The sequence below is a fragment of the Bacillus sp. ChL18 genome (assembly GCF_026241425.1).
GTDB classification, from domain to species: domain Bacteria; phylum Bacillota; class Bacilli; order Bacillales; family Bacillaceae; genus Bacillus; species Bacillus velezensis.
In genome coordinates, this window is sequence record NZ_JAPHWE010000002.1 from 748551 (window position 1) to 979236 (window position 230686).

Annotated in this window: 235 protein-coding genes, 1 other RNA gene, 5 pseudogenes and 2 riboswitches (2 of these 243 only partly in view); of the genes and pseudogenes, 180 read left to right on the forward strand and 61 right to left on the reverse strand. The window is 47.8% G+C overall.

The window, feature by feature from the left end:
- Both OQ477_RS14750 and OQ477_RS14755 read left to right on the forward strand, forming a co-directional pair.
- Window positions 1-239 carry the 3' end of a TIM barrel protein gene (locus OQ477_RS14750; RefSeq protein WP_265972966.1) on the forward strand. It extends 682 nt beyond the left edge of the window, so 239 of the gene's 921 nt are visible here — the last part of the coding sequence; its start codon lies off the left edge, out of view; the stop codon is at window positions 237-239.
- Window positions 214-1449: an MFS transporter gene (locus OQ477_RS14755; protein WP_088461686.1), complete on the forward strand. Its 1236-nt coding sequence runs from the start codon at window positions 214-216 to the stop codon at window positions 1447-1449. The genes OQ477_RS14750 and OQ477_RS14755 overlap by 26 nt, the downstream gene beginning before the upstream one ends.
- Window positions 1450-1492: 43 nt before the next feature.
- Here the strand turns inward: OQ477_RS14755 and OQ477_RS14760 are convergent, their stop codons facing one another.
- Window positions 1493-1954 (reverse strand): GNAT family N-acetyltransferase, encoded by a 462-nt coding sequence (locus tag OQ477_RS14760; protein ID WP_265972969.1) that lies wholly within the window; start codon window positions 1952-1954, stop codon window positions 1493-1495.
- A gap of 132 nt (window positions 1955-2086) precedes the next feature.
- Between OQ477_RS14760 and OQ477_RS14765 the strand changes: the two genes are divergently transcribed.
- A complete protein-coding gene (locus OQ477_RS14765; protein ID WP_265972971.1) occupies window positions 2087-3877 on the forward strand; it encodes a zinc ribbon domain-containing protein in 1791 nt (596 codons plus the stop codon).
- 41 nt (window positions 3878-3918) lie between these two features.
- Here OQ477_RS14765 and OQ477_RS14770 read toward each other — a convergent pair whose 3' ends face one another.
- Window positions 3919-4629, reverse strand: coding sequence for a zinc ribbon domain-containing protein (locus OQ477_RS14770; protein WP_265972973.1), 711 nt, complete (start codon window positions 4627-4629; stop codon window positions 3919-3921).
- Window positions 4630-5067: 438 nt separating this feature from the next.
- On the opposite strand from OQ477_RS14770, the gene OQ477_RS14775 reads away from it, so the two are divergent.
- Window positions 5068-5700, forward strand: coding sequence for an NAAT family transporter (locus tag OQ477_RS14775; RefSeq protein WP_007409973.1), 633 nt, complete (start codon window positions 5068-5070; stop codon window positions 5698-5700).
- Window positions 5701-5720: 20 nt separating this feature from the next.
- Here OQ477_RS14775 and OQ477_RS14780 read toward each other — a convergent pair whose 3' ends face one another.
- On the reverse strand, window positions 5721-6278 hold the full coding sequence (locus tag OQ477_RS14780) for a GbsR/MarR family transcriptional regulator (RefSeq protein ID WP_045208938.1): 558 nt from the start codon (window positions 6276-6278) through the stop codon (window positions 5721-5723).
- A 260-nt stretch (window positions 6279-6538) separates the two neighbouring features.
- Here OQ477_RS14780 and opuCA point away from each other — a divergent pair, with 260 nt between their 5' ends.
- The 4 genes from opuCA to opuCD are packed head-to-tail and all read left to right on the forward strand — an operon-like array spanning window position 6539 to window position 9975.
- Window positions 6539-7678, forward strand: a complete 1140-nt coding sequence (gene opuCA, locus OQ477_RS14785) for an osmoprotectant ABC transporter ATP-binding protein OpuCA (RefSeq protein WP_003151651.1) — start codon at window positions 6539-6541, stop codon at window positions 7676-7678.
- Window positions 7679-7698: 20 nt separating this feature from the next.
- Window positions 7699-8352 (forward strand): ABC transporter permease, encoded by a 654-nt coding sequence (locus tag OQ477_RS14790; protein WP_032876432.1) that lies wholly within the window; start codon window positions 7699-7701, stop codon window positions 8350-8352.
- Between the two features lie 37 nt (window positions 8353-8389).
- Window positions 8390-9283, forward strand: coding sequence for an osmoprotectant ABC transporter substrate-binding lipoprotein OpuCC (gene opuCC, locus OQ477_RS14795; RefSeq protein ID WP_087920808.1), 894 nt, complete (start codon window positions 8390-8392; stop codon window positions 9281-9283).
- A 17-nt stretch (window positions 9284-9300) separates the two neighbouring features.
- Window positions 9301-9975: a glycine betaine/carnitine/choline/choline sulfate ABC transporter permease OpuCD gene (gene opuCD / locus OQ477_RS14800; protein ID WP_003151658.1), complete on the forward strand. Its 675-nt coding sequence runs from the start codon at window positions 9301-9303 to the stop codon at window positions 9973-9975.
- Window positions 9976-10010: 35 nt separating this feature from the next.
- On the opposite strand, the gene OQ477_RS14805 is transcribed toward opuCD, so the two are convergent.
- Window positions 10011-10544, reverse strand: coding sequence for a GbsR/MarR family transcriptional regulator (locus OQ477_RS14805; protein WP_029325832.1), 534 nt, complete (start codon window positions 10542-10544; stop codon window positions 10011-10013).
- A gap of 285 nt (window positions 10545-10829) precedes the next feature.
- On the opposite strand from OQ477_RS14805, the gene OQ477_RS14810 reads away from it, so the two are divergent.
- The 9 genes from OQ477_RS14810 (at window position 10830) to OQ477_RS14850 (ending at window position 18674) form a co-directional block, all read left to right on the forward strand.
- Window positions 10830-11975 carry a betaine/proline/choline family ABC transporter ATP-binding protein gene (locus tag OQ477_RS14810; RefSeq protein ID WP_265972976.1) on the forward strand — a complete coding sequence of 382 codons (1146 nt, stop codon included), beginning with the start codon at window positions 10830-10832 and terminating at the stop codon, window positions 11973-11975.
- Between the two features lie 16 nt (window positions 11976-11991).
- Window positions 11992-12645: an ABC transporter permease gene (locus OQ477_RS14815; protein ID WP_265972978.1), complete on the forward strand. Its 654-nt coding sequence runs from the start codon at window positions 11992-11994 to the stop codon at window positions 12643-12645.
- A 14-nt stretch (window positions 12646-12659) separates the two neighbouring features.
- A complete protein-coding gene (locus OQ477_RS14820; protein WP_416346533.1) occupies window positions 12660-13577 on the forward strand; it encodes an osmoprotectant ABC transporter substrate-binding protein in 918 nt (305 codons plus the stop codon).
- A gap of 18 nt (window positions 13578-13595) precedes the next feature.
- A complete protein-coding gene (locus OQ477_RS14825) occupies window positions 13596-14273 on the forward strand; it encodes an ABC transporter permease (RefSeq protein WP_265972980.1) in 678 nt (225 codons plus the stop codon).
- 111 nt (window positions 14274-14384) lie between these two features.
- On the forward strand, window positions 14385-15098 hold the full coding sequence (locus OQ477_RS14830) for a lantibiotic protection ABC transporter ATP-binding protein (protein WP_265972982.1): 714 nt from the start codon (window positions 14385-14387) through the stop codon (window positions 15096-15098).
- Entirely contained in the window at window positions 15095-15829 is a 735-nt protein-coding gene (locus OQ477_RS14835) for a lantibiotic immunity ABC transporter MutE/EpiE family permease subunit (protein WP_265972984.1), read from the forward strand. Before OQ477_RS14830 ends, OQ477_RS14835 begins: the two co-directional genes overlap by 4 nt.
- Window positions 15826-16596, forward strand: coding sequence for a lantibiotic immunity ABC transporter MutG family permease subunit (locus OQ477_RS14840; RefSeq protein WP_265972986.1), 771 nt, complete (start codon window positions 15826-15828; stop codon window positions 16594-16596). The genes OQ477_RS14835 and OQ477_RS14840 overlap by 4 nt, the downstream gene beginning before the upstream one ends.
- A 21-nt stretch (window positions 16597-16617) precedes the next feature.
- The gene (locus tag OQ477_RS14845) at window positions 16618-17280 is read left to right on the forward strand and encodes a response regulator transcription factor (protein ID WP_007613820.1); all 663 of its coding nucleotides are present in this window, start codon (window positions 16618-16620) and stop codon (window positions 17278-17280) included.
- Window positions 17271-18674, forward strand: coding sequence for a sensor histidine kinase (locus OQ477_RS14850; protein ID WP_265972988.1), 1404 nt, complete (start codon window positions 17271-17273; stop codon window positions 18672-18674). Before OQ477_RS14845 ends, OQ477_RS14850 begins: the two co-directional genes overlap by 10 nt.
- 84 nt (window positions 18675-18758) lie before the next feature.
- Here the strand turns inward: OQ477_RS14850 and OQ477_RS14855 are convergent, their stop codons facing one another.
- The 3 genes from OQ477_RS14855 to OQ477_RS14865 form a co-directional block, all read right to left on the reverse strand.
- Window positions 18759-19076: a winged helix-turn-helix transcriptional regulator gene (locus OQ477_RS14855; RefSeq protein WP_007613812.1), complete on the reverse strand. Its 318-nt coding sequence runs from the start codon at window positions 19074-19076 to the stop codon at window positions 18759-18761.
- A gap of 81 nt (window positions 19077-19157) precedes the next feature.
- Entirely contained in the window at window positions 19158-19589 is a 432-nt protein-coding gene (locus OQ477_RS14860) for a helix-turn-helix domain-containing protein (RefSeq protein WP_003151674.1), read from the reverse strand.
- 24 nt (window positions 19590-19613) lie between these two features.
- A complete protein-coding gene (locus OQ477_RS14865; RefSeq protein ID WP_003151677.1) occupies window positions 19614-20024 on the reverse strand; it encodes a helix-turn-helix domain-containing protein in 411 nt (136 codons plus the stop codon).
- Window positions 20025-20219: 195 nt separating this feature from the next.
- Here OQ477_RS14865 and OQ477_RS14870 point away from each other — a divergent pair, with 195 nt between their 5' ends.
- From OQ477_RS14870 to OQ477_RS14905, 8 genes are all read left to right on the forward strand, one after another.
- Entirely contained in the window at window positions 20220-20405 is a 186-nt protein-coding gene (locus OQ477_RS14870) for a helix-turn-helix domain-containing protein (protein WP_265973229.1), read from the forward strand.
- 123 nt (window positions 20406-20528) lie between these two features.
- On the forward strand, window positions 20529-20759 hold the full coding sequence (gene secG / locus OQ477_RS14875) for a preprotein translocase subunit SecG (RefSeq protein ID WP_003151681.1): 231 nt from the start codon (window positions 20529-20531) through the stop codon (window positions 20757-20759).
- Between the two features lie 118 nt (window positions 20760-20877).
- Window positions 20878-21618, forward strand: coding sequence for an alpha/beta hydrolase (locus OQ477_RS14880; RefSeq protein ID WP_265972990.1), 741 nt, complete (start codon window positions 20878-20880; stop codon window positions 21616-21618).
- Window positions 21619-21636: 18 nt separating this feature from the next.
- Complete coding sequence (rnr, locus tag OQ477_RS14885; protein ID WP_265972992.1) at window positions 21637-23970, forward strand: ribonuclease R; 2334 nt, start codon at window positions 21637-21639, stop codon at window positions 23968-23970.
- A gap of 139 nt (window positions 23971-24109) precedes the next feature.
- The gene (gene smpB, locus OQ477_RS14890; RefSeq protein WP_003151688.1) at window positions 24110-24580 is read left to right on the forward strand and encodes an SsrA-binding protein; all 471 of its coding nucleotides are present in this window, start codon (window positions 24110-24112) and stop codon (window positions 24578-24580) included.
- A gap of 167 nt (window positions 24581-24747) precedes the next feature.
- Window positions 24748-25110: a transfer-messenger RNA gene (gene ssrA, locus OQ477_RS14895) on the forward strand.
- Between the two features lie 74 nt (window positions 25111-25184).
- Window positions 25185-25490, forward strand: a complete 306-nt coding sequence (locus OQ477_RS14900) for a barstar family protein (protein ID WP_265972995.1) — start codon at window positions 25185-25187, stop codon at window positions 25488-25490.
- Between the two features lie 114 nt (window positions 25491-25604).
- Window positions 25605-26399: an SDR family NAD(P)-dependent oxidoreductase gene (locus tag OQ477_RS14905; RefSeq protein ID WP_038459853.1), complete on the forward strand. Its 795-nt coding sequence runs from the start codon at window positions 25605-25607 to the stop codon at window positions 26397-26399.
- 38 nt (window positions 26400-26437) lie between these two features.
- Here OQ477_RS14905 and OQ477_RS14910 read toward each other — a convergent pair whose 3' ends face one another.
- A complete protein-coding gene (locus OQ477_RS14910; protein ID WP_265972998.1) occupies window positions 26438-27328 on the reverse strand; it encodes a LysR family transcriptional regulator in 891 nt (296 codons plus the stop codon).
- A 152-nt stretch (window positions 27329-27480) separates the two neighbouring features.
- On the opposite strand from OQ477_RS14910, the gene OQ477_RS14915 reads away from it, so the two are divergent.
- The 10 genes from OQ477_RS14915 to azoRB all read left to right on the forward strand — a co-directional run bounded on the left by OQ477_RS14915 (window position 27481) and on the right by azoRB (window position 35368).
- Window positions 27481-28017: a GNAT family N-acetyltransferase gene (locus OQ477_RS14915; RefSeq protein WP_265973000.1), complete on the forward strand. Its 537-nt coding sequence runs from the start codon at window positions 27481-27483 to the stop codon at window positions 28015-28017.
- The gene (locus OQ477_RS14920; RefSeq protein ID WP_265973001.1) at window positions 28017-28832 is read left to right on the forward strand and encodes an amino acid ABC transporter substrate-binding protein; all 816 of its coding nucleotides are present in this window, start codon (window positions 28017-28019) and stop codon (window positions 28830-28832) included. Before OQ477_RS14915 ends, OQ477_RS14920 begins: the two co-directional genes overlap by 1 nt.
- A 21-nt stretch (window positions 28833-28853) precedes the next feature.
- The gene (locus OQ477_RS14925) at window positions 28854-29666 is read left to right on the forward strand and encodes an amino acid ABC transporter substrate-binding protein (protein ID WP_265973002.1); all 813 of its coding nucleotides are present in this window, start codon (window positions 28854-28856) and stop codon (window positions 29664-29666) included.
- A 22-nt stretch (window positions 29667-29688) separates the two neighbouring features.
- Complete coding sequence (locus tag OQ477_RS14930; RefSeq protein ID WP_265973003.1) at window positions 29689-30411, forward strand: amino acid ABC transporter permease; 723 nt, start codon at window positions 29689-29691, stop codon at window positions 30409-30411.
- 15 nt (window positions 30412-30426) lie between these two features.
- Window positions 30427-31134: an amino acid ABC transporter permease gene (locus tag OQ477_RS14935; RefSeq protein ID WP_265973005.1), complete on the forward strand. Its 708-nt coding sequence runs from the start codon at window positions 30427-30429 to the stop codon at window positions 31132-31134.
- Window positions 31131-31910 (forward strand): amino acid ABC transporter ATP-binding protein, encoded by a 780-nt coding sequence (locus OQ477_RS14940; protein ID WP_007613788.1) that lies wholly within the window; start codon window positions 31131-31133, stop codon window positions 31908-31910. The genes OQ477_RS14935 and OQ477_RS14940 overlap by 4 nt, the downstream gene beginning before the upstream one ends.
- Window positions 31907-32914: an LLM class flavin-dependent oxidoreductase gene (locus OQ477_RS14945; protein WP_265973008.1), complete on the forward strand. Its 1008-nt coding sequence runs from the start codon at window positions 31907-31909 to the stop codon at window positions 32912-32914. Before OQ477_RS14940 ends, OQ477_RS14945 begins: the two co-directional genes overlap by 4 nt.
- Before the next feature lie 11 nt (window positions 32915-32925).
- Window positions 32926-33213, forward strand: coding sequence for a glutaredoxin family protein (locus OQ477_RS14950; protein ID WP_265973010.1), 288 nt, complete (start codon window positions 32926-32928; stop codon window positions 33211-33213).
- Window positions 33210-34538, forward strand: coding sequence for an LLM class flavin-dependent oxidoreductase (locus OQ477_RS14955; RefSeq protein WP_265973011.1), 1329 nt, complete (start codon window positions 33210-33212; stop codon window positions 34536-34538). The genes OQ477_RS14950 and OQ477_RS14955 overlap by 4 nt, the downstream gene beginning before the upstream one ends.
- 194 nt (window positions 34539-34732) lie before the next feature.
- The gene (gene azoRB, locus OQ477_RS14960; protein ID WP_003151719.1) at window positions 34733-35368 is read left to right on the forward strand and encodes an FMN-dependent NADH-azoreductase AzoRB; all 636 of its coding nucleotides are present in this window, start codon (window positions 34733-34735) and stop codon (window positions 35366-35368) included.
- A 43-nt stretch (window positions 35369-35411) separates the two neighbouring features.
- Here azoRB and OQ477_RS14965 read toward each other — a convergent pair whose 3' ends face one another.
- Entirely contained in the window at window positions 35412-36452 is a 1041-nt protein-coding gene (locus OQ477_RS14965; RefSeq protein ID WP_265973012.1) for an oxidoreductase, read from the reverse strand.
- 137 nt (window positions 36453-36589) lie between these two features.
- On the opposite strand from OQ477_RS14965, the gene csoR reads away from it, so the two are divergent.
- The 6 genes from csoR to OQ477_RS14995 all read left to right on the forward strand — a co-directional run bounded on the left by csoR (window position 36590) and on the right by OQ477_RS14995 (window position 43149).
- The gene (gene csoR / locus OQ477_RS14970; protein ID WP_013353610.1) at window positions 36590-36895 is read left to right on the forward strand and encodes a copper-sensing transcriptional repressor CsoR; all 306 of its coding nucleotides are present in this window, start codon (window positions 36590-36592) and stop codon (window positions 36893-36895) included.
- Between the two features lie 75 nt (window positions 36896-36970).
- Window positions 36971-37177, forward strand: a complete 207-nt coding sequence (gene copZ / locus OQ477_RS14975) for a copper chaperone CopZ (RefSeq protein ID WP_015240581.1) — start codon at window positions 36971-36973, stop codon at window positions 37175-37177.
- A gap of 83 nt (window positions 37178-37260) precedes the next feature.
- Window positions 37261-39690 carry a heavy metal translocating P-type ATPase gene (locus OQ477_RS14980; protein WP_265973013.1) on the forward strand — a complete coding sequence of 810 codons (2430 nt, stop codon included), beginning with the start codon at window positions 37261-37263 and terminating at the stop codon, window positions 39688-39690.
- A gap of 149 nt (window positions 39691-39839) precedes the next feature.
- A complete protein-coding gene (locus OQ477_RS14985) occupies window positions 39840-41951 on the forward strand; it encodes a heavy metal translocating P-type ATPase (protein ID WP_265973015.1) in 2112 nt (703 codons plus the stop codon).
- 117 nt (window positions 41952-42068) lie between these two features.
- Window positions 42069-42740, forward strand: coding sequence for a DsbA family protein (locus tag OQ477_RS14990; RefSeq protein ID WP_265973017.1), 672 nt, complete (start codon window positions 42069-42071; stop codon window positions 42738-42740).
- The gene (locus OQ477_RS14995; protein WP_014305812.1) at window positions 42730-43149 is read left to right on the forward strand and encodes a disulfide oxidoreductase; all 420 of its coding nucleotides are present in this window, start codon (window positions 42730-42732) and stop codon (window positions 43147-43149) included. Before OQ477_RS14990 ends, OQ477_RS14995 begins: the two co-directional genes overlap by 11 nt.
- 33 nt (window positions 43150-43182) lie before the next feature.
- Here OQ477_RS14995 and OQ477_RS15000 read toward each other — a convergent pair whose 3' ends face one another.
- Window positions 43183-43983 carry a zinc-dependent metalloprotease gene (locus tag OQ477_RS15000; protein WP_007613764.1) on the reverse strand — a complete coding sequence of 267 codons (801 nt, stop codon included), beginning with the start codon at window positions 43981-43983 and terminating at the stop codon, window positions 43183-43185.
- 222 nt (window positions 43984-44205) lie between these two features.
- On the opposite strand from OQ477_RS15000, the gene OQ477_RS15005 reads away from it, so the two are divergent.
- From OQ477_RS15005 to OQ477_RS15025, 5 genes are all read left to right on the forward strand, one after another.
- The gene (locus OQ477_RS15005; protein WP_007410017.1) at window positions 44206-44814 is read left to right on the forward strand and encodes a trimeric intracellular cation channel family protein; all 609 of its coding nucleotides are present in this window, start codon (window positions 44206-44208) and stop codon (window positions 44812-44814) included.
- A 171-nt stretch (window positions 44815-44985) separates the two neighbouring features.
- Window positions 44986-47301 (forward strand): RNA polymerase recycling motor HelD, encoded by a 2316-nt coding sequence (gene helD, locus OQ477_RS15010; RefSeq protein ID WP_265973020.1) that lies wholly within the window; start codon window positions 44986-44988, stop codon window positions 47299-47301.
- A 174-nt stretch (window positions 47302-47475) separates the two neighbouring features.
- Window positions 47476-49284, forward strand: a complete 1809-nt coding sequence (locus OQ477_RS15015) for an assimilatory sulfite reductase (NADPH) flavoprotein subunit (protein WP_265973021.1) — start codon at window positions 47476-47478, stop codon at window positions 49282-49284.
- Window positions 49285-49311: 27 nt separating this feature from the next.
- Window positions 49312-51027 (forward strand): assimilatory sulfite reductase (NADPH) hemoprotein subunit, encoded by a 1716-nt coding sequence (gene cysI, locus OQ477_RS15020; RefSeq protein WP_265973022.1) that lies wholly within the window; start codon window positions 49312-49314, stop codon window positions 51025-51027.
- A gap of 296 nt (window positions 51028-51323) precedes the next feature.
- Window positions 51324-53339, forward strand: a complete 2016-nt coding sequence (locus OQ477_RS15025; protein ID WP_265973024.1) for a Na+/H+ antiporter — start codon at window positions 51324-51326, stop codon at window positions 53337-53339.
- Between the two features lie 36 nt (window positions 53340-53375).
- On the opposite strand, the gene OQ477_RS15030 is transcribed toward OQ477_RS15025, so the two are convergent.
- On the reverse strand, window positions 53376-53861 hold the full coding sequence (locus OQ477_RS15030) for a hypothetical protein (RefSeq protein ID WP_007613741.1): 486 nt from the start codon (window positions 53859-53861) through the stop codon (window positions 53376-53378).
- A gap of 220 nt (window positions 53862-54081) precedes the next feature.
- Here OQ477_RS15030 and OQ477_RS15035 point away from each other — a divergent pair, with 220 nt between their 5' ends.
- Window positions 54082-54912: an aldo/keto reductase gene (locus OQ477_RS15035; RefSeq protein ID WP_007410023.1), complete on the forward strand. Its 831-nt coding sequence runs from the start codon at window positions 54082-54084 to the stop codon at window positions 54910-54912.
- Between the two features lie 32 nt (window positions 54913-54944).
- On the opposite strand, the gene OQ477_RS15040 is transcribed toward OQ477_RS15035, so the two are convergent.
- The 7 genes from OQ477_RS15040 to modA form a co-directional block, all read right to left on the reverse strand.
- Window positions 54945-56090, reverse strand: a complete 1146-nt coding sequence (locus OQ477_RS15040) for an ABC transporter permease (protein ID WP_265973027.1) — start codon at window positions 56088-56090, stop codon at window positions 54945-54947.
- A 1-nt stretch (window position 56091) separates the two neighbouring features.
- On the reverse strand, window positions 56092-57186 hold the full coding sequence (locus tag OQ477_RS15045) for an ABC transporter permease (protein ID WP_088461659.1): 1095 nt from the start codon (window positions 57184-57186) through the stop codon (window positions 56092-56094).
- 23 nt (window positions 57187-57209) lie between these two features.
- Window positions 57210-58145, reverse strand: a complete 936-nt coding sequence (locus OQ477_RS15050; protein ID WP_007613736.1) for an ABC transporter ATP-binding protein — start codon at window positions 58143-58145, stop codon at window positions 57210-57212.
- Window positions 58146-58264: 119 nt separating this feature from the next.
- Entirely contained in the window at window positions 58265-59368 is a 1104-nt protein-coding gene (locus OQ477_RS15055; RefSeq protein WP_265973230.1) for a sensor histidine kinase, read from the reverse strand.
- A gap of 5 nt (window positions 59369-59373) precedes the next feature.
- Complete coding sequence (locus tag OQ477_RS15060; protein ID WP_265973030.1) at window positions 59374-60021, reverse strand: response regulator transcription factor; 648 nt, start codon at window positions 60019-60021, stop codon at window positions 59374-59376.
- 94 nt (window positions 60022-60115) lie between these two features.
- Complete coding sequence (gene modB / locus OQ477_RS15065) at window positions 60116-60799, reverse strand: molybdate ABC transporter permease subunit (protein WP_265973032.1); 684 nt, start codon at window positions 60797-60799, stop codon at window positions 60116-60118.
- Window positions 60780-61538, reverse strand: a complete 759-nt coding sequence (gene modA, locus OQ477_RS15070; protein WP_416346535.1) for a molybdate ABC transporter substrate-binding protein — start codon at window positions 61536-61538, stop codon at window positions 60780-60782. Before modA ends, modB begins: the two co-directional genes overlap by 20 nt.
- 156 nt (window positions 61539-61694) lie before the next feature.
- Between modA and OQ477_RS15075 the strand changes: the two genes are divergently transcribed.
- On the forward strand, window positions 61695-62621 hold the full coding sequence (locus OQ477_RS15075) for a substrate-binding domain-containing protein (RefSeq protein WP_043020702.1): 927 nt from the start codon (window positions 61695-61697) through the stop codon (window positions 62619-62621).
- Between the two features lie 30 nt (window positions 62622-62651).
- Here OQ477_RS15075 and OQ477_RS15080 read toward each other — a convergent pair whose 3' ends face one another.
- A complete protein-coding gene (locus OQ477_RS15080; RefSeq protein WP_265973038.1) occupies window positions 62652-64508 on the reverse strand; it encodes an LTA synthase family protein in 1857 nt (618 codons plus the stop codon).
- A 42-nt stretch (window positions 64509-64550) separates the two neighbouring features.
- The gene (locus OQ477_RS15085) at window positions 64551-65033 is read right to left on the reverse strand and encodes a metal-dependent hydrolase (RefSeq protein WP_095060550.1); all 483 of its coding nucleotides are present in this window, start codon (window positions 65031-65033) and stop codon (window positions 64551-64553) included.
- 183 nt (window positions 65034-65216) lie between these two features.
- On the opposite strand from OQ477_RS15085, the gene sspJ reads away from it, so the two are divergent.
- Both sspJ and OQ477_RS15095 read left to right on the forward strand, forming a co-directional pair.
- Window positions 65217-65357 carry a small acid-soluble spore protein SspJ gene (gene sspJ, locus OQ477_RS15090; protein WP_007410034.1) on the forward strand — a complete coding sequence of 47 codons (141 nt, stop codon included), beginning with the start codon at window positions 65217-65219 and terminating at the stop codon, window positions 65355-65357.
- A gap of 122 nt (window positions 65358-65479) precedes the next feature.
- Window positions 65480-65660, forward strand: a riboswitch (Lysine riboswitch).
- Window positions 65661-65770: 110 nt separating this feature from the next.
- Window positions 65771-67183 (forward strand): amino acid permease, encoded by a 1413-nt coding sequence (locus OQ477_RS15095; protein ID WP_007613722.1) that lies wholly within the window; start codon window positions 65771-65773, stop codon window positions 67181-67183.
- 51 nt (window positions 67184-67234) lie between these two features.
- Here the strand turns inward: OQ477_RS15095 and OQ477_RS15100 are convergent, their stop codons facing one another.
- Both OQ477_RS15100 and OQ477_RS15105 read right to left on the reverse strand, forming a co-directional pair.
- Window positions 67235-68149 carry a class I SAM-dependent methyltransferase gene (locus OQ477_RS15100; protein ID WP_265973039.1) on the reverse strand — a complete coding sequence of 305 codons (915 nt, stop codon included), beginning with the start codon at window positions 68147-68149 and terminating at the stop codon, window positions 67235-67237.
- Between the two features lie 146 nt (window positions 68150-68295).
- Complete coding sequence (locus tag OQ477_RS15105; RefSeq protein ID WP_012118425.1) at window positions 68296-69234, reverse strand: iron-hydroxamate ABC transporter substrate-binding protein; 939 nt, start codon at window positions 69232-69234, stop codon at window positions 68296-68298.
- Window positions 69235-69487: 253 nt separating this feature from the next.
- On the opposite strand from OQ477_RS15105, the gene OQ477_RS15110 reads away from it, so the two are divergent.
- Genes OQ477_RS15110 through OQ477_RS15120 form a run of 3 tightly spaced genes read left to right on the forward strand, consistent with a single transcriptional unit; the run spans window position 69488 to window position 72357 of the window.
- Entirely contained in the window at window positions 69488-70525 is a 1038-nt protein-coding gene (locus OQ477_RS15110) for a FecCD family ABC transporter permease (RefSeq protein ID WP_029973587.1), read from the forward strand.
- Complete coding sequence (locus OQ477_RS15115; protein WP_265973040.1) at window positions 70525-71535, forward strand: FecCD family ABC transporter permease; 1011 nt, start codon at window positions 70525-70527, stop codon at window positions 71533-71535. The genes OQ477_RS15110 and OQ477_RS15115 overlap by 1 nt, the downstream gene beginning before the upstream one ends.
- A gap of 18 nt (window positions 71536-71553) precedes the next feature.
- On the forward strand, window positions 71554-72357 hold the full coding sequence (locus OQ477_RS15120; protein ID WP_007613715.1) for an ABC transporter ATP-binding protein: 804 nt from the start codon (window positions 71554-71556) through the stop codon (window positions 72355-72357).
- A gap of 37 nt (window positions 72358-72394) precedes the next feature.
- On the opposite strand, the gene OQ477_RS15125 is transcribed toward OQ477_RS15120, so the two are convergent.
- The 3 genes from OQ477_RS15125 to OQ477_RS15135 form a co-directional block, all read right to left on the reverse strand.
- Window positions 72395-72817 carry a regulatory YrvL family protein gene (locus tag OQ477_RS15125; protein ID WP_265973041.1) on the reverse strand — a complete coding sequence of 141 codons (423 nt, stop codon included), beginning with the start codon at window positions 72815-72817 and terminating at the stop codon, window positions 72395-72397.
- Window positions 72818-72883: 66 nt separating this feature from the next.
- Complete coding sequence (locus OQ477_RS15130; protein ID WP_007410043.1) at window positions 72884-74044, reverse strand: oxalate decarboxylase family bicupin; 1161 nt, start codon at window positions 74042-74044, stop codon at window positions 72884-72886.
- Window positions 74045-74161: 117 nt separating this feature from the next.
- Window positions 74162-74317, reverse strand: a complete 156-nt coding sequence (locus OQ477_RS15135) for a YvrJ family protein (protein ID WP_012118419.1) — start codon at window positions 74315-74317, stop codon at window positions 74162-74164.
- Window positions 74318-74559: 242 nt separating this feature from the next.
- Here OQ477_RS15135 and OQ477_RS15140 point away from each other — a divergent pair, with 242 nt between their 5' ends.
- The 5 genes from OQ477_RS15140 to OQ477_RS15160 all read left to right on the forward strand — a co-directional run bounded on the left by OQ477_RS15140 (window position 74560) and on the right by OQ477_RS15160 (window position 78902).
- The gene (locus OQ477_RS15140) at window positions 74560-75096 is read left to right on the forward strand and encodes a sigma-70 family RNA polymerase sigma factor (protein WP_265973231.1); all 537 of its coding nucleotides are present in this window, start codon (window positions 74560-74562) and stop codon (window positions 75094-75096) included.
- Entirely contained in the window at window positions 75093-75329 is a 237-nt protein-coding gene (gene rsoA / locus OQ477_RS15145) for a sigma-O factor regulator RsoA (protein WP_082998481.1), read from the forward strand. Before OQ477_RS15140 ends, rsoA begins: the two co-directional genes overlap by 4 nt.
- A gap of 172 nt (window positions 75330-75501) precedes the next feature.
- Window positions 75502-76221, forward strand: coding sequence for a response regulator transcription factor (locus tag OQ477_RS15150; RefSeq protein WP_003151779.1), 720 nt, complete (start codon window positions 75502-75504; stop codon window positions 76219-76221).
- The gene (locus tag OQ477_RS15155; protein ID WP_265973042.1) at window positions 76218-77960 is read left to right on the forward strand and encodes a sensor histidine kinase; all 1743 of its coding nucleotides are present in this window, start codon (window positions 76218-76220) and stop codon (window positions 77958-77960) included. The genes OQ477_RS15150 and OQ477_RS15155 overlap by 4 nt, the downstream gene beginning before the upstream one ends.
- Before the next feature lie 63 nt (window positions 77961-78023).
- Window positions 78024-78902, forward strand: coding sequence for an SMP-30/gluconolactonase/LRE family protein (locus OQ477_RS15160; RefSeq protein ID WP_017418936.1), 879 nt, complete (start codon window positions 78024-78026; stop codon window positions 78900-78902).
- Window positions 78903-78952: 50 nt separating this feature from the next.
- On the opposite strand, the gene OQ477_RS15165 is transcribed toward OQ477_RS15160, so the two are convergent.
- On the reverse strand, window positions 78953-79744 hold the full coding sequence (locus tag OQ477_RS15165) for an SDR family NAD(P)-dependent oxidoreductase (RefSeq protein WP_003151783.1): 792 nt from the start codon (window positions 79742-79744) through the stop codon (window positions 78953-78955).
- A 187-nt stretch (window positions 79745-79931) separates the two neighbouring features.
- Between OQ477_RS15165 and OQ477_RS15170 the strand changes: the two genes are divergently transcribed.
- From OQ477_RS15170 to OQ477_RS15220, 11 genes are all read left to right on the forward strand, one after another.
- Window positions 79932-80876 (forward strand): ABC transporter substrate-binding protein, encoded by a 945-nt coding sequence (locus tag OQ477_RS15170; RefSeq protein WP_265973044.1) that lies wholly within the window; start codon window positions 79932-79934, stop codon window positions 80874-80876.
- The gene (locus OQ477_RS15175; RefSeq protein ID WP_265973045.1) at window positions 80839-81885 is read left to right on the forward strand and encodes a FecCD family ABC transporter permease; all 1047 of its coding nucleotides are present in this window, start codon (window positions 80839-80841) and stop codon (window positions 81883-81885) included. Before OQ477_RS15170 ends, OQ477_RS15175 begins: the two co-directional genes overlap by 38 nt.
- The gene (locus tag OQ477_RS15180) at window positions 81882-83108 is read left to right on the forward strand and encodes an ATP-binding cassette domain-containing protein (protein ID WP_265973046.1); all 1227 of its coding nucleotides are present in this window, start codon (window positions 81882-81884) and stop codon (window positions 83106-83108) included. Before OQ477_RS15175 ends, OQ477_RS15180 begins: the two co-directional genes overlap by 4 nt.
- A complete protein-coding gene (locus OQ477_RS15185) occupies window positions 83105-83674 on the forward strand; it encodes a cob(I)yrinic acid a,c-diamide adenosyltransferase (protein WP_007613687.1) in 570 nt (189 codons plus the stop codon). Before OQ477_RS15180 ends, OQ477_RS15185 begins: the two co-directional genes overlap by 4 nt.
- A 164-nt stretch (window positions 83675-83838) precedes the next feature.
- Window positions 83839-85107 carry an MFS transporter gene (locus OQ477_RS15190; protein ID WP_007613685.1) on the forward strand — a complete coding sequence of 423 codons (1269 nt, stop codon included), beginning with the start codon at window positions 83839-83841 and terminating at the stop codon, window positions 85105-85107.
- A 166-nt stretch (window positions 85108-85273) separates the two neighbouring features.
- Window positions 85274-85654 (forward strand): protein liaI, encoded by a 381-nt coding sequence (locus tag OQ477_RS15195; protein WP_007410056.1) that lies wholly within the window; start codon window positions 85274-85276, stop codon window positions 85652-85654.
- A gap of 13 nt (window positions 85655-85667) precedes the next feature.
- Complete coding sequence (gene liaH, locus OQ477_RS15200) at window positions 85668-86345, forward strand: stress responsive protein LiaH (protein ID WP_007410057.1); 678 nt, start codon at window positions 85668-85670, stop codon at window positions 86343-86345.
- A 105-nt stretch (window positions 86346-86450) separates the two neighbouring features.
- Window positions 86451-87320, forward strand: a complete 870-nt coding sequence (locus OQ477_RS15205) for a DUF4097 domain-containing protein (protein WP_265973048.1) — start codon at window positions 86451-86453, stop codon at window positions 87318-87320.
- 26 nt (window positions 87321-87346) lie between these two features.
- Window positions 87347-88078, forward strand: coding sequence for a cell wall-active antibiotics response protein LiaF (liaF, locus tag OQ477_RS15210; protein WP_038459783.1), 732 nt, complete (start codon window positions 87347-87349; stop codon window positions 88076-88078).
- Complete coding sequence (liaS, locus tag OQ477_RS15215; protein WP_003151796.1) at window positions 88075-89157, forward strand: two-component system sensor histidine kinase LiaS; 1083 nt, start codon at window positions 88075-88077, stop codon at window positions 89155-89157. The genes liaF and liaS overlap by 4 nt, the downstream gene beginning before the upstream one ends.
- Window positions 89135-89767 (forward strand): response regulator transcription factor, encoded by a 633-nt coding sequence (locus tag OQ477_RS15220; RefSeq protein WP_265973051.1) that lies wholly within the window; start codon window positions 89135-89137, stop codon window positions 89765-89767. Before liaS ends, OQ477_RS15220 begins: the two co-directional genes overlap by 23 nt.
- Window positions 89768-89809: 42 nt before the next feature.
- On the opposite strand, the gene OQ477_RS15225 is transcribed toward OQ477_RS15220, so the two are convergent.
- From OQ477_RS15225 to OQ477_RS15235, 3 genes are read right to left on the reverse strand one after another with little or no spacing between them, the layout of a single operon-like run.
- Entirely contained in the window at window positions 89810-90922 is a 1113-nt protein-coding gene (locus tag OQ477_RS15225; RefSeq protein ID WP_265973053.1) for a Ger(x)C family spore germination protein, read from the reverse strand.
- Window positions 90919-92019: a spore germination protein gene (locus OQ477_RS15230; protein WP_265973054.1), complete on the reverse strand. Its 1101-nt coding sequence runs from the start codon at window positions 92017-92019 to the stop codon at window positions 90919-90921. Before OQ477_RS15230 ends, OQ477_RS15225 begins: the two co-directional genes overlap by 4 nt.
- Window positions 91994-93436, reverse strand: a complete 1443-nt coding sequence (locus OQ477_RS15235; protein WP_007613662.1) for a spore germination protein — start codon at window positions 93434-93436, stop codon at window positions 91994-91996. Before OQ477_RS15235 ends, OQ477_RS15230 begins: the two co-directional genes overlap by 26 nt.
- A 116-nt stretch (window positions 93437-93552) precedes the next feature.
- On the opposite strand from OQ477_RS15235, the gene OQ477_RS15240 reads away from it, so the two are divergent.
- Both OQ477_RS15240 and fumC read left to right on the forward strand, forming a co-directional pair.
- Window positions 93553-93738, forward strand: a complete 186-nt coding sequence (locus tag OQ477_RS15240) for a YvzF family protein (protein WP_003151806.1) — start codon at window positions 93553-93555, stop codon at window positions 93736-93738.
- 67 nt (window positions 93739-93805) lie between these two features.
- Window positions 93806-95191 carry a class II fumarate hydratase gene (fumC, locus tag OQ477_RS15245; protein ID WP_265973055.1) on the forward strand — a complete coding sequence of 462 codons (1386 nt, stop codon included), beginning with the start codon at window positions 93806-93808 and terminating at the stop codon, window positions 95189-95191.
- 36 nt (window positions 95192-95227) lie between these two features.
- Here the strand turns inward: fumC and OQ477_RS15250 are convergent, their stop codons facing one another.
- Window positions 95228-96103, reverse strand: a complete 876-nt coding sequence (locus OQ477_RS15250) for a TetR/AcrR family transcriptional regulator (RefSeq protein ID WP_017418948.1) — start codon at window positions 96101-96103, stop codon at window positions 95228-95230.
- 178 nt (window positions 96104-96281) lie between these two features.
- On the opposite strand from OQ477_RS15250, the gene spxO reads away from it, so the two are divergent.
- Window positions 96282-96446, forward strand: coding sequence for an anti-adapter protein SpxO (spxO, locus tag OQ477_RS15255; protein WP_007410067.1), 165 nt, complete (start codon window positions 96282-96284; stop codon window positions 96444-96446).
- Window positions 96447-96473: 27 nt separating this feature from the next.
- Here the strand turns inward: spxO and OQ477_RS15260 are convergent, their stop codons facing one another.
- Window positions 96474-97829 (reverse strand): sensor histidine kinase, encoded by a 1356-nt coding sequence (locus OQ477_RS15260; protein WP_032876591.1) that lies wholly within the window; start codon window positions 97827-97829, stop codon window positions 96474-96476.
- Complete coding sequence (locus OQ477_RS15265; protein WP_007613651.1) at window positions 97826-98503, reverse strand: response regulator transcription factor; 678 nt, start codon at window positions 98501-98503, stop codon at window positions 97826-97828. The genes OQ477_RS15260 and OQ477_RS15265 overlap by 4 nt, the downstream gene beginning before the upstream one ends.
- A 276-nt stretch (window positions 98504-98779) precedes the next feature.
- On the opposite strand from OQ477_RS15265, the gene OQ477_RS15270 reads away from it, so the two are divergent.
- Window positions 98780-100138, forward strand: coding sequence for a S1C family serine protease (locus OQ477_RS15270; protein ID WP_265973056.1), 1359 nt, complete (start codon window positions 98780-98782; stop codon window positions 100136-100138).
- Window positions 100139-100184: 46 nt separating this feature from the next.
- On the opposite strand, the gene OQ477_RS15275 is transcribed toward OQ477_RS15270, so the two are convergent.
- Window positions 100185-100649, reverse strand: coding sequence for a Dps family protein (locus tag OQ477_RS15275; RefSeq protein ID WP_007410071.1), 465 nt, complete (start codon window positions 100647-100649; stop codon window positions 100185-100187).
- An 89-nt stretch (window positions 100650-100738) separates the two neighbouring features.
- Window positions 100739-101570 (reverse strand): annotated as a pseudogene (locus tag OQ477_RS15280) (oxidoreductase).
- Between the two features lie 132 nt (window positions 101571-101702).
- Here OQ477_RS15280 and OQ477_RS15285 point away from each other — a divergent pair.
- The 4 genes and pseudogenes from OQ477_RS15285 (at window position 101703) to OQ477_RS15300 (ending at window position 105290) form a co-directional block, all read left to right on the forward strand.
- A complete protein-coding gene (locus OQ477_RS15285) occupies window positions 101703-103484 on the forward strand; it encodes a M3 family oligoendopeptidase (RefSeq protein WP_265973057.1) in 1782 nt (593 codons plus the stop codon).
- Window positions 103485-103602: 118 nt separating this feature from the next.
- Window positions 103603-104040, forward strand: coding sequence for a YusW family protein (locus OQ477_RS15290; RefSeq protein ID WP_101669747.1), 438 nt, complete (start codon window positions 103603-103605; stop codon window positions 104038-104040).
- A 155-nt stretch (window positions 104041-104195) separates the two neighbouring features.
- Window positions 104196-105020: an ABC transporter ATP-binding protein gene (locus OQ477_RS15295; protein WP_012118397.1), complete on the forward strand. Its 825-nt coding sequence runs from the start codon at window positions 104196-104198 to the stop codon at window positions 105018-105020.
- A gap of 2 nt (window positions 105021-105022) precedes the next feature.
- Window positions 105023-105290 (forward strand): annotated as a pseudogene (locus OQ477_RS15300) (YusU family protein).
- Between the two features lie 193 nt (window positions 105291-105483).
- On the opposite strand, the gene OQ477_RS15305 reads toward OQ477_RS15300, so the two are convergent.
- Complete coding sequence (locus OQ477_RS15305; RefSeq protein WP_265973059.1) at window positions 105484-106524, reverse strand: ketopantoate reductase family protein; 1041 nt, start codon at window positions 106522-106524, stop codon at window positions 105484-105486.
- A 13-nt stretch (window positions 106525-106537) separates the two neighbouring features.
- Window positions 106538-107284, reverse strand: coding sequence for an acetoacetate decarboxylase (locus OQ477_RS15310; RefSeq protein ID WP_007613633.1), 747 nt, complete (start codon window positions 107282-107284; stop codon window positions 106538-106540).
- Between the two features lie 140 nt (window positions 107285-107424).
- Between OQ477_RS15310 and OQ477_RS15315 the strand changes: the two genes are divergently transcribed.
- Both OQ477_RS15315 and OQ477_RS15320 read left to right on the forward strand, forming a co-directional pair.
- Window positions 107425-108312 (forward strand): LysR family transcriptional regulator, encoded by an 888-nt coding sequence (locus tag OQ477_RS15315; RefSeq protein WP_265973062.1) that lies wholly within the window; start codon window positions 107425-107427, stop codon window positions 108310-108312.
- 332 nt (window positions 108313-108644) lie between these two features.
- Window positions 108645-108746: pseudogene (locus tag OQ477_RS15320) on the forward strand (DUF2573 family protein); the annotation flags it as partial.
- 13 nt (window positions 108747-108759) lie between these two features.
- Here OQ477_RS15320 and OQ477_RS15325 read toward each other — a convergent pair.
- Window positions 108760-109635: a LysR family transcriptional regulator gene (locus OQ477_RS15325; protein WP_032876621.1), complete on the reverse strand. Its 876-nt coding sequence runs from the start codon at window positions 109633-109635 to the stop codon at window positions 108760-108762.
- Between the two features lie 132 nt (window positions 109636-109767).
- On the opposite strand from OQ477_RS15325, the gene OQ477_RS15330 reads away from it, so the two are divergent.
- Both OQ477_RS15330 and OQ477_RS15335 read left to right on the forward strand, forming a co-directional pair.
- Window positions 109768-110508 carry an SDR family NAD(P)-dependent oxidoreductase gene (locus tag OQ477_RS15330; protein ID WP_039253936.1) on the forward strand — a complete coding sequence of 247 codons (741 nt, stop codon included), beginning with the start codon at window positions 109768-109770 and terminating at the stop codon, window positions 110506-110508.
- A 17-nt stretch (window positions 110509-110525) separates the two neighbouring features.
- Window positions 110526-110906 (forward strand): tautomerase family protein, encoded by a 381-nt coding sequence (locus OQ477_RS15335; RefSeq protein WP_031378375.1) that lies wholly within the window; start codon window positions 110526-110528, stop codon window positions 110904-110906.
- Between the two features lie 34 nt (window positions 110907-110940).
- Here OQ477_RS15335 and OQ477_RS15340 read toward each other — a convergent pair whose 3' ends face one another.
- The 4 genes from OQ477_RS15340 to OQ477_RS15355 all read right to left on the reverse strand — a co-directional run bounded on the left by OQ477_RS15340 (window position 110941) and on the right by OQ477_RS15355 (window position 113758).
- A complete protein-coding gene (locus OQ477_RS15340; RefSeq protein ID WP_007410079.1) occupies window positions 110941-112536 on the reverse strand; it encodes an MDR family MFS transporter in 1596 nt (531 codons plus the stop codon).
- A 20-nt stretch (window positions 112537-112556) separates the two neighbouring features.
- A complete protein-coding gene (locus tag OQ477_RS15345) occupies window positions 112557-113018 on the reverse strand; it encodes a MarR family winged helix-turn-helix transcriptional regulator (RefSeq protein ID WP_032876626.1) in 462 nt (153 codons plus the stop codon).
- 138 nt (window positions 113019-113156) lie between these two features.
- On the reverse strand, window positions 113157-113489 hold the full coding sequence (locus OQ477_RS15350; RefSeq protein WP_003151830.1) for a spore coat protein: 333 nt from the start codon (window positions 113487-113489) through the stop codon (window positions 113157-113159).
- Between the two features lie 11 nt (window positions 113490-113500).
- Window positions 113501-113758: a hypothetical protein gene (locus OQ477_RS15355; RefSeq protein WP_012118389.1), complete on the reverse strand. Its 258-nt coding sequence runs from the start codon at window positions 113756-113758 to the stop codon at window positions 113501-113503.
- A gap of 88 nt (window positions 113759-113846) precedes the next feature.
- Between OQ477_RS15355 and OQ477_RS15360 the strand changes: the two genes are divergently transcribed.
- Complete coding sequence (locus OQ477_RS15360) at window positions 113847-114755, forward strand: proline dehydrogenase family protein (RefSeq protein ID WP_144664277.1); 909 nt, start codon at window positions 113847-113849, stop codon at window positions 114753-114755.
- A gap of 29 nt (window positions 114756-114784) precedes the next feature.
- Here the strand turns inward: OQ477_RS15360 and OQ477_RS15365 are convergent, their stop codons facing one another.
- Window positions 114785-114925: a YuzL family protein gene (locus tag OQ477_RS15365; RefSeq protein ID WP_003151836.1), complete on the reverse strand. Its 141-nt coding sequence runs from the start codon at window positions 114923-114925 to the stop codon at window positions 114785-114787.
- Between the two features lie 190 nt (window positions 114926-115115).
- Between OQ477_RS15365 and OQ477_RS15370 the strand changes: the two genes are divergently transcribed.
- The 19 genes from OQ477_RS15370 to sufB all read left to right on the forward strand — a co-directional run bounded on the left by OQ477_RS15370 (window position 115116) and on the right by sufB (window position 131899).
- Entirely contained in the window at window positions 115116-117485 is a 2370-nt protein-coding gene (locus tag OQ477_RS15370) for a 3-hydroxyacyl-CoA dehydrogenase/enoyl-CoA hydratase family protein (RefSeq protein WP_265973065.1), read from the forward strand.
- A gap of 10 nt (window positions 117486-117495) precedes the next feature.
- Window positions 117496-118671: an acetyl-CoA C-acetyltransferase gene (locus OQ477_RS15375; RefSeq protein WP_265973066.1), complete on the forward strand. Its 1176-nt coding sequence runs from the start codon at window positions 117496-117498 to the stop codon at window positions 118669-118671.
- Between the two features lie 19 nt (window positions 118672-118690).
- Window positions 118691-120475, forward strand: coding sequence for an acyl-CoA dehydrogenase family protein (locus OQ477_RS15380; protein WP_007613612.1), 1785 nt, complete (start codon window positions 118691-118693; stop codon window positions 120473-120475).
- 113 nt (window positions 120476-120588) lie between these two features.
- Window positions 120589-120945, forward strand: a complete 357-nt coding sequence (locus OQ477_RS15385) for an arsenate reductase family protein (RefSeq protein ID WP_265973069.1) — start codon at window positions 120589-120591, stop codon at window positions 120943-120945.
- A gap of 59 nt (window positions 120946-121004) precedes the next feature.
- Window positions 121005-121388 (forward strand): glycine cleavage system protein GcvH, encoded by a 384-nt coding sequence (gene gcvH / locus OQ477_RS15390; RefSeq protein WP_003151844.1) that lies wholly within the window; start codon window positions 121005-121007, stop codon window positions 121386-121388.
- Between the two features lie 54 nt (window positions 121389-121442).
- Window positions 121443-121679 carry a YusG family protein gene (locus tag OQ477_RS15395; protein WP_003151845.1) on the forward strand — a complete coding sequence of 79 codons (237 nt, stop codon included), beginning with the start codon at window positions 121443-121445 and terminating at the stop codon, window positions 121677-121679.
- 69 nt (window positions 121680-121748) lie between these two features.
- Window positions 121749-122114, forward strand: coding sequence for a toprim domain-containing protein (locus tag OQ477_RS15400; RefSeq protein ID WP_022553744.1), 366 nt, complete (start codon window positions 121749-121751; stop codon window positions 122112-122114).
- Between the two features lie 2 nt (window positions 122115-122116).
- A complete protein-coding gene (locus OQ477_RS15405; RefSeq protein ID WP_003151847.1) occupies window positions 122117-122437 on the forward strand; it encodes a thioredoxin family protein in 321 nt (106 codons plus the stop codon).
- 96 nt (window positions 122438-122533) lie between these two features.
- Window positions 122534-122884: an SCP2 sterol-binding domain-containing protein gene (locus OQ477_RS15410; RefSeq protein WP_007410085.1), complete on the forward strand. Its 351-nt coding sequence runs from the start codon at window positions 122534-122536 to the stop codon at window positions 122882-122884.
- Between the two features lie 110 nt (window positions 122885-122994).
- Window positions 122995-123101, forward strand: a riboswitch (SAM riboswitch).
- A gap of 105 nt (window positions 123102-123206) precedes the next feature.
- Window positions 123207-124232, forward strand: coding sequence for a methionine ABC transporter ATP-binding protein MetN (gene metN, locus OQ477_RS15415; protein WP_174737189.1), 1026 nt, complete (start codon window positions 123207-123209; stop codon window positions 124230-124232).
- On the forward strand, window positions 124225-124893 hold the full coding sequence (locus OQ477_RS15420; RefSeq protein WP_003151851.1) for a methionine ABC transporter permease: 669 nt from the start codon (window positions 124225-124227) through the stop codon (window positions 124891-124893). Before metN ends, OQ477_RS15420 begins: the two co-directional genes overlap by 8 nt.
- A gap of 13 nt (window positions 124894-124906) precedes the next feature.
- Entirely contained in the window at window positions 124907-125722 is an 816-nt protein-coding gene (gene metQ / locus OQ477_RS15425; RefSeq protein ID WP_032876641.1) for a methionine ABC transporter substrate-binding lipoprotein MetQ, read from the forward strand.
- Between the two features lie 92 nt (window positions 125723-125814).
- Window positions 125815-126192, forward strand: coding sequence for a carboxymuconolactone decarboxylase family protein (locus OQ477_RS15430; RefSeq protein ID WP_029973602.1), 378 nt, complete (start codon window positions 125815-125817; stop codon window positions 126190-126192).
- A gap of 192 nt (window positions 126193-126384) precedes the next feature.
- Window positions 126385-126537: a hypothetical protein gene (locus tag OQ477_RS15435; RefSeq protein WP_265973073.1), complete on the forward strand. Its 153-nt coding sequence runs from the start codon at window positions 126385-126387 to the stop codon at window positions 126535-126537.
- 175 nt (window positions 126538-126712) lie between these two features.
- On the forward strand, window positions 126713-127498 hold the full coding sequence (gene sufC, locus OQ477_RS15440) for a Fe-S cluster assembly ATPase SufC (protein WP_003327022.1): 786 nt from the start codon (window positions 126713-126715) through the stop codon (window positions 127496-127498).
- Window positions 127499-127515: 17 nt separating this feature from the next.
- The gene (sufD, locus tag OQ477_RS15445; protein ID WP_007613603.1) at window positions 127516-128829 is read left to right on the forward strand and encodes a Fe-S cluster assembly protein SufD; all 1314 of its coding nucleotides are present in this window, start codon (window positions 127516-127518) and stop codon (window positions 128827-128829) included.
- Window positions 128829-130049, forward strand: a complete 1221-nt coding sequence (sufS, locus tag OQ477_RS15450; RefSeq protein ID WP_265973083.1) for a cysteine desulfurase SufS — start codon at window positions 128829-128831, stop codon at window positions 130047-130049. Before sufD ends, sufS begins: the two co-directional genes overlap by 1 nt.
- On the forward strand, window positions 130039-130482 hold the full coding sequence (sufU, locus tag OQ477_RS15455) for a Fe-S cluster assembly sulfur transfer protein SufU (RefSeq protein WP_003151877.1): 444 nt from the start codon (window positions 130039-130041) through the stop codon (window positions 130480-130482). Before sufS ends, sufU begins: the two co-directional genes overlap by 11 nt.
- A 19-nt stretch (window positions 130483-130501) precedes the next feature.
- Window positions 130502-131899, forward strand: coding sequence for a Fe-S cluster assembly protein SufB (gene sufB, locus OQ477_RS15460; protein WP_007410090.1), 1398 nt, complete (start codon window positions 130502-130504; stop codon window positions 131897-131899).
- 35 nt (window positions 131900-131934) lie between these two features.
- Here sufB and csn read toward each other — a convergent pair whose 3' ends face one another.
- The gene (gene csn / locus OQ477_RS15465; protein WP_265973085.1) at window positions 131935-132771 is read right to left on the reverse strand and encodes a chitosanase; all 837 of its coding nucleotides are present in this window, start codon (window positions 132769-132771) and stop codon (window positions 131935-131937) included.
- A gap of 136 nt (window positions 132772-132907) precedes the next feature.
- Entirely contained in the window at window positions 132908-133369 is a 462-nt protein-coding gene (locus OQ477_RS15470; protein ID WP_265973086.1) for a DUF2691 family protein, read from the reverse strand.
- A gap of 77 nt (window positions 133370-133446) precedes the next feature.
- Here OQ477_RS15470 and OQ477_RS15475 point away from each other — a divergent pair, with 77 nt between their 5' ends.
- From OQ477_RS15475 to OQ477_RS15485, 3 genes are all read left to right on the forward strand, one after another.
- Entirely contained in the window at window positions 133447-134148 is a 702-nt protein-coding gene (locus OQ477_RS15475) for a class I SAM-dependent methyltransferase (RefSeq protein ID WP_265973087.1), read from the forward strand.
- 37 nt (window positions 134149-134185) lie between these two features.
- Window positions 134186-135301 (forward strand): NAD(P)/FAD-dependent oxidoreductase, encoded by a 1116-nt coding sequence (locus tag OQ477_RS15480; protein WP_265973088.1) that lies wholly within the window; start codon window positions 134186-134188, stop codon window positions 135299-135301.
- Between the two features lie 65 nt (window positions 135302-135366).
- Complete coding sequence (locus OQ477_RS15485; RefSeq protein ID WP_007410094.1) at window positions 135367-135741, forward strand: nucleotide excision repair endonuclease; 375 nt, start codon at window positions 135367-135369, stop codon at window positions 135739-135741.
- A 38-nt stretch (window positions 135742-135779) separates the two neighbouring features.
- Here OQ477_RS15485 and OQ477_RS15490 read toward each other — a convergent pair whose 3' ends face one another.
- Window positions 135780-136052 (reverse strand): DUF1648 domain-containing protein, encoded by a 273-nt coding sequence (locus tag OQ477_RS15490; RefSeq protein ID WP_007410095.1) that lies wholly within the window; start codon window positions 136050-136052, stop codon window positions 135780-135782.
- 316 nt (window positions 136053-136368) lie between these two features.
- Between OQ477_RS15490 and OQ477_RS15495 the strand changes: the two genes are divergently transcribed.
- From OQ477_RS15495 to OQ477_RS15515, 5 genes are all read left to right on the forward strand, one after another.
- A complete protein-coding gene (locus OQ477_RS15495; protein WP_029973609.1) occupies window positions 136369-137355 on the forward strand; it encodes an SIS domain-containing protein in 987 nt (328 codons plus the stop codon).
- Window positions 137356-137428: 73 nt separating this feature from the next.
- On the forward strand, window positions 137429-138694 hold the full coding sequence (locus OQ477_RS15500) for an ABC transporter substrate-binding protein (protein WP_265973232.1): 1266 nt from the start codon (window positions 137429-137431) through the stop codon (window positions 138692-138694).
- A 24-nt stretch (window positions 138695-138718) separates the two neighbouring features.
- Complete coding sequence (locus tag OQ477_RS15505; RefSeq protein ID WP_007613590.1) at window positions 138719-139609, forward strand: carbohydrate ABC transporter permease; 891 nt, start codon at window positions 138719-138721, stop codon at window positions 139607-139609.
- Between the two features lie 3 nt (window positions 139610-139612).
- The gene (locus tag OQ477_RS15510; RefSeq protein ID WP_265973092.1) at window positions 139613-140497 is read left to right on the forward strand and encodes a carbohydrate ABC transporter permease; all 885 of its coding nucleotides are present in this window, start codon (window positions 139613-139615) and stop codon (window positions 140495-140497) included.
- A gap of 13 nt (window positions 140498-140510) precedes the next feature.
- A complete protein-coding gene (locus tag OQ477_RS15515; RefSeq protein ID WP_007613586.1) occupies window positions 140511-141365 on the forward strand; it encodes a PfkB family carbohydrate kinase in 855 nt (284 codons plus the stop codon).
- Window positions 141366-141389: 24 nt separating this feature from the next.
- On the opposite strand, the gene OQ477_RS15520 is transcribed toward OQ477_RS15515, so the two are convergent.
- Window positions 141390-142118, reverse strand: coding sequence for a GntR family transcriptional regulator (locus tag OQ477_RS15520; RefSeq protein WP_265973095.1), 729 nt, complete (start codon window positions 142116-142118; stop codon window positions 141390-141392).
- A 155-nt stretch (window positions 142119-142273) separates the two neighbouring features.
- Between OQ477_RS15520 and OQ477_RS15525 the strand changes: the two genes are divergently transcribed.
- Window positions 142274-143380, forward strand: coding sequence for an ABC transporter ATP-binding protein (locus tag OQ477_RS15525; RefSeq protein ID WP_265973097.1), 1107 nt, complete (start codon window positions 142274-142276; stop codon window positions 143378-143380).
- Between the two features lie 49 nt (window positions 143381-143429).
- Here the strand turns inward: OQ477_RS15525 and OQ477_RS15530 are convergent, their stop codons facing one another.
- On the reverse strand, window positions 143430-144278 hold the full coding sequence (locus OQ477_RS15530; RefSeq protein WP_265973099.1) for an endonuclease I family protein: 849 nt from the start codon (window positions 144276-144278) through the stop codon (window positions 143430-143432).
- 199 nt (window positions 144279-144477) lie between these two features.
- Between OQ477_RS15530 and allC the strand changes: the two genes are divergently transcribed.
- From allC to OQ477_RS15560, 7 genes and pseudogenes are all read left to right on the forward strand, one after another.
- Window positions 144478-145719: an allantoate deiminase gene (gene allC, locus OQ477_RS15535; RefSeq protein ID WP_265973100.1), complete on the forward strand. Its 1242-nt coding sequence runs from the start codon at window positions 144478-144480 to the stop codon at window positions 145717-145719.
- A gap of 60 nt (window positions 145720-145779) precedes the next feature.
- The gene (locus OQ477_RS15540) at window positions 145780-146991 is read left to right on the forward strand and encodes a pyridoxal-phosphate-dependent aminotransferase family protein (RefSeq protein ID WP_410571876.1); all 1212 of its coding nucleotides are present in this window, start codon (window positions 145780-145782) and stop codon (window positions 146989-146991) included.
- Window positions 146992-147112: 121 nt separating this feature from the next.
- Window positions 147113-148309, forward strand: coding sequence for an MFS transporter (locus OQ477_RS15545; protein WP_015418151.1), 1197 nt, complete (start codon window positions 147113-147115; stop codon window positions 148307-148309).
- Window positions 148310-149295: 986 nt separating this feature from the next.
- Window positions 149296-149556: pseudogene (locus tag OQ477_RS21075) on the forward strand (hypothetical protein); the annotation flags it as partial.
- Entirely contained in the window at window positions 149511-150257 is a 747-nt protein-coding gene (locus OQ477_RS15550; protein WP_094247524.1) for a hypothetical protein, read from the forward strand. The pseudogene OQ477_RS21075 and the gene OQ477_RS15550, both read left to right, overlap by 46 nt.
- Window positions 150258-150667: 410 nt before the next feature.
- Window positions 150668-151261 carry a hypothetical protein gene (locus tag OQ477_RS15555; RefSeq protein WP_058906324.1) on the forward strand — a complete coding sequence of 198 codons (594 nt, stop codon included), beginning with the start codon at window positions 150668-150670 and terminating at the stop codon, window positions 151259-151261.
- A gap of 30 nt (window positions 151262-151291) precedes the next feature.
- A pseudogene (locus tag OQ477_RS15560) lies at window positions 151292-151693 on the forward strand (XkdF-like putative serine protease domain-containing protein); the annotation flags it as partial.
- A 172-nt stretch (window positions 151694-151865) separates the two neighbouring features.
- Here OQ477_RS15560 and OQ477_RS15565 read toward each other — a convergent pair.
- Window positions 151866-153461 carry a PucR family transcriptional regulator gene (locus OQ477_RS15565; protein WP_265973103.1) on the reverse strand — a complete coding sequence of 532 codons (1596 nt, stop codon included), beginning with the start codon at window positions 153459-153461 and terminating at the stop codon, window positions 151866-151868.
- Between the two features lie 179 nt (window positions 153462-153640).
- Between OQ477_RS15565 and OQ477_RS15570 the strand changes: the two genes are divergently transcribed.
- The 6 genes from OQ477_RS15570 to yunB all read left to right on the forward strand — a co-directional run bounded on the left by OQ477_RS15570 (window position 153641) and on the right by yunB (window position 159447).
- Window positions 153641-155005: an allantoinase gene (locus OQ477_RS15570; protein WP_265973105.1), complete on the forward strand. Its 1365-nt coding sequence runs from the start codon at window positions 153641-153643 to the stop codon at window positions 155003-155005.
- 72 nt (window positions 155006-155077) lie between these two features.
- Window positions 155078-155431, forward strand: coding sequence for a hypothetical protein (locus OQ477_RS15575; protein WP_007613566.1), 354 nt, complete (start codon window positions 155078-155080; stop codon window positions 155429-155431).
- Between the two features lie 26 nt (window positions 155432-155457).
- Window positions 155458-156309 (forward strand): DUF72 domain-containing protein, encoded by an 852-nt coding sequence (locus OQ477_RS15580; protein WP_007613564.1) that lies wholly within the window; start codon window positions 155458-155460, stop codon window positions 156307-156309.
- A 19-nt stretch (window positions 156310-156328) separates the two neighbouring features.
- Window positions 156329-157150 carry a sulfite exporter TauE/SafE family protein gene (locus OQ477_RS15585; protein ID WP_007613562.1) on the forward strand — a complete coding sequence of 274 codons (822 nt, stop codon included), beginning with the start codon at window positions 156329-156331 and terminating at the stop codon, window positions 157148-157150.
- Between the two features lie 17 nt (window positions 157151-157167).
- Entirely contained in the window at window positions 157168-158562 is a 1395-nt protein-coding gene (locus tag OQ477_RS15590; protein WP_265973106.1) for a bifunctional metallophosphatase/5'-nucleotidase, read from the forward strand.
- Between the two features lie 126 nt (window positions 158563-158688).
- The gene (yunB, locus tag OQ477_RS15595; RefSeq protein ID WP_032876717.1) at window positions 158689-159447 is read left to right on the forward strand and encodes a sporulation protein YunB; all 759 of its coding nucleotides are present in this window, start codon (window positions 158689-158691) and stop codon (window positions 159445-159447) included.
- 37 nt (window positions 159448-159484) lie between these two features.
- On the opposite strand, the gene lytH is transcribed toward yunB, so the two are convergent.
- Window positions 159485-160462 carry an L-Ala--D-Glu endopeptidase gene (gene lytH, locus OQ477_RS15600; protein WP_265973109.1) on the reverse strand — a complete coding sequence of 326 codons (978 nt, stop codon included), beginning with the start codon at window positions 160460-160462 and terminating at the stop codon, window positions 159485-159487.
- A gap of 202 nt (window positions 160463-160664) precedes the next feature.
- Here lytH and lipA point away from each other — a divergent pair, with 202 nt between their 5' ends.
- From lipA to OQ477_RS15620, 4 genes are all read left to right on the forward strand, one after another.
- A complete protein-coding gene (lipA, locus tag OQ477_RS15605; protein WP_003151923.1) occupies window positions 160665-161561 on the forward strand; it encodes a lipoyl synthase in 897 nt (298 codons plus the stop codon).
- Window positions 161562-161778: 217 nt separating this feature from the next.
- Window positions 161779-162054, forward strand: a complete 276-nt coding sequence (locus OQ477_RS15610; RefSeq protein WP_003151928.1) for a YutD family protein — start codon at window positions 161779-161781, stop codon at window positions 162052-162054.
- A 25-nt stretch (window positions 162055-162079) separates the two neighbouring features.
- Window positions 162080-162514, forward strand: coding sequence for a DUF86 domain-containing protein (locus OQ477_RS15615; RefSeq protein WP_265973111.1), 435 nt, complete (start codon window positions 162080-162082; stop codon window positions 162512-162514).
- A gap of 33 nt (window positions 162515-162547) precedes the next feature.
- Window positions 162548-163318, forward strand: a complete 771-nt coding sequence (locus OQ477_RS15620) for a TIGR01457 family HAD-type hydrolase (protein ID WP_105937358.1) — start codon at window positions 162548-162550, stop codon at window positions 163316-163318.
- Between the two features lie 27 nt (window positions 163319-163345).
- Here OQ477_RS15620 and OQ477_RS15625 read toward each other — a convergent pair whose 3' ends face one another.
- A complete protein-coding gene (locus tag OQ477_RS15625) occupies window positions 163346-163846 on the reverse strand; it encodes a phosphatidylglycerophosphatase A (protein WP_003151934.1) in 501 nt (166 codons plus the stop codon).
- Window positions 163847-164000: 154 nt separating this feature from the next.
- Here OQ477_RS15625 and yutH point away from each other — a divergent pair, with 154 nt between their 5' ends.
- The 5 genes from yutH (at window position 164001) to OQ477_RS15650 (ending at window position 170584) form a co-directional block, all read left to right on the forward strand.
- On the forward strand, window positions 164001-165017 hold the full coding sequence (gene yutH / locus OQ477_RS15630; RefSeq protein WP_007613555.1) for a spore coat putative kinase YutH: 1017 nt from the start codon (window positions 164001-164003) through the stop codon (window positions 165015-165017).
- A 201-nt stretch (window positions 165018-165218) separates the two neighbouring features.
- Window positions 165219-166520, forward strand: a complete 1302-nt coding sequence (locus tag OQ477_RS15635) for a homoserine dehydrogenase (RefSeq protein WP_007613551.1) — start codon at window positions 165219-165221, stop codon at window positions 166518-166520.
- Window positions 166520-167578 carry a threonine synthase gene (gene thrC, locus OQ477_RS15640; RefSeq protein ID WP_014721762.1) on the forward strand — a complete coding sequence of 353 codons (1059 nt, stop codon included), beginning with the start codon at window positions 166520-166522 and terminating at the stop codon, window positions 167576-167578. The genes OQ477_RS15635 and thrC overlap by 1 nt, the downstream gene beginning before the upstream one ends.
- Entirely contained in the window at window positions 167575-168504 is a 930-nt protein-coding gene (thrB, locus tag OQ477_RS15645; RefSeq protein ID WP_265973114.1) for a homoserine kinase, read from the forward strand. Before thrC ends, thrB begins: the two co-directional genes overlap by 4 nt.
- 103 nt (window positions 168505-168607) lie before the next feature.
- Window positions 168608-170584 (forward strand): alpha/beta hydrolase family protein, encoded by a 1977-nt coding sequence (locus OQ477_RS15650; RefSeq protein WP_265973116.1) that lies wholly within the window; start codon window positions 168608-168610, stop codon window positions 170582-170584.
- A gap of 40 nt (window positions 170585-170624) precedes the next feature.
- On the opposite strand, the gene OQ477_RS15655 is transcribed toward OQ477_RS15650, so the two are convergent.
- Entirely contained in the window at window positions 170625-170960 is a 336-nt protein-coding gene (locus OQ477_RS15655; protein WP_169510385.1) for a NifU family protein, read from the reverse strand.
- 79 nt (window positions 170961-171039) lie between these two features.
- Here OQ477_RS15655 and OQ477_RS15660 point away from each other — a divergent pair, with 79 nt between their 5' ends.
- On the forward strand, window positions 171040-171366 hold the full coding sequence (locus OQ477_RS15660; protein WP_045208782.1) for a YuzD family protein: 327 nt from the start codon (window positions 171040-171042) through the stop codon (window positions 171364-171366).
- Between the two features lie 37 nt (window positions 171367-171403).
- On the opposite strand, the gene OQ477_RS15665 is transcribed toward OQ477_RS15660, so the two are convergent.
- Complete coding sequence (locus tag OQ477_RS15665) at window positions 171404-172471, reverse strand: NAD(P)/FAD-dependent oxidoreductase (RefSeq protein ID WP_007613539.1); 1068 nt, start codon at window positions 172469-172471, stop codon at window positions 171404-171406.
- A gap of 266 nt (window positions 172472-172737) precedes the next feature.
- Between OQ477_RS15665 and OQ477_RS15670 the strand changes: the two genes are divergently transcribed.
- From OQ477_RS15670 to OQ477_RS15700, 7 genes are all read left to right on the forward strand, one after another.
- Complete coding sequence (locus tag OQ477_RS15670; RefSeq protein WP_007408721.1) at window positions 172738-172974, forward strand: YuzB family protein; 237 nt, start codon at window positions 172738-172740, stop codon at window positions 172972-172974.
- A 133-nt stretch (window positions 172975-173107) separates the two neighbouring features.
- Window positions 173108-174325 (forward strand): NupC/NupG family nucleoside CNT transporter, encoded by a 1218-nt coding sequence (locus tag OQ477_RS15675; protein WP_053574118.1) that lies wholly within the window; start codon window positions 173108-173110, stop codon window positions 174323-174325.
- A gap of 123 nt (window positions 174326-174448) precedes the next feature.
- The gene (dapF, locus tag OQ477_RS15680) at window positions 174449-175303 is read left to right on the forward strand and encodes a diaminopimelate epimerase (RefSeq protein WP_014418790.1); all 855 of its coding nucleotides are present in this window, start codon (window positions 174449-174451) and stop codon (window positions 175301-175303) included.
- Between the two features lie 76 nt (window positions 175304-175379).
- Window positions 175380-175742 carry a HesB/IscA family protein gene (locus OQ477_RS15685; RefSeq protein WP_265973119.1) on the forward strand — a complete coding sequence of 121 codons (363 nt, stop codon included), beginning with the start codon at window positions 175380-175382 and terminating at the stop codon, window positions 175740-175742.
- A gap of 581 nt (window positions 175743-176323) precedes the next feature.
- Window positions 176324-176977 carry a DUF3990 domain-containing protein gene (locus OQ477_RS15690; protein WP_265973120.1) on the forward strand — a complete coding sequence of 218 codons (654 nt, stop codon included), beginning with the start codon at window positions 176324-176326 and terminating at the stop codon, window positions 176975-176977.
- On the forward strand, window positions 176943-177143 hold the full coding sequence (locus OQ477_RS15695) for a hypothetical protein (protein ID WP_157773908.1): 201 nt from the start codon (window positions 176943-176945) through the stop codon (window positions 177141-177143). Before OQ477_RS15690 ends, OQ477_RS15695 begins: the two co-directional genes overlap by 35 nt.
- A 184-nt stretch (window positions 177144-177327) precedes the next feature.
- Window positions 177328-177693 carry a hypothetical protein gene (locus OQ477_RS15700; RefSeq protein ID WP_265973121.1) on the forward strand — a complete coding sequence of 122 codons (366 nt, stop codon included), beginning with the start codon at window positions 177328-177330 and terminating at the stop codon, window positions 177691-177693.
- A 217-nt stretch (window positions 177694-177910) separates the two neighbouring features.
- Here OQ477_RS15700 and OQ477_RS15705 read toward each other — a convergent pair whose 3' ends face one another.
- Complete coding sequence (locus OQ477_RS15705; RefSeq protein WP_088461309.1) at window positions 177911-178672, reverse strand: SDR family oxidoreductase; 762 nt, start codon at window positions 178670-178672, stop codon at window positions 177911-177913.
- Window positions 178673-179041: 369 nt separating this feature from the next.
- Between OQ477_RS15705 and OQ477_RS15710 the strand changes: the two genes are divergently transcribed.
- From OQ477_RS15710 to OQ477_RS15740, 7 genes are all read left to right on the forward strand, one after another.
- Window positions 179042-179587, forward strand: a complete 546-nt coding sequence (locus OQ477_RS15710) for a GNAT family N-acetyltransferase (protein WP_416346536.1) — start codon at window positions 179042-179044, stop codon at window positions 179585-179587.
- Between the two features lie 258 nt (window positions 179588-179845).
- On the forward strand, window positions 179846-180418 hold the full coding sequence (locus OQ477_RS15715; RefSeq protein ID WP_007613520.1) for a hypothetical protein: 573 nt from the start codon (window positions 179846-179848) through the stop codon (window positions 180416-180418).
- Between the two features lie 66 nt (window positions 180419-180484).
- Complete coding sequence (locus OQ477_RS15720) at window positions 180485-180820, forward strand: uberolysin/carnocyclin family circular bacteriocin (RefSeq protein WP_003151973.1); 336 nt, start codon at window positions 180485-180487, stop codon at window positions 180818-180820.
- Between the two features lie 82 nt (window positions 180821-180902).
- Window positions 180903-182558 carry a hypothetical protein gene (locus OQ477_RS15725; RefSeq protein ID WP_038459711.1) on the forward strand — a complete coding sequence of 552 codons (1656 nt, stop codon included), beginning with the start codon at window positions 180903-180905 and terminating at the stop codon, window positions 182556-182558.
- Window positions 182551-183255: an ABC transporter ATP-binding protein gene (locus tag OQ477_RS15730; protein WP_007613514.1), complete on the forward strand. Its 705-nt coding sequence runs from the start codon at window positions 182551-182553 to the stop codon at window positions 183253-183255. Before OQ477_RS15725 ends, OQ477_RS15730 begins: the two co-directional genes overlap by 8 nt.
- On the forward strand, window positions 183252-183779 hold the full coding sequence (locus OQ477_RS15735) for a stage II sporulation protein M (RefSeq protein ID WP_265973126.1): 528 nt from the start codon (window positions 183252-183254) through the stop codon (window positions 183777-183779). Before OQ477_RS15730 ends, OQ477_RS15735 begins: the two co-directional genes overlap by 4 nt.
- Before the next feature lie 16 nt (window positions 183780-183795).
- On the forward strand, window positions 183796-184017 hold the full coding sequence (locus OQ477_RS15740; RefSeq protein ID WP_003151978.1) for a DUF5970 family protein: 222 nt from the start codon (window positions 183796-183798) through the stop codon (window positions 184015-184017).
- A 61-nt stretch (window positions 184018-184078) separates the two neighbouring features.
- On the opposite strand, the gene guaC is transcribed toward OQ477_RS15740, so the two are convergent.
- Window positions 184079-185059 carry a GMP reductase gene (gene guaC, locus OQ477_RS15745; protein ID WP_265973127.1) on the reverse strand — a complete coding sequence of 327 codons (981 nt, stop codon included), beginning with the start codon at window positions 185057-185059 and terminating at the stop codon, window positions 184079-184081.
- A gap of 217 nt (window positions 185060-185276) precedes the next feature.
- Here guaC and OQ477_RS15750 point away from each other — a divergent pair, with 217 nt between their 5' ends.
- Complete coding sequence (locus tag OQ477_RS15750) at window positions 185277-185420, forward strand: hypothetical protein (RefSeq protein WP_170919549.1); 144 nt, start codon at window positions 185277-185279, stop codon at window positions 185418-185420.
- A gap of 40 nt (window positions 185421-185460) precedes the next feature.
- Here OQ477_RS15750 and yumC read toward each other — a convergent pair whose 3' ends face one another.
- The gene (gene yumC, locus OQ477_RS15755) at window positions 185461-186456 is read right to left on the reverse strand and encodes a ferredoxin--NADP reductase 2 (protein WP_007613496.1); all 996 of its coding nucleotides are present in this window, start codon (window positions 186454-186456) and stop codon (window positions 185461-185463) included.
- 311 nt (window positions 186457-186767) lie between these two features.
- Between yumC and OQ477_RS15760 the strand changes: the two genes are divergently transcribed.
- From OQ477_RS15760 to OQ477_RS15775, 4 genes are all read left to right on the forward strand, one after another.
- Window positions 186768-187988, forward strand: a complete 1221-nt coding sequence (locus tag OQ477_RS15760) for an NAD(P)/FAD-dependent oxidoreductase (protein ID WP_007408709.1) — start codon at window positions 186768-186770, stop codon at window positions 187986-187988.
- 173 nt (window positions 187989-188161) lie between these two features.
- Window positions 188162-188287, forward strand: a complete 126-nt coding sequence (locus tag OQ477_RS15765; protein ID WP_007408708.1) for a YuiA family protein — start codon at window positions 188162-188164, stop codon at window positions 188285-188287.
- A 68-nt stretch (window positions 188288-188355) separates the two neighbouring features.
- Window positions 188356-188676: a YuiB family protein gene (locus tag OQ477_RS15770; protein WP_224181084.1), complete on the forward strand. Its 321-nt coding sequence runs from the start codon at window positions 188356-188358 to the stop codon at window positions 188674-188676.
- A gap of 100 nt (window positions 188677-188776) precedes the next feature.
- A complete protein-coding gene (locus OQ477_RS15775) occupies window positions 188777-189418 on the forward strand; it encodes a 3D domain-containing protein (protein WP_015240498.1) in 642 nt (213 codons plus the stop codon).
- Between the two features lie 29 nt (window positions 189419-189447).
- On the opposite strand, the gene OQ477_RS15780 is transcribed toward OQ477_RS15775, so the two are convergent.
- Complete coding sequence (locus OQ477_RS15780) at window positions 189448-189924, reverse strand: divergent PAP2 family protein (RefSeq protein WP_014418782.1); 477 nt, start codon at window positions 189922-189924, stop codon at window positions 189448-189450.
- A 147-nt stretch (window positions 189925-190071) separates the two neighbouring features.
- Between OQ477_RS15780 and OQ477_RS15785 the strand changes: the two genes are divergently transcribed.
- Both OQ477_RS15785 and OQ477_RS15790 read left to right on the forward strand, forming a co-directional pair.
- The gene (locus OQ477_RS15785; protein ID WP_038459702.1) at window positions 190072-191562 is read left to right on the forward strand and encodes a leucyl aminopeptidase; all 1491 of its coding nucleotides are present in this window, start codon (window positions 190072-190074) and stop codon (window positions 191560-191562) included.
- Window positions 191563-191694: 132 nt separating this feature from the next.
- Entirely contained in the window at window positions 191695-193023 is a 1329-nt protein-coding gene (locus tag OQ477_RS15790) for a Na+/H+ antiporter NhaC family protein (protein ID WP_265973130.1), read from the forward strand.
- Between the two features lie 46 nt (window positions 193024-193069).
- On the opposite strand, the gene OQ477_RS15795 is transcribed toward OQ477_RS15790, so the two are convergent.
- Window positions 193070-193663, reverse strand: coding sequence for a biotin transporter BioY (locus OQ477_RS15795; protein ID WP_265973132.1), 594 nt, complete (start codon window positions 193661-193663; stop codon window positions 193070-193072).
- Between the two features lie 99 nt (window positions 193664-193762).
- Between OQ477_RS15795 and OQ477_RS15800 the strand changes: the two genes are divergently transcribed.
- From OQ477_RS15800 to OQ477_RS15835, 8 genes are all read left to right on the forward strand, one after another.
- Window positions 193763-194359 carry a sulfite oxidase-like oxidoreductase gene (locus OQ477_RS15800; RefSeq protein WP_012118333.1) on the forward strand — a complete coding sequence of 199 codons (597 nt, stop codon included), beginning with the start codon at window positions 193763-193765 and terminating at the stop codon, window positions 194357-194359.
- A gap of 175 nt (window positions 194360-194534) precedes the next feature.
- On the forward strand, window positions 194535-195404 hold the full coding sequence (locus tag OQ477_RS15805; RefSeq protein WP_265973134.1) for an alpha/beta hydrolase: 870 nt from the start codon (window positions 194535-194537) through the stop codon (window positions 195402-195404).
- Between the two features lie 135 nt (window positions 195405-195539).
- Window positions 195540-196325 carry a 2,3-dihydro-2,3-dihydroxybenzoate dehydrogenase gene (locus OQ477_RS15810; RefSeq protein WP_265973136.1) on the forward strand — a complete coding sequence of 262 codons (786 nt, stop codon included), beginning with the start codon at window positions 195540-195542 and terminating at the stop codon, window positions 196323-196325.
- A gap of 23 nt (window positions 196326-196348) precedes the next feature.
- Window positions 196349-197545 carry an isochorismate synthase DhbC gene (gene dhbC, locus OQ477_RS15815; RefSeq protein WP_265973137.1) on the forward strand — a complete coding sequence of 399 codons (1197 nt, stop codon included), beginning with the start codon at window positions 196349-196351 and terminating at the stop codon, window positions 197543-197545.
- 18 nt (window positions 197546-197563) lie between these two features.
- Window positions 197564-199189 carry a (2,3-dihydroxybenzoyl)adenylate synthase gene (locus OQ477_RS15820; protein WP_265973138.1) on the forward strand — a complete coding sequence of 542 codons (1626 nt, stop codon included), beginning with the start codon at window positions 197564-197566 and terminating at the stop codon, window positions 199187-199189.
- 18 nt (window positions 199190-199207) lie between these two features.
- Window positions 199208-200134: an isochorismatase gene (locus OQ477_RS15825; protein WP_265973139.1), complete on the forward strand. Its 927-nt coding sequence runs from the start codon at window positions 199208-199210 to the stop codon at window positions 200132-200134.
- A gap of 14 nt (window positions 200135-200148) precedes the next feature.
- Window positions 200149-207276 carry an amino acid adenylation domain-containing protein gene (locus OQ477_RS15830; RefSeq protein WP_265973140.1) on the forward strand — a complete coding sequence of 2376 codons (7128 nt, stop codon included), beginning with the start codon at window positions 200149-200151 and terminating at the stop codon, window positions 207274-207276.
- A 17-nt stretch (window positions 207277-207293) separates the two neighbouring features.
- A complete protein-coding gene (locus OQ477_RS15835) occupies window positions 207294-207509 on the forward strand; it encodes an MbtH family protein (RefSeq protein ID WP_265973141.1) in 216 nt (71 codons plus the stop codon).
- 44 nt (window positions 207510-207553) lie between these two features.
- Here OQ477_RS15835 and OQ477_RS15840 read toward each other — a convergent pair whose 3' ends face one another.
- The 3 genes from OQ477_RS15840 to OQ477_RS15850 all read right to left on the reverse strand — a co-directional run bounded on the left by OQ477_RS15840 (window position 207554) and on the right by OQ477_RS15850 (window position 210812).
- Window positions 207554-208231, reverse strand: coding sequence for a YukJ family protein (locus tag OQ477_RS15840; RefSeq protein WP_007613467.1), 678 nt, complete (start codon window positions 208229-208231; stop codon window positions 207554-207556).
- Window positions 208232-208348: 117 nt separating this feature from the next.
- Window positions 208349-209479, reverse strand: a complete 1131-nt coding sequence (ald, locus tag OQ477_RS15845; protein WP_265973142.1) for an alanine dehydrogenase — start codon at window positions 209477-209479, stop codon at window positions 208349-208351.
- A 103-nt stretch (window positions 209480-209582) separates the two neighbouring features.
- Window positions 209583-210812: a PucR family transcriptional regulator gene (locus tag OQ477_RS15850; RefSeq protein WP_014418775.1), complete on the reverse strand. Its 1230-nt coding sequence runs from the start codon at window positions 210810-210812 to the stop codon at window positions 209583-209585.
- A 315-nt stretch (window positions 210813-211127) separates the two neighbouring features.
- On the opposite strand from OQ477_RS15850, the gene OQ477_RS15855 reads away from it, so the two are divergent.
- The 16 genes from OQ477_RS15855 (at window position 211128) to OQ477_RS15930 (ending at window position 228825) form a co-directional block, all read left to right on the forward strand.
- On the forward strand, window positions 211128-211421 hold the full coding sequence (locus OQ477_RS15855; protein WP_015418116.1) for a WXG100 family type VII secretion target: 294 nt from the start codon (window positions 211128-211130) through the stop codon (window positions 211419-211421).
- A gap of 75 nt (window positions 211422-211496) precedes the next feature.
- The gene (locus tag OQ477_RS15860; RefSeq protein ID WP_007408690.1) at window positions 211497-211736 is read left to right on the forward strand and encodes an EsaB/YukD family protein; all 240 of its coding nucleotides are present in this window, start codon (window positions 211497-211499) and stop codon (window positions 211734-211736) included.
- 14 nt (window positions 211737-211750) lie between these two features.
- The gene (gene essB, locus OQ477_RS15865) at window positions 211751-213037 is read left to right on the forward strand and encodes a type VII secretion protein EssB (protein ID WP_044801957.1); all 1287 of its coding nucleotides are present in this window, start codon (window positions 211751-211753) and stop codon (window positions 213035-213037) included.
- A 54-nt stretch (window positions 213038-213091) separates the two neighbouring features.
- Entirely contained in the window at window positions 213092-217567 is a 4476-nt protein-coding gene (gene essC / locus OQ477_RS15870; protein WP_265973143.1) for a type VII secretion protein EssC, read from the forward strand.
- The gene (esaA, locus tag OQ477_RS15875) at window positions 217564-220689 is read left to right on the forward strand and encodes a type VII secretion protein EsaA (RefSeq protein WP_265973144.1); all 3126 of its coding nucleotides are present in this window, start codon (window positions 217564-217566) and stop codon (window positions 220687-220689) included. The genes essC and esaA overlap by 4 nt, the downstream gene beginning before the upstream one ends.
- A 7-nt stretch (window positions 220690-220696) precedes the next feature.
- Entirely contained in the window at window positions 220697-221170 is a 474-nt protein-coding gene (gene essA, locus OQ477_RS15880; protein WP_265973146.1) for a type VII secretion protein EssA, read from the forward strand.
- A gap of 60 nt (window positions 221171-221230) precedes the next feature.
- Window positions 221231-221962: a (S)-benzoin forming benzil reductase gene (locus OQ477_RS15885; RefSeq protein WP_265973148.1), complete on the forward strand. Its 732-nt coding sequence runs from the start codon at window positions 221231-221233 to the stop codon at window positions 221960-221962.
- Window positions 221963-222126: 164 nt separating this feature from the next.
- Entirely contained in the window at window positions 222127-222657 is a 531-nt protein-coding gene (locus OQ477_RS15890; protein WP_007613450.1) for an HD domain-containing protein, read from the forward strand.
- A 137-nt stretch (window positions 222658-222794) separates the two neighbouring features.
- On the forward strand, window positions 222795-223031 hold the full coding sequence (locus OQ477_RS15895) for a DUF2642 domain-containing protein (RefSeq protein WP_014418770.1): 237 nt from the start codon (window positions 222795-222797) through the stop codon (window positions 223029-223031).
- 135 nt (window positions 223032-223166) lie between these two features.
- Entirely contained in the window at window positions 223167-224273 is a 1107-nt protein-coding gene (locus tag OQ477_RS15900; RefSeq protein ID WP_014418769.1) for an AI-2E family transporter, read from the forward strand.
- Between the two features lie 61 nt (window positions 224274-224334).
- The gene (locus OQ477_RS15905) at window positions 224335-224556 is read left to right on the forward strand and encodes a spore germination protein (protein ID WP_014418768.1); all 222 of its coding nucleotides are present in this window, start codon (window positions 224335-224337) and stop codon (window positions 224554-224556) included.
- 71 nt (window positions 224557-224627) lie between these two features.
- Complete coding sequence (locus OQ477_RS15910) at window positions 224628-224876, forward strand: YueH family protein (RefSeq protein ID WP_003152028.1); 249 nt, start codon at window positions 224628-224630, stop codon at window positions 224874-224876.
- 65 nt (window positions 224877-224941) lie between these two features.
- Window positions 224942-225340, forward strand: coding sequence for a YueI family protein (locus OQ477_RS15915; protein WP_003152031.1), 399 nt, complete (start codon window positions 224942-224944; stop codon window positions 225338-225340).
- Window positions 225341-225436: 96 nt separating this feature from the next.
- Window positions 225437-225988, forward strand: a complete 552-nt coding sequence (locus OQ477_RS15920; RefSeq protein ID WP_003152033.1) for a cysteine hydrolase family protein — start codon at window positions 225437-225439, stop codon at window positions 225986-225988.
- Between the two features lie 17 nt (window positions 225989-226005).
- Window positions 226006-227472 (forward strand): nicotinate phosphoribosyltransferase, encoded by a 1467-nt coding sequence (locus OQ477_RS15925; RefSeq protein WP_014418767.1) that lies wholly within the window; start codon window positions 226006-226008, stop codon window positions 227470-227472.
- Between the two features lie 129 nt (window positions 227473-227601).
- Window positions 227602-228825 (forward strand): EAL and HDOD domain-containing protein, encoded by a 1224-nt coding sequence (locus OQ477_RS15930; RefSeq protein WP_032876792.1) that lies wholly within the window; start codon window positions 227602-227604, stop codon window positions 228823-228825.
- A 6-nt stretch (window positions 228826-228831) separates the two neighbouring features.
- Here the strand turns inward: OQ477_RS15930 and OQ477_RS15935 are convergent, their stop codons facing one another.
- On the reverse strand, window positions 228832-229173 hold the full coding sequence (locus tag OQ477_RS15935) for a hypothetical protein (RefSeq protein WP_265973154.1): 342 nt from the start codon (window positions 229171-229173) through the stop codon (window positions 228832-228834).
- 465 nt (window positions 229174-229638) lie between these two features.
- Between OQ477_RS15935 and degQ the strand changes: the two genes are divergently transcribed.
- Both degQ and OQ477_RS15945 read left to right on the forward strand, forming a co-directional pair.
- A complete protein-coding gene (gene degQ / locus OQ477_RS15940; RefSeq protein ID WP_003152043.1) occupies window positions 229639-229779 on the forward strand; it encodes a degradation enzyme regulation protein DegQ in 141 nt (46 codons plus the stop codon).
- A gap of 151 nt (window positions 229780-229930) precedes the next feature.
- On the forward strand, window positions 229931-230686 hold the 5' portion of the coding sequence (locus tag OQ477_RS15945; protein ID WP_265973234.1) for a polyprenyl synthetase family protein. 120 nt of this gene lie beyond the right edge of the window; only the first 756 of its 876 coding nucleotides appear in the window; it begins with the start codon at window positions 229931-229933; the stop codon falls past the right edge of the window.

A 230686-nucleotide genomic window follows, 5' to 3' on the forward strand; every position in this document is an offset into this window, starting at 1 on the left:
AGCTTGCGTTCCCGCATGGGGGCGTCCGCTGTTTTGAGGGCCGCCATCCGAGTGAAGGGACGATCGCTGAGGAGCTGCTGAGACGGGCTGCAGATACTTTGCAGGAGCTTTATCGGAATCAAGATACCGGCATTGTATTTGAGGTGATGGAAGAGGATTATACGGAAAGACGGGAATCATGGAGAACGCTGGAATGGTTCGGCGGTGTTTCTGATGACGAGGATCAAAAAAGGGTCTGATATGACATATCGAACACCGAACTATGCAAAGCTTTGGTGTGCACAGGTGTTTTCTTCAGCGGCGGATGGGGTCTGGCTCATTGCTCTGCCGCTGTTAGTGCTGGAATTGACCGGCAGCAAAATTCTTGTCGGCGTTATTTCTTTTATCGAACTCGTGCCGTTGACATTTGGCGTGCTGGCGGGACCGCTGATTGATTTATTCCGAAAAAAGTCGATCTTGTATTTGTGCAATACGGGCCGGGCCGTCATCATGATCCTCTTGGCGGTGCTCAGCGCGAACGATTTATTAACCGTGTGGATAGCCGGGGTGTGCGCCTTTTGTCTATCTCTGCAATCGATGCTGTTTGCGCCGGCGAAAGTCGCGATCATTCCGCTGCTCGTCCGTAAACAGCATCTTGATCAGGCGACATCTCTGATCAATACGAGTGACTTGATCGGACTCATCGTCGGAAAATTGATCAGCGGGATCATGATTGCGGCTATTCCGTTCGGGCTGCTGTTTGCCATAAACGGAACTGCTTTTTTTATCTCCGCGGCATTTATCGCGTTCATACGTATTTCAGAACAGCCCAATGAAAAAAGCAACGGAACTGAAGATGTAAAATCCGGTTACAGAATGCTGAAAGGAAATGCGGCATGGCTGACATCGGTCGGATACTTTTTCGTCGTAAATCTCGTCATTGCCGGCCTTATTTCAGTAATGGGGCCGATTCTTGCTGTGGAGCGTTTTCAGCAGAACTATTCTGTATGGTTTGCCGTCATGTATTCAATGTTTCAGGCGGGGATGCTTTTGGGCAATCTGGCCGTATTTTTCAAATGGAATACAAAACGCTTGAACCGGCTGTACCCGCGGACGTTAACGGCAGCGGGACTGCTCATTATGCTCCTGTTTTTTCCCCTTCATGGGTTTGAGTGCATCATTTTCCTGGTGCTTGGCATTATCATCTCGTATATTGATGTGCAAACGGTGCTGTATTTCCAAAAGACGGTTCCGGCTGCATATTTCGGAAGGGTCTTTGCACTGATTTTTTCCATTGTCAAAATGGGTGAACCGCTGTCGGCCGCTGTCTACACAGGGCTTCTGCTGTTGATGAATGCGGATTATATTTTTGCGGCTGTCGGACTGACCCTTACGATCGTTTTTGCTATTTTTTCAGTCAGACAAGGGAGTCAAAGAAATACAGAGAAACAAGCAGATCAATCCGTCTGAATGGTAAACGAAGGGGCGCCGATCTCAGCCGGCGCCCTTTTTATCATAAATCCAAATAAAGCCGTATCATATCCCGGCATTGAATGCCGTTTTCAAAAATGTCTTCATCATAATGCCTGATAAAAAAATCATGGTCGACAGCCTGAATGCGGAATCCGCATTTTTGATAGAGTGACAGCTGATGAATACTGGAATTTCCGGTGCCGATTTCAATCGTGTCAGCTCCCGATTGTCTCGCTTTTTCAATGGCATCTTGCACCAGCTGTTTTCCGAATCCCCTGTTCTGCAGCGATTCTTTTACCGCGATGTTTACGATTTCTATCGTTTTAGGCCTTGTTTGCAATAAAACGTAAACCCCTGCAAGCTCGTCTGACGTCCAAGCCGTATAGCATTCTCCTCTTACAAGATAATCATCGACAATCTCCCTCGACGGATCGGCCAGCAGCAATAGTTCATACAGCGCTTCATCCGGCTTCGCGGCTTTTCGGATACTCAGTTTTTGCATGTCCGTTTCTCCTCCTCCGTTATGATCGACAGCTATTTTTTCAAAATAACTCCAAAATCATTCTACTTTATTATAAAATATGAAACATAGGAAAAGTTATACAAGTTTTGCAGATTGAATAGGAGGAAAGTCATGTTTTTTTGTAAGTATTGCGGCCAGCAGAACAACGAAGAGGCGCATTTCTGTAAAGAATGCGGAAAACCGATCGGGAAAGGAAGCCGGCTGGAGCGGCAGGCGGCTGTAAGAACGGCTGAACCTGCTTCACAAATAAGAAAGCCGATCCCTAAAAAAACGCTCTTCATATGGGGCGGCATTGCCGCAGCGCTGATCTTATTGATTGCCGCATATAAAACCGGAGCCTGGCTGACATCTGAAAAAAGGCTCACAGATCAATTCGAACAGGCGGTTCATGACGGGGACACGAAAAAGCTCGCAGCCCTGCTCACTCCTTCAGACAAAAAACTGAAGCTGAATGAGACCAATGTCAAACCGCTCCTTGCATACGCAAAGAAACACGATGAACTGCTGGCATCGCTTCGCGGCAATTCATCAGAAAAAGATGCGGTATACGTCAAAAAAGAGGGTAAAACCCTTCTTTTGTTTGACCATTACGAATTGAAAGTCGATCCGGTTTATTTCCGCGTCACCAGCAATTATAAAGGCGCCGATCTTTATATCAACAGCGAGAAAACAGGTACGGTCAAAAAAGCCGATGAAACCCAAATCTTCGGTCCGTATGCACCCGGTGTCTACACGGCGGAAGCCAAGCTTAAAAATGAGACGGTTGACGTTGTCAAAAAGCAAGAGGCAGAGGCGGCCGGCAGCCGGAATGTTGAGTTTGACCTGCCGTTAGACGCCGAGGATGTGACGTTCACTCCGGCAGACAGCTTCAAAAGCGCGAAAGGCGATCTGCTGATAAACGGCAAGTCCGTCCATAAAGATCCGTTTGAATCCGTTACATACGGTCCGCTCTTAACTGACGGTTCCATGACAGCCGCCGTGGAGGCTGATTTTCCTTGGGGGAAAACAAAAACTGCCGATGTTCCGATCAACAGCACTGATATGGAATTAACGCTTATCCCGGATCAAGATACACAACAAACAATCATGGACACGATTGTCAAAACAACGAAGCAGTATACAAAAGCGATGGCAGACGGAAATACCGATCAGATGACCGAGGCTGGTTCCGCCTGGAAAGAGCAGACGAAAGAAGTGGTATCCGGCATGAAGAGTTCCGGCACCTTTTTGAAGGATCAGTATAAAGAGACAAGCTTTGATCTGGATTCATTTGCGATTTCTCAAGAGAACGGCCGCTGGCAAGTAACTGTTACGGGTAAAGAGCTTCATGAGTCTGCTTATTTCGACGGGAATACGAAGCCTGATATGGAAGAGGCTGAGCCGAGCTTTCATTATGTACTCTCATATGATACAAAACATAAAAAATGGGTTTTCGAAAAAGCTGACCCTGCCTCAGATTCTTCTGGGACAAATGTAAAAAAAATAAAAAACGACCAGCCGAAAACCTATACATCAGCATGGGCATCTTCCAAAGGAAACACAGCTTCAGGCAGCGTGACAAACGAGCAAGTCACATCGTTTATGACTGATTACCTGACAAATCAATCAAGCGCCGTCAGCCTTAACAATTTTGCCATCATGGCGGGCAATTTAGAAGAGGGGAGCCCATTGTATGCTGATCAGCAGAAACTAGTCAAAAAATTGCACAGCGAGGGGACGACCGAAGTATTTAATGAAGTGAATGTCAAAAGCTTTTCACAGAAAGGCTCTCATCTGACGATTCATACGTACGAGGAGTTTTATATTACGAAAGCCGGCGGCAGTCCGAAGCTCAGAACATACAATTGGACGTATGGCGGCGTTGTTAAAGACGGAAGAATTTATTTAACATCCATTCAATAAAAAAAACCCCCGCGCCAATCAGGCGGCGGGGGTTTCCGTTTTTAAAAGAAGAAATAATTCATGAGTTCTTTTATATAATGCTTGATCGTGAATTGAAACGTTACACAAATGATCAAATAGATGACGATAACAGAATAAATGATATCCGCCTTAGCCGTGAGCTGATGCTGATAGCTCGCCAGCATGAGCGGAGGCACGGCAAACGCCGCTCCTAAAAGACCGACAGCCAGAATGGTAAAGCAAACGGTTGTATGAAGCAGCATAAAAATGAGGGCAAGAAGCAAAATAGCTGTAAACGGAATCAAAAATGCTCCGAATCTGGACAGCGAATCTTTAAATGACACCTGCGCGGCGCCGGCCTTCAAAGCGATAAAAATCAAGAGATACAGGCAAAAAACGCATAATGCAAAGGTAAGCGCCGGTTTGATCACAACCGCGGTAAAACTGACGTCACGAAAGCCGTCTGATAAGAGAATATAAAACATAATCGGCGTCACCAGGCAGAAAAGCACCATGTTGATGATGCTGCTGACAAGCTGTTCGCCGCCTGTCGTTTTACATGTTTGGTACGGTCTCTTTAACACATCAAGCACGAATAAGGCAAATTGCTTTGAAGCTTGCTTAGCCGCGGCGCCGGCCTGAGCGGCCTGGCCCTGCGTTTGGCCTGCGCCTCCCTGCCCGGACTGGGGCGCCCCGCACTTTTCACAAAACTTTCCGCCATCAGTTTGATGGCCGCATTGAGAACAATACATTCTAAAACTCCTTTTACAAGTAATATAGGGATTTTGTTCAATATTTACATTATAAAAGAAAATAGGGCGGATGTAACGGAGTTTTCTAAAGATATACAAATCACTTTCTCTATGAATTGATAATAGAGAAAAAGTACCCATTATGGTAGAATTTTAATGAAGCTGATGGATATCATGTCTCTCGGCGCATTGATTCAGAGTAAAAAAGGAAATTAACGCATGCTAAAAAAATTGAAAATGCTTTATCGGCTGTTGAAATTCGGAAAAGGCTTATGGAGATAACAAACAGAAAAAACCGTCCTTACAAGGACGGTTTTTTTCTGTTTCCGGATCGTCCGGCTGAGGTTATAAAAAGCAGACCCCGGGGTAAAAACCATGCATAAGAAACAGCGGAGAACAAAACATAACTCAATAACGGCAAGTCATAAGGAGGTACGCATGTTTTCATTCATCATTCATGTCTTCATTTCACTGTTTGCAGTCTCCAATCCCATCGGAAACGTGCCGATTTTTCTTTCACTGACGGAAGGGTACTCGGAGAAAGAACGGACAGCGATCGCGCGCAAGGCTTCCGTGCTGTCGTTTATCATTTTGGCGGCTTTTTTAATCTTCGGTCATCTGATCTTTAAACTGTTTGACATTAACATTCATGCCTTACGTATCGCGGGCGGCATTTTTATTTTCGGCATCGCTTATAATCTTCTGAATGCGAAGAAATCTCATGTACAGTCTCTCCATCATGAAGAGAAAGGGGAGAGCAAGGAGAAAGCTGATATATCTGTGACGCCTTTGTCGATTCCGATTATCGCCGGACCCGGTACGATCGCGACGGTGATGAGTCTGTCGGCCGGCCATGGCGGCATCTTCCATTACATCAGCGTGCTGATCGGCATTGCGGCCGTCATCGCGATGACGTTCATCTTCTTTCACTATTCATCTTTCATCAGCAATAAGCTCGGGAAAACCGAAATGAACGTCATTACCCGACTGATGGGGCTGATTTTGGCGGTGGTGGCGATCGGCATGATCGGCGCCGGTCTGAAAGGCATGTTCCCGATATTGGTTTCCTGACTTAAAAAAGCAGCGCCCGGTTATCTTCGGGTGCTGCTTTTTTCTATTTTCGGCACATGCTGAAACACTTCTTCACTCTCAAAAAATTCTATCAAACGGCTCAGCCAGTCATAATAATGGAGCCAATCCGTCAGTTCATCCAAAAGCTGACGGGCTTTTTCTTTAATATCGGGACTGAGATTTTCCGATTCCAGAAGCTCAGTCAGCTCGCGGTTCAGCTTTTTATAGAGCATTTTGTTTTTGCTGACCGCCTTTGTCCAATTTGCCGTAAACAGGGAGATGAACGTCTGGTAATAATCACGCTCCACGTCGTAAAGGTCTTTGCGAACGCCTTTTTCAAACACTTTTTCAGCCAGATTGGCGTCAGTCATTTCGCGGACCACCTGGCTCATCCTCGTTTTGCTCATCCCGGTCGCCTCTGACAGCTCATTTAACGTCATCGGCTTGCGGTTCATATAAATAATACCGAGCACACGTCCCAGTGTGGCCGGCATTCCGAATGTATGCATATTCTCGGCGATTCTCTCAATGAGATGCTCTTCAGCATGCCCGATGATATCAAGAGCGTTTTTTTCCACGGCTGATCATCCCTTCACTGGCTTTTCATGCTGACAATATATCATATTTTTTACAGTTGATGAAAAAGATGATGCGGCAGGATATGCGAGCTATCGGGAGCGATTGTAAGAACATCCGCATTGTCAGCGGGATAACATGAAAAAACACGTATATTGTATATAATTTCAACACAATGTAAACTTTTTATTTTACAAATTTCATCTTATAATAAAGATTATACTTTTCAGAAAAATAACGGAACCCTTCGGAGGTGCACGGATTGCTGAGATTAGAAAATGTATCGAAAGTCTATAAAGGCGGAAAAAAAGCTGTCAACAGCATTGATTTAAATATCGAAAAAGGCGAATTTATTTGTTTTATCGGGCCGAGCGGCTGCGGCAAAACGACGACGATGAAAATGATTAACAGACTGATTGAGCCGTCATCCGGAAAGATTTTTATCGATGGCGAAAACATTATGGAGCAGGACCCGGTGGAGCTGAGACGGAAAATCGGCTACGTCATTCAGCAGATCGGACTTTTCCCTCATATGACCATTCAGCAGAACATTTCTCTCGTGCCGAAGCTGCTGAAATGGCCGGAACAAAAGCGGAAGGAACGGGCGCGGGAGCTTTTGAAGCTCGTCGATATGGGCCCGGAATATTTAGACCGCTATCCTCACGAGCTGAGCGGCGGACAGCAGCAGAGAATCGGCGTGCTGCGCGCCCTTGCAGCGGAACCGCCTCTTATTCTTATGGATGAACCGTTCGGAGCGCTTGATCCGATTACGCGGGATTCCCTTCAAGAAGAATTCAAAAAACTGCAAAGAACATTGAATAAAACGATTGTGTTTGTAACCCACGATATGGATGAAGCTATTAAGCTGGCTGACCGGATCGTCATTTTAAAAGCGGGAGAGATCGTTCAGGCCGGCACTCCTGATGACATTCTCCGGAATCCGGCTAATGAGTTTGTCGAAGAATTTATCGGCAAAGAACGGTTATTGCAATCAAGACCGGATATTGAACGCGTCGAGCAGATGATGAACAAAAAGCCTGTCACCGTTACGGCGGACAAAACGCTTTCGCAGGCGATACAGGTGATGCGGGAACACCGTGTCGATTCCCTGCTTGTCGTTGATGACCTGAATGTGCTGCAAGGATATGTGGATGTCGAAATCATTGATCAGAACCGGAAAAAAGCGAGCCTCGTCGGCGACGTGCTCCGCTCTGATCTGTATACGGTCGAGCAGGGGACACTGCTGCGCGATACCGTACGCAAAATTTTAAAGCGCGGAATGAAATATGTACCCGTCGTTGATGAACAAAGGCATTTAGTCGGAATTGTCACGCGAGCGAGCCTTGTCGACATCGTTTACGATTCAATCTGGGGCGAGGAAGACCAGCTGGTGACAGGCTGACAAGGGGAGGAACGCTTACAATGAATGAATTGATCAAGTTTTTGCAGACGAACGGCGGAGAACTGTTATATAAAACGTGGGAGCATTTATACATTTCGATCATCGCCGTCATATTAGGCATTGTCGTCGCCGTTCCGCTCGGAGTGGCGCTGACGAGAATGAAAAAGGGCGCAGGCGCCGTCATCGGCGCCGTCAACATTGTGCAGACCTTGCCGAGTCTCGCGATACTGGCGTTTTTTATCCCGCTGTTAGGCGTGGGAAAGGTGCCCGCGATCGTCGCGCTGTTTTTCTATTCGGTGCTGCCGATTCTCCGGAACACGTATACCGGCATTCAAGGCGTAAACAAAAATCTGCTGGAATCGGGAAAAGGCATCGGGATGACGGTCTGGGAGCAGATCAGGCTTGTGGAACTGCCGCTTGCGGTTCCGGTGATCATGGCGGGCATCCGCACATCCACCATTTATCTGATCGGCTGGGCGACGCTTGCTTCCTTTATCGGGGGCGGCGGGCTCGGAGACTATATTTTTATCGGCCTGAATCTCTATCAGCCTGAATATATTATCGGCGGCGCTGTGCCGGTCACCATTTTAGCTATTATCATTGATTATCTGCTGGCGGCGACGGAACGGAAGGTGACGCCGAAAGGGCTGAAAGGACTGAAGGAAGTATCATAAGGAGTTGGCTGTTTTGAAAAAAAACCAAAAGAGATGGATGTGCGCACTGGCGCTGTCGGCTGCTCTGCTTCTAGGCGGCTGTTCCCTTCCCGGCCTGAGCGGGGCTTCCGATGATACGATCAAAATCGGGGCGCAAAGCATGACGGAATCAGAAATTATCGCCAATATGATCGCACAGATGATTGAGCACAATACAGACTTGAATACGGCATTAATTAAAAACCTCGGATCGAACTATGTCCAGCAGCAGGCGATGCTCGGCGGTGAAATCGATATCGCCGCGACGCGCTACTCGGGAACGGATTTAACGAGCACCCTCGGCATGGAAGCGGAAAAAGACCCGAAAAAAGCATTATCCATCGTCCAGAAGGAATTTGAGAAACGCTTCCATTACAAATGGTTTGATTCTTACGGATTTGAGAACACATACGCTTTTACCGTCACGAAAGAACTTGCGGAAAAAGACCATTTAGACAAAGTGTCCGATATTAAGAAGCATGCGGATCAATTTAAGCTCGGTGTAGACAATGCGTGGCTGAAAAGAAAAGGTGATGGCTATAAAGGCTTTACCGACACGTACGGCTTTGAATTCGGCACAACCTATCCGATGCAGATCGGACTTGTATATGATGCCGTGAAAAATGGGAAAATGGATGCCGTCCTCGCCTATTCAACGGACGGACGGATTAAAGCGTACGATCTGAAAATTTTAAAAGACGACAAGCAGTTTTTCCCGCCGTATGACTGTTCGCCGGTCATTCCCGACAGCGTGCTGAAGCAGCATCCTGAACTGAAGGGCATTGTGAATAAACTGATCGGCAAAATCGATACGGAGACGATGCAGGAATTGAATTACGAGGTGGACGGCAAGCTGAAAGAACCGTCCGTCGTCGCTAAAGAATTTTTGGAGAAACATCATTATTTTGAATAAGAAATGAGGTGGGGCAAATGGAAGTGCTGCAGCAGCTCGGCACTTATTATTCTCAAAACGGCGCCTATGTGCTTCAGGAGTTTTACCGCCATTTTCTCATGTCGGTATACGGCGTTTTATTTGCGGCGATCGTCGGGGTTCCGCTCGGCATCTTCATTGCAAGGTACAGAACATTAAGCGGCTGGGTATTCGCGGTGACAAACGTGATTCAGACCGTGCCGGCGCTTGCGATGCTTGCGGTGCTGATGCTCGTCATGGGGCTCGGCGCCAATACGGTGATATTGTCGCTGTTTTTATATTCGCTTCTTCCGATCATCCGGAATACGTACACGGGAATCGCCAGCATTGAACACGCTTATCTTGAATCGGGAAAAGCGATGGGCATGACCAAATTTCAGGTGCTCCGCATGGTGGAGCTGCCGCTTGCGCTTTCCGTCATCATGGCGGGCCTGCGGACGGCGCTCGTCATCGCGATCGGCATTACGGCAATCGGTACGTTTGTCGGCGCGGGCGGACTCGGTGACATCATTGTCAGGGGTTCAAACGCCACGAACGGAACCGCGATTATTTTGGCCGGCGCCATTCCGACAGCGCTGATGGCCGTTATCGCAGATCTTGTGATGGCATGGCTGGAGCGGGCGCTGAGTCCGGTGAGAAAGAAAAAACGAACCAAAGCGCCGAATGCGGCATGAAAAAAAAACGCCTTGCGGGTCAGGGCGTTTTTTTCTTATGGCTTCGGAACATGCTTGAAAATTTCTTCGCTTTCAAAAAACTCGATCAGGCGGCTGATCCAGTTGTAGTAATCAAGCCAATCCTTTAATTCTTTCAGCAGTTCGTTGATTTTTTCCTCAGCTTCTTCCGGCACGCCGTTTTCAAGGACGGCTGTCAGTTCGCGGTTCAGCTTTTTATGCATCATTTTATTTTTACTGACGACCTTGCTCCATGTGGCCGTAAACAGCGTAATAAAGGTTTGGTAATAATCCTGCTCGACGTCGTATAAATCTTTGCGGACGCCTTTTTCAAACACTTTTTCCGCCAGATTGACGTCAAGCATTTCACGGACTGCCTGGCTCATTCTCGTCTTGCTCATGCCGGTCGCTTCTGATAATTCAGTTAAGGTCATCGGCTTGCGGTTCATATAAATAATGCCTAAAATGCGCCCTACCGTCGCGGGCATTCCGAATGTATGCATATTTTCAGCGATTCGTTCTATCAAATGATCTTCAGCTTGTTCGATTACGTTTAAGGGATCTTTCTCCAACAGTTTCAATCCTTTCAGTCAGCAATTCCGATGTCAATATACCACATTTTTAAACCGGCGGAAATGCTCTTCCGAGAGAATTTGGCAGTAATCCGGAGCAATAAGAAGAACTTTGCCGGTCAATACGGGTAAATCAGTGCTTACACAACCTTTATATATAATATGGACAAATTGTAAACTTTTTAATTTACAAAGTTTAATTTATAATGGGAAACGTTCAATTATCTGAAAAGTTAAATTTGATTTTAACGAATTGAATAAACTTAATCATGGAGGTGTGAGTGTTTGCTGACATTAGAAAATGTCTCGAAAACGTATAAAGGCGGGAAAAAAGCCGTCAACAGCATCAACCTGAATATCGCCAAAGGCGAATTTATTTGTTTTATCGGACCGAGCGGCTGCGGCAAAACGACGACGATGAAAATGATCAACCGCTTAATTGAACCGACAGAAGGCAGAATCCTGATAGAGGGCCGAAACATTTTGGAACAAGACCCGGTGGAACTCAGAAGAAGCATCGGCTATGTCATCCAGCAGATCGGGCTGTTTCCGCATATGACCATTCAGCAGAACATTACGCTCGTTCCGAAGCTTTTAAAGCATCCTGCCGAAAAACGGAAGGAACGGGCGCGGGAGCTTTTAAAGCTCGTTGATATGGGGCCTGAATATTTAGACCGTTACCCTCATGAACTGAGCGGAGGACAGCAGCAGCGAATAGGTGTATTACGGGCACTTGCCGCAGAGCCGCCGCTCATCTTAATGGATGAACCGTTCGGGGCGCTTGACCCGATTACGAGAGATTCCCTTCAGGAAGAATTTAAAAAACTGCAAAAAACCTTACATAAAACCATCGTATTTGTTACCCATGATATGGACGAAGCCATCAAGCTTGCGGACAGAATCGTCATTCTGAAAGCGGGAGAAATCGTCCAGGCCGGAACGCCTGATGAGATTCTCAGATTTCCGGCGAATGAATTTGTTGAGGAGTTTATCGGCAAGGAACGGCTGATCCAATCATCCAGCCCTGAAATTGAACGGGTGGAGCAGATCATGAATCCCGATCCCGTGACGGTAACACCTGAGAAAACACTGTCAGCCGCCATTCAGCTGATGCGTGCCGAGCGGGTGGATTCGCTGCTCGTCATTGATGAAAAGAACGTTCTCCAAGGTTATGTCGATGTGGAGATGATTGACCGCAAACGAAGACAGGCGGTAACCGTCGCGGAAGTGCTTGAACGGGATCTGTACACGGTCAGAAGCGGCACTCTGCTTCGCGACGCCGTCCATAAAATTTTAAAAAGAGGCATGAAATTTGTGCCGGTCCTTGATGAAGCCGGCCGTTTAACGGGAATCGTGACAAGGGCAAGCCTCGTTGACATCGTCTATGACTCCATCTGGGGAGAAGAGAATCAGCTCGCGGTGATGTCATGAGGGGGCTTCAATTGATATGAATCAGACCGTGCAATTTTTACAGGCAAATGGAGGAGAGATGCTTTATAAAACATGGGAGCATCTATACATCTCATTAATCGCCGTCATGGCGGGCATTCTCGCCGCCGTTCCGCTCGGCGTCCTGCTGACGAGGATGAAAAGAGGAGCCGGCGCCGTCATCGGCATCGTCAACATCATTCAAACCTTGCCGAGCCTTGCCATTCTTGCGTTTTTTATTCCGCTTTTAGGCGTAGGAAAGGTCCCGGCCGTTGCGGCGCTGTTTTTCTATTCCATGCTGCCGATTCTCAGAAACACGTATACGGGGATTCTCGGCGTCAATCGGCATCTTCTGGAATCGGGAAAAGGGATCGGCATGACGGCATGGGAGCAAATCAGGCTTGTAGAGCTCCCGCTTGCCGCTCCGGTCATCATGGCGGGCATCCGGACGTCTTCGATTTATTTAATCGGCTGGGCGACGCTCGCCTCCTTTATCGGCGGAGGCGGACTGGGAGATTACATTTTTATCGGCTTGAACCTTTATCAGCCGGAGTATATTATCGCAGGCGCTGTTCCGGTCACGATGCTGGCGGCCGCTGTCGATTATATGCTGGGGATGACAGAACGGAAAGTCACGCCTGACGGGCTGAAGAGCATAAAGAATGCTTCATAAGGAGGAGGTCTCTCATGGGGAATAGATGCAAAAAACGGCTGCTCGCAATTGCCTGTATCGGCATGCTGCTCCTTGGCGGATGCTCGCTCCCGGGGTTGAGCGCCGCATCGGAGGATACCATTAAAATCGGCGCGCAAAGCATGACCGAATCAGAAATCATCGCGAGCATGCTCGGGCAGATGATCGAACATCACAGCGGGTTGAAAACATCCGTTATTAAAAATCTCGGCTCCAACGCCGTACAGCAGCAATCCTTGATCAACGGTGATATTGATATCGCCGCTACACGCTATACAGGTGACGCGCTGACCGGGACGCTTCGCATGGAGCCGGAAAAAGACCCGGAAAAAGCGCTGCGGCTCGTTCAGCGTGAATTTCAAAACAGATATGACATGAAATGGTTTGATTCTTACGGCTTTGATAATACATACGTCTTTACCGTTTCCGGACAGCTTGCCCGCAAGTACCATTTAGAATCGGTATCCGATGTCAAAAAAGAAGCGTCTCATCTGAAATTCGGCGTAGATAACTACTGGATGAAGCTGAGAGGCAACGGATATCAGGATTTTATGAAAACGTACGGAATGTCATTTGAAGGCACGTATCCGATGCAGATCGGCCTCGTTTACGACGCGCTGAAAAGCAGAAAGATGGATATCGCGCTCGCTTATTCCACCGACGGAAGAATCATCGCTTACGGACTGAAAACGCTGAAGGATGATAAGCGGTTCTTTCCTCCGTATGACTGTTCACCCGTCGTTCCGGATCATGTATTAAAAGAGCATCCCGAACTGGAGGGCGTGATCAATAAAATGATCGGCGCGATTGATACAAAGATGATGCAGAAAATGAATTACGAAGTTGACGGCCGATTAAAAGAGCCGTCCGTCGTGGCTAAGGAATATTTAGAAAAACATCATTACTTTGAATAACGGAAAGGAGATGTGCGGATGGACACGATGAAGGAGCTGTTTACGTATTACGCTCAAAACGGCAGCTATGTTCTGTATGAGTGCTGGCGGCACTTTCTCATGTCGGCGTACGGCGTCGTTTTCGCCGCCGTTTTCGCCATTCCGGCCGGAATTGTGACAGCAAGGCACGGGCGTCTCGCCGGCTGGGTGTTTGCTGTGGCGAACGTGATTCAAACCGTTCCGGCGCTTGCGATGCTCGCCGTCCTGATGCTCGTTATGGGACTCGGCGCCAATACGGTCATCACGGCTTTGTTTTTGTATTCCCTGCTGCCGATTCTCAGAAATACGCACACGGGCATTATCAATATCGAGCACGCTTATCTCGAGTCGGGAAAAGCGATGGGTATGACGAAATACCAAATCCTTTGTATGGTGGAGCTGCCGCTTGCGCTTTCCGTCATTATGGCGGGTCTCCGAACGGCGCTCGTCATTGCCATCGGCATCACGGCGATCGGCACCTTCGTCGGGGCGGGCGGCCTCGGCGATATGATCGTCAGAGGATCGAACGCGACAAACGGAACCGCCATTATTCTGGCGGGCGCCATCCCGACCGCGCTGATGGCGGTAGCCGCAGACCTGCTGATGGCGTGGCTGGAACGAGCCCTCAGCCCTGTGAAAAAACAAAAAAGAAAGCTGATCGTACGCTCAGCCTCATGAAAAAAAGCATTCTTCCGCGTGAAGGATGCTTTTTTTTGATTTCTTGATTAAATTTTGATAACTGCGCTGTAAAGTCTTACATATCAAATAACAAAGCAGAGGGGTAATCAAATGAGCAACATCATAGAAACGAGACAGCTGCAAAAATCATTCGGCAGACAACAGGCAGTGGCTGATGTGTCTCTATCGGTTAAGCGCAACAGTATATACGGCCTGCTCGGTCCGAACGGCGCGGGAAAATCAACGACACTTAAAATATTGACCGGCATGCTGCAGCAAACATCCGGCGAGGTTCTGTTCGACGGACATACATGGAAGCGCGAAGATTTGAAAAGCATCGGTTCCCTCATTGAAGCGCCGCCGCTTTACAGCAACCTGACAGCCGCTGAAAATCTGAAAGTCCGCTGCGTGATGCTCGGAATACCTGATTCAAGAATTGCGGAAGTGCTGGAAATCACGGGATTAACGGGAACCGGAAAAAAGCGCGCCGGACAATTTTCCATGGGGATGAAACAGCGTCTCGGCATTGCGTTAGCATTATTAAACCGTCCGTCGCTTTTAATTCTTGATGAGCCGACAAACGGATTGGACCCGATGGGAATTCAGGATTTGCGGGAATTTATCCGCTCCCTGCCCGGACAGGGAATAACGGTTATTTTATCAAGCCACCTGTTATCAGAAGTCGAGCAGATCGCAGACCATATCGGAATCATCAGTGACGGCGTTTTAGGATATCAGGGAGAAATCAGCCGGGAAGACGATCTGGAGCGGCTGTTTCTGGAGGTTGTCAAATCAACACGGGAGAAAGCGGGGACTGGGAAATGATTCAGTACATGCAGGCGGAACATCTTACATCTAAAAGAACATTTATCAGAAAGCTGATCATTCTTATCCCTCTTCTGAACACGGCTTTTTCTTTTCTGCTGAATGCCGCCTATTTTATGACGGGCACGTTCAATTGGTGGGCGGTTATTTTCATGCCGCTCATGATTGCTCTAATGTGCGGTTTATCTGTTAAAAAAGAGAAAAAATCAGCGAATGACCGTGCGGTGTACTCACTGCCGGCTGACTTGAAGAGCATTTGGTTCTCAAAAATAAGCTTGATCGCGCTGTATTCACTCCTGTCGCAAATCGTCTTTTTAGTCATCGTGTTTTTGCTTGGCCTTGTGTTTCCGGCAATTGCTGCGGTTCAGCTGAAAGGTATTGAAGCAAGCTCCCTTTTGTGGCTGTCTGCGCTTTGGGAAATCCCGTTCTGCTTATGGATTGCCAGACAGTTTGGGTTTACGGCAGTCATTCTCATCAATATGATCGCCGCCTTTGTTTTAGGCATTGTGCCTGCGTCAGGCTCATTGTGGTGGCTGAGTCCATGGAGCTGGTCAGTCCGGCTGATGTCACCGATTCTCGGGATCCATCCGAACGGAATTCCGCTTCCCGCAAACAGCGGCTTATTAAACGGAAACGTGATCATTCCGGCTATTATTCTTTCTATTCTTTCTTTTATCGCAATAAGTTTTGTTTCCGCCGCGTCTTTTTCAAAAGGGGGAAACCGGTCATGACCGTGCTTTTACGATATATGTGGGCCGATGTATTAAAAATGAAGCGCACGCCGCTCATATGGATGCATGCTGCGGCACCGGTTTTATGCGCGGGATTTTTCCTGTTGTATATGTATGGAAGGGTTCAGGAGCCTTATATGCTGTACAGTGTGTTTTTCAGCGTGATTGCTGTTTTATACCCTTTAATCATCAGTATTGTCTGCGGCATGTCTGCCTCGGTTGAGGAACAGGCGGGCCATTTTCAGATGATGCTGGCGGTTCCGTATTCTAAAATCGTCAGTTTTGCGGGCAAGCTGCTTCTATTGCTGCTCTTGAATGTGTTATCGATAGGTCTCGCCATCTGTCTTTATTTGGCGGGGATGAAATTTGTTCTTCACATCAATGATCTCCCGTATCTTCTCTTTTTAAAAGGAGGGGCGTGGCTGATTGCCGGCAGTATTCCGCTCTATATGATGTCTTTTTTTGTCGGCATAAAGTACGGCATGGGACCGTCCGGGCTTTTAGGGGGTGCGGGTTTATTAATGGCGGCGCTCATGAATACGGGACTTGGCGATATCATCTGGCGTTTTTTCCCGTGGGCATGGAGCGTACGGCTTTCAGGCCTTGCAGGACTGCTGCATTTTGACAAAGTCAAAAAAGAGTTCCTCCCTTATGTAAGATACGATATGAGATTCGGAGAAATAATGTTATATTTTTCTATAGTGATATTAAGTCTGGCCGGCCTCTATTGGTGCAGAAGATGGGAAGGGCGGCGTTCATATGAATAAAGGCAGGGAGCGATTCGGCCGGTGGCAAACATTTTAGCGATTGATGATGAAAAAGATATTCTCGTTCTGATCAGAAACATTTTACAGCGTGATCAGCATACAGTAACGATTCTGGAAAAAGCGGAGGATCAGTCATTGGATTTTTTTCAAGGCTATGATTTGATTCTTCTTGATGTCATGATGCCCGGAACGGACGGGATTGAACTCTGCCGGCGGATTCGGCCGCTGGTGGACAGCCCGATCCTGTTTTTAACGGCAAAGTCTGACGAAGAATCCATTGTGAAAGGCCTCATGACAGGCGCTGATGATTACATCACAAAGCCGTTCGGCGTACAGGAATTGATGGCAAGGGTAAACGCGCATGTCAGAAGGGAACGGCGGGAAAAGCATCAGACGAAACGGCTGATATCTGGCTTCATGTTTGATTTTGACAATAAAGAAGTATGGATTGATGACCGGAAACTGCCTCTTACGAAAAATGAATATAAAATCGTTGAATGTCTGGCACAGCATAAAAACAGAACATTCTCACGGGAGCAGATTTACGAGGAAGTGTACGGCTTGGACGGCGATGCGCTCTATTCAACCATTACGGAGTTTATCAGAACCATCCGGAAAAAATGTAAAGAACACGGGGCTGATCCGATCAAAACGGTGTGGGGTGTCGGATACAAATGGGAATAGCAAAAGGAAAATCCAGCATCCGCAAAGAGCTTGTTAAATTTACCATCACGCTGTGTCTGAGCACGATGGGGGTGGCGGCATTATGTGTCGCCTTAAATGCCATTGCCATGAATGCCGGAGCGATCCTGCCCGCAAACTACAGCGAGCATGAGGCGGAACAGATCAAACCCCGCCTGAAATCAGCGGAAAAGATAACAGAAGACATGATCCCCGCAGGTATGACATACGCCGTTTTTGATAAAAAAACAAAGCGGATGACAAAAGGAACGATGACGGAACAAGATGCGGCCAACGCCAGAAAAAAGATTCAGCATCAGCCGTATTTTAATTATGCTCAAAAAGGATTCATGGTGATAAATCGGAAAGATGAATATGGCGTTCTCCAATATTCACTCAGGTCGGAATTTCAGTCGCCGCTGTTAAGGCGCTATCTGCCGAATTATGAATGGACGGGGCTTACGATTCTGATCACTTTGCTTCTTTTGACCGTTTTTATTGTGACGACGCGTTTCGCCAATCAGCTGAGACGGCATTTCAGCACACTCAGCTCCATTACGGCAAGCATTCAAAAACAGAACTTAAATATCAATCCAAAAAGGTCGCGTATAAAAGAATTTGACGATGTCATTGATTCTCTGCTGAAAATGAAAGACGCGCTTCAAGCATCTCTGGCGGCGCAGTGGGAGGCGGAGCGGATAAAGAAAGAACAGATCGGCGCGCTTGCGCATGATATTAAAATTCCGGCAACGATCATTAAAGGAAATGCCGAGCTGCTTCAGTTAACAGAACCTGATGAGGAGCAGGCGGAATATGCGCAGTATATTCTGGATGCCGGTAACAAAATCGAGCATTATGTCGGACAGCTGATCCAGCTTTCTAAAGCGGAGGAGGCAGTTGCCGTTCATGTGGAATATACCGGCCTCAAAGAGTGGATTCAAAACATATATCGTGACGCGGCGGCGCTTGCGGGGCCGAAGCAGATTGATCTCGTCCTCAGCGAACGGGGAATTGACCGAAAAGAAGCGCCGATCGATCATGAGCTGCTCCACAGGGCGGTCATGAATATCGCGGCAAATGCCGTCGACTATACGCCGGAAGGAGGGGAAATCCGTGTGGACGTCCTGTGCACCGATTCCGCCCTCCATCTTGCCGTATCCGACAGCGGAAGCGGGTTCTCACCGGAAGCGCTGAAAAGAGCGACACAGCTTTTTTACACGGAGGATAAAAGCAGACATTCGGCGGGGCATCACGGCATGGGGCTTACATTCGCCCATCATGTCGTACATCTTCACCACGGCGAATTAATACTTGAAAATCAGGAGTCTGGAGGAGCCCGGGCGGAGATTCGAATTCCGCTGGAAGGCGTCAGACAAAAACAAGCCCTGCACGCCTGAGGGCTTGTTTTTCTGTTTAAGAAAAGCAAAAATAAAAACGGCTGTCCGTTTGAGAGATCAGCCGCTTATGCGGAAAAGAGTTTATTAGGAAGGATCAATCCATTGTGAAGACCACTTGGAAATTTCCTCTAAAATAGGGGCTAATGCGCAGCCTTTTTCCGTTAATGAATACTCAATGCGGACAGGCGTTTCGGGGATAACATCCCGTTTGATGACACCTTCTGTTTCAAGTTCTTTCAGACGTTCTGACAAGACTCTTCCGCTTAAATTCGGAAGCGCCGCTTCAATTTCGCTAAATCGCTGCTGTCCGTTCAATAACTGAAAGACGATTAGAGCCACCCAGCGTTTACTTAGGATGTCGACCGCTTTTTCGAATCTGGGGCACATTTCTGATTGGTTCATGCTTTTTCACCTCGTCTTCTGCTATTATACCGCAAAATCGGAGGGAACGTACGTCTGGCGCTTGTTAAGTTGAGGAGAGGATCAAAAAGAGGATGAGGAATCCGGGGAGCGCTTTTTCGCTTCAGCCGCGATAAAATCAAAGTATTTGCTGACGCTTTCAATATCTTCTTTTGTGAAGTGCTGCCACTTTTTGCTGTCAAACAGGGGCAAATGCTCCGCACCTCTGTCAACGGCGGTCTGATAGATGGCGCAGATGGATTGATAGCTTTCGGAGGTTTCGCGGATTTCCTCCTGAAATGCCTTGATGTGTCCGGCCCGCGCCATTAACTCCTCGTACGGAATTTTTAATGTGTCCGCCAATTTTCTGATGGTCGCGGGTTTAGGAATGCCGCGGTGCCCGTTTTCAATTCTGGAAATGGTCGCCGAGCTGACGCCGGAATAGACGGCAAGCTGATTGACGGTAAGCTTCCGGGCGCGGCGCAGCTCTCTTAATTGCTTTCCGAATGTGTTCAATAAGATCGCCTCACATGTGCAAAGTCATGAGTCTTCGTTTGTTCTTTTTTTGGCTTCCGCCGATAAGAACGCAAAGTATTTATCAAGCAGAACCAAGTCTTCTTTCGACAGGTGCCGCCAGTTCTCCCGCTCCAAAAGGGATAAATCATGCAGCTCATACGTTTCGGCTTTTTCCAGCAAGGTGCAGCCCGTGTCGTACGGGGCTCTCGTTTCCTGGACGGTCTCTATGTATCCCGCCGTCTGCATCAGTTCCTCATACGGGATTTTTAACGCATCTGCGAGCTTTTTAATGGTTGCAGGTTTCGGCACCCCGCGTTTGCCGTTTTCAATCCGCGAGATTCCCGCGGCGCTGACGCCTGAATATGTTGCCAGCTGGTTCACTGTCAGATGCCGTTTTTCCCGCAATGTCCGCAATTGTTTCCCGAAGCTTTCCACAGTCTCTCCCCCTCCCGCGGTCTATTTATATTCTAGTATGTTTATTGACTAAAGGGAATAGCCAGGCTGGAAAAGTATTGACAAAAGTTAACAAAAGCCGTATCTTATGTATAAGAAAGAAAGTATTTGACAGAACGGAAGGTGAAGAAAGTGGTCGAAAAGATACAGATCAGAAGAGATTATGTGCTGCAGTATATGGTCAATAATGACTACTCGTTAAACCAGCTCGCCCTGGAGATCGGAATATCTCCCGCCACACTGAGCCGTGTACTGAATGGAGAGCGGAGGCCGGGCCAGCTGGTCATCGGAAAAATGCTCTATTACTTTGACATGAAATTTGAAGATCTTTTTTACTACGACTTTATTGACAAAAGTCAATGATGATGGAAGATTCACACGCATTTCCGTTTTTCTGACATGATGTGCACCGATACGGCGTGACATGCCTTTGTTTTTCATGTAAAATAGAAGCAATGTAGGCCAGTCAGTCTGGAGGTGTATGGGATGCACACATTATTGATTACCTTATTGGTTATCGTCAGTATTGCACTTATTATTGTCGTATTGCTTCAAACCAGCAAAAGCGCCGGATTATCGGGTGCAATTTCAGGCGGGGCGGAGCAGCTTTTCGGAAAACAGAAAGCAAGGGGCCTTGATCTGATTCTTCACCGCACAACCGTTGTGCTGGCAGTCTTGTTTTTCGTGTTGACGATTTCGCTGGCGTATATCGTATAAGGCAATGTTTGTATAAGGTCTGATTTAATATCAGGCCTTTTTCTTGTTGAGAGACGGCGTTTGTTTCTCGCAAAACTGTGGAAAACTAAATTGAATGTGCAAAAAAGGGGTTATGAGCATGAAAATTGTGACACCAAAACCATTTACATTTAAAGGCGGACACAAAGCGGTGCTTCTGCTGCACGGATTTACGGGAAATACGGCAGACGTCAGAATGCTCGGCCGCTACTTGAATGAGCGCGGCTACACTTGTCACGCGCCTCAATATAAAGGGCACGGCGTTCCGCCGGAAGAGCTGGTACATACGGGGCCTGAAGATTGGTGGAAAGACGTCATGGACGGTTATGAATATTTACGGTCTGAAGGCTATGAAAACATTGCGGCCTGCGGACTGTCGCTTGGCGGGGTTTTTTCATTGAAATTGGGTTACACTGTACCCATAAAGGGAATTGTTCCTATGTGTGCGCCGATGCACATTAAAAGTGAAGAGGTTATGTGCGAAGGAGTTCTCTCCTACGCGCGCAATTATAAAAAATTCGAAGGAAAACAGCCGGAGCAGATTGAAAAGGAAATGAAGGAGTTTGAAAAAACACCGATGAATACGCTCAAATCGCTTCAGGAGCTGATTGCTGATGTGCGAAAAAACGTCGACATGATCTATTCCCCGACATTTGTGGTTCAGGCACGGCATGACCATATGATTAATACAGAAAGTGCGAACATCATTTACAACGAGGTGGAAACGGACGACAAACAGCTGAAATGGTATGAAGAATCAGGCCATGTCATTACGCTCGATAAAGAACGGGACCTCGTTCATCAGGATGTGTACGAATTTTTAGAGAAACTCGATTGGTAACAAACAGGAGGTCGAATAATGGAAAAAGAAGCGTTTATGGACCGTCTTCTCGCGTTTATGAAGGAAGAGGCGTACAAGCCCCTTACCGTTCAGGAACTCGAGGAGATGCTGAACATCACGGAAGCAGATGAATTTAAAGAGCTGGTAAAAGCGCTGGTGGCGCTCGAGGAGACTGGACAGATCGTCCGCACCAGAAGCAACCGCTACGGGCTTCCGGAAAAAATGAATTTAGTAAAAGGAAAAATTTCCGCGCATGCAAAGGGATTCGCGTTTCTATTGCCGGAGGATACCTCTTTAAGCGATGTGTTTATTCCGCCGAATGAGCTGAATACGGCCATGAACGGCGATATCGTCATGGTGCGGCTCAATTCCCAGTCAAGCGGATCGAGACAGGAAGGCACGGTCATCCGCATCCTGGAAAGAAGCATCGACCGCGTCGTGGGCACATACACAGAAACGAAAAGCTTCGGCTTTGTCATCCCGGATGATAAGAAAATCACGAGTGATATTTTTATTCCGAAACATGCCAATAACGGCGCTGCGGAAGGCCATAAAGTCGTCGTCAAACTGACAAGCTACCCTGAAGGCAGAATGAACGCCGAAGGAGAAATCGTTGAAATACTCGGCCATAAAAATGATCCGGGCATCGATATTTTATCCATCATCCATAAGCACGGCCTGCCGGGAGATTTTCCGGCTGAAGTGATGGAGCAGGCAACAAGCACGCCCGATACCATCGATGAAAAAGACATTAAAGACCGCCGTGATCTCCGCGATCAGGTCATTGTCACCATTGACGGCGCGGATGCGAAGGATCTGGATGACGCCGTCACCGTGACAAAGCTTGATAACGGCAGCTACAAGCTCGGCGTTCATATTGCCGATGTCAGCCATTACGTCACGGAGAATTCCCCGATTGACAAAGAAGCGCTGGAAAGAGGGACAAGCGTGTACTTGGTTGACCGGGTCATTCCGATGATTCCGCACAGACTGTCTAACGGAATCTGTTCTTTAAATCCGAAGGTCGACCGGCTGACGCTTTCCTGCGAAATGACAATCAACCAGCAGGGACAGGTGACAGAGCACGAGATCTTCCAAAGCGTCATCAAAACGACGGAAAGAATGACCTATTCAGATGTCAACCGGATCCTCACAGAAGACGACGCCGAGCTGAAAGAAAGATACGAGCCGCTCGTCCCGATGTTTAAAGACATGGAACGTCTGGCGGAAATTCTCCGGGCGAAACGGATGGACCGCGGCGCCGTGGATTTTGATTTCAAAGAGGCGAAGGTGCTCGTCGATGAGGAAGGCGCCGTTAAAGACGTCGTCATCAGAGAGCGCTCAGTAGCGGAAAAGCTGATTGAAGAATTCATGCTTGTGGCAAACGAAACGGTGGCCGAGCACTTCCATTGGATGAACGTGCCGTTTATTTACCGGATTCACGAAGAGCCGAACGCCGAAAAACTGCAAAAGTTCTTGGAGTTCGTCACGACATTCGGTTATATCGTCAAAGGGAAAGCCGGAGACATTCATCCGCGCGCGCTGCAAAGCATTCTTGACGAAGTGCGGGACCGTCCGGAAGAAACGGTGATTTCAACCGTCATGCTCCGTTCCATGAAGCAGGCGAAATACGACCCGCAAAGCCTGGGCCATTTCGGGCTGGCGACTGAATTTTATACGCACTTCACATCGCCGATCCGCCGTTATCCTGACTTAATCGTTCACAGGCTGATCAGAACGTATTTGATCAACGGACAATCGGACGAAGCGACTCAAGAAAAGTGGGCCGAACGCCTTCCGGAAATCGCTGATCATACGTCAACGATGGAACGTCGCGCCGTTGATGCAGAGCGGGAAACGGACGATCTGAAAAAAGCGGAATATATGCTTGATAAAATCGGTGAGGAATTTGACGGCATGATCAGTTCCGTCACGAATTTCGGAATGTTTGTCGAGCTGCCGAATACGATTGAAGGGCTTGTGCACGTCAGCTTTATGACGGATGATTATTACCGTTTTGACGAGCAGCATTTCGCCATGATCGGTGAACGCACGGGCAACGTTTACCGCATCGGAGACGAAATCACGGTCAAAGTCGTCGACGTCAATAAAGATGAGAGAAACATCGACTTTGAAATTGTCGGCATGAAAGGCACCCGCCGTCTGAGAGAAACGACAGGCGACCGCAGAAAACGCGGCAGACCGGCGCGGAAACGCGTGTTAAACAGCAATACCCCGGCTTCACCGCCGAAATCGGAGGAAAAAGGGGAATGGTTTACAAAACCGAAGAAGAAAAAGAAAAAACGCGGTTTCCAAAACGCGCCGAAACAAAAACGCAAAAAGAAGAAGTAAATGCGAAAAGCAAATGGGGCAAAATGCTCTGTTTGCTTTCTTTCGCAAGCCGCATTTTCATTGTCGCGGGACGCTCCATTTGCTAAAATAAAGCGTATCGCACACATGAACGGTTTTTGCGGAGAGAGGAGGATAAGGCATGCCAAAAGGATCAGGCAAAGTATTATCGCAAAACAAAAAAGCAAACCATGATTACTTTATAGAAGAAACCTATGAAACAGGCATCGTGCTGCAGGGAACAGAGATTAAGTCCATCCGCGCCGGCCGCGTAAACATGAAGGATTCCTTTGCGAAAATCGAGCGCGGCGAAGTGTTCCTCCACAACATGCACATCAGCCCGTACGAGCAGGGAAACCGCTATAACCACGACCCGCTCCGGACGAGAAAGCTTTTGATGCACCGGAAAGAAATCAATAAGCTGATCGGCCTGACGAAAGAGAAAGGCTATTCCCTCGTGCCGCTGAAGCTGTACTTGAAAAACGGCTTTGCCAAAGTGTTAATCGGCCTTGGAAAAGGGAAGAAAACATACGATAAACGCGAAGATTTAAAACGAAAAGACGCCAAAAGAGAAATCGAAAGAGCGTTCAGAGACAGACAAAAAGGCTTCTGATGCCTGAGCCTTGATGTGATGACTGCCCTATGCTATACTGTTCACACATCAGATTCACAGGCTGTTTATTGAAGACATTCCCAATTGAATTTGTCTGTGATCATGATATAATAACAGTACAGCCAGTTGAGCAAGAGCTTGATAGATCTCCCGTATACCCTTAACAAGGGGACGTTACGGATTCGACAGGGATGGATCGAGCTTGAGCTGCGAGCCGAGAGGCGATCTCGTTAACACGCACCTAAATATAACTGGCAAAACTAAAAGTTTTAACCAAAACTTAGCACTAGCTGCCTAATAAACGCAGCGAGCTCTTCCTGACATTGCCTATGTGTCCGTGAAGAGCACATCCAAGTAGGCTACGCTTGCGTTCCCGTCTGAGAACGTAAGAAGAGACTGACAGACTAGCTCTCGGAAGGCCCGCCCGCAGGCACGAAGACGAGTGAAACACGAAATATGCAGGCTACGCTCGTAGACGCTTAAGTAATCGATGTTTCTGGACGTGGGTTCGACTCCCACCGTCTCCATACATAACAGAGGAACCGCAGTGCCGTCACATGACGCACTGCGGTTTTTTCATGCCGAAAAAAAGGAGTGAATGTAAATGGAAATCGCCATCATAGACGGAAAAGATGTTACCAGCACAGAAGCTTTACACCGAATCTTAAAAGATCAATTAGATTTCCCGGACTTTTATGGTGAAAATCTGAATGCCTTATGGGATTGTCTGACAGGCTGGATAGAATATCCGCTGACTTTGGTGTGGAAGAATTTTGACATCAGTCAGAAGGAATTGGGTTCGGATGCTGATGATGTCTTGGAGCTGTTTCAAGAGGCTCAAGAAGAGTTAGGGAATCGGTTTGTCATTCAAATCGATCAGCCGTCAGCCGGGACAACGGACAGGCACTAAAAAGTGCGTACTTCCCCTCATCCATTTTTCTATCCGATAATAGGGACGGAAGGTTTCAGGCTTTCGATTTCTGTCCATATATAAGAAGAGACTTGCGATAGGGAGGAATGGATGATGGATTTGCAGTTGAAAGGGAAGACGGCGCTTGTGACGGGATCTACGTCAGGCATCGGGAAGGCGATTGCGGCTTCGCTGATTGCAGAAGGTGCGGCCGTGATCATTAACGGACGCCGTGAAGAAAAGGTGAACGAAACGATCCGGGAACTAGAGAAACAGACGCCGGATGCCCGTCTCTATCCGGCCGCATTTGATTTAGGCACGGCGGAAGGATGCGGCGCGATTTTTCAGCAGTATCCGGATGTGGATATTCTCGTCAACAATTTAGGAATCTTTGAACCTGCGGAATACTTTGATATTCCTGACGAAGAGTGGCTCCGGTTTTTCGAGGTGAATATCATGAGCGGCGTGCGGCTGACACGCCGGTATGCAAAGCGGATGATTGAACGGAAGGAAGGGCGGGTGATCTTTATCGCGAGTGAAGCGGCCGTCATGCCTTCTCAGGAAATGGCTCATTACAGCGCCACGAAAACGACGCAGCTGTCGCTGTCACGCAGCCTGGCCGAGCTCACGGAAGGGACGAATGTGACGGTGAATACAGTCATGCCCGGCTCCACGAAAACAGAGGGCGTCGAAACAATGCTCGAATCGCTTTACCCCGGTGAAAACCTGAGTGCGGCGGAGGCGGAGAAACGATTTATGAAGGAGAATCGTCCGACGTCCATCATTCAGCGGTTGATCCGTCCGGAAGAAATCGCTCACTTTGTTGCCTTTTTAAGCAGCCCGCTGTCGTCTGCCATTAACGGATCTGCATTGCGGATCGACGGCGGCTTGGTGCGGAGCATTATATAAGATGAACGTACAAAAACCCCCGTAAAGCGGGGGTTTTTTTAATACGGATCACGCTGAAACCGGCCGATGATCCTGCTGATTAAATCTTTTGTGGCGGAGTCAAAATGCTCTTCTTTTTGGTTTGTCAACAGCCCGACCGGCGGTGAAATTGTTAAGTTATGGATCGGAATGACCTTCGTGCCCTCGATCGGTTCTGAGTGCGCCGTCGCCGTAAAGATTGAGACACCGATATGTTCCCTGACATAGTATTGATGAGCCATGCTGCTGGTCAGCTCCATTTTTCGATAGCGGCTGCCGATGGCCCGCTGCAGGTGCTGTTCAATTTGAATCCGGATCGGGCAATTGGCGGGCGTAAAAATCAAACATTCATTTTCTAAATCCTCGAGATTAACGCTTGCTTTGGCGGCAAGGGGATGTCTGTCTGACACGATGACATTGAGCGAGTCATGGAAAAACGGATCGAAATAATTTTCCAGAATCAGCTCCGGCTCGCCGCATACGGCAAAATCAATGGCGCCCTCCAGCAGTTTGCGGCTGCATGTATTGGCATCATCCACGCTGACATTGACCGACATGTCAGGATAATCATGTAAGAAACCCCGCAGTACGGCAGGGAAGATCAGGCTTGCCGTCGGTTCGGATATGCCGATCTGAATAAGGCCGGCCTGGCCCTGTCTGATATCGGCCAGAGTATGGTCAAGCACCTCGTATTGCGCGAGAAGCTGCCCGGCCCGCTCATGAAACAGCCGCCCCGCCCTTGTCAGCTTCAGCTTCTTTCCCCGTTCAAACAGCTGCGCGCCTACATCCTGTTCCAGCTGTTTAATCCGCATTGAAATCGTCGGCTGTGAGTAGTTCAGAATTTCGGCGGCCTTATAAAAGCTGCCTGACTGTACGATCGTATGAAACGTTTTAATGGTGCGTAATTCCAATGAAATCCCCTCCCGGCTGTTCATTAATTTTCTTGAACCTTTCCTTTACTTTTTTTGATTAGTCAAATAAATCAGTTTGCTTTATAGTATAAACAATCAAAGCTTAGTAAACAAATTGGAATTATATATTTTTGCGGGGGAGAGTGACCGGAATGAGTGAAGACATATTTCGATTGGCTGAGAAAAAGGATGCGCCGGAGTTTTTAGAGCTGCTGTACAGCGCGTTTCAGCCGATCCGCAATTTGGAGATTGACTGGCCGTCGGCGCGGGCCGACATCGATATGGTAACAGAAAATATTGAAAATCATTCAGCCGTCGTGCTCGAACGGGACGGACGGCTTCTTTCAACCATTACGATCCGTTTTCCGTGGGAGAGTGACACGCCTCCGTCAAAATATCCGTTTGTCTGGTGGTTTGCGACGCTTCCTGAGCTGAAGGGGCAGGGCATCGGCAGCAAACTTTTGACTTATGTGGAGGAACACGTGCTGCGGGATACGCTGAAGGCCCCGGCCATCACGCTCGGCACTTCGGCACGCAAGCATCCCTGGCTTGTAGATATGTACAGACGGAGGGGGTATGAAGTGTATTTTGAGCAGGAGAAAGACGGAGACATCGGAGTCATGATGAGAAAGGTGCTCATACCGGAGCGGTTTGACGCGTCGCTGTTAGGCACACCGAGCTGGGCGTAATGATAAAAAAACGGATCAGAGCCGGCTGTCTGCTTCTGCTGCTCGGCGTGCTGGCCGGGTGCGGGCAAGGAGAAAGCACAAAAGCGGGGAGCGGCGTGCAGACCGTCATTGTCGGCACGGGAACTGATTTTCCGAACATTGCTTTTATGGATGAAAAAGGCGAGCTGACCGGCTATGACATTGAAGTGATGAAAGCCATTGATAAACAGCTGCCGCAATACAAATTTGTCTTTAAGACGATGGATTTCTCGAATCTGCTCACAAGTCTTGCAAACCGGAAAATTGACGTGATCGCGCACAATATGGCGAAAAATAAGGAACGGGAGAAACGCTTTTTGTATCACAAGATCCCGTATAACTACTCGCCGATGTATATCACGGTGAAGGCGGATAATAACGCGATACACACGCTCCGGGATTTAAAAGGGAAAACCGTCATCGTCGGCGCGACGTCAAACGCGGCGGATTATATGACGGCATACAACAAAACCCACGGCAGCCCGATACATTTGAAATACGCCGGGCAGGGCAGCAATGATACAGCAAACCAAATGGAGACGGGACGCGCTGACGCCACCGTATCCACGCCGTTTGCCGTTGATTTTCAAAATAAGACGCACGCGTTCAAACAAAAGACGGTCGGTGATGTGCTGCTGGATACCGAGGTGTATTTTATGTTCAATAAAAACAGCCAAACCTTGGCGGACGATACAGATCGGGCGATTCAAAAGCTGGAGAAGGACGGCACATTGAAAAGGCTGAGTGAAAAATGGCTCGGCGCGGATTATTCAAAATCAAGTTTCACGAATAACTGAAGCAGAAAACGGGGCGATCACATGAAAATAAGACTGGCGGTCATGTCATTAACAATTGCCGCAACGGCGGCGTTATCAGCCTGCGGCGCGGGCGGGGAGGCGGCATCAGGCAATCAGAAAAACGTGAAGAACATTACGGTCGGCACCGGCACTCAATTTCCGAATATTTGCTTTATTGATGATAAAGGCAAATTGACGGGCTACGACGTTGAGCTGGTGAAAGAGCTTGACAGGCGCCTGCCGGACTATCGTTTCACTTTTAAAACGATGGATTTCTCCAACCTGCTTGTCAGCCTCGGCCAGCATAAAGTCGATATCGTAGCCCATCAAATGGAGAAAAGCGCTGAACGGGAGAAAAAATTTCTGTTCAATCAAGTCGCGTATAACAACTTCCCGCTGAAAATCACGGTGCTTCAAGAAAACGGGAACATTCACGGCATTGAGGACTTGAAAGGAAAGCGGGTCATTACGAGTCCGACGTCAAACGGCGCGCTTGTGCTGAAGAAATGGAATGAAAAACACGGCAGTCCGTTTGAAATCGCTTATGCCGGCCAAGGCTCCAACGATGCGGCCAATCAGCTGAAATCCGGCCGCGCCGATGCGACGATTTCAACACCGTTTGCCGTCGATTTCCAAAACAAAACGAGCGCGATCAAAGAAAAAACAGTCGGCGGGGTGCTGTCAAATGCCAAAGTGTTCTTTATGTTTAACAAAAATGAACAAACGCTGAGCGATGACATTGATAAAGCCCTGCAGGAAATCATTGATGACGGCACGCTTAAAAAGCTGAGTGAAAAGTGGCTCGGCGCGGATTATTCAAAGGAGCAATATTAAGTGAAAAAGAGAGGGATCGGCAATGGAAAAAGCGTTTGATATCAGTATGATCGCGTCCTTTGTGCCGACATTGCTCGGGTATTTGCCCGTCACGCTGTATATATTGGCGGTGTCTTTGCTGTTCGGCTTTCTATTGGGGCTGCTTTTGGCGCTGCCCCGGATCTATCGCATTCCCGTTTTGAATCAGTTTGCGAAGCTGTATATCTCTTTTTTCAGAGGAACGCCCATCATGGTGCAGCTGTTCATTGTATTTTACGGCATTCCGGCGCTCACGGCGCTCGCCGGAATTGATACCTCCAAAATGGACCCTTTGTATGCGGCCATCGCCACGTACGCGCTGAGCAGCGCGGCAAGAGCGGCCGAAATCATCAGGGGAGGTGTGAACAGCGTCGAACGCGGGCAGGCGGAGGCGGCGTTCAGCATCGGGCTGAACGGGGGGCAGACATTCCGGCGCATCATTCTGCCGCAGGCGCTTGTGCAGGCCTTTCCCAACATCGGGAATATGGTGATCGGTTTCTTAAAAGATACATCACTCGCTTTTTCGATCGGGGTGATGGATATGTCGGGCAGAGGACAGACCTTGATTACATCGAGCAATCATTCTTTAGAAGTGTATATCTCGCTTTCTGTTCTGTATTATGCGGCCGCCCTTTTATTTGAATGTGTCTTCAGATGGGCCGAAAAACGAATCAAGAAAGATGAGACGCGCCTTGTGACGGTTTTTGACATGAGCGCGCACGGCTGAAAAGGAGGGAGAACAGTGGAGCTGGACATTCCGTTTATCGGCACTGCGATAAAACAAATGATGAAAACCGTTCCGCTTACATTGGCAATGACGGTCATTCCGATTATTGCCGGATTTTTCATAGCTCTCGGCAATATCATGGTGCGTATATTCCGCATCAAATGGCTGCTGGCCTGCTCAGCGTTTTACGTGTCTTTTTTCCGCAGCACCCCGGCAATTCTCCATATTATGCTGATTTATTTAGGGGTTCCGCTGATTGCCGATCAATTCAGCCGCACGTTTCATCTCGGCTGGTCGGCCAATCAGATTCCGGTCGCCGTGTTTGTCATCATGGCACTGTCATTAACGGCAGGCGCTTATATGACGGAAATTCTCCGATCCGGGATCATGGCCGTCGATACGGGGCAGGCGGAGGCGGCATATTCAATCGGCCTGACGCGGGGACAGATGATTCGGCGCGTGGTTCTGCCGCAGGCGTTCATGATATCGCTGCCGAACTTCACCAATATAGGCATCGGCTTTTTGCATACCACTTCCATCGCGGCCATTGTTGCGGTGCCTGAAATTACAGGAACGGCGACGATTGCGGCATCCGATAACTATGCGTTTCTGGAAGCATTTATCGGGGCGGCCGTGATTTATTGGGGATTAACGCTGATTCTCGAAGCTGTAAACAGTCTGGCGGAAAAAAGGGCAGCCAGATATCAAGGAGGCGCATTATGATCGAAATCCGAAACATTCAAAAACATTTTGGCAGTCATCACGTGTTAAAGGGGATCAATTTAAGTGTCCGGAAAGGAGAAGTCGTGACCATCATCGGCCCGAGCGGTTCCGGGAAAACCACTTTTCTGCGCTGCCTTAATTTACTTGAGCGGCCGGATGAGGGCGCCATTTCGCTGCACGGTGAAGTCATTAACTGCAAAAAGCCTGCCAAAAAAGACATTCTCAGACTGAGGAAACAGACGGCGATGGTTTTTCAGCAATATCATTTGTTTTCGCATAAAACGGCGATTCAAAATGTCATGGAAGGCCTGACGGTCGCAAGGAAAATGAAAAAACCAGATGCGTACGCCATTGCCGAGCGGGAACTGGCCAAGGTGGGGCTTCAAGATAAATTGCACGCCTATCCGAATCAACTGTCGGGAGGACAAAAGCAGCGGGTCGGGATTGCCCGGGCGCTTGCCATTCATCCTGATGTCATGCTGTTTGACGAACCGACCGCAGCCCTCGATCCGGAGCTTGTCGGCGAGGTGCTCGAGGTGATGCTTAACATTGTGCGGACCGGCGCCACCATGATCATTGTCACACATGAAATGGAGTTTGCCAGAAGAGTGTCCGACCAAATTGTGTTTATGGATGAAGGAGCAATCGTGGAACAAGGAACGCCTGAGGAAGTCTTTTACAAGACGAAAAAAGAAAGAACGAAGAAGTTCCTCCGCCGCGTGCTGCCTGATTACGGTTATGACATAAAAGAGCGCATAAAGGAGCCTGTCGTATGATTCGTTTAAGCATTTTAGACCAAAGTGTCACCGCGGAAAACCAAACCGCAGAAGAAGCCTTGCGGCAAACGGTGAAATTGGCTCAGGAGGCCGAACAATACGGATATGACCGTTTCTGGGCGGCGGAGCATCATAACAATGAAGAGATAGCGGGATCAGCGCCGGAAATTGTTCTGGGGTATCTTGCCGCAAGCACGAAAAAAATCCGTCTCGCATCCGGCGGGGTGATGCTGCAGCATTACAGTCCTTATAAAGTGGCGGAGCAGTTCCGGGTTCTGTCCGCCCTTGCTCCCGGCCGTGTGGCGCTCGGTGTCGGCAAAGCGCCCGGCGGATTTCAGCTGTCAACCGATGCATTGCAGCGGGAGCTAATCCAGCCCGCCCGTTTGTTTGAAGAAAAGCTTGAGGAGCTGACTCATTTCATCCGAAATGATTTTCCGGACTCGCACCGCTACGCGTCATTGCGGCCGGCGCCGCATACTGAGTATGCGCCTGACATCTTTTTGCTCGGCGGCAGCGCGGAAAGCGCGATATCCGCGGCCAAACTCGGCATTTCCTTCGTTTTCGCCTATTTCATAAACGGTGAAGAGGCTGCGTTAGAAAAAGCGCGCCACGCCTTTGACGAGCATCTGCCGAAAGGATCGAAGGCGGAATTTCACCTTGCGCCGATGGTATTTACCGCGCATACAAAAGCAGAAGCGGAAAAACACGTGGTATCGCGTGAGTCGGTCAAAATCATTCTCGAAGACGGCAAAAAGGTGAATGTCGGTTCCAGGGAACAAGCGGAAGCGTTTCTTGAACAAGTCACGCAGCCGTATAAGCTGATTACACAGAAGACGGGTGTGATTGCCGGGACAAAAGAAGAGACAGCCGCCGAGCTGAGACGATTATCGGTTCAATACAGCATTACTGATTTTGTGATTTTGTCGCCTATTAAAAATGTTGAGGAAAAACGATTGTCTTATCGGCTGTTAAGCGAAGCGGTGCAGCCGGTCCCACAATTATAGGAGGGATGAACATGAGTCATGAAGTAAACGTAGTGGTCTGGAGCAAACAGGGCTGCTCCTATTGCGATGAAGTGAAAGGATATTTGCGGGAAAAAGCCGTGGCATACGAAACAATTGATGTGACAGAACGGGACGAATTGCGTGACGTGCTGCAGATGAAGTACGGCATCCGTCATGTCCCCGTCGTTGAAATCGGCAGCGGTGACAGCCGTGTGTATCAGGCCGTTACTCAAGTCGGCATTGAACATGTAGAACGGGCGCTTGCCGATTACGAGGGGAAAGAGGGGGAGAGAAAATGAGCCGGACGGATCTTATTCAATTCGGAGCCATGATTCACGGTGTCGGCGGCACAACGGACGGCTGGCGTCATCCCGACGCCGATCCGACAGCAAGCACGAATGCGGCGTTTTACAGGCAAAAAGCGCAGACTGCTGAAAGAGGGCTGTTCAGCTTTGCTTTTATTGCGGACGGCTTGTTCATTTCTGAAAAGTCCATCCCGCATTTCTTAAATCGGTTTGAGCCGATCACCATTTTATCGGCGCTTGCCGCCTCTACAACCCATCTTGGTTTAATCGGCACATTTTCCACATCGTTCACTGAGCCGTTCACCATCGCAAGACAGCTGATGTCTCTTGACCATATCAGCGGCGGCCGGGCGGGCTGGAATCTCGTCACCTCTCCGCAGGCGGGAGCCGCGCGCAATCACAGCAAAGAAAGCCTTCCCGACCACAGCCGGCGCTACGCCATCGCCCAGGAACATGTGGACGTGGTGCGCGGTCTGTGGAATTCCTGGGAAGAAGATGCCTTCGTCCGCAACAAAGAAACCGGGCAATTTTTTGACCCTGACAAACTGCATCGCCTGTATCACAAAGGCGAGTATTTTCAAGTGGAGGGTCCGCTGAATATCGGCCGGTCCAAACAGGGAGAGCCGGTCGTTTTCCAAGCGGGGTCTTCAGAAACCGGCCGGTCGTTTGCCGCGAGGAATGCAGATGCAGTCTTTACGCACTCCAATTCACTTGAGGAAACGAAGGCTTTTTATGATGATGTGAAGAAGCGGGCGGCGGATTACGGCCGGGACGCTTCCAAGCTGCGGATTTTTCCGGGAATCAGTCCGATTATAGCCGGCTCACAGGAAGAAGCGGAAGCGAAATACCAAGAATTCGCCGAGCTGATTCCCATAGAGAACGCTGTTAAGTATGTGGCCAGATTTTTTGACGATTATGATCTGAGCCAGTTTCCATTGGATGAGCCGTTTCCTGATTTGGGCGACGTCGGGAAAAACGCGTTTCAAAGCACGACAGACCGTATCAAAAGAGAGGCGAAAACCCGGAATCTTACGCTGCGTCAAGTGGCGCGCGAAGCCGCGTTTCCGCGAACCAACTTTATCGGGACACCGGAACGTGTGGCGTCATTAATTGAAACATGGTTTCAGCGGGAAGCGGCGGACGGGTTTATCATTCACTCTGACATCCCGGGCATGCTTGAAGCCTTTGTGGATCATGTCATACCGATCCTTCAGGAAAAGGGGCTGTACCGAAAAAGCTATCCGGCCGATACACTGCGGGGGAATCTCGGATTGGATATTCCGGCCTGCAGACCCAATCCGATTTTGAGCAGAAACTAAATGTTTCTGCTTTTTCTGCTGCTTGCCATTCCCGTCATTACAGCCTTTTTTAAAAAAAGTACTGATTTCAAGATATTATTGTTGCTAAATGATTTTTTTGTAACTATAATTATTACAGAACTGATCAGTATAAAAAAACATTCATATTTCATAATAAATGTGTGTGTAATCTGAAAACGAAAGGGCTGTTTACAATGGCAAAAGTACTTTATATCACTGCTCATCCTCATGATGAAAAGACATCTTACAGCATGGCGACAGGAAAAGCGTTTATCGATTCTTATAAAGAATCAAACCCGAATGATGAGGTTGTACATATCGACCTTTACAAAGAGAACATTCCTCATATCGATGCGGATGTATTCAGCGGCTGGGGAAAACTTCAATCCGGCACAGGTTTTGAAGAGCTTTCTGAAAACGAAAAAGCGAAAGTCGGCCGTCTGAACGAGCTGAGCGATCAATTCGCGTCAGCTGACAAATACGTATTCGTCACACCGCTTTGGAACTTCTCATTCCCGCCTGTTATGAAAGCGTACCTTGATTCTGTGGCTGTAGCCGGAAAATCATTCAAATATACAGAGCAAGGCCCGATCGGTCTGTTGACTGACAAAAAAGCGCTCCACATTCAGGCGCGCGGAGGCTATTACTCCGAAGGGCCGGCGGCTGACATGGAAATGGGCCACCGTTACATCGGCATCATGATGAACTTCTTCGGCGTTCCTTCTTTTGACGGTTTAATCGTTGAAGGCCATAATGCTGAACCGAATAAAGCACAGCAAATTAAAGAAGATGCGATTGCCCGCGCGAAAGAAGCCGGAAAATCATTCTGATCTTAAAAAACCTCCCCGCCGTACGGCTGGGGGGTTTTTCATATTAAAGGGCAATCGTCCGTTTTTGTTCGCTGCTTTTCATCGCCGCTTCAATGACACGGATGACATCGATGCCTTCTTTTGCCGTAACGGGAAGCGGTTTTCCGTTTAAGATGCTGTCAGCCAGCAGTTTGTAGTACGTAAGGTAAGAGCCGTTCTCAGAGGGGATTGTTTCTGTATGCCTTTTTTCATCCGCTGCGGTTGTCAGCTCTCCGAAGTTGTCAGGGTCATCGGCGCCCCAGCTGTCGTCGATCGGCTTTTGTCCGGCTGAAAGCGCCTCTTCCTGTCCGTCCTTTCCGTATTTGATAAAGCTTGCATTCCGTCCGTGAATCTGGTAGCGCGGGCCGCTTGCTGCATTCATGGAGCCGGATTGAAGAATGACCTGAAGTTTGCCGTAATGGAGCGCGGCCAGAAAATTATCAACGGTTTCACTATTGTCCCGCTGCTTCATCACATGTGCGGTGACGGATTCCGGCATTCCGAAAAGCAGAAGTGTCTGGTCAATAATATGTGAACCGAGATCATACAGCGTTCCCGTGGCGGGTCCGTTTTTTTCGCGCCATCTTTCTTGTACAACCGGATTGTACAGATCGTAGTTGACTTGATATGTATGAATGTCTTGAAGCGCCCCGTCCCGAATCAGCTTTTGTATTGTTAAAAAGTCATTGTCCCACCGCCGGTTGTGGTACACGCTCAGTAAGACGCCTTTATCTTCAGCTGTTCTTCTCAGTTCCTCTGCTTCTGCTGAAGTCGCCGTCATCAGTTTTTCCACGACGGTGTGTTTTCCCGCCAGGAGGCATTTCATCGCTGATTCATAATGCATTCCGCTCGGTGTCGTAACGATGACGAGATCAATGTCAGGATCACCGGTAATGTCTTCAATCGCGCGCACGGTTTCAGCCCCCGGCAGATCACGTTTGACCTCCTCCGTTCTGGAGGTCATGACTTTTTTGATCTGATAATCATCAAGGACGTCCAAAAGCGGCGCATGAAAAACTTTACCCGACAAACCATATCCCAATATGCCAACCTGTATCGTTTTCAATGAATTTCCCCCTCTTGATATGTGATAACATTATATACCCCGCGGGAGTACTGGTAAAACTTGTGTGTTGAAAATTTTTTACACCGGATTTTCAAGTCTGTATAATGAAGATAACGAAGAAAAAACCGAGGTGGAAAATGGACAAACATACCGAGCATCAATCGTTAAATCATAAAAGCGCCAAAGAAAAAGACCAGATTCTGAACCGGCTGAAACGGATTGAAGGCCAGGTCAGGGGCATTCAGAATATGGTGGAGAACGAACGATACTGCGTGGATATTCTCGTGCAGATTTCAGCCGTACAGGCGGCCATGCAGAAAGTCGCGTTTCATCTGCTGGAAGATCACGCCCATCACTGCGTAGCCGGCGCCATTGAGAGCGGAAACGGGGAGCAGGCGATTGCCGAGCTGCTTGATGTTGTGAAAAAAATCGCAAAATCGTAAAATAAAATGTTTTGAAATACCCTACAGGGGTATGGTAACATGAAGAAGAAAAAACAAGACGTGGAGGGAATCATCATGGAACAAAAAACACTGCAAGTCGAAGGCATGTCCTGTCAGCACTGTGTCAAAGCAGTAGAGACCGGAGTAGGAGAACTGAACGGAGTGACGGCGGTTCAGGTGAAATTGGAAGCCGGACAGGTGGACGTGACGTTTGATGAGAACAAAGTCTCCGTATCAGATATAAAAGACGCGATTGAAGATCAAGGTTATGACGTCGTATAGGATTTATCGCGCTGCGGAAACGGGCGCGGTTTTCTTTTATCATAATTATACCCCTGTGGGGTTTATGAAGAGAGATGAGGACATTGAGTGAACCGAAAGAAATGACCATTCAAGTGGGGGGCATGACATGCGCCGCCTGCGCTTCAAGAATTGAAAAAGGGCTGAAACGGATGGACGGCGTCAATGACGCTTCCGTCAATCTTGCGCTTGAAACCTCAAATATTTCCTATCAGCCTGACAAAATCGAAGCTGGCGCCATAAAAGAAAAAATTGAAAAACTCGGCTACCATGTTGTGACGGAAAAAGCCGAGTTTCAGATTGAAGGCATGACATGCGCCGCTTGCGCCAACCGGATTGAAAAGCGCCTGAACAAAATAGGGGGAGTTGACAGCGCACCGGTGAATTTCGCTCTGGAAACGGTCACCGTTGAATACAATCCGAAAGAGGTGACACCGAAAGAGCTGAAAGAGACCGTGGCAAAACTCGGCTACAGATTAGACGAGAAGAAAGCGGTTGATGGAGACGGCGGATTTTCCCAAAAGGAGAAAGAGCAGCGAAAGCAGCTGATCAGGCTGATACTTTCTGCCGTTCTCTCCTTTCCGCTTCTATGGTCGATGGTCAGCCATTTTTCTTTTACTTCTTTTATCTGGATGCCGGATATCCTGATGAATCCGTGGCTGCAATTCGCGCTTGCCACCCCGGTGCAGCTCGTCATCGGCTGGCCTTTTTATATGGGAGCGTACAAGGCGCTGAGAAACAAAAGCGCCAATATGGATGTTCTCGTTGCGCTCGGAACGACGGCCGCTTACGCATACAGCCTGTACATGACGATCGCGTCTCTCGGACGAGACGGACATGTTGAGGGGCTTTATTATGAAACGAGCGCCATTTTGCTGACTTTGATTTTGCTTGGAAAGCTTTTAGAGATGAAAGCGAAAGGCCGCTCATCAGAAGCGATTAAAAAGTTAATGAAGCTTCAGGCGAAGACGGCGGCGGTTGAGCGGGAAGGGAAGGTACAGGTGATTCCGATTGACGAGGTCCGGACGGGGGACATCGTATATGTGAAACCGGGAGAACGCGTCCCTGTCGATGGCGAAGTGATTGAGGGCCATTCCGCGATTGATGAATCGATGATTACGGGAGAGAGCATGCCTGTCGATAAGTCTCCCGGAAGCATCGTCACCGGGGCGACGATCAATGCAAACGGCTTTCTCAAAATCAAAGCGGTGAATGTCGGGAAAGATACCGCGCTTGCACACATTATTAAAATCGTAGAAGAAGCCCAAGGATCAAAAGCCCCCATTCAGCGGCTCGCGGATCACATTTCAGGCATTTTCGTCCCGATTGTGCTGGGGCTGGCCGTGCTGACTTTTCTCATTTGGTATGTATGGGCCGCGCCGGGACAGTTTTCTGAAGCGATCGGCAAATTCATCGCCGTGCTTGTCATTGCTTGTCCGTGCGCACTCGGGCTCGCCACTCCGACGAGCATTATGGCGGGCTCCGGCCGCGCAGCTGAATTCGGCATTCTTTTTAAAGGAGGAGAGCATTTAGAAAAGACCCAGCGTCTGACGACAATCGTACTGGATAAAACAGGAACGGTGACAAACGGCAGACCGGTTCTGACAGATGCCGTACCGGCAGAGGGAATGAACGAAGAGGAACTCCTGCGGCTGGCGGCGGCCGCCGAAACGGGATCAGAGCACCCGCTTGGAGAAGCCATCGTGTCAGGAGCCGAAAAACGGGGGATTGCCATCCCGAAAATCACCCGGTTCCAAGCCCGGATCGGTTCCGGAATCTATGCAGAGGCTGACGGCAGAACGATTCTTGCCGGATCAAGACGGCTGATGGAATCAGAACACATTGAACATGAGGCACTGCTTCCGCACATGGCCCGCTTGGAGGCGGAAGGGAAAACGGTGATGATTATTGCGGCAGACGGCAAAGCGGCGGGGCTTATCGCAGTCGCCGATACGATCAAGGAAACATCTCCGGCCGCGGTGAAACGTCTGAATGATATGGGGCTTGACGTCATCATGATGACCGGTGACAACAAAAAGACCGCGGAGGCCATTGCAAAAGCCGCGGGTATCGGCAGCGTGATCGCCGAAGTGCTTCCCGAACAAAAGGCGGCGGAAATTTCCCGGCTGCAAAAAGAAGGCAGACGTGTGGCGATGGTCGGTGACGGCATCAATGATGCTCCGGCGCTGGCTGTGGCCGATATCGGAATGGCCATCGGCACCGGCACAGATATCGCAATGGAAGCGGCGGATATTACGCTGATCCGCGGTGACCTGAACGGCATTGCCGACGCCATCGGCATGAGCAGGCTGACCATGAGAAACATCAGGCAGAATTTAGGCTGGGCATTGGGATACAACAGCATCGGCATTCCGATTGCGGCGTCCGGCTTTCTGGCCCCGTGGGTGGCAGGCGCTGCCATGGCGTTCAGCTCAGTATCGGTCGTGCTTAATGCTTTGCGTTTACAGAAGGTGAAAAAAGACAAAATGGGCTGAGGCCTGTTTTGTCTTTTTTATTGACACTTTATTCAAAGCCTGCATATAATAGAGAAAACAAATATATGAGTATATGTTCATATATATAAAATCGTTTAGCTGTATTGATGTTATGGGAATCCTATTACGGAAAGTAGGGTGAGTCGAAAATGAAAGCAGCCAAAGGTGAATTTGTATTAGACGGACTTGATTGCAGCAACTGTGCAAAAAAAATAGAAAACGGCGTAAAAGCCATTGACGGCATAGACGGCTGTGCTGTCAATTTTGCGGCAAGCACCATCACGGTCTCAGCCGGCGGCAAAAACGAGCAATGGATGAAAGACGAAGTCGCGAAAAAAGTAAAGTCCATTGATCCTCATGTGACCGTTCGTTCGAAGCATGAAGACAAACCCGGCGAGGATGAGTACCGCAAAAAGCTGCAGCTGATGTTAGTGAGATTGGCAGCGGGAGCCGTTTTGGCCGTCATCGCTTACTTCGCGCACACGGGCGCCGTCCTTGAGTTTCTGCTCTTTTTTGCTTCATATTTGATCATCGGCGGCGATATCGTAGCCAGAGCGGGAAAAAACATTGTCCGCGGCCAGGTATTTGATGAGCATTTTCTGATGGCGCTTGCCACGATCGGCGCATTTGTAATTCATCAGTATCCGGAAGGCGTCGCGGTCATGCTGTTCTACCAAATCGGTGAATTGTTTCAGGGAGCGGCCGTCAGCCGATCCAGAAAATCGATCAGCGCGTTATTGGACATCCGTCCTGAGTACGCCAATGTGAAAACGGAAAACGGCATGGCTGCCGTTCCGCCGCAGGACGTCAAAGTCGGACAGGTCATCGTCGTGAATCCCGGAGAACGGATTCCGCTGGACGGAAAGGTGCTGAGCGGTTCTTCGATGGTTGATACATCCGCTTTAACGGGCGAATCCGTGCCGAGAAAAGCGGAGCCGGGGCAAGATGTGATGGCCGGATTTATGAATCAGAACGGCGTGCTGCATATTGAAACCTCTAAAGGATATGAAGACTCTGCCGTGTCAAAAATATTGGATCTGGTCGAAAATGCGGCCGGACGTAAAGCGAAAACGGAAAACTTTATTACGAAGTTTGCCAAGTACTATACACCGGCCGTTGTCATTGTTGCGGTGCTTCTCGCCTTTTTACCGCCGCTTCTCGTGCCTTCAGCCGCGCTATCCGACTGGGTGTACCGCGCGCTGATTTTCCTTGTGATTTCTTGTCCGTGCGCACTCGTCGTCTCCATTCCGCTCGGGTTTTTCGGCGGTATCGGAGCTGCGTCTAAAGCAGGGGTGCTCGTGAAAGGCAGCAACTATTTAGAAGCGCTCAATCAGGTGGCATACGCCGTGTTTGATAAAACGGGAACCTTAACGAAAGGCAATTTCGCCGTTACTGATATCAAGCCGGCGGCAGGGTTTACAAAAGACAGCCTGCTTCATGCGGCCGCGCTCGCAGAAGCCCATTCCAATCATCCGATTGCTTCTTCCATCCGTGAAGCTTACAATCAACCGTTAGCGGCAGACGAGATTGAAGAATATGAAGAAATACCCGGACACGGCATTCGGGTGAAAACCGGCGGATCAACGATTTTGGCCGGAAATCAAAAACTGATGGCAAAAGAACAAATCGCTTCCGGCACAGCTGAAAATAACGGAACCGTCGTCTATGTCGCCGTTGATCAGCAGTATGCGGGGGCGATCGTGATCGCCGACGAAATCAAAGAGGACGCCAAACAGGCCATTGCCAATTTAAAAGCGCTCGGCGTGAAGCGGACAGTGATGCTGACGGGTGATTCAAAGCAGACCGGAGAAGCTGTCGGCCGAGAGCTCGGTATTGATGACGTGTACACAGAGCTTTTGCCGGGTGACAAGGTAGACCGCGTCGAAGAACTTGAAGCGGCGCTTTCACCGAATGAAAAACTGATGTTTGTCGGTGACGGGATTAATGATACGCCTGTGCTTGCCAGAGCTGACATCGGAGCTGCCATGGGGGCTCTCGGCTCTGATGCCGCCGTCGAAGCGGCCGATGTCGTCCTGATGACAGACCAGCCGTCAAAAGCAGCCGAAGCCATCCGGATTGCACGCCGCACACGCCGGATCGTCTGGCAGAACATCGGATTTGCTTTAGGCGTAAAAATCATTTTTCTCCTGCTTGGCGCATTCGGATTCGCCACCATGTGGGAAGCGGTCTTTTCAGATGTAGGCGTCACGCTGATCGCCGTTGCCAACGCGATGCGCGTCATGAGAGTGAAAGCGGAATAATTGTCAAAGATAATTCGTTTTTCAGGGTTTTCTTAAACAAGGTTGTCTTGGTAAAATAGAGAAGCGGGCCATCCGGCATCCGCTTCTTTTTTATTTTAAAAACAATGAGGTGTCTGAGTGAAAAAGAAACAATCGTCTGCGAAATTTGCGGTGATACTGACGTTAATCGTTGTCGTTTTATTTGCGGCCATCGTAATTATTAACAACCAAACGGAAAAAGCGGGCGAAACAGTCGCCGAACAGCCTTCCATTAAAGGACAGCCCGTGCTCGGCAAAGACAGCGCGCCTGTTACGGTAGTTGAATTCGGAGATTACAAATGTCCTTCATGCAAAGTATTTAACAGCGATATCTTTCCGAAAATCAAAAAAGATTTTATCGATAAAGGCGACGTGAAATTTTCATTTGTGAACGTCATGTACCACGGAAGCGGCTCGCGTCTGGCGGCTCTTGCTTCAGAAGAAGTGTGGAAAGAAGACCCGGCATCATTCTGGACTTTCCATGAAAAGCTGTTTGAAGAGCAGCCGTCAAGCGAACAGGAATGGGTCACGCCTGCATTGCTTGAAAAAACGGTCAAAAGCACCGCGAAAAAGGTTGATCCTGACAAGCTGAAGGAAAACCTTGATAAAGAGACATTTGCAAAAGAGCTGAAAACTGACACTGACCTGAATGATAAATTAAACATTACGGCGACACCGACGATTTATGTAAATGACAAGGTGATTAATGACTTCTCTAAATATGATGAGATTTCAAAAACGATTAAGAAAGAGCTGAAAAATGAAAAATAGAATCGTATTTTTATATGCTTCTTGGGTGATAGCTCTTGCTGCCATGCTCGGCAGCCTATATTTCAGCGAGATCAGAAAATTCATACCGTGCGAGCTGTGCTGGTATCAAAGAATTCTCATGTACCCGCTTGTCCTGATTTTAGGAATCGCCACCTTTCAGGGTGACACGCGCGTGAAAAAATATGTGCTGCCGATGGCCGTCATCGGCGCGTTTATATCGATCATGCATTACCTTGAGCAGAAGGTGCCCGGTTTCAGCGGCATCAAGCCGTGTGTCTACGGCGTGCCTTGCTCATCTGAATATATAAACTGGTTCGGTTTCATTACCATTCCTTTCCTGGCATTGACGGCATTTATTCTCATTATGATCTGCATGTGTTTTGTCAAAACGGAACGCACGGCAAAATAAAGAGCCTGCTCCATGGGAGCGGCTCTTTTTCTATTATTTGTACCAAGCTTTGTTTGTCGCAATCTGTCTGTTATGGGAGCTGTCCCAAATATCAACGGAATAGGCATAATCATAATTCATGACGCAGCGGATGCCGCTGCCTTGGGCGTCATGCTGAAGTCCGAAGTTATGGGAAAACTCGTGCTGTGCCGCTTTCGCCGTGTTGGCCGTTCCTTGATCAAGGTTCACGCTGAAAGCCGGGCCGCTCGGTTTGCCGTTATATACATACGCGATACCGCCGGCGTCAAAACTTGATTTTGCGGTAAAACCGACGACAAAATGATAATTTTGATTTCTGAAGCTGCCTTGGAGATTCGATAAAATCTGAGAACTGTTTGAGCCGGAAGAATTCCAAGCCTGCACGGCCTGTACGACGAAATCAATGTTGTGATCACGGTTAAAAGCGACATCCGCCTGCTCCACGATCTGGACGATTCGCGTTTGCCAGTCGCTGTATTTGGCGCGGTATTCAGCGTCCGCCACCGCCAAAACTCTGACCTTCTGAGAGCCCGTGCCGGCTTTAGTTGAGGCTTTATCCTGACTGACATTGGCATTAAATCGTTTCGTGCCGACCTGCTTGCCGTTTTCATCCAGAATTTTTGTGTCAACCGTCTGTTCAACTTGGACCGGTCCCTTCAAATCTTTAAAATGATCGGCTTTCGGAAGCGGGTCCGTATACACCGTTTTCGCCGGCTCCGCATGAGTGTGCGAATGCGTATGGCTTTCGGCTGACGGCAGGCCGGGAATTAATCCGGCGGCCAATAAAACAGGAAAAACAAGTGAACTGATTTTCATCTCATAACCCCCTTTTTGTTAGAGAAAGTATTCAATGAAACTTCCAATAAACCTCCCAAAATAGTATAAAATAGGTAAATATTCTTGCTCCCAGCCGTTGCGGGTGAGGTTGTCCCGGGTTAGGAATCAGAATCTTTCAAAAATAAGGTTGATTTTAAGAGAAAGCGATTATAAAATCTAATGGTCGTCAGAAAATTTAACAAATAAAAAGGAGCATATGGAATGGCCTGGGAGCTGCTTAGTGTAATCGGCATCATTGCGTTTGCGGTCAGCGGAGCGATTGTTGCGATGGAAGAGGAGTATGATATTTTAGGCGTGTATATTTTGGGGATTGTAACGGCGTTCGGCGGCGGAGCCATCCGAAACCTGCTGATCGGTGTCCCGGTCTCCGCCTTGTGGGAGCAAGGCGCGTTTTTTCAAATCGCTCTCGCATCAGTTACGATTGTCTTTTTGTTTCCGAAGCTGCTGTTAAGACATTGGAGTAAATGGGGCAACCTATCCGATGCCATCGGGCTTTCGGCGTTTGCCATCCAAGGCGCTTTATATGCCGTGAAAATGGGCCATCCGCTCAGTGCGGTGATTGCGGCAGCGGTCCTGACCGGCAGCGGGGGCGGCATCATACGGGATTTGCTCGCGGGCAGGAAGCCGCTTGTGCTCAAGGCGGAAATTTATGCAGTCTGGGCCGCGCTCGGAGGGTTAATCGTGGGCCTCGGCTGGGCCGGGGATGCCGCCGGTTTGTATGTGCTGTTTCTTGTGCTTGTGGCATGCCGCATCTGCAGTTATGTGTTCAGGTGGCGCCTGCCGAATCGTTCCTATCATATAGATCAGTAAAAAAACCGATTTCATAAAAGAAATCGGTTTTTTTTCATAACGGCTTCTGATAAAAAATACGCCCGATATGATAAGAAAAAGGGTATTTGACCATAATGCTGAATAATATGTTGCATATATGTTTGTATGATGAAAGCCGGATTTGTCAGCTTGATGTCGGAGGTGCCGCTGATGGCAAAACGTGATAAAGAGTGGAAAGAAGAGCAGGAAAGAATCAATTTTGTCATGAAGGAACTGGAACAGAAACAAACTCATCTTGAAGCCTCATCGGGCGGATTGAAGCAGGATATTGTCGGGCTGAGAAAAACGTTTTGGGATGATGTCACCGTGAATATGGATGATGCTCACGAAGCGGCTGAGACATTTTCAAGCATTAAACAGCAGGCGGAAATGCTTTCAGAACGTGAACGGACGCATCGGCTTCAATACCGGCAGCTTCAAAAAATCCAAAAGCTGAAAACCTCTCCTTACTTCGGCCGTGTCGATTTTACGGAAAAAGGGGAGTCCTCTTCCGAGCGGATTTATATCGGGCTGACTTCTTTGATGGATGAAAACAACGAGCAATTTCTCATTTATGATTGGCGCGCGCCCATCTCATCTCTTTACTATCAATATTCCCCGGGAAAAGCCCGCTATGAAGTTCCGGAAGAAACGATAGAGGGAGACATCACACTGAAGCGGCAGTTTATCATTAAAAACGGGACGCTTAAAGCGATGTTTAACACGGATATGACGATTGGTGACGAAATGCTGCAAGAGGTGCTGAGCGGTCATTCCGGACAGCATATGAAAAACATCGTGTCAACCATCCAAAAAGAACAGAACGAAATCATCCGGGATGAAAAAAGCAAATATCTCATTGTTCAGGGAGCCGCCGGAAGCGGGAAAACATCCGCGGCGCTTCAGCGGGCCGCTTACTTGCTGTACCGCGGGCGCGGGGTGCTTGATGCCCGTCAGATTGTATTGTTTTCCCCGAACATTTTGTTCAACAGTTATGTGTCCGCCGTATTGCCGGAATTGGGAGAAGAGAATATGGAGCAGGCCACCTTTCAAGAATATATCATCCGCCGGCTCGGACGAAAGTTTGATTGTGAAAGCCCGTACGAGCAGCTTGAATATTGCCTGACTGAACAAAACCAGGACGCACTTTCCGTAAGGCTCGCAGCCATTGCTTACAAAGCGTCATCAGCTTTCCAGGCCATGATTGACCGCTATGCCGGCTCGCTTTCCGGCTCGGGCCTGATGTGTAAACAGATCAGCTTCCGGGGAGACATCCTGATTTCAAAAGAGCGGATTGAAGACTATTTTTATTCACTTGATCAGCAGCTGCCGATTCCGAACAGAGCTGAACTGACGGCGGAATGGCTTCTCGCGGAAATCAGCGCTCTCGAAAAAAAGGAGCGTAAGAAGGAATGGGTCTTGCAGGAGAGCGAGCTGCTTGATAAGGAAGACTATGCTGAGGTTTATCAAACACTCAAGAAGCAGGCGGCAGATGATGAACCTGCATTTGACGACCATCAGCGCGAACAGCGGCTGCTTGGCGCCATTATTGTCGGCAAAGCCTTTAAACCGATTAAGCAGGCCGTCAGACGGCTCGGCTTTCTCGATATAAAACGGATGTATCTCCGGCTGTTTTCAGACTGGGGAGCTGCTGAAAAGCCCGATCATTGGGAGAGCATCGGCGCTTTGACCAGAAACGCATTTGCAGAACGGTCACTTCCGTATGAAGATGCCGCTCCGTATCTGTATTTGCAGGATCTGTTAGAAGGAAAAAGAAAAAACACACAAATGAAGCACGTCTTCATTGATGAAGCGCAGGATTATTCCCCATTTCAGCTCACGTATATTCAAAGCATCTTCCCAGCGGCAAAGATGACGGTGCTCGGTGATGTCAGCCAGGCGATTTATGCCCACACCATTACGCGCCCTTCTTCCCTCGCCGGCTGCTTTCGCAATGGTGCAGAAAAGTATGTCAGCCTGAAACGGACTTACAGATCGACGCGGCAGATTGTTGAATTTACGAAAGCGCTGCTGGCTGACGGCGATGACATTGAGCCTTTTAACCGGAACGGGGAAAAACCGCGTGTTTTGCGGACGGATACAGAAAATGCGCGGCAGGAACAATTGGCGGATACAATCCGGGAGCTCAGACAAAAAGGCTGGGAGACGGTCGCCGTCATCTGCAAAACGGCCGCGGAAGCCAAAAAAGTGTTTCAGGCGGTCAGCGCCGGGAGCGGTGTCCGCTTGATCAATAAAGAAAACCAGCCTTTTCAAAAAGGGGTATGCGTCATTCCCGTGTATTTGGCAAAAGGCATTGAGTTTGACGCCGTCATTGCCGCTGACGCCTCTGCTGCCCAGTACAAAAGCGAACATGACCGTAAGTTGTTATATACGGCCTGTACGCGGGCGATGCATCATCTGACCGTATTGTCTCCGGGAGAACCCTCTCCTTTTATAAAAGAAGTGCCCGCCGGCTTATTCGTGTAAGCCCTTTGCCAAGTGCAAAGGGCTTTTTATCATTAGTAATCTTAATCATTGTCATCATGATTATATATTTTACTTACATACAAACTTTCGGTAAAGTTTCAATTAGAATATTATTTTGACAATTCCTATAGAAATAACGTACGTTACGTTTAATTCCTTGTGAGGTGGATATCGTTGCAACTTCAGGTCATGAACAGTCCGTTTAATCAGGAGCAGGCAGAGCTCCTTAACCGCCTTCTGCCGACCTTGACAGAATCACAGAAAATCTGGCTGAGCGGTTATTTGGCTGCGGCCCGGTCCGAATCCGGTGAAACAGCCGCACCCGCTGCTCCGGCTCCAGCAGAAAGCCCGGCAGTCTCAAGAGAAGTGACCGTATTATACGGATCGCAAACGGGAAATGCGGAAGGTCTTGCGAAACAGACGGTAAAGACGCTTGAGGAACGGGGATTCCAGGTCACCGTCGCGTCGATGAACGATTTTAAGCCGAATAATCTGAAAAAAGTAAACAATTTACTGATCGTGGTGAGCACGCACGGAGAAGGCGATCCGCCGGATAACGCGCTGGCCTTTCATGAATTTCTTCACGGCAGACGCGCGCCGAAGCTTGAAGCGCTCCGTTACTCCGTTTTGGCGCTCGGGGACAGCTCGTATGAATTTTTCTGCCAGACCGGCAAAGAGTTTGACGAGCGTCTTCAAGAGCTCGGCGGCACCCAGCTTGCGCCGCGGGTTGATTGCGATCTTGATTATGATGAGCCGTTTTCGGAATGGCTTGACGCGGTCATCGGCGGTTTGAACGAAGGAGCGGGAAATCAAACAGCCGAAGCGCCTGCCGAGACGCCGGCTCTCGGTGAATCCGTTTATTCCAGAACGAACCCGTTTCGGGCGGAGGTTCTTGAGAACATCAATCTGAACGGACGCGGTTCGAATAAAGAAACACGCCATCTCGAGCTTTCGCTTGAAGGGTCGGGCCTCGCGTATCAGCCCGGAGACAGCCTCGGCATCTATCCGGAAAATGATCCGGCGCTTGTGGATGAGCTGATCAATGAGCTGAAATGGGACCCAAAACAGGAAGTGGCGGTGAATAAACAAGGAGAGCGTCTCCCTTTGAAAGACGCGCTTACTTCTCATTTTGAAATAACCGTCTTAACAAAACCGTTCCTGCAAAAGGCCGCACAGTTTACGGCTGACCAAAAGCTGAGTGAACTTCTGGCCGAAGGAAATGAAGAGCAGCTGAAAGCATACATCAACGGCCGTGATCTGCTTGATCTCGTCCGGGATTTCGGGCCGTGGGAAGCGACAGCGGAAGACTTTCTTTCCATCCTGCGTAAAATGCCGGCCCGGCTCTATTCGATCGCAAGCAGTTTAGAAGCGAATCCGGAAGAGGTGCATCTGACAATCGGAGCGGTCAGATATGACGCGCACGGCAGAGAACGAAAAGGCGTCTGCAGCATTCTTTGTGCGGAAAGACTCCAGCCGGGAGATACGCTTCCGATATACATTCAGCACAACCAAAACTTCAAGCTGCCGGACAATCCGGATACACCGGTCATTATGGTCGGGCCGGGGACAGGCATCGCGCCGTTCCGTTCCTTTATGCAGGAGCGTGAAGAAACCGGAGCTGAGGGGAAAACATGGCTGTTTTTCGGGGATCAGCACTTTGTCACTGATTTTCTGTACCAGACGGAATGGCAAAAATGGCTGCAAAACGGTGTTCTCACAAAAATGGACGTCGCTTTTTCCCGGGATTCAGAAGAAAAGGTATATGTGCAGCACCGCATGAAAGAACAAAGCAAAGAGCTGTATGAATGGCTGCAGCAGGGAGCCGCCGTATACATCTGCGGTGATGAACAGCAGATGGCGCATGACGTGCACCAGGCGCTTCTCGATATTATTCAGGAAGAAGGCGGCATGAGCCGTGAAAAAGCGGAAAGCTTCCTGGCAGACATGCAGCAGAAAAAACGCTATCAGCGTGACGTATATTGATTTTGGTTTGAAAGGAGCTTATTCAGCATGGTGAACAACATTTTAAAAGCGCCGGAAGGCCCTCCAAGTGATGTTGAGGAAATTAAAGAAAAAAGTGATTATTTGCGCGGCACATTGAAAGAAGTCATGCTCGACCGGATTTCAGCCGGCATCCCGGACGATGACAACCGGCTGATGAAGCATCACGGAAGCTACTTGCAGGATGACCGCGATCTCCGTAATGAACGTCAAAAACAAAAGCTTGAACCGGCTTATCAGTTCATGCTGCGCGTTCGGATGCCAGGCGGCGTGTCAACTCCGGAACAATGGCTTGTCATGGATGAACTGGCGCAAAAATACGGAAACAATACATTGAAGCTGACAACGCGTGAAACGTTTCAAATGCACGGAATTTTAAAATGGAACATGAAAAAAACGATTCAGAAAATCAATGCGGCGCTGCTTGATACCATTGCGGCCTGCGGAGATGTCAACCGAAACGTCATGTGCGCTTCAAATCCGTACCAGTCTGAAATTCATGCGGAAGTATACGAATGGTCGAAGAAATTGAGCGATGACCTTCTTCCGCGCACGAGAGCCTATCATGAAATCTGGCTTGATGAGGAACGTGTGGCGGGCACTCCTGACACGGAAACGGAACCGATGTACGGGCCGCTGTACCTGCCACGGAAATTCAAAATCGGAATCGCCGTGCCTCCGTCCAATGATATCGATGTCTTTTCTCAAGATCTCGGCTTCATTGCCATCGTGGAGGAAGGCAAACTTATCGGATTCAACGTTGCAATCGGCGGCGGTATGGGAATGACGCACGGCGATACGGCCACTTATCCGCAGCTTTCAAAAGTCATCGGCTTCTGCAAACCGGAGCAGCTGTATGATGTAGCGGAAAAAACCATTACGATTCAGCGCGATTACGGAAACCGTTCCGTCAGAAAGAACGCCAGATTCAAGTACACTGTTGACCGTCTCGGGCTGGAAAACGTAAAAGCCGAGCTGGAAAACCGCCTCGGCTGGCAGCTGGATGAAGCGAAACCTTATCATTTTGACCATAACGGCGACCGTTACGGATGGGTGAAGGGTGTAAAAGGGAAATGGCACTTTACGATGTTTATCGAAGGCGGCCGCGTCACGGACTATGAGAATTATAAGCTGATGACGGGATTGCGTGAAATCGCCAAAGTCCATACGGGAGATTTCCGTCTCACCTCTAATCAAAACCTGATTATCGGCAATGTCTCGAGCCAGAAAAAGAAACAAATCAGCGCATTAATCGAACAATACGGTCTGACAGACGGCCGGCAGCATTCCGCCCTCCGCCGCAGTTCAATGGCTTGCGTCGCGCTTCCGACATGCGGGCTCGCCATGGCCGAAGCCGAGCGGTATCTGCCGAAATTGATTGATAAGATTGAAGACATTGTTGACGAAAACGGGCTGCGGGATGAAGAAATCACCATCCGTATGACCGGGTGCCCGAATGGCTGCGCCCGCCATGCGCTTGGCGAAATCGGATTTATCGGAAAAGCGCCCGGAAAATATAATATGTATTTAGGAGCGGCGTTTGACGGCAGCCGTTTGAGCAAAATGTACCGGGAAAATATCGGTGAAGAGGAAATTCTGAGTGAGCTTCGCACCATTCTCCCGCGCTACGCGAAAGAGCGTGAGGAAGGCGAACACTTCGGCGATTTCGTCATCCGCACGGGCATCATTAAAGCGACGACAGACGGCACGAATTTTCACGAATAAGATGAGCACTTAAAACAAACGCTGCACCGCGTCATGAAACAGATGACGCAGCTTGCGAAAAAGCCTGTTTTCAGAGAAAACAGGCTTTTTCTTTTTCCGGAAAAAATGTAGCTGAAGGCAAAAAAAGTTCGCCGTGAGCACGTTATGAGAAATTTTAAATAAAAACGGGTAAAATAAAAGAAGAATGGTTGCGTGCGGAAAATATATTGAATCTGCCCGATCATCGGCTCCGGCCTTTGGCAAAGGCAGAGAACAGGCAATAATGATATGATGCAGCAGATGAAGGAGGTCATGCTTTGGACATATTTTTAGTCGTACTCGTACTTTTAACCATCATCGCGATCTCAAATATCATAAATCGGTTTGTCCCCTTTATCCCGGTGCCTCTGATTCAGGTAGCGCTCGGTATCATTGCGGCGTCATTTCCGCAGGGGCTTCATTTTGAACTGAATACCGAATTGTTTTTTGTTTTGTTTATCGCTCCGCTGCTTTTTAACGATGGAAAACGGACGCCGCGTGCGGAACTTTGGAATTTAAGAGCGCCGATTTTGCTGCTTGCGCTCGGGCTCGTGTTTGCCACGGTGATTGTCGGCGGTTACACGATTCATTGGATGATTCCGAGCATTCCGCTGGCTGCCGCGTTCGGGCTGGCGGCGATACTGTCACCGACTGACGTTGTCGCGGTCAGCGCGCTGTCAGGGCGAGTGAAGATGCCAAAAGGCATTCTGCGTCTCCTTGAAGGAGAAGGACTGATGAATGACGCATCCGGCCTGGTCGCTTTTAAATTTGCGATTGCGGCTGCCGTGACGGGCGCATTTTCGCTGGCGCAGGCCGCCTTCAGTTTCGTTCTGATTTCAGCCGGCGGTTTACTCAGCGGTGTCGTCATTTCTTTTTTGATTATCCGTTTCCGGCTGTTTTTGCGCCGCCTCGGCATGCAGGATGTCACGATGCATATGCTGATTCAAATTCTGACGCCGTTTGTCATCTATCTCGCGGCTGAAGAAATCGGCGTTTCCGGCATTTTAGCTGTTGTGGCCGGCGGCATCACGCATGCGGTGGAGCAGGACCGTCTTGAATCAACGATGGTCAAACTGCAAATCGTCTCTTCAAGTACGTGGAATATTATTTTGTTCATTCTGAACGGTCTTGTTTTCGTTATTTTAGGTGCGCAAATACCGGATGTGGTTTCTGTCATCTTTAATGATACCGCGTTTAACAATATGATGGTCATCGGGTACATTATCGTCATTACGCTGACGTTAATGATTCTCAGGTTTTTGTGGGTGCTGTTTTTTTGGAACGGCAAGTGGTTTTTTAACAAGGATCAGAGCATTTATAAACCCGGCCTGCGCTCGACCCTGCTGATTTCGGTTTCAGGCGTCAGGGGAGCGGTCACGCTTGCGGGTTCCTTTTCCATTCCTTACGTGCTCTCTGACGGCTCACCGTTTCCTGAACGGAATTTGATTCTCTTTTTAGCCGCGGGTGTTATTATGTGCACATTGGTACTGGCGACAATCGTACTGCCGATTTTGACAGATAAGCCGGAAGACAATGTGAAAGAGAAGAAAGTCAAATTGCTGACAGCGAGACGGAAGCTGATAAAGGCTGCCTTAACCGCCATTAAAGAAAATATGAATGAGACAAACAAAACGGCTTCTTTTGCGGTTATTGCCGAATACAATGAGAAAATGAAAAATCTCAGATTTCAGCAGTCCACCGTCAAAAACCGCACGAAAAAAGATGAGCGGAAAGTCCGCGCCCTAGGGATACAGGCTGAACAGGAAGAATTGCTGCGGCTGATTGAGCGGGGCGACATACCGGAAGAAACGGCTGACAGCCTTCAGGAACGGTTTGATGAACTGGAAGTGCTGTATACGAATCCGTTTAAAGTCGGCTTATCTAAGAAAAAGCTGAAACGCCTGATGTACTGGATCTTTTTCGGTGAACAAAAAAAGCCGGAAATGTCGATTTTAAATGAAGAAGGCCTCATCCGCACCACAAGGGTTAAAACGGCAAAAGCGGCCATTGAAAGCCTGAAAAAACACATGACTGAAGAAAATAAAGATGTGACGCTTGCCGTCATTTCCTTTTACAATCACTTGATTTTCAGGCTGGGGCACTCGTATCACGAACAGAGTCCGAGCCGCCGTTTTGAAAATCAAAAACTCGAAATCAAACTGCGGGCCGTGCAGGCCATCCGCAACGAAATCCAAACATTATTCGAAGAGCGGGAAATTTCCCGAGATATGTCACATGAGCTTCGCCAATACATCAATGATGTGGAAGCGGCCATGCTTGACGGAGGTGAATAAAAAAAGTCCGGCATCTGTTCGCCGGACTTTTTTTGATTACGGACGATGGAATTCGACGTGATCGCCGTCGCGGTCAAACCAGCCTCTGAAGGCCCAGTTGATCCAGCCGCCATCTCCTTTGTTGGTGAAGCTTCCGTCTTCAAACACCCAAATGCCGTACGTGATGCCGTCATAAACGGCGGAACCGTAAAACTGAACACCGTTAAAATGATCTTCATATTCCTGGCTTAAATTAAACACCATGACGTTATATTTTTGTCCGGAAGCGTAGAATGAGGATTCCATTAAGTTTTTGACGAAGCCGTCACGGTTTTGCGCCGACTTAATCGCGTCAGCAATCGAATTGCCGATGCCGAGCAGGTCAACGTCAATGTTTAATCCGACATCTTTTGCTGAGACATCTGATGATTGCTGTGCCATGTTTTGAGGGACCGGGGTTTCTTTTGCGGATACAAAGGACAGAGGAGTCAGAGACAAAGCGGCACCAAGGGCAACGGACATCGGGATACGCATACGTTTCATATGATTTCCTCCTTCAATTGTGTGGTGGCTACAATAGCGATTTACCCGGACAGTTACCCGGTTAACCTGAATTTTTGAAAAATAGGAAAATAATAACGTCAGTGGTGCTTGGGCACTAAAGAGGTTTTTGTGATAACGATGAGCGTATAATTGGTTTCTTACAGCGGAAATGTGAGATAATAATAACCGTTTACATAATGACTAGAAAGGATGGTTCAACGTGGCAAAAAGCTTAAAAGATACTGTAAAGCTTCATAATGGCGTTGAAATGCCGTGGTTCGGCCTTGGCGTGTTCAAGGTGGAAAACGGAAGCGTAGCGGCGGACTCCGTCGAAGCGGCAATCAGAAACGGCTACCGCAGCATTGATACGGCGGCTATTTATAAAAATGAAGAGGGTGTCGGCGAAGGCATCAGAGCCGCGGGCGTTGCCAGAGAAGAGCTGTTCATCACGTCAAAAGTGTGGAATGAAGATCAAGGATACGAAACGACACTTGACGCGTTTGAGAAAAGCCTTGAGCGCCTCGGCCTCGATTACCTCGACCTTTACCTGATTCACTGGCCGGGCAAGGATAAATATAAAGACACATGGCGCGCTCTTGAAAAGCTGTACAAAGACGGCAAAATCCGCGCCATCGGCGTCAGCAACTTCCAAGTGCATCATTTAGAAGAACTGCTGAAAGATGCTGAAATCAAGCCGATGGTCAACCAGATTGAATTCCACCCGCGCCTGACTCAAAAAGAAGTAAGAGATTTCTGCAAAGCGCAGGGCATTCAAGTGGAAGCTTGGTCTCCATTGATGCAGGGACAGCTCCTCGATAACGAAGTGCTGTCTCAAATTGCGGAAAAACATAACAAATCGGTTGCTCAAGTGATTTTGCGCTGGGATCTTCAGAACGAAGTCGTTACCATTCCGAAATCGATTAAAGAGCACCGCATCATAGAAAATGCCGATATTTTTGATTTCGAACTGTCACAGGAAGAAATGGAAAAGATCAGCGCATTGAACAAAGACGAGCGTGTCGGCCCGAATCCGGACGAGCTTCTGTTCTAAGAAAAAACAGCCCTTTACGGGGCTGTTTTTCTTTACATAAATGTCTGTGTCTGACGTTTTACGCTGAACCTGTATGCGGCTATTAATAACAGGGCGGCGGCGAAGGCTCCCAAAATGATGATGTTCAGCATCAGGCTTTGGAACGTGCGGCCGTGCTGCAATTGATCGACCGTATCGAGCACCCAGCGCTGAGGCAGAAATTCGGCGATTGTCTGCACCGTTTTCGGCATAATATTGCCCGGAAAGAAGCAGCCGGCCAGCAAGCATGTCGGCACGACGATCAAATTCAAAAGCGCCGATGCCGAAGCGCTGCTGTTGGAAAAACCGACGGTAATAAAGGCGATCCCGATCGCGCTTAATGCAAACAGCATCATCAGGATGAACAGCTGCCACAGCGGGAATGACGGATGAATATGAAAAGCGGCGCCCATAAAGAGAACGGCGAATAGAATTTGGACGGCCATGATAATGATATTCACCGCCGCGTTTGCCAGTACATACTGCTTTGATGTGATCGGCGTTGACAGAAGTCTGTAGTACGTCCTGTTTTCCCGCTCTTTAATCATCAGTTCCGTCAGGTTGCCGGCGGAATAGAGCATAATGATAATGAGATACCCGATGACTGAGTAAGTCATTTCTTTATGGTTCGATGTATCTTGTAAAACAGCGGATTCCGTTTGAATCGGAGAATGCTTGAAATCGGCGTACATCGCCTGAAAGGCTTTCGCGTCTCCGCCGGAAGATTTGCCGATTGAGGCGGCGCTGTTCATATAATTGTACAAATAAGAGCTGACATATCCGGTGACCTGGGCGCCTTTCAGCGAGGTCATGCCGATGTGAGCCGGTTTCCCGTCTTTTACGCTTTGGGAGAAGCCTTTTTCAAACGTAATGAGCGCCTCCATTTTTCCTGAAGCGATCTTGGATGAGGCGGACGCAGCCGTTTCCTCCGAAATCTTCACATGATCCAGTCCTTTTAAAAACGTGACCGTATCCTGTGCCACTTCTCCGCCGTCTTGATTGAGAATGCCGATATTGAGCGTTTCGGCTCCGCCGTTGGCATTGGTCATGAAGGAGAGGAAGACGCCGATCAGCGGAGCCCCGATATAAAGAATGAGCTGTTTTTTGCTTTTTGTAATCCCTTTGAGAGTGTGCGCAAACAGCCACCAGAAGTTTTTCATATTACAGTCCCTCCCGTCTTTGAAACGTAAATGCGGCGATCAGCAAAAAGAGTGCTGCCAATGCTGTATTTAAACCGAGTGCAGGCCATGCCGCTGATACATCATTTGCGTAAATGATGTTGTTAATCGCCTTATTGATCCAGGATAAGGGCGACAGGGCGGAAATTCCTCCGCCTTCATATTTGTAATAGGCGCCGCCGATAATGGACATCACCTGAACGATGATGACGGTGATTAATCTGGCGCTTTCGGGTTTTCTGGTCAAATAGCTCAGGCTGAGCCCGAAGCTGACGGCCAAAAGAATTTCAGAAACGAGAATCAAAAGCACAAGGCCCATGTGGCTGCCCCAATTCGCTTTTAAGATAAATTTGCTGAAGGCGACAACGGCAAGAATCGTCAGAACATTCACAGCCAAAATGCCGAGCATCTTTCCGAGAAAGATATCGCTTTTCCGGAGCGGGGCGGCGATCAGGCGATCTGCGGTGTGCCGTATTCTTTCCCCGCGGAATAAGCTGCTTGCAAAAATCGAGGCGTACAGCCCGATCATCGTCGTCATGGATATTGCGTAAAAATCTTTCGCTTTCGGTTCTTTCGCTTTGTGTAAAGACGTCTGCTTCATATAATCGCTTTTGATTTGTCCGGCGGAAGGCGCCTTATGCGCCTTGTAAGCGGCGGCGCCTGCTTTGTATTGATTGGTAAAAGCGGTCAGCATGCCTTGGACGATCGTGCCGTTTATGCCGCTCCGGTCATTTGTATAGACTTGAAAACCGGTGTTTTTTACAGTGACGAAAGCATCCGCCTGATTTTCTCGAACCTCGTTTTTGCCTTTTGCCTCCGTGTCCGCTTTTTGAAAATAGACATGCTCTTTTTTGGCGGCTTTCATAAACTCAGTAAAATCATGAGAAAGAGGGCCGTTTGACTGGTCCGTATATACGACCTTGATGTTCCCGACCGTCACCTCTGAATCAAAGGCGTTTGATAATGCCGCAGTAAAAATCAGCATGAAGACGATCGGAAAAGCAAGCATGAAAATAAAAGTCCGTCTGTCGCGGAAACTGATTTTGATTTCTTTCCCGGCGATGTGCAGAATATTCATTTGCAATCCTCCTTTCAGTGAGGTCAGTCGCGCAGGCTTCTGCCTGTCAGCGTGAGAAATACCGTTTCTAAGTCAGGGGCCTGTTCCTGCAAGGAGCGGATTTCAATTCCTTTGTCCATGAAGTACCGGATCAGGCGGTTTAAATTGTTGACCCCTGTGTCAGAGCTGATTTTCACACTGTTTTCTTCCAGTGCGGCGGCTCTGACGCCGGGCAGCTCCTGAATATCGCCGAGGCTGATGCCGTTTCCGGATGACAGCTCAATCACGACGTCCTTCGTGTCGGTAATGATGGAGGTCAGCTGTTCTTTTGTGCCTTCTGCGATGACTTTTCCGTGGTCGATGATGGCGATGCGCGTGCATATTTCTTCCACTTCCTCCATGTAGTGGCTCGTGTAGATGATCGTGCAGCCCATTTCATTCAGCTTTTTCACTGATTGCAGAATATAATTTCTTGATTGCGGGTCAATGCCGACCGTCGGTTCATCCATGATGATCAATTTCGGCCGGTGGGCAAGGGCGCAGGCGATATTGAGCCGGCGTTTCATTCCGCCGGAAAAATGCTTCGGCAAATATTTGTGTTTATCGCTCAAGCCGACGAATGTCAGGGCTTCCTCGACCCGTTCTTTCAGAGCCGCCCCTCTCAGGCCGTACAGCCCGGCGAAGAACTTCACATTTTCATAGGCGTTTAATTCTTCGTAAATCGCGAGGTCCTGAGGGACGATGCCGATATTCATTTTCGTTGCTTTGCTATATTTGAAAATATCTTTTCCGAGAAACAGAATGTCTCCGCCTGAAGGTTTTAAAAGACCTGAGATCATATTGATCGTCGTGCTTTTTCCGGCTCCGTTTGCGCCGAGAAACCCGAAAATCTCACCTTCTTTTACGGCAAGCGACATCTGGTCAACGGCGGTATAATCACCGAATTTCTTACTCAGCTGTTTGAGCTCCAAAATGTTCATGTTTCCACCTCTATGTCTTGTGATGTTCTTATTATAAAAAAAAGAATGAACAGCCGTTAGTGCAGCTGTTCATTCCTTTGACATGAGAATCTTCATATTTTTCACATGAAAACATTCACTTATTCAACCGGAAGCAATGTCGTGACGGAAAAACCGGCCGTGCCGTCAAAAATAACGGTTCCGTGCAGGACGGCCGCCCGTTCTTCCATACCGAGCATGCCGAGGCCTTTTTTAAAACGGACGGCGCCGTTTCCGTTATCTTTCACTTCCGCTTTCACGGCTTTATTCAGCACATGGATATCAATGAAAATCTGCGTGGCATCGGCGTATTTCATTGCATTGGTCAAGGCTTCGGTTACGTTTTCCTGAATGACTCTCCAATGCATTTGCGTCAGCCTGTCCAAATCGCCTTGATGCGTAAACGGAACCGGCATCCCGTTTTTGGCCGAAAATTCATCAATAAACGTTCTTAATCTGTGAATGCCCATTTGTTCAGCGGGCGGTTTCATATTTTTCAGCGTAATGCGGATATCCTCTATGCCCTCTTTGGAAATGGTAATGGCGTTTTGGAGCAGTTCAGCCGCTTTGTCCGGATGGGAGCCGAGCATCCGTTTCGCCGCTTCCATCTGAATGAGCGCGCCGGTCATGGAATGGCCGATTTTGTCATGGATGGCTTGGGACAATCTGTTTCTTTCTTCGAGTTTGCCGGTATACTCCGATTGTTTGATATATTCTGTGCTGCTGTGCAGCTGTTTCGTCAGTTTTTCAATGCTTGAGCGCATGCTGTCTGACTGCTCTTCATATTTCTTCAGCCGATCGCTGGACCGGGCGGCCAAAACGAAAATCGCCAGACAGAACAAAGTTATGACGGTATAGGCGGGAAGGTCGCCGTACGGGATAAATAAAAACGGCAAAAACACGAGCAGGCAGAACACATAGCGGTGAACCGGATATTCGGCAAGAACGGCAAAAATGGCGGGCGGTAAAAGAAACAGAAACGCCGGATGGCCTAAGGCGGAAAGCCAGGCGGTCAATGCCAGCGCCAGCAGGGTGATCCCGCGCCTCCAAGCGGGCGGCCTGATCATGCAGACCGCAATGCCCAAAGACAGATAAAGCAGCAGAAACAAGACGGCGTACGGTGTGTAAAGGCGGTCTGCCGATACGAACAAAAAAGCCGTATAAAAAATGGCGATCAGTCTGCTCATCAGCATCCAAAAATCCATACCGTTCAACGCCCGTTATCCACCTTCCCAGTGATATAATAAATCGCGATCTGCGTTCTGTGCTCAAGCCCCGTTTTCCCTAAAATAGAGGAAATATAATTGGCCGTCGTCCCTTCAGAAATGAAAAGCTGTTTTGAAATTTCCCTGTTCGAGAATCCTTTCGCAATAAGCGACATGATGCTGAGCTCTCTTTCAGTAAACTGGCTTTCATCAATCTGATGCGCGGCTTCCGCCGGCCGGGTAAGGCTGTCTTTTATTTTATCCAGCACGGTGTCCTGAAGAATGCTGTGCCCGTTGAAGCCGCTTTTGATCGCATCGCGGATCCGTTCCGGTTCGGTATTTTTTAATAAATATCCTTTCGCGCCGTTTTTAATCGCTTCTAAAATATACTCATCGTCGTCAAATGTCGTCAGGATCATCGGCTTCGTATCCGTTTCCTCCGCGATCCGTTTTGCGGCTTCGACGCCGTTCATCACCGGCATGCGGACGTCCAACAAGGCGATATCGACGGGATTGTGTTTACAATACTCTGCCGCCTCGAATCCGTTTTCCAACGTTGCCGATACAGTAAATTCCTCATATGTATGCAAAATGATTTTCATTCCTTCTCTGATGAAAGAATTATCATCCGCGATAATGACATTAATCTTCATGGCCGCACCCTTTGTGTGTTTTTTGTTTCATTATATACCATCCGATTTTAAATCAAAAAGCCTCCCGGCGAAAGGTGCGCGGAAGGCGGAGCGGTCAAGCGGGTTTTTTCAATTGGATGAAAAACAGCATCAGAAAAGAAATGATCACAATACAGATCACCCACACCCAGGCGAGTGTTTCATTGCCGGAGTCCATCGCGACGTAAATCGCTGTCGGCAGCGTTTGGGTGACGCCGGGAATATTTCCCGCAAACATTAAAGTCGCCCCGAATTCACCTAGCGCCCTTGCAATACTGAGAATGCTTCCGGTCAAGAGGGAGGGAAAGGCAAGCGGGACGGAAATGCGGGTGAAGACCTGCCGCCTGCCGGCTCCGTCTACTTTCGCCGCTCCCTCGATGTCGGCATCAACCGCGGCGAAGCCCGTTTTAGCGGACTGATACATAAGCGGGAAGGCGACAATGGCCGAAGCGATCACCGCGGCCGACCACGTGAAAATGACGGGCTGGTGAAAAATCCGCTCAATCGCCCGGCCGATAAAGCTGTGTTTTCCGAAAATGATAATGAGAATGAACCCGACAACGGTAGGCGGAAGAACGAGCGGGAGCATAAACAGCGTCTCCACAGCCGTTTTTCCGGGAAATCGCGCTTTCGCCATCCAGGCGCCGGCAAGCGTCCCGAGAATGATGACGGCGAAGCCCGACGCCAAAGCCACCTGAAACGACAGTACGACGGGAGTGAAAAACTCCGAAGCCGTAATGTTACTTGGCAGTAAATCCATATTTCTTAAACACTTTCATCGCTTCATCCGACTGCAGATACTGATAAAACGCTTCTGCTTCTTTACGGTGCTTTGTATCCTTGACGATGCCGAGCGGATACACGATCGGATCGTGCGTTTTCGCCGGCGCTTCATCGGTGATTTTCACCTTTTTCGAAATCAGCGCGTCTGTTTTATAGACAAGCCCGGCATCGACATTTCCGGTTTCAACATAAGACAGCACCTGGCGCACGTCTTTTGCATAAACGACTTTATCTTTTACCTTGTCCCACAGGGATAATGCCGTCAATGATTGTTTGGCGTATTGTCCGGCCGGAACGGATTCAGGCGTGCCGAGCGCGATTTTTTCCGCGCTGTCTTTTTTCAGGTCATTCAGATGTGTCAGGTGTGCGCTGTTTTTCTCAGGCACGATCATGACGAGATCGTTTTTCAAAAGATCCGTGCTGTCCTTTTTGTCGATATCTCCGTCATGAACGAGCTTTTCGAATTTATCTTCGGCTGCCGAGAAGAATAAATCAGCTCCCGCGCCTTGTGAAATTTGTTTTTGCAATGTGCCTGATGATCCGAAGTTGTCTTGAATGGTTACGTTTGAATGTGATTTTTCGTAGTTGGTCTGGATTTCTTCAAGTGCATCCTGAGCGCTGGCTGCCGCAGAAACGGTCAGCGTGACTTTTTCGTTTTGTCCGCCTTTGGACGATTGTCCGGAAGAGCAGCCCGCAGTTGCGAGGAAAACGGCCATAGCCGCAGTTGTGAGTAGTGTCGCTTTCTTTTTCAATATGGTGCACCCCTTATAGCTAAATATCATTAGATCAAACTAATTATAACGCAATTGTACGTGATGGTGCGGTTTTTTTTCAATATCTGAACAGTTATAATAAAAACGGAGCGTGATAATATGACAGAAGCCACTTCCTATACAATAGAAGAAGTTGCGGGCCTTTTGAAGGTCTCAAAACTGACAGTATATGATTTGATAAAAAAAGGACTCATTCCGGCGTACAGGGTCGGAAGACAGATGAGGGTCGATGAAGAGGACTTAAAACAATATAAAGCAAACATGAGAATGTCAAAAAAGCCATCCGCAGCAGAAGCGCCTGACCCGTCCCGCGGGCGGGAGCCGGAAAAAAGGCAGTCCGTTATCATCAGCGGGCAGGATGTGTCGATGGACCTCCTCAGCAAACAGCTGGAACAAACAATACAGGCGGCTCCGCTCCGTAAGTACAGCGGCAGTTTGAACAGCCTGATCGAGATGTACCGCGGGGCTTGTGACATCGTCAGTCTGCATTTGTACGATGGGGAGACGGGGCAGTATAACATCCCGTATGTGAAGCGCATCCTTTCAGGGGAGCCGTTTGCGCTTTTTCATGTCGTGCTTCGTCAGGCAGGATTATATGTGAAAAAGGGCAATCCGCTGAACATTCAGGGCTTTCAGGATTTGAGCCGAAAGGATGTCCGTATCGTCAATCGCGAAAAAGGATCAGGCGCGAGGGTCCTGCTGGATGAACAGCTCAGATCATTCGGCATTACGCCGTCTGATGTCGCCGGCTACCATGACATTGTCACGGATCATCTGTCAGCGGCTTCACAAGTATCAAGCGGAAAGGCGGATATCGGAGTCGGGTCGCAGCATGCGGCGCATATGGCAGGCACGGACTTTATCCCGGTGATCAGTGAGCAGTACGATGTGGTCGTCTTAAAACAAAACCGGGAGCTTGTTCAAAGCGTGCAGGACATCCTCAATTCTGAGGAATTCAAGTCTCAGCTTTCTCAATTATCCGGATATGATACGAAAATGACCGGACGGCTCATATATGAAACGTGAAAAATCCCTCCATATAACGGAGGGATTTTTTTATTGCTTATAAAACCGCAACAGGTCGCCGTTTAATATTTTATCGGAAAGCATCAGCTCTTGTTCCGCTTTTTCTTTCTCATCGCTGCACGCGCTCATGTCAGAAAGCGGTTCGCCCGTTTTACGGCTGTAACACGTATTTTTTGTATAAATATGATCATCCGTGATAAAGCTGCCGTTTCTCAGCACCGCAAACGGGGTCCGCTCTCCGGAAAACAGATCATTGCCGAACTGAATGCTGCCTTTCGTTTCAATGCCGAGCAGGTGAAGCAGCGTCGGCCTTACATCAACCTGTCCCGCGGTTGAAGCAATCGTTTCCGGCGCACGGTCGGTCACCCCGGGAATATGAATGATAAACGGCACGCGCTGAAGCTGAACCGTATCAAACGGAGTGATTTCCTCTTTCCCTAAGAATTCGGCAAGTCCTTGATTATGGGCTTCGGATATACCGTAATGATCTCCCATCAGGACGATCATCGCGTTGTCATACAGGCCTTCTTTTTTCAGCTTCTTGAAAAAGTGTTTCAGGGCCTCATCTTCATAGCGGACCGTCGTCACATAGCGGTTTAATAACTCGCTGCTTGTGTCCGGTTCCTCAATGAGCTGATCCTGTTTTTCAATTTCAAAAGGAAAATGGTTGGTCAAAGTCAGCAGGCTAGCGTAAAACGGCTGCGGAAGCTTCTTTAATTTTTTCGCTGACTGTTCGAGAAACTCCTTATCCTTCAGGCCCCAGCCTGTTGAATTTTCCTGAGTCACCTTAAATTCATCCGCGTCGAAAAAACGGTCGATTCCGAATGCCCCGTACATCTCATCCCGGTTCCAAAAGGCCTTATGATTGGCATGCAGAACGGCTGAATAGTATTGACGGTCTTTTAACATATGGTACATCGTATTGAACCGGTGGCCGCTTTTTGTAAAAAAAACGGCGCCGCTTGAAGACGGATACAGCGAATTCGCAGTAATGAATTCTGAATCTGAGGTTTTTCCCTGTTCAGTCTGCTGATAAAAATGAGTGAAGTCATAACTTTTTTTCCGCAGTTTATTTAAAAACGGGGTAATCTCCCGTCCGTTGACCCGCTCATCCATTACAAAACGCTGTGTTGATTCGAGCGTAACAAAAATCACATTGCGTCCCTTGGCGAGCCCGAACTTTGATTCGGACGGCCTGCTGTAGTCGGCTTGAGTGTAATTTGCGACCGCCGCAAGGCTGTCTTCATCGGCAAACGCTTTAGCTCCTGCATTCAGCGTCTGCGAAATGGTGTCATACAAATGAAAGTGGAACAGGCCGATTCCTTTTACGAGCGCTTCACGATCAAAAGGGTGCTTGAACAGCTTCGGCTGCTCGGCCTCAGACAGTGCAAGGTTGCACAGCATGAGGCCGGCTGATGCCCACGCATACGCTTTAACGGTACGGGCGCCCGCTTTTCCTTTATCGGCTTTATGCCTTTTACCAAGGTAAAACAAAACCGCAATATCCAAAAATAAAGCGATATAAAGCGGGTGAAACAGCTCTTGGACGCTGCTTCCCATATCACCCATATTGCTCGCCTGAAACAAAACCGGTATGGTGATAAAATCAATATAAAACCCGTAAAACACCGTATTCGCGATTAAAATTCCCGTCAGCATCACATTTGCCGAAAGCAGAAAGATCCGCTGTTTTTTTTCTGTCAGCAGCAGGGCGATGCCGAACAGCGGCACAATGAAGCTCAGCGGATTAATGAGAAGCAGACATTCCTCAAGAACCGAATTGTTCTGCAGATCAAAACCGAGCTTATAAACGGCATAGGTTTTCATCCACATGAACAGGATGGACAGGCATAAAAACCGATGATTACTGAAAAAGGTTTTCTTCATATGTATGACTCCTCACCCTAAAAGCGAAAAGACGCTTTTTGTTTAAGAGATGCGGCCGTGAACCAGTTCGTATAAATAATAGCAGGATACAATCGTTAAGCCGGCCAGCACAAGCTGCTCCGAAAAGCTCCCCGTTCTCATATAAAGGGGAAGACGGAAGCGGATGGCGGCCGGAAACAGCAGTTTAATGCCGTTGACGGTCCATGCGTCAAGCACAAGATGACTCGCCATTCCGATCATCAGTCCGGCGGAAATGCTCTGATTCGGAATATAGGTTGCCGTAATGAAAAACATAATAAGCATAAACAGCAGACTGTGTGTAAACGTTCTGTGGCCGAACACCGTGCTTACGATTTTGGACAGAACGGGCAGCGTTCTGCCGATTTTGCTTTTCGTATGGCATATGTCGGGAATCAGCGCCCCGAGGGCACCCGCTGAGGTCATAAGGACCGGATCATACCCGTAATAATACGCAATTGCGGAACAAGAAGCGATGCCTCCCATGATGTGTGTTTTTCCTGTCATTTTTCGCTTCTCCTTTTTATTTTTGCCAAAATCCCCTGAATTACAAATATATCAAGAGAATGCATGTTTGATCAACAAACTTTACCTGTTCCGCCAAAAGGAAGGAGACGCGGATTCCGCATATTCTGCCGCGGAAAAAGACACATTATAGGTGTACCTATATTTGATAAAGAGGTGATACAGATGGCTTTCTTTAACAAAGAAAAAGGAAAAAACAGCGATAAAAACAAAAATGTCATTCAAGGCGCGCTTGAAGACGCCGGTGCAGCTCTGAAAGACGATCCGCTTCAAGAAGCTGTTCAAAAGAAAAAAAACAACCGCTGACCATATAAGACGGGTAGGGCGAACGCTCTATCCGTTTTCTATCTAATTTTTCCCTTTGACAGATCTTTTTATCTCTGATAACCTCTGAGTAGAATTGAATGATAAAAATCCTCACTCTTTCTCGGTGAGGTAGAGGTTGCGCTTGATGATGAGTCGCACATGCCAGGCTGATAGGGGCCGCAAAACATGTGTTAAAGGCATCAGCGCCGAAGTGTAAAGAAAGCCGATCCTTCTTTATGCTGGGACTGTATCTGAATAAGTGCAGGACTGCCGCGTGCTTTTTCGCGGAGGGCTATCCGGAGATCAAGGGTGTGTGTGTTTCTTTAAGCATGGACTTTTGTTCAGGCTTTTTTTGCGTGTAAATATGATCTCGGGGTCTGGTCCGTACGAATGAACAACCAGGAGGTACAGGAATGGAACAGACGAAAAAATGGGGTTTTTGGTTATTAACGGCGTTTGTCGTAGGAAATATGGTAGGCTCGGGCATCTTTTCGCTTCCGAGTTCGCTCGCAAAAATCGCGAGCCCGTTCGGCGCCACATCGGCATGGCTTTTAACGGGAGCCGGTGTGTTAATGATCGCGCTGGTCTTCGGCCACTTATCCATCCGTAAGCCTGAACTGACGGCGGGGCCGCAAAGCTATGCGCGTGCGCTGTTCAGCGATCGGAAAAAAGGGAATGCAGCGGGCTTCACGATGGTGTGGGGCTACTGGGTGGCGAGCTGGATCAGCAACGTGGCGATCATCACGAGCCTTGCCGGATATTTAACATCATTTTTCCCGATTTTAACGGATAAGCGTGAAATGTTTTCGATCGGCGGTCAGGCGGTTACGCTCGGCCAGCTGCTGACGTTTGCCGTATGTACGGTTTTATTATGGGGCACTCACACGATTCTCGTCACCAGCATTAACGGTGCGAGTAAATTAAATTTCGTCACGACGTTTTCAAAAGTATTAGGATTTATCTTCTTTATCATTGCAGGTTTATTTGTGTTTCAAACGTCGTTTTTCGATCATTTTTATTTTCCGGTTCAAACAGGTCCTCACACAGTTGAGGGAATCGGCGGACAGATCCACAATGCGGCGATTTCAACATTATGGGCGTTCGTCGGAATTGAATCGGCAGTCATCTTATCCGGGCGCGCCCGTTCGCAGCGCGACGTGAAACGCGCCACTATTACCGGATTATTGATCGCGCTTGGCATCTATATCATCGTAACATTGATTACGATGGGCGTGCTTCCGCATGGTAAGCTTGTCGGCTCGGAAAAACCGTTTGTTGACGTATTGTACGCGATCGTCGGCAATGCGGGAAGCGTCATCATGGCGATTCTGGCGATTTTGTGTCTGTTCGGAACGATGCTCGGCTGGATTCTTCTCGGCTCTGAAGTTCCGTATCAAGCGGCGAAATCAGGAGACTTTCCGGCTGCTTTTGCAAAAACGAATAAACAGGGAAGCCCGGTTGTGTCGTTAATCGTAACGAACGTGATGTCACAGATCTTTATCTTTTCAGTTATTTCCCGGACGATCAGTGACGCGTTTACGTTTTTAACAACGGCGGCGACGCTCGCTTATCTGATTCCGTATCTCGTATCAGCGTTTTACAGCCTGAAGCTCATTTTTACGGGTGAAACGTATGACGAGATAAAGGGTTCAAGAGTAAGAGACGGTATCATCGCCATCCTTGCCTGCATTTATTCTTTTTATGTCATTATTACCGGAACGGCCGATTTAACGACCTTTATTCTCGGTATCGGGCTGTTCTTCGTCGGTTTGCTGTTATATCCTTTCGTCTCAAAGAAATTTGCAAACAACAGACAATCGGTATGACAAAAAGACATCTCACGTCTGTGAGATGTCTTTTTTATTTGCGGCAGCGGGTTACTTTTTGATGGCGTGTATATAATGAATGGTCTCGAATGCGGTTAAGTGGTCAGTGCGTCCGCTGAAAAAACGGTCATTGACGTCCGCCGGAGATAAATGTTCATAAATAAGCAGACCTGATGATTCTAATATTTTTTCGATTTCTTTATAACTGAAACACGATAACATCGGTTCTCCGCTTGCTGCAGCCATTTTCACCATGTTTTCCACTCTGTTTGACAGTCCTCTTTCTTCAAAGAGCGACTCATCTGCATAATCAAACACGATAGAGCTTCCCGGCGGGACTTCGGCAAATAATTGTGTGAGCAGGCGGGCGAGATGCTTTTTCGTAAGATAGTATGACACACCGAGCAGGCTGAAAAAGGTTTTTTGGCGTGAAAAACCTTCCTGATACAGACGGCTGAAAGAAAGCGAAGCGGCGAAGTCCATCGGTACAAAATGTAGATGATGGGAAATGCCGAGCTTCAGATGTTTCAATCTGTTTATTTTGTCTTCCTGTGAAGCGGGTTGATCGATTTCAAATATGTCTAAGCCGTTTGTCACCTCAGGATGCCTGAAACAAAAAGTATCCAGCCCCGCGCCAAGGATGACATACTGTTTGGCCCCGAGCTTCACTTCATTCAAAAGCACTTCTTCACAATATGCGGCACGGGCTAACGGTGTAGGAGACAGCTGGACTTGAGTCACCCATTTTAAGATGTCATCCGGTTGGCCTTGAAGCCTCTGGGCCATGTCTTTGCTGAAAAATGATATACCTTGAATCAGATGATCGCGGATATCCGAATGCTCTTTTTCAGAAATCAGATCTTGTGCCATAAAATCATCAAATATCACCGGGGTGTCGTGTTTACTGTGGTACGCCCTTCCGAAAGCGGACAGCAGGGAAGTCATACTCGCCTTGTTTTCTTTCATATAAAGATCCTCCGTTATTTACATCAATCTCCGGCCGGGAGAATCTTATTATACATGTTAATCCAAAAATGTAAATTATAGCATAAATGAATTTTTTTGTCAAGTTTTAAGCGTAATAAAAAGCCGCTGTGACAGCGGCTTCGGGGTTACTTCGTTAAGCTTTTTGTGATGTAGTCGAGCTGGCCTTCAAGTGAGATCGGGTCTGAGAAATAGAAGCCGATCGGATCAATGCGGTAGACATGGTTTTGTTTGACGGCATCGAGGTTCTTCCAGATTGAGCTGTCAAGCACGCCTTTGTCGTCACCGCCGGCCTGCCATGGCCCCATAAAGATGTAGTCTCCCGCGAAGTCAGGCAGTTTCTCGAGTGAAATGCTGGCGTAGCCCGGCCCTTGATTAATGGCTTTTTCCTGCGTCAGTTTTGTGGCCTTCAGCCCGAGTTTGTCATAAATGATGCTTCCGCCGCGGCCGAAGTCTTTACCGAATACATAGATGTCTTTCCCGTTTGTCTGCATGATGGAGATGGTTTTTGAGCCGACCGCTTTTTGAACCTTTGTTTTAGCGGCAGCGGTTTTCTTATCCCATTCAGCCAGCCATTTGTCTGCTTTATCTTCAGTGCCTGTCATTTTCGCAAACTCTTTGAATTGATCAATATTGCTGAGCTTGTCATATTTAATGGCGATTGTCGGCGCGATTTTTTCCAGTTTTTCAATATCGGCGCCTTGTGTCGTCCAGACAACGATTAAATCCGGCTTTAAGTCAATGATTTTTTCAACGGACGTGCCGTCGCCGATGTTTGTCACACCTTTTGTTTTCCCTTTGTAATAAGGGTTTTTAAATACGTTTTGCGGCGCGCCGACAACATTGATGCCGAGCTGTTTAAAGTCACCGTAGTAGCCGTCAGCCATGACGACGACCCGTTTCGGGTGCTTCGGAATTTTAATATTGCCGTTTTCGGCTTTATACGTGATGGTTTCTTCTTTTTCAGAAGAACCTTTCGTGTCTGAAGAATTGCCGCATGCGGCCAAAGCGGCGATGAGCAGCATGGCAATCAGCGCTGCGCCGATTTTCTTGTATGTATGGAACATCTGACATTCCTTCTTTCATAAAAATTAGTGATAAAGAGAATCATTATCAGTGTGATTATATCACTGCTTTCATAGAGAAGCACGCTCTTTTTTAAGAAAAACTTTCTTTTTTTATATGAAATTAGGTCTATTAAAAGAGAAGATAAAAGTGCTATACTGAAACAAGTCATTGATAATCATTATCATTACCATTACCATTCTTGTTTTGAGAAAGGAAGAACGAGTGTTGGGTCTATTGAAAAAGAAACAGACAATGACGGCTCAAGGGGCATCAGGGAGTGAAATCCAGTGGACGGCGCGTTCATTCCGGGCGGCTGTGCTGCTGTGTGCCGGGATTGCGGTTTTATTGATCGGCGCGGCTCTGTCTGTTTCCATCGGAGCTGCCGATATTCATCTGCGGACGGTGTGGGATGCTCTCTTTCACTTTCAGCCGCAAAATACATCTCATCAAATCATACGCGATCTGAGGCTGCCGAGAACCGCCGCCGCCGCGCTCGTCGGGGCTTTTTTAGCTGTGTCCGGGGCGATTATGCAGGGGCTGACGCGGAACCCGCTTGCTGAGCCTTCCATTATGGGCGTGACGTCGGGGTCAGGATTTGCGATCGCATTGGCATTTGCTTTTTTTCCGGGGCTCTCTGCCGCTGGGCTTGTTTTGTGGTCCTTTGCGGGAGCGGGAATCGGAGCGCTTATTGTGTTTGGCATCGGCCTGTTTTCAAAAGGCGGGCTGACACCGGTGAAGCTCGCGCTGGCCGGTACGGCAGTCGGCTATTTCTTAACGGGGCTTTCAAGTGCGATTGCGATCCGTTTTGATGTCGCCCAGGATGTGAAGTTCTGGTACGCCGGAGGAGTCGCTTCCGTGAAATGGGAAGGCGTGCAGCTGCTGTTGGCGGTCGGGGTTATCGGACTTTTGCTGGCATTTCTGATTGCGCGCTCAGTGACGGTGCTGAGCTTGGGTGAGGAGCTGGCCAAAGGGCTCGGGCAGTACACATCGCTTGTGAAAGTAATCGGAATGTTTGTCGTTGTCCTCTTGACGGGGGCTTCAGTCTCAGTCGCCGGAGCCATTTCTTTTATCGGCTTGGTGATTCCGCATATCACCCGATTTTTAGTCGGGGTAGATTACAGATGGATCATTCCCTGTTCGGCGGTATTCGGCGCCGTTCTGTTAGTCTTCAGTGATATTGCCGCAAGACTCGTCAATGCGCCGTTTGAAACACCGGTCGGCGCTTTAACCGCTCTTATCGGCGTTCCCTTTTTCTTTTATTTGGCGCGCAGGGAAAGGAGAGGGCTGTAATGAATGTAAAATCGAAAAAACCGCTGGCGGTCATGGCCGTTACGTTTTTGCTCATATGCATCGTCTTTTTTATCAGCTTAAACATGGGTGTGATCCGGATTGCGCCTCTTGATTCGCTGCGTGTCTTTTTCGGACAGGGGGATGCCCGGGATCAGCTCGTTTTATTTGAATTCAGACTGCCGCGCATGGTGCTGTCATTGCTGGTCGGCGCCGGAATCGCGGTTTCAGGCGCGATTTTTCAAAGCGTGTCTCAAAATGACTTGGCGGAGCCGGGCATTCTCGGTATTAACGCCGGGGCGTCTTTGGCGGTCGTTTTGTTTATCTTCTTTTTCCAAGGAGCAGCTGTTGATTTAAGCATGGCCGGTACATGGCTGCTTCCGGTGAGCGCTTTGGCGGGGGCTTTTCTGGCTGCTCTGCTCATCTATGTGCTGGCTTGGAAAAAAGGCGTTTCACCTGTCCGGCTCGTTTTGGTCGGGATCGGCGTCAATGCGGGGTTTAATGCGCTGCTCTTGATTTTTCAGCTGAAAATGGACCCGCGGGATTTCATGCAGGCGCTTGTATGGATTTCCGGTTCGATTTGGAACGCCAATTGGAAAATGGTGCTGTCCATTTTGCCGTGGCTGCTGGTTCTTTTACCGTTCAGCCTCTATAAAGCCAGGTATTTAAATGTGCTCCAGCTCGGTGATCAGCTGGCGGCGGGGCTTGGCACCCGGGTTGAAAAGGAGCGGCGCGTTCTGCTGATGTGCGCCGTTGCCCTGACCGCGTCATGTGTTGCGGCAGCTGGCGGAATCGCTTTTCTCGGACTCATTGCGCCGCATTTGGCCAGAAGGCTTACCGGCCCGCGCCACCAGACGCTTATCCCGGTTTCGGCTTTAATCGGAGCATTTTTATTTCTGCTTGCCGATACGCTGGCGAGAAATGTGCTTGCACCGTCCGAAGTTCCCGTCGGCCTGGTGATTTCCGTGCTCGGAGCGCCGTATTTTGTATATTTGCTGATGAAAACGAAATAGAGGAAGGAGACTGCCGCGATGAACTCATTATCGGCGGAACAGCTTACTGTCGGTTATGGCGACCGTTTGATAGCGAAAGAATTGGATATCGCCATACCGAAAGGAAAAATTACAACGCTGATCGGTCCGAACGGCTGCGGAAAATCGACGGTTCTCAAAACGATGTCAAGAATTATGAAACCGAAATCCGGCGCCGTCTATTTAAACGGACAGGCAATCATGCAAAAATCCACGAAGGACATCGCCAAGGAAATGGCAATTCTTCCGCAGACGCCTGAAGCGCCGAGCGGGCTGACGGTGTACGAACTTGTTTCTTACGGCAGGTTTCCGCATCAGTCCGGAATGGGCCGTTTGAGTGATAAAGACCGTGACATGATCAAATGGGCGCTTGAAGAGACGGGGATGGCCGAATTTTACGACCGGCCGATCGAAGCGCTTTCCGGGGGGCAGCGGCAGCGTGTGTGGATCGCAATGGCGCTCGCTCAAGAAACGGAGCTGCTGCTTCTTGATGAACCGACCACTTATTTAGATCTTGCCCATCAGCTTGAAATTTTGCAGCTGCTGGACAAATTAAACAAAGAGCAGGGGCGCACGATTTTAATGGTCATTCATGATCTGAACCATGCCGCCCGTTTTTCCCATTATATGATTGCGCTGAAAAAAGGGCGCGTCATCAAGGAAGGGACGGCGGAGGAAGTCATGACTCCCGGCATATTGGAAGACGTGTTTCAGATTGACGCACAGATTGTAAAAGATCCGCGCACGAACAAACCGGTCTGCTTAACCTACGATTTAATCCGGCATGAAAACGCAACGGTATGATGAAAAAAAACGCAGAGCCATTCCGGCCTGCGTTTTTTTATTGCGCCCGGGGCTGCTTTTGTCCGGAGACGCATTTATCCAAAACGAAAAAAACCCCCGCCACAATCAGCTCCTCCGTCGTTGACAGCCAAATCTTTTCAATCAGTTTATCCGTCGTATACGCGGTCATCCAGAGGAACAGCAGCTGAACGGTGCTGGCTAAAAGGAGAAAAGGCAGCCTGCCCGTCCTAAAAAAGGTAAAGCTATGTATCATCAGCCGCTCAAGCGGTTCAAAACATAAACCGAGAAAAATAAAAAGCACGGAAAAAAGCAGGACGTACGCCATCGATCCGTAGCTCGTCCCGGCTAATGAAAATACAGCCATCATCACGATAAAATACCCGAATAATACGGCAGCGGCTGCCAGGGCATACCGGAGCACATGAAGAAAAAACATTTTCGTCCCGTTTTGATTGATCATCTGTTCAGCTCCTTTTCACACAGAGGAGACTTGCAGAGACGGAACTCTGCAAGCCGGTGTGTGTCTTCAGCATTTCTTTTTGACGACAGGGTGTTTCTCTTTCGAAAGAATATCCGTAAAGTCTTTGCCCAGATCCAGATGCTGCTGGACGAATTTCTCAGGAAGCATGGCAAGCCATTGGTTCAGGGACACATCGGCATAGTGGTCATCCTTGAAGATTTCCAGGAAGACGAGCGGCTCATCTCCCAAATTCTCCACATAGTGGCCCATTGCGAACGGAACGTAACCGACATCCCCGGCCTGATAGTTAAATGTTCTCGCATGGCCGTCCGATGCAAAAACCGTCATCCGTCCTTTACCGGAAATATAATACTGCCATTCATGCGTGTTCGGATGCCAGTGCAGCTCTCTCATTGCGCCCGGTTCGACCACGACAAGCGCTGAAGCGATCGTTTTGGACACTTTGAAGTTTGTGGAATCCGCGATATATACTTTGCCGCCATCCGTCTCAGCAGTCGGGCCTTCATCCAGCAGGCGGTAAGTGAACGGATATGGCACTTCACCGTTCGGGCCTTCCACAATGTCATCTTTCAGCTTCCCGGGAACCGGCTCTTCAAAGATATATTTTTCTTTCCCGGGCAGGCCGGCGAGGTCTTTTTCTGAAACCCCGAAGTTGTTGGCGATGACATCAAGCGGTGTGTGGGCAAGCCAGTCAGTCACTTGGAATGTGCTGTTTTCTGAGAAGGAACCGTCATCAAAAACCAAGAGGAATTCACAGCCTTCTTTCAGCGCCTGAATGGAGTGCGGCAGGCCTGACGGGAAGTACCACAGATCTCCTTCCTTCACGTCATCGATAAAACTGCGTCCCTGTTCATCAACAATTGTGACCCGCGCTTTGCCCGTCAGCATATATGCCCATTCCGCTTCTTTATGCCAGTGCAGCTCACGGATGGCGCCCGGTTTTAAACGCATGTTGACAGATGCCAGATTTTCAGAAATCGGCAGCTCGCGAACGGTCACCTCACGCGCGTATCCGCCCTTTTCCAGCCGGTTGTGCACATCTGAGAAAGAGAATTTCATATTATCCACTGTGCCGTGATCCGTTTCCGGCGGCGTCAGCATATCCGGATTTTGGCGGTCTCTTTCAAGGTTGCGCGGTATCGTGACGGTCGCCCCTTTGTCTCCTCTGATCGGCTGCGGGATATTGCAGTTGTTTTCTTTTGACATGTAAATCGTCTCCTCTCAAGCTTTGTTTTTTCAGAAAGAGAATGTGAAAGGCCTTTCGTTTTCCCTTCTGCTTTGTTAAGTGATGCGTTCCGATGAAAAGTCAACTTCGTGTGAAAATTAATTTTTCATTTTCTGATCTTTCAGTTCCGTCATCAGTTCGATCAGGGCGTCAAACTTCTTCTCAAACCGTGTGAGAAGATACATGGCAATGAGAGCCGGAAAGCCGAGATTGCCGATCTGTCTGACCGCTTCTTCTATAAAAACCTGATCCATTATCAGCCACCTCCTGACTTGACCTGCAGTCATGTATATAAGTGAAAGAAAGAGCGGCTCCTGTAAACCTGATATCCCGGTTGAGGGTCTTTTTTTTGTTCCGGCAAAACCGGGACATAAGGAATACGGAATCTTAGTCGGAAAGGAGTAGTTTACTTTTTTTTGCTTTCTTTCATTTAATTTAAATAGGGGGCGGTTTTATGGACTATCAAGTTCTTTTACGGTCAAAATGCAAGGAAATTATGAAACATCCGATCGTTAAACATTTTTTAAGTGACCCAAAGCATTACGAGAAATTTAAAAATGTGCTGGAACATTCAGACGAGAAGGATGCAAAATCACTGGACGACCAGTTTAAACAGTTTTATAAGGAAATCCGGATCATCAAATATATGAACTCTATGATCCGGATTTTCTCCATCGATTTTGACAAGCGCATCCGTAAAAATCAGAAGCGCTATCCGCTGACGGTGGATCAGCCGGAGGGAGGTGAAGCGCTTCCCTATGAAATGGGAAAAGACGCGTATGAAGAGTTTCTGCGGAAGCAGGGGGATTTGAGCCAGCATGTCCAAAACCGTGATTTATACGAAGCGCTTCAGACGTTAACCGATAAACAAAAAAGCGTGCTGACGAATATTTATCTTCACGGAGCGACGATGAAGGAGATTGCCGAGTCGCTGGGTGAATCACGGCAGAACATTTCTAATATTCATAAAAAAGGGCTCGATAATCTCAGAAAGCATCTGGACAAGCAAAAAAAGGGGGAAAATAAGCAGTGAACGGGCCATTTGACTTCAGCAAAGAGAACACAGATACCGACGAAATGGAACTTTTGATTTCGCGTTTTTCGCCAATGATAAAAAAAAAACTGAGCAATACATCATACCAGGAAAGAGAAGATCTTGAACAAGAATTGAAGATTAAAATAGTTGAAAAAGCGGACATGCTGTTATGCCAGGAAGTGCCGGGTTTTTGGGAATTTATACTTCATCTTATAAATGAAAGCTCCTGACAAAAGCGGCGGGATGATTGATATTCCGCTCTGACAACGTGAGAAAAACGAGAAGAGATGTCCGTCTCGTTTTTCTTTTCTGTTTCCCCGCAAGACCTCCGCACTAAAAAGGTACCAAATCTTATCCATATAATGATATGATGAAAAAAACAAAGAGAAAGGAACGTCCAAGGTGGAAAATGCGTCAATTTTAATTGTAGACGATGAGAAGGCGATCGTTGATATGGTCAAACGCGTTCTCGTCAAAGAAGGCTATCACAACATTAAGACAGCCGGAAGCGCTGAGGAAGCGATCGAGTTTGTTAAACATGAAACCGCGGATCTGCTCGTGCTGGATGTGATGATGGAAGGCATGTCCGGTTTTGAAGCATGCACCGAAATCCGGAACTATACCGACGCCCCGATCTTTTTTCTGACTGCCCGTTCTTCTGATGCGGATAAGCTGTCAGGATTTGCATTGGGAGCTGACGATTATATAACAAAGCCGTTTAATCCGCTCGAATTGGCGGCGCGGATCAGAGCGACGTTAAAGAGAACCTATAAGCGCGAAGAGAAAACGGCGGTAAAGACGTATTCATACAGCCATTTTTCCTATTCACCGCAAAACGCCGAGCTGATCGTCGGGGGCGAGCCCGTCAGCTGCTCCGCACAGCTTCTGCAGCTGCTTCAATATTTCTGTGAACACCCTGATGTGGTGCTCTCAAAAGATCAGATCTATGAAAAAGTATGGGGATATCCGTCTTACGGCGACAACAACACCGTCATGGTGCATATCCGCAAGCTCAGAGAAAAGATTGAAAAAGACCCCAGCAATCCGTCCTATATTGTAACGGTGCGCGGCCTCGGTTATCGGTTTATTCCCGATCAAGGAGAAAAAGGAACCCGCTCATGAGAATGCGCGGAAAATTTCTGCTCCACTTTTTCGGACAGCTGCTGCTTGTCATCCTGCTGATGTCCGTTTTGGCCGTCGCTTCTTTCTTCTATTTGGATTGGCGTTTCAGCGAAGCGGAAGCCAATGCGGGACTGACCAAAGCGACGGCAGACTCGTTTGAAGCGTGGCTTGATAAAAATGAAGACGGCACATGGGATGTCGATGAATTTTTAAAGATGTCGGTCAGAAAGCAGAAGGGCTGGCTGCAGATCATTAATGACAATGAAAAAACGGACTACGCGTACAGAGTGCCGAAAGACGTCCCGAGCCATTACAGCAGAAAAGACCTCTTATCCATTTATCAGTACCGGAATTTTGACAACTACAAGCTGAATTACTGGACGGTCACGATAAATGATGAGACCTATTTGATTCTGTTCGGCTGGAAATCCGCCAGTGAGCAGCTTCTCACTTACATCGAATCACAGGAGCCATCCCTCGCTTCCCTTTCTCAATATAAAAAAAGCACGATTGATTATATTAAACGGGAAAAAGGGGCGGTCTACCTTCTCGAAGACAGCGGCAGACTGCTCGGGGATATCAACAGCACGAAAAAAGAACGGAACACCGTCAATGAGCTTGAATTGCTGAAATACAATTCCAAGCCGTGGAATTACAAACGGGAAATTTCTTTTAAAAGACTCGATAAAACGAAATGGATGGTCGCGTCGGTGCCGAACCCCGTGTACATCCCCGATCACGAGTTTAACAAATCATTTTTGAGAAATGTGATGAAAACCCTCTTCCTCTTGATCGGAATCCTGGTATTTATGATCTGCATCCTGACCATCTGGTACTCTTTCCGTTTCGGCTGGCCGCTGTTTCATACCATCAAATGGCTCGTCAATTTATCAAAGGGCCGGCTTGAAGAGCCGAAGAACCGCAAAGGACAGCCGGTCAGCAAAAACAAAAAAGGCAAAACAAAGCAGCCGTTCCGCTTTTTCGCCGAGATTTTCGAATCGATGGATCAGCTGACCGACACGCTGAAGCGGGATAAGAAAAACAGAGAAAAAATCCAGGCGACAAGGGAAGAATGGATCGCCGGGCTGAGCCATGACTTAAAAACCCCGCTGAGCACGATTTACGGCTACAGCATGATGCTTGAATCGAAGCAATACGACTGGACCCCGGAAGAAGTCAAAGAAATGGGGCAGATCGTCCGGGAAAAATCAGAATATATGTCCAAGCTGATTGAGGACTTAAACTTAACGTACCGCCTCAAAAACGCGGCCCTCCCGATCGAACGGCGGCTGATCAACGTCGTGCCGTTTATCAGAAACGTCACGAACGATTTCACGAAAAATACGTTCTCGGAAGGCTATGACATCGCCTTTGAAACCAAAAAGGAAGACATTCTTTTCGCCATTGATGAAGCGTGGTTCCGCCGTGTTCTGGAGAATCTGCTGGCAAACGCGGTTAAGCATAATAAGAAAGGGACCGCCATTCGGGTCGTGCTTGAGGAATCAGCCGAACAGCTCATTCTGAAGGTGAAAGATAACGGAAGAGGAATGGACGACGAAACGATTCACCAGCTGTTTAACCGTTATTACCGGGGAACGAATACGAAAGGCCCGTCAGAAGGAACGGGACTCGGGCTCGCCATTGCCAAGGAGCTGGTTCATCTTCATAACGGAACCATCCATGTCAACAGCAGAATCAGCGCCGGAACGGTGATTACGATTCTTTTTAAAAAAGATTGAGTTTGGACGCCGCTTTGTCGGGAATAACAATAGAAGACTGACAAGCAAAAGAGGTGTTCACACATGGAAGCAGCATTACGAGCAGATACGAGAGCAGTTATCGGAGAAGGCCCTTTATGGGATAAGGACAAGCAATGCCTGTACTGGGTGGATATACTGGGCAGCCAGCTCCATATCTTCACTCCGGCTGACGGAATCAACCGCTCCGTTAAATTCAAATCATTTGTCACGGCTCTTGCCTTATATTCAAAGGAAGAGCTGGTGATGACGATGAAAGACGGGTTTTACCTGTACAATCTTCGGGAAGATACATTGACGAAGATGAAGCAGCCGAGAGACATGCGGGAAGATATCCGTTTCAATGACGCAAAATGCGACCCGTCCGGCAGATTATGGGCGGGAACGACGAGCATGGAAGGCAAAGAAGAAGAGGCTTCGCTGTACCGTCTGAATACGGACGGCAGCCTTGCCAAAATAAAAGACCAGGTCTCCACCTCGAACGGTTTGGATTGGGATCGGGACCGAAACTTGATGTACTATATCGACACTCCGACGCAGGAAATCGTCTGTTATGCATACGATCCTGAAACCGGAGCCGTATCAGATCCGAAAACGGTCTACCGCTTTCCGGAATCGCAAGGATCTCCCGACGGAATGACCATTGACCGTGACGGAATGCTGTGGGTGGCTCTGTTCGGAGGCGGCCGTGCCGTCCGGATTGACCCGTTTTTGCATAAGGAAATTGCATCTATCGAAGTTCCGGCGAAATACGTCACCTGCTGCGCGTTCGGGGGCAGAGACTTGAACACGTTATACATTACGACCGCGACGGAAAAATTAACGGAAGCCGAAAGACTTGAGCAGCCGCATGCGGGCGGCCTGTTTTCGGCAGAGCTTGAGACGGGCGGCTGGGAGCCGGTTCCGTTTGCAGGCATGATGTAAAAAAAGCCCTGGCATATGGGGAAGTTCCCATTGTGCCGGGCTTTTTTGTGTTAAATGGAGCGGATGATGCCGCCTTCAACCCGCTGTGCGGTGCCATTAATGGCAGAAGCCGCTGATGAAGCGAGAAATACAATCGTATTGGCGACTTCTTCCGGGGTTGCATAGCGCTGAATCAAAGATGTCGGCTCATTCACTTTAAAATAATCCCGGACGAAGCTGTCCGTGTCTTCTCCGGCAGCCTTTGCGGCTCCTTCCATGTAAGAAGCGACGCCTTCGGTCCATGTCGGTCCCGGCAGCACGGAGTTGACCGTGACATTTGTGCCTTTCGTCATTTCAGCCATTCCCCGGGACAAGCTGATTAACGCCGTTTTCGTCATTGAATACGGAATCATTTGCGCAAGCGGTTTGACTCCGGCTTCACTGGAGATGTTCAGAATCCGTCCGCTGTTTCTTTCGAGCATTTGCGGCAGAAAACGCCGGCACAGGCGCACGGCGCTCATAACATTCACTTCAAAATACCGAGTCCATTCGTCATCAGACACCTCAGCGAAGTCCTTTACTTCAAAAAAGCCGAGGTTATTGACAAGAATATCGACTTCCCCGATTCCGCCGGCGCGCTTGATCAAGTCATCCGCCTCATCCTGGCGCGATAAATCCGCAGCGATGCCATGAACCGTTCCGTAAGCGGAAAGCTCTTCAACCGTCCGTTCCACAGTTTCTTTTTTTCTTCCATTTACAATCACCTCGGCGCCTTCGGCTAAAAAGCTTTTTGCCGCGGCTTTTCCGATGCCTGAAGTTGATCCTGTAATCAACACGAGCTTTCGTTCAAGCTGTAATTCCATGATAATCCTCCTTTTTACGCCATTGTGTAACAGTATACATGATGAATTTTAGTGTGTACGAACAATTTGCTTTCATGCAAAAAGGCCGGATATACAAGCCTTAAAGACTTATAGTATAATTACTGCGAAAAAAGGATACGAATGTCAAAGAGACAATCGTTTACCATAATCAGGGGGAGTTAAAAGAATGAAGAAGATCACTGCCGTCTGGGCGGCGCTCTTGGTCACCGCCTTTGTGATCGCCGGCTGTTCCGGCGCACAGGAAGAAGGAAGCGCGGCCAAACAAAAAGCCGTCTCAACCGAAGCATTCCCGGTAACCATTAAGGATGCCGCGAACGAAAAAGTAACCATAAAGCAGGCACCGGAAAAAATCGTTTCCCTCATGCCGAGCAATACGGAAATTACATACGCGCTCGGACTGGGAGATAAGGTCGCAGGCGTTACGACAAATGATACATATCCGAAAGAAGCGGTAAAAAAACCGAAAGTCGGAGATATGAATGTGAACGCTGAAAAAGTCATCGCGCTGAAGCCGGATCTCGTGCTTGCCCACGCGTCCTCTATGTCCGCTTCCGCCGATGCGATGAAGCAACTGAAAGATGCGGGCATCACCGTCTTAACGGTCAATGATGCGCAATCGTTCCAAGACGTATACAAATCTATCAGCATGATCGGAAAAGCGGCCGGCAAAGAAAAGCAGGCGGATAAGCTGATCAAATCGATGAAATCCGACCTTTCCGGCATAGAAAAGAAAGAGGCGGCCATTTCTGAAAAAGACGAAAAGAAAGTATTCGTCGAAGTGTCTCCTGACGGTTACACGACGGGGAAAGGCACGTTTATGAACGAAATGCTTGAAGATATACACGCGAAAAACGCCGCCGGCAGCCAGACCGGCTGGGTGCAATTGACGGATGAAGCGATTGTCAAAATGAATCCGGACGTCATTATTACGACAGACGGCGTAAAGGCCGCTGAAGTGGAAAAACGCGCCGGCTGGGGTGCCGTCAATGCGGTCAAACACCACAATGTCTATTCTGTTGATCCCGACCTTGTCACACGCTCAGGCCCGCGCCTTGTCAAAGGGGTCGAGAAGCTTGCAGAAAGCGTTTATCCTGAAACGTTTAAAAAGTAACCGCCTGCTGGCCTACACGGTCAGCCTGCTGTTTTTAGCCGTTTGTACGGCACTCGGCATTTCAATCGGCAGTCTGCATATTCCTTTATCCGACGTTTTTTGGATCGGGATCGGCCGGACATCCTCGGCTGACCCTATGAATGTAAATATTATGATGAATATCCGCCTGCCGAGAGTCGTTCTGGCTGCCCTTGTCGGAGCCGCGTTATCTATTGCGGGGGCGGCGTTTCAGGGACTTCTGAAAAATCCGCTCGCCGACCCTTATACACTCGGGGTATCTTCGGGAGCCTCAGCGGGAGCCGTTATCACCTTGTTTTTCGGCATTCAGATTCCCGTTATCGGCCGGTTCACACTACCGGTTGTCAGCATCGCCGCAGCGATTGCGGTCATGGCGGCGGTTCTGTTTTTCAGCCGCCTCGTTCATGCGTCGATGTCGGTTTCAACGCTCATTTTGACAGGCATCATCATGAATTCTTTTCTCGGGGCTCTCATTTCGCTTGTGATCGCTTTAACGGGAAATGATCTGCTCCCGATTGTCCGCTGGCTGTTAGGAAGCGTGTCAATGAGGGGCTGGGGCTATGTCGCGCTGTTTCTGCCTTTTTTTCTGGCCGGGACGGCGCTTCTGCTTATCAATGGCAGAGAATTAAACATTATGACTTATGGAGAAGAAAAGGCAAGGCTGTTAGGCGTCAGTACGGGAAAAAGAAAACTGCTGATGATCGCCGCCGGATCTCTGCTGACGGGAGGAGCGGTTGCCGTCTCGGGGACGATCGGATTTGTCGGCCTTGTCATTCCCCACGTGACACGGCTTTTATGGGGAACGGATCATCGCCATTTACTGCCGCTGTCAGCATTGACGGGTGCCGGGTTTCTCATTTTGGCGGATTTGTTTTCCCGCACCGTCATTGAGCCTGTCGAATTGCCGATCGGCATTATGACGGCTTTGGCGGGAGCGCCTGTATTTGCCTTGATTCTGCTTCGCCAGCATCATGGAGGGAAACGCTTATGATCAGGGTGAGCAGCCTGTCCGGCGGGTACGGAGGCCGGATGATTGTGGAAGATGTCAGCTTTACCGCCGGAAAAGGTGAATTTGTCGGCATACTCGGTCCGAACGGCTCGGGAAAAACAACGCTGATGAAATTGCTGACGGGAATGCTCTCTCCGTCAAAAGGCGAGGCGCTCGTCGCAGGCAGGCCCGTCGGCGGATACAAGCCGCGGGAACTTGCGAAAATCATGGCCGTTTTGCCGCAGCATACGGAGCAAGCCTTTACATTTTCCGTTAAGGAAACAGTGTCCTTCGGCAGATATCCGTATCAAAAAGGACTCTTCAGACAGATGGATCAACATGACGAAGACATTGTCCGGGAAGCGATGGAAATGACGGGCATCGACCGATATGCGCAGCAATCCGTCCGCAATCTGAGCGGAGGGGAGCGGCAGCGCGTCTATCTGGCGCAGGCGCTGGCTCAGCAGCCAGAGGTGCTGTGTCTGGATGAGCCGACGACCTTTCTTGATCTCAAATATCAGAAAGACCTGCTTGATACGGTGAAGCGGCTGACGAGAGAAAGAGGCCTGACGGTCATCAGTATTTTTCACGACCTAAACGCCGCAGGCCAATATTGTGATCAGCTCCTGATGATGAAAGACGGGCGCGCTTTTCCGAAGCAGACGCCGGATCAGGCTTTGAAAAAAGAGACGATTGAAGACATTTATGGCGTCACTGTCAGCGCTGTTGCCCAGCAATCGTCGCCGAAACCGCTGATCGCTTTCATGCCGGAAGCGCGGGAGGAAAGAGAGCCTGTCAACGTTCCGTTCGCCTCTCTGATAAACAAAAGCGGAAATACCGTAACGCTTCATACAGAACGGCCGTTCAGAATGTTGTCAACCGCATCTGACGGCCCGGGCTTTTCGTGGAGCCGACGGCTTTCCGGCTCAGCGGCCGCTGGTTTGATCTGCCGTACGTTTGATTCGGTCACAATTGCCGTGACTGCGCAGCATACCGTTTGGGTGCTGATCAGCGGACGTTTATCGGAACAGGGATTTGTACGGCTGTTAACGGCAGCGGCTGAAGCGAGAATGCAGGCTCTTTCCGGCAGACAGGCAAAAGGCGACATTGTCATTTGTGCCTTGCAGACAGGAGAGGCGATGGACGTCCCTCACGCGGAAAGAGAAGTCAGAAGAGGAACCGCGGCATGTGTAAAAGCGGCGGAAGAAGGAGGAATACAACGATGAAGCTGTATACGAAAACCGGCGATAAAGGACAGACAAGCCTGATCGGCGGCAGAACGGATAAAGACAGTCTGCGGGTTGAAAGCTACGGGACGATCGATGAGCTGAACAGCTTTATCGGGCTTGCGCTTGCGGAGCTTGATGATTGTGAGAATTGCGGTGATGTGAAAGCCGAACTCCGAAACATTCAGCATGAGCTGTTTGACTGCGGCGGCGACTTGGCGACGGTCACTGAACATAGAAGCTATACATTAAGAGAGACATCTATTTCCGCATTGGAAGACTGCATAGACCGTTACACGGCTGAAGCGCCCCCGCTTGAGAAATTTATTCTTCCGGGCGGCCATAAGGCGGCTGCTCAGCTTCACATCGCGCGGACCGTCACGAGACGGGCTGAGCGTCTCGTCGTGAAACTGGGCAAAACAGAAGAGATAAATGATACGGTGATGCGTTACTTGAACCGCCTGTCTGATTATTTTTTCGCGGCGGCAAGAGCGGTCAACGCAAGACAGGGCGTTCAGGATATAGAATATGAAAGAAGCGCCGCGGTATTCCGTGATGATGAATAACGTTTTGTTCAGCCGGCAGCAGCAAGCCGGCTGTTTTTTTATAGAGATATCCATCAATTGAACCTTTATTGACAGAAGGAAAATGTATCTTATGCATTATTGACTGAAAAATTAAAAAATGAGATATTATAAGAAACATTGTAAAATAATGGGGGATTTGATAGATGGATACATATAATAAGAGCGAGAGCATCTGGAATAAAAATTTCACCCTTCTGTTTATCTCAAGGCTAGTTAAATTGTCAGGCGACGGTTTTGCCTTTAATTCCATTCTGTGGTTTTTGATTTTTGACGGGGAAGGCGCGATCGGCACGTCCCTGCTCATTGCGGTCACGTTCCTTCCGGAGGCGATGCTGGCGCCGATTACCGGGCCTTTTATGAAGCAGCATACGCTGAAATTCTGGATGTATTTTTCCGACCTCACGCGCGCGGCGGTCGTGTTGATCATTCCGATCTGTTATTTTAACGGTTTTTCTCCTTTATGGTTTGTCATGCTTCTCATGATTGTGCATTCAGCCACGGGAGCCGCTTATAATCCCGCATCTATCTCGTTAATCCCCAATATTGTCGGAGAAAACAGCCTGCAGAAAGCGAATGCGGTCATCCAGTCATCAGGCCAGATCGTCAGGCTTGCCGCCATTACGCTGAGCGGGGTGTTCTTAACATTTATCAGTCCCGCTTATTCTTTGTTTATCGCTCTTATATTCTATCTTCTATCAGGTTTTCTCGTACTTTTTATGTCATACCAAGTCCAGCATGCCAAACAGGATACAGTCGCCGTCAGACAGCGCGGGACGTATTTCGGAAGGCTCAAACGGGGTTTCGTTCTTGTCAGGAAGCACCAGATTTTATACCCGCTCGCCATCTATTGTATCTTCATGAATTTTGCGGCCGCTCCGTGGGAGGCGCTCTCTGCCGTTTATGTCGCCGAAGATTTAAACATGCCGCCGATCATCTACTCGCTTTTGAAAGCGACAGGAACGGGCGGAGCCTTTTTAATGGGTTTTATTTTGGCTAAGGTGAAGGTGAACAAATACGGTCTCCTGTTTGTGTCAGCGGGAATCATAGAAGGAGCGGCATTTTTCATCACCGGCCTTAACACTTTTCTGCCGCTCGTCTTCCTCGCCGCGTTTGCGTTCGGATCTGCCGTCAGCGCGATTAATGTGCCGGAATATACGATTATTCAGACGTCTGTGGACCATGATGACCAGCCGCAAGTCTATGCCGTCATCCATATGATCTCAAACATATCCATTCCGCTCGGCGCGGTTCTTTGCGGATACGCGGCTAACGCCTTCGGTTCCGGAAAAGTCATTGCCGCCGGCGGTCTCGTTGAAGTCCTGTCCGGTCTCGGAATATTGTTCTTTACGAAGCTGGCCAAAGCCGAACGCTCAGATCTCATCAGAGAAAAAGAAGCGAGCATCAGAATATAGATTTTTCGTGAAACGCCCTGCGCCGTCCGGTGCAGCGGCGTTTTTTTATGCGAAGGTCCGGGGGCTTATACGACTCCGGTCTGATATGAAAATCAATCTCTGACTCGTTTTGCCGGCCGCGGGATTTGTTTATAGTAAAGACAAGGAAAACGAAAGGAGGATCTGCATGAATATAAATGGTAAAACGGCAGGCGGCTTTCTGCTGATTGTGTTCGGACTTTCTGTCTTTTTCGGAGGAGGCCATTTCGCATTTATCATCCCGCTGGCGATCGGAGGCCTGATGCTTTACTGGGGAATCAAACGTTTTTCAAAAGGCCGGGCGGTATCGGGTATCATCGCGGGCGTCATCGGAGCTATGATTCTCGTCGGTTCTCTTCCATTTATCGTTGCGATCGGACTGGCCGGCGCCATGGTGTATTTCGGATGGAAGATGATGAAGCAGGGCGGCTCAGACACCGCTTCCCGCCAGTATGAACCGGAAGCGGCATCACCGGGATATCAATCCGGATTTGACTCTGAATGGGAAGAATTTTTGAAGAAAAAATAAGGAGGAAGACAAAATGGTCTTAAAAAGAATAAGAAATATGTTCGTCGCATCTGTTAACGAAGGGCTTGATAAATTAGAAAATCCGAAAGTCATGCTGAATCAATATGTGCGTGATATGGAAAGTGACATCGCTAAGGCGAAACAAACGATTGTCAAACAGCACACGATCGTCCATCAGTTTAAGAAAAAACAGGAAGATGCCTCTGAAACGGCGGCAAAACGGAAAAACCAGGCTCAGCTTGCTTTTGACGCCGGGGAAGAGGAGCTAGCGAAAAAGGCTCTGACTGAAATGAAATACCTTGAGGGAAAAGCGGCCGAACATGAAAAAGCGTATGAGCAGGCGAAAACACAGCTGGCAGAGCTGAAAGAGCAGCTGGAAACTTTAGAAACGCGCCTCCGCGACGTAAAGGATAAAAAACAGGCGCTCATCGCCCGCGCGAACGCGGCAAATGCGAAGGAACATATGAACGCTTCTTTCGACAAAATTGACAGCGAAAGCGCCTACAGAGAGTTCCTTCGAATGGAAAGCCGCATTGAAGAAATGGAAGTCCGCGTCAAATACGGCACTTCAGCTGAGGCGAACACAGAATACAGCCGCTCCCAATATTCAGACGAGGTGGAAGCTGAGATTGAAAAAATGCGCTCGCTTTCTCTGGAAAAAACAGAGCGTCAAAAAGCGGCTCATGAATAATGTGCACAAGGGAAGATCGGCGCGTTTACGCCTCTTCCCTATACGCACGTATCAATTCTCCGGCTTTTCCTTTATAATAAAATGAATGAAAAAGGATGGAACGTAATGAAGCGTAAGATTGCCAAAGGACTGATGGCGGCGTCCGTTCTGATCTGCTGTCTGTTTTTGGTGAAAGAAGTGTTTGCCGGGCGTTTTTTTCCGCTGTACGAAACAGAAGCGGAGTCGGCAAGCATACCGCCGCGTGCCGTCAACAGCCTGTCCGTTTCATCGGAACAGACGGATGTGAAAATCATCGCGGAAGCGCGGAATGATATCGCGGCAAACATGACGGGACCGGCGGGGAAAATGTTTGTCCAAAACAGGGGAAAGACCCTCAATCTCAAAGCGAAGGAGAAAGGGTTCCAATTTCTGAATCTCTTTCAGCGTCCTCTGCTGATTGTCCGCATTCCGTATGATTATCATCGGGACATCACCGTCCATACGTCAAACGGCAGCATTGCCGTTGACGGAAACAAGGGGCTGTCTCTTGCGCACCTCGGCGTCCGTTCTGTAAGCGGGAACATGTCGCTGAAGCACGTGAAGACGGATGTGTTTGAAGCGAAGGGACTGTCTGGCAATCTCACAGCAGCAGGCCTTGCGGCAAAAACGGGGGCTGTCCGCTTATCCTCGGGACATGTCGGGCTTCAACATGTGGCGGGCGCCCTTGACGTGCGGGTGGCTTCCGGCAGTGTCGACGCCTCGCTTGAGACGGCGGATGCTCCCGTATCCGTCAGGCTTGCGAGCGGCAGCGCAGCGATCAGCCTGCCGAAAGACGGAAGTTTTACGGTGAACGCCGAGACGGCAAGCGGAAGGATCCGGCCGTCTTATTCCTTTGAGAAAACGAGTAAGGAAGGCGGGGCATTTACCGGCATGAAAGGCAGCGGCGCCAGGCCGATTGATATAAAAGTGACGAGCGGCAATATTGCACTGCAATAGTCAAGGAAAGGAGGGGCAAGCAGCTGATGGCAAAAAAACAGATTCTCGGACTTATCATCGCCTTATTAGGCGTCAGCATGTTTTTGCGTATTATCGGCATCGGCGACTTCTTGTTTTGGCCGCTCTTTTTTCTGATCACAGGCTATATTTTTAATAAATATTCCCGCGGCTGGCTCGGCTCCGTCCTGTATATCTTCGCCGCTTTTTTATTTTTGAGGAACCTGTTCAGCGCCACCTTTAACCTGTTCGGCTATGCCTTCGCGGCCTTTCTCATTTACGCGGGCTACAGGCTCCTGAAAGGAAAGCGCGTGCATGAACATAAAGAGAAGAAAATCAATCTTGAAAAAGAAGAGCAGCCAAAGCCTTCCGCCCAGCCGGAAAGCAGACAGCCGGACCTCCGCAGCTTTTTTATCGGCGAGCTGCGGATGATGAAGGACCCGTTTGAGCTGAATGATTTAAATGTTTCCGGATTCATCGGCGATGTGAAAATTGATTTGTCAAAAGCGATGATTCCCGAAGGAGAAAGCACGATGACCATCAGCGGTGTCATCGGCAACGTTGATGTGTACGTCCCGCCGGATATCGAAGTGTCCGTCAGTTCATCGGCTTTTATCGGCGATATGAACCTGCTCGGCTCTAAGAAAAGCGGCATGAGCCCGAATCTGTATAAAGTTTCGTCTGAGTACGGCGACTCGCCGCGGCGGATTAAAATTTCAATTTCGTTATTCATCGGCGATGTGGATGTGAAGTATTTATGAGGAAAAAATTACTCGCCAATATTCAGTGGCGCGCCATGCGGATGACCGCGGGACTCAGTCTGCTCCTTTGCGCGGTGTTTATTACGCTGATGCTGCTGTATTACGGGCTTGACCCGATGCTGCTGTTTTCTTCCGGCTGGTTCGGTATTCCGTTTGTGGTCATCCTGCTTCTGGCGTCTCTTTCGGCGGGATTGATTTCCGGTTATGTATACGGCGGCCGCCTGAAAACAAGGATGGATACACTGATTGAAGCGGTTTTGAAATTTGAAAACGGCAATTTTGCTTATCGGGTGCCGCCGCTCGGCGATGATGAAATCGGTCTGGCGGCAGATCAGCTCAACGAAATGGCCAAGCGGGTCGAGCTCCAGGTCACATCGCTGCAAAAGCTCTCCAACGAACGGGCGGAATGGCAGGATCAAATGAAAAAATCGGTCATCACTGAAGAACGCCAGCGGCTGGCGCGCGATCTGCACGATGCCGTCAGCCAGCAGCTCTTTGCCATTTCTATGATGACATCCGCCGTCTTAGAGCAGGTGAAAGATGCGGATGACAAAATCGTCAAACGGATTCGCATGGTTGAACATATGGCGGGGGAAGCGCAAAACGAGATGAGAGCGCTGCTATTGCATTTGCGGCCCGTCACTTTAGAAGGAAAAGGCTTAAAAGAAGGGCTGATTGAGCTGTTAAAAGAGTTCAAAGCGAAGCAGCCGCTGGATATTGAGTGGGACATCAGCGATACGGGTGTGTCAAAAGGCGTTGAAGACCATCTGTTCCGCATCGTGCAGGAGGCGCTTTCCAACGTCTTCAGACATTCAAAGGCGACCAAGGTCACCGTCAGGCTCGGCGCGAAACATCAAAAACTTCAGCTTAAAGTCATTGATAACGGGGCGGGTTTTACGATGGATCAAGTGAAAGCATCTTCATACGGCCTGCATTCCATCAAGGAAAGAGCGAGTGAAATCGGCGGCATAGCGGAAATTATCTCCGTAAAGGGAAAAGGCACGCAGATCGACGTGAAAGTCCCGATTTATCAGAAAACAAAAGGAGAGAACGACAGTGATTCGAGTGTTACTGATTGATGATCATGAAATGGTCAGGATGGGTCTGGCCGCATTTTTAGAAGCACAGCCGGACATTGAAGTCGCCGGTGAAGCATCAGACGGGCAGCAGGGCGTCGATCTGGCCGCAGAGCTTTTGCCGGATGTGATTTTAATGGACCTTGTCATGGACGGCATGGACGGCATCGAAGCGACAAAACAGATATGCTCGAAACTCGATGACCCGAAAATCATCGTGCTGACGAGCTTCATTGATGACGACAAAGTGTATCCGGTGATCGAAGCGGGAGCGCTCAGCTATTTGCTGAAAACGTCCAAGGCGGCAGAAATAGCCGAAGCCATCAGAGCGGCTGCCAAGGGCGAACCGAAGCTTGAATCGAAGGTGGCGGGAAAAGTGCTGTCAAGGCTGCGCCATTCAGAGAATCAGCTTCCGCATGAAACACTGACAAAAAGAGAACTGGAAATCCTCTGTCTCGTCGCAGAAGGCAAGACGAATAAAGAGATTGGTGAAGAGCTGTTCATTACGATTAAAACGGTGAAAACCCACATTACGAATATATTGTCAAAGCTTGATGTCAGTGACCGCACGCAGGCAGCCGTATATGCCCACCGCAATCATCTCGTGACATAAGAAAAGGAGAGCGGCGCCAGCACACTCTCCCGAGGGGCGGGGTCATTGGGACATTCCCTTTGTTCCGAAATCCCTGATGGCGACTTTGACTTTGTATTCAATATCCGATTCACTGAAATGATGATCCCAGTCAGAGGATACCTTTTTCCATTTATCGGGATAATGAATCCGGACTTGATCGCCTAACCCGGTAATATCCACTTTCAACTCATGCTGCATGTAATCAATGAATGCCATGACATCTGAATGAATGCTGCGTTTTACCGCGTTTTTGATTTCATTTATATAGGACTCCTTGAAAGAATCTTCTTTCGGGTTCCAATCCTCAGACAGACGGCCTTCAACAAACCGGGTGACGATAAACTTGAATTTTCCATTTTTATATTTTGTTTTTACATTATATTTGCTGGAAAATACCTCGAAGGATAAATAATAATTGTCATGCTTTGCAAACGTGACGCCTCCCTTTACCGTGCCTGTGAACAGATTCATATTCTGGACTTGTAAAGGCGTTAAATTAGCATACCAGAATTTATTTTTAATAATGGTAGCGCCCCAGATTTCCAGTCTGCTGCCCACTTGGCGCACTTGAGGAAGGGCAAAGGTCTCGCCTTTGGCGATTTTCTCTGATATTTCCCCCAATGTCACGGGCTCCATCATCCGGATGGTGACCGAATTATTCTCCGTTAAGTCATAGATCGTATTTGACGCAGGTTCTCCCTGGTCACTGATTTTGAAAATATCTTTCGTTTTATCCGGCACCGTCATCACATTGCAGCTTCTTCTCGTACCGTTGTCTCTGATAAATTGGTTCATCAATGCGTCAAGCGGAATGTCATCCTTTAACAGCGCTTCGGAAAACAGCATGATGCGCAAGTGCTGAGAGAAAGCGGGGTGGTTTTTTAACGATGCCGTCCTTAAGGCTTGGTGAACGGTTTCCCCGGAAGTGGAAGTCACCTTTGTCGGATTGCTTGATGTCGACTGCTGGGAACTTGCTTTTTGCGGGATCAGAATCTGCTGCGTCACTTCCACGTTTTCTTCCTCAGGTTTATCGAGCCCGACTCCGATAACGAGGCTCAAGTCTTCTATATTGCGGCTGTCCCAGCATCCCGTCAAAAGCAATGAGCAAAGAAAGATTACGATGTATTTCTTCATTGCGCTTTTTTCACCTTCCTTTTCACAGCGACGACTCCAAACATCAGTAAAGGCAGCAAAAAGAAAACCAAGAAGATATAGCCGAGAATATCACTGAACATCAACAGCTTGTTGCCGTCTTTTGGCATCAATGATCCGAAGAATGTCGCAATCCCTACGAAGATAATCCCTTTTTTCTGCTTCAGCCCGAAAATTTTATTCAGGCCAGATGTCGCGAAATACCCGTACGAGACATAGGTGGCGAAAAATTGGATGATCCAGACAACAAGCAAAAAGGACTCGAACCTTTCAATAAAAAGCCCTTTGATTTCAAATGATTGAAAGAGCGCGATCGTAGGCCAGATCATTGTTTTGACATCTTGGGTGGTTAAGGCGCCGACGACGAGAACGTAGGTAATGATGTATAAAATAATCGGGATGCCAAAGCCCATGGCTGACATGCGGAATGTGTGCTTTTTATTTTGAAGGTACTCGGGGAGAAACAGCATAATCTCAATTCCCAAGAAGGAAACAGAAACGACGGTCAAGGAAGCCATAACGGGAGAAAATCCCTGCCCGAGCACCGGCCGCAGGTTGTCCAGATCAAATATTTTAAAGCTGAAAGAAAACACCACCAGCAAAATAATGATCGTAATCGTTAAATAGAAAGGAAAGAGCCTGCCGATATCGCTCATGCCGCCGATAATTAAATAAACGGAACAGGCGATAAAGATAAACAGCGTGACCGGCACGGGCGTTCTTTCCAATAAAAAGAACTTGACCATTTCCGCCATCGCCCGGGCTTCGAAGCTGGCGACTCCTATAAAATAGAGACAGATCATAAGATTGACGATATTTCCCGCCCATTTGCCGAGTCCTTCATTCATATAATCAAATAATGATCCGTACTGATGCTTTTTCATAATGAGCGTATTGAGATAAATCAAAAAGATAAAGATGACGCCTTCCAGACATAACGCGATCCAGCCGTCCGGCGAATTTGCCCTTGCTGACAGCGCACGCGGCATGGTGAGGAGTCCCGCGCCGAGCATCGTGTTTGAAATCAATGCTGTCCCTTGATAGCTTGTAAGCTTATTGTGAGTTGTTTTCTGGCTCATTTATGTTTTTCGCCTCTTTTGGTTGATTTTTAATAGGGAGACGGAGAATAGAATCGTTTGCGTTTTTTAAGCTGAAAAATCCATTCGGCGAGAAATACGGAGAACCGAAGCTTCGCTGTCTCGATAAATGAGTGTAGATCGCCAGCATAAATAAAATCATGCCGTACAGCCCGAAAGCTGCCGCGGTAAACATCGAAATGAAACGGAGCACACGGAATGACAGACCCATCCCGTACTGCGGCACCGTAAATGAAGCGAGCGCGACAATGCTGACCACGATGACCATGATGGAGCTGACAATATTCGCTTCAACGGCAGCCTGGCCGATGACGACTCCGCCCACCAATCCGATCGTCTGGCCGAGCGGGCTGGGAAGCCTCAAGCCCGCTTCTCTCAGCAGCTCTATCGTAATTTCCATTACCATCGCTTCAATGATAGGCGGGAAGGGAACGTTTTCTCTGTTCGCCGCGATGGTGACTGCGAGCGTCGTCGGCAGCAGCCCTTGGTGAAACGAAACGAGGGCGATATAAATGGACGAAAAAAACAGCGTGATAAAAATAGACGTAAACCGCAGCGCCCGGATAAGCGAGGCGGAAATCCACCGTTCATAATAATCATCGGGAGACTGCATTAAAATTCCTAAAGAAGCCGGAACCACCAGCGCAAACGGCGAGTTGTCGACAAGGATGGCGACGCGGCCGTTGAACAAGGCGGAAGAGACTTTATCAGGCCGTTCCGTATTTTGTATTTGCGGAAAGGGCGAATACTTATTATCCTCAATAAGCTCCTCAAGCGTTCCAGAATCCTGGATGTCGTCCATCTTCACTTCGCTGAGTCGCTTTACAACATCGCTGACGACAGACGGGTCCGCCTTATCATCTATGTACATGACCGTGGCGTATTTTAACTTATTTTCTCCGATCGGAACCTTTTTCGTTTTCAGCTTCGGATGGTTCGTGCGCTGCCTGATCATGGCGACGTTTGTATCAGAATCTTCTATGAAGGCGGTTTTCGGACCTCTTACGACCTTTTCGGATGTGGGTTCATTCACGCTTCTTTTTTCTCTTTTTCCCGTGGACAAAATGTATACGCTGTCAAGTCCGTTAATAAACACGGCGCATTTTCCCCGCAGAATGGAGATGACGGCTTCCTTCGACGTAAAGACGGGACGGGCGTCGATCTTATCAAGACGTTTCGCCACCGTATCCAGCGTCAGAGTGTCTTCCTCCCGAAGCAGCGTTTCAATCGCTTCTTTTATTTTGTCTTCGTCGTTCATTTCACTCAGATACATATAATAAAAAACAAGCCCGTTCGGAAGCATCTTTTTATTTTGAACCAGGTCATCATTCTGCTCTACGTGGGGAAGCACCAGTGCCAGATTAACGTGTATGTATTCCTTGAATTCCGATTGCGCCATCGACAGTCACCCGCCTTCCAATCCTTAATTGAGGTTATCTTTTCCTGTTAAAAAAATGATATACTATGATAAAGTATTTAATGGTACAAGTTTTTTTATGAAAGCGGAGGAGAGATGTGGCACAAGTCAGACTGGCAGGAAATGCCGAAGAAATTGAACAGCTCATCAAATCATTTGAAGCGCATTACGAAGTGGCTTACACGTCGAAAGAATACCGTAAAACAAATCCGAAGTATAAATACTCAAAGGATTCGCGCGTCTATCTTGAGCTGAAATTAAAAACGGCCAAGGCCGAAAAATAAAAAGGGTTTCATCTGTTACTGGCGAATAATACTCAGGGTGAAGCAACTGTTATGGAGGGATACATAAATGGACTACAGAATTGAAAAAGACACCATGGGAGAAGTTAAAGTTCCGGCAGATAAATTTTGGGGCGCTCAGACACAGCGCAGCAAAGAGAACTTCAAAATCGGTTCAGAAAAAATGCCTCAGCGTGTTGTGAAGGCGTTTGCAATATTGAAAAGAAGCACAGCGATCGCGAACGAACGCCTCGGCAACTTAGAGTCTGAAAAAGCACAGGCGATTGCCGCTGTATGTGACGATGTTTTAAACGGCAAATACGACGATAACTTTCCGCTCGTTGTCTGGCAGACGGGAAGCGGCACGCAAAGCAACATGAACATGAATGAAGTGGTGGCCAACCGCGCGACTGCTTTATTGAAAGAAAAATCCGAGCTGAAGATTCATCCGAATGATGACGTTAACCGCAGCCAAAGCTCAAACGATACATTCCCGACGGCGATGCACGTTGCGGCGGTTCTTGCCGTATATGAGCAGCTCGTTCCGGCGCTTGATCAGCTGCGCGCGACGCTTGATGAAAAAGCGAAAGCTTATCAGGATATTGTGAAAATCGGACGGACGCATTTGCAGGACGCCACTCCGCTGACGCTCGGACAGGAAATCAGCGGCTGGGTATACATGCTTGACCGTTCGAAAGAAATGATTCTTGAGTCAACGGAAAAAATCCGCGCGCTTGCCATCGGAGGCACGGCAGTCGGCACGGGAATCAACGCCCATCCGCAGTTCGGTGAATTCGTCGCGGAAGAAATCACAAAAGTAACGGGGCAGACATTCAAGAGTTCGCCTAACAAATTCCATGCGCTCACAAGCCATGATGAAATCACTCACGTTCACGGCGCGTTAAAAGCATTGGCTGCCGACCTGATGAAGATTGCCAACGATGTCAGATGGCTGGCCAGCGGCCCGCGCTGCGGAATCGGCGAAATCGTCATTCCTGAAAATGAGCCGGGAAGCTCTATCATGCCGGGCAAAGTCAACCCGACGCAAAGTGAGGCGCTGACAATGATCGCCGCTCAAGTGATGGGAAATGACGCGACAATCGGATTTGCAGCCAGCCAAGGAAACTTCGAGCTGAATGTCTTCAAACCGGTTATCATTTATAACTTCCTTCAGACCGTGCAGCTGCTCAGTGACGGAATGAATTCCTTCCATGACAAATGCGCTGTCGGTATTGAGCCGAACCAAGAGACGATTCAGGAAAATCTCTCTAACTCATTAATGCTTGTTACGGCGCTTAACCCGCACATCGGTTATGAAAACGCCGCGAAAATCGCCAAGCTTGCCCACAAAGAAGGCCTGACGCTGAAAGAAGCGGCATTACAGCTGAACCTTCTGACAGAAGAACAATTTAATGAAATGGTGCGTCCGGAAGATATGGTGCACCCGAAAGCATAAAAAGAAAGAACGGCTGCAGTCATTGCGGCCGTTCTTCTAAATAAACTGCTGTTTCAGTAAAAATCTGAGCTGTTCTGCATCTTCAGCCAGCAGGTCGGATTCCTTCAAATTCAAAATCATTCCTTTGATGATTGCCGGTTTCGGCGACTTTTTCTTCATTTCCGCTTCCAGAATATCCAAGCTCTCGGTGAATTCAGATGCTTGCGCCTTGTCCATCGTGCCGATGCGCGTGCGGAGGGTCTGCAAGATCGATTGACTTAAAGGATCGGGCTGCCCGTTATGAAGGGGCCCAAACAGTGAGCTTGCCTCATCAAGAGAAATAAACGCTTCATCATGTCTGTCCGCCATTCCGTTTACGATGTCATCAATTCTGTGAATCACGGTATTTGCCAGAAGCGAAGGCTGTACGGACCGGCCGGTCAGAATGAGATATTCAAGATACATCTGACTGATTCCTTCTATTAAAAAACAAAGCTCGGCTGTATATGGTTCAGCTTTTTCTCCGTAAATAGCAAGAAGACTGTCGATATGAAACTGCAGGATCGACCGGCGGATTCTCTTTCCGCACTGCGCCGCTTCCTCGGTATAAGGAAGTGAACCGTCTTTCATCTGCACGGTAATAAAATCCTGATGGGCGAGAATCGATTCGTAAAACACCGCAAGCTGTTTTTGGTAAGCGGCTCTCGGACTGTCACCCTCCGTTTGGATCGTCGTGATTCGGGTAAACGTTTTATCATAGTAGTAATTCAGCATGGATAGAAGCAGTGCTTCTTTGGAAGGAAAGTAAAGATAAAAAGCGCCTTTTGAGATTTTGCATTCATCGGCGATTTCCTGAACCGATGTAGATTTGTACCCTTTTCGGGCAAACAGTTTTATTGCTGCTTCAATGATCAGCTTTTCTTTTTCCTTCAATGGTTCCACCCTTTCGGAGCCAGGAGGCTGGCTTGTGCTTCTCATGTATGACTATATGGTCATATTGATATTCCGTAAATTTAACCTGATTGTAACTTGTTTTTTTGTTTTGTTTTATTTATATTATAAAGTGAGCTGACCGAATGGTCAAAGTTCTGGCGAAAGGGTGAATCTGAAAATGAAAGAATTAGATGAAATGATCAGCCGCTTGCGAAACAGAGGAATTAAAGTCGAAAAGGTGAAATATCCGAAAAAGACAATTTGTGAAAAGAAATGGGTTCATCAATGCCAAAAACCGCTGAAAACAAACTACAGAGATTTTAACGGCTACTCCTTCACATAAAAAAAGACTGCAATGAAACACTACAGTCTACTTTGGTATGATAATTCGGTAGATTACACCCGATTGGTCATTTTCAATTGAAATTGATGCTTTATGCAGGGTTAAAATCCGTTTTACGATGCTGAGTCCTATGCCGAACTCGCCTTTCTTCCCTTTATTAAAAGGCTCGTACAAGCTGGATAGCATCTCATCCTCAATCGGAGGCCCGTCATTTTCAACCGTCATGACAATCTGCTGCTGATTTTGGCTGATCCGAATGTGAATCGCCGTCTCTGCATAGCGGATTTGATTTTCGAGAATGTTTTCAAGAAGTTTGCTCCATTGTTCCGGATCACCGGGCATCATTAATGCATCTTCTGTTTCAACGGTCCACGATAATTCCTTCCGGGCCCATTTGAGCCGTTCAATGACTTCTTCCGTGACCTTCACAATGTCAAATGTCTCATGGTGCACCCGCTGCTTCATTAAATAATCAAGCTTCGTTAAATATAATAAATCCTTAATTTTCTTCTCAAGTTTTTCTGCTTCGCCTTCAATGACATCAATTGTGGTTTCCAGATCCCCCTTAGGAAAAATCCCGTCCTTTATTGATTGAGTATAGCCCCTTATCACCATGACAGGCGTTTTTAAATCATGAGAGATATTTTGCAGGAGTGTTCTTTCCGTTTCATCCTTTTGCACCAGCTTGCTCCGCATATCTTCAATGGTATGGCCTAATTTTCCGATTTCGTCTTTTCTGTCGACGATGACCGGATCATCCCAATCCTGTTTTGAAATCCGTTTGACATGCTTCTCTAAGGAAACGAGCGGGCGCGAGAGATATTTGGCAAGCCAAATCGCCGGAATCCAGCTTAACAAAATCACGCCGGCAATGATAAAGAGCAGCTGCTTGAACAGGGTGAATGCCAGATCATCACGATAAGAATCAAGGGCGTAAGACAGCATCATCGCATCCTGGCCGTTAATGGTGAGGCCTTTTTTAATGACGAAAAACACTTTTTCACCGCTGATGTCCGCGCTGTATCGTTTCGTGACGCTGTGCTGGCGGCCCGCGAGCTTGTACACCTTATGGATAAAGGAAGAAGAAAAGTAGTTCAAGTCTTTGTCACTGGCCGATTCCTCCCGTTCAGGCAGAAGAACGTGCTGAACGGATCGGAAAGTCGTCGGAGCGGTCGCATCCTCGCTGTAATATCCCCGCTCGATCGATCCGGGCAGCCGGTACTCCGTCAGTACATGCTGTTCATTTTCAATGGTCGTATACGTTTCATCCGTGAAAAAATTACGCAGCGTATTTGAGAACAGCACGAGAAGCAGAATCGAAATGGCTAAGAGGATGCCTGAGATGACCACCCATATTTGAAAAGCAAGCGGCTTATTTTTCATGACGTCATCATCCTGTAGCCGAATCCGTAAATGGTCTCAACCTTTAACCCGGGCATTTTTTTTCTCAGCCTCCGCACAAGATCATCGACCACCCGGTCAGTGCCGAAATAATCATGGCCCCATATTTTCAGCAGAATATCTTCTCTGGAAAAGGGGTGTCCTTTATGGTGAAGAAATAAAAGCAGCAGATCAAATTCCTTAGACGTCAAATTGACCAGGCTGCCGGTTTCATCATAAACCTCTCGGGCATCTTCGATCACATTGTAGGAAGAAACGGTGATGCCGGTTTTTTTTGGAGCGGGCTGTTCTTTATACACGAGCTCGAGCAGCTTCTGGACCCGTATAATAAGTTCTCTCGGCAAAAAAGGCTTGGCGATATAATCATTGCTTCCAAGCTCTAACCCGAGGACTCTGTCAATATCGGCATCCCGCGCGGAAATGAAAATGACCGGCACATCGGGATCTTTTTCTTTTATTTCTTTTATCAATGTATAGCCGTCCGTATCCGGAAGCATGATGTCAAGAATCCACAAGTGGGGAGACGGCTGCATCTGCTTTCTGGCATCTTCGCCTTTTGTGAAAGATGTAATGTTCCAGCCTTCATTCTCTAAATATTTTGTGAGCAGTTCATTCAGGTTATCCTCATCTTCAACTAGATAAATGGTGTATGACAAGGCATTTCACATCCTTTCAACGTCATTATACTAGTTTTAACACACTCAAGCCGCATTTTCATAATTTCACATATTCTTTTCATTTTTATCCCACAATGTTTGTTTATGATGTGTATAAGGGAAGAAAGGAAGAAAAAAAGCGGGGAAGATAACATGTTCAAACACATTTTGTTTTGGAGCTTTGCTTTTCTCCTTATTATTGGGACAATAGAATTTGTACATGCGATGAATATGTAATCGATAGAATGAAAACATGCTGAAGGAGTGTGCGTGAATATGAATGATCATCGAGATGACGGCAGAAGCCGCGATCAGTCAGATCTTTCACATACGGAACAAAACAGAAATGAACAGCAGCGGATCAGCCATCAGGAGCCCGAGCTGCTTGAAGAGCCCGTCTCGAAAGCGGAAAACGAGACGGCGGCCGGTACGGAATTTGAAAAAACGGCTGCCGTGAAAAAAGAAAAAAAACGGAGAGCTGCTTGGCTGAGCCCGGTTTTAGGCGGTATTATCGGCGGCGGCCTCGTGCTTGGCATTGTGCCGAACCTGCCGAGTGAGCAGCATAAGACAGAAGCCGTTTCTGATACGAAACAAGTTCAGTCTTCGAATTTTACGTCAACGCCTTTGAAAAATACCTCAAGCATAGCGGATATGGTGGAAGATTTGGAGCCCGCGATTGTGGGAGTGTCCAACTACCAAGCTTCGCAAAGCAGCCAGTTCGGACTTGACGGCGGTTCAAGCTCTGAAACGGAAAGCGGAACGGGGTCAGGCGTCATCTTCAAAAAAGACGGCGAAAAAGCGTACATCATTACAAACAACCATGTCGTAGAAGGGGCGAACAAACTGTCGGTCACTCTTTACAATGGGAAAACCGAAACGGCAAAGCTTGTCGGAAAGGATGCCATCAGCGACTTGGCTGTATTGGAAATCAGCTCGTCCAATGTGAAAAAAGCAGCCAGCTTCGGGGATTCCTCCAAGCTCCGCATTGCCGATAAAGTGATTGCCATCGGCAACCCGCTCGGCCAGCAGTTTTCCGGCACCGTCACACAAGGTGTCATCAGCGGGCTGAACAGAACGGTAGACGCCGATACATCCCAAGGCACAGTGGAAATGAACGTGATTCAGACGGATGCGGCGATTAACCCCGGGAACAGCGGCGGCCCGTTAATCAACTCAAGCGGCCAGGTCATCGGGATCAACAGCATGAAAGTCAGTGAAAGCGGCGTGGAGTCACTCGGCTTTGCCATTCCGAGCAATGATGTAGAACCGATAGTCGACCAGCTGCTTGCAAAAGGAAAAGTCGAGCGCCCGTTTTTAGGTGTGCAGATGATTGATATGTCGCAAGTGCCGGAAACCTATCAGGAAAACACGCTCGGACTGTTCGGCGACCAGCTGTCTAAGGGTGTTTACGTAAAAGAGGTGCAATCCGGCTCACCGGCTGCGAAAGCGGGCATCAAATCAAATGACGTCATTGTACAATTGAACGGCAAAGATGTCGGCAGCAGCGCCGATATCAGACAGATCTTATATAACCAGCTGAAAATCGGCGATAAAACGACTGTTCAAGTGATCAGAAGCGGAAGCAAAAAGACGCTGAACGTCACATTAACGAAACAAACCGAAAGCGCAAGCTGAACGCATAAAAAAAGCTGAACCTTCAACTGAGGTTCAGCTTTTTTCGTCATTCTCCCAAGTAGGCTGACAGCATCCACACATGCTTGTCCGCTTCTTCAACTAATCCGACAAACAGGTCGGCAGTTGACGGGTCATTTTGTTCCTCGGCGATGCCGATGACAAATTTTGATTCGCGGCTGATTTGTTTATAGTCTTGAACCAGTGATTCCACCATTTCGGAAGCCGTTTTTTCCTGGCCTTCATCCGTAATGGAAGCTTGTTCAAGGTAAGTGTGTAAAGTCGCCGCAGGCTGTCCGCCGATGGCCAGAAGACGCTCTGCGATGGCATCCGCCGTTTCTGCCGCTTCGTTATACAGTTCTTCAAATTTTTCATGAAGCGTAAAGAAGTGAGGGCCTTTTACATACCAATGGAAGCGGTGCAGTTTAGAGTAAAGGATAAACCAGTTTGATAATTGTGTGTTCATTGATTTCTCAACAAGAGTTTCAGTTTTTTTCGCGTTTTGTGTATTCATATTCATCGTCCTCCCTGTGATCTGTTAATATAATTATACCACGTATCAAATAAAAATCAATACTAAATTATAATAATTATAATTTAGGTTTAAGTGAACAGCTTTTTCTTCACAACAGATTCCCAGGCGGACCACGAGAAGAGTGAGCGGAAAGCCAATGCCAGCTTAACGCCCCTGCCGATCGGATACCGCAGTTTCTTCAGCCGTTTCCTTTGTGCCAATTGATAAATCAGCTCCGCTACGTCATCAGGATCGCCGCTTTTGGATGCGTTGGCTTTGAAGTAAGCTTCGATTTGCTGATAATAGCGGTAATAAGGCGAATCTTTGCCGGGTGCCGTAAGATGATTGGAGAGAGACGTCTCCCAAATAGACGTTTTATAGGAGCCCGGTTCTATTAAAGCGGCATCAATTCCTAAAGGCAGCAGTTCGAGGCGCAGGCTCTCTGTAAACCCCTCAACCGCAGACATACGGAGATAGAGCCGGGAAACCGGTCAGTCCGCTGATACTGCTGATATTGAAGATTTTCGCCCCGCCATGTTTTCGCATATAAGGCAGCACGGTTTTTGTGACGTGAATCAGACCGAATACATTCGTTTCATACTGCTGTCTGTAATGTTCCATCAGCACATCTTCAATAAATCCCCCGTACGCAGTGCCGGCGTTATTGACGAGCAGGTCAATCGATCCGAAACCGCTGATGGTGTTCCCGAAGTCAGACACCGACTGCTCATTTGTCACATCTAAAGAAACGACCGTAACATGTTCGGATGCACCCGCTTGAGCGGCGGCCTCTTTCAGTATTTCAGCTTTCTCCGGCTGTCTGGCTGTTGCGATGACATGATAAGACCGGGCGAGCTTCAGCGCTGTCAGCAGCCCGAATCCGCTCGTCGCGCCGGTTACAATGGCAATTTTTCTGTTCATCTTATAATCCTCCCCGTTTGTGCTTATCTTTTAGTGTATATCATCTCGCGGAAAGAAGGAGAAATCGTTCGGAAATATGTCAGAATTGTTTTATAATGGAGTCAGCTTCGGATAGAAAGGGGTAAAGAAAAGATGGCATTAGAGGGATTGAAGGAAACATGGGATTTAAACTCCATTTTTGAGGGCGGGAGCCGGTCGGAAGAGTTTCAGCAATACATACAAGAGCTCAAAAAGCATCTAAGCGCTTTTCAACATGCGGTTGAAGCATTTACAGTTCCGGCGCATGCGGATGAAAGCCGGGAGCTGATCAATCTGATTGATAGGTTTGAACGGTCAGCGATCATGATCAGGCAGGCGGGAGCGTTCGTCGGCTGTCTTCAGGCTCAGAACACTCATGATCAGAAAGCGAATGAATGGAGGGCGCGGATCAATCAGCTGAGCAGTGATTTTAAATCAGCTCTGGTCACCCTTGACGATACACTTGCCCGGATTGACGAGCGGGTCTGGGAGGAGCTGCTGCAAAAACCGGAACTTCAGGATCTCACATATGTTTTAAATGAAAGAAGAGACCGGGTCAAAGAGAAGCTCAGCGCTTCAGAAGAAAGGCTGATTGAAGGCCTGGCCGTTGACGGCTATCACGCATGGGGCGACCTGTATAATGCGGCTGTCGGCAGAATGAAGATTCCATTTCAGGGTAAAGAGCTGTCGGTCGGTCAAGCGGAAAATATGATGGCGCACCCGGATCGCCGCATCAGACATCAAGTGTTCAAAGAGCTTAATGAAGCGTGGAAAGGAGAAGAGGAGCTTTTCGGCAGCACGCTGAATCATCTGGCCGGCTTCCGCACGGAAATCTATAAAGCGCGGGGCTGGAAAAGCGCTTTGGAAGAGCCGCTTGCGATCAATCGGATGAAAAAAGAAACGCTGGATGTCATGTGGCAGGTCATTACCGATCATAAAAAGCCTTTTGCCGAATACCTGAATCGAAAGGCATCTCTTTTAGGGCTTGAGCGGCTGAACTGGTATGATGTGGACGCACCGATCGGCGAGGCTCCGAAAGAATACACATATGATGAAGCGGCTAATCTGATCGTCAGCCAATTTTCGACGTTTGGCAAAAAGCTGTCCGCATTTACGGAAAAAGCGTTCCGCGATCGGTGGATAGAAGCGGAAGACCGCAGCGGCAAACGGGTCGGCGGTTTCTGCACCAGTTTTCCCGACAGCGGAGAATCCCGGATTTTTATGACGTTTTCCGGAAGCGCTTCGAATGTATCGACGCTGGCGCATGAGCTCGGTCACGCGTTCCATCAGGAGGCCATGCTTCAAGTGAGGCAGCTGAACAGAGCCTACGCCATGAATGTGGCTGAAACAGCCTCGACCTTTGCGGAAATGATCGTCGCCGACGCCGCTTTGAAACAAGCGGAGACAAAGGATGAAAAGCTGTTCTTGCTTGAAGATAAAATTCAAAGAAGCGTAGCCATGTTTATGAATATTCATGCGAGATTTTTATTTGAAACGCGTTTTTATGAAGAGCGGAAGCAGGGCGTCGTTCCGGCTGAGAAACTGAATGAACTGATGGAAGCGGCGCAGAAAGAAGCGTTTTGCGATTCATTAGGGGAATACCACCCTCATTTCTGGGCGTCAAAACTGCATTTTCATATTACGGGAGTGCCGTTTTACAACTTTCCGTATACGTTCGGTTATTTATTTTCGCTTGGAATATATGCAAGAGCTCTTCGGGAAAAAGCGGATTTTGAAGAAAAATATATCGCGCTTTTGTGTGACACGGCTTCGATGACTGTTGAGGATTTGGCGATGAAGCACCTTGGAGCGGATCTGACGGAACGGTCGTTTTGGGAAGACGCGGTCCGCCTTGCCGTACAGGATGTGCAGGAATTTTTAGAGCTGACTGAATGATAATCTTGAGATGAACCGGCCGGAGTGTTACCGCTCCGGTTCTTTTTTGTTTAATGAATGACAGCCGCCTCCCTTGGAAATACCTAAAAACGATCGGAATGGAATGGGAGTGAATCGCATGAAATGGTTCAGGACGGCGGGCGTTTTATGTCTTACGCTGATGCTGATTGCCGGCTGCCGATTGAATGAAGAAAAACGGGAAGCGGAGCAAGACAGCACACCCGTGTCATCCGCGAAGCCGGTTCCTTACAGCAGCTTTTCCCTTCGCGTCAACTACGGAGCCGGGGAGCATAACCGCTATGAAGGTTTGTATGAGAGAAAAGGCGGTCATGAAAAGGCAGACATCCGGGACAAGCTCTCAGGGGTTCACAGAGAGGGCGAGGAAGCGCTTGATGAAATGAAGATGATCCTCGGAGAACTTGCCGTAAACAGCCGGATGCAGGAAAGCGAGGTCGTCCGGCAGGTGCTCTCGGCTTTTAATTTGGACAGCCGCTATGACCATTTTTATCTGAAACTGAAAAAGAACGATGGAGAAATGACGGAAATAAAAAAATAACCGCCGTCCGCTGCTTTTTTGCCCAAAACTAATTGATAATGATATTCAGAGTCATTAATTTCTGTTACAATATAATCATGATCTCACGTTGAATGTTTAGGCAATTTGTTTATATACATAGTGTTGGGAAACTCAAAAAAGGAGCGGTTAGCGGTATGAGTGCAATTTCTACAGAGACGCTGAGCTTAGGGTACGGAGAAACTGTTATCATTGACGAATTGGATGTCGCGATTCCAAAAGGCGAAATCACTGTATTGATCGGAAGCAACGGCTGCGGAAAATCGACGCTTTTACGTTCATTGGCCCGGCTGATGAAACCGAGGGGCGGTTCTGTGCTTTTAGAAGGAAAAGCCATCGCTAAGCTTCCGACGAAGGAAGTGGCAAGAGAGCTCGCTATTTTGCCGCAGAGTCCGTCAGCTCCCGAAGGCCTGACGGTGCATCAGCTTGTGAAGCAGGGAAGATACCCTTATCAAAGCTGGCTGAAGCAATGGTCCAAAGAGGACGAAGACGCAGTGGCAAAAGCGCTTAAAGCGACGAAGCTTGAGGAAATGGCCGACCGTCCTGTGGATTCCTTGTCAGGCGGACAGCGCCAACGCGCATGGATTGCGATGACACTCGCTCAGGATACGGATATCATTCTGCTTGACGAGCCGACAACTTATCTCGACATGACGCATCAAATTGAAATTCTTGATTTGCTGTTTGAATTAAATGAAAAAGAAAAACGCACAATCGTCATGGTGCTGCACGACCTCAATCTGGCATGCCGTTATGCCCATTATCTGGTCGCCATTAAGGATAAACAGATTTACGCAGAGGGCCGTCCCGAAGAAGTCATCACTTGCGAGCTTGTACAGCAGGTCTTTGCGATGAACTGCCAGGTAACGCAAGACCCGCTGTTCGGCACGCCGCTTTGCATTCCGCACGGACGCGGCAGATGTATCGTGCAGGAAGCGGCCCTCACCGCCCGATTGTCATAATCATGAAAAAGGGAAGGGAACGGTATGGAAGAGAAACTGCAGCAGCAGCTGGACGGCCTGCTTGAGAAATACACGGAACTATTGCTTGGCGAAACAAACCCGGATGTAAAGGAAGAAGTCAGGCAGTGGATTTTGTATACACATATCGCAAAAAGCATGCCTCCGCTCGTCAAACATTGGAATCAATCCTACCCGGACGCCAAAGAGGGCATCAAAGCTGCGATACAGCATATTAAACAGCTCAATGAAGCACACAGAAAAAAACAATAAAAAAGCTTTCGGCATCAAAGAGAGGTGCCGGAAGCTTTTTTTGCTGAAAAGGAATCAATAAAGGCTTCGTTCAATTCATAGGCGAAGAACTTTAATGTAACTAATGCACCCGTTTGTTTACGTATATTTCTTCCGCTTGCTGAACCAAGAAAAAAGGACCGCCGCAGCAATCCCTTTCTCTCTTTCCTATATATCACATTTCCTTTCGGCTACGTAATAACTCTTCAAATGCTTTTATATTTGTATCAAAATTGGGCACTGTTTGGGATTCCTCGGCACATTTGACTTGTGCCACAACCAAATCATGAAAAGGTGTTGAAATGCCAGTACCTTCTGCCATTTTGGGAATAACTCCATTAATATAATCAATTTCAGTTTTGCGTTTTTTCTCAAGATCCTGGAGCATACTTGCTCTTAAAAGCCTGGATGGTTCCATGGCTGCCCTAAATGTTTGGATCCGTTCAGGAATCTCATTTTCACTTCTTAATTCCAAAGATTCTAAATCAAGGCCGCCCATTTTCGCAAATTTGACACCATTGGCGTGTCCAACCTTAATCGTCTCATCTGCGATATGAACTGCGCTGACAATGCCGATTTCATGGTCAAGAATATCACCGTATTCTCCGTTTAATGCTGCCGATAAACCACTGAATGCATTATTGATAAGTAATTTTGACCACTTCGTTCCAACTAAATTATCGGAAATATGTGTTCCGCCGATAAGGTCTAAAACCGATTTAATACGCAGGATTCTTTCTGTTGTTTCACCATGTAATTCTCCAATTTGAAAAGCGTACTCTTTAAATTGAGTATACTCAGTTGTAAGTCTGGATACGCCCGGCTCAATAAACGTAGCACCAAATTCAACAGAACCTGCAATAACACGTTCATCACCAACGATCGAAGCAACTTTCTGTTCAGGTATACCGTTTTGCAAGGAACATACTACACTGTCTTCCTTTAAAAAAGGCAGCAACTCTTTAAGAATGGAGTCATTATATAATTGTTTCGTCAGAAGTAATATTAAATCATACTTGCCTGACTTGTCTTCAGGGGTAATGGCTTTCACCTTTGCTTGAAATTCCGTTGTACCAACTACTTTAGCACCTATTTGATTTAGAGTATCTACATGTTCTTTGTACGAATCAATCAATTCTACATCCATTCCGCCAGCAGACAGATATGCTCCAACTATGGTTCCTAAAGAACCTGCTCCTAAAACTGCAATTCTCATTGTAAACGTCTCCTTATTTTTCCTCTAAGTAGTTATAAACCGGCTGTGCTGCATTTAAGGTTAAATCTGTAAGGATATGAGATGCTGAAACGACTTCTAATACAGGCAAATCTGCAAGAGGTGCCAGAGCATGTTCAAATAATTGAAGCCGCGCCGGTCCAGTCCAGGCACCTTTAACTTCTATATTCGTTATTTGCGTTCGCACCAAATCACAAACCCTTAAATCACCATTGTAATCAGTAGCAATCTTAACCATAAAATTAGGTCGGCAAATTTCCCTTTTCGCTTTTTCCTTGTCCATTTCGAAATGTTTATATCCCATAGTCGCAGTTGCCACACGAAGACTGCCATAATCCAATGTGCCAACAAGAGTATCAGAGTCTATATACAGCTTAGGGGCACCCAATTTCTTTGGATATGCAGTAAGTTCCCGTCCGCTTGCAATAGCCGGGAAATTGTCAACATACATAGAATGTACATAATCTCCTTCTTCACCATTAAAGCTGACAGGGATGACTTGTCCTGCCTCTGTATAGGCACCAAGTCCGGAAACATCGGGCATCCACATCACTTCGAATTTCACTAAAGGTTCAGTAATTTCAAGAGGTTCTGGCACTGCCGCACGTAAAGCTTTTTCATCCGTTCGGTAAATAATATTAAGATATTCCCGGTTAACAAATTTATAGGTTGGCACGGGGTAAGCAGGTGATGTTAAAGGTGTGTTTAAATTTTTAACAATGTTATTCACATCAATTTTCATAGTATGAGACCCCTTTCTTTTTCTTTTTTATGTTTTTTCAATTTAACTATGCTATTATCTTACATTCGCATTTACATTTAATCCAATACATAATAAGGTATATATATATTTATTGAAATAAATGAGGGGGGTGCAGACAGATGGAATTGCTGCAGCTAAAATACTTTCAGACAGTTGCCTATACTGAACATATTTCTAAAGCGGCAGAACAATTAAAGATTGCCCAGCCTTCTTTAAGTCTCACTATAAAAAGACTTGAGAATGAACTGGAAACAACTTTGTTTGAGAGAAAAGGCAGAAATATTAAGCTGAGTTCAGCAGGGAAAATTCTTTTAAAACATGTAAACAGGATTTTTACTGAGATTGAAAATGCACAAACAGAAATTCAATTGGAGGAACATCAAATTTCTGACAAGATAAGAATATCTATTTCCAATCCAAGATTCCTTGCAGGACTGATGAGTGAATATATCAACCGCTCCCCTCAATCAAAAATTCTCCAAGCAATCGGAGTTAAAAGCGAGATCATAACAAGTTTAAAAAAAGGGGACATTGATTTAGGAATAACAGGTCATCCGATTCAAGATGAAGAGATAGAGAGTTGTGTGCTGGTAAATGAAGATATTGTTCTGGCTTTGCCCTCAAACCACCGATTTACGGGTAAAACAGAAATTTCTTTACGCCTTGTCGCCAATGAACCATTTATTACCCTTGCTAATAATGAAGAGTATAGCGGTTTTACAGCCTCGCTTTGTGAGAAAGCTGGTTTCACCCCAAATATTGCGTTTGAGGCAGATTCTCATTTACTGGTCGAGATTTTAAAGCTGGATCAAGGTGTGGCGTTGCTTCCCATTTCAGTTTGCAGAACATTAGGGCTGAATTTTATAAAAGTGACTGATCACTCTGCTTCATATCCAGTCGGCTTATCTTGGATGAGACATAAGCTGTTATCTTCTTCGGTAAGAAATTTTCGTGACTTTATTATGTCGTACTATAAAGATAACTATGAAATGTTTAAAGTTTATTAAAGGATTTCATCATTACTTTTTTGAATTTTTACCCTTTACTCAACTGCACCGTTAGCGGCATAAGAAAAAGGACACCCCTTCTTCAGCTTTTGATGTTTTCTTTTTAGGGATGTAATGAGGAGGCTCCTTGTTGCTTACATTCATTTCCCGTTTCACTTGTTGCGGGGTGGGTACTTGCGATTGTTAGTTTAATGCCGGCTTCCTTTGACACGCTGTTAAAAATTAATGTTTTTAGTTGGTTTAAAAGCCTGCTATTAGAGCCGTTTTGCTATACGGATCTCATGAATTTTTTTCAATTGTTCTTTTCGATCATAATTAGATATTTGCTGAACGTAAAGCATTGGAACGAATCCTGCCCGGAAGCCAAAGAGGGCATCAAAGCAGCGGTACAGCACATTAAACAGCTCAATGAAGAGCACAGAAAAAAACAATAAAAAGCTTCCGGCATCAAAGAGAGGTGCCGGAAGCTTTTTTTGCTGAAAAGGAATTAATAAAGGCCTGTAATGCACTGCTCATATATGAATCCTTCCGCGTGACGAATTCCGTTTTCATCAGGCTGAAAGATTCGGGAATGGTCCATAACCGAACAGCACCCAGTGCGGCGTGCTGCGTAATTACGCTTCGCGGGAGCAGCGTAATGCCGAGCCCCGCCGTCACTCCCCCGATAATCGCTTCAAGGGTGCCGAATTCCATAATGGCCGGATGCGCCGTTCCAATGGAATGAAGCCACCGCTCTAATGTGTCACGATACGTGCATCCCGTACTGTACACAAGAAGCGGCTTTTTTACCGCTTCTTCTATAGCGGTGACGGCAGCGGGAGTCACGACAACGGCTTCTTCTTCAAAGGCCGGGATGGAGTGCAAATCCGGATGATGAAAGTGACAGCCGATAAATGCGCCGTCCAATTCATAGCGAAGAACTTTATCAGTTACATATTGTGTATGCCCTGTCGTAAGGGACAGCTCCACATCAGGATACCGCTCATAATAAGAGGCTAAAAGTTTCGGCAGCCTGACGGCGGCTGTTGTCTGGGTGGAGCCGATCATAAGCGGTCCGCTCGGCTTGTCTGTTGAAGCGAGCGCCATTTTGGCTTCTTCTATCAGACCGACGACCTGATCTGCATAATGGAGGAGCACCGTACCGCTTGAAGACAGCGTCATCCCGCGGTTATGGCGGAAAAACAGCTCGGTTTTCAAATCTTCTTCCAGCTGGCGGATTCTGGCCGTCACGTTTGACTGCACATAGCCGAGACGCGCAGCCGCCTTTGTAATGGAACCTTCACGGGCCACCATCTGAAAAATCCGCAAATCTCCGCTTTCCATTGTCATCTCTCCCTCTTTGCTATCATTTTTTGTGATATAAAACATCTTTAACAATCATTATACGAAAATGCAGATATCCATTACAATAAACATATCAGCTGATGAACATCGAACGTAAAAGGAGAAGAAGCCATGAATTTACAACATAAAACGGCACTGGTCACAGGCGGCGGTACAGGAATCGGAAGAGCGGCGTGCCTTGCCTTAGCAAAACGGGGAGCGGCAGTCGTCATTAACTATTCACATTCAAAAACGGAAGCGGAACAAACGGCGGAATTCATAATAAAAGCAGGCGGACACGCGATGACCATTCAAGCGGACGTTTCTATAGACAAACAGGCGAGAGACATGGTGAACGAAGCGGCCAGCCGATTCGGAAGCCTCGATTTACTCGTAAATAATGCGAGCATTACCAGACATATCCCGCTTCATGATTTGGAATCTGCAACGAAAGAAGTATGGGATGAATTATTTGCTGTCAATGTAAACGGGATGTTTCATTGCGCCAGAGCGGCAGCGCCTCATATGAAAAAGCAAAAGTCAGGTGCTATTGTGAATGTCGGGAGCATCGCCGGCCTGACGGGAGCGGGTTCTTCCCTTCCGTATGCCGTTTCCAAAGCGGCGGTGCATGGCCTGACAAAATCATTGGCCCATGCGCTGGCGCCGGACATCCGTGTATGCTGTGTCGCGCCCGGAGCCGTTGCAACAAGATGGTGGACGGGGCGGGAAGAGACGATGTACCGGCTTGCCGGAAGCCTTCCGCTGGAACGGATCGCCGCTCCGGAAGATATCGGAGAACTGATTTGCTCTGTGCTGGAGCAGGAATCACTGACGGGACAAATCATAACAGCCGATTGCGGCCAGACGATGTGACGAAAGGAGAGAGAAATGTGCCGTTTGTACAGATCCATTTACAGAAAGGAAAAAGCGGACTTTGGCTCAAAAAAATGAGCACCGTTATTCACACCGCCATGACGGAGATGATTGATGTTCCGCATGATGACTATTTTCAAGTGGTGCATCAGCACGAAAAAGGGGAGTTTTTCTATGATCCGTCATATCTTCAAGTCGAGCGGAGCGATGAACTGATGTTTATCCGCTTTACTTTGAAAAACTCCAGAACAACTCATCAGAAACAAGCATTCTATCAGCATTTGGCTGACCGGCTGCACGAAAAGCTGGGCGTCAGAAAAGAAGATGTGTTTATCGTCCTCTCAGGCAATGCGGCGGAAGACTGGTCATTCGGAAACGGGGAGGCCCAGATGATATAAAAAAATCCCGCGGCATCCGCGGGATTTTTCTTTGTTAAACGGCTTTCGCCTTTTCTTCTTGTTTGCCTGTCTTTTTGTTTGTCAGTTTAATTGATTTAACAAACAGCGTGAGGATCAATCCGGCAGCGATAAAGGCCAGGCCTGTGAAAAACACGCTGTGAAGCGAATCCATCAGTGACGTTTTCAAAACCGGCACGATATGGGAAGAAAATGCGGCCGGAATCTGCTTAATCGATTCCTGGCTGAACAAGGATTGAAGCAGCCCTTCAGGATTCTTGTCAATCATACCTTTAAACTGGGCAGCAAAGGCACTTGCCTGTTTCGGCAGTGAGTCTAAGTAAGGCACCAGTCTGTCGGTTAAAAGGCTTCCTGATCTGGCATTCATGACAGCGCCGAGCACCGTAATGCCGAACGTTCCCCCGATCATCCGGAAAAATTGGCTTGAAGAGGTCACAACACCCAGCTCTTCTTTTGAAAACGTTTCTTGCAGAGCGAGCGTGAGAAGCGGCATGACGAGCCCCATTCCCAGACCGATCACGGCCATATAGCATGTAGCCGCGAGCTTGCTTGTATCCAGCTGCAAAGTCGTTAATAAGAAGAAGCCGACGGCCATGATCAGCATGCCGATCATAATTTGCGGTTTAATACCGATCTTATAAACCAGCTGGCCTCCGATAATACTTGTGATAATCATAGATACCATCATCGGCGTCATAATCGTGCCGGACGCGGTGGCGCTGACTCCGATAATTCCCTGCATAAAGAAAGGAACAAACGTGACGGCGCCGAACATGCCGATACTCATGAAAAAGCCGATCAGATTCAGTACGGTAAACGTTCTGTTTTTAAACAGGTACATCGGCAGAATCGGTTCTTTTGCTTTGATTTCAGCGAAAATGAATCCGACAATCCCGGCAAGTGCAAGCGCAAAGAGACCGAGAATCTGCCAAGAGCCCCATGCGTAATCCTTTCCTCCGAAGCTGAGCGCGAGGAGGAGGCTGACGATTCCGACGATCATTGTGAAAATGCCGGCGATGTCAAAGTTAATCGGCCCGGTCTGTTTTCTGCCTTGAAGTCCTCTTGCGATAAAGATCACGGCTAAAATTCCGACAGGCAGGTTGATATAGAAAACCCATTTCCAATTTAATGAGTCAACAATCCATCCTCCGATTTGCGGGCCGATCACGGAAGCAAGCCCGTAAATCGCCCCGAAAAGCCCTTGGAACTTGGCACGCTGTTTCCCTGTGAACAAATCCCCGATGACGATCATAGCCATCGGCATCATGACACCGCCGCCGATTCCCTGAAGTCCGCGGAAAATAATCAGTTCCGTCATGTTGCTGGCCATTCCGCACAGTGCGGAAGCTCCCATAAAAATCAATAAACCTGACACATAGACGACGCGGCGCCCCAATAAATCTGCAAGTTTCCCCGCAATCGGAACGATCGTCGTCGAAGTTAAAAGATATGCTGTGGTCAGCCACGTCATCATGCTTAATCCCCCGAGGTCACCCACGATTTTAGGAATCGCCGTTCCTACGATGGTGCCGTCAAGGGCTGAGAAAAACATGGCGATGATTAAGCCGGTTATTAATAATGTGCGTTTTGGATCTTTCTTTTCAATGCTCATGTTTCGGCAGCTCCTCTTTTCTATTCGTTTTCTTTTTGATCAGCCGCGTATTTCTCGGCTGCTTCAGCTACTTTACGGATGATGTTCACGGACTGAATCAGTTCATCGTCAGTCAGAACGGACAGGTTTCGCGCCAGTATCGCTTTCCGTCCTTCCACAACTTCTTCGAATTTTGTTTCGCCTTTTTTGGTGAGGCTGATGTCGATGACGCGTCTGTCCTGCTGGTTATGTTTGCGGACGATAAGTCCTTTTTGTTCGAGGCGGTCGGCCATCAGCGTCACTGCGCTCGGTTTTACCTCCATGCGTTCCGCAATTTCGGAAACTTTGCAGCTCCCGTATTTTTTCAGGCTGGCTAAAACAAATAATTGGGCAGGCGTCACCTCGTGTTTTGCCATGCTTTCCACCATTTCAGGCTGTATGTTTTGCAGCAGCGTCTGAAGAGATTTCTGGATGTCAGACACATATTGATCCGCGTTTTTCATAACTCCTCCTCATCTTGTTCCTTGAGAAAATAATTAACATTAGTTAAATATAAATAAGGATTAATGATAAGTCAATCTTTTTGTGCAAAAATAAAAAAAGGATTGATGCTTGGCGAAAACATCAAATCCTTCTTCGTTTTACTGCTGGTAGGGAGACTGCTGCTGAATAGTCTGCCGGAACTTCTGATACGATTGCTGAAGCTTTTGGGTATCGGCTGCTTCAATGGAATACCAGCCATTTTGAAACATCACATCGTATAATCTTCTTTGCGCTTTTTGTGACTCATCGAAAATCGCCTGAATATCTTGATAAAGAGACTCGTGGCTGAACTCGTGCAGGGCTGTGCAATATGAAGCCGTGATGTATTTTTCCGTCGTCAGCAGCTCATTCACCAAGTCTCTGTCATTCATTTGCGCCGTATTGGGCACGGGCGTTTGCGGATTCGTGATTTTTTGATTTTGCTGTTCCATGTATTGTCCTCCTATTGCATATAGCCTGTTGTTGTCTGTCCGCCTTGATCGGGGTTCAAGCGGCCCAATATGTGCTGATAATGTTTCTGATGCATCCGGCCGATTTGATCAAGCTCTTGTTTTAACGTCTGATTCTGGCAGTGTTCCGCCATAAAATGCGCTTTTTTCATGGCAAGCAGATTCCAGTTCAGCATGTCCTCAAGATACAAATGGTCTTTCGTTGAGATGACGGCAGGCGGCAAGTTTCCGTTCTGCTCTTGGTTGTTCATATAAACGCCTCCTTCAATTCTGTCCTTTTTAGCTTTCTCTGCGATCGGAAATTCATACACGAATAAAAGAAAAGGAGGGAGTTCATCTTTGCTGCGGAGCATATGTTTATTTTTGTCGAAAAATAAAATGCTTACAAAATTCGCCCAGGCTTACGGAATCCGCTTCGGCGCGGGAAGGTTCGTTGCAGGGGAAACACTCACGGAAGCTGTGAAAACGGTAAAGCGGCTGAACCAAAAAGGGCTGTCGGCTTCGATTGATTATCTAGGTGAATATGCGGGGTCAGAGAAGGATGCGAAAAGGACGGCGGAAGAATGTAAAAAAGCAATCAGGGCGATTGCCGAGAATCAACTGGATTGTGAGCTGTCGCTGAAATTAACATCCATCGGTCTGGATATTTCCGAGAAACTCGCGGAACAGCATGTCAGAGACATATTGACGGAGGCAAAAGAACGCGGCGTGCCTGTAACGATTGATATGGAGGACTATTCAAGATGCGGCCGTACGCTTGAGCTGTATAAGCGGTGCAAGCCGGATTTTCCGATGCTCGGCACCGTCATTCAGGCTTATTTGTACCGCGCAGCTGAAGACATCAGCGGTCTGATGCCATACAAGCCGCGGCTCAGGCTTGTAAAAGGCGCTTATAAAGAATCGGCGGCCGTTGCATTCCCTGATAAAAAAGCAACCGATCTTCATTTTCAGCAGCTGATTAAGCTGCAGCTTTTGAGCGGCCATGAAACGGCGGTGGCGACACATGATGATGACATTATTTCTTATACGAAAACACTCATCAGCGAACATCAGATTCCCCGGGAGCAGTTTGAATTCCAAATGCTGTACGGCATCAGAACGGAGCGCCAGAAGGAGCTTGCTGAAGAAGGATACAGGATGAGGGTGTATGTCCCGTATGGAACCGATTGGTACGGGTACCTGATGAGAAGAATTGCCGAGCGCCCGGCAAACGCGGCATTTGTGCTGAAAGGGATCTTCAAAAAATAACGGCTGCTCCAAAAAGCAGCCGCAGCATGTTATTCCATGTTGTCTTTTTTATATTGCTGATTTTGGCTCGTCCGTTTGCCGCCGCCGTATTTTTGCTTCGGTCCCGCATTTCCTTTCATGCTGGCCGCGCTCACTGCGGCAGAAGACGGATCTTTTCTCCCTCGCACCATTCCCTTCACCTCCGGGTTTAAGTTTCCCGCCCGCACCATGGAACATGCGGAAGCCGAAAAATTTAAAAAAATTCCATATTTGCTATTGAAGTCATCCTGAAAATCTTTTAAGATGAAAGAAGAAAAGGGTTTCATTTTTTTTGCCGAAAAAATGAATGACTATTCATTCAAAGTTCAAGGGGGATGACTCATGCACAAGTTTATAAAGAAAGCAGCCGTTCTCGGATCAGGCGTTATGGGGTCCGGAATTGCCGCGCACTTGGCTAACATCGGAATTCCCGTCCTGCTGCTTGATATTGTGCCAAACGAGCTGACAAAGGATGAGATGAAAAAAGGGCTTACATTAGAAAGCCCGGAGGTCCGCAGCAGACTGAGCCGATCGGCCATGCAAAAGCTGCTGAAGCAAAAACCGGCGCCGCTGACTTCGGCTGCCAATCTCGACTATATAACGGCGGGGAATTTGGAAGATGACGCAGCTCAATTGAAGGATGCTGATTGGATTATTGAAGTCGTCGTCGAAAATCTTGACGTAAAAAAACAGATTTTCTCACTCGTTGATGAATACCGGAAACCGGGAAGCATCGTGTCGAGCAATACGTCCGGTATCTCCGTCACAAAAATGGCGGAAGGCCGATCTGCCGATTTTAAAGCTCATTTCTTAGGAACCCATTTCTTTAATCCGGCCCGCTACTTAAAGCTTCTGGAAATCATTCCGATTCAGGAAACAGATCCTGACGTACTGGAGTTTATGACTTCATTTGCAGAAAACACGCTCGGGAAAGGTGTCGTCATCGCAAAAGACACGCCTAATTTTATCGCCAACCGCATCGGTACGTACGGCCTGCTGGTCACGGTAAGAGAAATGCTTTCTTCCGGCTGCCGCATCGGCGAGGTGGACACGGTGACCGGGCCTTTGATCGGCAGACCGAAAAGCGCGACCTTCAGAACCCTTGACGTTGTGGGGCTTGATACTTTCGCCCATGTGGCAAAAAATGTGTATGATAAAGCCGACGGCGCTGAAAAAGACATGTTTAAGCTTCCTGAATTTATGAATGACATGCTGAAAAACAATTGGCTGGGCAGCAAATCAGGCCAAGGTTTTTACAAAAAAGAAGGTAAAACAATATATGAACTCGATCCGCTGACCATGACATACGGTGAGCGTTCGAAAATGAAGACGCCCGCGTTAGAAGCCGCCAAACAGGCAAAGGGTGCCAAAGGCAAAATGAAAGCGCTTGTATATTCCGATGACCGCGCCGGACGCCTGCTTTGGAATATCACATCGCAAACACTTTTATACTCAGCCCGGCTTTTAGGTGAGATCGCTGATGATATCAAAGCAATTGATGACGCCATGAAATGGGGCTTCGGATGGGAGCTCGGCCCGTTTGAGATGTGGGATGCCATCGGCGTCAGAAAATCAGCGGAGCGGCTCGAAGAAGAAGGCGCAGCACTCCCCGGCTGGGTGAAAGAAATGCTTGATCAGGGCCATGAAACATTTTATATGAAGGAAAACGGAACACCATTTTACTATTCAGACGGCCAATACAGGGCCGTGAAAGAAAATCCGAAACGGATCAGCCTGCAAGCGTTAAAAGAAACAAAAGGCGTGATCAGTAAAAACAGCGGCGCAAGTCTGATTGATCTCGGCGATGATGTCGCGCTGCTGGAATTTCATACGAAAAGCAACGCGATCGGCTTAGACATTATTCAGATGATTGACAATGCGCTTGAGGAAACGGAGCGGAATTTTAAAGGACTTGTCATCGGAAACCAAGGCAGACATTTCTGCGCGGGAGCAAACCTTGCGATGATTTTGATGGAAGCTCAGGATGATAACTTCATGGAAGTCGATTTTGTCATCCGCCGTTTTCAGCAGACGATGCTGAACATCAAATACAGCGCTAAACCCGTTGTCGCGGCGCCATTCGGGATGACACTCGGCGGCGGAACGGAAGTCTGTCTCCCGGCGGCACGCGTTCAGGCGGCGAGCGAATCGTATATGGGTCTCGTTGAAACCGGCGTCGGCCTTATTCCGGGCGGCGGAGGAAACAAAGAGCTGTACATGAATTATTTGGACGGCGGAAGTGAACTGATGGACGCGGCCATCAAAACCTTCGAAACAATCGCGCTTGCCAAAGTGTCCGGTTCGGCACACGAAGCCCGTGATATGAAGATTTTGTCCGCGGCAGACCGTATCAGCATGAATCAGGATCACTTGCTGCACGATGCGAAACAGCTGGCTGCTTCCTTATATGACAGCGGATACCGCCCGCCTGCCCGCAAAAAAGTGAAAGTCACCGGAGAAACCGGCTGTGCGGCGTTACTGCTCGGAGCAGACCAAATGAGACGGTCGGGTTATTTATCTGATCACGATATGAAGATTGCAAAGAAGCTGGCCCATGTCATTGCCGGCGGAAGAGTCCCGTTCGGCACGGAGGTTTCAGAAGAATATTTACTCGAGGTTGAAAGAGAAGCCTTTTTAAGCCTCGCTGGCGAGGCGAAATCTCAAGCGAGAATGCAGCATATGCTCGTCAAAGGCAAACCTTTACGGAACTAGGAGGGTGTTTATGAGAGAAGCAGTCATTGTGGCCGGTGCGAGAACCCCGGTCGGAAAAGCGAAAAAAGGATCGCTTGCAGCCGTTCGTCCTGATGATTTAGGCGCGCTTTGTGTAAAAGAAACGCTGAAACGGGCAGGCGGCTATGAAGGAAATATCGATGACTTAATTATCGGCTGTGCAACACCTGAAGCCGAACAAGGATTAAATATGGCGCGGAATATCGGTGCGCTGGCGGGGCTTCCTCATACGGTGCCGGCCATTACGGTGAACCGCTACTGCTCTTCCGGTCTCCAATCCATCGCTTACGGTGCTGAAAAAATCATGATCGGCGCGGGTGACACCGTCATTGCGGGCGGTGCGGAATCCATGTCGCAAGTTCCGATGATGGGGCATGTGACCCGCCCGAATATCGCTTTGGCTGAGCATGCGCCTGAGTATTACATGAGCATGGGGCACACAGCGGAGCAGGTCGCCGAAACGTACGGCGTATCCAGAGAAGCCCAGGATGCATTTGCCGTCCGCAGCCATCAGAATGCCGCTAAAGCCCTTAAAGAAGGCAAATTCAATGACGAAATCGTGCCGGTTGAAGTATCGCTGACAGAAGTCGGTGATGACCATAAGCCGCGGAAAAAACAATTTACCTTTTCTCAAGATGAAGGCGTTCGTCCCGGCACATCGGCTGACGTCTTGGCGAAGCTCCGTCCGGCTTTTTCTAAAACGGGAACCGTGACGGCCGGGAACTCTTCACAAACAAGTGACGGCGCGGCGGCTGTCATGCTGATGGATCGCGAAAAAGCATCGTCGCTCGGATTGGCGCCGCTTGTCAAATTCCGTTCCTTTGCCGTAGGCGGCGTTCCGCCTGAGGTAATGGGGATAGGTCCGATTGAAGCTATTCCGCGGGCGCTCAAGCTTGCCGGACTCGAATTACAGGATATCGGGCTTTTTGAATTGAATGAGGCCTTTGCTTCACAGGCCATTCAAGTCATCAGATCGCTTGGGATAGATGAAGAAAAGGTGAACGTCAACGGAGGCGCCATCGCGCTCGGACATCCGCTCGGATGCACGGGAACGAAGCTGACCCTGTCACTCATTCATGAAATGAAACGGAGAAACGAGCAATTCGGCGTGGTGACGATGTGCATCGGAGGCGGCATGGGCGCTGCCGGCGTATTTGAGCTCATTTAAAACAAGGGGGAAACGAAGCATGAAACAGGAAACGGTCAACGTCAAAAAAGGCGGCAGCTTTCTGATTGAAGAGACGGGATATGATCAAATATTCACCCCGGAGGACTTTACAGACGAACATAAAATGATCGGCAAAACGACAGAAGACTATGTCGTAAACGATGTGCTTCCTTATATCGATGAAATTGAAAACCATCAGTTCGAGCATTCGGTCAGACTGCTGAAAAAAGCCGGAGATCTCGGCCTCCTCGGAGCAGACGTGCCTGAAGAGTACGGCGGAATCGGCCTGGATAAAATCAGTTCAGCCTTCATTACGGAAAAGTTTTCACGTGCCGGCAGCTTTTCGCTGTCTTACGGCGCTCACGTCGGTATCGGCTCATTGCCGATCGTGTTCTTCGGAACGGAAGAACAGAAAAAAACCTATTTGCCGGACTTGGCTTCAGGACAAAGAATCGCGGCATACGCCTTAACTGAGCCCGGTTCAGGTTCAGATGCCCTCGGCGCGAAGACCACGGCTGTTTTGAATGAAGCGGGCACACACTATATTCTTAACGGAGAAAAGCAATGGATTACAAACTCCGCCTTTGCAGATGTCTTTGTCGTCTACGCTAAAGTGGACGGAGATAAATTTTCCGCATTTATCGTAGAAAAGAACTATCCGGGCGTATCAACGGGACCGGAAGAGAAAAAAATGGGGATTAAGGGTTCATCGACAAGAACGCTGATTTTAGATCAGGCGGAAGTCCCGAAAGAAAACCTTCTCGGCGAAATCGGAAAAGGCCATGTCATCGCTTTTAATATCCTGAATATCGGGCGCTACAAGCTTGCCGTCGGCACAATCGGCGCTTCAAAACGGGTGATTGAGCTGTCTGCCGCTTATGCGAACCAGCGCCGGCAATTTAAAACGCCGATCTCAAGCTTCACGCTCACTCAGGAAAAGCTTGCGACGATGTCAGCTCGGCTTTACGCGATGGAGAGCTCTGTATACAGAACAGTGGGCTTATTCGAAGATAATATGAGCAGACTGACGGAAGAGGAGCAAAAAGACGGACGCGAAGTCGCGAAGTCAATCGCCGAGTACGCGATTGAATGCTCGCTCAACAAAATGTGCGGTTCTGAAACGCTTGATTATATTGCCGATGAAGGCGTTCAAATTCACGGCGGTTACGGATTTATGCAGGAATATGAAGTGGAGCGTGCCTATCGCGACTCAAGAATCAACAGAATTTTTGAAGGCACAAATGAAATCAACCGCCTGATCGTAACGAGCACGTTCCTGAAAAAAGCCGTAAAAGGTCAGCTGCCGCTCTTTGAAAAAGCAAAAGCGCTCCAAGAAGAACTCATGATGCTGATGCCTGAAGAGCCGGGCTCAGAACCTCTTGAACAGGAAAAATACATTGTCAGACAGGCGAAAAAGATCGCCCTCTTGACAGCGGGTCTCGCGGCGCAGAAATACGGCAAAGAGATCGAAGGCGAGCAGGAAATCATGGTGAACATTGCCGATATTGTCAGCGCGCTGTACGCTTTGGAATCTGCCGTCCTCAGAACGGAAAAAGCAATTGCGGCGGACGGTGCCGAAAAAGCCGCGCAGAAGCTGTTATATACGGAAATCTTTGCCCAGGAAGCCCTTCAGAACATTGAAGCGCACGCCAAAGAATCACTGATCGCCATGGAGGAAGGAGATTCCCTCCGCATGATGCTTTCCGTGCTGCGCAAACTGACGCGCCTGACGCCGAAAAACCTCATTCAGAAAAAACGTGAAGCGGCAGCCGCCGTCTTCCGTGAAGAAAAATATACGGTCTGATCACATGCTGAAAGCGCTCCTTCATCAGGGGCGCTTTTTCACGAAGCAACGTTATAGGTTTTTACAAGTGATTGTGTTAAAATAACGACGATCATTTACAAGGGGTGAAGAAGATGTCGTTAAATTTTTACTGGTACCCTAAATGCGGAACGTGCCGTAATGTGAAAAAATGGCTGGAAGACCGCGGTAAGGAAATAAACGAAATACATATCGCGGAGGAAACTCCGTCGAAAGAAGAAATTAAAGACCTCTATGAGAAGAGCGGTCTTGAGCTCAAAAAGTTTTTCAACACGAGCGGAATGAAATACCGCGAGCTGAACTTAAAGGAAAAACTGTACCACATGTCAGAGGATGAACAGCTCGAACTCCTGGCATCAGACGGTATGCTCCTGAAACGCCCGATTACGACAGACGGCGAAAAAGTCACTGTCGGCTTTAAAGAAGACCAATTCGAAAAATATTGGATGTAATGCCAGGTTCAAAGAATTATGGTATCTTCTTATTATAAGAAAAAAATGGAGGGATTTAGATGAGCACACCGAAAGATATGCGTTATTCCAAAGAGCACGAATGGGTCAAAGTTGAGGACGGAAAAGCCCGCATCGGGATTACACATTTCGCGCAAGCCGAACTTGGCGACATCGTCTTTGTCGAGCTTCCGGAAGTCGGCGCCGAAATTAAAGCGGACGAGCCATTCGGCAGCGTGGAATCCGTCAAAACCGTTTCCGAACTGTACGCACCGATTAACGGAACGGTGACGGAAGTGAACGAAGACCTTGATGACAGTCCTGAATTCGTAAACGAGTCTCCGTATGAAAAAGCGTGGATGATCGTCGTGGAACCGGCTGATGCTGAAGAAATCGAAAACCTCATGACTTCCGAGCAATATGACGAAATGACACAGGAAGACTGATCGGATAGCAAACGGGCCATTTGGACATTCTATCTGTAACGGGAGGTGTCTAAAATGGCTTTTGATAAACAAAAGGTCGATGTGACGGAGAACGTTACGGGCCGCTTTCAAAACGGCCGGTTTTCCTTGTTTCACGAAAATGAAGCCATCGGCGAGATGACAGGCATGGACCAGTACGAGCTCAAACAGGGCTTTTCATTTGAAAATCAAAAATTTTATAAAACAGCCGATGTCATAAACGGCAGCGATCCGAAATATGTCGATTGCGATTATGAGAATGGCTGGTGTTAACAGTTGGCGGTGAATTTCACTGCCTTCTTTTTCAATCTGACGCTAAAACAATCGGCAGGTGACGCGCTTATGTACAACGGAGATGAAAAGGTCATTATCGTAGAAGGAAAATCTGATAAAATCAAAGTCAGCGAAGTGCTCATCGAACCCGCGGAAATCGTCTGTACAAACGGGACGATCGGCCAAACCGAACTGGAAGATCTGGCGGACCGCCTGTTTGACAGAGACGTCTATATTTTAACAGACGCAGATGACTCCGGAGAAAAATTAAGAAAACAGCTGAAACGGGAGCTTCCCGAAGCGCGCCATATTTATATAGACAGAACATACAGGCAAGTCGAGTCGTGCCCGGGCCATCATCTCGCATCTGTGCTGATCAGAGCCGGCTTTGATGCTGACACTGTATTTTTGAAAAAGAACGACCTGAGGTGGTAATCATGAAAGAACTCCAAGAAAATGAACTCGAATCGATTCAGGATGACGTTTATCTCCTGTATTTGTACACCCCGTTTTGCGGCACATGCCAGCTGGCGTCCAAAATGCTTACTGTCGTCGAAGAAATGCTGCCCGGCGCCGCCTTCTATAAAAACAACGTGAATTATTCCCCTGCATTCGCCAAAGCCTATCAGATTGAAAGCGTTCCGTGCTTTTTGCTGTTTAAAGGCGGAGAGCTTGTTGAGAAAGGATACGCCTTCCGCTCCGTTTCCTATTTATATGAGCTGATTAAACAAAAAACATCGCAAACGTTCCCGATGTGACAATATTTACAGGAAAATGTCGTGCGGTTTATAAAGGGTTCTGTCCGTTAAAAAGAGAAAGTGTATGTATGGCCATTAAAACGGGAGGTTATACGAGTGGAGAAAATAGAAGTTTCAGAGAATGACGGACAGCATCTGTTTTTGAAACCGCTATTAAACGCCTCAACGCTGCTGATTACATTCCAAGGAGAAACAGAAGCCTTAACGGTCTCAATTAACGGACAGGGAGAAATGAGAAAAACGTCGGTTTCAAAGGAAAAATCTAATTTGACCTTTTACGGAAACCAGACGGAAATCATCCATCTCCTGCATGGTGATGTCTCTTTGCAAAAGCTTATCCAAAGCGGAAAACTCAAAGTGAAAGGATCATTCAGAGCTCTGCTGAAGCTGGAGGCCATCCTCTGGCTGACAAACGGATTTTTTCAGGCGATCAGTAAACGGCCGTAACTGCCAATCTACTATGTGACAATAGCTTCCAATATTTATTTTATTGACTTTTTATCATTCGCCGTGCTATTCTACAGTAAGAATTTCCGGACGAAAATACGATATGTTTTCTCTTATCAAGAGAGGTGGAGGGAAGTGCCCTATGAAGCCCGGCAACCATCAACAATGTTGAAATGGTGCCAATTCACTCGAAGCGGTCTGCTTTGAAAGATGAGAGAAAGGCCTTTTTCAATCAGCCTTTCTGCTCATTTATGCAGAAAGGCTTTTCTTTTGCGGAGAAACCCGGAAGATTTCTTAGAATAGTGTAAGGCGGGTGATTGCTTTGATCCATCTTCAAAATGTTTCAAAAATTTACAAAGCGAAGCATGGGGATGTCAATGCTGTCCAAGATGTCACTCTTGATATCAAAAAGGGCGAAATATTTGGAATTATAGGATATAGCGGAGCTGGTAAAAGTTCCTTAATCCGTCTCCTGAACGGCCTTGAAAAGCCGACGTCGGGAACCGTGGAAGTCGCGGGGACGGAATTAAATAAAGTAAGCAGCCGCGGACTGAGAAAAGCGCGCCAGGAAATCAGCATGATCTTCCAGCATTTTAACCTTCTGTGGTCGCGCACCGTCCGGGAGAACATTATGTTCCCGCTGGAAATCGCCGGCGTGAAAAAAAGCGAACGGATCCGCCGCGCTGATGAATTGATTAAACTGGTCGGATTAGAGGGGAAAGAAAAGTCTTATCCGTCGCAGCTGAGCGGCGGTCAAAAGCAGCGTGTCGGCATCGCCCGGGCGCTCGCCAATAATCCGAAAGTCCTTCTGTGCGATGAAGCGACATCAGCGCTTGATCCGCAGACGACCGATTCAATTTTGGATCTTTTATCCGATATAAATGACAGACTCGGTCTGACGATCGTGCTCATTACCCATGAAATGCACGTCATCCGAAAAATCTGCAACAGAGTCGCCGTCATGGAAAACGGGAAAGTCGTTGAAGAAGGCGAAGTACTCCAAGTTTTCAGAAACCCGCGCGAACCGATGACCAAGCGTTTCGTTCAGCAGGTGACAGAACCGGAGGAGACGAAAGAAACCATCCAGCATTTTCTGCAGGAAACAGCGACAGGAAAAACGATTCAGCTTTCATTTGTCGGGCAGGCCGCCGAGCAGCCCCTCATTACGGAAATGATCCGAAACTTTGATGTGGACGTCAATATTCTGCAGGGGAAAATTTCACAGACGAAGGACGGAGCCTACGGTTCTTTATTCATTCATATTGACGGTCAGGAAAAAGAAGTAGAAAACGTGATCCGGTTCATCAAAGACAAACAGGTAGAAGCAGAGGTGATCACAAATGTTTGAAAAATGGTTCCCGAACGTTGATATAACCGAGCTGTGGACGGCCACATACGAGACCCTTTATATGACGGTCATCGCATTAGTTTTTTCATTTATCATCGGAGCGATTCTCGGTCTTCTGCTCTTTTTAACGGGCAAGGGAAGCTTATGGGAAAATAAAATCATTAACACCGTGATCGCGGCGGTCGTTAATATTTTCAGGTCTATTCCGTTTCTTATTTTAATTATTCTGCTTCTCGGCTTTACTAAGATTTTGGTCGGATCGATTTTAGGGCCGAACGCCGCATTGCCGGCGCTGATTATCGGCTCCGCGCCGTTTTACGCCCGTCTTGCGGAAATTGCGCTCCGGGAAGTCGATAAAGGAGTCATCGAAGCTGCCAGATCAATGGGAGCAAAGACATCGACGATTATCTTCAAAGTGCTGATTCCTGAATCAATGCCTGCGTTAATTTCAGGCATCACCGTTACGGCCATCGCCCTGATAGGATCTACCGCCATTGCCGGCGCCATCGGTTCAGGCGGACTCGGAAACCTTGCATATGTAGAAGGCTACCAGTCCAATAATACGGATGTAACGTTTGTAGCGACAGTATTTATACTCATCATCGTCTTTATCATTCAGATTATCGGTGATGTGATTACAAATATAATAGACAAAAGATAAGGGAGGATTTACATTGAAAAAGATTGTATTAAGTGCGCTGCTGCTTGTGTTCGCAGGAGTTTTGGCCGCCTGCGGATCAAACGGCTCAAATAAAAAGGAAATCGTCGTCGCCGCCACAAAAACACCGCATGCTGAAATCTTAAAAGAAGCGGAACCGCTCTTGAAGGAAAAAGGCTACACATTAAAAGTAAAAGTGCTGAACGATTACAAAATGTACAACAAAGCGTTAGCTGATAATGAAGTGGATGCGAACTTCTTCCAGCACGTTCCTTACCTTGAACAGGAAATGAAAGAAAATAAAGATTACAAACTCGTGAATGCCGGAGCCGTTCACCTTGAGCCATTCGGAATTTACACGAAAAAATACAAATCACTGAAAGACCTGCCTAAAGGCGCGACTATCATCATGACTAACAATGTCGCTGAACAAGGCCGTATGCTGGCGATGCTTGAAAAAGCCGGACTGATCACACTTGATCCGAAGGTAAAAACGATTGAAGCCACTACGAAAAACATTACGAAAAACCCGAAAAACCTGACATTCAAAAAGATCGCCCCTGAATTAACGGCGAAAGCATATAATGAAGAAGAAGGCGATGCAGTCTTCATTAACGTCAACTATGCGATTCAAAACAAACTGAATCCGTTAAAAGATGCGATTCAAGTGGAATCAACGAAAAACAACCCGTACGCAAACATCATCGCCGTACGCAAAGGTGACGAAAAATCAGAGAAAATCAAAGCGCTTATGGAAGTGCTTCACTCTAAGAAAATCAAAGACTTTATTGAGAAAAAATACGACGGAGCTGTGCTTCCCGTATCTGAATAAAACGAAAACCCCGGATGAATCATCCGGGGTTTTTTTCGGGTATTAATCGGAGAACTGTCCATAATAAAAAGGAAGGTTAACGATTGGAGGGAATGGCAGTGGCTCAATACCAGGATAACGGAAAAAGCGTGCACGACGCACTGAAACAATATAAAGAAGGTTTAGGTATATTCGAGCAAAAAATGCCGATGATGGGGCGGAAGTTTAATGAATTTACTGAACAGTGTTTCTCAGCGGATTCATTAACTGAAAAAGAGAAACAATTAATCGCTCTGGGCATCAGCATCAGCGCTCAAGATGAATTTTGCATGATTTATCATACGAAGGGCTGCCTTGACCAAGGGGCGACAGAAGAAAACATCCTTGAGGTCATCGGCGTCGCGGCGGCATTCGGGGGCGGCGCGGCTCTCAGTCAGGGAGTGACCCTCGTGCAGCAGTGCATTCAGGAATTCGGACATACGACGCATTAGAAAGAGCAATCGTGTGAATACCGTTTTTCAGATAAAGCGAGCGCCGGTTTCCGGCACATTCGAAAGGATTCAGGGGCACACTCTCTTTGGCCGGAGCAGCGGATCATTGTTACAATAGAAACAAATAGATGAAGGGATTGATTCATTATCTGCACCAGCCATGAGAGACTGGACCTTGACTATACGCCTGAAATGGAAAAAGCGATGCAGAAGGCACACGGCATCGGCTACGAGGAATACGGACGGCGTCTTTCAAAAAGGATGGAAGTCGAACGGCAGAGGGAGCTTGAATATCAAAAAAGCAAGTTCCTCGCAGCGCAGCTTAATGATAAAATCGGTCAGTAAAAAAGGGTGGATTTCCGCCCTTTTTCTGTTTCAAACAGCTTTAATTACGCCTTGATCTTTGATAAACTTTAGGAATGTTCCCGTAATATAAAAAGTTGTATTTACTTTTCATTTGTTATAAAATTAGAATGAGAATAAATTGAGAATAATGATTATATATTTTGGAGGTATAGATATGGCTGCTTCAACATTAACGATCAAGGATCTTCACGTTGAAATCGAAGGAAAAGAGATCTTAAAAGGTGTAAACCTTGAAATAAAAGGCGGCGAATTCCACGCTGTCATGGGGCCGAACGGTACCGGTAAATCCACGCTTTCAGCAGCGATTATGGGACACCCGAAATACGAAGTTACAAAAGGCAGCATCACGCTTGACGGCAAGGATGTACTGGAAATGGAAGTGGACGAGCGCGCTCAGGCGGGTCTTTTCCTTGCGATGCAGTACCCAAGCGAAATCAGCGGTGTGACAAATGCCGATTTCCTTCGCTCTGCGATTAACGCACGCCGTGAAGAAGGCGATGAAATTTCTCTTATGAAATTCATCCGCAAAATGGACGAAAACATGGAGTTCCTTGAAATGGACCCTGAAATGGCGCAGCGTTACCTGAACGAAGGTTTCTCAGGCGGGGAGAAAAAACGCAACGAAATCCTTCAGCTTATGATGATCGAGCCGAAAATCGCCATTCTTGACGAGATCGATTCAGGTCTTGATATCGATGCGCTTAAAGTCGTTTCTAAAGGAATCAACAGAATGCGCAGCGAAAACTTCGGCTGCTTAATGATCACTCACTACCAGCGCCTTCTGAACTACATCACGCCTGATGTCGTTCACGTTATGATGCAGGGACGCGTAGTGAAATCCGGCGGCGCGGAGCTTGCACAGCGCCTTGAAGCGGAAGGTTATGACTGGATTAAACAAGAACTGGGCATTGAAGACGAAACTGTAGGCCAAGAAGCGTAAGCGTTAGGGGGATAATCATGACATTGGAAACGAAACTATCCGTAGATCAGGAATATGTCAAAGGCTTTTCCGAAAAGCATCAAGAACCTGCCTGGCTGAAAAACCTGCGCTTACAGGCTCTTGAAAAAGCTGAAGATCTGCCGCTGCCTAAGCCTGATAAAACAAAAATCACAAATTGGAACTTTACAAAGTTCAACAAGCATACAGTAGAAAATGCGCCGCTTGCTTCTTTAGAAGATTTAGCTGATGAAGCAAAAGCGCTGATCGATATCGAAAACGAAGACAAAACGTTATATGTGCAGCGTGACCAAACGCCCGCTTTCCTTTCTCTTTCTAAAGAACTGAAAGACAAAGGCGTCATCTTTACGGACATCTTAACGGCTGCCCGTGAGCACAGCGACCTCGTTGAGAAGTACTTCATGAAAGACGGCGTTAAGGTCGACGAACATAAACTGACTGCGCTTCATGCAGCATTAATGAACGGCGGGGCATTCCTTTATGTTCCTAAAAACGTTCAGGTAGAGACGCCTGTTCAGGCTGTTTATGTTCATGAAAGCAATGACACGGCATTGTTCAACCACGTGCTGATCGTCGCTGAAGACCACAGCTCCGTCACTTACGTTGAGAACTACATCAGCACGGTGAATCCGAAAGAAGCTGTATTCAACATTATCAGTGAAGTGGTCACAGGTGATAATGCCAGCGTGACGTACGGAGCCGTTGACAACCTGTCAGCAGGCGTCACAACATACGTCAACCGCCGCGGAGCCGCGCGCGGACGCGACAGCAGAATCGAGTGGGCGCTCGGACTGATGAACGACGGCGACACGATTTCTGAAAATACGACAAACCTCTACGGAGACGGCACATACGGCGATACGAAAACCGTAGTTGTCGGAAGAGGAGAACAGACGGAAAACTTTACGACGCAGATCATCCACTTCGGTAAGGCTTCTGAAGGCTATATCCTGAAGCACGGAGTCATGAAAGATGCCGCATCTTCCATTTTTAACGGAATCGGCAAAATCGAGCACGGCGCGTCGAAAGCAAACGCTGAACAGGAATCCCGCGTTCTGATGCTGAGTGAAAAAGCACGCGGAGATGCAAACCCGATTCTTTTAATTGATGAAGACGATGTAACTGCAGGACATGCGGCATCTGTCGGCCGTGTGGACCCGATCCAGCTTTACTACTTAATGAGCCGCGGAATTCCGAAAGAAGAAGCGGAGCGCTTAGTCATTTACGGATTCCTTGCTCCGGTGGTAAAAGAGCTTCCGATTGAAGGAGTTAAGAAACAGCTCGTCTCCGTCATCGAAAGGAAAGTAAAATAATGAATATCACCGATATTCGTGAACAGTTCCCGATCCTTCATCAGCAAGTGAACGGACATGACCTCGTGTACCTTGACAGCGCGGCGACTTCCCAGAAGCCGCGTGCTGTCATTGAAGCAGTGGATCAGTATTACAGCAAATACAATTCCAATGTCCACAGAGGCGTTCATACTCTTGGCACGAGAGCGACAGACGGCTATGAAGGTGCGCGTGAAAAAGTCCGTAAGTTTATCAATGCGAAGTCAATGGCTGAGGTCATTTTCACAAAAGGCACGACAACTTCACTGAATATGGTGGCGCTGAGCTATGCCCGCGCCAGCTTAAAACCCGGTGATGAAGTGGTCATCACCCAAATGGAGCATCATGCGAATATCATTCCGTGGCAGCAGGCAGTAAAAGCAACCGGTGCGACTTTAAAATATATCCCGATGCAGGAAGACGGCACGCTTTCGTTAGACGACGTCCGGCAGACTGTCACAAGCCATACGAAGATCGTGGCAGTCGCTCATGTGTCAAACGTACTCGGCACGATCAACCCGATTAAAGAGATCGCCAAAATCGCTCATGACAATGGCGCGGTCATCGTGGTGGACGGAGCGCAAAGCACACCGCACATGAAAATCGACGTTCAGGACTTGGATTGCGACTTCTTCGCGCTTTCTTCCCATAAAATGTGCGGCCCGACGGGAATCGGCGTGCTGTACGGCAAGAAAGAACTGCTTGAGAATATGGAGCCGGCCGAATTTGGCGGCGAGATGATCGACTTTGTAGGGCTTTATGAATCAACTTGGAAAGAGCTTCCGTGGAAATTTGAAGCAGGCACGCCGATTATCGCAGGCGCGATCGGATTGGGAGCCGCGATTGATTTTCTTGAAGAGATCGGACTCGACGAGATTTCCCGGCATGAGCATCAGCTTGCAGCCTATGCGCTTGACCGTTTCGAGCAGCTAGACGGCGTGACGGTATACGGTCCGAAAGAGCGGGCGGGACTTGTGACATTTAATCTTGATGAGGTTCACCCTCATGATGTCGCGACTGTCCTCGATGCTGAGGGCATTGCGGTCAGAGCCGGCCATCACTGCGCCCAGCCGCTCATGAAATGGCTGGATGTATCTGCTACTGCGAGAGCGAGTTTTTATCTGTATAATACAGAGGAAGAGATCGATAAGCTCGCGGAAGCCCTCCAAAAGACAAAGGAGTACTTTACAAATGTCTTTTAATGCAAATTTAGATACATTATACAGACAAGTGATCATGGATCATTACAAAAATCCGCGCAACAAAGGGGTTTTGGATGACAGCATCGTCGTCGATATGAACAACCCGACTTGCGGCGACCGGATCAGACTGACAATGAAGCTTGACGGCGATACCGTTCAGGAAGCGAAGTTTGAAGGGGAAGGCTGTTCTATCTCCATGGCTTCAGCTTCCATGATGACGCAGGCGATTAAAGGAAAAGATATTGATACCGCCCTTTCCATGTCTAAGATTTTCTCAGACATGATGCAAGGGAAAGAGTATGACGACTCGATAGATCTCGGGGATATTGAAGCTCTTCAAGGCGTTTCGAAATTCCCGGCCCGGATTAAATGTGCCACCCTTTCATGGAAAGCACTTGAAAAAGGAGTCGCTGGCGAAAAAGGCGGCAATTAAAAGATTGGAGTGAAAATGGATGGCTAAAAAAATGCCTGAAATTGGTGAATACAAGTACGGTTTTCACGATAAGGACGTTTCCATTTTCCGTTCAGAGCGCGGATTGACAAAAGAAATCGTAGAAGAAATTTCACGCATGAAAGAAGAGCCTCAATGGATGCTTGATTTCCGCCTGAAATCTCTTGAGCATTTCTACAACATGCCAATGCCGCAGTGGGGCGGGGATTTAAACTCTTTAAACTTTGACGAAATTACGTATTACGTAAAGCCGTCTGAGCGTTCAGAGCGTTCTTGGGATGAAGTGCCTGAGGAAATTAAACAGACATTCGACAAACTCGGTATTCCTGAAGCTGAGCAAAAATACCTTGCCGGTGTTTCTGCACAGTACGAATCCGAAGTTGTTTACCACAATATGAAAGAAGATCTTGAAGAGCAAGGCATCGTCTTCAAAGACACAGACAGCGCGCTGAAAGAAAATGAAGACATTTTCCGCGAGCACTGGGCGAAAGTCATTCCGCCGACTGATAACAAGTTTGCGGCGCTGAACTCAGCTGTTTGGTCCGGCGGATCTTTCATCTACGTGCCTAAAGGCGTGAAGGTTGAAACACCGCTTCAAGCTTACTTCCGCATCAACTCCGAAAACATGGGTCAGTTCGAACGTACGCTGATCATCGTTGACGAAGAAGCAAGCGTTCATTACGTAGAGGGCTGTACGGCTCCTGTGTACACAACAAACTCGCTTCACAGCGCAGTTGTTGAAATCATCGTCAAAAAAGGCGGCTACTGCCGTTATACAACAATTCAAAACTGGGCGAACAACGTTTACAACCTAGTAACGAAACGTACGGTTTGTGAAGAAAACGCGACGATGGAATGGGTTGACGGAAACATCGGTTCTAAATTGACGATGAAATATCCGGCTGTCATTCTGAAAGGTGAAGGCGCGCGCGGCATGACGCTCTCTATCGCTCTTGCGGGCAAAGGGCAGCATCAGGACGCAGGTGCGAAAATGATTCACCTTGCACCGAATACGTCATCCACAATCGTATCAAAATCGATTTCTAAACAAGGCGGAAAAGTAACATACCGCGGTATCGTCCACTTCGGACGAAAAGCGGACGGCGCCCGTTCAAACATCGAGTGTGATACGCTCATTATGGATAACAAATCAACTTCTGATACAATCCCTTACAATGAAATCCTGAACGACAACATTTCATTGGAGCACGAAGCAAAAGTATCAAAAGTTTCTGAAGAACAGCTTTTCTACCTGATGAGCCGCGGTATTTCTGAAGAAGAAGCAACAGAAATGATCGTTATGGGCTTCATCGAGCCATTCACAAAAGAACTTCCGATGGAATACGCAGTTGAAATGAACCGTTTGATTAAGTTCGAAATGGAAGGCTCCATCGGTTAATAGTAAAACCCCGCCATATAGCGGGGTTTTTTTGTTTATTGAATAGTGAAATTACCGTATTCGCTTGACCGGACATGAATCGGCCCGTTTAAATTGTAGTTCTTCTCTTTGACAATATCGCGGAAAACGTCGACACGGGCAACCGATTCTCTCCATTCATCCTGAGTATCCTCATCTGACGGATTCATCAGATCGTCATAGCGCACATCCAAGAATTTATTGAGCCATTTCTTCTCGTCAATTCCATCTTTCGGTGACCCGCCCATTTTTTTGTTCGTGCGTTTAATCAGGGCATAAAAGGAGTCTGGATCATCGCCGTCGCCATGCTGAATCACCGTATCGTACATCACTGCTTTTGCCAAGGCCGTTTTCAGTCCGGCATTTTCTGAACGTTTCATCGCCGGCTGATAATACAAGCTGTCATTTACCTTATCTTGGGCAGCGCGGAAGGCTTTATCATTGCCAAGTGAGCGCCAGGCAGAAGCGAATCCTTTCAGATTGCTGATGTCATCGCTTTCGTCCTTCGCAAGACGCCGCAATTCAGGTAAATACTGTTTCAATTTGTTATTCGGCACCGCTTTCGTGTATACTTCGACTACTTCCAGCGCATCTCCGGTAGCCGTCGTAAAGCCGGCCCGCCCGCAAGTGTAACCTCTTCCGTCATCCAACGCTTCAACATATCCGTATTGGATTTCCGTCTTTCCGTTTTCAAAGATGCTGGTCAGCTGTTCCGCCCGGCGCTTTTGATCTGTATTCAGCCCGGCCGCAAAAACCGTACCGCTCATCATCAGGGTAAAAAACATGGTGAAAATAAGTGACGAAACCGCCGTCTTCTTCCAAAAACCTGCTTTTTTCTTCAAGCTGATTTTCATTGCCATACCCCTTTCATATGTAAGTTACGCACTCAGTATACATGAGGGGGTTGTTTTTTTGTTGAAAACACACGAATTTGTCAATATTTTGAATCCTAAGCCCTATCCGACGCTTCATAAAAAGAACGCACCTTCATCAGACAGACAATCCCGTTCTCGCGTCATTCTCATCTGTAACATAGTCAACGCGGTGAAACCCGCATTGTACAGCCTGCTGATAAAGGGCTTCGAGCATATCCGGATCTTTGCAATATAACGTTACATACGAGCAATCTGCAATGAGAAGCCCAAGCTCACAGGAACTCTCCAAATATTCCTCATACGTATTGATTTCCGTTACCATCCCGCCCGAGAAAGCTTTCAATTCAGCAAAAATCATATAATAAGGGTCTCCTTCCAGACGCTGACGGAGTTCTTGACCCTGAATGATGCGCTGATTTTGCGGAAATAGGTCTGTATCGGTGTCTTCTTTGAATTCAGTATACGCCTCTCCATCACCGATAAACCACGCATAGGAAGAGATGGGGAACGGTTGTAATATATCTGCCACAAACCGTCCGAATTCATTTGGGATGTCAAAAGTAATGCCGCGTTTCATATGGTCGTATCTCCTTTCGGCTTTTGCTAGAATAATATGGTATGCCATTTGGATAAATATTGAAAGGGGTGGGTGTTATGACAACACGATACGGCATTGATGCGCCTTATGGAGCGTTTGGATTTATCTTTCTTGCGCTCCTTTATGCCGCTGCCACGTTATGCGGTATGATTCCTCCTTACTGGGGCTGGCTGACGGGCACCTTGTTTTTATTGCTCGGTCTTTGGATGCTCTTGTATTCAACGGCCATTAAACTTTTACACCGCCATCGCATTCTTGCGCTTTCCGGTTTAAAGCCGGACATGAAGGTGCTTGATATTGGGACGGGACGGGGGCTGCTAGCCATCGCCGCGGCTCAAAAAGGCGCTGACGTCTCAGCGATTGACAAATGGTCAGGCTGGGATCTGGGCGGAAACGGGAGAGACGCATTTGAAAAGAACAGACGGGCAGAAGGAGCGCCGGAAATTGATTTGTATGACGGACTCGCGCAAGACATGCCGTTTCCTGATAAAACGTTTGACCTTGTCATTTCGCATTTTGTCGTACACAACATTTCCGGCAGAAAAGAGAGGGAACGGGCGATTGCGGAAATGGTGAGGGTGCTGAAGCCTGGCGGCACATTGGCCGTGTCAGATATAAAAAATACATCACAATACAGAGCAATTCTTGAGGAAAACGGCTTTCAGACAAGAACGTATTCCTTTTATTATACGTTTCCGTTTTCGAAACTCATCATTGCCGTCAGGACTCCGGTAGGAACCGGGCGCTCCATTTGTTAAAATAAATAAGACAAAACAGATAGAAAAGGTGTTACACATGAAGTCTTATATGATTATCGGGGCCGGCATTCTCGGTGCGTCCGCGGCTTATCATCTCGCAAAGGCCGGGGCGGATGTAACGGTCATTGACCGGAAACACCCGGGGCAGGCGACTGACGCCGCGGCGGGGATCGTTTGCCCGTGGCTGTCGCAGCGGCGCAATCAGGCATGGTATGCGATCGCAAAAGGCGGCGCCCGTTATTATGAACGATTGATACAGCAGCTTGAAGCTGACGGAGAAACAGAAACCGGTTATCAAAAGGTCGGAGCCGTCAGCCTCCATACGGATGAAAAAAAGCTCAGCCAAATGGAGGAAAGAGCTTATAAAAGAAGAGAGGATGCCCCTGAAATCGGTGACATTACAAGACTGACTCCGGAAGAAACGAAGGCGCTGTTCCCCGCGCTGTCGGAGGAATACGGGGCAGTTCATGTCAGCGGCGCGGCCCGGGTGAACGGGAGGGCGCTTCGTAAGGCGCTGTTAAATGCGGCCGTTAAGCACGGAGCGGCTGTTTACAATGAAGAAGCGTCAATATTGACAGAGGACGGTGCCGTCATCGGTGTGAAAACCGCAGAACGCACGCTTACTGCCGACCAGGTTCTCGTAACGGCCGGCGCTTGGGCGAGAGAGCTGCTTGAGCCGCTCGGCATCCGTTTTTCAGTATCATACCAAAAGGCGCAGATCGTTCATTTAGAGCTTCAGGGAGAGGAGACGGGCGGCTGGCCCGTCGTCATGCCCCCAAACGATCAATATATTCTCGCCTTTGACAGCGGCAGAATCATAGCGGGCGCGACTCATGAAAACGATACCGGCATGGATTTGCGGGTGACGGCCGGCGGTCTCCGCGAGATTTTTGACAAAGCATTAACTGTGGCGCCGGGGCTTTCAGACAGTACTATGATAGAGACAAGAGTCGGGTTCAGGCCGTTTACTCCCGGTTTTCTTCCCGTCATCGGCAAAGTGCCGAATATCAGCGGACTCCTCGTTGCCAACGGGCTGGGCGCCTCAGGACTGACGAGCGGGCCGTATCTGGGGGCTGAACTGGCGAAACTCGCGCTCGGGCAGCAGACAGAAATTGATTTGAGCCTTTATGATCCAGCCGGGGCGCTTGAATAAAAAATAGCTTTTGGCGCATTCTTATGATAGGATGGAGCTTTAATGAATAAGAGGACGTGACCCATTTGATAAAAATAAACCTTCCTGCTCCTGATGTAACCATTACGGAACGGCAGCAGTCACCGTCGGAGAATGAACCGGCGATTAAAGCGATTTACGGTTTCATTGATTTTCACCAAATTCCGAGAGACAAAGGCGGCATATTTATGTTTTATAACATTCATGATGAGCTGCTGTTTGTCGGGAAAGCCCGTAAATTAAGACAAAGAATCAAAAAGCATTTTGAAGACAATGTGTCACCTGTTAAACATCACAGGGACGAAGTGTATAAAATTGAAGTATGTGTCGTAAATGATCCGATGGAAAGGGAGATTTACGAAACGTACGCGATCAATACCCTTCAGTCGAAATACAACATTGAGAAAGTATTTTATAAATAAGAAAAACCGGAGCTTAAGGGCTCCGGTTTTCTTTATGTTTACAGTGCCAGCCACATCACGGCAATATGCACGATCAGCAGACAGTAAACGACGAGGAATAGCTGGACGACCTTTTTTCTGAATAACATGCAGATCATCATGAGCACGGGAAAAATCAGGACGCCGGCTGTTTTATTGATGGATGTATTCGGACGGTTCGACACGTCATAGTGAATGGCCATATCAGCAGGAAGAAACGGATAAAACACAATCGAAAGAATAAAGGCGAGAACCACAGCTCCCCACAGCACTTTATCATTCATCAAAAACATATGAACACTCCCTTTTTTTACATATAATAGTATTTTAGTGTAAAAAAGTTCATTTTTCAGTATTCATTTGATGGCTTTTTTCGTGAGACCCGTCTGTCTGGCGGCTTCTTTTATATTCATTCTGAATCACTCCCTGCTTTTCATTCTAAACGTGTCTCTAAGGGTCAGGTCAAGAGAGGGCGGGAAATAAGGCGGGTTTATTTTATATTTTAGAAATTTCAGAAAATATGATTGACAACGCACCTTTGTTGCGATTAATATAACGTTATATAATGTTATATAACGTTATATAATAAAACACTGAGGAGTGAAGGATTTGAGTCAAACTGCCGCACAAGTGAATCACAAGGTTCAGGCTTTCTTGGATGATCTGAAAGGAAAAACGATTGACCACGTCTTTTTCGTCGCTTGCGGGGGTTCTTCAGCCATTATGTATCCGAGCAAGTACGTGTTTGACAGAGAGGCGAAAGCCATCAGCTCTGATCTCTACAGTTCAAATGAATTTATTCAGCGCAATCCCGTTCAGCTCGGAGAGAACTCTCTCGTGATTTTATGTTCTCATTCAGGCAATACGCCGGAAACGGTGAAAGCCGCCGGTTTCGCCAGAAAAAAAGGCGCGCTTACGATTGCGATGACCTATGAGCCTGATTCGCCGTTAGCGAAAGAAGCCGAATATGTCGCGGTTTATGACTGGGGTGAGAACGCACAGGCGATAAATACGAATTACGGGGTTCTGTATCAAATCGTGTTCGGCGCTTTACACGTGCTGGAAAACCATTCCGCGTTTGAACAGGCGATCGACGGACTCAATAAGCTCCAGACCGTATATGACAAAGCGCTTAAACAAGAAGCGGATCACGCAAAGGCATTCGCGAAAGCCCACGAAAAAGAAGATATCATTTACACGATGGCAAGCGGTGCGAACTACGGCGTCGCTTACTCCTACAGCATCTGCATTCTCATGGAAATGCAATGGATTCATTCCCACGCCATTCATGCCGGAGAATATTTTCACGGACCGTTCGAAATCATTGATGAATCCGTTCCATTTATTATCCTGCTCGGCTTAGACGAAACAAGACCCCTTGAAGAGCGGGCGCTTTCCTTCTCAAAAAGATACGGCAAAAAACTGACTGTGCTTGATGCTGCAGCATATGATTTTTCCGGAATTGACGATTCTGTAAAAGGCTACCTGGCTCCTCTCGTATTAAACCGGGTGCTCAGAAGCTATGCGGATGCACTGGCGGAAGCAAGGAACCATCCGTTAAGCCAGCGGCGTTACATGTGGAAAGTCGAATATTAAGAACGCGCATTATATTTCACCGGACTATAATGATATATAACGTTATAGTCCGGTGACAAAGGAGGAAAAGCATCTGAAAAAGCTCATCTGCCTGTTCGTTCTGTTAGCTGTATGTCTGTCAGCCGCCGCCTGTTCAAGCCAAAGCAGTTCCTCTGACGGAAAAGTGACCCTGAAGTTTTTTCACAGGTGGCCGAAGGAGCCGGAAAAAAGCTATTTTGAAGAAGCGGTCAAAGAATTTGAATCCGCTCATCCGGATATTCATATCCAAACGGAAGCGGTCTTAAACGATTCTTATAAAGACAAGGTGAAAGTCATGCTCGGAACAACGAGCCCCCCTGATATTTTCTTTTCATGGAGCGACCGGTTTGCTTATAAATTCATCAAAGGAAATAAAGCCCTCGATCTGTCGTCTTACTATCAGCAGGATAAAGATTGGTCCTCACAGCTTGTGCAGTCACAAATCAAACCCTTTACGCATGACGGAAAACAGTACGGTGTTCCGTGGCAAATGGACGCTAAATCATTCTTTTATAATAAGGACATTTTTAATACATTACATTTGAAGCCCCCGGCGACATGGGATGAACTGATCACAGTCTCTGAGAAATTGAAAGAGAACGGATATATTCCGATCAGTTTCGGCACAAAAGCGCCTTGGACCATTTCTCATTATATCGGGACGCTGAACCAGCGTATGGTGGATGAAAAAACGCGGGCGAAGGATTACAGCCCGGAAACCGGGGAGTTTACGGACGAAGGCTATGTCAAAGCGCTTGAAAAGTTTCAGGAACTTCTGCCGTACTTTACAAAGCACGTGAACTCTGTCGATCACGAATACGTGCGCCAGCAGTTTACGAGCGGCAAAGCGGCGATGATTTATGCGGAAACGGCAGAAATTAAGCTCGTCGAACCGGTCAATCTGGGCTTGTTTCCTTTCCCGAAAATCAGCGGCGAAAAGGGATCTCCCCGTGCACTGACCGGATCTCCGGAAGGATTTATGATTTCCTCAAAAACGAAGCACCCGAAAGAAGCCATGGAATTTCTTCAGTTTTTAACCTCGAAAAAAATGGGAGAGAAGCTGATAAAAGACGTCGGTAAATACAGCGCGGTTCAAGGAACGGCGACAGAAAACAATTCCGTCCCGATCCAGCGCGAAGCCGTGCAGGATATCGTCCGCGCAGAAACAATGGTGCCGTGGTTTGATATGGATGTTGACGTTGAAATCGCCGATGTGTATGCGGCAGGCGTTCAGCAGATGCTCGGCGGCACAATGACACCGCGCGAGGTGATGAATTCCGTGCAGAAAGCGGCGCGTCAGGTCAAAGCGTCATCTGAATAGAACAGATTTCTTTGGAGAAAGGAGATGAGGATTTCCTTGGTCAGCCGAAACCGTTTCATTCCGTATCTGTTTCTCGCGCCCGCGCTGATTTTTCTGCTGTTCGTTTACATTCCGATTATTGAGAATGTGTTTTTCAGTCTGTTTGAATGGAGCTCATTTCAACCCGAAAAGACGTTTATCGGTTTGAAAAATTATATTGACCTGTTCCACGATCCCGTGTTTTTTACAGCACTCCGCAACAATGTGCTGTATGCGGTCATATCGCTGATTTGCCAGGTTGGCGGCGGCTTAATTCTGGCGGCCGTGCTGGAAGACAGACTGGTAAGAAAATGGTCGCCGTTTTTCCGTACGGTATTTTTTCTTCCGGTCGTCATTTCCATGACCGTCATTGCGCTGTTGTTTGATTTTATTTATAACCCGGAAATCGGGCTTTTGAATCAGCTGCTGGAAGCCGTCGGACTTGATGAACTGACCCGCGCGTGGCTGGGCGATGAAAACACCGCTATGCTGTCTGTCATTTTTGTGTCTCAATGGCAGTCTGTCGGTTACATTGCCATGCTGTACATTGTCTCGATTCAGAGCATTCCCGCTGAATTATATGAATCGGCGCAGCTGGACGGAGCCGGAAAAATCCAGCAGTTTTTTCACATTACGGTGCCGCAGACGAAAGAAATGTCGTTTGTTGCCGTGGTGATGACGCTGACCGGCGCATTTACCGTATTTAATGAACCGTATATTCTGACCGGCGGAGGGCCGGGCAATGCTTCAGAAGTGCTGAGCACATTTTTGTATAAGAGCGCTTTTACAAAGGATATGATGGGCTACGCTTCTGCGATCGCGACGGTGGTGCTTTTGCTGACGCTTGCTCTGTCGCTTATTCAGATGAAATTCTTTAAGACCGGAAAGGAGGAGTAGCCGATGCTTCCTGAAAAGACGGACTTGCGTCATGCCCGTCAGACCGTCAGAACAGGCGGAAAACCGAGAAAATGGTATGTCGGGGAAACGTCTGTGTGGCTGTTTCTCTTTATCTACCTCATTACCGTTGCTTATCCGCTGTTATGGATGGCGGTCAGCGCCTTTAAAAGCTCGGATGAGATTTTTGAGCACAGCTGGTCGCTGCCCTCTGTCTGGCATCCCGAAAACTTCGTATCCGCATGGAACCAAGGGATTTCCGCTTATTTTATGAACAGCGTCATTGTGACCGTGCTGACTTGTCTCATCACCGTATTTGTAAGCGCCTGGGCGGCATACGGGCTGGCCCGTTTTCAATTTAAAGGAAAAGGGTTTGTGCTGATCATTTGTCTTGGCGGCTTGATGCTGACGCCGCAGGTCAGTCTTGTGCCGCTGTACTCCATTATCCAGTCATTGGGACTGTACAATACGTATTGGGCATTGATTCTTCCGTACGCCGCTTACCGTATTCCATTTACCGTGATTCTGATCCGTTCCTATTTTTTGTCGATTTCCAAAGAGCTTGAGGAAGCTGCCTATCTGGATGGATGTACAAGTTTCGGAATATTTTTCAGAATATTCTTACCTATGAGCGTGCCGATTCTGGTGACATCAGGCATTTTGACGGCTTACCATACATGGAATGAGTTTATGTTTGCGATTATTTTTATCGATGATGAAAATTTACGGACGATTCCGGCCGGGCTGATGCAGTTCAGAGATGCGCTGCAGACGGATTGGGGCGTGCTGCTGGCCGGGCTGACGATTTCTGCTGCCCCGATCATCGCGCTGTTTCTATTGATGCAGAGATATTTTATCCGCGGCATTGCTGCGGGAAGCGTGAAAGGATAAGGAGGATGAAAAGATGAAACTGATAGCGGCCGGAGATAATGTAGTAGATTATTATCAGGATCAGGAGACGTTTTACCCGGGCGGAAATGCGTTAAACGTAGCCGTGCTTGCCCGGCGCTTAGGCCACGAAACTTCTTATATCGGGATTCTCGGCAGTGATGAAGCGGCGGATCACGTATTGAATGTGCTGAAACTGGAAAAGGTGAATGCCGATCTGATCCGCCGGGCATACGGAGAAAACGGGATGGCGGTCGTCACGCTTGATGAAAGAGGGGACAGGATATTTGCCGGATCAAATAAAGGCGGTGTGCAATCGCGTCTGACGCTCGCTTTTCAGGAGAATGACATCTCATTTATCGCCGGACATGATCTGCTGCATACGAGCGTATACAGCAGGATAGAACGTGACCTTCCGATGCTGAGCGGCCATGTGCCGATTTCCTTTGACTTCTCTGTAAAACGTGACGAAGCCTATTTAGAAGCGGTCTGCCCATACGTGACGTATGCGTTTTTTTCCGGGAGTGATTTGAGTGAAAGTGAATGTGTGCGGCTTGCCGAAAAAGCCCGCGGTTTCGGAGCGAAAATCGTCTGTCTGACAAGGGGAGAATATGGCGCGGTGTTATCGGATGGGGAACGCGTCTATCATCAGCCGGTGGTAAGAGCTGATATAATAGATACATTGGGCGCGGGTGATTCTTTTATCGCCGGGTTTCTTACCGATTTCTTCGAGCATCAGGATATTCGGCGAGCGCTTACTGCGGCCGCCGGGACGGCTGCCAAAACATGCGGAGGGTTCGGAGCGTTCGGTTACGGGCATCCCTACAGGCCGGGCGGCGGGAAAAGCAGTGAAAAAACGAGAATACGATAAGCATTGTCTCGTTTTTTATACTTGTTACGCATAGGGGCTGTTAATGGTAAACGTGACGCGGTCTGTATGCATTACAAACAGCGAGCTGTATATCGGCTGGTCTTTTGACATAAAAGCGGTTTTGTCAATTTCAAAAAGCGCATCCCCGATATCACAAGCCAGATAGCGGCTTTCTTCCTGCTTGGCGTATACGACATTTAACAGCTTCGTATTATGGGTGGGCACCACCTGATAGTGCTGTTTCAAAATGTCATGCATCGACACGCCGCCTTTAATATGCTTGCCGATGTCGGGAAATAAACTGAGCGGATAGTGGGCGATTTCGAATGAGAGCGGCTGGTCGTCGTGAAATAAAATGCGTTTTAATTCAAGAACGGGATTTTCGGAAGCGACGCGAAGTTTTTGGGCGATGGATTTAGGCGCTTCAATGATTTCATGGGAAAGGATCTGGTGTTTCGGTTTTTTCCCCGTTGATTCCATAAATTCAGAGTAGCCGTTGACCGCGATGAGCTCCCGCTTCAGTTTAGGGCTTTTAACGAACGTTCCCTTTCCCTGCTGCCGGACGAGCCAGCCTTCTTCCACAAGATCAAGGATGGCCTTCCTGACCGTTATGCGGCTGACGTTGTACGTTTCGCACAGCTCATTTTCAGTCGGCAGTTTTACGGACGGCGAATAAACGCCCTTCTTGATATCGTCCGCGATAATTTGTTTCAGCTGAATATATAAAGGTTTCGAGCTCCCGTTATTTAACAATGGGACGGACCTCCTTTGTCAAGTAGTAGTACTATTATATGTATTATGACGTTATAATACAAATTTGCTTTTCATTTATGAATCTGTCAGAAACCCCGAACATTTTTAACATAACAGAAAGATGTGGCGGTTTCCAGTATTGGAGGAGGTTTCGAATGGCATCATTAACATTTGACCATATCAAAAAAACATACGGCGCCCAATCGGCGGCAGTGAAGGATTTTCACTTAGATGTAAAAGATGAGGAGCTGCTGGTGCTAGTCGGTCCCTCCGGCTGCGGCAAATCTACGACACTCAGAATGATTGCCGGACTGGAGAGCATTTCTGAGGGGAAGCTTTATATCGATGGAGACGCGGTAAACGATCTGCCCCCGAAGGATCGTGATATCGCGATGGTTTTTCAGAATTACGCGCTGTATCCCCACATGACAGTGTTTGACAATATGGCGTTCGGTTTGAAGCTCAGAAAGCTGCCGAAAAAAGAAATTGCAGAGCGAGTCCGGACGGCCGCTGATATTTTGGAAATCGGGCATCTGCTCAAGCGGAAACCGAAGGCTCTTTCAGGCGGACAGCGGCAGCGGGTTGCGCTCGGCCGGTCGATCGTACGGGAGCCGAAAGTGTTTCTGATGGACGAGCCGCTTTCCAACTTAGATGCGAAATTGCGAGTGACGATGCGCGCGGAAATCAGCAAGCTCCATCAGCGTTTGAAAGCGACTATCGTTTATGTGACGCATGATCAGACGGAAGCGATGACAATGGGCGACCGGATTGTCGTGATGAATGAAGGAGATATTCAGCAGGCCGCAAGCCCCCATGAGATTTATCATTATCCGGCGAATATGTTTGTGGCGGGTTTTATCGGTTCTCCGAGTATGAATTTTATAAAAGGCGTCATTGAAGAAAGTCACGGGCAATGGTATTTTGCCGGTTCGTCCGTTCGTCTGCCCATTCCGAAAGAAAAAGCGGCCGTTCTTGTGCAGAAAGGATACAGCGGTAAGGAGATGATTGCGGGGCTGCGTCCGGAGCATTTGACGCTTGCCGGACAATCAGAGCACCCGCCTGAAGCGGCGTGCCGCGCTGTGGCGGAAGTATGTGAGAACTTAGGCGCGGAGATGTACGTTCATGCGGTGAGCGGAGATGACCGCATGACGATCCGTCTTGACGGCGCTTCACAGGTGAAACCCGGCGATGCCATTCTGCTTGCGGTCAATATGAACCGGGCCGTCTTTTTTGATGCCGACACTGAAAACGCCGTATATTGAAAAAGGGAGCCTGATGATCAGGGCTCCCTTATCACTTCTTATGATACGATTACCAGATTTCGTCCGCCCATTCCGGATGGTCGATAAACGGATTGCGGTTATGCTGATAGTCTTCGTAAATGATTTCGTTCCGCCGTTTTTCCTTACTGTCGACGGGGTCTTGTTGATTCCATTTGAGCAAAACGGACAGTTTTCCCATGTAAGGAGCTGAGCCGTTTCCGGTTTTATCATTCAGCTCAAGGTCGGGATACCCGTCGTCTCCTTCATAACGCACCGCCATGTAAAACAGCATGCGGGCGACGTCTCCTTTAACTTCATCGCGCGGCTCCCAGGAATCACCGTCGTAATAATTGCCCGGCGCTTTCGGGTATTCTGAGCCGCCGTTATCAAAATCCATATTTCCTCTGGCACTGTTCACCTGGACGTCTGCAGGGCGCAGATGATGAATGTCCGTCCCGGGGCCGGCAGCTGTTCCGAAGTTTCCGTGTGACTTTGCCCACACGTGTTCGCGGTTCCAGTCCCCGACGCTGCCGCCGTTTTTACTTTTGGCCCGTGATTCCTGGGTGTAGAGCAAGATGACATTGTTCGGATTTGCCGGATCTTCGTCAGTTTCCTTCAATGCATTCCATACTTGGCTGTAAGACAGCTTTGTATGTCCGCTGATGATGCGGTGCAGGGCGCTCTTTAAGGCTGTTCCGCTTTTTCCGGAAGCTTCTTTGTAATATGTGTCCGTATCCGAAGACGGAGTGATGACAGCTGAGGCAGTTTGCGGAAAAAGAGTTGTGCCGCCGGCAGTTGAAACCGCCATCCGGCTGTACAGATTCGTGTCAGCCGGCGCGGCCCATCCAAAAATGAAAAACAGGCAGACAATCGGCAGAAACCAAAGTTTTTTTGTCATGACTTGCCCTCCTTTACCTCTATTATCCAAAAAATAAATCTAATATTCTATCTTTTTTGAAAAATAGTTCCTTCGGCTTATTGGTCAAAGTATCCGGAAAATCATTGATTTTTTGGAAGATATGATAATGAACTCGTTATGCGCTCCTTCTATAATGAAGATCATCTTGTCAGTTTTTCAGTTTAAAAGGAGGGCGTGTATGGAACATCAGCAGCTTTCGGCGGCGAATGTCGGGATTTCCGATGACATACAATGGCTGTCTCAATTCGGCGCTTCCGCTTCCGGCGGAGTGACGAGGCTTTTATATACGAAAGAATGGATGGACGCCCAGCTTGCCGTCAAAAAGAAAATGGAGGCGTTCGGGCTGAAAACGGCATTTGACGATGTCGGTAACGTATTCGGCCGTCTGAGCGGCACAGAATCGCCTGATGAGGTGATTCTCACCGGGTCGCATATTGACACCGTTATTGACGGCGGCAAATATGACGGTGCGTTCGGCGTGCTGGCGGGCATGCTGGCGATCCGGCACTTGCATGAGATGTGCGGGCGTCCGAAAAAAACGCTGGAGTCTGTGTCGCTCTGTGAAGAGGAAGGGAGCCGTTTTCCCATCACCTATTGGGGCTCAGGCAATATCACCGGTGCTTTCTCGCTTTCAGATGCGGAAACGCCGAAAGACGCGTCCGGCATTTCTCTGAGAGAAGCCATGCGGCAGAACGGCTTCGGTGCAGGCCGTTATCCAGCGCCGCTGCGCACTGATATTAGTGCCTTTCTGGAAATTCATATTGAACAGGGGCAAACGCTTGAACGATCAGGAAAGGATATCGGGATTGTCAGCGAGATTGCCGGACAGAGACGCTATACCGTTACGCTTGACGGTGAATGCAACCATGCCGGCACCACTTCAATGAAATGGCGGAAAGACCCGCTCGCGGCGGGAAGCAGCATCATCCACGAACTGATGCTTTCAGCGGAAAGACAGCCGGAAGAGCTCCGTCTGACGTGCGGGAAAATGACGGTTGAACCGAATATGGCGAATGTCATTCCGGGCCGTATCCAGTTTTCCGTTGATATTCGCCACCGGCAGGAAGACGTGCTGGCAGCCTTCCATCAGAAACTGGTATCGATTGTTGAAAACATCAGCCGCAGCAAAGGAGTCAGACCCGTTATTGATGAATATATGAGGATAGAGCCGGTTCAAATGAATCAGACACTGACACGAACCGCAGCGGAGGCTGCAAAAGAGCAGGGGGCGGACCCGGAGGAAATTGTAAGCGGAGCGGGACATGACGCCCAGATGCTCGGCAGAACCTTTCCGGCCTGCATGCTGTTCGTGCCGAGCCGTGGCGGGATCAGCCACTCGCCGCTTGAGTTCACACCCGCACATCAGCTTGAAACCGGCGTCCTTACGCTGGCGAATGTATTACATAAACTTGCCTATTAACGTAAAGGGGGAATCGGCGTGCCGACCAGAAAAGAATTGTGCATTCCGCAAAGAACGATTATGACACCGGGACCGACAGAAGCTGAACCGAGAGTGCTGAGGGCGATGGGCGCTCCGATCATCGGCCAGTTTGACCCGGCATTTACCGGCATCATGAACGAAACGATGCAAATGCTCCGTGAATTGTTTCAAACGGAAAACCGCTGGGCCTATCCAATTGACGGCACATCAAGAGCGGGGATTGAGGCTGTTCTCGCAAGTGTGATAGAACCGGGCGACAGCGTGCTCGTTCCGATATACGGACGCTTCGGATACCTGCTGACTGAAATCGCCGAGCGATACGGAGCGCACGTTCATACGATCGAGTGTGAATGGGGAACGGTCTTCCGGCCTGAAGAGGTTATCAGCGAGATGAAAAAGATTTCCCCGAAAATCGTCGCTATGGTGCACGGAGAAACATCAACGGGGCGGATTCACCCGCTGAAAGAAATCGGGGAAGCGTGCCGCGCCCAAGACGCACTCTTTATCGTGGATGCCGTGGCCACGATCGGAGGCTGCGCCGTAAAGACGGATGAATGGAAGATTGACGCAGTCATCGGGGGAACGCAAAAATGTCTGTCGGTCCCTTCCGGAATGGCGCCGATTACTTATAATGACAGGACGGCCGCTGTCATTGCCGCGCGTAAAAAGGTAGAACGGGGCATTGCGACGGCGGCTGACGGTAAAATGCTGTCCGGTCATCGGCCCATTACGAGCAACTATTTTGATCTGAGCCAGCTCGAAGATTATTGGAGTGAAAGAAGGCTGAATCACCACACAGAAGCGACAACAATGCTTTATGCGCTGCGGGAGGGTGTGCGCCTTGTCCTGGAAGAAGGACTTGAAGAACGGTTCCGCAGGCATCGGCGTCATGAAAAAGCGCTTACGGCGGGACTTGCAGCGATGGGTCTTGATTTATTCGGCGATCCGGAGGCGAAGCTGCCTGTCGTCACATGTGTGCAGATTCCGCCGGAAGCAGACGGCGAATCGATCAGAAGGATGCTTTTGTCTCAATTCGGAATTGAAATCGCCAGCTCGTTCGGTCCGCTGCAGGGGAAAATTTGGAGAATCGGAACGATGGGCTACAGCTGCAGAAAGGAAAATGTGCTGTTTGTGCTGGCCGGACTTGAAGCGGTTCTGATCAGACACGGAGTTGCCGTTAAAGCCGGGGAAGCGCTGCAGGCGGCCCTTAACATATATGATCTGCCGGCTGAAACCGGTGTGCTGTCATGAGACTTGAAAACGAGATTGAAATCATCTGGACTTTTTTCCCTTTTGCCCGTTATACTGAATGGTATAAAAAATGACAAATATGGAATGATCATCTGTTTGTCTGGGGAGAAGGTAAGAAATCATGGCGTACATAGGCCGATTGTCAATTTTAATGCTGAATATGTTTATTGCGATGCTTGGAATCGGATTGATTATTCCGATTATGCCCACCTATATTACCGAATTCGGCGCGACGGGCAGCACGATGGGTCTGCTTGTTGCGGCGGCGGGGCTTACACAGCTTTTATTTGCGCCTATTGCCGGGGAAATAACCGACAAATACGGACGGCGGAAACTGATTATTTTCGGCATTGCCGCCTTTGCCGTGTCACAATTGATCTTCGCCTTTGCCGGAAGCCTGTGGCAACTGTTCGCATCCCGGCTTTTGGGCGGAATGGGCGCGGCGTTTTTAATGCCGTCAATGTTCGCTTACATAGCGGATATTACGACCGAAGAAGAACGCGGGAAAGGAATGGGGCTGTTCAGCGCGGCGATGACGCTCGGTGTCGTCATCGGGCCCGGTGTCGGAGGCTATTTGGTTCATTATGGCATGTCTGTGCCGTTCATCGTGTCTGCAAGTCTTGCCTGCTTTTCAAGTGTGCTTTCATTTTTCTTTCTGCCCGAAACGCTGGGACGTGAAAAGCAGCTGGAAGCCCGGGCAAAAACGGAAAAACGTGAGCATCTGTTTAAGCAAATGTCACGCGCGCTCAAGTCGCCGTTCGCGTTTATGCTGATTCTGGTTTTTGTGCTGAACTTCGGAATTATGAACTTTGAATCTGTTTTCGGCCTTTACGTTGACCATAAACACGGATTTAAAGCGTCTGATATTGCCTTTATTATTACGGCTGCGGGTCTCATCGGCGTGTTTGTGCAGGCGGTCGGCGTCAGTTATCTCGTCCGCAAGTTCGGGGAAAAACGCGTGATTAACGTGACGTTGATCGGGGCTGCTGCAGGACTTGTGTGGTGCCGGTTTGCGGGTTCATATTGGGCCGTTTTTGCCGCGGCAATCTTTTTCCTGACGCTGACATCGCTGCTCCGGCCGGCCGTTAACACGATGCTGTCGAAGCTCGCCGGTGACCAGCAGGGGTTTGCCGGAGGGATGAACACCTCATTCATCAGCTTAGCGAATATCGCCGGACCGTCTGCCGCCGGTTTTCTCTTTGACGTAAATATGGAATTTCCGTATATGCTGGGAGCAGCCATTCTCGCCATCAGTTTTCTGGCCGCGCTTGGCTGGGGCAAAAAGACACAAACCCGGCCGTTCACGCAGCAAGGATAAGGAATCAAAGCCTCCGTGTATCCGGAGGCTTTTTGCTATTGTCGTTTATTCTTCGGCTGTCTGCATCTCTGAAATTGCAGAGATGCGCATAGAGGGAAAATCATATCGAACGCCATTGTGAATTATAGGGAAATCAGTTGTTCCGTATGCTCAAGCATAGCGCGAATGGAAACCGGAACAGGTGTAGATATAGTAAAACCAGCTTTATCTCTTGAGGAGTCTGACGAATTTGATCTGCCGGAAGTTGATCAAAAAAGAAGGCAGTCAGGCGGGAACAACATAGATCGGCGTAAATGAAGAAAGGGAAAAAGCAGCGGTGTTGGTATTTGCTGTTTCGCATGCAGAGTGAGAACAGTCTGCCTAAACGGGTCATTGGGATAATACGAACCGTTCAACCGGGTATAGGGGTTGATTGGTGACAACAAGGAGAGGTTAGCTTATAAAACCTCTCACGGAAGATGTTGTGATGGCTCTCCTGCACGAATTTTGCAGGCTAAAACCCGCAATTAGGCCAACACACAATTATGCAAGAGACAATCATCTAAAAAGGGTGTCGGTAAGTACAATATGGTGTACGGAAAAGGAGTTGAAAATGTTGTATTATTACCCGTCATTCCATTTGTATCAGCGGCAAGAATTTAATTCTTATCCATGGCCCCATCAAGTGACCCATTCAGGGAGCTCCCCCTATGTTTCCGCGCGCCCTCCTTTTTATAATTCTCCATGTTACAGAGAGTGCATAAGAAGCGGAGCGGATAGTTATTTCTGCTGCTATATCTGCGGTTTCTGTTAAAAAGAAAGACTTATAGAAGTAAGTGATCTTTCCAAGATGACAGTGAGACCATTATCCAGACAGCCATTAGTCAACACACGAAGCTTTATTACGGTTCACGGAGGGCACCGCCCCCTCCTTTTTCAGAAATTTTATAAAATCCCCTTGCACGGCCTGTCAGAAGCGGTATTTGGTCTTGATGTGTTCGACTGTTGATGTTGACGAAGAATTCAAGATACCAGGAAGCAGCGAAACCTGTATGTATCTGCGATACACAAAGCTCTCCGCCGCTGAGCGGGTTAATTGTAGCTGGGTGCTATCGCATGTGATAGATAATGAAATTCTCGGCCTAACTAAAGAAATAAAAGAACAGATTAAGTATTGGAAAAATCCAGATAAATGTTATATTTTTGATATAAGGAGGGGAATATGGACCAATTTATATCAACAATTATATTCACGATTCCTGGTTTAATTTGTTACTATTGGTTACAGCTGTTTGGGTTGACTCCAAATCAAAAGCACAATCCTTTTGAAATGTTAGGTATAAGTGTGTTGTTATGGATTCCTGTCTCAGGATTGAGTCTGATCACATACAATATATTAGTTCTTATATTGAATAGCTTATTAAACTATTATTCGACTAAGACTAACGGAATAACTGAACACTTTAAAGGTGATTATATAGGTGATCTAACAACCCTGAATAGTCACTTGACCAGCTTTTCATTTATAGCAGTATTTTTTGTATTCAGCCTTATCTTTAGTTACTGTGTAGCAAGAATTTATACTAAACTATATTTAAAATTGGTTATAGGAGCTGTTAATAAGGTTCGTAGGAAAAGAGGCTTAAACGGGCTTTCCAAATACCAAACAGTTTGGGAAGAAATTTTTGTGTCACAGGGGCAGAATGTAGTTGAACTTTCTAAGATTGACAATGAGGATAAAAAAATAATTGGAGATATAGAAAAAGTGTCCAGGCCGCTAGAGCCTGAACGAAACTTTGTTTTACGAGATATAACTTATTTTACCGAACTCGTAAAAAGGTACAATTTAAAAATTGAAAAGAGTTATATAGATGTTAAGGCAGGTATAAAAATAGGCGTTTTTAAAAAATCTGAAATTAAAAAAGCACAAATTATTGATAATGAATCAGATAACCCTATTGAGGATTGAATTATTTGCCTTTCCGTATTCTTGAGGATGGAACATCTACAGAAAACCGGTCTCTTTTTTCAACTTTCGGAACTGGAATCTCACTTGTAGGTCGAGGTCTATGTACTCGGGATGGTGTAGAGTCTACTGAATTATTTTTCCGTGAATAATCAGAACCTTTGTTAGTATTACTCATTAATTTTATCACCTCCTTTTCTGATTAGACCAAAAATTAGATAAATCTGTCAAGATCAAGGCGTGAGACACAATAATGTGTCTCTTTTTATATTCTGAAAGTGGGGTGAACAACATGCCAAGAGGCCGACAAAAGCTTGTCAGCTGATGAAAAACAAGAGAGTTGAAGAGAAGTCTTAGCAAATATGGGATAAAGTAGTATAATACCCTCATTACATTTAGAATGGGGAGTTTTTATGAATTGGATGGAGTTTATTTCTTCAATAATTAAATCTGTCATATGGCCTGTTTCGATTACTATTATTGTTATTAAATTGAAAAACCCTGTTTCAAACTTGATTAAAACTTTAGCTAAAATTAAATATAAAGATTGGGAATTCGAGTTTATGATAGATAAAGAATTAGATCAGATTAGTGTTCAAATAGATGAAGCTGAACAAATTAAAGATACCTCTAAATCAGAAGGGGTTACCTTTAATGAAAATTCATATGAAACACTGGATTTGAAGGATAAAGAACTTATTATGAAAAAATCAATGTTGAGTTTATATAGTGGAGTAAGTTATTTATATAGTCTTGTATCTAAAGATGAAAAAACTAATGGAATTGGTATGAATGATATGCTTCATTATCTCCAAAAACAAAACATTGTATCAGAATCGTTTGCAGAGGGTTTAATTAAATTAATGGATCTAGTTTATCATTTTGACAAGCGTACTTTTCCTCAAGAATACATTGCTGAAAAGTTTGAATATAATGTAAGAAAGAGTGTTAGAAAGTTAAAATTAATTGCTGAAACTTATAAGGTTTCTCAGCTTACCTCTGAATAACGATTCTTTTGAAAGGAGGTAAATAATAGAATGTCTCGAGAATTGATAAACGCAAAAATCACACATGTTTCTTATGTAGACAAGGCTGCTAATCAAAACCAGTTCTTTTTTATGAAATCAGAAAAGCAGCCTGACTTTCAAAAGGAAGTGAAGATCCTTGCGAAAGAAGCGGGCGAGCAAAAACTTGTTTATGGTATTGTTTATGAACCGGGCACAGTGGATGCACACGGAGTTTCATGACAGCTGCAGGAATTGAGAAGGCCGCTCACGGCTTCCTGAAAGATGCCCGTGAAATTGATAAGCAGCATGACTTTCAGGGCGGCGTTGGTGAAGTGGTTGAGTCTTGTGTCGCTCCCCGCTGATTTTCAAATAAATGGCGAAACCATCAAAAAAGGGTCATGGGTGCTTGTGACAAAGGCTCCCGAGGCAGTTTAGGATGCGATTTAAAAGGGTGAGATTATCGGTTACATCCCGGATATCGAAAAAGCCTGATGATATCAATGGAAGCAGATTTTGATGGCAGCATTTTTTGAGGATTTAGCTGAATGAATCCCACTTAAATAGGATGCGGGAGAACACTCGCATCCCTGTCTCTAACGATTCCTTAACCGATCAGCCGCTGCATTCTCAGCGCGAGCCGCAGGCGCATCGTCGTCTCCGGATCTTTTAAGCTTTTGCCGAGCAGTTCCTCGCATTTTTCTAAACGATAGATCACCGTATTTCGATGGACGTACAGGCGCTTAGCCGTTTCTGAAATCTGGCAGTGGGTCTCCAGATAAACAGACAGCGTATGAAGCAGGCTCTGGTCCTCCTTTTGCCGGTCGGCCAGGCTTTGGAGGGTGGCTTCGTAAAACTTCTTCACATCTTCCGCGGGAAGCAGGCGGAGCAGCTCCGGCACGTCTTTGGCATGATAGATTTGAATAAACTCCGCGCTTCTGGACAAATGCCCGGATGAAATGGCGTCTGAAGCTTCAGTAAAAGCGTCAGGGACGTCGATCAGCTTTTGGCATATGTTTGAGATGCCGAAGGAGACAGTCCGTTTAAACTGCGTCCGGACCTGCTTTTGAAACTGCTCCAAAAAGCTGATGACAGACGCGTGCATTTCATTCCAGCTGTCTGTCGCCTCAATTAAAAGAATACCGACATTTCCTTTAATAAAGAGATGAGGGGGAAACGGAAAGGATGACAGCTCCCCTTCAAGCAGATCAAATACATGATCGGAAACGAGCTGATTTTCGGTAAAGCTGATCGTTTTCTCATTTCTGTCAAGTTTTCCGCAAATGCACATGTATTTCTGATCCCAGCGGAGCCGGAATTCTTTGGCGCGGCTTTTGATTTCTTCATGGCCGGTAAACGAGCGGTCGATAAAATTGCTGAAAAATTCATTGCGCGCCCGTCTGCCGAATTGTTTGACGGCATTTTCTTTCAGCAGTTCAAAGGAAATGACGTTGGCCGCCTGTTCAATTGTCAAAATCATGCCTTTATCAGCGGTCTGCACCAGCTCCGGAATCACCAGATAACCGCAGTTTTTTTCAACATTCAGAATCGGCAGGACAGAATACGCTTTTCTGTCGGACAGCATGGAAAAGCAGGTGAAATAAGGCCCGGAAAGGGAATAACAGATGTTTTTCAATAAAGACGTGTCAATGGGTATGCGGTGGGACGATGATAAGAGTTTTGTATGCTGATCCAGAAGCAGCACGGGAAGCCGGAGAATGTCTGAGAGCTTCTTAAGCAGGGATTGAAGCCCCTTGCCGCTCATGATGTGGTTTGTGAATTTTTTATGGGCGTAAATGGCCTGCTGCAGCTCGTTTGAACGCATATCAAGAATATGGCTCAGTGTGGCGTTGACGATATCTCCGAGCCTGATGTCTTCCGGCAGCTCAATAATCGGCAATTCATACCGGTCGGCAAGCTCCGCGGCATCTTTCGGAATGACATTAAGATAACGTTTCGTTTTGATCCCCAGTCCCGCGCAGCCCCGTTTTGCCATGAGGCGGATCAAATCTTTCAACAGCTGCGGGCGGTCCTTCAAGTGGTAAGCCGTGGTGACGAGCAATTCGTTTTTATGTAAAAAATCAGCGATGTCCGGCGCATCCATCATGTTGACGTGCTGCACCTCCCTCCAGCCGCCGGACTTGCCTGCGATTAATGCCGCCCGCTTATAAGCGGGAATCTTCATCACATCATAAATGTTCATCAGTCAATCTCCTTTCAGGTTCTAAAGACAACCATTGGTTAATATGAATAAAAATCATCAAAAATTATAGCGGTTTTGCTGATGTATTACGATCATAGTAGCAGTAAACTGGCAATCATAGACGCATGTTGTGATAAAAACTGACAGAAAATCGTCATCCTTACAGGGAGGAAGATAAAATGGCCTATGACGTAATTGTAAAGGGTGCGAAAGCTGTGCGAAAAGGCGGAACAGAGCAGGCCGATATCGCCGTCAAGGACGGGAAAATCGCCTTGATCGGGCCCGGCATTGACGAAAACGCGGAACAAGTGGTGCAGGCTGACGGCATGTATGTGTTTCCGGGCGCGGTCGATTGTCACGTGCATTTCAATGAACCCGGCCGCGAAGAATGGGAAGGCATTGAAACCGGCTCAAACATGCTGGCTGCCGGCGGCTGTACGTCTTATTTTGATATGCCGCTTAACTGCATCCCTTCGACGGTAACTGCTGAAAACCTGCTGGCAAAGGCGGAAATCGCCGAACGGAAGTCAGCGGTTGATTTTGCGCTTTGGGGCGGTTTGATGCCCGGATATACCGAACATATCCGGCCGATGGCAGAAGCGGGGGCAATCGGGTTTAAAGCGTTTCTGTCTAAATCGGGAACGGATGAATTTCAATCAGCCGATGAACGGACTCTTTTAAAGGGAATGAAGGAAATCGCGGCGTGCGGCAAGATTTTGGCTCTGCACGCAGAAAGCGACGCCCTCACCCGATTCCTTGAAGCTGAGTACGCGCTCCAAGGGAAAATTGATGCCCACGCTTACGCTTCCTCCCGTCCGGAAGAAGCCGAATGCGAGGCTGTGCAGCGGGCGATTGAATATGCGAGAGCGACGGGATGCGCGCTTCATTTTGTACATATCAGCACGAAACGGGCCGTGCTCTCCATTCAGCAGGCGAAAAAAGACGGGTTGGATGTCACCGTTGAAACGTGTCCGCACTACTTATTATTCAGCTTTGAAGACTTCCTCAAAAAAGGGGCGGCCGCCAAATGCGCTCCGCCGCTCCGCTCAGAGGCTGATAAAGAGGAATTGATCGGAGTTTTGGCTGAGGGCCTGATTGATATGGTGTCTTCGGATCATTCTCCCTGTCATCCGTCTTTGAAACGCGAGGATAATATGTTTCTGTCGTGGGGCGGGATCAGCGGAGGCCAATTTACGCTTCTCGGCATGATTCAATTAGCGATCGATCATGGGATTCCGTTTGAACATGTGGCCCGATGGACGGCCGAAGCACCGGCCGAGCGCTTCGGTTTAACGAATAAAGGACGGCTTGAAGAAGGATTTGACGCTGATTTTGCCATTGTCCGGCCGGAACCTTTTACCGTCACAAAAGAAACGATGTTTTCCAAACATAAGCAAAGCCTGTATGAAGGCCGCACCTTTCCATACCGAATTGCTGCGACCTACAGCAAGGGGCGCTGTGTGTATCAGGATGGCGTGGGTAAGCAGAGCGGGGCTTTCGGAACATTCCTGAAGCCTTCTGAAATAAAAGAGCCGATTCTCTGATGAGAATCGGCTTTTTTTGTCGTTTGGAAAGCGGGTCTCGTGGTATCTTTTTATAAAAAGGAGTAAAACACATTGTATAATCAAATCTTGAACATATTAACGGCATCCTGGTCGCGCAAGACCAGTACAAAATGGACGGAAGATTGCCCGGCCAAAGGCCAGTGCGGCGTAACGGCTTTAGTCATCCAAGATGTTTACGGCGGTGACATTCTCAAAACAAAAACCGGCACAAGCTGGCATTTTTATAACCGAATAGACGGGGAGATATATGATTTCACGAGCGGTCAGTTTTCAGAGCCGATCGTCTATCAGCACATTCTTTCTTCCAGAGATGAGGCATTTTCGGACACCAATGAACATCAGTACCGGTTCCTGAAAAGTGCATTCAGAAAAAACATGGAAACAGAAAGAGAAAAACACCTGTGATAAACTAGAGTGAGAGGTGAAGGATTGTGATTTATATCGGACTGACGGGGTGGGGGGATCATGACAGCATCTATCCGCCGAAAACAGCGGGCCCGCAAAAACTGCAGGTGTATTCCTCCCATTTTCCCATCGTCGAGCTGGACGCGAGCTTTTACGCGATACAGCCCGCCCGTAATAATGAAAGATGGGTCAAAGAGACGCCGGAATCTTTTCAATTTGTCATTAAGGCATATCAAGGAATGACGGGCCATCAGCGCGGCGATATTCCCTTTGAATCGAAGGAAGAAATGTTTGAGGCGTTTAAGCTGTCATTATCGCCGTATATAGAGCATGGAAAGCTTGCCATGGTGCTGTTCCAATTCCCGCCGTGGTTTGACTGCAAGAAAGAAAACGTCGCATATTTAAGATGGTGCAGGCAGCAGATGGGCGATATTCCGTGCGCGCTTGAATTCCGCAACCGGTCTTGGTTTTCCCCGCCATTTTATGAACAGACGCTTTCCTTTATGAAGGAGGAAGGCTGGATTCACAGCATATGTGACGAGCCGCAAATCGGCGAGGGCAGCATTCCGACCGTCCTGAAAGCAACGGATGAAGAAAAAACGCTTGTCCGTTTTCACGGACGGAACAAGCAGGGCTGGATCAAACCAGACGGCGGACAAAACTGGCGTGAGGTCAGATATTTATACCGCTATAACAAACAGGAGCTCAAAGATTGGAAAAACAATCTTCAGGAGCTGAAAAAGCAGTCGCGAAATCTGTATGTGCTCTTCAACAATAACTCAGGCGGAGACGCCGCCGATAACGGGCTTGAGATGCTTGAAATGTTAGATATCTCATATACCGGGCTTGCTCCGAAGCAGCTCGACCTATTCAGCTAGAAAAGAGGTTTCAAGACACATGTCTTATCTTATATTGATCATATTGGGATTTATCGCAGGAACGGTCGGCAGCCTGATCGGGCTTGGGGGAGGAATTATCATCGTGCCGGCGATGCTCTATTTAAGCACGATGACTCCGTTTTTCCATGACGTAACACCGCAGACTGCCATCGGCACGTCCCTTTTGGTGATTATTTTTACGGGCCTGTCATCAACTCTGGCCTATATGAAATATAAAACCGTTGACTACAAAAGCGGACTGATCTTTTTTATCGGTTCCGGCCCGGGCAGCATCATCGGCGCGTATTTGTCTAAACTTTTTAATGCGCATACGTTTTCCGTCTGGTTCGGACTTTTTATGATTTTGATTTCCATTACATTAATGCTGAAGGCGAAAGCAAAACCGGTCAATAAAGCGCATAAAGGCATGATCCGGACATATGAGGATGAATCAGGTGAGCTTTATACATATTCGTACCGTATTTTCACCGGTATCGTGATTGCCTTTTTCGTCGGTTTATTGGGCGGTCTTTTCGGCATTGGCGGCGGCTCTCTTATGGTTCCGGCCATGATGCTGTTATTTTTGTTCCCGCCGAAAGTGGCTGTGGCGACGTCAATGCTCATTATTTTCTTATCCTCCGTGACGGGTTCCGTGTCACATATCGCAGAGGGCCATGTCAATTGGCTGTATGCGCTGTGCCTCGTTCCGGGCGCGTGGTTCGGCGGCAAAATGGGCGCGTGGGTCAATAAGCGGGTGCAGACGAAAACGATCGTGCTTTTCATGCGGGTCGTCTTGATTTTGATCGGCTGTGAATTGATTTATCAAGGGATATTCAGCTAAAAGGTAGGAGAGATGGTATGTTAGAGAAGCTCCGTTTATATCATACGAATGATTTGCACAGCCATTTCGAAAATTGGCCGAAAATCGTACATTATATTGAGCAGAAGAGAAGTGAGCATGAAAAAAACGGGGAGGAAACACTCGTATTTGACATCGGCGATCATATGGACCGATTCCAAATGATAACGGAAGCGACCTTCGGCAAAGCGAATGTCGACTTGTTAAACCGGCTTGAGATCGATGCGGCTGCCGTCGGGAATAATGAAGGAATTACGCTGCCTCACGATGAGCTGGCGGGTTTATATACTCATGCCGCGTTTCCCGTCATTGTGTCCAACCTGTTTGACGCGGACGGACAGCGGCCGGAATGGGCCGAGCCCTACGTGATTAAAACGCTGAAAAACGGGATGACCGCCGGGATACTGGGCGTCACGGTGCCGTATTATCCCGTCTATCAAAAACTCGGCTGGACGGTGACGGATGCGGAAAAAAGCATTCAAGAATCACTTGACGATATCAAGGGCAAAGCGGACATCATCATTCTGCTTTCTCATTTAGGCCTGATCGATGACCGGGCAGCAGCGGAAAAATTTCTGGACATCGATGTCATTCTTGAATCACATACGCACCACCTTCTTGAGGACGGACAGGACATAAACGGCGTATTGCTTGCATGTGCGGAGAAATACGGGAACTATGTCGGCTGTGTCGAGCTGACAATAGAAAGTGAATCACGAACCATTGTCAGCAAACAGGCATCTGTACAGAAAATGGCTGATTGGCACGGGGAATCTGAAGATACGGCGGCTTTTCTGAAAGAGAAAGAACGGGAAGCGGAAAACCTGCTCTCCGTACAAGTCGCCAATCTGAATGAAGATGCCGGCGTGAAGTGGTTTGAGGAATCGCCGCTCCCGCTTCTATTAGCCGAAGCGCTGAAAAGCTGGTGCGGCTGTGAAGTCAGCATGGTGAATTCAGGCGTCATTTTGGGGCCTTTACAGAAGGGGCCTGTCACAAAGCTTGACCTGCACCGCATCTGCCCTCATCCGATCAATCCGGTGGCCGTTCGTCTTTCAGGCAGGGAACTCCAGGAAACAATCAGTCAGGCCGCCTCGGAACAAATGGAGCAGCTGCGGATAAAAGGTCTCGGCTTCCGCGGGGAAGTGATGGGCAGGATGGTATATGCCGGAGCGGAGGCAGAGGCCGGCATTCTTGAAGACGGTGTGACGCATCTCCTCAATGTGAAAGTGAACGGAGAAGAGATTGATCCGGAGCGGATATACTCGGTTGCCGTTCTCGATATGTTTACACTCGGAAAGCTGTTCCCTTACATCCGCGATTCAAAAGAAAAACAATACTTTATGCCGGAGTTTTTAAGAGATCTGCTCGCCTGGAAGCTCGCGCGGCAGCGGTAATGTCATATAGCTGTCCGCCGTTCCATTTCACCCGAGTGAAGGTAAGCGGGACTTTTTAAGAGTGAAAATAAAATACTATGTCCCCTCTTACAAGCATACATTGTGATATGTAAGGGGGGATTTTTCTTGCCTAGATACCGGAGCGCTCTTCGCAAGAGAGGGCCTTTGCCTTTTCGATATGTGCTTCTTCTGTCGTTTGCTTTTTTCATCATATCGACGGTCATCAGCCTTTGGATGATCAATTCCTCAATCAAACCGGTGCTGATGAACATAGGAGAAATGGAAACCAAACGGGTGGCGACAGAGGTCATTACGGAATCCATAGAAGAATACATGTCTCACAGCGACAATGTGAAAGATATGGTCGATATGAAAACGGATGAAAACGGAAAAGTCACAACGATGGATTTTAATACACAAATGGTCAACAGTATGAAGGCGAAAGTGACAAAGCAGCTCCAGGCTCATCTGAAGGAAGTGGAGTCGAACAATAAGCAGCATGAAACAGAAAAAGGCGCGAAAACGGCCGATGAAATTATGATCGATATTCCCTTAGGGCAGGTCACGGGAAACAGCATTCTCGGAAATCTTGGGCCGAAAATCCCCGTGCGCTTTAACCTGATCGGAGATGCGTTAACTGATGTGAAAACAAAAATAAAGCCGTACGGCATTAACAATGCCCTGATCGATATCAGTATTTTTGTGGAGATTAAAGTGAAGGTCATTATTCCGTTTGCCAGTAAGACTTCAGTCGTGACAAATAATATTCCGGTCTCCATTAAAGCGATTCAAGGAGAGGTGCCGCAGTTTTATAACGGAAGCGGCGGGTCAGGTGTGACGCCTTCCGTCCAGCTGCCGAATGAAAAACAGAAGAAAGATAAATAAAAACACACAGCCGCAATCTTTCCTGGCGGCTGTGTGTTTACTTTTTCCTGCGGATTTCTTTTCGTTCCCATGCCCTTAAATGGGGATACGGATCAAAAGACCATTCCGATCTGCCGTTATCTTTATACATCCCGTAGTGAAGATGCGGCGGAAATTTTCCCGCGGTGCCCGGCGGTCCGTATCCGGAACTGCCGACAGAGCCGATCACCTCTCCGGGTTTGACGATCCGGCCTTTATGCACACCTTTTGCAAAGCCGTTCAGGTGAGCGAAGTAGTGATACGTGTTATTGATATCCCTGATGCCGATTCTCCAGCCGCCGAAACGGTTCCAGCCCTTCATTTCAACAATACCGTAGCAGGTCGATCTGACGGGGAGCCCGTAATGAGCGAACAGATCCGTTCCTTCGTGGATCCGGCGCCCGCCGAAACCCCGTGCGGCGCCCCATGTGCTGCGGTAGCTGTAATCCGTCTTCACGGGAAGCGGAAAAGCGTGCTCTCCGAGATCAAGGCGGCCGAACGTTTTAAACAGTGTTATGAATTCGGTGATAATGCCGACCGTCTGATCGCGGCGGTAATAATTCCAGAGGCCGATGCGGATATGATCAAGATCCGTTCCGAATCCCGCTAAATACTGTGCAAATGTATAAAGAATGTCCTCATCATTGCTTACCTCGGCTTTTCCGTCGCCGTCGCCGTCCAGGCCGATCCCGTCAAATACTTTAATGCTGAGAGGCGCATCGTCCTTAGGATTTGGATTTTCAGGGCCGCTCCACAAATGATCCGGAATATAAATGCTGATGATTCCCGCTTTTTCCGGCAGATCCTTTCGGTTCGAGCGGACATTTTCTTCATATTGGTCAACCGCCGCAAGCACATACCAAGGAATCTGCGTGACTGCTTCGGCTTTGCGGTACAACTGCATCCGTTCGCCATAAACAGGAGCCGATTGTTCTTTCCCGCTTGCAGCCGGACAGAAAACTGATAAAAGGAGAAGAGCAGATAACAGAACTTTCACAACATGATCTCCTTTCAGGATTGAATACAAATAGTTTGCGGCAACAATCCGAGAAAATGTAAGTAATTCTCTTCCCTTGTCGAGAAATTTTTCCTATGTTAAAGTGACTATTGAATAGAAATCCGCAAGTTTTATATCCATCGTGAAATAGAAATTTTTCGCACACGAACATGAATAAAGGGATAATGGAGATGATGGGGAAATGGCAAAGAAAGACGAGCATCTGAGAAAGCCGGAATGGCTCAAAATAAAGCTGAACACGAATGAAAACTATACGGGCCTGAAAAAATTAATGCGTGAAAATAATCTGCACACCGTATGTGAAGAAGCAAAATGCCCGAACATCCATGAATGCTGGGCTGTCAGACGTACGGCGACGTTCATGATTCTCGGTTCCGTCTGTACGAGAGCATGCCGCTTCTGCGCTGTAAAAACGGGACTGCCGACTGAGCTGGATCTGCAGGAACCGGAACGCGTAGCTGATTCCGTCGCGCTGATGAATTTAAAACACGCCGTCATCACGGCCGTAGCGCGTGATGATCAGAAAGACGGCGGAGCAGGCGTCTTTGCGGAAACGGTCCGGGCGATTCGCAGAAAAAGCCCGTTCACGACAATTGAAGTGCTGCCATCCGATATGGGCGGAAATTACGACAACCTGAAAACATTAATGGATACCCGCCCTGATATTCTGAACCACAACATTGAAACCGTCCGCCGCCTGACACCGAGAGTCCGGGCCCGCGCAACATATGACCGTTCTTTGGAATTCTTGCGCCGTGCGAAAGAAATGCAGCCTGACATCCCGACGAAATCAAGCATTATGATCGGTCTCGGCGAAACGAAGGAAGAAATTATTGAAGTGATGGACGACCTGCTTGCGAACAATGTCGACATCATGGCGATCGGCCAATACCTGCAGCCGTCGAAAAAACATTTAAAAGTCCAAAAATATTATCATCCGGACGAATTTGCCGAACTGAAAGAAATCGCGATGCAAAAAGGCTTCAGCCACTGTGAAGCAGGCCCGCTTGTCCGTTCTTCCTACCATGCGGATGAACAAGTGAACGAAGCGTCTAAAAAACGCCAGGCCCAAGCATAAGATAAGCCGAAAAAACCCAAAACGCCGCAGGTTTTGGGTTTTTTGCGATGGAGCCGTTTTTGCAGGGAAAAAGTCATTCTTGAATAAGGATCGTCTGAACCGCTACACTGGATATAAAGAGGAAAAATTCTCCGTCCGTCCGAACCGTCTCATTTTGCAATTGATGGACAGAAGTCAATGAATTATGATAGTAAAGAGTGATAAAAGAGGTGAAGACATGATTCTTATTCAAAATGCCGAGTTTGAACTCGTACACGATTTTAAAAACGGCTTTAATGAAGAAGCGTTCAAAGCCCGCTATTCGGACATATTAAATAAATATGATTACATTGTGGGAGACTGGGGATACAGTCAGCTGCGGCTCAAAGGCTTCTTTGATGACCAGAATCAAAAAGCAACCTTTGAAACGAAAATCAGCACATTGGACGAATACATTTACGAATACTGCAATTTCGGCTGCGCGTATTTTGTTTTAAAACGAATCAGAAAATAATTGATGCAGAAGGGGATGCTGTCACGTGTATTTTGTTGACAGAAATAATATCGAACAAACACTCCGTTTTTTTGAGACCCAGCTGGCGTTGTTTGACAGCACGCCTGCATGGCAGAGCGAAATCGACAAAAGGGCGCTTGAGCGGATCAGCCATCTTATGATCGAATGCATTCTCGATGTCGGAAATGATATGATTGACGGCTTTATCATGCGCGATCCGGGGAGTTATGACGACATCATGGATATTCTGACGGATGAAAAGGTGGTAGCTGAGGATGAAGGGAATAAGCTGAAGCAGCTGATCTCTTCCAGAAAGCAGCTTGTCCAGGAATATCAGCACGCCGATCATCAGGAGCTGTTTACGCTGATCACGTCAAACAGAGATGTGCTGAAAGCCTTTCCGGCCCGTGTAAGAACCTACCTGGAAACAGAATTAGGGCCTGTTTCCGCATTTAAATAACAACGAGTGAGAAAATCCACAGGAGTGTTGAGTATGAAGGATTATAAAGGATATTTGATAGATTTGGACGGCACAATGTACAACGGGACGGAAAAAATCGAAGAAGCGTGTGAATTCGTGAGAACGCTTAAAGCGCGCGGCATTCCGTATTTATTCGTGACGAACAATTCTTCCCGGACGCCGAAGCAGGTGGCGGACAAGCTGATGAGCTTTGACATTCCGGCATCTGAAGAGCAGGTCTTCACGACGAGCATGGCGACTGCGCAGCATATCGCCCAGCAGAAAAAACACGCGTCGGTGTATGTGATCGGCGAAGAAGGCATCCGTCAGGCCATTGAAGAAAACGGGCTGAGCTTCGGAGAAGAAAACGCGGACTTTGTCGTTGTGGGAATCGACCGCGGCATTACATATGAAAAGTTGGCAACGGGATGCCTTGCGATCAGAAACGGCGCCCGGTTCATTTCAACAAACGGCGACGTCGCCATTCCGACTGAAAGAGGGCTTTTACCAGGGAACGGTTCGCTTACATCCGTTTTGACGGTGTCAACGGGCGTTGAGCCTGTCTTTATCGGCAAGCCTGAATCCATTATTATGGAACAGGCGATGCGTGTGCTCGGAACGGATATTTCCGAAACACTCATGGTCGGTGATAACTATGCAACGGATATTATGGCCGGCATCAATGCGGGCATGGATACGCTGCTGGTTCATACCGGAGTGACAAAGCGTGAGCATATGGCAGATTACGACCAAAAGCCGACATATGCGATTGACTCTTTAACCGAATGGATTGAACATCTATAAAAAAAGGGACGGCCATGACGGCCGTCCTTATTCTGTATTTCTGGCGCTGTGAGCAAGCCGGCTTGAAGCCGCTGCTGCGATTGCGCCGACGATATCATCAAGAAACGTATGGCATTCGCCCGTAGATTTATCATTTAACCGCCCGAGAATGCCGGGTTTTTCTTTGTCAATGTAGCCGTAATTCGTAAAGCCGATCGAGCCGTATATATTCACGATAGAGAAGGCGAGCACCTCGTCAACCCCATACAGGCTTTCATCAATCGCCAGAATGGTCTGAAGCGGTTCAGACAGCTTTTTTTGTTCGGCGAGTACATCTAATTCTATTCCCGTTAAAATGGCGTTTTGCACCTCGCGTTTTGCGATGACACGGTCCACATTGAGCCTGCATACCTCCATCGTCAAATCAGGATGATATTTTTTTTGAAGGAAATACACCAGCTCGGCAATATCGTCCGTCTCAACCCCCCGTTCTTTTAAACGCGCTCTGGCGACAGCTTCCACCTGATTCAGTTGTTCCTTTTCTGACATTTGCTTCACCCAATCTTTTTTTACTAGTTTATACAACATCCTTCCGATGTGTACGATGTTTCTCCACTTGATTCAAAGGATTACAATATGTATTCATAATTCCGCCGGCGTATGACTACGATGTGAATAGCTCTAATTTTTCAGGCAGGTGATTATGATGAAAAGCATCATTAAAGAAAAGTACGGCATCCACGTCAGACAGCTTTCCGTTTATCAGAAATACCAATGCTTCCAGACGCCTAATTCCTTCTTTCTTATAATTCCCGTTTCCGGGTTTTCGCAATCAGAGCTGACGGAGCTTTACTACATGAGTCAGTATTTACAAGAACAAAGTGACCCATACGTTTCAGTGTTTATCTTTACGAAGGAAGGAGAACTGACCTTTGAGGACGAAGGCAAAACGTATGCGCTCTTAAAAGCGCCGATTCCCGTCTCAAACCGGTCGTTTTCTGTCGGAGGGGAGCTTGCCGAATTTCACAGAAAAGGGCGGGGTTTTCCGTACGAAGTGAAAGAAGCGGGCAGGATCGGCCAATGGAAGGACTTATGGGGAAAACGGGTGGATCAGCTGGAATCATTCTGGATGCAGAAAATTCATATGTCTCCGCTTGAACCGTTCGAAAAGAAAATGATCGAAGCATTTCCTTATTATTCAGGCTTAGCGGAAAACGCCATTCAATATTTAGTGGATACGGAGCTGGATGACAACCCCGGCGCAGAAGACTCGGGGACAATCTGCCATCAGCGGATGGAACGGGATACATGGTCGGAGGAATCATTGATCCGCATTCCGGGCGATTGGGTATTCGACCATGCCGCCCGTGATATTGCGGAATATATGCGCAGCACATATTTGTATCATCGTGACGACCTGCTCAAAGATGGGTTTTTGTTTCTGCAGGAATATGAGCAAGTTACGCCGTTATCCTCCTTTTCCAAGCGCCTGTTTTACAGCCGCCTGCTGTTTCCGCTCCACTTCTTCGAGACGGTGGAGAGCTATTACATTTCTCATGATTCTGAAAAACAGTTTTACGAAGAGCAGCTTGACTACATTCTTGCCGACTGCACCCGCTATGAACAGTTTTTACAGACATGTCACAACATGATGAATGTCAGGTCGGCGCAGGTTTTTGTCCCGCCTGTGGCGTGGCTCGGGAAAGGAATCAGTTCGTAAGAAAATATGACGTAAAAATATTTAGAAAATAGGGAATCTTGTCATATCAGTGTGTTAAGCGTTTTCATAGCTGTAGAAACAATATTCAGCCGCTTGTCAAAACAAATGCGGGCTTATATAATATTTGTAACTTAAATGTCTGTGAAGGGTTAACAATTGTCCTTTTCTAGTGGACGAAAGGAAGAAAGGTGGAGTTTCTCTTTGGAAGCGATTCGTATTGGACTGTTAGGACTGGGAACCGTGGGAAGCGGAGTCGTCAAAATTATACAAGATCATCAGGATAAGCTTATGCACCAGGTCGGCTGTCCGGTGACGATCAAAAAAGTGCTGGTTAAAGATATTGATAAAAAACGAGACGCAGACCTGCCGAAAGAAGTGCTGACGACAGAAGTCTATGATGTAATCGATGACCCTGAGGTCGACGTGATTATTGAAGTCATCGGCGGTGTCGAACAGACGAAGCAATATCTTCTTGACGCCTTGAAAGCGAAAAAACATGTTGTGACCGCAAATAAAGATCTGATCGCCGTATACGGGTCAGAGCTTTTAGCCGCCGCAAAGGAAAATGGCTGTGACTTGTATTATGAAGCGAGTGTCGCCGGCGGAATCCCGATTTTACGCACGCTCGAAGAAGGCCTTTCCTCTGACCGGATCACAAAAATGATGGGAATCGTCAACGGAACGACGAACTTCATCTTAACGAAAATGATTAAAGAAAAAAGCCCGTATGAAGAAGTGCTGAAGGAAGCGCAGGATCTCGGATTCGCGGAAGCGGACCCGACCGCCGATGTAGAAGGGCTCGATGCCGCGCGCAAGATGGCGATTTTAGCCCGTCTCGGCTTCTCTATGGACGTTGATCTGGACGATGTCAAAGTAAAAGGAATTTCCCGGATTACGGATGAAGATATCAGCTTCAGCAAACGGCTCGGCTATACGATGAAGCTGATCGGCATCGCCCAGCGTGATGACAATAAAATCGAAGTCAGCGTTCAGCCGACACTGCTTCCGGATCATCATCCGCTCTCTGCGGTGCATAACGAGTTTAATGCCGTTTACGTGTACGGAGAAGCCGTCGGCGAAACGATGTTTTACGGCCCCGGAGCCGGAAGCATGCCGACTGCGACATCGGTCGTTTCCGATCTGGTCGCGGTCATGAAAAACATGCGTCTCGGCGTAAACGGAAACAGCTTTGTCGCCCCGCAGTTTGAAAGAAATCTGAAGCAGCCGTCTGATATCTATGCCCAGCAGTTTTTAAGAATTCACGTCAAAGACCAGGTCGGCTCTTTTTCAAAAATCACATCGGCCTTCTCAGAGCGCGGCGTCAGCTTTGAAAAAATTCTGCAGCTGCCGATCAAAGGCCATGACGACCTCGCGGAAATCGTCATCGTCACGCATCATACATCGGAAGAAGATTTCAGTGACATTCTGCAAAACTTAAATGACCTCGAAGTCGTACAAGAAGTAAAAAGCACATATCGCGTAGAAGGGAACGGTTGGAGCTAATGTGGAAAGGACTCATCCATCAATATAAAGAATTTCTGCCGGTGACGGATCGGACGCCGGCCCTGACATTGCATGAAGGCAACACGCCGCTGATTCACCTGCCGAAACTTTCCGAAAAGCTCGGAATTGAACTGCATGTGAAAACAGAGGGCGTTAATCCGACGGGATCTTTTAAAGACCGCGGTATGGTCATGGCGGTCGCCAAAGCGAAAGAAGAAGGCAATGATACCATCATGTGCGCCTCTACAGGCAACACATCCGCGGCGGCTGCGGCATACGCGGCGAGAGCCGGCATGAAATGCATCGTCATCATCCCGGACGGAAAAATCGCCTTCGGAAAACTTGCGCAGGCCGTCATGTACGGTGCGGAAATCATTGCGATTGACGGAAACTTTGACGACGCGCTGGCCATCGTCCGGTCAATTTGCGAAAAATCACCGATTGCATTAGTGAATTCAGTAAACCCTTACCGGATTGAAGGGCAAAAAACAGCGGCCTTTGAAGTATGCGAACAGCTTGGCGGAGCGCCGGACATTCTGGCGATCCCGGTAGGAAACGCCGGGAATATCACGGCCTACTGGAAAGGGTTCAAAGAATATCATGAGAAAAACGGCACCGGACTTCCGAAAATGCGCGGTTTTGAGGCGGAAGGTTCTGCGGCTATCGTCCGCGGCGAAGTTATTAAAAATCCAGAAACCGTTGCGACGGCAATCCGAATCGGGAATCCCGCCAGCTGGGACAAAGCGGTGCTCGCTGCGGAGGAATCAGCCGGAAAAATTGATGAAGTCACAGATGAAGAAATTCTTCACGCTTATCAGCTGATTGCCCGTGAAGAAGGCGTGTTTGCCGAACCGGGCTCGTGTGCATCCATCGCCGGCGTTTTGAAACAGGTGAAATCCGGTGAAATTCCAAAAGGCAGCAAGGTTGTCGCAGTTTTGACCGGAAACGGCCTGAAAGATCCGAACACGGCTGTAGACGTATCTGACATAAAACCGATCACGCTGCCGACAGATGAGGACAGTATTCTGGAATACTTAAATGGAGCGGCGCGTGTATGAATGAGGCGGAGATGCTGTTTTCCATTACGGTTCCGGGAAGCACCGCCAACTTAGGGCCCGGGTTTGATTCCGTCGGGATGGCGCTCAGCAGATATTTGAAGCTTTCGGTTTTCCGAAACGATGAATGGCAGTTCTCGGCGGAAACCGAAACTGTCGCGGGCATCCCTCAAGGAACGGACAACCTCATCTACCAAGTCGCCAAACGGACGGCTGACCGCTATCAGAAAGAGCTGCCGCCCGCCCATGTCAAAGTGTGGAGTGACATCCCCCTTGCACGGGGCCTCGGAAGCAGCGCGGCCGCTATCGTCGCCGCCATTGAGCTTGCGGATGAGTTATGCGGCCTGCAGCTGTCGGAAAGCGACAAGCTGCACTTAGCCAGTCTTGAAGAGGGGCACCCTGATAATGCCGCTGCTTCCCTTGCAGGAGGGCTTGTGATCGGCCTTCACGAAGAAGATGAAACCCATATCGTGCGTGTGGCCGAAGCGGATATCGACGTTGTGGCAGTGATTCCGTTTTACGAAGTTCTGACCAGGGACGCAAGAGACGTGCTCCCGAAAGAGCTGCCGTACCGGCACGCCGTTAAAGCAAGCGCCGTCAGCAACCTTCTCGTTGCTGCGATCATGTCAAATGACTGGGCGCTCGCCGGGAAAATGATGAGAAAAGACATGCTCCATCAGCCGTACCGCGCCATGCTTGTTCCTGAGCTTTCAAAGGTGGAACACGCGGCCGAAATGAAAGGCGCTTACGGAACGGCGCTGAGCGGAGCGGGACCGACGATTCTTGTTCTGATTGAAAAAGGAAAGGGAGAAGAGCTGAGAAAACAGCTTTTTGAGCATTTCCCCCACTGTGAGATTGCGGCGCTTACCGTCCCGTCAGAAGGAAGCGTAATTGAACGGAATCCTTTAGAGCAGGTGAAAAGTGTATAATGATAAAAAAGCGTTCTTCCCATCAGAGAAGGACGCTTTCTTTTTCTGGAGAAGGATTTTTATTTAGGGAAGCGAAATAAAAAAGAAAAGGAGGAGAAACGATTTGAAAGGACTCATAACCGAGGAGGACATTGCGACTCTCGTATCCGTGACAGACCCGCAATATGCTCCTGACGGCAGAAGAGCCGCTTACGTCCGGACAACAGTCCATCATAAGCGGGATTCCTATTCCTCAGCCATTATGGTATATGACACAGAATCCGGCATCTCAAACCCGTGGACTTTCGGGGACAACAGAAATACAAGTCCGCGGTGGTCGCCTGACGGACGGCGACTCGCCTTTGTTTCTGACAGGGAGAACGGCATCCCTCAGCTGTACATCATCGACGCTGCCGGCGGAGAGGCGGAGCAGGCGGCCGATATTCCTTGGGGCGTATCAGATCCGATATGGGCGCCTGACGGCAGATCCGTGCTTGTGTCCGTCAGTCTGACATCAGCGGAGCGCGCCGATGAGAAAGAAAAAAAGAAGCATGACGAGTATGAGCCGATTGACATTCAGTCATTAACATATAAACGTGACGGGAAAGGCCTGCTGAACGGAAGCTGGGCCCAGCTTGTGCTGATTCATCTTGAAACGGGGGAGATTCAGCAGCTGACGGATCATGAAGCGGATCATTATGGCGCGGCCTTTTCGCCGGATGGCAGGCAGCTTGCGTTTACCGCCAATTTATGCGAGCCGGGTGACGCCGGAAAGCCGAGCGATGTCTATCTGATGAATCTGGCGGACGGAAGCCTGAAGCAGATTACGCCGCACCGCGGTTCTTTCGGTTCCTGCGTGTTTTCACCGGACGGTTCTTATATCGCGATGCTGGGCCATGAAAATGAATTTCGCAATGCGACTTTAGAAAAAGCATGGCTGTACGACGTGAAAACTGAGCGGCTGTCCTGCCTGACCGACATGCTGGATGTTCATTTGAGCGATGCGCTGATTGCGGATTCAATCATAGGAGGAGTGACGCCCCGGCCGGTATGGACAAACGACGGGCAGGGTTTTTACGTTCTCGGGAGCGAGCAGGGAAGCACGGGTATTTATTATATCTCGATTGACGGCCTCGTATATCCGATCCGATTAGAAGAAGAGTATGTGAACGGTTTTGCTTTTCATCCTGATCAGAAAAGCTGTATCGCTGTCATTGCCAAACCCGCACAGCCTTCCGAGCTTTACAGCATTTCACTTGAAGATGGGGAAGAGAAGCAATTGACATTCGACAATGATCGGTTTATTGAGGAGCGTATCATATCCGTGCCGGAAAAGCTGCAGTATGAAACAAAGGACGGGCTGACGGTAAACGGCTGGTTTTTAAAGCCCGCCGTTTTTGAAGAGGATCAAACTTATCCCCTCATTCTATATATACACGGCGGGCCTCACATGATGTACGGCCATACGTATTTTCACGAATTCCAAGTGCTGGCCGCACAAGGATATGCTGTCTTGTATGTCAACCCAAGAGGAAGCCACGGCTACGGGCAGGATTTTGTCAATCGTGTCAGGGGTGATTACGGAGGCGGAGATTACCGTGATGTCATGCAGGCGGTGGATGAAGCCATTCAGGCGTATCCGTTTATTGACAGCGGCCGTCTCGGTGTGACAGGCGGAAGCTACGGAGGGTTTATGACGAATTGGATTGTCGGGCAGACAGACCGTTTTAAAGCAGCCGTCACGCAGCGCTCCATTTCAAATTGGTTCAGCTTCCACGGTGTCAGCGATATCGGTTTCTTTTTTACCGACTGGCAGCTCGGGCATGATTTGTTTGAGGAAGCGGATAAGCTTTGGGATCGTTCTCCTGTAAAATATGCGTCCCGCGTTTCGACGCCGCTTTTGATTCTGCACGGTGAGCGAGATGACCGCTGTCCGATAGAGCAGGCCGAGCAGCTCTTTACCGCGTTGAAGAAACTGAACAAAACGACGTCGTTCATCCGGTTTCCGAAAGCCACGCATGAGCTGTCGAGAAGCGGCCATCCGGAACAGCGGATGAAACGCATCCGTTATATTTGTTCATGGTTTGATGACTATTTGTAAAAAATAAAAAACCAGGCTGCCATGCAGCCTGGTTTTATGATTAAAATACTTGTTCTACTTCAACGACACCCGGTACTTCTTCAAGAAGGGCGCGTTCGATTCCGGCTTTCAGCGTAATCGTTGAACTTGGGCAGCTGCCGCATGCGCCAAGGAGGCGAAGCTTTACAATGCCTTCGTCTACGTCAACAAGCTCACAGTCACCGCCGTCACGAAGCAGAAACGGACGTAATTTATCCAATACTTCCTGTACTTGCTCTTTCATTTCAACCTCAGTCATGAGATTCGCTCCTTTCATATACATAAAACCATTATATTCACAGTAACGGTAAAAATCTAATGTTTGGTTTGCAAAGCTGCTTTCTCCATTATAGCATATTTAAACTTGAACATAAAAACCGTTTTTTATACAAAAGCTGCCCCGTCCTTTGTATACTGGTGTAAAGGGGATGATATACATGACAAAGCCGGTTACGCTCAGTGTTTACGGCGCTGAAACGCTTTGCGCAAGCTGCGTGAATATGCCGAGCGCCAAAGATACGTTTGAATGGCTGGAGGCGGCGCTGAAACGGAAATACCCGGAGCAGCCTTTTAACATACGGTATATTGATATTGATGCACCGCCTCAGCAAAAGGAGACAGAAGAGCTTGCGGAGCGCATCAGAAACGATGAATTCTTCTATCCGCTCGTGCTGGTGGAGGATGTCATTGTGGGGGAAGGGAATCCGCATTTAAAAGATATATATGAAGAAATGGAAAAGCGCGGCTATGTTGCGGGCTCTTAAAAATGGCCGCTGATCGCAATCAGCGGCTTTTTTCTTATCAGCCGTTATGATGCTTGTACATCCATAAAAGGCCTGATTTTAATAAACGGGGCACACGCCCGATGAGCGGACGGTCGTTGACAAGACCGAAGCCCGCTTTTTTTCCGAGTGAACCGAGAACGCCTTTCAGCTTAAATTGCGGCATTGTTTCCGGCAGCTCTTCATTGTTCCAGCGTTTCAGGAGGATCTGCACAATTTGTTCCGCTTGTGCTTCAGCCAGCTGGGCGCTCGGCGCATGCGGCAGGCTCGCGCAATCACCGACGACGTAAACATGCTCATCGCCCGGAAGATTGTGGTGCGGTGTTAAAACGATGCGGCCTTGCGGGTCTTTTTCAGCGTCCAGTTCTCTGACGGCTTTATTCGGCTGAATTCCCGCCGTCCACACGATGGCATCGGCCGGTATTCCTTCATCATGATTATAAACGATGCCGTCTTCCACTTTTGTAATATTCGCATTATTGATAATGGTGACGCCGTGTTCTTCAAACCATTTCTGTACATACTTGCTGAGTCTTTTCGGAAAGCTTGATAAAATCAGGTCGCCACGGTCAAATAACATAATCTTCAGATCGTCACGGCTCTCTCTTAATTCACTGGCAAGCTCCACGCCGCTTAATCCCGCTCCGACGATAGCGACAGATGCATTGGCGCCGAGGTTGTTCAGCTTTTGATAGGCTTCGCGTGACTGATCAATGGTCTGAATGCTGTAAGTATGTTCCGGCGCGCCGGGCACGTTATGATACTTATCCTCGCAGCCCAGTCCGATCACCGCGTCATCGTAAGAAATCGGTTCGCGGTCATGAAACAGAACCTGTTTGTTTTTCGTGTCGACGGAAGCCACCTCACCGTATTGAACATCCAGATTCGGATGCTCAGGAAAAGACACCCTGATATGATGATCAGAAATCGTGCCGGCGGCGAGCGCATAATATTCTGTTTTTAAGCAGTGATACGGGTTTCTGTCAATCAGCGTGATGGATATATCTGACGGAAGCTGGTTCGGCAGTAAGCGGTGCAGCACCCGCATGTTTCCGTAACCCCCGCCGATCAAGACCAATTTTTTCATAATGATTCCCCTTTTGCCCGAAAAATATGGTAGTCAATGTTGTTACAAAATAACGAACTATGTAAAATAACATCTAGAATTATATCGAATTTGATCTAAAACCACAATAATAGTTTTAAAATAACCTACAAATTGACCAGAAAACACGTAATAGTAAAACCTTTAACCTGAATTAATATGTTACGATAACATTGAACGTGAAACCGGATCTTTGACGAATAGAGGAAATTCCGTTAGGATAAGGTACATATGTGAGGTGAAACCGCATGAATCCGATGATTGAATTCTGTGTCAGCAATTTAGCGCGCGGTTCCCAGGAAGCACTTGAGATCTTAGAGAAGGATCCGAACTTGGACGTGCTTGAATACGGCTGTTTAAGCTATTGCGGGAAATGCATGGAGTCCCTGTTCGCCCTGGTCAACGGCGAAGTGGTCACGGGGGGCACGCCTGCTGAATTGGTTGACAACATATATACATTCATAGAAGAAAATCCGATGTTTTAATCAGAGGCTCCGAACGGGGTCTCTTTTTTATTGCGCCCGGGTTTTGGCAAAATAAAAAATTTGTAGACAGCAAAAATAAATATTGTTATCTTAATAAAGACTTTTTTTAAATAAAATTTTAGAGGTGGATTCATTGAATATCGTTTGGGGGCTGCTCGGGGCAGTTGCTATATTAGCCATTGCTTTTTTGTTATCAGAGAAGAAAAGCAAAATTAACCTGCGAACCGTCATTGTCGGTTTATGTTTACAAATGGCCTTCGGATTCATCGTATTAAAGTGGGACGCCGGCCGGGCCGTATTTTTATGGTTCTCAAGCCGTGTGCAGCTTCTCATTGATTATGCGAACGAAGGCATCAGCTTTATTTTTGGCCCGCTGTTAAAAGTGGGCAGCAGCCCGGCTTTTGCGCTGAGCGTTCTGCCGGTCATTATCTTTTTCTCAGCGCTGATTGCCGTTTTGTATCACTTAAAAATCATGCAGCTCATCTTTCGCGTCATCGGAGGCGGACTGTCAAAACTTCTTGGGACAAGCAGAACGGAATCGCTTGCGGCGGCTGCGAATATTTTTGTCGGACAGTCTGAATCACCGCTTGCCATTAAACCGCTGATTGCGGGATTGACCCGTTCCGAGCTGTTTACGATTATGACGAGCGGCCTTTCGGCTGTAGCGGGTTCGACGCTTTTCGGTTACGCCCTGTTAGGCATTCCGATCGAATACTTGCTGGCGGCCAGCTTTATGGCGGCTCCCGCCGGTCTCGTGTTCGGAAAAATTTTAATACCTGAAACGGAAAAAACGCAGACGATAAAAGGCGATTTTAATATGGACGAAGAAGGCGAAGGCGCCGCTAACGTGATTGATGCAGCGGCAAAAGGCGCGTCCACTGGCCTGCAGATTGCTCTAAATGTCGGCGCCATGCTGCTTGCGTTTGTCGCGCTCATCGCCGTAGTGAACGGAATTCTCGGCGGAATCGGCGGCTGGTTCGGTTTCAAACATATTACATTAGAATCCATTCTCGGTTACGTGTTTTCACCGATCGCATTTGTAATCGGCGTTCCTTGGCATGAAGCGCTCGGAGCGGGAAGCTATATCGGACAGAAACTTGTGCTGAATGAGTTTGTCGCTTATTCAAACTTCGGTCCGCATATTGCGGACTTTTCTAAAAAAACGTCTACGATTATCAGCTTTGCGCTGTGCGGATTTGCCAACTTCTCTTCGATTGCGATTATGCTCGGCACACTGGGCGGATTGGCCCCAAGCCGCCGTTCGGACATTGCGCGCCTCGGATTAAGAGCGGTTATTGCGGGAACACTCGCAAACCTTCTCAGCGCGGCGATTGCCGGCATGTTTATGTAGTAAACGATAAAAGCTCCCTGCATATGCAGGGAGCTTTTATGTATGAAAAACGGGGGATATTTGTATTGTGTCCGAGCAGAAGAGCTTTTATACTAAGTAAAAGAAAAAAAGTTGGAGGCCGATATGAATTCATTCCGTTTTACCAAGATGCACGGTCTTGGAAACAGTTATATATATGTAAATCAATTTGAAGAACAGCTGCCGGAAGAACGGCTGGCTGAGATTGCCGTTAAAGTGTCCAGCATTCACACGGGCATCGGCTCTGACGGAATGATCCTCATCTGTCCGTCAGAAAAAGCGCCCGTCAAAATGCGGATTTTTAATAATGACGGCTCAGAAGGGAAAAATTGCGGCAACGGCCTTCGCTGTGTGGCAAAGTACGCATACGAACATAAGCTGACAGAAGAAACGTCCTTTTTCATTGAGACGCTTTCAGGTCTTGTGAAAGCAGACATTACAGAGGACAACGGGATTGTGCGTGAAGTCGCCGTTGATATGGGCGAACCGCGCCTCACCAAAAAAGAGCTGCCGATGCTCGGCAATGAAGATGAACGGACGATCGATGAAACCTTTGTTTTTGGAGAAACGGAGCTTTCCGGAACAGCCGTATCAATGGGAAACCCCCATATTGTTTTTCCGGTTGCGGATATCAATCAAGCGCCTCTTACAACGCTCGGTCCCGTCATTGAAAAAGACCCGAGATTTCCGGAAGGCGTCAATGTCGAATTTGTGGAAACCGTCAGCGCCGATGAACTTCATTTCCGCGTATGGGAACGCGGCTCCGGCATTACACAGGCTTGCGGAACAGGCGCCTGTGCGGCGGCTGTCGCATCCGTATTGAACGGTGTTTCCGAACGAAACCGGGATATCACCGTTCATTTAGCGGGAGGCGACCTTGTGATTAATTGGCAGGACAACGGGCACGTGCTGATGACGGGACCCGCCGAAACCGTATGCAGCGGCGTCTTTTATTTGTAAACAGCTCGTTTGAGAAATACTCTCCTCAAGGTTTATAATAGATATCAGCATTGTTTTTAAAAAAGGAGGTCTACCTATGAGTGTTCCAGTAACCATCACTGAAGCAGCGGCTTTGCATATAAAAGATATGATGAAAGAGCATGGAGAAGAAAACGCGTTCCTCCGTGTGGGCGTAAAAGGCGGCGGCTGCAGCGGCCTGTCTTACGGGATGGGATTTGAGCATGAAAAAGGCGAAAAAGACAGCATGTTTGAACAGCACGGAATCACCGTCTTGGTCGACAGCGAAAGCCTCGATATTATGACCGGCACGATCATTGACTTCAAACAGTCCATGATGGGCGGCGGTTTCACCATTGACAACCCGAACGCCATCGCTTCCTGCGGCTGCGGATCTTCTTTCCGCACGGCCAAAAACGCCGGTACGCCGGAAGAGTGCTAAGAGTCAACCCGCTATTCTAGGATGAAAAAATATGACGTCTTTCTTTTCGATGGCGCTTGCACCATTGTTCAGAAAGGCGTTTTTATTATAGGAATAAAACAAAACGGAGGAGAGCTGCAGGCGTTTTCAAGGGAAAAGTTGCTACTCAGCGAAGCAATAGAAATTATTTTGATTAAAAAAGGTCTGAAGATCTGCGTGAAGTTAATAAAAAAACACACAGGTCTCCGATATTGCGAGTTATCACCAATTAACAGGGTGTGGATGATACAAAGAAGAAATATAAGAATACTGTAAATGCGAATAACGAAGAAGGATCCAACACCTGAAAAATCCGAGGCAGATTCAAGCTATGGCCGGAAGGGTTTGGTAGTTGGTTTTCATAAAGAAAATCATTTAACATACATAGTTGAAAAAATAAATAACGATGCTTTCATCAGATTGGACGCTGTATAGCACCTATATCCCACCATTTTTTGTTTATTTTTTGCATGTCGTACTTTTGCCACTTATAAATATATAGACAAGCTTAATTGTTGCATGTATAATTTATCCTTAATATGACTATAATTAGGGGAACGTCAATGGGTAAATTCAGAAAACATTTAAATAAGAAAAAGTGGTTTCATGGAACGACTTTATCGGCGTGGAGACAAATATGTGACAAGCGAATTCAAGTGAAGCATAATATTGGTCATGAATTAGACTTTGGTTATGGTTTTTATCTCACTAATAAAAGAGAACAAGCTGAAAAATACATTAGTGATTTAATAAAGTTAAAACAAGAAGCCCCTGATTTATCCGAATTTCTAGAAACCGCTGACACTAAAGAAGATAACATACCGATTGTAATTGAATTCGAGTTCTGTCCATTAGAGTGGTATGAAAATACGGCATTGAATTTTGGTATTTATAATTCTTATGACGATTCCTTTGCGGAATTTGTATTTCATAATAGATTAAACAATATTAATGGTGAGAATCATCATTCTTATGATGTGATCTTTGGGGTAATGTCTGACTCGGCACCAACGACTTTGATTCTAGACTATAAAAAAGGTTATCTGGGTAAAGAACAGGTTATAGAGGGACTAAAAAAATCAACTTCAAACAAACAACTAACTATACATAAACAGGAACTCTGTGATAAACTTAGTGTATCTAGAGTATACTGCGTTTTTGATGGAGAGGAGCTGGATTATAGTGAGTACAGTAACTTTGAACAACTTAAAAGATGAGCTGACTGAGCAACTTGTTATTTTGTCAAAAGGCAGGATAAATGATGATATTGCCAAGTTAATTGCAAATAAAAGTGTCAACAGTTTAGATTTTGAAAACTCCGCACTTGCCCACAAAGGCGTAAACTGGTATGCTAAAGAATTAATAAAATCTGTGAAAATCTAGTTAAATATAAAAGGAGGCGTATCTATATGGTGCGTCTTTTTGTTTTATAAAAAGAAAAAATTCAGAACCTTTTACGGGCACTTGCGCATGAATACGTAGGTGTCCGTGTTACATAACGAACAGGTATTGCGGAAAAGGATGGTTTTTTGGTATAATTTTACTACAAATAGGGGAGACGTGGAATTTGGAGAAGATTACTGTTAAAGTGCTCATGTATTTGAGCGTTATTTGTGTAATAGCGGGGATTATTGTGGGTTTCGTAATATATGATGGGGACGTAGCAGAAGATGCAAAAACGAGTAAAAAGGTAAGCGAGGAGCTATACGATAATTCTGTCGCACAAGCGCAATATAAAACGGACAAAGCACTAGCAAACAGTATGCAGTCTTCCGTATTCTTTAGCGTCTTGGCCGGTGTAGTATCCGGCGCCATCCTTTACGGGCTCGCAATTATTATCCGAATCATAGATGAAGCAAATAGTAGAGTGTATGAGTCAGCGAGTGATCTACGATTAATAAAAAAAGGTATTCAGGAACAAACCGCGAAATAAAAAGCAGCCCGAGTGCAGGTAGATCATCTATCGGTAACTGAAGTAAACGCCATCGCTTCATGCGGCTGTGGTTCATCTTTCCGCATGGCCAAAAACGCCGGAGAGAAACGGGTTTTTTCAAGCTCTTGAGACGATTCGGGCAATGTCACTTCGGTACATTTTGTTTAATAAAGCCAAAACCCGCTCAACAGAAGCGGGTTTTGCTTTTTCAAAGATGTTATTCAATTGTATGTTTCATCGCATTGTACATATTTGCCGTATGTTCATCGGCTTTATCCCGTGGCATGCGCAGCCGTTCGACTGAAGAACCATACCCGATTTCTTGTTTGCCCTCTTTCAGTCCTTTAAAAATCCCATCAGCGAATTCATCCAGCGGTTCTCCTTGAGTATGCAGCCCTGCTCCGCCTAAATCTGTATTCACCGCCGGAGGCGCAACTTCAATCACTTCTACAGATGAATCAGAAAGCTGATGTCTCAAACTCATTGTAAATGAATGAAGCGCCGCTTTCGTTGCTGAATAGATCGGTGCAATGGCAAGCGGTGTAAAAGCCAATCCCGAAGAGACGTTAATGACAGCCGCATCTTCTTTTCCGGCAAAAAACGGAGCGAACAGCATAGACAGGTGGAAGGGAGCTTCAATGTTCGTTGTGATTTCTTTATTGAAATAGTCCCAATTATCCTTCGCATCCGCTTTCAGCACATGAAAACGTTGTTGAATCCCCGCGTTGTTTACTAACACATTCACTTCCGGATAATTTTCTTTCACCCAATCAAACAGTGATATACGTTCAGATGGAATGCTCAAATCACTGACATATGTAATAAGATCCGGGAATGTTTCCTTTGCTTTTTGAAGAGCGTGCTCGCGCCGTCCGGTCACGATGACTTTATTTCCCGCTTTTAAAAACCGTTCTGCGAAAGCCAATCCTATTCCGGCATTTCCGCCTGTAATCAGTATTGTATTTCCCGTCAGTTTCATATTAACTCCTCTTTTCCGATTGTTTTTACATTTCTTTGTCAACATTTCAGCTTTGATCCAATCAATATATTCATCCCGCAAATAGGCATGAAATAAGACAGCAGTGATTCTGTAAAATTGATTTTTAGATCATCGGGAAACCCGCCAAAACTATTCTTTCCTTGTCACAATATGATGATACGGCTTAAAGCACGGTTTAAGTCAACAAAAGAATCTTGTGATTCCGTTTCGGTTACTCACATCAGACATAGGTCACGAAAGGAAAGGTGAATGTGAAGTCTTGGAATTTTCTTGATGCGATAAAGCGTACCGTATAACATGGGTGAGAGACAATTAAAAAACGTTTCTGATCAAAACAAAAGGACGGCGATGCATGTGCAGGAAGGAAACAGCATTGATATCAGGCCGCTCAGCCTGAATGATGCAGAGCAGGAACTGGTTTTGCAGACGGAAAACCGCATGTTTTTTGAACGGTTTGCCATGTCGAGACAAGAGGATTTTTATACGCTGGAAGGCCGGAAAAAACGAATTGAACAATCACTGAATAATGGGGAAAATGACACAGAATACAGCTTCGGCATTTTTCTTCAGGATCAGACCCTGATTGGCACGATCAGCCTTTTTCAGGTGGTTCGGGATTCTCTCCAAAGCGCTTTTATCGGTTACTTTTTAGATGGTGAACATAACGGAAAAGGCTATGCGACGAAGGCTGTCAAGCTGGCAGTCGATTATGCATTCAATGAGCTGAAACTGCATCGGATAGAAGCCGGAGTCATGCCGCACAATAAGGCGTCAATCCGGGTGCTCGAAAAAGCTGGCTTTCTTAAAGAAGGCATTGCGAGAAAAAATGTAAAAATAAATGGAAAATGGGAAGATCATCAGGTGCTGGCGATCATACATCCGGAGGATACATGACGATATCCTCCTTTTTTATATCCTGCGTCTCTTTCGACAGGTTCTTCCTAAAACTTCAAATCAACGGTTCAAATCATACTATTTGCAAATTCGAAAAAAAATAAAGGGTACATAGAATCAAAAATTATGAAAGATGTGCTCTTTGTCAACACGTTCTAAAGTCATATTTTTCGAAAGGATATTGATTTTTTGATAGGATTAAACTAAATTGTAAAAGTATAGAATAGTTAATTTATTTTGTAAGAAAAGGATGATAATATGATAGGTCAATTGAGCAATAAAAAAATATTTTTAAGTTCTTTTTTCATCATTTTGATCTGTTCATTACTCTTCCAATTCAGTATTTCAGATAAAGTTCTGCAGTCGTATTATTCTTCCGTCGGAGAAAGTACCTACGATATCGGGGAGAAAAGTGTTCGTACGATTGTCATGTTTCTGCAAGGGTTTATGATCTTCACAACTTTTGTGGAAATTCTGATAGGCGGATTTCTGTTATTCGTTGCCGCTTTTATTCTCGGTACAAAAAAACCGAAAAAAATATATTTGCTTCTATATACACTGACTTCTTTAATCTCGGCATTTAAAATGTTGATTCTTTCAGTTGTTAATTACTTAACGGCTGATTCCTCGCTTATATATTCTGCCGGCGGCACCAGCTTGAGTCTGCAGCTGCTGGACCCATTTCTGCTCATATCAATCGCGGCTCTTTATGCTGCCGCAGGAAAACTGACCGATCTCAGTAAAGGCAAGAGAATCATTTTGACTGGATGTTTTGTTTTACTAAAACTCTTTACTATTTTCTTAAACTATTTTATGGCGGATAAAATTTAGCTCGGGAGAGAGTCAATTAAGCTGAATTTTATTATAAATTAAAAAACAGAGTAGGGAGATGTTATGATGAACTTAGTAAAATCTAATAAAAAGTCTTTCATTTTGTTTGGCGCGGCTCTTGCTGCAGCAACATTGGTTTATGCACTATTATTAACGGGAACTGAATTAAACGTGGCGGCGGCTCATGCATTCTCAGCCAATGCTGAATTAGCTTCAACTCTAGGCATCTCTACAGCAGCAGCTAAAAAAGCAATTGATATTATTGATGCGGCATCAACAATTGCTTCTATCATTTCTCTTATCGGTATCGTTACAGGCGCAGGCGCAATTTCTTATGCAATCGTTGCAACAGCAAAAACAATGATTAAGAAATACGGCAAAAAATACGCAGCTGCTTGGTAAAATCGATCAATAAATAATTGCTCTTTTTGTACAAGCTGCAAAAAGAGCCTCTCTCCCAAATACATATGTAAGGATTGAAAGTATGATAGTCAAACAAATTGCGGCTCTTATCAAATATAATACCCTGTCATCGTTTCGAAAAAGAAAGGAAGATTGGGGCATTCCTCAACTCAACAGCAAAGTGCTGTCTGCCATTATTATTTCTCTGTTATGTTTATATCTCGTTTTCCTGGGATGCGGTGTTGTATTCGGGACAAAACTGATTCAGCTGCCCCTCAGCGCATGGGGGCAATTTGTTTTAATCGCCGTTTCACTTGAGCAGCTTTTTTGGGCTGCCGGCTTCTTTAAAGAACATCACAATGCCTTTCTGCTGGATACGCGTAAGGTCATTCATCAATTAAAAAAGGTTCGTTTTTTACAGCTGTTTTCTGTTTTTGCCGGCCAGGCGATCAAAAAAACCATTTTCGTATGGTATCTTTTTGTTTTTCCGGTCTTTTTGTTTTTATCAAGCGCAGGCATGACCGGGTCTGCGGCGATCATCGTATTTTTCTTGGGCTTCGTTTATTTTCTTCTCAATTTATTTTTATCTATGCTGTTTTCTTATGTTGTTTATCTTCTTACAAATATGTGGAGCAAATTGTTTTACTTGAAAATCATGAAAGGCGTTTTATTCAGCGTCAGCCTGCTGGTTCCGCTTGCAGTCGGGTATGCCGTTTATCTTCTCGTGTTTGGGGAGTATACCGCAAAGGATATTTCAAGCTTTACGGAGTCACCGGCTTTCCGGAACATCCTCATGAATACGCCGTATGTATGGTTAGCATTCCGCTCACATTCCGTGCTCGTTTTCGCTGCGGTGTTTGCGGCCGCCGTCCTTTTAACGGCGGGGATGTTTAAACTGTGGTCGGCCACCCTGAAGAAAATGGACCTTATTCCTTATATGTTTTTGACAAACGCAGATTTTGCGCCAAAGCTGAAATTATATAGAAATAACAAAATATTTCATGCCGTTTTTCAAAAGGATCTGCTGTTCTTATCGAGAATTGACGGGTTTTTTATCAGGAACTTCGGCAGTATGCTGTATTTGTTCATGCTGTTTTTAGGTTTTTGTATTCCGCTTCTATCGCATCACTTTATCGGGTATTCGGCAGCCGCCATCGTGTCTGCGGCGGTTATCATTGCGAACTTTTCGTATCAGCTCGTCGGAGATGCGCTCAAAACAGTATTGTCAGTTGACGGCGAAATAAAAAACCAGCATTTGTTTCACCGGAATATCAAACATGCGTGGCAGCTGGTATTTCCGAAAGTATGTATTTATAATCTCGCCGCTCTTATCTATTCGTTCATCATCACCATTTTGATTACGGTGTTTTTTCCGTCTTCCGCGGCGCTGACGATCTACTTGTTTATTGTGTTTTTATGTTCGGGTTTTTTATACAGTCTTGTCCAGATTTCAAGCACCGCCCTGTATCCTAAGAAAAACTGGGAGCATCTGTACGAAATTGGAGAAGCGGGGAAAGCAAAGACGTATAACAACTTATACAGTTCTTTCATTTTCATTGTGTCGCTTCAAATCGCTGCGATCACGTCGTATTTTATCTATAAAAAGCCGGAACTTGAAACGATGCTTATTCATTCGGCATCAGGTATTTTTGTCCTGTTCACACTATTAAACTATGGAGTCATGTTTCTGTTTCTTCGCAGAATCAATATGGCGGAAAGGTTTGCGAACAATGATTAAATTAGTGAATATACAAAAAAACTATAGTGAAAAACAGGTGTTGAAAGATATTTCGTTTGAGGTGAAAAAAGGCTCAATCTATGCCTTGCTGGGGACTAATGGAGTCGGGAAAACAACGACTTTGAAAATCATTTCGGGCCTGCTTAAACCGACTTCAGGCCGCGTCATGATTGACGGCAAGGAACTGGATTCAGAAGAGGGGGGGCAAATATCGGCTGATATCGGTTTTGTGCCCGACCATGCTTTTTTATATGATTACTTAACGGGAGTCGAATACTTGCGTTTTACAGCGGAGATGTTTCAAGTGCCGTCTCAGCGGACAAATGATTATATAAAGAATATGTTAGAGACGCTGAAGCTTGCTCAAGACGGAAATCAGCTGATTAAAACATATTCACATGGAATGAAACAAAAATTATCAATTGCGGCCGCGCTCATTCATCAGCCAAAGATATTAATTCTTGACGAGCCGCTGACGGGCATTGATTTAATCAGCGGTAAAACGATACGGACGTTATTAAAGGAGTACGTCAAGCAGGGAAATACGGTCCTGTTATCGACTCACCTGCTGGAGCTGGCGCATTCGCTGTGCGATACGATCGGTATTATACATGAAGGCGTTTTTGCGGCGGAGTATCAGTCATCCGAGCATTCATTAGAAGAGATTGAAGAATTGGCTGAGAGTATCTATACATGATGAACCGCATGTTGCCGGCAATCAGAACGTCCGCCATTCCGTTAACCGCGTCATTGCTGTTTTTTTCAGGCGGTGTGATCGCTGCGTTTTTTTTCGATCACTTTGCTTCAACCGCGTCTTACAACGGCTCGTCAGGCGCGGTTGAACTGCTGAAAAACAATGCAATCGCTTGTCTGTTTTTAGCCGCGGGTTTTTTTACCTTTGGGTTGACCTCAATCTTTTATTTATTCACCAACGGGTTTATTTTAAGCGGCTCTATCATAGAAAATCTGCATAGCGGGGTTCCTTTTTATCAGATTTTTTTACTGCTAATTCCTCATGGTATATTTGAAGTTCCCGCGTTATTATTAAGTGGCGCCATTGGTTTTAAGGGCGTTGAATTGGTCATCAGGCTGTGTTTTTCTAAGAAAAAAAAGATAATGGCTTCAATGTTCAGGCATATTGGAATATTGGTGCTCATAATTATTTGTCTGCTGATCGCCGCTGCCATTATTGAAGCTTACATCACACCAATTTTTAAGTAAAAGGGGCAGAAATCATATGAGAAGTAAATTATCATTAATCGGTGTGCCGATTGTTATGATTATCGGTTATATCATTTCTTTATCCTTTGAGTGGCTGTTTCCTGTTCTTACTTTTGGGGTGGCAGGACTATATCTCTTTATATTTGCACCGGTGCAAAATAAATTCATTCGTTACATCTTTTTGTTTATTTTTGTGATTAATCTGTTGGCCAGTGCGGCTCTTTATTTCGGTATTTAATAAAAAAAATGACATTCATATTGAATGTCATTTTTTTATCTTCGAGCGGCTCTGCTGTGTGTTAAAATCTGTCGCCGTTGAAAATAGAGTTTTTTACGATCACGTAGTCGACATTGCGGATGGCTTCGAGTGTATTGCCGCCGGCGTAAGAGATGGAAGATTGCAGATCCTGCTCCATTTCAATCAGCGTGTCCTGTAAAGACCCTTTATGTTCGACATGCATTTTTTTGCCTTCGACGTTTTTCTTTTCGCCTTTTTGAAATTCGGAAGCGGAGCCGAAATATTCTTTGTACAGCTTGCCGTCGATTTCGATCGTTTGGCCCGGTGATTCTTCGTGGCCGGCGAATAATGACCCGATCATGACCATAGACGCGCCGAATCGGATGGATTTCGCGATATCGCCGTGCGTGCGGATGCCGCCGTCAGCAATGATCGGTTTGCTCGCCGCTTTTGCGCACCAGCGAAGCGCGGCTAATTGCCATCCGCCGGTTCCGAAGCCGGTTTTAATTTTGGTGATGCAGACTTTCCCGGGGCCGATCCCCACTTTTGTCGCGTCAGCGCCCGCGCGTTCCAGCTCCCTTACGGCTTCAGGCGTACCGACATTCCCTGCGATGACAAAGCTTTCCGGGACATGTTCTTTAATAAATTGAATCATGCTGATCACGGCATTGGAATGGCCGTGCGCAATATCAATGGTAATATAATCCGGCACAAGCTCCCGTGCTTTCAGCTCCCGGATGAATTCATAATCATTTTCCTTCACTCCGACACTGATGGAAGAAATCAGTCCGCGCGCTTTCATATCCCGGACAAAAGCCAGGCGTTTTTCCGGCTCGAAGCGGTGCATGATATAAAAATACCCGTTTTCCGCGAGCCAAGCCGCGATGTTTTCATCTATAATCGTCTGCATGTTGGCCGGCACGACCGGAAGTTTAAACGTGTGTCCGCCCAATGTAACTGATGTATCACATTCAGATCGGCTGTCCACAATGCATTTTGCAGGAATCAGCTGAATATCTTCGTAATCAAATACATTTTCCATATATAACACCCCTAAAAGCGAATGATAGAATTAAATCAAATTAAAACGTTCGTCTTTTTATAATGTACTTTGTTTTGTCAGGAATGTCAAATGATTTCATGCTGCCTCATATGCGGTCAGCTTGTCATCCATTTGCAGTTTGGTTATCATAGTAGTATTGGGTGTTGTAAGACATTTGTTACGATAGATAGATTTGCAGAAGAAGGGAGGGGCCGGTGTGGAACAAAAACAGCCCGGGCACAGCCCGAAAGCCCAGAAAATACAGGACCGGATTATTTTAGGCACGATTTGGGCCGTGTCGGCGCTTGTCATTGCGCTCGTTGTCGGAACCGTCATGAATTATATTTGGATATTTAAATAAAAAAGAGTCTGTGCCGGCAGGACACAGACTCTTTTTTATATTATTTTTCAAACATGCTTGTAGAATGCAGAGGCTGGACGCGTGCTTTCGGGTCCATGTAAGCCTTCGCGTTGTTCACGGCTGTCGGAGCTTCGCCGAAACCGCTGGCGATCAGCTTGACTTTGCCTTCATATGTGCAGATATCTCCGGCGGCAAAGAAGCCTTCAATATTCGTTTCCATCGTGCTTTTGACGACGATGGAATTTTTCTCGATTTCAAGGCCCCAGTTTTTAATCGGGCCGAGAGAAGAAACAAAGCCGTAGTTTACGATCAGGTCATCAATTTCGATGATTTCTTTACGGTCGCCTTTCACTTCTTCGAGAACGAGCTGTTCGATCCGGTCTTCACCGACAAGTTCAGCGGGAACAAACGGTGTCAGCACGTTGACTTTAGAATTATGCAGGTTTTCGACACTGTGCTCATGCGCGCGGAATTTATCACGGCGGTGGATGATGCTGACTTCTTTGGCGATCGGCTCAAGCATGAGCGCCCAGTCCACCGCGGAATCGCCGCCGCCCAGAACGGCAACGCGTCTGCCTGCGAATTGATTGAGGTCGTCAATGAAGTAGTGCAGGTTTTTGCCCTCATATTGTTCCGCTGATTCCAGCTCAAGCTTTCTCGGCTTAAATGCGCCGTTTCCCGCGGTGATAATAACCGTTTTTGAATAATGCGTTTCTGAATTCGTGACAAGCTTAAACACACCGTCCGCCTGTTTTTCAACAGATTCAACGGCCTGCTCTAAGCAGATGGTCTGATCAAACTTTGCCATTTGCTCTTTTAAGTTGTTCACAAGTTCCTGGGCGCGGATTTTCGGGAATCCGGCTACATCATAAATATATTTTTCAGGGTACAGCGCGCTGAGCTGGCCGCCAAGCTGAGGCAGGCTCTCGATGATTTTGACGCTCGCCTGTCTCATTCCCCCGTAAAAAGCGGTAAACAGGCCGACCGGGCCGCCGCCGATGACCGTAATATCATAAACCTTTGAATCCTCTTGCATACCAAATTGCCTCCTAATTGAAAATTGTTATTAATTATAACATAGAATTTGAAAGGATGACGAGTGCCGAAAACCGCCCGGCCGCTTCATTCTTGAAAAAAATTGCGGCCGCCGCTAAGATGGGGACAAATTCCAATCTGTTTTTTCCTGAATGTTTTCCGATTCTTCCGGATAGTATGGTGATATGCAGACATGTGCGGTTTTCTAAAAAAATTTATATTTCATTTCATAAAATCCCGCCAATAAGCTGAAGCTAATACAAATGTTGATTTGATTATGCGTCTAACAGCAAAAAAAAGAAGGTGGATGTGATGGCATTGAATAAACCCAAAATCGTGGTTTTAGGTGCAGGTTATGGTGGATTAATGACAGTAACAAGGCTTCCGAAGCATATCGGGGCAAATGACGCTGACATTACTTTGGTCAATAAACACAATTATCATTATGAAACGACATGGATGCATGAAGCGAGCGCAGGAACGCTGCATCATGACCGCTGCAGATATCAAATAAAAGATGTAATCAATGAATCACGGGTCAAATTTGTGCAGGATACCGTAAAAGCGATAGATGTGCAAAATAAAAAGGTGACGCTTTCACAAGGGGACATCCCTTATGATTATCTCGTCATCGGGCTTGGCGCCGTCCCTGAAACATTCGGGATTAAAGGCTTAAAAGAATTCGCTTTTCCGATCGCGAATATTAATACGTCGCGCCAGCTGAAAGACCATATTGAGCTCCAATTTGCGACATACAATACGGAGGCTGAAAAACGCCCTGACCGCTTAACCATCGTTGTCGGCGGAGCGGGCTTTACGGGAATTGAATTTCTCGGTGAACTTGCGAACCGCAAGCCGGAGTTATGCAGATATTATGATATAGATGAAAGTCTCGTCCGGATCGTCTGTGTCGAGGCCGCCCCGACGGTTTTGCCGGGATTTGATCCGGAGCTTGTCGATTACGCCGTTCAATACCTTGAGAGCAAAGGCGTTGAATTTAAAATCGGCACCGCGGTTCAAGAATGCCGCGCAGACGGTGTCACAGTCGGCAAGAAAGATGAAGAGCCGGAAGAAATCAAATCGCAGACCGTTGTCTGGGCGGCGGGCGTGCGCGGACATCCGATCGTGGAGGAAGCGGGTTTTGAAAATATGCGCGGCCGTGTCAAGGTCAACCCTGATCTTCGGGCGCCGGGACATGATGACGTTTTTATACTCGGCGACAGCTCGCTCTTTATCAATGAAGAGACGGAACGGCCGTACCCGCCGACTGCTCAGATCGCGATGCAGCAAGGAGAAACGGTCGCCAAAAATCTGGGCGGTTTGATTAAAGGAGGCCAGCTTGAAGAGTTCAAGCCTGACATTAAAGGAACCGTCGCCTCCCTCGGTGAGCATAACGCTGTCGGAGTCGTATACGGCAGGAAGCTCAAAGGCATGCCGGCGTCCTTTATGAAAAAGGTCATTGACAACCGCTCGCTCTTTATGATCGGCGGGCTGGGCCTGACGCTGAAAAAAGGGAAGTTTAAATTCTTCTGAAAACCCGCGGCCGCGGGTTTTCTCTTCTTTTAAAAAAGAGCGCTATCAAAAGCATGTAAAAGAAAAAAAAGAATGTTTCCGCTTACATGAGTTGTTTTGTTACATATTCTGACTTGGTGCTTGACAAGTAAATATGATATATTATCAGAAAATTGAGAAAAAGGGTGATCCGCATGAAAACGACAGCAAAAAGCACGGCGGCGTGTCCGTTCTGCTCAGGTAAAGGGTATTTTCAATTGCTTCTTGGCGGCTCCGAAACATGTCCCTCCTGCCAGGGAAGCGGCAAAGAGAGACGATGATTTTTCCAGACGTTGACTTTTTTACCGCCCCCGAGGTACACTGAAAGTGCTGTAGGGGGTGGATGTTTGTGATTAGTTTGCCGGTTGTCCTGATCTCAATCGTACTATTTTTTGTACTGTTTTTCGGCATAGGCTTTCTGTTGAACATGCTGCTTAGAATGTCGTGGATTATGGCTGTTGTCTATCCGATTGTATGCCTTTTCATTATCAGCAATCAAAAGATGATCAGTTACGTGCAGGCGCCGGGGGAATCCTTTCAAAGCCTGTTTCAGCGTATCATGTCATTAGCGGTTGCGGATGTCGTGATTTTGGCGGGCGGACTGGCGGGAGCCATCACGTCAGGCATTGCCATAAAGGCGCTCAGAAAAAGAGGATATCAAATGTTTTAAGCCGCTTTCTTATTTGAGAAAGCTTTTTTTGTGTCGCGGCGCTTTTTGTATAGCACCTCACCGAGTTGGGAACAATGACTCGGAGGAGAGTGATTTCAGATTGACGATAATCAGACGCGTATTCATGATCGTGCTCTTTTTGGGTGCATGCCATGCGACATACTTTTCCATAACCGGTGTTGAAGCAAAGGATCTGACAAACTGGATGACCGAGCATCGCGGCGCCGTTTTGAAAAACATCGGCACTCCGTTTCAATCCTTACAGAATCAGCCGGAAAAGAAGGCATCAGGCAGGATAAAACCGCTGGAAGAAGCTTTTGACTGGGAACGCTATCCGTCACATAAGGTGACGGCCACCGGTTATACCGCCGGAGCGGAATCTACCGGAAAATCTCCGGGTCATCCGCAGTACGGAATTACATATTCAGGCGTGAAGGTCAAACGCGATTTATATTCAACTGTTGCGGCCGATCCGTCTGTTTTCCCGATCGGGACGATTCTGTTTATACCGAATTACGGTTACGGGGTTGTCGCCGATACCGGCTCAAAAATTAAAGGCAGCCGCCTTGACCTCTACTTTGACACCGTCAAGGACGTCTATAACAATTGGGGCAAAAAAACACTTGAGGTCTACATGATTAAAAAAGGGAACGGCACAGTGACCGAGGACGAACTTGTAAAGCTGAACGAAACAAAGTCGATGCAAGTGTTCAGAAATCAATACAAAACGGTAAAAGAATAAAAACGCTTCAGCATCCGCTGAAGCGTTTTTTACATAAAGAGATAATCTAAAATCAATGTCAGCACAATACCGGTGACGCCGCCGAAGAACACTTCAATCGGCTGATGGCCGAGCAGTTCTTTCAGTTTCTTCTGTTTTTCCTTCTCTTCCGCTTTCTGAAAGTCCTTCGCTTCGCTGACAAACCGATTAAAGTCGATGACCAGTTTATTAATGACCGTCGCCTGTTCACCCGCATGCCGCCTGACACCTGTAGCGTCGAACATCGTAATGACGGCGAAAATCGCCGCAACTGCAAACAGGGGCGAGTCCAGCCCCTGTTGCAAAGCGACTCCGGTTGACAGCGCAGTGACGGCGGCGGAATGGGAGCTCGGCATGCCGCCGGTGCTCGTCACAAGAGACCAGTCAAGTTTTTTGGATACGATAAATTGAATAGGCACTTTTACAACTTGGGCAAAAATAATGGCGGCAAAACTCGCCAGTAAAGGAAAATTCATAAGTACATCCATATGCGACATCCTTTCTGTATCTGCTGATTCCGATCGTATCGAAAAACTGCAGAAAACGCCCTTAGTTTGGTAAAATAAAATCAATGAAAAATGTTTTTTCATTATACCACTTTACATAACAAATACCCACATAAGGAGTGTGTACTCATGTTTTATGCATCTGATCAACTGCGGCATCCCGAAACACTGGTCATCGGTCTTTTTCAAAAAAGCACGCTGAACGGATTTACGAAGGAATTGGATGATAAATTGGACGGTCATCTGACCCAGCTGTTAAAGGATGGTGATGTGTCCGCCAAACGCAATCGTGTATCAAAAGTATACCCTCCGGCTGCGACCGGTATGAAACGTATTTATTTTATCGGCCTGGGAAGAGAAGCGGATTATTCGTTTGAAGATACGAAAGAATGCTTTGCACGAGTATTTCAGCAGATTCATCAAGATAAAAAACAGGAAGTATCCGTTTTGCTCGATACATTCGTCTCCGGTGAAGTGCCTGCCGCCGATGCCGCTCATGCGCTTTCAGAAAGCTGTCTGCTTGCGGTTTACGAAGTGCAGGATTATAAACATAAATCAAATGAGCCGGATCAGGAACTGAAATCAGTCTGCGCCGTGACCGAAGAAGACCTGAGGGAAGTTCAGGCCGGCCTGAACGTCGGCGCGGCATACGGCCAAGGGACGAATTCAGCCCGCACGCTTGTAAATATGCCGGGTAATATGCTGACGGCCACCGATTTGGCGTCATATGCCGCTGAGCTTGCGGCAAAATACGATTTCGAGTGTGAAGTTTTAGAAAAAGATGAAATGGAAGAGCTCGGCATGGGCGGGCTGCTTGCTGTTAACAAGGGCTCATCCGAACCGCCGAAAATGATCGTTCTGAAGTATCAGGGCAAAGATCAGTGGGAAGACGTCATCGGCCTGGTCGGTAAAGGAATTACCTTTGATACGGGCGGATATTCAATTAAGCCGAAAACCGGCATCGTCGGCATGAAAAGCGATATGGGAGGAGCCGCTTCGGTATTGGGCGCGATGGAAATTATCGGCGAACTGCGGCCTGAACAAAACGTGCTCGCCGTCATACCGTCTACGGACAACATGATTTCGTCCGATGCTATGAAGCCGGATGATGTCATCGTTTCGCTCAGCGGAAAAACCATTGAGATTCTGAACACCGATGCGGAAGGGCGTCTCGTGCTTGCCGACGGCATCACATACGCTAAGCAGCACGGAGCCTCTGTCCTCGTAGACGTCGCAACGTTAACGGGCGGTGTCATTGTCGCCTTAGGAAACGAAATGACGGGCGCCATGACCAATCACGCCGCGTTTTATGAACAGGTGGCGGAATCGGCGAAAGAATCCGGCGAGCCGATCTGGCAGCTTCCGATTACAGAAAAGGATAAAAAACGGGTGAGAAACAGTCAGATGGCTGATTTGAACAATTCTCCGGGAAGAGAAGGCCACGCGATTATGGCGGGGGCATTCATTGGTGAATTCGCGGAAAACACGCCGTGGGTTCATCTCGATATTGCGGGAACCGCAACGGCGAATAAAGCGACATGCTTCGGCCCTGCCGGCGCAACAGGCGTCATGGCAAGGACATTGGCTGTTTTGACTGAGCGGTTTACGCCCGAAAGATAACAGCATCCCGCTGCCTTGATGCAGCGGGTTTTTTGATTTCCAAAATCTTTAGTTGACTAAAGCGCAGAATATATGTTAACTTTAATTATCTACTACATTAGCAAACTAAAGGATTTTTGGAGGGACTCATCAATGAATGCTGTTGTTGTCGCAGTATTGCTTATGCTCGTCTTAAGCCTGCTGCGTGTCAATATTATTATAGCTTTAATGATCGGCGCGCTTGCCGGCGGGCTGACCGGCGGCTTAGGCCTCGGAGAGACGGTGAAGGCTTTTACGGACGGTCTCGGCGGAAATGCCACCGTCGCGGTCAGCTACGCGCTGCTCGGAGCATTTGCCGCGGCGCTGACAAAAACGGGGCTTCCCGATGCAATGGTGGAAGCGTCTGTCAAACTAATCGGAAAAAAGGAAGATTCGCGGAAAAAAGCACTGTCAAAAGTGTTAATCGTACTGATTATTTTAATCATATCCTGTTTCTCGCAAAACGTGGTGCCCGTTCACATTGCGTTTATTCCTGTATTGATTCCGCCGCTTTTAAAAATATTTAACGAACTTGAAATAGACCGCAGGCTGATCGCGTGTGTGATGACATTCGGACTGACTGCGCCGTATATCGTTCTGCCTGTCGGATTCGGACAGATTTTCCAGGGGATGCTGAGAGATAATATGGCGTCAGCCGGTTTAAAGGTGCCGCTCAGTGATATCCCGTATGCTTTAATCATCCCGACGGCCGGGATGGCGGTCGGTTTAATTTTAGCCGTCATCGTCTTCCGGAAACCGAAGAAATATGAGACGAAGGAGATTGCCGGACTATCGTCTTCTCCTTATACGAAAAAAAGCATTGCCATCGCCCTGGTCTCCATTGCCGTGTCGCTTGCCGTTCAGCTCTATCTGTCACAAGTGCTCGGAGTGGAAGGTATGATCATGGGCGCGCTTGCCGGCTTGTTTACGCTGTTTATCAGCGGAGTCATGAAGCGCAATGAAGCGGATAAGCTGATCACGGACGGTATGATTCTGATGGCTTTTATCGGATTTGTCATGCTTGTTGCGGCCGGTTTTTCAAATGTATTGAATAAAACGGGCGATGTGGCTTCCTTAGTCAAAGCGTCAACAGGATGGATCGGCCACAGCCAATCAGTAGGCGCGCTCCTGATGCTGATCGTCGGTTTATTAATCACGATGGGAATCGGGTCATCATTTGCAACCGTACCCGTCATTACAACCATATTCGTCCCGCTGTGCGCTCAGCTCGGATTCAGCCCGATGGCGACGGTCGCGATAATCGGAGCGGCTGCGGCGGTCGGTGATGCGGGTTCTCCTGCAAGTGACAGTACGCTCGGACCGACGTCAGGCCTCAGCGCCGACGGACAGCACCACCACATTTGGGATACATGCGTACCGACATTTATTTTCTATAACATTCCGCTTGTGATATTCGGCTGGATTGCCGCGCTTGTTCTGTAAAAAAAGGCTCCCGGAAAGGGGAGCCTTTTTGTATGCTGAGAACATCTTACGCCGGATTTCTGCTGAACCCCGTCGCTTTATGAATAGACCTGTAAACGGCAGGCGCGATTGATGCCAATAACAATGCTAAAATGATATCTTTTATGAAAAACCATATCATGTAAAACCAGGCCATTCCGTAGCTGATCGGAGCATGAAGCCATAATTTCAGCGCAATATACGTATAGGTCGTGCCAATGATATAAATGACGGCGGTACCGATCAAAGAGGCCCATGCATAATGCAGGCGGCCGGGTTTTTTTGTTTTTTCCAGCAGCCATCCGGCTGCAAATGCCGCCGGGATGTAAGCGAGAATAAATCCGCCGCTCTTTCCGATAAACGGCGCAAAGCCTGCTGAGAATTGAGCGAAAACAGGCGCCCCCGCGAGTCCGGCCAATGCGTATACCGTCATTGCGATGGCTGCCCGTCTGGCGCCGAGAAGCATCGCGGCTAACAGACAAAAGAAAGGCTGCAGCGATAACGGAATTCCCGCAACTTGCAAAAAAGGAGCCATTGATGTAATGTTGGCGCCGATGGCCATCAGTGCGGCAAACATGCCGATAAGCGCCATATCGCCCGTGCGAAGGTTGCGTTGTTTCATTTGTTTTTCCCCCTTACACTTGTACCTGATTAGCGTAATCGAAGGGTGATTGATTGTCAACACAGATTTAATGTAGGTTTACTAAATGGAGGGAGCCATATGTTTTTCGGGAAAACGAAACAAACAAAACAGTCGGAACGGATTCCGCCAAACCAAAATGTCACAACGAAGTTTCCCGTGCTTCACGCCGGAAATGTTCCTTATTATGAAGATATGTCAAAATGGAATCTGCAAGTGTACGGGCTTGTTGACCGTCCTATGCTGTTAAGCTTTGAAGATATCAAAGCCTTTCCTGAAGCCGAAGTGAAAAATGATATTCATTGCGTCACGGGCTGGTCCCGTCTTGATAATATCTGGCAGGGAATACGCGCTAAAGACATCGCTGAGAAAGCGGGCGTGCACAAAGAAGCGGGATTCGTCATTCTGCACGCTGAAGAGGGCTGGACGGCCAACCTGCCGCTTTCTGATTTTACGCGGGAAACATCCCTGCTGGCATATGCGCATAACGGCGAGCCGTTAACGCCAGAGCACGGCTATCCGCTCAGAGGCGTTTTCCCCCACCTTTATTTTTGGAAAAGCGCTAAATGGCTGCGCGGCATTCAGTTCACAAAGGAAAACCACCCCGGCTTTTGGGAGAAAAACGGCTACCATATGAGGGGAGATCCATGGAAGAATGAGCGCTTTACATGGGATTAAGCCCCTATCACTATATAGTTCTTAGGTACCTTATTGAAATAAGGTGCTTTTTTTATATCAAAAATCCATTGACTTTGTTTGGTAAAAAACCTATTATTTGAGGTGTCTTTTGATATTGAAAATCATTATCAATGAGGATAGATAAAGCAATTGCCGCAAAGGGGATGAACACATAATGGACGGAAAACAAATAAAGCGGGGTTTCGCGCCGGCCGGCCGATACGCGGTTCCGGGCACAGAAGTAAGAGAAATGCGCTCAAAAGGAGGCCGTACGTATCGTATCTTTGTCTCTTTTCCTCATGAAGAACCGCCTGCATCCGGCTTCCCCGTCATATACCTGCTCGATGCGAATTCCGTATTCGGCACAATGGCCGAAGCTTTGCGGGTGCAAAGCCGACGGCCTGAAAAAACAGGCGTTGTTCCGGCGGTGATTGTCGGAATCGGCTACCCGACAGATCAGCCGTTTTCCGCCGAACGTCACAGTGATTTTACGATGCCGCTTTCTGAATCAGAACTGCCGGTGCATCCGCGCGGCGCGGCATGGCCCGAACAGGGAGGGGCGGAAGCGTTTCTGAGTTTTATAGAAGAAGAAGTAAAGCCCGCGATGGAGCGGGATTATCCGATCGACAGAGGCAGGCAGACGATTTTCGGCCATTCGCTGGGCGGTCTTTTTGTGCTGCAAGTGCTTTTGACGAGGCCGGACATGTTTCAGACCTATGTTGCCGGGAGTCCGTCAATTCACTGGAACAAGCGTTTTATTCAGGAAAAAGCGGAACGTTTGTCGGACCGGCTCTCTGCGGAAAATCTTCAAGTCAGCGTATTGCTGGCTGCGGGAGAAATTGAAAAAACACATAAAAGCAGAATCCCGCAGCACGCAGAGGCGCTGTACTCTTTATTATCCGGTTTTGAAGATGATGGAGTCCGTACTGAATACAGCGAGTTTGAAGGAGAGGGCCATATTTCTGTCCTGCCCGTTTTAATCAGCAGGGCCCTGCGTTTCTGCCTGAATCCGGGAGGGCCGCATACCCCGTATTCTCCCGCATGAGAAAAAACAGGCCCTTCGAACTAAATACGGCTGATTCTAATTTTCTAATTGACTGCGTGTTTTGATTTGGATATGATTGTCTTGAATCATAATTGATAATGATAATCATTATCAATATAGAAAGGGAATGATAATATGGACGCATTGGGAATGAAAGGGAAAACGGCCGTTGTCACCGGCGCCGCTCAAGGCATCGGAGAAGCAACAGCGCTTGCCCTTGCTGAACAAGGCGTAAATGTGGCAGCTATAGATACAAATGAAGACCTGCTTCTCAGGCTTACTGACAGACTCCGGCAAAAAGGCGTGCAGGCGCAGGGGTTTGCCGCAGATGTATCTGACAGTGCGGCTGTCAATGATATCATCGCCGCCGTTGAACGCGACATGGGGCCTATTGAAATATTGGCGAACGTTGCGGGCGTGCTGCGGCCGGGTCCGGTGCAATCCCTCAGTGATGAAGATTGGGATCAAACATTTTCAGTTAATTCGACCGGCGTATTTCATGTGTCGCGGGCTGTAAGCCGGTACATGATTGAGCGGAAAAAGGGCGCCATCGTTACGGTCGGTTCGAATGCAGCCGGCGTTCCGCGTGCTTCCATGGCGGCTTATGCGGCGTCAAAAGCGGCTGCCGCCATGTTTACGAAATGCCTCGGACTGGAGCTTGCGGCCCATCATATCCGCTGCAACATCGTATCTCCGGGTTCAACGGAAACCGACATGCAGCGGGCGCTGTGGCAGGACGAGAACGGAGCCCGGGACGTCATCAGAGGTTCGCTTGATACATATAAAACGGGAATTCCGCTTCAAAAGCTGGCGAAGCCTTCTGATATTGCAAATGCCGTTTTGTTTCTGGCTTCTGAACAGGCAAACCATATTACGATGCATGATTTATGCGTTGATGGCGGCGCTACTTTAGGCGTTTGATTTAACGAGAAGGAGGGACAAACATGACAAATCAACATGTATTGACGGAAGTGTCTGCAAAAGAGGTGCTGGACGCTTACAAGCCCGGGGCGTTCTTTTTAGCTTCCCCGAAAAGTACGATGCTTGCGGAAGGAATGTTTGCGGAAGTGCCCGATACAGACACGGAAAATCAGCTGGATTCACTGCCTGAACGCGTGAGACAGACGCTTCTTGAGGCAAAGAAAGCCGGCATCAAACATCCGATTGCGGCCGGCGCCATTCCTTTTGACGGCAGAAAAGCTTCCCGGCTTTTTGTACCGAAGAATGTCCATACGGCAGGCCCGCTTTCGTTTGCGGAATCTTCCGCAGAAAAGCCGCAATCCAATACATATGACATCCGTCCCGTTCCGGAGCCTGAGGGCTTTATGAGCGGTGTGGAACAAGGCGTATTCAACATTACGGACGGTCCGCTCAGCAAAATCGTGCTGTCAAGGACGCTTCATCTGACCGCTGAAACGGATATCGACATTCCTCAGGCCGTCAAGCATTTGGCGCAGCACAACCCGCGCGGCTATACATTCGCTGCGGATGTGACGGGAACGTCAGAAACAAGAAAAACGCTTTTCGGCGCAAGTCCTGAACTGCTGCTGTCCAAAAACGGAACATCGATTCTGTCCAATCCGCTGGCAGGTTCCAGACCACGCAGCACAGATCCCGCCGAGGATCAGAGAAGAGCGGAAGAACTGCTGCAATCAGCAAAAGATCTGCATGAACATGCCGTAGTTGTGGCCGCCGTGGCCGCCGCCCTTAAACCGTTCTGCCGTGTGCTTGATGTGCCGGAAAAACCGTCACTCATTAAAACTGAGGCGATGTGGCACCTGTCCACCGAGGTAAAGGGAGAGCTGCATGATCCGTCAACGACATCGCTTGAGCTGGCCATCGCCCTGCATCCGACGCCCGCGGTATGCGGAACGCCGACGGATGCGGCGAGAGAAGCGATTCAGGATATTGAGCCGTTTGACCGCAATTTCTACACGGGAATGGCGGGCTGGTGTGATGCTGAAGGTGACGGAGAATGGATTATCGCACTCCGCTGTGCCGAAGCGGAAACAAGGTCTCTCCGGCTCTTTGCGGGTGCAGGGATTGTCGCCGGATCAAAGCCGCAGGATGAATTGGACGAGACATCGGCGAAATTCCGCACCATGCTCCGGGCGATGGGGCTTTACCAAGATGAGTTGTAAAAAAGGAGGGAACGGATCGTGCTGACTGGATTTACGCCATGGCCGGAAGAATGGGCTGACAAATACCGAAAAGACGGCTGCTGGAAGGGTGAGACGTTCGGAGGAATGCTGAAAGAGCGCGCGGCTTTATACGGAAATCAAACTGCCGTGACGTGTAAAGATGTACATTGGACCTACAAAGAATTAGATGAAAGGGCCGATCGTTTAGCGGCGGGACTGCATAAGCTCGGAATTCAAAAGGAAGACCGCGTTGTCGTTCAGCTGCCGAATATCGCTGAGTTTTTTGAAGTGATTTTCGCGCTGTTCCGCCTCGGAGCACTGCCCGTTTTCGCGCTGCCTTCTCATAGAAGCAGTGAGATTACGTATTTCTGCGAGTTTGCAGAGGCGAAAGCATACATCATTCCTGATATGCATTCAGGTTTTGATTACAGGGCGCTTGCCAGACAGGTGAAAGACAAACTTCCGGATTTGGCGCATGTCATTGTAGCCGGCGAAGCTGAAGAGTTTCAGGAACTGAGCAGCCTGCATAGTGAGCCTGTTCAGCTGGAAGATGTAAGCCCGGCGGAAGTCGCCTTTTTACAGCTTTCAGGAGGCAGTACGGGGCTGTCCAAGCTGATTCCGCGAACACACGACGATTACATATACAGTTTGCGCCTCAGCGCAGAAATATGCGGCTTGGATCATCACAGCGTTTATTTGGCCGCTCTGCCGACAGCGCATAATTATCCGCTCAGCTCGCCAGGTGTGCTGGGAACATTATATGCCGGGGGCCGGGTTGTTCTGTCACCGACACCGAGTCCGGATGACTGCTTCCCGTTAATTGAAAAAGAACGTGTCACGATTACAGCGCTCGTCCCGCCGCTTGCGATGGTGTGGATGGACGCATCCGGTTCGCGAAGTGATGATTTATCAAGTCTTCAAGTGCTGCAGGTGGGAGGCGCCAAATTCAGCGCTGAGGCGGCCCGCCGCGTAAAGAGCGCTTTCGGATGCACCCTTCAGCAGGTTTTCGGAATGGCGGAAGGATTGGTGAATTATACGAGACTGGATGATCCGGAAGAGATCATTGTCAATACGCAAGGCAGACCGATGTCACCATTTGATGAGGTAAGGGTCTTAGACGATGACGGGCGGGATGTCGCCCCCGGCGAAGCGGGACATTTGTTTACACGCGGCCCTTACACGATTCGCGGATATTATAAAGCGCCAGAACATAATGAAAGATCATTCACAGCCGACGGATTTTATCAGACCGGCGATATCGTCAAACTGACGGCGGACGGCTATATCATCGTCGAAGGACGTGCGAAAGATCAAATCAATCGGGGCGGTGAAAAAATAGCCGCTGAGGAGGTGGAAAATCACCTTCTTGCGCATCCTGCCGTTCATGATGCCGCCATGGTTTCAATGCCGGATGATTTTCTCGGGGAGCGATCCTGTGTGTTCGTCATCCCGAAAGGAGAAGCGCCGAAACCGGGAGAGCTGAAAGCATTTTTGCGTGAGCGCGGACTGGCGGCATATAAAATCCCCGACCGGATTGAATTTATCGCTTCTTTTCCGAAAACCGGCGTCGGCAAGGTCAGTAAAAAGGATCTTCGCGAAACGATCGCCCAAAAAGTAAAGCCGGCTGAAATCAAACAATCTTAAAAAAAGGAAGTGTTTACATTGGCTATACCGTCTATTCCCGCATATGCGCTGCCGACAGCGTCAGATATGCCTGAAAATAAAGTATCGTGGACGCTGAATCCGAAACGCGCGGTGCTTCTGATCCATGACATGCAGAATTATTTCGTCGATGCTTTTGCGAAAGGTGTCGCTCCGATCACAGAGGTGTCTCAGAATATCAAAAAAATAAAAGAGCAATGCAAAGCACTCGGCATTCCGGTGGTGTATACCGCGCAGCCAGGCAGCCAAGACCCGGCGGACCGTGCGCTGCTGACGGATTTTTGGGGGCCGGGGCTAAAAAGCGGGCCTTATGAAGAAAAGGTCATTCCGGAGCTTGCCCCGGATGATCAGGACATTGTCCTCACAAAGTGGAGATACAGCGCGTTTAAACGGACGAATCTCCTTGAGATCATGCGTGAAAGCGGCAGAGACCAGCTCATGATTACGGGAATTTATGCACACATCGGCTGCCTCGTCACAGCCTGTGAAGCATTTATGGATGATATCCAAAGCTTCTTTATCGGAGATGCCGTTGCTGATTTTTCTTCAGAAAAACATAAGATGGCCATCGAATATGCGTCTCAGCGCTGCGCTTACACAGTTTTGACAAACGAAGTGCTGGAGCTGCTGGGCGGCGCGCCGGTTTCTGAAGGTGAAAAGAAGGCTTCCGCCATATTGACAAAAGACCGGGTGCGGGAACAAATTGCGGCGATTCTTCAAGAATCACCGTCTGATATTCCGGATCATGAAGACCTGCTGGACAGAGGCCTTGACTCCGTCAGAATCATGAGCCTTGTCGAACAATGGCGCCGTGACGGAGCTGAAGTGACGTTTGTGGAACTGGCGGAGAACCCGACGCTTGAAGAGTGGTGGAGACTTCTTTCTTCCCGATCTCAAAAAGTCTTGCCGAACGCAGATTATTTATAAAGGGAGGGAATAGAATGCATGATACACAACAGCTGCCTCTGACAGGCGCACAGGCCGGTATCTGGTTTGCGCAGCAGCTTGATTCTGATAATCCGATTTACAATACAGGCGAGTACGTTGAGATAAACGGCGCGATCGATGTGAACATATTTAAAACCGCTCTCGAACGCGTGCTGACGGAAGCCGCGTCATTACACGCCTGCTTCGAAGAGGGAGCAGACGGGCCGAAGCAGATCATCAATCCTCCATTTGAGGCTGCGATCGATGTCATAGATGTGAGTTCAGAAACTGATCCGAAGCAGGCCGCACTCAGACTCATGCAGACAGATTTGGCTGAGCCCGTTGATATGGCGGCCGGGCCTTTGTTCCGCGACATTTTATTTCAGGCGGGACCGGAACGCTTTTTCTGGTATCAGCGCATTCACCACATTGCGATAGACGGCTACGGTTTTTCACTGCTGGCACGGCGTACGGCGCAAATGTACACCGCAATACGGGAAGGACGTCCGGATAACGGGCGCTCCTTCGGCTCTTTGGAGGAGCTGGTAAAAGAAGAACAAGAATACCGCGCGTCTGATCAATTCCTGAAAGATCGGGAATTTTGGATGGAGAAATTTGCGGATGAACCTGATGTCGTCAGTTTGGCAGAAAGAGCGCCGCGAACGTCAACAAGTTTTCGGAGAAGCACGGCTTATCTTTCTGAAACGGCTTTACAGCATGTAAAAGCGATTCCGAACTGGCATGAAGCCGTTACGGCCGCAGCAGCGGTATATGTCCACCGGATGACAAACACAGGGGATATCGTGCTCGGTTTACCGATGATGGGACGGATCGGCTCTATTTCACTGAATATTCCGAGTATGGTCATGAATCTTCTGCCTTTACGGCTTTCTCTCCGCCCGGATATGAATTTTCATGAGGCCGTCAGCCAAGTGGCAAAAGAAATCCGAAACATCCGGCGCCATCAGAAATACCGCCATGAAGACATGCGCCGCGACCTTAAATTGCTCGGAGAAAATCGCAGGCTGTTCGGCCCGCAAGTCAATGTGATGCCGTTTGACTACGCGCTTGATTTCGCCGGAGCGCCGGGCACCGTCCATAATTTGTCAGCAGGACCCGTTGATGATTTGTCAATTAACGTTTACGACAGAGCGGACGGAAGCGGAATGCGTGTGGACTTTGATGCGAATCCGGAAGTGTACAGCGCCGAAGATATTGAAAACCATCAAAAACGCTTCCTGCTTCTGTTGGAATCCGCTGTGAAAGACCAGACACAAAAAATCGGCACACTCAACCTTCTGCTTGAAAGTGAACGTCTCTGCGTACTGGAAAGCTGGAATGACACGCGCAAGGCCGAGAAGCAGAAAAGTCTGCCGGAGCTGTTTTACGAACAGGCCGTAAAAACACCGGACCGGCCGGCAATCATCACCGAAAACGAAGAGCTCAGCTATGCCGAATTGAACAAGCGCGCGAACCAGCTTGCCGGCATGCTAAAGAAAAAGGGGCTCGGACCGGAACAATTTGCCGCTTTGCTGCTTCCGCGGTCACAGGAGTTGGCCGTGAGCATGCTGGCCGTTTTGAAAACGGGAGCCGCATACCTGCCGCTGGATCCTGATTTTCCTTCTGAGCGGATCACATACATGCTCAAAGATGCACAGCCTGCATGCCTGATTACAACGATGGAATTATCCGGCCGCATGCCGGAAGACAGTGATGCAAAAAGGATCATTCTCGATGACCCGGATACGGTAAAAACCGTTGCCGCTCAAAATGCTGACTGTCCCGCTCAGGCGGAATGTTCGCCTTTGCACCCCGCTTATATCATCTATACATCGGGTTCAACGGGCAAACCGAAAGGCGTAGTCGTCACATTAAAAAGCGTAAGCAATTTCCTCTTATCCATGCGGGAAATGTTCCCGCTCGGGGAACAAGACCGCCTGCTTGCCGTTACGACTGCGGCGTTTGATATTTCCGGACTTGAGCTCTTCCTTCCGCTCATCAGCGGGGCGGGGTGCGTTATCGCACGTAAAGAGACGATTCAGGAACCGCGGGCGCTTGCGCACATGATTCACTCATACGGTATTTCAATCATGCAGGCAACGCCGACATTGTGGCATTCATTAGTCACCAATGAACCGGATTCTCTCCGGGCGCTGCAGGTGCTTGTCGGAGGTGAGGCGCTTCCGAAGGCGCTTATGCATGCTCTGCTTGAATCAGGCTGTACCGTGACGAATCTGTACGGGCCGACTGAAACAACAATCTGGTCGGCCGCACAGCCGCTTGCAAAAGGCCATACAGGGGCGCCTCCGATCGGAAATCCGATTTGGAACACGCGGGTATACGTGCTGGACGCCGCATTGCAGCCCGTCCCGCCGGGAATCGCGGGCGAGCTTTATATCGCGGGGGAGGGGCTTGCCAGAGGTTATTATAACCGTCCTGATTTAACAGCTGAAAGATTCATTGCCGATCCGTACGGGCCCGCGGGCGCGAGGATGTACCGGACGGGAGATCTCGTGCGCTGGCGTGAGGACGGCTCGCTTGATTATATCAGCAGAGCCGATCACCAAATTAAAATCCGCGGGTTCCGGATAGAATTAGGAGAAATTGAGTCAGTGCTGTCGAAATACCCGGGTATTTCGCAGGCCGCCGTCATTGTCCGTGAAGACCAGCCGGGAGATAAGCGGCTGGCGGCTTACGCTGTCGCGGATCAGCCCCTTGATATCGGCGGACTTCGTGCATATATGGCCGAAAGCCTGCCGGATTATATGGTGCCGGGCGCGTTTGTACAGCTGAAAGAATTGCCGCTGACACCGAATAAGAAGCTCGATCGCAGCGCTCTGCCTGCACCTGATTTTTCCGCTGTCCTGTCTGACAGAGGGCCGCGGACGCCGCAGGAGGAAATATTATGCGATCTGTTTGCCGAGGTTCTCGGTCTCGCGCGGGTCGGAATTGATGACGGATTCTTTGAATTGGGCGGACATTCGCTCTTAGCCGGACGCCTGATGAGCCGGGTCCGGGAGACGATGGGCGCAGAGCTTGGCATCGGCCGTCTGTTTGATACGCCGACCGTTGCCGGGCTCGCCGCACAGCTTGACACCGCAAAGAGTGCGCGGCCTAAGCTCAAGCCGTTTGACCGGCCGAAGCACATCCCGCTGTCATTTGCGCAGCTGCGTCTTTGGTTTCTCTACTGTCTTGAAGGGCCAAGCCCGACTTACAACATTCCGGTGATTGTCCGCATGTCAGGCAAGCTTGACCAATCAGCGCTGAAACACGCCTTTTACGATGTTGTCAGCCGTCATGAAAGCCTGCGCACCGTTTTTCCGGAAAATAAGGGATCATCTCATCAGCTCATTTTATCTGCTGAAGAAGCCCGCCCTGTGTTTACAGTGACACGTGCAGACAAAAACGAGCTCCAAGACATGCTTGCCGCTGCGGCACGATATCGGTTTGATCTCGCTAAAGAGCCGGCCGTCCGGGCTGAGCTGTTTGATCTTGGTGACGGCGAGTATACGCTGATGATTCTCCTGCATCACATCGCAGGTGACGGCTGGTCCTTGAATCCGCTCATGCGTGACTTATCCATAGCCTATATCGCCCGGCAAACAGGTGAAAAAGCAGAATGGGCGCCGCTGGCGGTTCAATATGCGGATTATGCGCTTTGGCAGCAGCAGCTTTTAGGCAGCGCGTCTGATTCTGAGAGCCTAATTGCGCGCCAGCTGGATTTCTGGAAGAAAACGCTTGAAAATGTACCGGATCAGCTGGAGCTGCCGTCTGATTTTCCGCGTCCCGCTGAATCAAGCTACAGGGGCGGCGTCATTCCGGTCAACATCGGCCAAGAGCTTCATGCCCGTCTTCTCTCACTTGCCAGAAAGCAGCGCGTAAGCCTGTTTATGGTGCTTCAATCAGGGCTTTCCGCGTTACTGACCCGGCTCGGTGCAGGGACCGATATTCCGATCGGCAGTCCGATAGCAGGACGCAGTGATGACGCATTAGGAGACCTTGTGGGTATGTTCATTAATACACTCGTACTGAGAACCGATACCTCTGGCGATCCGAGCTTTTGTGAGCTCCTTGAAAGGGTCAGAGAAATGAATCTCGCAGCATATGAACATCAGGATGTGCCGTTTGAACGTCTCGTGGAAGAATTGAATCCGATTCGTTCCCGATCAAGACATCCGCTGTTCCAAGCGATGCTCGCATTCCAAAATACGCCTGACCCTGTACTCAGTCTTCCTGATATGGAAACAAGCCTGCAAATCAGCAGTGTCGGATCGTCCAAATTTGATTTGACGCTGGAATTGGCTGAACAGCGCCATGACGACGGCACGCCTGCCGGTATTGAAGGCCTGCTGGAGTTCAGTACGGACTTATTCAGAAAAGAAACGGCCGAAGCACTTGCCGGACGCCTGCTTCTTCTGCTCGAAGATGCTACATCACATCCGGAAAAACCGATCGGAAGCTTAACCATTCTTTCTGATGAAGAGCGCCGGAAGCTTTTGCCGGTTAATCGGGCAAAACAGCATATTCAGCCTCGGCAGACACTGCCTGAATTGTTTGAAATACAGGCCGCCGCAAAATCGGATAAAACGGCGGCAGTATTTGAAGAGAGCGGACTCAGTTATAAAGAGCTGAATGAAAGAGCCAATCAGCTCGCGCACATGATGATTGCCCGCGGCGTCGGCCCGGAGCAGTTTGTCGCACTGGCGCTGCCGCGTTCTTTAGATATGATTGTCGGGCTGTTAGCCGTCCTGAAGACGGGGGCAGCGTATCTGCCGCTTGATCCTGATTATCCCGCGGACCGCATTGCTTTTATGTTACATGATGCCAAGCCTGTATTTATGCTCACCAACCGTGAAGGCGCAAGTAAGCTCTCTATCGAAAGCGGCATGCCGGCCTTCATCTTGGATGATCCGCAGAACAAGGAAACACTTCGGCAATATGCCGTCACGAACCCTGAGAATGCCGACCGTATTCGTCCGCTGTCACCGCTTCACCCGGCCTATGTCATTTACACGTCGGGATCAACAGGTGTGCCGAAAGGTGTCATCATTCCGCACAGCAATGTTATCCGGCTGTTTGAGTCGACGCGGCATTGGTATCACTTTCATTCTGATGATGTATGGACGATGTTTCACTCCTACGCTTTCGATTTCTCTGTCTGGGAAATGTGGGGGCCGCTGCTTCACGGCGGGCGTCTCGTCGTCGTGCCGCATGACATCAGCAGATCGCCGGAAGCGTTTTTACATCTTCTCGTGAAAGAGCGGGTGACCGTGCTTAACCAAACGCCGTCAGCGTTTTACCAGCTGATGCATGCGGAAAAAGAACACAAAGAGCTGGGGCGTCAGCTCGCACTCAGATATATCATCTTCGGCGGCGAGGCGCTTGAGCTGAGCCGGCTTGAGGATTGGTACAGCCGCCACGCGGACAATCAGCCGGTGCTCGTGAATATGTACGGCATTACGGAAACGACGGTGCACGTCAGTTACCTTGAATTAGACAAAAACATTGCCGAGCTGAGAGCAAACAGCCTCATCGGCTGCGGCATTCCTGATCTGAACGTATATGTGCTTGATGACCGGCTGGAGCCCGTGCCTCCGGGCATAACGGGTGAAATGTATGTTGCCGGAGGGGGCGTGGCGCGAGGCTACTTAGGGCGGCGAAGTCTGACCGCCGAACGCTTTGTGGCTGATCCGTACGGCCCGCCGGGAACGAGAATGTACCGGACGGGGGATTTAGCCCGTCTGCGGACGGACGGTTCTCTTGATTATATGGGCAGGGCGGACCACCAGATTAAAATCCGCGGCTTCCGGATTGAATTGGGAGAAATCGAAGCGGTTCTCGTCAAACATCCGGATGTCGAGGATGCCGCCGCAGTCGTCCGTGAAGACCGGCCGGGAGATAAACGGCTGGCCGCCTACCTTGTCCGATCTGCCGGCAGCACTTTGGACACTGGGGACGTGCGCCGGTTTGCCGAAGAAAGCCTGCCGGATTACATGATTCCGTCAGCTTTTGTCCAAATGAATGAACTGCCGCTGACACCGAATGGAAAGCTTGACCGAAAAGCGCTCCCTGCGCCTGACTTCCAAACGGAGGTCACCGGCCGGGGACCGACAACGCCGCAGGAAGAAATGCTGTGTGAGCTGTTCGCAGAGGTGCTTCATCTGCCGCGTGTCGGTATTGATGACAGATTTTTTGATTTAGGCGGCCATTCTTTGCTTGCGGTTCATTTAATGAGCCGTATTCGGGAAGCGATGGGAGCCGAGCTCAGTATCGGAACACTATTTGAAGCTCCTACGGTGGCAAGTCTTGCTGAAAGACTTGAGTCAGGAACGGGCGCAAGCGCGCTTGATGTTCTTCTTCCGCTCAGAACGGCAGGAGAAGAAACACCGTTGTTCTGTGTCCATCCGGCCGGCGGTCTCAGCTGGTGTTATGCCGGGCTGATGTCTTCTTTAGAGGCTGATTATCCGATATACGGCTTACAGGCGAGAGGCATCGGAAAAAAAGAACCGCTTCCGCAAAGCTTAGATGACATGGCGGCGGATTATATTGAAAAAATCCGCACCGTGCAGCCGAAAGGGCCGTACCGTCTGCTCGGCTGGTCTCTTGGAGGGAATGTCATTCAGGCCATGGCGACACAATTACAGAGCCGGGGTGAAGAGGTTTCGCTATTGGTGATGCTTGACGCGTATCCGAATCATTTTCTGCCGATAAAAAATGCGCCTGATGACGAGGAAGCCGTCATTGCGCTGCTTGCCCTGGGAGGGTACGACCCGGACAGCCTCGGGGATCAGCCGCTTGATTTTGACACCGCGCTGACCATTCTCCGCCGTGAGGGAAGCGCATTAGCCAGCCTGGACGAGTCAGTGATGATGAATCTGAAAGACACGTACATTAATTCTGTCGGGCTGTTAGGAACATACAAGCCGAAGCCGTTCCACGGAGATGTACTGTTCTTCAGATCAACGATTATTCCGGAGTGGTTTGACCCGATTGAGCCGGATACTTGGAAACCGTATATTACGGGGGAAATCGAGCGGTATGACTTAGACTGCCGCCATAAAGATATGTGCCAGCCGGGCCCGCTTGCCGACATTGGCGCGATTCTGGCAGAGAAATTAAACGGACGGCGTACAGTCCGGTAGAGAAAGGAAAGAATGATATGACAAATCCATTTGAACGGGAAGACGGCTCATACCATGTGCTCGTCAATGCTGAAGGCCAGTACTCACTGTGGCCGGCCTATCTGGATGTGCCGGACGGCTGGGAAACCCGCGTCACGAATGAAACCCGCCCCGTTTGTCTCGAATATATTGAAAAAAACTGGCGTGATATGAGGCCGGAAAGCCTGAAACAGGACGAAACCGCTAAAATGTAATAAGAAAAGCCTGCCGTTATTTCGGCAGGCTTTTTATGCGGACATCAGCCGTTAAGCTGTGTATGATCACAAAATGTATAAGGGTGGCCTTCTTCATTCGTGCACCATGACTGAGACAGAAAAGCCAAAAAGACCGCGGCCCACTGGTCTGCAAACTGGATTAAAATACCGCCGTCGTGCCACGTTCCGTTATCCTTCTTCCAGCGTGTATCAATTGGGTTTCCCTGATTCATATGAATATTATGCATGCCGTTTGTCGGCTTGAACCCGAAAATCTTATCAGCGCCCGGCTCCGGTCCGAATTTAGAGCCGTAAATATAGACGGTGGCTTTTTCTGATTTGGCTTTTTGCATGTACGTCTCAATAAAGTCATTTAAGTCATTATCCGGACCGGTGACTTCATGCGGGAGGGGCACCATGTTCCGGGGATCAAACAATCCGCCGCGGACATAATCCAGCGCCAGCTCACGGCTGGTTTCATCAATTGGGGTATATCCATACGGAATGTTGGGCAGCAGGGTGATCGCGCTTGCGTCAAAATGATCGCGTGCCGCATACAGAACCTCTGATTCTTTTGAACTTGACATGACATTGATCGCACAGCGATAGCGCGTATCAGGCTCGCCTAGCACCTCGACTTGAAAATGCGGAGAATCATCATCTGTTTCCCTTTTCATATCTGACACAGTGCCTTTTAATACACCATAGTGCTGAACAGCCATATGAATCCTCCTTTTTCTTTCGGGATATGAATTGATATTCGAGACAGGGGGCCGTTTTTCCTTTTATGAGAAAGAAAAAAGGACAGCCCGCTGATCAGGCTGTCCTCTTCATATCTATTAAGCTTTTGCAGCCGAACCTTGCATTGCTTTTTCAGCAGGCACGTAGTCATAGCCTAAGTCTTTGGCTACCGCTTCATACGTGACATGTCCGTTAGCCGTATTTAAGCCCGCTTTGAGCGCAGGGCTGTCTGCAATGGATTGTGCCGCGCCTTTATTGGCGATTTGAAGCGCGTAAGGAACGGTTACATTCGTTAATGCGAGCGTAGACGTACGCGGTACGGCGCCCGGCATATTGGCGACAGCGTAGTGAACGACGCCGTGTTTTTCATAAGTCGGATTATCGTGGGTTGTAATATGATCAACGGTTTCCACAATGCCGCCCTGATCGATGGCAACATCAACAATGACGGAACCCGGTTTCATTTGTTTAACCATTTCTTCCGTAACGAGAGTCGGCGCTTTGGCTCCCGGGATGAGCACGGCGCAGATCAGAAGATCCGCTTCCGCGACGGAATCTGCAATATTTACAGGGTTTGACATCAATGTTTTAATCTGATGCCCGAAAATATCATCAAGCTGACGCAGGCGGTCTGCGTTCAAATCGATCATTGTCACATCGGCACCGAGTCCGACAGCCATTTTCGCGGCATTTGTTCCGACGCCGCCCCCTCCGATGATCGTGACTTTTCCGCGGGATACACCCGGTACGCCGGCTAATAAAATTCCTTTTCCGCCCTTTGGTTTTTCAAGAAACTGAGCCCCGATCTGCGCGGCCATTCTGCCGGCCACTTCGGACATCGGCGTAAGCAGCGGAAGGGAACGTCCGTCCGTTACCGTTTCATACGCAATAGCTGTCACGCCTTTTTCTGTAAGCGCTTTAGCTAATTCCGGCTCTGCAGCTAAATGAAGGTAAGTGAATAAGACCAGACCTTGACGGAAATACGCATACTCTTCAGCCAGCGGTTCTTTTACCTTCATGACCATTTCCGCATCCCATACTTGCTTTCTGTCCTCCAGAATTTCCGCCCCTGCTGATACATAATCTTCATTTGTAAAGCCGCTTCCGAGTCCCGCTCCGGATTCCACAAGAACCCGATGGCCGTTTCCGATAAGCTGTGAAACGCCTCCAGGTGTTAATGCCACTCGATTTTCATTGTTTTTGATTTCCTTTGGAACCCCGATAATCATGTCTGTTTCCCCCAATGTTTGTGTGATGCTTCAAGTGTAGCGTGATTTTTGCGAAAATTCTTTGTTTGAAACAGAAAATAAAAAAACACGGATTTGTGAAATTTCACGAACCCATGCTGCGAAGTTTGATATCAAGGTAAATCGTAAACTTTTCATTCACATTTTTTAAGTCGATTTCTGCGATCTGGCTGATTCTTTTCAGCCTGTAATTCAATGTATTGACATGGATGTTAAGCGCTTTAGCGGCGGTGTTGACGTTGCTGTCGGCATCAATAAAATGTTCGAGCGTTTTTACCATATCGGCTTGGTGCTCCCTGTCATACTGCTCAAGCTTTGAGAGGGAATAGTTCATATAGCCGCTGTGCTTGCGTTTTTCATCCAACACATCCAGGTACTGATAAATGCCGAGTTCCGAGAAGCTGAAAAGGTGTTTGGTTTCTCTCACAAACCGCTCTTTCGCTTTTAATACGGAAAGCGCTTCCTGATAGGAGCGGTAAACGTAAGAAATCGATTCGTAAATACCGCCGACCGCAATCGACGCATCCTCAATTTTATATCGTTCCTTCAGCTGTTTTTGAATATGAAGGGCGAAGTGCTTTAAATCTTTAAAAGGCTGATCGGTTTTCGGCGCGGCTAATAAGATTAATTCATTTGAATCGACAGTCGCCAGCATGACATGAATCTGCTGTGTCGTTTCCTGCAAATATTGCAGCTGCTGTTCCGTCTTTTCAGTCAGCTCATCATGTAAACGGATGATCATGACGCTGAACACGGACGGCAGCGCCATCCCGAGCTTATGAAACCCTTCGGCCATTTCGGCTTCCTGATAAATATGGCCGGTCAGCATTTTCCAAAAAAACTCCTGGCCCCGCTCTTCGATTTTCGTTTTGCGGATCTGCAGGTGCAAAAGTTTGTTCCGCACCGCTTTGGCTGCCAGCTGAAGTGTCTTCAGGTCCTCGTCATTGAGCTTTTTTTTGATCTCAAGCGCCCAAATAAACCCGAGAACCTGACTGTTTTTCCAGATGGAAATCGCCACGCGGTTGCTTAGCCCCACCTCGTCAATTTCTTTCACTTTGATCGGCTGGTCCGTTTTTAATAGAGCCGGAATGGTTCCGTCTTTCCACAGTTTGTTGATGACTTTTTCCGGCACCCTTCGCCCGATAATCGTCGACGTCCGGGCCGGATCTGTACAATCGCTGTGCGTGCTGTATGCAAGCAGTTTATGATTAACGTCTTCTATTGTAATGGGGCATTGAAGAACCTCACTGATATGGTCGGCAACATCTTCAAGCCTGTCGAAACTGTACTTAAATGGATCCTTTGGATTGGTCATCTGTATCCCTACTTTTTCATAGCTTCATATCTTGATCTTACCATCTTGCTTTTCAGACTGAAAGGCATCTTTGCAGGGAAATGGGATAGGACAATAAGATCATTCGATGAAAACGAAAATAATAAGAAAATCATACTACTACATTTACAAAATGTGTAAAAGTACCGAAAAATCCAATATATCATAAGACTCATTTTGTAAAATTAAAACAGATTTGTTTGACTGTGCCGAATGGTTGTTTTTATAATAATGACGTTCAAAAAATAAGTGAATTAGCCCATATTTAGGCTGATGACACAGGAGGGTATAAGGAATATGTCTGGATTAATTCGTGTCACACCCGAAGAGCTAAGAGCGATGGCTAAGCAATATGGCGTTGAAAGTCAGGAAGTCATGAATCAGGTTGACCGCCTGAACCGCATGATTTCTGATTTGAAAAGCATGTGGGAAGGTGCTTCAAGTGAAGCATTTGCAGATCAATATGAGCAGCTGAAACCTTCATTTATTAAAATGTCTGAATTGCTTCAAGATGTGAATCATCAGCTCGATCAAACGGCAAATACGCTTGAGTCTACTGACCAAGATATCGCTAACCAAATTCGCGGATAATAAGATGAATGAAGAAACGGAGCGCCTGATTCAATCAAGAAGACGGCGCTCTTTCTATGTAAGGGTGATATGAATATGTATATCGATATTACAATAGATTTAACACATTATAACGGCAGCGTCTTCGATCTCAGATTGTCAGATTACCATTCTGTGAAAAAAGTCATTGATATTGCCCGGCAGGCTCAGCATGTATCCGTTCCGCCGCGTGAAGGCTATTGGATCAGAGTGGTCAATAAAGAAGCGGTTTTTTCCGGAGAACAAAAGCTATCTGACTGCGGCATTACGAACGGAGACCGCCTTGAAATTTTATGAAAGGACATGGTGGAATGACAGATCATAACAGATCTTATTTAGAAGCAGAATTAGACGCCGTCCGGGAAGAAACCGAATCAGGCTTCACGTTCACCTTCCAGCGGGAAAAAATCAAGCTTCTTGACGGGCTGGAAGCAAACGTGATTAAAGATGCTGATCCTTTTTTTCAAAAAGAGGTCTCAGTTTCAGAAGACGAAGTAACCATCACAATCAAACCTCCTTCTTCTTATCAGGCTTTCCGCTATATAAAAGGAAAAGATAAAAAAAGCAGGTGGCAATTTGCCTACCGTCTCGTCCAAACCGTGAAACAGCATAAGCTGAAACGTCTCAATCTGATTGCCGCCCCTGAAAATATCGTGTTTGATAAAGCGCTGACGCCTTACTTTCTTCATTACGGCGTAAAGGAGAGCCTTCCGCCTTATGAGGAAGATAGAGAAAGGGTGTTAAAAGAGCTTAAAGCCTGTGCGGCGCTTGCAGCTGACGGGGCGTACACCTTCGATGAATATTTGAAGTACAAGGAGACGCTTCACTTCTCTCCTGAGGTGAAAAGCGTGCTAGAGGCGGAGACGATTGAAGAACTGGAAGAAACCATTCAAACCGCAATTGATTCCCTCGAAGAAAGGGACAAGACATACATAAAACTGCCGAAAAAGAAATGGAAAATCCAAAGATACGCCGGTCTGGCGCTTGCCGTCTTCCTTGTGCCGACACTTCTTTACTCCTTATACGTTCTGTTTTTCGCCCAGCCAAAGCAAGAGGCAATTACGGAAAGCAACCGCTATTTTTTAAATCAGCAGTACAGCAAAGTCATTGACACACTCGCCAAATACGATGCGGAAAGCCTCCCGGAATCTGTGCAGTACGAGCTTGCTTCCTCTTATGTGGCAGTTGAAAATCTGAGGGAAGAGCAGCGGAAAAACATCGGGAATCTGGTCACGCTGCAATCAGACCCGAAGCACTTCCTTTATTGGATTGATATCGGCAGAGGGGAAAATGAAGAAGCCATCAAAATCGGCCGCAATCTTGAGTACAACCCGTACATCTGGCTCGGACTTACAAAATATAAACAGCAATTATTAGCGGATGACAGTATGAAAGACGACGAAAAGCAGAAAGAACTGGACGCCGTGGAAAGCGAGCTTGCGAAGGCGAAAAAAGAGGCGGAGGAGCAGCATAAAGATGCGGAGGAAAACGGTGACACCGCCGAAGCTTCCGCCGGACAGGATGAGAGCAAACAAGACAAAGCGAAAGATAACAAAGAGAACGACAAGAAAGATGAGAAAAAAGATGAAAAAAAATAACAGCACACATCAAATGGCCGCAGGTAACGATCAGGCTGTCAGGAGGTTCGCCATATGAGTCTGTTATGGGTCTTTTACCGAGAGCACGTACAAAAGGTTCAGCTGTCTGAACTCCCGCCGTCTCAGCCGATTACGATCGGTCCGGATATGAAAGATACTATCACGGTCGGCACACTTCCGTTACGGCAAAACGCCGCAACCCTTTATCGAAAAGAAACAGATCGTTATGATGTTTTCCTGGGAAATAACTGTGCCGGCGAATTGACAATAGGAAATGAAATGCCCTGCCGGATTGAAGAAGAGACGATGCGGCTTCTGCTCACCCCTGACAAAGAAGAATCCTCCGTTTATTTTATCGGCGGGAAGGATGAGATCGTTTTCTCATCAGAAACAGAGGAAGCGGATATATACAAAGAGCCGTCCTCCGCTCAAACAGGGGCTTTTTATCTGCGAAAGTCGGGAGGATGCTGGTCTGTTGTCCCTGATGGCCAGGACGTTTATGTGAACGGAAAGCTTGCAGAAGCTCCCGAAAGGCTCCGCACGGGAGATGAGCTGCTGTGGAATTTTCTGCGTGTGAGGCTGATGGAGGACGACCTTTTAGAAGCCGTTCATCACGAAAAGCTTCAAACCGTTTTAACCAAAACGGTAAAACCAAGCACCGAAACGAAAAAGAAATACCCGCTATATCGAAGAACGCCGCGCATGGTCTACGATCTTCCAGAAGACCGCGTTTCATTCAGCTTTCCCTCGCAGGAAAGCGAACAGAATAACCGGGGGCTGTGGCTCGTCATTCTGCCTCCTTTGGTCATGCTGATTGTAATGGGGGTTGTCGCCATTATACAGCCGAGGGGCATATTCATCCTAGTCTCTTTGGCGATGTTTATGATGACTCTCATTACCTCCACCGTGCAGTATTTCCGTGAAAAAAACCAGCGGAAAAAACGGGAGGAGAAGCGGGAGCGTGTGTACAAGCAGTATTTGGAAAACAAACGGAAAGAACTTCAGGCGCTGTCGGAAAAACAGCTGCAAGTGCTGACGCATCATTTTCCCCCGTTTGAAAAAATGAAATATTTCACCTCTGAAATCAGCGGCCGCATTTGGGAGAAATCGCTGGAAAGCAGGGATTTTCTGATGCTTCGGCTCGGAACGGGCACGGTCCCGGCAAGCTACGAGATTTCAATGAGCGGCGGAGACCTTGCGAACCGTGATGTGGATGATTTGATGGAGCAGTCGCAGCACATGCAGCGTGTGTATAAAGATATCCGCCATGCCCCCGTAACCGTTGATTTACAAGAAGGGCCGATGGGGCTTGTCGGGAAACCTCAGATCGTCAAAAATGAAATTCACCAGCTGATCGGCCAGCTCGCGTTCTTCAACAGCTACCATGACCTGCGATTTGTCTTTATCTTTCATGAGGACGAATATAAGGAATGGGAATGGATGAAGTGGCTGCCGCAATTTCAGCTGCCTCATATGTACGCGAAAGGATTTATTTACAATGAACAGACCCGCGATCAATTGTTATCGTCCATTTACGAGCTGCTGCGGGAGCGGGATTTGGAAGAAGATAAAGAAAAGAAGATCTTCCAGCCGCATTTTGTCTTTGTCATCACAAATCAGCAGCTGATCGCAGAGCACGTCATTTTAGAATACATCGAAGGCCGGCATGAGCATCTCGGCATCTCGGCAATCATCGCCGCGGAAACGAAGGAAAGCCTGGCGGAAAACATTCACACCCTCGTCCGCTACATTAATGAAGATGAGGGAGACATTCTCATTCAGCAGAAAAAAGCGGTGCAGATCCCGTTTAAGCTGGACAGGCATGAATGGACAAACAACGAGCGGTTTTCCCGGACGCTTCGGACATTGCACCATCAGGTCGGAATGACGAATTCCATTCCTGAAACGGTCTCATTTCTGGAGCTGTTTCATGCGAAGGAAGTAAAAGAAATCGGCATCAGGCAGAAGTGGGAGACAAGTGAGTCTGCAAAATCGCTGGCTGTTCCGATCGGCTATAAAGGAAAAGACGACATCGTCTATTTAAACCTGCATGAAAAAGCGCACGGGCCGCACGGATTGCTGGCGGGAACGACCGGCTCCGGGAAAAGTGAATTTCTGCAAACGTACATCCTGTCATTGGCCGTTCACTTTCACCCGCATGAAGCGGCGTTTTTGCTGATTGACTATAAGGGCGGAGGAATGGCGCAGCCGTTCCGCAAAATGCCGCACCTTCTCGGGACCATCACGAATATTGAAGGAAGCAGAAACTTCAGTATCAGGGCGCTTGCGTCCATTAAAAGCGAGCTGAAAAAACGGCAGCGTCTGTTTGATCAATATCGCGTCAATCACATCAATGACTATACAAAGCTGTATAAACAGGGAGAAACGGATATTCCGATGCCGCACCTGTTTTTGATTTCAGATGAATTCGCCGAGCTGAAAAGCGAAGAGCCTGACTTTATCAGGGAGCTTGTCAGCGCGGCCCGCATCGGACGGAGCCTTGGTGTGCATTTAATTCTCGCCACGCAAAAGCCGGGCGGCATCATTGACGACCAAATATGGAGCAACTCACGCTTTAAGGTCGCGCTGAAAGTGCAGGATGCAAGTGACAGTAAAGAAATCCTGAAAAACAGTGATGCGGCGAATATTACGGTCACCGGACGCGGCTACTTGCAAGTCGGAAATAACGAAGTGTATGAGCAGTTCCAGTCTGCCTGGAGCGGCGCCCCTTACATGGAAGATGTATACGGCACCGAGGATGACATTGCCATCGTTACCGACACCGGCTTAATTCCGCTGTCTGAGGTGGACGCGGATGATGCGGCGAAAAAAGACGCCCCGGCAGAAATAGAAGCCGTAGTCGAAGAAATCGAGCGGATTCAAAATGAAATGGGCATTGAAAAGCTGCCGAGCCCGTGGCTTCCGCCGCTTGCCGAACGTATCCCGCGCACGCTTTACCCTGCGCAGGAAAAAGACCGCTTCTTCATCGCCTGCGTGGATGAGCCTGATCAGCAAAGACAGGCGCCTCTCGCTTATACGATGATGGATGACGGCAACATCGGCATTTTCGGCTCATCCGGCTACGGCAAGTCAGTGGCTGCCATCACCTTCCTGATGAACTTCGCGGAAGGATACACGCCGGAAGAGCTTCATATGTACATCTTTGACTTCGGAAACGGCACACTTTTGCCATTGGCAAAGCTTCCGCACACCGCAGACTATTTCTTAATGGATCAAATGAGAAAGATCGAAAAATTCATGATCCGCATCAAGGAAGAAATCGAGCGGCGGAAACGGCTGTTCAGAGAAAAAGAAGTCAGCCATATCAAAATGTACAATTCGCTCAGTGAAGAAGAGCTGCCGTTTATATTTATCACAATTGACAATTTCGACATCGTCAAAGATGAAATGCATGAATTAGAAACGGAGTTTATCCAGATTTCACGCGACGGGCAAAGCTTAGGCATTTACTTCCTGCTGACCGCAACGAGGGTAAACGCCGTCCGCCAGTCGCTGTTAAACAACATAAAAACGAAAGTCGTCCATTATTTAATGGATCAGTCAGAAGGATACTCCATTTACGGGCGTCCGCCGTTCAGTCTCGAACCGATCCCGGGCCGCGTCATGATCCAAAAAGAAGAACTGTATTTCGCGCAAATGTTTCTTCCGGCTGAAGCGGAAAATGACCTCGAGATGTTCCAGGCGCTGAAAGATGATGTCAAAGCTTTAGCTGAGCGCCACGCCGGAACAGCCGGCCCAGACCCGATTCCGATGCTTCCGGATAGGCTGACGGCCGGCGAATTTTCACTCCGTCTCGGCCTGGATCAAGAACCGTTCCGCATTCCTGTCGGGCTTCATGAGGAAAAGGTCAGCCCTGTGTACTTTGATCTGGGCAAAAATAAGCATTGTCTTATTTTGGGCCAGACACAGCGTGGAAAAACAAATATCCTGAAAGTGATGCTGAATCACCTGCTGCGTGAAGGTACAGAACAGGTCGGGCTGTTTGACTCGATTGACCGCGGACTGTCGCAGTATGCGCAGGAAACAAAGGTCAGCTATCTGGACACAAAAGAAGACGTCCGGCAGTGGATCGAAACGGCAGAAGCCATTTTCACGGAGCGCGAAGCTCAGTATGCGCAGGCCGTCAAAAATGGCGATGTGCACAAACTCAGTTTCTCTCCGGTCGTGTTAATGGCCGACGGTATTACAAGATTCCAGCAGACGATCGACACCGCCATTCAGGACAAACTGGCGATGTTTATGAAATCGTACGCGCATGTGGGCTTCAGTTTTATCCCAGCGGGCAATCACAGCGAATTCTCAAAAGGCTATGATTCCTTAACGACGGAAATGAAACAGATCCGCCACGCGATGCTGCTTGTGAAAAAATCCGAGCAAAATGTCATTCCGCTGCCTTACCAAAGGCAGGAACCGGACATTCAGCCGGGCTTCGGCTATTTGGTTGAAAACGGGAAGGAGCAAAAAATCCAAATACCTTTATGTTCAGCGGAAAGGGAGGCCGTCAGATGACTGAACAACGAAAAAGCCTGATCAAATTAATAGCCGCGGTCGTCATCATTCTGCTGCTGCCGGTGCTGTTTTTCCGGTTTATCGGCGATGACCCGGGAAAACAAAAAAACAACGCCACCCGCCAAATCGCAGTCGTGAATGAAGACATGGGCTTACAAACAGATGAAAATGAGGAAGAGGAATCCGTCCATTTCGGCAAAGAAGTAGCGGCCGCTCTCGGCGGCCGTCCGGATTATTCATGGACGGTTGTCAACAGGAGCGCGGCTGAAAACGGCCTGGCGGCTAAGAAGTATGACGCCGTCGTTTACATTCCATCCGATTTTTCAAAAGATATCTTAAGCTATGACAAGGAGCGTCCGCAAAAAGCCACGCTGACATTCAATATTCAAAGCAACCTGAACGCCGTCAACAAAGAAAAGGTGCAGCGTGAGCTAGAAGACGCCCAAAAATCAATGAACAAAAAAATGTCGGCATTATATTGGAATTTCGTCTCACAAAAAGTGAACAATGTCCGAGGCGATTTTGACAAGATCGTCAATAAAGAATCAGAGTTTCAAAACGTCATGTACAACTTTTACAAGCCGAGCTCCAATGACTTGGCAGGTGAAATCAAGCGGCAAAAAGACCTGATTGACGAACTGAAAAAATCAATGAATGAAGCGCAAGGCGCGGCAAAAGAAAAATTGACTTCGGCAGATGAAGCCAAAACCACGCTCAAAGACTTTGCCGATACGGTCGAGCGCTATAAACAATATCAAGAAAATCAGAAAAAACTGCTGATGGCCGCGCAGGAACAAAATCAAAAGCAAATCACAACCGGACTGAATGCCATTAAAGCACAGCAGGCCGCCAACCAGTTCAGCACGATGATGAGCGGGCTGTCTTCAGGCATAAACCAGGCGCAGACACAGCTTGACCAGACGGGATCGGCTCTTTTGGCCGCCCAACAGGTGAGAGAAGCGCAGGTTCCTGAGCAGGAACACGGGATGGCAGATATTCAATCCAATTTACTGAACAATTTTTTGACTCAATATAAAGCTCAAGCAAGATTTGAAACACTGAACAGCATCCAAACCCTTATGAAAAGGGATCGGCCAGCATTAACCGTTCCGGAAAAGGACCCGGGGGATGACGGATCGGATGAACCGAAAGAAGAAGAAAAACCGAAAGAAGAAAAACCCGGCGATCTGAAAATTGACCTTGATGATCAGCGTGACGAATTAAAGCGCATCTCCGCTGAAATCAATCACATTTCTGACGGATTAAAAGAACCGGAAAAAGAAAATCCGGCCCCTGAAAAACCGGACCAAGGCGATGACGGTGAAAACTCCGGCGATACCGATCCGAATAACGGAACGAATCCCGGAGAAGGCGGAAAAACGGAAGACGGCACAAAAGATCAGCAGCCTGCTTCCGATAACACAGGTGATCAGGAGCCAAAAACCGTCCAGACCGCCACTGCCGCTAAAAACGTCACTCCGCCTGCTGATGAGCCGGCGGACGATCCAAACGATTCTGAAGGAGACGGCGGCACGGACATATCTGAGGCGAAAGAAAGGCTGAACCAAGCCGCAGAGCGCATTCAGCAAATTGAAAAAGAGCTGGAAGAGAAACAGCAGACTCATAATGAAGAACTGAAAAAACGTCTCGATGCTCTTGATGAAGAAATCCAAGGCCTTAAAAAGCAGATTGCCAAAGTTGAAAAACGGGCGGAGAAATTACAGGAAGATCTTGGAAAAACAGTAGAAAAGAGAAAACAAGACTTCAATACCATTTACAGAATGATTGTAAGAACAGAACAGAACATTTTGAACTACCCGTCATTGGATAGCGGCCGCAAATCTGCTCTTGAACAGATATTTGCCGCTGATATCAATACAAAAGAAATATCCGATTTAATGAGTTACTATAATGATTTATCCCTGTATGAGGCGACACTCTATCACTCTCTTGACGCGGGCTCGCTGCCTGATGTGAAAAACAGGGTGCTGAAAGCCCAGCAAGGCGAAGTTCAAACCGTTCTCGCCATCAAACCGGTGGAAACGGCAAGCTGGGAAAACCTGAAAAACAACAAGATGCAGACAGATGAAGACATCAGCAATTTCATTAAAGGCATGACCGAATTCTCGGATAACTACAGCTCGTATATCAGAGATGAACAAGCCGGAGTGCTCGATGAGCTCGCCAGCATTTCAGACAGCGCGGCGAAAGCATCCGATCAGCTGGCTGAAGGCGCTGTGCAGGAAGCGGCCGCGTTCAGCGGAGACGGATTAACCGGAACGATGGCGCTCGGCGCTCAGGATACCGTCGGCCGCGAAGTCCTGCAAATGTCTGACACGATGGGCCATCTGTCAGAACGCCAGTCCGGCATCATCAGCTATACCGACAATATGCAGCAAAGCGTAAATGACGTCCAGCAAAAAGCGGACACCTTAAACAGCAACTGGGGCAAAAACGTCGATTCCACGAAATTGATCAGAAATGACGTGTACGGCATTTTAGGGAACGCGCTCGTTGACGGACAGGAAAACGGCTACGTTTATGATTATCTTGCCAACCCGCTTAAAATCAGCGGAGAGGTGCCGGAAGACCGGGTTCAGAATGTTCCGCCGGTCGTCATTTTGGTGATCGTCCTGATCAGCAGTCTTCTGATCGGCTATTTCAGCTCGTATTATCAGCAGGCGCCGCTTCTTGTCAAAGGCGCGCTCTTTGGGATTTTAAACATTATGGTCGGATTGATGATCAGTCTGTTCGGTCTGAATATCTACTCGCTTCCGGACGATCAGACGATTAAATGGTCAGTCTTTACGATTCTCTTGCTTGCGGCGAGTTCAGCTTTTATCCGGGCAGCCTTTGTCTTCAGCTCGATTACCGGATGGATCGCATCATCAGCGCTCATTCTCTTTTATGTGGCGCCTTTGATCGATCTGATTATGCCGAACTTCACCTTTGACAGTCCGGTTTCGAAAGTCTATATCGATATTCAATACGGAACGGGCCATCTGTTTGCGATGGGGGTAACGGTTCTTGCGATCATTACGCTGATTGCGGCGGCGCTTCCGCTCGTCATTCGGCTGTTTGCGGAAAAAACGGAGGAAAGTGATCAGTCTTATGAGGCGTAACACATTCATGGAAAAAGGATTGCTGCTGTTTGCTCTCTCCTTTTTCCTTTTCCTTCCCCAAGCCGCAGCCGCGAATGAGGAAAATACTGATGTCAAGCCGAATGAATATGAAAAGAAAGACATTGAAATTCGTACGGATTACCTGCACGACGATGCCTACTCTGAGGAAAAAACGGCGCTTCCGAAAGAACAGAAGGATATCACGTTTGATCAGCCGGCCAAAAAACCGGATGACAAACTGATATCAAATTTGTTTACATCGTCAGACACGGAGCCGAATACGATCAAAGCGCAATCGAAAAAACTGGGTATCACATTTGCCGAGCCGGCGGTGAGGCGTACCTCGGCAGATATGGAAACGGAAGAGAAAAAGACTTCTTATCTGCTGCCTGTCATTTATGCCGTCTTGATCCTCCTCGGGATTGCGGCGATGATCTATCTGATCCCGAAAGTCACGGCGCAGGAAAAGGCAAAGCGGTAAACGGATCGCTTGTGTTTGCGGGAAGACAGCCCGTAAAATAAGAAAAAAAGGAGGAGTTTCATGCAGTTTTTTCTTATAACAGGCGCGTCAAAAGGCTTGGGCCGGGCGCTTACGGAACAGGCGCTTCAAGAAGGAGCCGAAGTCGCCGCGCTTTCAAGAACGATAAGCGGGGAAAAGCGCGAGGGACTGACAGAATACAGTGTTGATCTAACCGACCTGGCAGATACCGGGCGGCAGATGAAGACGATTCTTGATCAAGCAGAGGAGAAGGGGTACTCCGCCGTCACACTGATCAACAATGCCGGAATGGTGGAACCGATCAAGCGGGCGAAAGAGGCTTCCGCCGAAGAATTGAACCGCCATTACACCCTTAATCTGACGGCGCCCGTTTTGCTCAGCCAAATGTTCACAAAGCGTTTCGAAGCGTTCAGCGGCAGCAAAACAATTGTCAACATCACATCGGGTGCGGCGAAAAATCCTTATAAAGGCTGGAGCGCGTATTGCAGCTCAAAAGCGGGGCTTGATATGTTTACGAGAACATTCGGGTTTGAACAGGAAGATGAAGAGCTGCCGGTCCGCATGATCTCATTCTCGCCGGGAGTGATGGATACAGACATGCAGGCTGTCATCCGTTCTTCGTCAAAAGAAGATTTCCATGACATCGAACGGTTCCGCAATCTGAAAGAAACGAAAAACCTCAGAAGTCCTGAATACATCGCCGGCGTCATTCACTCACTGATCGCGGGCGAGCCGGAAAACGGACGGATATACGATATCAAAGAATTTTTGTAGAGCAGCGTTTACGCTGCTCTTTTTTGTTTGTACAATCACTTCGGAGTCCGGCGGCATATGATGAATGAAACAACGTATAAGGGGTATAAGAAATGTATCAGATGAATTGAGTTTCTTCTCGATTTATGTTAGGATTCTAAAAATATAAATAAGGAGGGGTTTCCATGAGAAATGTAACGTTAATGGATGTCTTCACCCATCCAATCGCACAAAAGTATTTACAGCGTTCCGGTGTCGCCCATGCGATCGCCTGCGCGTTTCATGCATACCGTCTTGCCGTAAAAGCAGGTGTCAGCCCGGATCTGGCGGCGAAAGCGGCTTTACTGCATGACGTCGGCCATTATGAATGGTACACAGACGGCAAATGGGATTATGAAAAGTACAGAAGAAACGATATCCATGCCATTAAAGGCGCGGAACGGGCGCATAAGCTGCTCATCCGGCTCGGTGAAGAACCGAAGGCGGCGAAGGACATTGCGCTGGCGATTCTGCTTCACACCGATTCCTATCTGCCTGAAGGCGAACTGGACAAGAATACGCTCCAGCAAATCGTGAAACAAGCGGATGAACTCGATGAAGAACCCGGCGGACATCACCATTACCGCCAAATGGATCACACAGCCGCGCTCAAACAAATCCAAAAGCTTGATCAGTTAATTGACCAAGCCCAATATCCCATAAGAAGCTCAGTCTAGGCCACTCATGCGGCCTTTTCCGCTTACATAACTCCGCATGCTCACTAACACCTTTTCCGCTCCGATAGACGTACTGTGTCAAAGCCTTTGTCCGCTGCATATGCTGAAGGAAAACATAGTAAAGGGGATCAGCGAAAATGGCCCATCAAGGAAGCCCGCAAATCGTCTCGTTAGTGGACCCTTACGTTTATCAGACCATCCATAAGCTTATCGGCTCAAGGTTTATTATTCAAACCGTCAGACGCATTATCAGAGGACGGCTGATTGATGCCACTCCGGATCACATCGCCATTGAAGAAACGCATGACCGTGTATTTTATATCAGAAACCGCCATGTGGTTTCCGTCATGCCTGATTATACCGAACGCGTGTAGCAGCCCGAATAAGGCGCAAACCGGAGGCGGCCCTATAGAACCCCGGTGCGTCTTCTTTTTGAGATACATAGATGCACGGCGGCTTTTTTTGGTACAATCACAGTACAAGTTCACATAACAATAGGAGGAAACCGCTTGTTGAAATCAAAGGTCCATTTTTGGACGCTGCAAATTTTGCTCGTTTTGCTCATTATTTACGTATCAACGAAAGTCTCGTTTATTTTTCAGCCGTTTTTCGGTTTTATCACCACTCTGTTTTTCCCGATTTTGATCTCGGGCATTTTGTTTTTCATTTTTAATCCGATCGTGCGCCTGCTTGAGAAAAAAATCCCCCGGACATTGGCGATCCTGCTCATTTATCTCGTTTTCATCGGCCTGATTGCCTTTATGTTCACCGCCATCGGACCGATTGTGGCTTCCCAGGTCACGGGGCTGATTAACAATTTCCCTGATTACATTCATCAGATTCAAGTCTTGACGGCGCAATTATCCCATTCCAAATGGTTTACGTGGATGATGACGCAGGATTATGTGTCGATAGAAAAAATCCAGCAGTCTCTGACGGGATTTTTACAAAGCCTTCCGCAAAATATTACGGCAAGCCTGTCGGCCGTGTTCGGCGTCGTTACGAATATCACGCTTGTCGTGATCACCGTTCCGTTCATTTTGTTTTATATGCTGAAGGACGGCCGGCGGTTTCCGCTCTTGGCGGTCAAAATCCTGCCTTCTTCCTACCGGGCGGAAGGCAGGAAAATATTTAACGACTTATATGTCACATTGGCCGCCTATTTCCAAGGCCAGCTGCTGATTTGTCTCTTTGTCGGAACGGCATGCTTTATCGGATATTGGATCATCGGCCTGCAGTATGCGTTAATTCTCGGGATGGTGATCGCCGTCACCAATATCATTCCGTACCTGGGGCCGTTTCTCGGGGCGGCGCCCGCGGTGATTATCGCGTTTATGGATTCGCCGGCTAAGGCGCTGTTTGCCGTTATTGTTGTCGTTGTCGTCCAGCAGCTTGACGGGAACCTGCTTTCTCCGCTTGTCATCGGGAAACGGCTGAATACCCACCCGCTCACCATTATTCTTCTGCTTATCGGAGCGGGCAGTTTCGGCGGCATTCTCGCAATGATTCTGGCCGTGCCGGTTTACGCGGTTTTAAAAGCTTTTGTCTTAAATATCGTCCGGCTTATCAAACTTCGTCAGCGGTCAAAGCTCGAAGACAGCCGCAAGCCGAAATAAAAACGGGCACAACTCCCGATGCAGCGCATAAAATGCTGTAAAGAAAAGCGGAGGTGTGGGTATGCCTGCAATTGTGGGACCGATTTATATTATGAGTTTAGCCGGAGACGCTGCGGCGAGCTTCGGTGACGTGTTTGCCATTTCTCCCAAAGCCGTTGACCACTCAGGCGCGGGGGCAGGGGCGTTTCATTCCGGAGATTTTATCAAAGTTACTAATAAATTCAGCAAAACGCGCTTTGAAGACATCGATGTGTTTGACGAACCTGATTGGTTTAACGCGTGACAGCCTCCTTTTAGGAGGCTGTCGCTTTTTTGTAGTATAATAGAATCAGTCTTTATAAAAGGGGAATTTTTATGAAAATCAGAAAAGCGAATATTACCGTGCAGTCCGGAATGATCGGTGATGTATATCTGCATGAAAATAAAAAAGAACAGCATACCCTTGTAGCCGTTCCGGAACTTGAGTGGAGCACGATCATTTCCTATGAGGAAGAGAAAAAGGCGCTGGCGCAGCGGCTTTTACAATCATTCAGCAAGCTGATTGAAGAAGAGCCCGCCGGAGAGCTCGCCGGAAAGATCTCCCATTGGGTGGCTGAAATGTAACGAAGCGGTTTACCGCGTCCCGTCCGGGGCGATAATTGTAAAACAAGCTGAGGAGGGACAGGCCGATGAGCGACAAAACGGTTGACCTTTATTTACAGCAGGGGATGTACGGCCCTCTGCAGACGAAACCGGATGAACGCCATTTATTTTTAGGCTCGCTGCGTGAAAGAGTCATCATTGCCCTGACGAAGGGGCAGGTGCTGCAAAAGCAGCCTTATGAAGAAGTGAAACAGGCGCTGAAAAGCCGAAAAGACGCGGTGCTCTATATAAACGGAAGGCTCCCGTATCATGCTTATTCACCATATATGAAGCTTGCCGCACTTGCCGGTGTCCGAAGCTCCGTCATATCGGACCTTCAATTCGAAACGCCGCTCGGCCTGGTTTTTGCCGCCGATTATGCCGTGAACCTTGACGGCATTTACGTACAGGATGACATTTTTCAGCGCTCACTCCTGAAATCTTAAAAGGGCAAAACACCGTTTGTCATTTTACAATGCCAATTCACTTACAAGTGGAGATAGGATATAATGGTTTTCATATGAATGGCGGGGAGGCCGGCTATGAAAAAAGCATTTATATGCATTGATTATACGAATGATTTTGCAGCAGAGAACGGGGCATTAACCTGCGGAGAACCCGCGAGACAGATTGAAGATACGATTGTCAGTTTGACGCAAGCATTTATAGAAAACGGTGATTACGTTGTCTTTGCGGTAGATTCGCATGATGCAGACGATGATTTTCATCCCGAGACACGCCTGTTTCCTCCGCATAATATCAACGGCACGGAGGGCAAAGAGCTGTACGGAAGGCTATCGCCTCTTTATGAGAAACATAAACACGCAAAAAACGTAAATTATATGGAAAAAACGAGATATTCTGCTTTTGCGGGAACGGATTTAGAGCTGAAACTGAGGGAACGGCAGATCACTGAGCTGCATCTTGCGGGCCTGTGCACCGACATCTGCGTTCTTCACACGGCGGTTGACGCCTACAACAAGGGCTTTCAGATCGTCATTCATCAAAACGCTGTGGCCAGCTTTAATCCGGAAGGGCATGAATGGGCCCTGTCCCATTTTAAGAACAGCATCGGAGCGCAAGTGGCAGAGTAAGGAAGGGGAAAATAATTTTGGTGGAGCATGGTTTTAAAGACGACAGTTTGTCTTTACATACAGATCTTTATCAAATTAATATGGCCGAAACGTACTGGAGAGACGGCATTCATGAGAAAAAAGCGATTTTTGAGCTTTTTTTCAGAAAGCTTCCCTTTGAAAACGGCTATGCGGTATTTGCGGGCTTAGAAAAAGCAATCGAATACTTGGAGAACTTCAAATTTACCGACAGCGATCTGAATTATTTAAAAACGGAATTGCACTATGCTGATGATTTCATTGATTATTTACGGGATCTTTCTTTTACCGGATCTCTTTACAGCATGAAAGAAGGCGAGCTCGTTTTTAACAACGAACCGATTATGCGGGTCGAAGCGCCCCTGATCGAAGCCCAGCTGATTGAGACGGCTCTGCTTAACATTGTGAATTACCAAACATTAATCGCCACGAAAGCGGCCCGCATTAAAGGCGTTGTCGGTGACGAAGACGCCCTCGAATTCGGAACGCGGCGCGCCCATGAAATGGATGCGGCTATGTGGGGAGCGAGAGCGGCTCTGATCGGCGGCTTCAGCGCAACGAGTAATGTAAGAGCCGGAAAGCGTTTTAATATACCGGTATCCGGCACGCACGCTCATGCGCTCGTACAAGCGTACCGCGATGAATATACGGCATTTAAGAAATATGCGGAGACCCACAAAGACTGCGTATTTCTCGTAGATACGTACGATACGATCCGTTCGGGCATGCCGAATGCGATTAAAGTCGCAAAGGAATTCGGCGACCGGATCAACTTCATCGGCATCCGCCTGGACAGCGGGGACTTGGCGTACCTGTCAAAAAAAGCGCGTGAAATGCTTGATGAAGCGGGTTTCACAGACGCAAAGGTCATTGCTTCAAGCGATCTTGACGAGCACACGATATTAAATCTGAAATCCCAAGGAGCGAAAATCGATACGTGGGGCATCGGCACGAAGCTGATTACCGCATACGATCAGCCGGCCCTCGGCGCGGTTTACAAGCTTGTCGCCATTGAAGAGGACGGCAAACTGACCGACACCATTAAAATTTCGTCAAACCCTGAAAAAGTGACAACGCCGGGAAGAAAGAGAGTATACCGGATTATCAACAAGCTGAATCACCACTCGGAAGGTGATTATATCGCGCTTTATGACGAGCGGGTAAATGATCAGAAACGCTTAAAAATGTTCCATCCCGTCCACACGTTCGTCAGCAAATTCGTCACTGATTTCTATGCGAAAGACTTGCATGAGCCGATCTTTGAAAACGGCGTTTTATGCTATGATAATCCCGAAATTACCGACATCCAGCAATACGTGCAGGATAACCTCAAACTACTGTGGGAGGAATACAAACGGATCAGCAAGCCGGAAGAATATCCGGTCGATTTAAGCGAAGACTGCTGGAGCAACAAGATGCAGCGGATTCATGAAATCAAAAGCGAGCTGAAACGGGAACTTGAATAGAAGACAAAGCGGCCTTTCCTTTCTCTGGAAAGGCCTTTTTGTTGTGATAATATTTTTCACATTTAGACAAATTTCGTCAAATTATTTGATATACTTATGTTCGAAGGCCGCATCTAAGGGGGTAAATGAATGAAGGTGTTTGTTGCGAGACAGCCTATCTTCAACAGAAACGAACAGGTTGTTGCTTATGAACTTCTTTACCGGGAGAGCGAAGAGAACCGTTATTCGGCCGCTGACGGAGATAAAGCTACGACGGATCTCATTATTAACAGCTTTATCAACATCGGAATCGAAAAGCTGACTGAGGGGAAACGCTGCTTTGTGAATTTTACAGAAAGCCTGATGTTTTCAGATCTCCCTACCTCCTTTGATCCTGACCAGCTTATTATCGAAATTCTTGAGGACATACCGATCACTCCGGCACTCATCTCAAGATGCAGACAGCTGAAGAAATTAGGATATACATTAGCACTTGATGATTTTTACGCCATCAATCCGGAAAATGAAGAATTAGTGGAACAGCTGATGAAATATATTGATATTTTAAAAATCGACTTTTTGCAATCCTCGCGTCTGGAGCGCAAAAAAATCATTCAGACGTACAGCTGTAAAAGTCTGATTTATTTAGCGGAGAAAGTGGAGACGAGAAAAGATTATAAACAGGCGGCCATAGACGGCTTTCACCTGTTTCAAGGATATTTTTTCAGTGAACCGCGTGTCATCAGCGGAAATGATCTGACGTTTCATTTTCATTCTTACTACCAGCTTTTAAGCGAATTAAACAATGACCAGCCCAATATACAGCGCGTGACGGAATACATAGAGCGGGACGTCAGCTTATCGTATCAGATTCTGCGTTTTTTAAACGGATCGCAAACAAGGCTGAAAAAAAAGATAGACAGCATCCAGCAGGCCATCATGATGCTCGGGCTGAATGAGATTAAGCGCTTGATTTACATTCTTTCATTCAGAGATTTAACGGCGAAAAGCCACTCAAGCCAAAAAGAAATCATTAAGATTTCCTTAATCAGGGCCAAACTGTGCGAACTGCTGGCGAAAAGAACCGGAAGACCCCAGCCCTCTTCTTACATGCTGATCGGCATGTTTTCGCTCATCGATACGCTTCTCCACAGGGAGCTGGAGGATATCATCAAAGAACTGCCTTTAATCGATGAAGTCGGACAGGCGCTGCTCGGTTATGAAAACGATTATTATAAGATGCTCGCGCTTGTCAAAGCCATTGAATGCAACAACTGGGACTGTGACGAGTGGGGAAAAGAACTGAACAAAGAAGAAGCGTATGACTGTTACTTACAGGCGATCGAATGGTGCCGGCAGCTGATCGTGGATTGAGCCGCTTTAAGCCGACCACCTGAGGGCGATGATAAACCGGCTTCGCTCTCTGACCAGACTGACACGGATGCCGTCGGGATTATACGTCACGTCAAAGTCATTTTTGATGCCGGTCTGCTTAATGAGCCGCTTGACCGCTGCGGTGTCAGATGATTGCGCTGCGGTGAGGATGCGGCGCGCAAGCTCTTTTGACGCCGACAGCCGCGCAAGGAGCAGGTGCGCATCCTCCAGCATGCCCGCAGCTTCTTTTGCGGACGCTGTCAAAATATCTGCGTGAACCGCGGGACTGGGCGCAGGATTTCGGTATGGCGCGGCGAAAACAGGGAAGCATGGATACACATAATGCATACGGCGGCCTCCTTCCTGAGAAAACATTCGTTATACATGAGTATAGGCGGCGTGATAACGAGTTATGACATGCAAAAAGACCACAATGCGGGGGTTGCGGTCTTTTCGGTGTTTGTCGGTGGTTATGCGACGCTGTTCGCCCATTCTGTTTTGAAATTGCGACGGCAGGGACTATAGTCCTTGCCGGTTTGTCGGAAAACCGTTAAAAAAACAGCAGAACCGCCAGATTGGTCTGCTTCATCCTAAACGTCTGCCTTTCTGGTAGTTATATAGTCCTGTTCGCTAAATGCTCCATTCGGGACTATGGGATTACCCCGGTTTGCGGTGTCACGCAGATACTTTTACACATACTTTTCGGTGAAAAATCCCGCAAAAACGTTTACACTATTAGTAACAGATCAAATACCTAGGACTCGTTCACCATACACAATTCATTGATCTTTCAAAAAAAGGAGTGTGGAAACGGTGGAAAACAAATTAGAAGAAGTAAAGCAATTATTATTCCGACTTGAAAATGATATCAGAGAAACAACCGACTCATTACGAAACATTAACAAAAGCATTGATCAGCTCGATAAATTCTCATATGCAATGAAAATTTCTTAAAAAGACTTGGAAACAAGTCTTTTTTTTGTGCATTTTTTATCCATTTCATGGATAAAGTATTATACGATTGTTAAAAAACGAAAAACCTGCTGTCTTTCATCACCTGCATTTAGTAAAATAGAATGGGAGGGTGAAGACAATTATTGAGCAAATGTGTTTAGATTCCGAAACGATTAAAGAGAAGATGAAGGAAATTGTTGGGGAGAAAGTCGATAATCTTCATTTAGAAGAGACTCTTTTGACCTTCATTAATGAAAAGAAGCATTTTTCATTCGGTATCCTTGCTTTCCAGCATTATGTTGCTTTTAAGGGTACACATTCCTCGGAAATCACACTACTGGCAGCTGGAATTGAACTTTTAATTTTAGCTTTTGATATTTTTGACGATATTGAAGATGAAGACAACTCTAATAAGGCATGGATGCAAACTGACCATGCTATATCTCTGAATGCGGCGACTTCTCTGTATTCAATAAGCCTGCAAACCATTTGTGAGCTTGAATCAAACATCGAATTTTCACAGCATGCAATAAAATATGCCTTAAATGCAATGCAAGGTCAGCATAATGATTTAAGAAATTTTCCGGAGACTGAAGAAGAATGTCTACGTATGATAAAACAGAAATCAGGATCGTTAACTGCAATGTCTGCTGTTTTAGGGGCGATGCTTGCAAGTGGTGAATTTAACGAAGCAATTGAGAATTACTCTTATAAAATTGGCATGATTAAACAAATCGAAAATGACTATTATGGTTTATTTGATAAAAGCCGCAGTGATATAAAGAAGAAGAAAAGAACTTTGATAAACTTGTTTTTAAATCGTCAGTTTAATAGTGCCTCAAAAAAAGTTTTAAATATGATGAATTCTAAAAACAGCTATTACTCTCTCATATCGGACAGAGATTAT

Bases quoted from the DNA above. Each gene is read 5' to 3' on its own strand.
- OQ477_RS14755 (WP_088461686.1), top strand. From the start codon at position 214: ATGACGAGGATCAAAAAAGGGTCTGATATGACATATCGAACACCGAAC.
- OQ477_RS14760 (WP_265972969.1), bottom strand. From the start codon at position 1,954: ATGCAAAAACTGAGTATCCGAAAAGCCGCGAAGCCGGATGAAGCGCTG.
- OQ477_RS14765 (WP_265972971.1), top strand. From the start codon at position 2,087: ATGTTTTTTTGTAAGTATTGCGGCCAGCAGAACAACGAAGAGGCGCAT.
- OQ477_RS14770 (WP_265972973.1), bottom strand. From the start codon at position 4,629: ATGTATTGTTCTCAATGCGGCCATCAAACTGATGGCGGAAAGTTTTGT.
- OQ477_RS14775 (WP_007409973.1), top strand. From the start codon at position 5,068: ATGTTTTCATTCATCATTCATGTCTTCATTTCACTGTTTGCAGTCTCC.
- OQ477_RS14790 (WP_032876432.1), top strand. From the start codon at position 7,699: ATGAATGAATTGATCAAGTTTTTGCAGACGAACGGCGGAGAACTGTTA.
- opuCC (WP_087920808.1), top strand. From the start codon at position 8,390: ATGTGCGCACTGGCGCTGTCGGCTGCTCTGCTTCTAGGCGGCTGTTCC.
- opuCD (WP_003151658.1), top strand. From the start codon at position 9,301: ATGGAAGTGCTGCAGCAGCTCGGCACTTATTATTCTCAAAACGGCGCC.
- OQ477_RS14815 (WP_265972978.1), top strand. From the start codon at position 11,992: ATGAATCAGACCGTGCAATTTTTACAGGCAAATGGAGGAGAGATGCTT.
- OQ477_RS14820 (WP_416346533.1), top strand. From the start codon at position 12,660: ATGGGGAATAGATGCAAAAAACGGCTGCTCGCAATTGCCTGTATCGGC.
- OQ477_RS14825 (WP_265972980.1), top strand. From the start codon at position 13,596: ATGGACACGATGAAGGAGCTGTTTACGTATTACGCTCAAAACGGCAGC.
- OQ477_RS14830 (WP_265972982.1), top strand. From the start codon at position 14,385: ATGAGCAACATCATAGAAACGAGACAGCTGCAAAAATCATTCGGCAGA.
- OQ477_RS14835 (WP_265972984.1), top strand. From the start codon at position 15,095: ATGATTCAGTACATGCAGGCGGAACATCTTACATCTAAAAGAACATTT.
- OQ477_RS14840 (WP_265972986.1), top strand. From the start codon at position 15,826: ATGACCGTGCTTTTACGATATATGTGGGCCGATGTATTAAAAATGAAG.
- OQ477_RS14850 (WP_265972988.1), top strand. From the start codon at position 17,271: ATGGGAATAGCAAAAGGAAAATCCAGCATCCGCAAAGAGCTTGTTAAA.
- OQ477_RS14855 (WP_007613812.1), bottom strand. From the start codon at position 19,076: ATGAACCAATCAGAAATGTGCCCCAGATTCGAAAAAGCGGTCGACATC.
- OQ477_RS14870 (WP_265973229.1), top strand. From the start codon at position 20,220: ATGGTCAATAATGACTACTCGTTAAACCAGCTCGCCCTGGAGATCGGA.
- secG (WP_003151681.1), top strand. From the start codon at position 20,529: ATGCACACATTATTGATTACCTTATTGGTTATCGTCAGTATTGCACTT.
- OQ477_RS14880 (WP_265972990.1), top strand. From the start codon at position 20,878: ATGAAAATTGTGACACCAAAACCATTTACATTTAAAGGCGGACACAAA.
- rnr (WP_265972992.1), top strand. From the start codon at position 21,637: ATGGAAAAAGAAGCGTTTATGGACCGTCTTCTCGCGTTTATGAAGGAA.
- smpB (WP_003151688.1), top strand. From the start codon at position 24,110: ATGCCAAAAGGATCAGGCAAAGTATTATCGCAAAACAAAAAAGCAAAC.
- OQ477_RS14900 (WP_265972995.1), top strand. From the start codon at position 25,185: ATGGAAATCGCCATCATAGACGGAAAAGATGTTACCAGCACAGAAGCT.
- OQ477_RS14905 (WP_038459853.1), top strand. From the start codon at position 25,605: ATGGATTTGCAGTTGAAAGGGAAGACGGCGCTTGTGACGGGATCTACG.
- OQ477_RS14915 (WP_265973000.1), top strand. From the start codon at position 27,481: ATGAGTGAAGACATATTTCGATTGGCTGAGAAAAAGGATGCGCCGGAG.
- OQ477_RS14920 (WP_265973001.1), top strand. From the start codon at position 28,017: ATGATAAAAAAACGGATCAGAGCCGGCTGTCTGCTTCTGCTGCTCGGC.
- OQ477_RS14925 (WP_265973002.1), top strand. From the start codon at position 28,854: ATGAAAATAAGACTGGCGGTCATGTCATTAACAATTGCCGCAACGGCG.
- OQ477_RS14930 (WP_265973003.1), top strand. From the start codon at position 29,689: ATGGAAAAAGCGTTTGATATCAGTATGATCGCGTCCTTTGTGCCGACA.
- OQ477_RS14940 (WP_007613788.1), top strand. From the start codon at position 31,131: ATGATCGAAATCCGAAACATTCAAAAACATTTTGGCAGTCATCACGTG.
- OQ477_RS14945 (WP_265973008.1), top strand. From the start codon at position 31,907: ATGATTCGTTTAAGCATTTTAGACCAAAGTGTCACCGCGGAAAACCAA.
- OQ477_RS14950 (WP_265973010.1), top strand. From the start codon at position 32,926: ATGAGTCATGAAGTAAACGTAGTGGTCTGGAGCAAACAGGGCTGCTCC.
- OQ477_RS14955 (WP_265973011.1), top strand. From the start codon at position 33,210: ATGAGCCGGACGGATCTTATTCAATTCGGAGCCATGATTCACGGTGTC.
- azoRB (WP_003151719.1), top strand. From the start codon at position 34,733: ATGGCAAAAGTACTTTATATCACTGCTCATCCTCATGATGAAAAGACA.
- csoR (WP_013353610.1), top strand. From the start codon at position 36,590: ATGGACAAACATACCGAGCATCAATCGTTAAATCATAAAAGCGCCAAA.
- copZ (WP_015240581.1), top strand. From the start codon at position 36,971: ATGGAACAAAAAACACTGCAAGTCGAAGGCATGTCCTGTCAGCACTGT.
- OQ477_RS14985 (WP_265973015.1), top strand. From the start codon at position 39,840: ATGAAAGCAGCCAAAGGTGAATTTGTATTAGACGGACTTGATTGCAGC.
- OQ477_RS14995 (WP_014305812.1), top strand. From the start codon at position 42,730: ATGAAAAATAGAATCGTATTTTTATATGCTTCTTGGGTGATAGCTCTT.
- OQ477_RS15000 (WP_007613764.1), bottom strand. From the start codon at position 43,983: ATGAAAATCAGTTCACTTGTTTTTCCTGTTTTATTGGCCGCCGGATTA.
- OQ477_RS15005 (WP_007410017.1), top strand. From the start codon at position 44,206: ATGGCCTGGGAGCTGCTTAGTGTAATCGGCATCATTGCGTTTGCGGTC.
- helD (WP_265973020.1), top strand. From the start codon at position 44,986: ATGGCAAAACGTGATAAAGAGTGGAAAGAAGAGCAGGAAAGAATCAAT.
- cysI (WP_265973022.1), top strand. From the start codon at position 49,312: ATGGTGAACAACATTTTAAAAGCGCCGGAAGGCCCTCCAAGTGATGTT.
- OQ477_RS15030 (WP_007613741.1), bottom strand. From the start codon at position 53,861: ATGAAACGTATGCGTATCCCGATGTCCGTTGCCCTTGGTGCCGCTTTG.
- OQ477_RS15040 (WP_265973027.1), bottom strand. From the start codon at position 56,090: ATGAAAAACTTCTGGTGGCTGTTTGCGCACACTCTCAAAGGGATTACA.
- OQ477_RS15045 (WP_088461659.1), bottom strand. From the start codon at position 57,186: ATGAATATTCTGCACATCGCCGGGAAAGAAATCAAAATCAGTTTCCGC.
- OQ477_RS15050 (WP_007613736.1), bottom strand. From the start codon at position 58,145: ATGAACATTTTGGAGCTCAAACAGCTGAGTAAGAAATTCGGTGATTAT.
- OQ477_RS15055 (WP_265973230.1), bottom strand. From the start codon at position 59,368: ATGGATTTTTGGATGCTGATGAGCAGACTGATCGCCATTTTTTATACG.
- OQ477_RS15060 (WP_265973030.1), bottom strand. From the start codon at position 60,021: ATGAAGATTAATGTCATTATCGCGGATGATAATTCTTTCATCAGAGAA.
- modB (WP_265973032.1), bottom strand. From the start codon at position 60,799: ATGGATTTACTGCCAAGTAACATTACGGCTTCGGAGTTTTTCACTCCC.
- modA (WP_416346535.1), bottom strand. From the start codon at position 61,538: ATGGCCGTTTTCCTCGCAACTGCGGGCTGCTCTTCCGGACAATCGTCC.
- OQ477_RS15075 (WP_043020702.1), top strand. From the start codon at position 61,695: ATGACAGAAGCCACTTCCTATACAATAGAAGAAGTTGCGGGCCTTTTG.
- OQ477_RS15080 (WP_265973038.1), bottom strand. From the start codon at position 64,508: ATGAAGAAAACCTTTTTCAGTAATCATCGGTTTTTATGCCTGTCCATC.
- OQ477_RS15085 (WP_095060550.1), bottom strand. From the start codon at position 65,033: ATGACAGGAAAAACACACATCATGGGAGGCATCGCTTCTTGTTCCGCA.
- sspJ (WP_007410034.1), top strand. From the start codon at position 65,217: ATGGCTTTCTTTAACAAAGAAAAAGGAAAAAACAGCGATAAAAACAAA.
- OQ477_RS15095 (WP_007613722.1), top strand. From the start codon at position 65,771: ATGGAACAGACGAAAAAATGGGGTTTTTGGTTATTAACGGCGTTTGTC.
- OQ477_RS15100 (WP_265973039.1), bottom strand. From the start codon at position 68,149: ATGAAAGAAAACAAGGCGAGTATGACTTCCCTGCTGTCCGCTTTCGGA.
- OQ477_RS15105 (WP_012118425.1), bottom strand. From the start codon at position 69,234: ATGTTCCATACATACAAGAAAATCGGCGCAGCGCTGATTGCCATGCTG.
- OQ477_RS15110 (WP_029973587.1), top strand. From the start codon at position 69,488: ATGACGGCTCAAGGGGCATCAGGGAGTGAAATCCAGTGGACGGCGCGT.
- OQ477_RS15115 (WP_265973040.1), top strand. From the start codon at position 70,525: ATGAATGTAAAATCGAAAAAACCGCTGGCGGTCATGGCCGTTACGTTT.
- OQ477_RS15120 (WP_007613715.1), top strand. From the start codon at position 71,554: ATGAACTCATTATCGGCGGAACAGCTTACTGTCGGTTATGGCGACCGT.
- OQ477_RS15125 (WP_265973041.1), bottom strand. From the start codon at position 72,817: ATGATCAATCAAAACGGGACGAAAATGTTTTTTCTTCATGTGCTCCGG.
- OQ477_RS15130 (WP_007410043.1), bottom strand. From the start codon at position 74,044: ATGTCAAAAGAAAACAACTGCAATATCCCGCAGCCGATCAGAGGAGAC.
- OQ477_RS15135 (WP_012118419.1), bottom strand. From the start codon at position 74,317: ATGGATCAGGTTTTTATAGAAGAAGCGGTCAGACAGATCGGCAATCTC.
- OQ477_RS15140 (WP_265973231.1), top strand. From the start codon at position 74,560: ATGAAACATCCGATCGTTAAACATTTTTTAAGTGACCCAAAGCATTAC.
- OQ477_RS15155 (WP_265973042.1), top strand. From the start codon at position 76,218: ATGAGAATGCGCGGAAAATTTCTGCTCCACTTTTTCGGACAGCTGCTG.
- OQ477_RS15160 (WP_017418936.1), top strand. From the start codon at position 78,024: ATGGAAGCAGCATTACGAGCAGATACGAGAGCAGTTATCGGAGAAGGC.
- OQ477_RS15165 (WP_003151783.1), bottom strand. From the start codon at position 79,744: ATGGAATTACAGCTTGAACGAAAGCTCGTGTTGATTACAGGATCAACT.
- OQ477_RS15170 (WP_265973044.1), top strand. From the start codon at position 79,932: ATGAAGAAGATCACTGCCGTCTGGGCGGCGCTCTTGGTCACCGCCTTT.
- OQ477_RS15180 (WP_265973046.1), top strand. From the start codon at position 81,882: ATGATCAGGGTGAGCAGCCTGTCCGGCGGGTACGGAGGCCGGATGATT.
- OQ477_RS15185 (WP_007613687.1), top strand. From the start codon at position 83,105: ATGAAGCTGTATACGAAAACCGGCGATAAAGGACAGACAAGCCTGATC.
- OQ477_RS15190 (WP_007613685.1), top strand. From the start codon at position 83,839: ATGGATACATATAATAAGAGCGAGAGCATCTGGAATAAAAATTTCACC.
- OQ477_RS15195 (WP_007410056.1), top strand. From the start codon at position 85,274: ATGAATATAAATGGTAAAACGGCAGGCGGCTTTCTGCTGATTGTGTTC.
- liaH (WP_007410057.1), top strand. From the start codon at position 85,668: ATGGTCTTAAAAAGAATAAGAAATATGTTCGTCGCATCTGTTAACGAA.
- OQ477_RS15205 (WP_265973048.1), top strand. From the start codon at position 86,451: ATGAAGCGTAAGATTGCCAAAGGACTGATGGCGGCGTCCGTTCTGATC.
- liaF (WP_038459783.1), top strand. From the start codon at position 87,347: ATGGCAAAAAAACAGATTCTCGGACTTATCATCGCCTTATTAGGCGTC.
- liaS (WP_003151796.1), top strand. From the start codon at position 88,075: ATGAGGAAAAAATTACTCGCCAATATTCAGTGGCGCGCCATGCGGATG.
- OQ477_RS15225 (WP_265973053.1), bottom strand. From the start codon at position 90,922: ATGAAGAAATACATCGTAATCTTTCTTTGCTCATTGCTTTTGACGGGA.
- OQ477_RS15230 (WP_265973054.1), bottom strand. From the start codon at position 92,019: ATGAGCCAGAAAACAACTCACAATAAGCTTACAAGCTATCAAGGGACA.
- OQ477_RS15235 (WP_007613662.1), bottom strand. From the start codon at position 93,436: ATGGCGCAATCGGAATTCAAGGAATACATACACGTTAATCTGGCACTG.
- fumC (WP_265973055.1), top strand. From the start codon at position 93,806: ATGGACTACAGAATTGAAAAAGACACCATGGGAGAAGTTAAAGTTCCG.
- spxO (WP_007410067.1), top strand. From the start codon at position 96,282: ATGAAAGAATTAGATGAAATGATCAGCCGCTTGCGAAACAGAGGAATT.
- OQ477_RS15260 (WP_032876591.1), bottom strand. From the start codon at position 97,829: ATGAAAAATAAGCCGCTTGCTTTTCAAATATGGGTGGTCATCTCAGGC.
- OQ477_RS15270 (WP_265973056.1), top strand. From the start codon at position 98,780: ATGAATGATCATCGAGATGACGGCAGAAGCCGCGATCAGTCAGATCTT.
- OQ477_RS15275 (WP_007410071.1), bottom strand. From the start codon at position 100,649: ATGAATACACAAAACGCGAAAAAAACTGAAACTCTTGTTGAGAAATCA.
- OQ477_RS15285 (WP_265973057.1), top strand. From the start codon at position 101,703: ATGGCATTAGAGGGATTGAAGGAAACATGGGATTTAAACTCCATTTTT.
- OQ477_RS15290 (WP_101669747.1), top strand. From the start codon at position 103,603: ATGAAATGGTTCAGGACGGCGGGCGTTTTATGTCTTACGCTGATGCTG.
- OQ477_RS15295 (WP_012118397.1), top strand. From the start codon at position 104,196: ATGAGTGCAATTTCTACAGAGACGCTGAGCTTAGGGTACGGAGAAACT.
- OQ477_RS15305 (WP_265973059.1), bottom strand. From the start codon at position 106,524: ATGAGAATTGCAGTTTTAGGAGCAGGTTCTTTAGGAACCATAGTTGGA.
- OQ477_RS15310 (WP_007613633.1), bottom strand. From the start codon at position 107,284: ATGAAAATTGATGTGAATAACATTGTTAAAAATTTAAACACACCTTTA.
- OQ477_RS15315 (WP_265973062.1), top strand. From the start codon at position 107,425: ATGGAATTGCTGCAGCTAAAATACTTTCAGACAGTTGCCTATACTGAA.
- OQ477_RS15325 (WP_032876621.1), bottom strand. From the start codon at position 109,635: ATGGAAAGCGGAGATTTGCGGATTTTTCAGATGGTGGCCCGTGAAGGT.
- OQ477_RS15330 (WP_039253936.1), top strand. From the start codon at position 109,768: ATGAATTTACAACATAAAACGGCACTGGTCACAGGCGGCGGTACAGGA.
- OQ477_RS15340 (WP_007410079.1), bottom strand. From the start codon at position 112,536: ATGAGCATTGAAAAGAAAGATCCAAAACGCACATTATTAATAACCGGC.
- OQ477_RS15345 (WP_032876626.1), bottom strand. From the start codon at position 113,018: ATGAAAAACGCGGATCAATATGTGTCTGACATCCAGAAATCTCTTCAG.
- OQ477_RS15350 (WP_003151830.1), bottom strand. From the start codon at position 113,489: ATGGAACAGCAAAATCAAAAAATCACGAATCCGCAAACGCCCGTGCCC.
- OQ477_RS15355 (WP_012118389.1), bottom strand. From the start codon at position 113,758: ATGAACAACCAAGAGCAGAACGGAAACTTGCCGCCTGCCGTCATCTCA.
- OQ477_RS15365 (WP_003151836.1), bottom strand. From the start codon at position 114,925: ATGGTGCGAGGGAGAAAAGATCCGTCTTCTGCCGCAGTGAGCGCGGCC.
- OQ477_RS15370 (WP_265973065.1), top strand. From the start codon at position 115,116: ATGCACAAGTTTATAAAGAAAGCAGCCGTTCTCGGATCAGGCGTTATG.
- OQ477_RS15375 (WP_265973066.1), top strand. From the start codon at position 117,496: ATGAGAGAAGCAGTCATTGTGGCCGGTGCGAGAACCCCGGTCGGAAAA.
- OQ477_RS15380 (WP_007613612.1), top strand. From the start codon at position 118,691: ATGAAACAGGAAACGGTCAACGTCAAAAAAGGCGGCAGCTTTCTGATT.
- OQ477_RS15385 (WP_265973069.1), top strand. From the start codon at position 120,589: ATGTCGTTAAATTTTTACTGGTACCCTAAATGCGGAACGTGCCGTAAT.
- gcvH (WP_003151844.1), top strand. From the start codon at position 121,005: ATGAGCACACCGAAAGATATGCGTTATTCCAAAGAGCACGAATGGGTC.
- OQ477_RS15395 (WP_003151845.1), top strand. From the start codon at position 121,443: ATGGCTTTTGATAAACAAAAGGTCGATGTGACGGAGAACGTTACGGGC.
- OQ477_RS15400 (WP_022553744.1), top strand. From the start codon at position 121,749: ATGTACAACGGAGATGAAAAGGTCATTATCGTAGAAGGAAAATCTGAT.
- OQ477_RS15405 (WP_003151847.1), top strand. From the start codon at position 122,117: ATGAAAGAACTCCAAGAAAATGAACTCGAATCGATTCAGGATGACGTT.
- OQ477_RS15420 (WP_003151851.1), top strand. From the start codon at position 124,225: ATGTTTGAAAAATGGTTCCCGAACGTTGATATAACCGAGCTGTGGACG.
- OQ477_RS15430 (WP_029973602.1), top strand. From the start codon at position 125,815: ATGGCAGTGGCTCAATACCAGGATAACGGAAAAAGCGTGCACGACGCA.
- OQ477_RS15435 (WP_265973073.1), top strand. From the start codon at position 126,385: ATGGAAAAAGCGATGCAGAAGGCACACGGCATCGGCTACGAGGAATAC.
- sufC (WP_003327022.1), top strand. From the start codon at position 126,713: ATGGCTGCTTCAACATTAACGATCAAGGATCTTCACGTTGAAATCGAA.
- sufD (WP_007613603.1), top strand. From the start codon at position 127,516: ATGACATTGGAAACGAAACTATCCGTAGATCAGGAATATGTCAAAGGC.
- sufS (WP_265973083.1), top strand. From the start codon at position 128,829: ATGAATATCACCGATATTCGTGAACAGTTCCCGATCCTTCATCAGCAA.
- sufU (WP_003151877.1), top strand. From the start codon at position 130,039: ATGTCTTTTAATGCAAATTTAGATACATTATACAGACAAGTGATCATG.
- sufB (WP_007410090.1), top strand. From the start codon at position 130,502: ATGGCTAAAAAAATGCCTGAAATTGGTGAATACAAGTACGGTTTTCAC.
- csn (WP_265973085.1), bottom strand. From the start codon at position 132,771: ATGAAAATCAGCTTGAAGAAAAAAGCAGGTTTTTGGAAGAAGACGGCG.
- OQ477_RS15470 (WP_265973086.1), bottom strand. From the start codon at position 133,369: ATGAAACGCGGCATTACTTTTGACATCCCAAATGAATTCGGACGGTTT.
- OQ477_RS15475 (WP_265973087.1), top strand. From the start codon at position 133,447: ATGACAACACGATACGGCATTGATGCGCCTTATGGAGCGTTTGGATTT.
- OQ477_RS15480 (WP_265973088.1), top strand. From the start codon at position 134,186: ATGAAGTCTTATATGATTATCGGGGCCGGCATTCTCGGTGCGTCCGCG.
- OQ477_RS15490 (WP_007410095.1), bottom strand. From the start codon at position 136,052: ATGTTTTTGATGAATGATAAAGTGCTGTGGGGAGCTGTGGTTCTCGCC.
- OQ477_RS15505 (WP_007613590.1), top strand. From the start codon at position 138,719: ATGAGGATTTCCTTGGTCAGCCGAAACCGTTTCATTCCGTATCTGTTT.
- OQ477_RS15510 (WP_265973092.1), top strand. From the start codon at position 139,613: ATGCTTCCTGAAAAGACGGACTTGCGTCATGCCCGTCAGACCGTCAGA.
- OQ477_RS15515 (WP_007613586.1), top strand. From the start codon at position 140,511: ATGAAACTGATAGCGGCCGGAGATAATGTAGTAGATTATTATCAGGAT.
- OQ477_RS15525 (WP_265973097.1), top strand. From the start codon at position 142,274: ATGGCATCATTAACATTTGACCATATCAAAAAAACATACGGCGCCCAA.
- OQ477_RS15530 (WP_265973099.1), bottom strand. From the start codon at position 144,278: ATGACAAAAAAACTTTGGTTTCTGCCGATTGTCTGCCTGTTTTTCATT.
- allC (WP_265973100.1), top strand. From the start codon at position 144,478: ATGGAACATCAGCAGCTTTCGGCGGCGAATGTCGGGATTTCCGATGAC.
- OQ477_RS15540 (WP_410571876.1), top strand. From the start codon at position 145,780: ATGACACCGGGACCGACAGAAGCTGAACCGAGAGTGCTGAGGGCGATG.
- OQ477_RS15545 (WP_015418151.1), top strand. From the start codon at position 147,113: ATGGCGTACATAGGCCGATTGTCAATTTTAATGCTGAATATGTTTATT.
- OQ477_RS15550 (WP_094247524.1), top strand. From the start codon at position 149,511: ATGGACCAATTTATATCAACAATTATATTCACGATTCCTGGTTTAATT.
- OQ477_RS15555 (WP_058906324.1), top strand. From the start codon at position 150,668: ATGAATTGGATGGAGTTTATTTCTTCAATAATTAAATCTGTCATATGG.
- OQ477_RS15565 (WP_265973103.1), bottom strand. From the start codon at position 153,461: ATGAACATTTATGATGTGATGAAGATTCCCGCTTATAAGCGGGCGGCA.
- OQ477_RS15570 (WP_265973105.1), top strand. From the start codon at position 153,641: ATGGCCTATGACGTAATTGTAAAGGGTGCGAAAGCTGTGCGAAAAGGC.
- OQ477_RS15585 (WP_007613562.1), top strand. From the start codon at position 156,329: ATGTCTTATCTTATATTGATCATATTGGGATTTATCGCAGGAACGGTC.
- OQ477_RS15590 (WP_265973106.1), top strand. From the start codon at position 157,168: ATGTTAGAGAAGCTCCGTTTATATCATACGAATGATTTGCACAGCCAT.
- lipA (WP_003151923.1), top strand. From the start codon at position 160,665: ATGGCAAAGAAAGACGAGCATCTGAGAAAGCCGGAATGGCTCAAAATA.
- OQ477_RS15610 (WP_003151928.1), top strand. From the start codon at position 161,779: ATGATTCTTATTCAAAATGCCGAGTTTGAACTCGTACACGATTTTAAA.
- OQ477_RS15620 (WP_105937358.1), top strand. From the start codon at position 162,548: ATGAAGGATTATAAAGGATATTTGATAGATTTGGACGGCACAATGTAC.
- OQ477_RS15625 (WP_003151934.1), bottom strand. From the start codon at position 163,846: ATGTCAGAAAAGGAACAACTGAATCAGGTGGAAGCTGTCGCCAGAGCG.
- yutH (WP_007613555.1), top strand. From the start codon at position 164,001: ATGATGAAAAGCATCATTAAAGAAAAGTACGGCATCCACGTCAGACAG.
- thrC (WP_014721762.1), top strand. From the start codon at position 166,520: ATGTGGAAAGGACTCATCCATCAATATAAAGAATTTCTGCCGGTGACG.
- thrB (WP_265973114.1), top strand. From the start codon at position 167,575: ATGAATGAGGCGGAGATGCTGTTTTCCATTACGGTTCCGGGAAGCACC.
- OQ477_RS15660 (WP_045208782.1), top strand. From the start codon at position 171,040: ATGACAAAGCCGGTTACGCTCAGTGTTTACGGCGCTGAAACGCTTTGC.
- OQ477_RS15665 (WP_007613539.1), bottom strand. From the start codon at position 172,471: ATGAAAAAATTGGTCTTGATCGGCGGGGGTTACGGAAACATGCGGGTG.
- OQ477_RS15670 (WP_007408721.1), top strand. From the start codon at position 172,738: ATGAATCCGATGATTGAATTCTGTGTCAGCAATTTAGCGCGCGGTTCC.
- dapF (WP_014418790.1), top strand. From the start codon at position 174,449: ATGAATTCATTCCGTTTTACCAAGATGCACGGTCTTGGAAACAGTTAT.
- OQ477_RS15685 (WP_265973119.1), top strand. From the start codon at position 175,380: ATGAGTGTTCCAGTAACCATCACTGAAGCAGCGGCTTTGCATATAAAA.
- OQ477_RS15690 (WP_265973120.1), top strand. From the start codon at position 176,324: ATGGGTAAATTCAGAAAACATTTAAATAAGAAAAAGTGGTTTCATGGA.
- OQ477_RS15705 (WP_088461309.1), bottom strand. From the start codon at position 178,672: ATGAAACTGACGGGAAATACAATACTGATTACAGGCGGAAATGCCGGA.
- OQ477_RS15710 (WP_416346536.1), top strand. From the start codon at position 179,042: ATGCATGTGCAGGAAGGAAACAGCATTGATATCAGGCCGCTCAGCCTG.
- OQ477_RS15715 (WP_007613520.1), top strand. From the start codon at position 179,846: ATGATAGGTCAATTGAGCAATAAAAAAATATTTTTAAGTTCTTTTTTC.
- OQ477_RS15720 (WP_003151973.1), top strand. From the start codon at position 180,485: ATGAACTTAGTAAAATCTAATAAAAAGTCTTTCATTTTGTTTGGCGCG.
- OQ477_RS15725 (WP_038459711.1), top strand. From the start codon at position 180,903: ATGATAGTCAAACAAATTGCGGCTCTTATCAAATATAATACCCTGTCA.
- OQ477_RS15730 (WP_007613514.1), top strand. From the start codon at position 182,551: ATGATTAAATTAGTGAATATACAAAAAAACTATAGTGAAAAACAGGTG.
- OQ477_RS15735 (WP_265973126.1), top strand. From the start codon at position 183,252: ATGATGAACCGCATGTTGCCGGCAATCAGAACGTCCGCCATTCCGTTA.
- OQ477_RS15740 (WP_003151978.1), top strand. From the start codon at position 183,796: ATGAGAAGTAAATTATCATTAATCGGTGTGCCGATTGTTATGATTATC.
- guaC (WP_265973127.1), bottom strand. From the start codon at position 185,059: ATGGAAAATGTATTTGATTACGAAGATATTCAGCTGATTCCTGCAAAA.
- yumC (WP_007613496.1), bottom strand. From the start codon at position 186,456: ATGCAAGAGGATTCAAAGGTTTATGATATTACGGTCATCGGCGGCGGC.
- OQ477_RS15760 (WP_007408709.1), top strand. From the start codon at position 186,768: ATGGCATTGAATAAACCCAAAATCGTGGTTTTAGGTGCAGGTTATGGT.
- OQ477_RS15765 (WP_007408708.1), top strand. From the start codon at position 188,162: ATGAAAACGACAGCAAAAAGCACGGCGGCGTGTCCGTTCTGCTCAGGT.
- OQ477_RS15780 (WP_014418782.1), bottom strand. From the start codon at position 189,924: ATGGATGTACTTATGAATTTTCCTTTACTGGCGAGTTTTGCCGCCATT.
- OQ477_RS15785 (WP_038459702.1), top strand. From the start codon at position 190,072: ATGTTTTATGCATCTGATCAACTGCGGCATCCCGAAACACTGGTCATC.
- OQ477_RS15790 (WP_265973130.1), top strand. From the start codon at position 191,695: ATGAATGCTGTTGTTGTCGCAGTATTGCTTATGCTCGTCTTAAGCCTG.
- OQ477_RS15795 (WP_265973132.1), bottom strand. From the start codon at position 193,663: ATGAAACAACGCAACCTTCGCACGGGCGATATGGCGCTTATCGGCATG.
- OQ477_RS15800 (WP_012118333.1), top strand. From the start codon at position 193,763: ATGTTTTTCGGGAAAACGAAACAAACAAAACAGTCGGAACGGATTCCG.
- OQ477_RS15805 (WP_265973134.1), top strand. From the start codon at position 194,535: ATGGACGGAAAACAAATAAAGCGGGGTTTCGCGCCGGCCGGCCGATAC.
- OQ477_RS15810 (WP_265973136.1), top strand. From the start codon at position 195,540: ATGGACGCATTGGGAATGAAAGGGAAAACGGCCGTTGTCACCGGCGCC.
- dhbC (WP_265973137.1), top strand. From the start codon at position 196,349: ATGACAAATCAACATGTATTGACGGAAGTGTCTGCAAAAGAGGTGCTG.
- OQ477_RS15830 (WP_265973140.1), top strand. From the start codon at position 200,149: ATGCATGATACACAACAGCTGCCTCTGACAGGCGCACAGGCCGGTATC.
- OQ477_RS15835 (WP_265973141.1), top strand. From the start codon at position 207,294: ATGACAAATCCATTTGAACGGGAAGACGGCTCATACCATGTGCTCGTC.
- OQ477_RS15840 (WP_007613467.1), bottom strand. From the start codon at position 208,231: ATGGCTGTTCAGCACTATGGTGTATTAAAAGGCACTGTGTCAGATATG.
- ald (WP_265973142.1), bottom strand. From the start codon at position 209,479: ATGATTATCGGGGTTCCAAAGGAAATCAAAAACAATGAAAATCGAGTG.
- OQ477_RS15850 (WP_014418775.1), bottom strand. From the start codon at position 210,812: ATGACCAATCCAAAGGATCCATTTAAGTACAGTTTCGACAGGCTTGAA.
- OQ477_RS15855 (WP_015418116.1), top strand. From the start codon at position 211,128: ATGTCTGGATTAATTCGTGTCACACCCGAAGAGCTAAGAGCGATGGCT.
- OQ477_RS15860 (WP_007408690.1), top strand. From the start codon at position 211,497: ATGTATATCGATATTACAATAGATTTAACACATTATAACGGCAGCGTC.
- essB (WP_044801957.1), top strand. From the start codon at position 211,751: ATGACAGATCATAACAGATCTTATTTAGAAGCAGAATTAGACGCCGTC.
- essC (WP_265973143.1), top strand. From the start codon at position 213,092: ATGAGTCTGTTATGGGTCTTTTACCGAGAGCACGTACAAAAGGTTCAG.
- esaA (WP_265973144.1), top strand. From the start codon at position 217,564: ATGACTGAACAACGAAAAAGCCTGATCAAATTAATAGCCGCGGTCGTC.
- essA (WP_265973146.1), top strand. From the start codon at position 220,697: ATGGAAAAAGGATTGCTGCTGTTTGCTCTCTCCTTTTTCCTTTTCCTT.
- OQ477_RS15885 (WP_265973148.1), top strand. From the start codon at position 221,231: ATGCAGTTTTTTCTTATAACAGGCGCGTCAAAAGGCTTGGGCCGGGCG.
- OQ477_RS15890 (WP_007613450.1), top strand. From the start codon at position 222,127: ATGAGAAATGTAACGTTAATGGATGTCTTCACCCATCCAATCGCACAA.
- OQ477_RS15895 (WP_014418770.1), top strand. From the start codon at position 222,795: ATGGCCCATCAAGGAAGCCCGCAAATCGTCTCGTTAGTGGACCCTTAC.
- OQ477_RS15905 (WP_014418768.1), top strand. From the start codon at position 224,335: ATGCCTGCAATTGTGGGACCGATTTATATTATGAGTTTAGCCGGAGAC.
- OQ477_RS15910 (WP_003152028.1), top strand. From the start codon at position 224,628: ATGAAAATCAGAAAAGCGAATATTACCGTGCAGTCCGGAATGATCGGT.
- OQ477_RS15915 (WP_003152031.1), top strand. From the start codon at position 224,942: ATGAGCGACAAAACGGTTGACCTTTATTTACAGCAGGGGATGTACGGC.
- OQ477_RS15920 (WP_003152033.1), top strand. From the start codon at position 225,437: ATGAAAAAAGCATTTATATGCATTGATTATACGAATGATTTTGCAGCA.
- OQ477_RS15930 (WP_032876792.1), top strand. From the start codon at position 227,602: ATGAAGGTGTTTGTTGCGAGACAGCCTATCTTCAACAGAAACGAACAG.
- OQ477_RS15935 (WP_265973154.1), bottom strand. From the start codon at position 229,173: ATGCATTATGTGTATCCATGCTTCCCTGTTTTCGCCGCGCCATACCGA.